The organism is Streptomyces fuscichromogenes, from assembly GCF_014645815.1.
GTDB lineage: Bacteria > Actinomycetota > Actinomycetes > Streptomycetales > Streptomycetaceae > Streptomyces > Streptomyces fuscichromogenes.
In genome coordinates, this window is the sequence record NZ_BMML01000025.1 from 1 (window position 1) to 193,591 (window position 193,591).

The following is a 193,591-nucleotide window of genomic DNA, read 5'->3' on the forward strand; positions in this document are numbered from 1 at the left end:
CTTGTCCGACCCCGTCGCCGCCGCCAGGTCCCGCTGCACCGTGGGCCCCCGGTCGACCAGCACCATCAGCACCGCGAAATGCCGCAACTCGATACCCAGCGGGCGCAACGCCTCCGTCATCACCGCCGCCGCACGCCAGTGCGCCCGCCGCAGCAGCAGACCGAGGGCGAAGGGCGAGGTGTCCCCCGGGCGGTCGGTCGCACGCGAGGCGGTGGCGGGGGTGGAGATGCGAGGGGCACGGGTGGTCACGGGATCACATTACAGTCATATGTGCATTCGATACGGTTTCACTTGAAACTGGATGTGTGCGAGGTCGTGATGCCGGCGCGCCTGCCCGCTCGTAGTCACTTGACTGATGCATCAGGTCACAGCCGGTCCCAGGCTCGTGGAGGGAAGACGAGAGAGGACGAATCATGAGCGGGAGGGTCTTCGACACCGATGACGAGCCCGGATGTGCTCGCCAAGGTCGCGGACACCGGCAGGGTGGCCACGCGCGGCGGGACGTCGAGCCCGAGCCGGTGACATGCCGCACGGTCGTGGCCCTTTTTGAGGGGGAGGAGACTCTGCCGGTCGTAACGGATCTCCGATACGACAGCACGCATCCGTATTCGGTGTTCGTGGCGTTCAACGCGGGCACGGACATGGTGGTCGAGTGGGAATTCGGGCGCGAACTGCTGACTTCCGGCCGACGGCGGCTCGCCGGTCACGGTGATGTTCAGATCTGGCCCGCCGAGATCCGTGGTCATGGGCTGGTGTACATGTCGTTCCGGTCGGGCGGCGAAAAGTTCGTCGTGGCCGCATCGGCGGTGGTGATCGACGAATTCGTGAAACGCGCCGTCGAGGCCGTTTCTCATGGAGAAGAAGGGGGCTTTCTGGCCATGGAGAGTTTCGTCGGTCAGTTGCCCGGCGAAGCGTGATGCCGTCGAGTCTGTCGGCCCGCCCGAGGCCCTGGCGCAGCTGCCGGTGTCGTACCGGGTGACCCGGCGGAAGGCCGTCGGCCGTCGGACACGCTCAGGGGAGGGCGCCGCCGTGCGCTGTGCCGTCATCAAGTCGTTCGACTGATGGTCGAGCCCCACCGATCAGGTAGCGCACCTGACAGGTACGATGACGGTCGTACAACCCCCTGATGGAGAGAAGCTCCGTGTGCCGTGCCCGATGCCTGCTGCGCCGATGAGTGGGATCGCCTTCGCGCCGCAGAAGGCGGGATCCGCACGCGTGCCGTGATCGGGCGGGATGACGAGCTGCGCACCCTGCGTGAGCTGCTGGCGGACACGGCGGCCGGGCACGGCAGCACGCTACTGGTGCACGGCGCCGCTGGTGTCGGCAAGTCGGCACTGCTGCGCACGGTCGGGGCCGACGCCGTCGAAAGCGGCTTCAGGGTGCTCCGCACATCCGGGGTGGAGCCCGAGCAGTGGCTGCCGTTCGCCGGGCTGCAGCTGCTGCTGCAACCACTGGCCGGTGGTGTCGAAGACCTGTCGGCTGCGCACCGGTCGGCGCTGACCGGCGCGTTCAGCGCCGGGGACACCGAGCCCGAGATGTACCAGGTCGGACTGGCCGTACTCGAACTGCTCGCCGACGCGGCCAGCAGGCAGCCGCTCCTGCTGCTGGTCGACGACCTTCAGTGGATCGACTCCTCCAGCCGGGACGTGCTCAAGTTCGTCGCCCGACGTAACCGCGACCTCGCCGTACAGGTGATCGCTGCCGCCCGGATCCAGTACTCCGACTCCTACGTGCACCTGGACCTCCCGCTGAAGCCGCTCGGCCCGCCGGCCGCCGCCGAACTGCTCGATGCCGGCGCGCCCGACCTGCCCGCGCCGTTGCGGGCGCTCATCCTTGAGCGCGCCGAGGGCAATCCGCTGGCCCTGGTGGAACTGCCCAAGGCGGTGCAGGGCGCGACCGCGCAGATGGACGACCTGCCGCTCACCCAGCGGCTGGAGGACGCGTTCTCCGCGCGTACCGAGTCGGTGAGCCGGGAGTGTCGCACCCTGCTCCTGGTCCTGGCCGCCGAGCCGGCCTCGCCCCTGAACCTGTTGCTGGACGTGTCGAGTCGTCTCGCCGGCTCGGCGGTCTCCGTCGACGCGGTGCAGGAGGCGGTCGACGCGGATCTGGTCACGCTGGTCGGCTACACCCCCGAGTTCCGCCATCCGCTGATGCGCACGGCGATCTACACCCACGCCACGATCGCCGATCGGCTGGCCACCCACCGTGCCCTCGCATCGGCGATGGACGACACCCCCGAGCGTCAACTCGCCCACGAGGCAGCGGCCACCATCGGGCCGGACGAGGAACTGGCCGCCAGACTGGAGCGTTTCGCCGATGCGGCGCTGGCCCGGGGGAAGGCGGCGGTGGCCGTCCCGGCGCTGCGTCAGGCGGCCGACCTCGTCCTCGACGGGCAGCGCCGGACGGGCATCCTGGTCCGGGCGGCCGAACTGTCCAGCGAGATCAATGACCGCACCAGCGTCCAGACGCTGCTGAACCGCATCGACACCAGGGCGCTCGGCCGGGTGGAGCGGGCTCGCCTCATGGTGGTCTCCGACAGCTCCGCATTCGAACCGGACGAGCCGCACCGCTGGATCCAGGACATGGTCACCGCGGCGGCCGGAGCGTTCGACGAGGGAGCGGGAGACGTCGCGGAGAACCTGTTGTGGCGTGCCAGCGCGAGATGCTTCTTCCAGGACGGCGACGCACAGGTGCGTGCTCGGGCCGCGGCAGAACTGGATCGATGGAATCCGGATCCGGACGCCCCGCACGTGCTGGCGGTGCGGGCGTACTCCGAGCCGTACCGGTACGGGGCGGACCTGATCGCGCGCCTCGACGGAGTCAGAGCGAACCGTCACGACGCCCGGATCCTGCATTTTCTCGGTAGCGGCGCCATGGTCATCGGCGACATCGGCCGCGCCGCCCAGTACCTCTCGCTGGCGGCCGCGGCGTGGCGGTCGCAGGGCCGGCTCGGACTGCTCGCCCGTTCGCTGGCCGCCAGCTGGCCACAGGTGTACCTCGGGCAGCTCGAACGAGCTCGTGAGGAGTCCGCCGAGGCGCTCACGCTGGCCGAGGACGCCGGGGAACGGATCGTCTGGCTGGGACTGAAGGCCACGGCCGGTCTGGTGGCGGCGCTGCGCGGAGAAACCGAACAGGCAGCGCGGACGACCCGCGAACTACGCGTGCACAGCCTGTTTCCGGGAATGCCGTTCGTCACCGTGATGGCGCAGCAGACCGATGGCCTGCTCGCTCTCTTCGACGGCCGCGCGGCGGAGGCATACGACGTTCTCTCGCGCGCGTTCGATCCCGATGACCCGCACTACCACTCGGTGAGCCGCTGGCTGCTCGCACCGGACCTGGCGGACGCCGCGGTCGCGGCGGGCACGGTGCAGCAGGCCCGGGAACTGCTGGCCGACCTTCCCGAGCTTGCCGGACGGCTGCCTTCGGAAATGATGGTCGTGGCTCACGCCTACACCGACGCGGTGCTGGCTCCGGACGACAGCGCGGAGGAGCGCTACGCCGCGGCCCTTACCGCCCTGCCGCCCGACTGGACGCTGTCGCGGGCCCGGCTGCATCTGCACCAGGGCCGCTGGTTGCGCCGCCAACGCCGCAACGTGGACGCACGGCAACCGCTTCGACTCGCCCGCGACGAGTTCGACCGGGCCGGCGCACGGCCCTGGGCCGAGATGGCCCGCGAGCAGCTGCGCGCCACCGGCGAGTCGAGCGGTCGACGGCACACGAACACCGGCGAGCAACTGTCCGCCCAGGAAACGCAGATCGCCGTGCTCGCGTCGCAGGGGCTGAGCAACCGGGAAATCGGCCAGCGCCTGTTCATCTCGCACCGCACTGTCGGAGCGCACCTGTACCGCATCTATCCACGCCTCGGCATCACCGGCCGGGGCAAGCTCGCCGCCGCGCTGGCCGCACTCCACGATCAACAGCCCGTGTCCGGCGTCTCCGGCACCCCGGAGTGACCTTCGGGAGCCCGGCATCGGGATGATCACGTCGCGGCCGGGGGAGCGCTCGCCCAAGGAAGGGCAGCGGCATCTCTTCGGACGGCGCGTCGATCCCCGGCGCGTCAGCGCGGGGCGCGCCGTCACACGGGGGTCGTGGCACGTGAGCAGCGCAGGGGCGGCACCGGTGGCACCGAGCTGGGGCGCTTCCCGCGGGCCCGGCGCGCCCGGCGGGCCCGGCTGACGCCCGAGGAGGCCGGCCTCCCGATGGGCCGCATCGACGGCAGCCCGCAGAACCTCCGCATCGCGCTGGAGGGATCCCTCAAGCGGCTCGGCTGTACTACCAGCACCGCGTCGACCCCGGCATCCCGTTCGAGGAGACCGTCGGCGCAGTCGCCGACCTCGTCACCGAGGGCAGGATCCGGCAGATCGGCCTGTCCGAGGCGGCCCCGGACACCGTCCGACGCGCTCACGCGGTCCACCCCGCCGCCGCGCTGCAGTCGGAGTACTCCCTGTGGACGCGGGACGCGGCGACCGAGGCCCGCCCGGTACTGCGCGAGCCGGGCATCGGACTGGTGCCCTGGTCACCGCTCGGCCACGGTTTCCCGACCGGCACGATCCGCTCCACCGAGCACTATGCCGAGGGCGACCGGCGGGCGGACAACCCCCGCTTCACCGAGGAGAACCTCAAGCGCGACCTGCGCATCGTCGACGAGGTCGCGGCGGTCGCCACCTTGGTCGGCGCCACCTCGGCGCAGGTGGCCCCGGCCTGGCTGCTCGCCCAGGGCGACGACGTCGAGCTGACCGCGGACAGCTGAACCGGCTCGACGACCTCGGTCCGGCTTCCGGTGACCGCCTCCACGAGGCCGGCATGCGGCTCGTCGGCCACCGAAGCCGACGCCCGGCCGCATGCCGCCCCGCGGCGAACCGCTCGGCCTGGTGACCTTCGCCCTCGTGGTGAGCGGGGTGTGCCCTATCTGTTGAGTTCGCGGTATCTGCTCGGGCTCACTCCGTACATCGCCTTGAAGGCCCTGCTGAAGACAGCCAGGTCGGCGAATCCGAAGCGCGAGGCGATGTCGGTGAGGGGCTGGTGGGCGTTCTGCGGCGACAGCATGGCCTGACGGCAGGCCTGCAGTCGGCGCAGTCGGATCGTGGTCGCGACGGTCTCGCCGAAACGGGCGAACAGCCGGTGCAGGGTCCTGGGCGAGATGAAGAACGCCTGGGCGATCTGCTGAGGTGTCAGATCGGCGTCGTCGATGTGGGCATCGATGTACCGCAGGATGGTCTCGCGGAATTCCTGCGCCCGGGAATCCGGGTCGCCCGGGTCGCCTTCCTCCAGCGCAGCCGTGATCGCCAGTTCGGCGATCTCGTCGGCCAGCCTGATCGCACCGCCGGAGGACACGTCCCGTTCGTGGGTGAGAATGCCCGACAGCAAGGGCGATATCAGTTGTCCGACCGCGGAATCGGCTCGGACCGTTCGCGCGGTCAACTGCTGTGACCGCGTCTCGCTGAGCGGTATCGACTCCCGCGGCCAGGTGAAGACGCGAAGATGCCACTCCGGACGCAGGTGCCAGGTGAACGGCCTGGCGCTTTCGTAGATCGCGAAGTCTCCGGGGCGCAGTGCGCAGGTCCGCCCGTCCTGGACGAGTTCGCCTTCGCCGGCGACGACCATGCCGATCTGCATCAGGTCGAGAGGCTGGCGGGAGGCCAGTCGGCCGGTCCGGTCGAAGGTCTGGGACGTGGCGAGGACATCGGCGGCCAGGAGATGCGCCAGCCGCCGGGTGCGCACGGTTCCGGTGAAGGGCGCGGACTCGGCCGGCTTGATGTCGAGGGCCACGAAGGTGTCCCGGATGGCGTCGGTCCAGGTGCCCAGGGAAGTGGTCCGCACGATCTCCGTGAGGCGTCGGCCGGTGTCGGCCGTCTCCGGCTGTGCGGCACCCGGCTCGTTCACCGCGGACGTCGTCGCCCTCACCGCTGGCACCACCGTGTCGCGGGCTCCGCCGCGGTCGCGTCAGGGAACAGACAGATCCGGAGTCGCCGGTCGGGAGTAGCCGGCCGATCTTCCGGGGGCCCGTAGTCGAACACGAGGCTCCACCTCCCCTGTGGATCGCAACTTAGGAGGCCGGAAAGCGCTGGTCAATACATTCGAGTGGCTTTTACCTCCATGAAATCGGCGGGTGATCGGCGCTGCCGCCCCTGGACGATCACCCGCTGTCGTTCGCGTTCCGATCGTGGCGCGGAGCGTCGAACAGACCGGCTCCGAGCGACGGACACGAGCCGGCTGATCCGCCACCGGGCGCCTTCCGGTGCCGGTCGGCACCGTGTCCTCGGCGTCGGTGTGCGCCGGCCGGCGGTTCATACGTTTCTCCGGTACTGGCCGCCGACCTCGAAGAACGCCTCGGTGATCTGCTGGAGGGTGCAGACCCGGGCGGCTTCCATGAGGACGGCGAAGACGTTCGCGTCGCCGACGGCGGCGTCCTTGAGCTGGGCGATGGCCTGCGCGGCCGCTTCACGGTGCGCCGTGCGGAACTCGCGGACGCGCCCGAGCTGGGAGGTCTTCTCCTCCTCGGTGGCGCGGGCGAGTGCGAGCTCGGTGGGCTCGGTGTCGCCGCCGGGCCGGCGGAAGGTGTTGACCCCGATGATGGGCAGGGTGCCGTCGTGCTTGCGCTGCTCGTACAGCATCGACTCGTCCTGGATACGGCCCCGCTGGTAGCCGGTCTCCATCGCACCCAGCACGCCGCCACGCTCGCTGATCCGGTCGAACTCGGCCAGGACGGCCTCCTCTACCAGGTCGGTGAGCTGGTCGACGATGAACGAGCCCTGCAGCGGGTTCTCGTTCATCGCCAGGCCCCACTCGCGGTTGATGATGAGCTGGATGGCCAGCGCCCGGCGCACCGACTCCTCGGAGGGGGTGGTGACAGCCTCGTCGTAGGCGTTGGTGTGCAGCGAGTTGGCGTTGTCGTAGATGGCGGTGAGAGCCTGCAGGGTGGTGCGGATGTCGTTGAAGTCCATCTCCTGGGCGTGCAGCGAGCGACCGGAGGTCTGCACGTGGTACTTCAGCTTCTGCGAGCGCTCGCCCGCGCCGTACTTCTCCCGCATGGCGACCGCCCAGATCCGGCGGGCCACCCGGCCGAGCACGGTGTACTCGGGGTCCATGCCGTTGGAGAAGAAGAACGACAGGTTGGGTGCGAACTCGTCGATGTGCATGCCGCGCGCCAGGTAGGCCTCGACGTAGGTGAAGCCGTTGGCGAGGGTGAAGGCGAGCTGGCTGATCGGGTTCGCCCCGGCCTCGGCGATGTGGTAGCCGGAGATGGACACCGAGTAGAAGTTGCGGACCCCGTTCGCGATGAACCACTCCTGGATGTCGGCCATCATCCGCAGCGAGAACTCGGTGGAGAACAGGCAGGTGTTCTGGCCCTGGTCCTCCTTGAGGATGTCCGCCTGCACGGTGCCGCGCACGTTCGCGAGCGCGTGTGCGTGCAGCTCGGCCGCCTCCGCGGGCGAGGGACCGCGGCCCTCGGCGGTGCGGAAGGCGTCGGTCCGCTGGTCGATGACGGTGTTGAGGAAGAACGCCAGCACGGCCGGCGCCGGACCGTTGATCGTCATCGACACCGACGTCGTCGGGGCGGCCAGGTCGAATCCGTCGTAGAGCGCCTTCATGTCCTCCAGGGTCGCCACCGAGACGCCGGAGGTGCCGACCTTGCCGTAGATGTCCGGGCGCTGGTCCGGGTCACGGCCGTACAGGGTGACCGAGTCGAACGCGGTGGACAGACGGGTGGCCGGCTGCCCCTCGGAGAGCAGCTTGAAGCGCCGGTTGGTGCGGAACGGGTCACCCTCGCCGGCGAACATCCGCGCCGGGTCCTCGCCGTCCCGCTTGAACGGGAACACCCCGGCCGTGAAAGGGAAGTGGCCCGGCAGGTTCTCCCGGCGCCAGAAGCGCACCAGCTCGCCGTGGTCGGTGAACGCGGGCAGCGCCACCCGGGGAATGCGGTGACCTGACAAGGACTCACGGGTCAGCCGGGTGCGTATCTCCCTGCCCCGGATCTCCACCCGCTGCTCGTCGCCGGCATAGGACGCGACGACGGCGGGCCAGCCCTCGATCTGCTCGGTGACCTGGCCCGGCAGCTGCCTGCGGGCGTCCTGGAGCAGCGCCTCGACGTTGCCCGCCTCGGCGCCGGCTGTCGCGAGATCGTCGCGGACCAGGTCCAGGCGCTGCACACGCCGGGCGGCGTCGGCCAGTTGCTCGGTCTCGGTGTGGTACCTGCGGACGGTCTCGGTGATCTCGGCGAGATAGCGCACCCGGTGAGCCGGGACGACCTGCCGGATGCCGGAGGAGTGACGCAGGTGGACGGGGGGCAGCGTGCCCTCGGACAGCGGCAGCCCCTTGTCGGCGAGGACGGACCGCAGGTGCTGGTAGAGCGCGGTGACCCCGTCGTCGTTGAACGTCGCGGCGGAGGTGCCGAACACCGGCATGTCCTCCGGCCTCCTGTCGAACGCCTCGCGATTGCGGACCAGTTGGCGGCCCACATCGCGGAGTGCGTCCTTCGCGCCGCGCCGCTCGAACTTGTTGATCGCGACGATGTCGGCGAAGTCCAGCATGTCGATCTTCTCCAGCTGGGAGGCCGCGCCGAACTCGGGCGTCATCACGTACATGGAGACGTCGACGAAGGGCACGATCGCCGCGTCGCCCTGACCGATGCCCGGCGTCTCCAGGATCACCAGGTCAAATCCGGCGGCCTTGACCACGTCGATCACGTCGGTCAGGCGCTCGGGCAGTTCATGGCTGCCCCGGGTGGCGAGACTGCGGAAGAAGAGCCGGTCGCCGTCCAGGGAGTTCATGCGGATCCGGTCGCCCAGCAGGGCGCCGCCGCCTCGTCGGCGGGTCGGGTCGACCGCGAGTACGGCGATGCTCAGCCTGTCCTGCTGGTCCACCCGGAACCGGCGCAACAGCTCGTCCGTCAGGGAGGACTTGCCGGAGCCGCCGGTGCCGGTGATGCCGAGCACCGGCGTCGACCCGGTGCCGGCACCGCGCAGCTTCTCCATGAAGTCCGCGGGCAGCGCGCCGAGTTCCGCACCGGTGATGGACCGCGCGATCGCCTGCCGGTCACCTGCGAGGACCTGCGCGGCCTCGACCGGCGCACGGTTCCAGACGTCGAAGTCGCAGTCCTTCAGCACCGAGTTGACCATTCCCGTGAGGCCCATGCGCTGCCCGTCCTCGGGGGAGAAGATCGTGACACCGCTCTCGCGCAGCCGGGCGATCTCGCCGGGCACGATCACGCCTCCGCCGCCGCCGACCACGCGGATGTGGTCCGCGCCGCGCTCGCGCAGCGACTGGACGAGGTACTCGAAGTACTCCACGTGCCCGCCCTGGTAGGACGAGATGGCCACTCCCTGGACGTCCTCCTCCAGTGCCGCTTCGGCCACTTCCCGCACCGATCGGTTGTGACCGAGGTGGATGACCTCCGCCCCCTGGGTCTGGAAGATGCGCCGCATGATGTTGATCGATGCGTCATGGCCGTCGAACAGGGCCGAGGCGGTGAGCAGGCGGACCGGGTGCTGGGGCCGGTGCAGATCAGGCATGGAGGTCCTCACGGCAGGGCAGACAAGTGGCGTCTCAAAAGATAGTAGGACGTCCTAGTAATTTGTCGCCGCGTGATGAGGCCCACACACGGTCTTCGGGCCGGGCGATGTGGAGGGGCGACCCGCGGCGAGGCTGGCACAGACGGTCAAGGCGGCTGTCCCTGTGTGACAAGCGCGCCGCCGGGGCGACTCGTACGGTCATGGTTACCCGCCGGACCCGCAGGGGAACGGTCCGGGATTTCACCGACGCGCACGGGAGGCCGAGATGCCCCGCCACCCCGAGTGAAGCACATCCGAACCGCTCTTCCCGCTGCGTTCGGCCTTGCCCCGAGGGCGTCACGGAGATTCGGCTCGCGCGTTTCGGAGCGCGGTCGTCACGGCTGCAGGCGTGCTGACTCGGTGTCTCCGCACGCGTCAATGAGTCCTGACATATCGGAGGATCGGCATGGAGCTTCCCTCGCGGAGGGCCGTCGAGGACCTGGCGGACGAGTTGCGGCTCGGTGTTCCCGCGGAGCACCTGGACGTGTACCACGCGGTGGCATCGGGCCTGCTCGGCTCCTGGGCGGTGGTCGACGAGCTGTATGACCGCCATGTGGCGCCGACAGCGCCGGTGCGCAAGTGGTCCGAGCCGGTCGGCAACCCGCTCGGCGCGTGGTACGTGACCACCGAGTTGCGCGAACGCGCCGACGGCCCGCTGTCGGGTCGCCGTATCGCCGTCAAGGACAACGTGGCGGTCGCGGGCGTGCCCATGATGAACGGATCGGAGACCGTGCGCGGCTTCGTTCCCGGCGTGGACGCGACCGTCGTGACCCGCCTGCTCCAGGCAGGAGCGACCATCGCCGGCAAGGCGGTGTGTGAAGACCTCTGTTTCTCCGGGGCCTCGCACACCTCCAGGACCGGTCCGGTCCGCAACCCCTGGGACCGGGACCGTACGAGCGGCGGCTCGTCCAGCGGCAGCGCCGCTCTGGTCGCCTCCGGTGAGGTCGATCTCGCGCTCGGCGGTGACCAGGGCGGGTCGATCCGCATCCCGGCCGCGTTCTGCGGTGTCGTCGGCTTCAAGCCCACCTTCGGCCTGGTGCCGTACACCGGGGCCTTCCCCATCGAGCAGTCGCTGGACCACCTGGGCCCGATCGCGCCGACCGTCGCCGATGCCGCCGCGATGCTGACGGTGATCGCGGGTGCGGACGGCAAGGACCCCCGCCAGCCCACCGGTGTCGCCGGCACGGACTATCTCGCCGGGCTGGAGAACCTCGGGCGGGGCCTGCGCATCGGTGTCGTCACCGAGGGGTTCGACCAGGCCGACTCCGACCCGGGCGTCAACGCGGTCGTCAGGCGGGCCGTCGAGAAGCTGACGGCGGCGGGGCACGTCGCCGAAGAGGTGTCGATCCCGTGGCACAAGCACGGCGCCGCGCTCTGGGATGTCATCTCCGTCGAGGGCGCGACCTGGCAGATGGTCCAGGGCAACGCCTACGGCATGAACTGGAAGGGCTCCTACGACCCGGCGCAGATCGCGTTCTTCGGCGAGCGGTGGCGCCGCGATCCCTCGGCGTTCTCCGAGACGGTCAAGCTGGTCGCCCTGGGCGGCACCTACGCACTGCGCAACGGCTACGGCGCCGGCTATGCCAAGGCGCGGAACCTGGAAGGCGTCCTGACCGCCGCCTACGACAGCGCGCTCGACACCTACGACGTCCTGGTCATGCCGACGCTGCCCATCACCGCGAGCCTCATCCCGCCGGCGGACGCCCCGGTCGAGGAAGTCCTCGGACGGGCCCTGGAGATGCTCTCCAACACCGCGCCGCTGGACGTGACCGGTCACCCCGCGTGCACCGTCCCGGCCGGCCTGGCCGACGGCCTGCCCGTCGGTCTGATGGTCATCGGCAAGCGGTTCGACGACGCCGGCGTCCTGCGGGCGGCCCACAGCTTCGAGCAGACGCTCGGAACCCTCACCGCCCCCGACAAGAAGGAGTTCACCGCATGAACGGAGTGTTCGACCTCGCCGGCACCGACGGCGTCGGACCGGTCGTCGTCCCCGACGCGGAGCCGGTCTTCCGCGCCGAGTGGGAGAAGGCCGTCTTCCCGATGTTCGCCATGTGCTTCCGCGCGGGCTTCTTCGGCGTCGACCAGTTCCGGCACGGCATCGAGCTGATCGATCCGGCCGTCTACCTGAAGTCGCCGTACTACGAGCACTGGGTCCACACCGTCGAACACTTCGGTGACAAGCTCGGCAGGCTCGACATGGCCGAACTCGACCGCCGCACCGAGCACTACCTCGCGAACCCCGATGCCCCGCTTCCGGAGCACGCCGACGACCCGGCGCTGCTCGCCTTCGTCGAGGCCGTGGTTCCGGCCGGCGCCCCGGCCAGGCGGCCCTCGGACAAGGCGGCCCGCTTCAAGGTCGGCGACATCGTCCGGGTCGACCGCTCGGCTCCCAAGGGCCACACCCGCCGTGCCCGGTACATCCGTGGCGCGATCGGCGAGGTGGTGCTCCACCACGGTCCGATGATCTATCCCGACACCGCCGGGAACGGCCTCGGCGAGAACCCGGAGCACGTCTACACGCTCCGGTTCACCAACGAGGAACTGTGGGGCGCCGAGCACGCCGAGCCGGGCGGCTCCGTCTGCTTCGACGTCTGGGACCCCTACATCGAACTCGTCACCCCCGTGTCCGCCCACACCGAAGGAGCAGCCGCGTGAGCGCGAGGATCCGGACCCAGGAGCAGATCGCCGCTCGGGTCAAGGCACTTGAGTCCATGCTGATCGAGCAGGGCATCATGACCACCCAGGCCATCGACAGGATGGTCGAGATCTACGAGCACGAGGTCGGCCCGCAGCTGGGCGCCAAGGTCGTCGCCAAGGCCTGGAGCGATCCGCGGTTCAAGGCCCGTCTCGTCGAGGACGCCTCCGAGGCCTGCAAGGAACTCGGCATCAGCGGCCTCCAGGGTGAGGACATGGTCGTCGTGCAGAACACCGACACCGTCCACAACATCATCGTCTGTACGCTCTGCTCCTGCTACCCGTGGCCGGTGCTCGGCCTTCCGCCCAACTGGTACAAGGACCCGCAGTACCGCGCCGCCATCACCCGCGAACCGCGCAAGGTGCTCCACGACTCGTTCGACTTCACGGTGCCCGAGGACGTCGAGGTGCGTGTCTGGGACTCCAGCAGCGAGATGCGCTACTGGGTGCTGCCGCAGCGTCCCGGCGGCACGGAGGGCTGGACCGAGGAGCGGCTCGCCGAACTCGTCACCCGTGACTCCATGATCGGTGTCGGTCCCGTCGCCGCGGTCGCCTCATGAACGGCGCGGACACCCTCCCGGCCCCGTACACCTCCCCGGAGGCGCTCGGTGCGTCCCGGCGCCGGATCGAGGAGCTCGTCTGCGGCCTGCCGGGCGCCGACCCGAGCCGGACGGGCTTCGAGTTCCCGTGGGAGATCCGGGCCTTCGCGATGGCGGTCGCGGCGCACAAGGCGCTCCAGTTCGACTGGTCGCAGTTCCAGGACGCCCTCATCGCCTCCATCCAGGACTGGGAGAACGGCAACACCGGGACCGGCGGCGTCCCGTGGTCGTACTACGAGCACTGGGTCGCCGCGCTCGAGACCGTGCTGGCCGCCCACTGCCTCCTGGCGACGAGCGCCCTCGACGAGAAGACCCGACGGGTCCTCGCCGAGCCGCCGAACCGCAACCACCACGAGGCCCACACCGAGCCCATCGCGATCGATCCGGCACGTGGCCGGCACAGGCGCCGCCCGTGACCCCGTCAGCAGCCCCGACGACGCCAGGGCCGAGGCGCGTCACCCCACGGATCCGCATGTGCCGGGGCTGCTGTTGTGGCACCACCCGCAAACATCCCGACGTGGATCACGACGGCATCGCCGAGATCCTCACCCACCACAGCGGCCCCGACACCGAACTGGTGCGTACCGAGTGCCTGTGGGCATGCGAACTCTCCAACGTCGTCGTCGTCAACCCGACCGCCGAGGCACGACACGCGGGAGCCAGGCCCGCCTGGATCACCCACGTGAACACCGTCGAGCGCGCCGAAGCCCTGGCCGGCTGGGTGCGTGCCGGCGGCCCCGGAATCGCCGAACCCCCGCCGGAACTCGGCCGGATCCGCACCGGGGCGGAGATCGCACGGACCAGCAACGCCGGTTGGTGACGGCACCCTCACCCGACCTCGCAGAAGGAACCACTATGGAATCCGCAATCGACACGCACCTCCAGTGCCCGCGCACGTTGTCGCGGCGTGTCTCCGACGGCTACGCCCCGCCGTTCCCCATGTTCGTCGCCCGCGGTGACAAGGCGCTGCAGCAGGTGGTGATGGCCTACCTCGGAGTCCAGTACGCCGACGAGGGCAGGCGTCCGCAGGCGCTGGCCGCGCTGCGGCACATGGTCGACAGTTTCGGCCTCGCCGACGGTCCGGTGCGCCACGACCTGACGTACCACGTGGACAACCAGGACCACCACAACCTGATGGTCGTCGCCTACTGGGCGGACCCGGCCGCGTACTGCCGCTGGCTGCGCCTGGACGAGGTGAGGGGCTGGTGGGCCTCGGACGAGCGGCTGGCCGAGGGCCTGGGCTACTTCCGGGAGACCGTGGCTCCGCGGGTGGAGCAGTTCGAGACCCTGTACGCCTTCACCGAGGACTTTCCGGGTGTCGGCAGCCTGATGGGGGAGTGCAGCGGCGAGATCGAGGAGCACGGCTACTGGGGTTCGATGCGCGACCGCATCCCGCTCTCCCAGACCGACTGGCTGGAGGCCGGCACGGAACTCACCGTCGTCTCCGGCAACCCGGCCGCGGGCGGCCGCGTGGTCGTCCGCGGCCACGACAACATCGCCCTCATCAGGTCCGGCCAGGACTGGATGGCGGCGGGGGAGGACGAGCGCGCCCTCTACCTGGACGAGATCCTGCCCAGTCTTGAGGACGGCATGGACTTCCTGCGCGACCACGGCGAGACGCTCGGCTGCTACAGCAACCGATTCGTGCGCAGCATCGACATCGACGGCCACGAACTCGACGAGAGCTACAACATCGGCCACTGGCGGTCGCTGGACCTGCTGGAGCGGTGGGCCGAATCGCACCCGACACACCTGCGCATCTTCGTCACCTTCTTCCGTGTGGTGACCGGCCTGGAGAAGCTGCGGCTGTACCACGAGGTCTCGGTCTCCGACGGCAAGGACCAGATGTTCGAGTACATCAACTGCCACCCGCGCACCGGAATGATGCGCGACGCCGTGGTCCCGGCCGCCGTCTGAGTGAGCGCACGAACCCCGTCGCCGGGCCGAGCGCCAGGCCCGGCCCGGCCCGGCACCGCAACACCCCTGTCCGAGTTCCCGCCGGAGATGGAAGCCTCAACGATGAGCACGACGACCACCGCGCTCCGCGCAGCCCGCGACCGGCTGCAGAGACTGCGCGCCGCGTACGAGGACGCACTCTCCTCGTTCTCCTGGCCCGATGTCGGCCCGACGTTCAACTTCGCCCATGACTGGTTCGACACCTACGCGCGCGGCAACGACCGGCCCGCACTGGTGATCGTCGAGGAGGACGGCACCCGCGCCTCGTACTCCTTCGACGACCTGGCCCGGCGCTCCGACAGGGCCGCGGCCCACCTCGCCGCCCGGGGCATCGGCCGCGGCGACAGTGTCGTCGTCATGCTCGGCAACCAGGTCGAACTGTGGGAGAGCATGCTCGGCCTCATCCGGCTCGGCGCGGTCATCATGCCGACGACCACCGCCGTGGGGCCCGCGGAGCTGATCGATCGCCTCGACCGCGGCGCCGCCCGTGCCGTCGTCTGCAACCCCGCCGACGCGTCGAAGTTCGACGAAGTCCCGGGAAATCACCTCAGGTTCGCGGTCGGGCAGGCGGACGTGCCGGACGGATGGCTCCGCTACGCCGACGCGCACGACCTCGCCGACGACACCGCCAGGGCGGCCGTGCCCCACCCGGGCAACGCGAGCACCGACCGCCTGCTGCTCTATTTCACCTCCGGCACCACCAGCCGGCCCAAACTGGTCGAGCACACCCACCTGTCGTACCCGGTCGGCCACCTGTCGACGATGTACTGGCTGGGTCTCCAGCAGGGTGACGTCCACCTGAACATATCGAGTCCGGGCTGGGCCAAGCACGCGTGGTCGAACTTCTTCGCGCCGTGGCTGGCCGAGGCCACGGTCTTCGTCCACAACTACGCGCGCTTCGACGCTCAGGCCGTCCTCGAACAGATCCGGACCGAGGCGGTGACGACCTTCTGCGCGCCGCCCACCGTCTGGCGGATGCTGATCAACGCGGATCTGAGCGGCGGACCGGGCAGCCTGCGGGAGGCGATCGCCGCGGGTGAGCCGCTCAACCCGGAGGTCATCAGCCAGGTCCAGCGACACTGGGGACTCACCATCCGCGACGGCTTCGGGCAGACCGAGATGACCGCCGCGGTGGCCAACACCCCCGGCCAGCCCGTGAAGCCGGGTTCCATGGGCCGCCCGCTGCCGGGCGTCCCCGTGGTGCTCGCCGACTCGATGGGCGACCAGGTCGAGGGCGTCGGGGAGGGCGAGCTCTGCCTCGACCTCGCACGGTCCCCGTTCACCCTGATGACCGGTTACCAGGGCGATCCCGAGCGCAACGCCGCGGCGATGGAAGGCGGCCTCTACCACACGGGTGACGTCGCCTCCCGTGACGCGGACGGCTACATCACGTACGTCGGCCGTACCGACGACGTCTTCAAGGCGTCGGACTACAAGGTCAGCCCGTTCGAGCTGGAGTCGGTACTCATCGAGCACCCGGCCGTGGCGGAGGCCGCGGTCGTTCCGGCTCCGGACGCGGTCCGCCTGGCCGTGCCGAAGGCGTACATCGCCCTGGTGGAGGGGCACGAGCCCGACGCGGAGACCGCGCGGTCGATCCTCCGGTACGCCCGCGACCACCTCGCGCCCTTCCTGCGCGTACGGCGGATCGAGTTCTACGACCTGCCGAAGACCGTCTCCGGGAAGATCCGCCGGGTCGAACTGCGCCGGCGCGAGAACGAGGCCGACGGAAACCGCCCCGCGGGCGAGTACCGCGACGACGACTTCCCCGAACTGAAGCGCTGACGGTCGGATGCCCGTCGGATCTCAAGCCGTTCGTTGCAGAACGCCCGTCAACTCGTCCTGTCAGACGCATTTCAAGGAGTGAAGACGATGGCCGACGTCAATGTCTCCGTGATTCGAGCCGGTGTCGTGCCGCCCTCGACCCTCACCTGGCGACGAGAGGACACCTGGAGGACGGCAGGACTCCTGGCCGTGATCGTGGCCTTCCATGTCGTCGGGTTCGGAATCCTCGCGGCACTGGTGATGCCACATCACTTCCACGTCGGTTCACAGGTGTTCGGCCTGGGCCTGGGCATCACCGCCTACACCCTGGGGATGCGGCACGCCTTCGACGCGGACCACATCGCGGCGATCGACAACACCACCCGCAAACTGATGTCGGACGGCAGGCGGCCCATATCGGTGGGATTCTGGTTCGCGCTCGGCCACTCCACGATCGTGATCCTCCTGGCGGCAGGCATCGCGTCCGGGGTCAGGCTCACGACCACGCTGACCGAGGACGGCGGCGCCGTGCGCCACGATCTCGGCATCGTCTCCACCCTCGCGTCAGGCGGATTCCTCTACCTCATCGCGGCACTGAACCTCGTGGCGTTGTTCGGGATCCGGGGCGTGTTCCGGCAGATGCGGGCGGGTGTCCTCGACGAGAGCGAACTCGAGAAGCACCTGGAAAGTCGCGGATTCATGAGCAGGATCCTCGGGCCGCTGACCCGTTCCGTACGACGTCCCGGCCAGATGTACTTCGTCGGGTTCCTGTTCGGCGTCGGCTTCGACACGGCCACCGAGGTCACCCTGATGGTGATGGCCGGATCCGGTGCCGCCGCGGGCCTTCCCTGGTACGCAGTCGTGTGCCTTCCGCTGCTTTTCGCCGCCGGCATGAGCCTGTTCGACACGATCGACGGAACGTTCATGAACTTCGCCTACCAGTGGGCGTTCTCCAACCCGATCCGCAAGGTCTACTACAACCTCAGTATCACCGGTCTCTCCGTCGCGGTCGCCTTTCTCATCGGCAGCATCGAACTCGTCGGCCTCGTACACGATCAGCTCGACCTGGCCGACCCGGTGACCGGTTGGATCTCCGGCATCAGCCTCGACAACGTGGGCTTCGTCATCGTCGCGCTGTTCGTCGCGGCCTGGGCGATCGCCATCGGCTACTGGCGGTTCGCGAAGGTCGACCAACGCCGGCCCCTGGGTGCCATCGGCTCGACCCACCCCGCTGATCGGACCGGCTGTACCGCCGACCTCACGCTCGGACCCTGCTGCACGCGCGGATCAGGCCGCCCCGACATGTCCCGGCGCCCCGCCTGACTCCCTTCGCGGCAGAACCGAGGACCGCGTCCCGTCGGTCAGGCTCGGTCGTGGAGCGTGACCTGGTAGCCGTCGGGGTCGGCGAAGGTGAAGGTCCGGCCGAAGGGGCCGTCGACCGGTGCGGAGACGATGGTGCGGCCGTCGGCGACGAGCGCGTCGTGGATGGTCTGGACGTCGGTGGCGTGGAGCCAGATCGCGGTACCGATGCCGGGCCGGCCGACGGACGCGAGGTCGGTGCCGGGAATGACGTCGCGCAGTGCGAACGCGATCGGCTTCGTCTCGAAGACGACGGCGTGCGGAGGTCCGGCCGGCGAGCGGACGAGGCCCAGGTACTGCTCGTAGAACGCCTGCGACGCGTCGAGGTCGCGCACCTGGAACGAGATGAAGTCGGGGCCGGTGGCAGGCATGGTGATGCTCCTTCGTCGTGTGTCAGTTTTCTGACACGCGGCAAGCTATGTCAGAATGCTGACATGAGTCAAGAAGGTGTCGGCGTCGACCTGGAGACGTCACTGGGCTACCTGCTCAAAGAAGCGTCGAGCGCCCTCCGCGTGGCCATGGAGGAAGTGCTGCGGCCGCTCGGGATGAGCGTGACGCACTACTCCTGCCTCGAACTGCTGGCGCAGCGGCCGGGCTTGTCGAACTCGGAGCTGGCGCGGGGCGCGTTCGTGACACGGCAGACGATGAACGTGCTGCTCCAGACACTGGAGCGAGACGGCTACGTGACCAGGCCCGCGGAGGCGCCCGTCGGGAAGGCGCTTCCCGCGCGGCTCACGCCTCGCGGCCGACGAAGCCTGGAGAAGGCGAGCGCGGCCGTCCGGTCCGTCGAGGCCGGAATGCTGGCCGGCCTGACCGGGACCGAGCAGTCGGAGGCGTTCCGGATCCTGCGGAGCATGATCCATTCCCTGCGCGGTGCCGACGAGGGCGCATAGCTCGATCCGCGCCGCACGTCTCGTCGCGTCGGCCGGTACGTGCAACGGTGCGGCCGGAGGGGGATCGGCCGACGTGACCGGGAGTTCCGGCCGAGAGGGTCAGAGCGGGGCGGACGTGGCTTCGGGGAGGGGAGCGGCACTGCCCCGGTCTCCGACGACGCCGGTGGTGCCGTCGCGTCGGGGAAGGCACCGAGGAGCGGCAGCCGGCCGGGGCGAGGTCGGCACGCCCCGTGGAACTGCACGGGACGGTGGTCCGGTTCGCAGTGGGTTCCCCGGCCGGCACCGAAGGCACGCCCGCGCGAAGGAGTTCCCTTCGGCGCACCGTGTGGTGACGTCGTGTCAGCTCGGATTCAGCCCAGATGCCGGGCGAAGAACCGCCGCGAGCTGTCCACTTCGAAGAGCGGCACGTCCCCGTGTCCGCCGGGGTTGGCGTGCAGTGTCTTCTCGGTCGAGGCCAGCGCGTCGAACAGTGCCAGGCTCTGGTCCCGTGGCACCAGCTGGTCGTCCCACTGGACCAGGAACCGCACCGGCACGGTGATCCGCGCGGCGTCCTCGGCCAGTCCGTGCACGCCGAGCAGGCCCAGTACCGCGGCGCGGATCCGGGGCTCCGCGGCGATGAGCGGGAGGCCCAGACCGCAGCCCATCGACATGCCGCAATAACCCACCGGGCCGACGCCGACCTGGTCGAGGCGCTGGACCGCGGTCAGGACCGCCTGCCAGTCCGCGACGGCCCGGGGAGCCAGGCAGCCGTGCATGCCGGCGACGAGCGCGCCTGGATCCTCACCGGCGGCCAGGCCTGCGCGCAGCCCGGCAGCGATCCTGCCGAACTCGTCGTCCTGGGGCCGGTCGCCGTGGTGGGGCGCGTCGATCGCCACAACGGCGAAACCCCCGGCGGCGTAGCGGCGCGCACGGGACACGTTGCCGGGGGCCGTCTTGTGCTGCCCGCCGCCGTGGCCCAGAAGGATCAGGGGACGGGTGCCGCGGGCGTCTTCCGGCGTCCAGAGCACGCCGGGGATCTCGTCGAGGTGGAAGAACTGTTCGGTGACGCCGTCCGACGACGTCTGGGAGGTGAAGCGCATCAGCGTTCCAAGCCCTTCGGGATGCCTTGTGCGGGCGCTCCCTAGGCCATGCGAAGGAGGGAGTCCCGACCTGTCACAGCGTTGATCGGTCTCACCTCCTTGAACTCGCAGTGGTGCACAGCGACGCCGAAGATAGCACGGAGATCATGACGCGCGTGGCGGGGAGACGGCCGGTGAGTCAGGACTGGACGTAGACGGTCAGCCATTCCGCTTCCCGTGGCCGGTAGGCGTAGCGGTCCCACAGCCCCGACACGATCGCCGGGACGTGGCCGGCTCCGTAGACGACGGCCACCCGGATCGACTCGCTGCCGCGTTCCGTGTGGATCTCACCGAGCGCGTCGAGCAACCGCTGGTCGCGCCGATCGCTCATCGCGTGGTCCACGGGATGGTCGGCCAGCATCTCCGCCCGCAGTGTCGACGGCAGGTCCTCGACCTCCAGATCCTCGTCGAAGAAGGCACGCGGACCGCGCAGCGCGAACACCAGACCCATCACCGGAGCGCTGATCATGAGCAGCACGTACATCCACCGCGGCAGTGTCCTCAGGTCCGCCATCGCCTCCGCCGCGGTGACATCGGGGTTGATGACCGGCACGTCCTTGGGAAGCAGCAGTTCGTCGCGCTGTTCCTGCAGACCGTTGCGGCGCCGCCGCGGGGCGAACCGGTAGGCGAGCGTGAGGGCGCTCACGCCTGCCGATCTCCCTCGGATTCCCTCCATCACGATGAGGTCGCATGCTCTGAGCCTGATGCGGACCTGGGAGTAGAACGTCGGCGAAGCCACGTGCAGCATCGGGAAGATCACGAATTCAAGCGGCGCTCCGCTCCGTCTCATGGTGATGGCAGCGGATCGGACGGAATATCCGTTCACCTCGATGATCTGCATGTTTCCCCCCCGTGAAACGCGCCCGGCCGCCGGAACCGAGGTCGGCTGCGCAGGCAGCCGTCGCCGTCGCCCCCACGCCGTCATCGCCCTCCTCAGTAAACGGGCCCCGATGCTCTGATCACCAGCCTCCGTGAGCGAGCAGGGGAAATCGTCGGCGTTGCCTTGGCGGTCGGGGGAGGGCGGCGATGGCCACCGACGAAGAGGCCTGCTCGAAAGGGGAGTTGAACAGCGAACCGCGACGCCGGCGGCATAGCTGTGACGCGTTCGGCCGCTCGCCGCCGCCGGTAACATCTCCCATCGATGACAACAGGTACGGTCAGCAGCTTCGGCATCGCCTTACGCGGCTGGCGTGAGCGGGTGTCGCCGTCGGAGGCGGGCCTGGCGGTCGTGCCCGGCGCCGAGACCGGCCGGCGGGTGCGTGGGCTGCGCCGCGCCGAACTGGCCACCGCGGCGGGGCTGTCGGTGGACTACGTCGTACGGCTGGAGCAGGGCCGCGCCCGCCATCCCTCACCCCAGGTCGTCGCCGCGCTGGCCCGGGTCCTGAGACTGAGCGCCGCCGAACGTGACCATCTCTTCCGCTGCGCCGACCTCATGCCGCCCTCCTCGGGGAACATCCCCCTCGACGTACCGTCACGGGTGGAACGGCTCGCGCACCGCATGGGCGGGAACCCGGTCGCGGTCTTCGCCGCCGACTGGACGCTGGTGAGCTGGAACGCGATGTGGACCGCCACGATCGGCGAGCCGGGCGTGTACGGCTGGGCGGGGCGCAACCTCGTCGCCGGGATGTTCCGGTCGGTCGGCGGCCGTAGACCCGAGTCCATCGCGGCCTGGCCCGTCCGGTCCTGTCTGGGCGACCGCGCAGAGGAGGAGGCGCTCGTGGCCGACCTGCGCGTCACCGCCGCCGCTTATCCCGCCGACGTCCGGCTGGCCGCCCTCGTCGACGGGATGATCCGTGCCAATCCGCGTTTCGCCCGGCTGTGGTCCGGTGGGTCCGCCGGCGCCGTGGGCGGCGACCGCAAGACGGTCGTGCACCCATTGGTCGGCGACATCGAGCTGGAACTGGACATCCTGACGGTCGCCGGCACCGACTTCCGCGTCGCCGCCTACACCGCTGACCAGGACACCGCCCACGAGTCCAAACTGGACACGCTCCGCGCGGGCCTGCCCGTCCCGCCACCGCCGACCGGCAGCCGACGCGCCTGACCGGCAGCCCGGTCGACCACCGTCCGAGAACGCGAAACGGGGTACCACCCTCGGCTCCACCGATGGACGGGGTCCGCCCGGAGGGCGACCTCGTGGGGCGGTACGCCGATGTTGACCAGGGCCATGGACAGGCCGAGGCGATGCGGGACGGACATCGCCGTGCCGGCGCCCGGAGAGCACGCGCCGGTCAGACGCCATGTGGTGGGGGTGGGAATCGCCGGACGCCGCGCGGTCGCTGAACGCGTGGTCAGCGCCGCCTGCGGTACGACCAGCCGCTGCCGATTCCCGCCACGTGCAGGGCCAGGGCGGTCAGTCCCAGCAGCATCATGTTCGTGGAGGTGAACGTGTCATTGGTGCTGATGTCCGCCGCGTTGACCAGAAAGGCGATGAAGAACAGCACGGCCGCCACGATGCCGATCATGAACAGGCTCCTCTCGAAGGGGTGAATCCCGTATGCCCGCACCACACCTCCACACTCCTGTCGCGGGGTGACGTCGAGGAGCGGCTCCTCCCGTCCGGCGCCGGCCGTGGGCGGGTCCCGGCTTCCAGGACGCGGGTCGGGGCGGACGTGAGCGGGTCCGCACGAGGCGCGGTATCGCGTTCTTGATGAGGCCGTCCGGGGGTGCGGCGGTGGCCCCCATGACAACCCGGAAGGTCTTCCGCCGGGCGGTCCGCCGTCCGTCGCCACGACTACTTGACCCGTGCTGACACCCACCTTACCGTAGCGCATGCTCCAATTGGAGTGAGCGTTACGTCAATGGCAGGGACGACAGTGAGGTGGCTCGGTGGGCGGAACAAGTGCCAGGGGTGGAGCCGACGACGGCGCCCATGACGTGGCGGTGATCGGCTACGGGCCCACGGGGGTGACCGCGGCGAACCTGCTGGGCGGCATGGGGCTGCGGGTCGTCGTCGTGGAACGGGACGCGGAGATCTTCTCCCGGGCGCGGGCGATCTCCACGGACGAGGAGGTCATCCGGATCTGGCAGCGCATCGGTCTGGCCGAGCGACTGAAGCAGGACATGCTCGCCGAGCGGCCGCTCGACTTCGTGGACGCCCGGGGCCGCACCTTCCTCAGCGCCCGCCCCGCCCCGCGCGGACACGGGCATCCGCCGCAGATGTTCCTCTACCAGCCCGCGCTGGAGCAGGTGCTGCGCGAGGGCGTCGAGCGCTACCCGAACGTGACGGTACTGCTGCGCCACGAGTGCCTGCGGACACGGCAGGACGCGGACGGTGTCGAGTTGACGGTGGCGCGGACCGGCGAGGACTCGGTACGGCGGCTGCGCGCGCGGTACGTGATCGCGGCGGACGGCGGCTCCAGCCTCACCCGGGCCCAGCTGAACGTGGGGTACGAGGGGCGGACGTACGAGGACCGCTGGGTCGTCATCGACACCGAGATGCTCAAGCCGTGGCCGGACCACGACCGCCTGCGCTTCCGCTGCGACCCGGCCCGCCCGGCCGTGGACTGCCCGACTCCGCTGGGACACCACCGGTGGGAGTTCCCGATCCTCCCCGGCGACGACGAGAGAGGGCTGACCACCGACGACGCCATCTACGCGATGGTGTCCCGGTACGGCATCGGCCGGGACCAGATCAAGATCCTGCGGGCGACGGTGTACAGCCACCACGTCCGTTTCGCCGCCCGGTTCCGGGTGGGCAGGGTCTTCCTGGCCGGGGACGCCGCGCACGCCATGCCGCCGTGGATCGGGCAGGGTATGGCGGCCGGGGTGCGGGACGCGGCCAACCTGTGCTGGAAGCTCGCCGCCGTGCTGCGCGGCGAGCTGCCGGAGCCGGTCCTGGACTCCTACGAGGCGGAGCGCAAGCCGCACGTGAAGGAGGTGACGCGGCGGGCGGTGCTCGTGGGCCGCATCATCACCGAACGCCGGCTCCCGGTGGCCCGGGTCCGGGACACGGCACTGCGTGCGATCCGCCCGGTGTCGAGCCTCACCTCCAGGCTGGTGGACTCGAACTGGATACCGGTCGCGTCCTACGCCAAGGGTTTCCAGGCACGCCCGAGCGCCAAGGCTTCCGGACACCAGATCCCGCAGCCCTGGGTGATCCGCTCCGACGGGGAGCGAGTCCGGCTGGACGACGTGCTCGACGGCCGCTGGCTGCTGCTGCGCCTCGGCCCGCCCTGCCCGCAGCAGGCCTGGGAGCGGGCCGGTGTGCCCTCCCTGGCCGTCCTCCCGGCGGGCTCACGGCCCGCCGAGGGCGCCGTGGTCGACGGTGACGGCGTGCTGCCGGCCTGGCTGGCGGAGCGAGACGTGACGACCGTCGTCCTGCGCCCCGACGCCTATGTCTACGCCGCCGCGTCCGCCGGTGCCCAACTCCCCCCGCCGCCGGCCGGGTTCGAGCCCGCCTCGCGACCCGCCGTCGTCTCCGCCCAGTGAGGACCCCCATGACCACGCAGAACCAGCCGCCGTCGACGCACGATTGCCTGCTCGATGTCGCGGGCAGGAAGATCTTCGTCGCTCAGACCGGTGACGGCCCGCCCGTCCTGCTCCTGCACGGCGGCGGCCCCGGCGCCTCCGGCGTCGCCAACTACAGCCGCAACATCGCCGAGTTGGCCAAGGAGTACCGGGTCATCGTCCCCGACCTGCCCGGCTACGGCCGCAGCAGCAAGGGCGTCGACGGGAGCGACCCGTTCGGCTTCCTCGCCGACCACATCCGGGGCGTGCTGGACCGACTCGGCCTGGACAAGGCCCACCTGGTCGGCAACTCCTACGGCGGGGCCTGCGCACTGCGGCTCGCCCTGGACACCCCCGACCGGGTCGACCGGATGGTCCTGATGGGCCCCGGCGGCATCGGCACCACCCGCACCCTGCCCACCCCCGGTCTCAACAGCCTTCTCGACTACTACGGCGGGGACGGCCCTTCGCGGCCGAAGCTGGAGAGGTTCATCCGCACCCATCTCGTCTTCAACGCGGCGGAGGTGCCCGAGTCGGTCATCGACTCCCGCTACCGGGACAGCATCGATCCCGAGGTCGTCGCGAACCCGCCGCTGACCCGGCCGGCGTCCCTGCGGACCGTGTGGAAGACGGACTTCACCCGCGACCGGCGCCTGGCACGGCTTCCGGTGCCGACCCTGGTGCTGTGGGGTGCCGCGGACCAGGTCAACCGGCCCGCCGGCGGCCGGATGCTGGCCGAGCGCATGCCCGACTGCGACCTGTACATGGTGGCGAACACCGGGCACTGGGTGCAGTGGGAGCGTGCCGAACTGTTCAACAGCCTGTGCGCGGACTTCCTGGCAGGCCGGCGATGAGCAGTCCTGCCGCGTCGGTCTTCGGAGCCGTCCACCTCGGCCACCTCGTCATCGAGACGAACAGGTTCGCCGACTGGCGACGCTTCGGCCGGGACGCCATCGGCATGCACCGGGACGACCTCTCCCACGATCTGACGCGCTTCCGCCTCGACGACCACGAGTGCCGCTTCCTGCTGCGGCGCGGTCCGGCCGAGGATGTCGTCGCCGTCGGCTGGCACCTCGACGACCACACCACCTTCGAGCAGATCGAGGCCAGGGTGCGTGCCCACGGCGTCCCCGCCGTCGAGGGCAGCGCCGAGGAGGCGGAACTGCGCGGGGTCGAACGCCTGCTCCGCTTCCCCGGCCCCAAGGGCATCACGCAGGAGATCTGCACCACCCCGGTCATCTCTTCGGAGCCCCTGAGGATGCTCGGCTCCGGCTGGGTCACCGGAGCCTCCGGGCTGGGCCATGTCGCGATCACCTCGGCCCGACCCGCCCTGATGCGGGGCTACTTCAGCACCGTCTTCGACGCCCGCCTGACGGACTGCATCGAGGAGACCATCAGCGGCGTCAAGCTCAGGATCCGCTTCCTGCGGGTCAACGAACGCCACCACTCCATCGCGATCGCCGCCGTCCGCGGCCTGCCGATCGACCCGGTCCGCACCCGCGTCCAGCACCTCAACATCCAGTGCGCCGGCCTGGACGACCTGGCCCGCAGCTACGCCCGCGTCCACGAACTCGGCTTCGACATGGCCCTGTCGATCGGCCGGCACACCAACGACAAGGAACTCTCCTTCTACGCCCGTACCCCCTCGGGCTTCGAGTGGGAGGTCGGCTGGAACCCCCTCGTCGTCGACGAGACGACCTGGGAACCCCGCACCCACCAGGGCATCAGCGACTGGGGCCACACCCCGGTCGGCCAGACCATCATCGACAGGCTCGACCAGTTCCGCCTCGGTGCCCGCTCCCTCCTCCACCCCGAGCAGACCGTCCCCGCGCTGAGCGGAGCCGGCCTCCCCGACGACTGACGTCCTGCCGGTCGGCTCCTGTGACACCGGGTCAATTACCTTGCGGATTTCTCAATTCGGCGCGACAAACGTGAAAGACGGCCAGAATGTGGCGGTGCGGGCCGGTGGTGTGGGGCGCCGGCTGTCGCGTGCTGTGAGAAGAGAGTTCCGTCTACAGGCAACGGCGTACGCTCCGCGTCGAAGGAGGGTGCCATGGCCGCTCATGCGAAAGCGATCGGTATCTGGTGGCTGGCCACGATGGCTGCCCTGACCACGGCGGTCATCGCGGTCGTCCTCGTGGTGCAGGCCGACTCGGGGGAGGCCTCCCCGCCACCGTCGTCTCCCCTCACCGCGCCCGCGACGGACGTACCGGGGACGGCGGACGCCGCACCCTAGGACCCGTCGACGCGCCCCGGCCCACCCCCGGGGTCGCCGACCCCGGACGGACTCGGTCGGCGGGCGGTCGGCAGCTGGTTGGCGGACGGGCCAGGGCGCAGTCGGCTCCGGCGGCGGCACCGGCCGTCCGTTCGTCCGTTCGTCCATCCCTCCGTCAGACCACGGACAGGTCGATGGCGCGGTCCAGGTCGTGGGGGCGCAGGACGCGCAGGATCGCTTCGAGGAGGTAGTAGTCGGCGTAGGGGAGGGAGATCTCGATGCCGTCCTCGGCGGGGCGGTTGCGGGTGCAGCGGGCGACGACGGCCTCGGCGCGGGTGGAGTGGGTGGTGAGGCAGGTCGTGCACAGCGCGTGCAGAATCCGCAGGGCGGTGGTGCGATAGGTGCCGGCACCGGTGGCGGCGGCCAGGTCGAGCAGCCCGCAGGCCATGACGGTCGCGGCGGAGGCGTCCTTGATGTCGTACGGCTGCTGCGGGGCGCGGTAGTCCCAGACGGGCACGTGGTCCGGGCCGAGGGTTCTGACGGCGTAGTCGGCGAGCGCGCGGGCGGTGGCGAGGAACTGGTGGTCGCCGGTGCGGCGGTACATGGTGGTGAACCCGTAGACGCCCCAGGCCTGGCCGCGGGCCCAGCAGGAGGTGGGACTGTAGCCCTGGACGGTGTTCGGGCCGATGGGGGTGCCGGTCACGGGGTCGAGGTCGTAGACGTGCGGGGTGGATCCGTCCGGTCGCGGGAAGAGGCGCCCGGCGGTCTGCGCGTGTCCCACCGCCGCGTCCATGAAGGCGCTGTCGCCGGTCTGCCGGGCGGCGAAGACCAGGAGGTCGAGGTTCATCATCGTGTCGATGATCATGCGCCCCGCGTTGTCGGGGGTGTTGAGCGCGCCCCAGGCCCGCAGGTAGCGGCCGCGGGGGTTGTAGCGCTGGAGCAGTGACCGCGCGGCCTGCACGGCGCCGTCCCGCCAGGACTCGTCGCCGGTCAGCCGCCAGGCGGTGACCCAGGACGGCGTGAAGAGGAACCCCAGATCGTGCGTGCCGGTGTCGTACTGGCGGGGGGCAAGTCGCGCGGCCGATGCGAGGGCGAGGCCGCGCAGGCTGTCGTCCCCGCTGTGCAGCCAGCTCAGCCACAGGACGCCCGGCCAGAATCCGCCGACCCAGTCGCCGTTCTGGGAGTAGACCCACTTCTCGAACTTCGTCCCGACGGGGAAGGCGGTCACCCCGGGCGCGACGGCACGCACCTTCGCCACCGCGTAGTCGGCCGCGTCGCGCAGCACCGCCTCCGTCGCCGTGGGCACCTGGCCGGTGAGCGCCTGCGCGGACTGAGGTACGGCGGCGTACGCCACCGCGGCGCCGCCTGCGGTGGCCAGCACGGCCCTGCGGGACATGTGCATGGGTGCCTTCCTCTCCAACTGGGCTGCTGCGTGAGGGAGTTGAAGGAGTCTCGCATGCCGGCACACGTGCGTACATACATGTGCGCAAGGTTCAAGTACATGAATTGTGGGGGAGGTTCGTTCGGTTCCGGCCGGCGACCGCCCGGAGGGGCCCGGCGCGGGTCGCCGGGCCCCTCCGGGCGGAGTGTCGATCGGCGGGTCTAGAGGCTGCGGGCGGTGATGTCGCCCCGAGGCGTCGTGGCGCGGATGTCGAGGTCGGTGCTGCCGTCGTTCTTGAGGGCGTTGCTGATACGGCCGTGGCCGGTGCCGGCGTCCAGGGCGGCCGAGACGCCGGGGGCGGCGGCGACCGAGATGTCGCCGTCCTGGGTGCGGAGTACGACCGTGCCGTGTACGGCCTCGCTGATCCGGATGTCGCCCCGTGCGGTGCTGATCTCCGCCGGGCCGCCCAGCCTGCCGACCTCCACATCGCCGTCGGTCGCGGTGAGGCGGAGGCTCGCGGCCTCGTCGATCTTGATCTGGCGGTACGCGCCGTCGAAGACCACGTCGCCGAGGCGTCCGACACCGCGCAGTTCGGTGCCGGCGGCCTTGACCTCGATGCGGGAGTCGGCGGGCAGTCGGACGGTGACCTCTACGGAGCCGGAGGGGCCGAAGAGCTGGCTGCCGGGGGTGCCGGCCGCGATCCGCAGGACGCCGTCGGAGTAGGAGACGGTGGTCTGTTCGGCCGTCTTGACGTCGCGGCTCTTGGCGGGGCCGGCGGGCAGGACCTCGACGGTGGTGTCGGTGCGGTCCGCGGCGATGAACTGGACGCGTCCGGCGGGGATGTCCAGGACGGCGGAGATCGGGGCGGGGGTGTCGAACTTCTGCATCGTGGTCTCCCGTGGTCGTTCATCGTTTCTGACATTGGAAACGCTACGTTGCCTTCGATGTCTCGGCAACGAGTTCGTTGCGTTGCATGGATATAACTGCAGTTCAAAGCCGAGAAAGTGTTGCAATGGAGTTCGACGTAACGCAACGTCAGGTTGTCGTTCGTTGCAATGAACAGGAAGTGAACGCTATGCTCGGGGAGTCAGGGACCGTCGCCGAGGGAACAGCCGGGAGATCGTGATGCCGGGAGGCAGGCTCAGTCAGCAGGAACGCCGGCAGATCGCGCTGGGGCTGGCCGACAGCCTCCCCTATGCCGAGATCGCCCGTCGCCTCGACCGTCCGACCTCGACGGTCACGCGCGAGGTGATGCGTAACGGCGGCCCCACCGCCTACCGCGCCGACCTGGCCCACCACGCCACCGAACGCCGCGCCCACCGGCGCCGGCCGGCCTCCTCCGGGGGGCCGGGGGTGCTGCCCCAGCCGCACGGACGCGACGCCGAGGCCGTCGCCGAGTACGAGGAGACGCTCACCACCGTCTTCATGCAGTCGGGTACGCCCAGGATGATGGCCAGGGTGCTGGCCTGTCTCTGTGTCAGCGACGCGGCCAGCCTCACCGCGTCCGAACTCGTCCAGCGGCTCCAGGTCAGCCCGGCGTCCGTCTCCAAGGCGGTCGCGTTCCTCGAGGAGCAGGGTCTCGTCCGCCGGGAGCGCGACGAACGCCGTCGCGAGCGTTATTTCGTCGACGACGACGTCTGGTACCAGTCGATGATGGCCAGCGCCCGCGGCACCGCCCAGGTCGCCGAGACCGCACGCCAGGGCGTCGCCGTCCTCGGCCCGCGCACGCCCGCCGCCGACCGCCTGGAGAACATCGCCCGCTTCCTCGACTTCGTCAGCGAGAGCATCGCCCGCGCCGCCGAGCAGGCCCGGGAAGTCCTGCACACCAGACCCGGGACACCCTCCGGCGACGATGCCGCCGCCGACCGGTGACGAAACTGACATTCTCGGCTGTTTCCCACAGCGAGACACAGGTGTATCCGAGTACCGCTCGATGGCATCCACAGCGGCGGCCGGTCGATTCATGTCCCTCAGGCAACGGGCAGGGAAACCGGGCGGCCGCGTCCACGGGAACCACTTCCGGAATTCCGCGCACCATTTCCGAAGGGACCGGAAAGAATTCTCGTCTCGTCCTGGTCATCGGCGCCGTGCTCGCCGTGCTCTGGACGGTGGCCCCGCGCGGGCCCGGCATGTCCCGCCGGTCCCGACGGTCCTGGCGGTTCGCTCACCGTTCATAACGTCCTCACCTGCACGAAGGCGGCCGTTCGAGCCGCGCCGGAATGTTCCTGGCGGCCTGTCACAACGAAACCCCAGGACGGATCTGGTGACCGAATCACGCGTTCGCCGGTGGCGCCGCAGCCTCCGTTTTCTGCTCGTCGCCGTCGCCGGACCGACGCTCGCCGTCGGCGCCCTGACGGTGTCCCCCGCCCACGCGGCGGCGGCCGACGACATCCGGATCAACGAGGTGGTGACCACCGGGGACGTCAACGACTCCGTGGAGCTCTACAACAAGGGCACCGCCACGGTGGATCTCTCCGGCTGGATCCTCCGGGACGACAACGACAGCTCCACGTACGCGATAGCCTCCGGCACCACGCTCGCCCCCGGCGGCTTCGTCGCCTTCGACGTGCACAACGCCTTCGGCCTGGGCTCCGACGACGAGGCACGGCTCTACCTCGCGGACGGCACCACCCTGGTCGACAGCTTCAGCTGGACCGCGCACTCCGACCCGTCGTGGTCGCGCTGCCCCGACGGCACCGGAACCTTCGGCTCGGCCGCGGTGACCCTCGGCGCCGCCAACGACTGCGGCTCCGGGGGCATTTCGGCGACGGCCTGGCCGGGCGGCGGCTCGGTCGCCACCGCCGACACCAAGAACGCCTTCGGCTCGGACCTCAGCGGCCTCTACCAGGAGGGGAGCGTGCTGTGGGCGGCGCAGAACAGCGGCAAGCTCTGGCGGCTGGTGCCGAACGGCTCCACCGCCTGGAAGGCCGACACCACGGGCGGCTGGACCTCCGGCAAGACGCTCAGGTTCCCGGGCGGTTCGGGCACGCCCGACGACGAGGGCGTCACGCTGACCGGCGCCGGCTCCAGCGGCGGCGTCTACGTGTCGAGTGAGCGCGACGCGGACTCGTCCGGCACCAGCCGGCTCTCCGTCCTCAGGTACGACGTCAGCGGCACCGCCACCACGCTCACCGCCACCACCGAGTGGAACCTGACCTCCGACCTGCCGGCGGTGGGCTCCAACCTCGGCCTGGAGGGCATCACCTGGGTCCCCGACGCCGCCCTGACCGCCGCCGGATTCAAGGACGCCTCCACCGGTGCCGCCTACGACCCGGCGAACTACGGCTCGCACACCGGCGGCGTGTTCTTCGTCGGCGTCGAGGGGACCGGCATGATCTACGGCTACGTCCTCAAGGACGGCGGCACCTTCACCCGGGTCGCGGCCGTCAGCAGCGGCATGGCCGGCGTCATGGAGCTCCAGTGGGAACCGCAGGCCTCCCGCCTCTGGGTGGTCTGCGACGACACCTGCTCCGGCCAGCACCGCACCATGCGGGTCGACTCCTCCGGCGTGCTCGCCACCACCGCGATCTACAACCGCCCCTCCGGCATGGACAACCTCAACAACGAGGGCTTCGCCGTATCCGGCTCCGACGCGTGCAGCGGCGGCACCAAGCCCGTGTACTGGTCCGACGACAGCAACGACAGCGGGCACGCGCTGCGCAGGGGCACCATCACCTGCTGACACAGGCGTTCCAGCGTGCGGAGCCGCGCTGTATCGTACCCGCGGCGCCTTCCGCACCACCTGAACACGGCATCAACTCCCTTACCGGCACGTCGACTTCACCGACGTGCCGGTTCCTTTCGCCACCCCCTCGGAGGAACCGTGGCAACCAGCCGTCCCCGCCTGTCTCGTGTGCCGCTGAACCGACGCAGATCCCTCGCCGTGACGGCCGTACTCGCCGCCGTCTGCTGCGCCGGCCTCGGCCGGCCGACCCCGGCCCGCGCGGACTCCGCCACCGACCGCGCCGCCCTCGCCCAGTGGTGGGCGCCGGTCAACTTCCAGGACGTCGACTCCACCGGCGAGACCGCGCTCGGCGGCAAGTCCGACTACATCACGTCGTACGACTACGACGGCGACCTCAACGGCCGCAACAACTGGGAGAACACCAGCCAGTTCCCGCTCGCCGCGCACGTCTACTACTCGGTCGTCCAGACCCCGTCCTTCTCCTACCTCCTGTACATGTACTTCCACCCGCGCGACTGGTCGGACGGAGTCCTCGACAACTACCAGGAGGACCTCACCGAGCACGAGAACGACGCCGAGGGCGTGCTCGTCGTCGTGGCCGACGACGGGTCCGCGCATGGGCAGTTGAAGGCCGCCGTCACCGTCGCGCACAGCAACTTCTACTCCTGGGTGCCGGCCGGCAGCGACTTCACGAGCGGGCAGGAGACCGTCGACGGCACGCTGAAGCTCCAGGGCGACCCGCACGACGACGGCCACGGACGCCCGTTCACGACCCAGCAGCCCAACACCCACGCCGCATGGGCCGAGGGCTACCTGTCCCAGGAGCGCAGCCAGTACGCGAGCGGCGACGGCATCGTCTACTACCCCGGCGCCACCGCCGAGGTGCCGTCCGGCTCCGACGACCGTGACGTGCAGTACACGCTGACCGACGTCTTCGCCGCGAACGGCATGTGGGCGAACCGCACCCTGACAACGTTGTTCGCGACGCCCGACAACTTCGCCGGCGACGACAGCGCCGACCCCTACGGTGCCAAGTGCGGCGCCGGCGGAGTCCTCGGCCCCGCCAACGGCGCCTGCGACACCGACGCCGCCAACCCGCCCTGGGCCTGGGACGACTCGAACGACCTGCCCGGCCGGGGCTACCTCGCCACCAACCCCGCCGAACTCGTCTGGGACTACTTCGACTGGTCCGGCAAGCCCTCCGCGCCGGACCTCGCCTACACCTGGGACCAGTACAACGGCATCACTTCCTGATCACCAGGTGCACCGGCGCGGGGCTCGACGCGCGCGATCGGGCCGGAGCTGGTGTGCTGGGTGAGGGGGCTTCGGACCGTACCCGTCGTACCCGTTCCGGGAGAGACGCATGAGTATCTACCGAGTCGCGCAGGTCACCGCCCTGGGCGGACCGTTCGAGATCGTCGAGCGGGAGGTGCCGAGGCCCGGCCCCCGACAGGTGCGGATCGCGGTGGAGGCGTGCGGCATCTGCCACAGCGACACCTTCTTCGTCACCGCCGCGCTGCCGGGCGTCACGTTCCCGGTGGTACCCGGGCACGAGATCGCCGGGCGGATCGAGGAACTCGGCGAGGGCCTCGACGGCTGGGGCCGGCAGCTCGGCGACCGGGTGGCGGTCGGCTGGTTCGGCGGCAGCTGCGGCCACTGCAAGCCCTGCCGCCAGGGCGACTTCATCGTCTGCGAGAACATGAAGACGCCCGGCTGGAGCTACGACGGCGGCTTCGGCGAGCAGGTGATCGCGCCGGCCGACGCCCTGGCCCGCATCCCCGACGGGCTGACCTCGGCCGACGCGGCCCCGATGGGCTGCGCGGGCGTGACCACCTTCAACGGCCTGCGGCGCAGCCCGGCGCAACCCGGTGACCTGGTCGCCGTCGTCGGGCTCGGCGGACTCGGCCACCTCGGGGTGAAGTACGCGGTGGCCATGGGCTTCGAGACGGTGGCCATCGCCCGAGGAGCAGAGAAGGCCGACTTCGCCAAGCAGCTCGGCGCCCACCACTACGTCGACTCCACGGCCGCCACCCCGGTCGCCGAAGCCCTCCAGTCGCTCGGCGGCGCCAAGGCCGTGCTGGCCACCGCGGGCAACTCCCGGGCGATCTCGGCGGCCATGGACGGGCTGGCCCCCAGGGGCGAGCTGGTGGTGGTCGGCATCGACCCCGAGCCGCTCGGGATCAGCCCGTTCCAGCTGGTCGGGACGGCGCGCGTGGTCCGCGGCCATCCGTCCGGCACCGCGCGGGAGGTGCAGGACACCATGGAGTTCAGCGCCCTGCACGGGATCCGCCCGACGATCGAGACCGTACCGCTGGAGCAGGCGGACGAGGCCTACCAGAAGATGGTCACCGGGGCCGCGCGCTTCCGGATGGTCCTCACCTACGACTGAGCGGACCGCCCGCACGGCACGTGCCGCCCGTGCGCCCCGGTCCGCATGCCGGTGCCTCGGCCGCCCGGCACAACGCGGTCCGACGCCGGCCGCAGCGGCTTGCCCGGCGGGTGCGGCGCCCAGCGGTGCACCTCACCGATCGGGTCCCCGGAGCCCCGGGGCAGCCGGTCCCCGAGCGCCCCGCTCCACGGCCGCCGCCGTGCCGTTCTCCTCGTGCCGCGTCCCCGGTCCTCACCGCTGATCGTCGCTGATCGTTTTCGTGGCGGTGCACGAGCCGCGCCTCGGCGGTGCCACCCGGCGGCCGGCGGCGCGGCGGGCGCACGCGGGCGCACGCGGGCGCGCTCAGCCTCGTACCGCGCGGGCCGCGAGCAGCGCGATGTCGTCCTCGGAGCCGCCGGCGAGACGCGCGAGGACCGTGTCGAGGATCTTGTCCAGCGGGTCGGTCGGGCACAGCGACAGTCCCGTCAGCCGCGCCAGGCCCCGGTCGATGTCCTCGCCGCGCCGCTCCACCAGCCCGTCCGTGTACAGGAGCAGCACCCCGCCGCGTTCCGGGGTGACGCGCTGCTCGTACCGGCCGAGCCCGCTGCCCAGCGGCGGGCCGACCGGCACCGGCACCAGCTCCATGTCGCCCTGCGGGGTGAGCCAGACCGGCGGCAGGTGCCCGGCGCTGGCATAGGTGAGCGTGGCCACGTCCGAGTCGCCGAGCGCGAGGAAGCAGGTGGCCACCCGCTCGAAGCCGGAGTCGGCGACCATGCGGTCCGCGTGCTGGAGGATACGGCGCGGCGAGAGCCCGGCGAGGGCGAGGGCGCGCAGCGTCGAACGGTAGTGGCTCATCGCCACCGCCGCGTCCACCCCGTGGCCCATCACGTCCCCGATGACCAGCATCGTGCGACCGTCGGGCAGCGCCAGGACGTCGTACCAGTCGCCGCCGATCATGGAGCCGTCGTCGGCGGGCCGGTAGCGGGCGGTGGTCTCCACCCCGGCGTGCTGCTGGAGCTGGCCCGGCTCGGCCAGCAGGGCCCGTTGCAGTTCCAGGGCCATGGTGTGCTCGCGTTCGAAGCGGACCGCGCGGTCCAGGGCACGCGCGGCGCGGGCGGCGAGTTCGCGGGCCACCGTGGCGTCCTCGTTCGAGAACGACCCGGAGTCGCCGGCACGGGCCAGCAGCAGAATGCCGAGCACCCGGCCGTCCGAGACCAGCGGGGCGAGCAGCACCGAGTGGACCCGGGCGGTCAGACACGCCCGAGCCGGGGGCCAGCGCGGGATCAGCGACCGCCACTGCGCCGCGGTGATCGCGTTGCGCCGCCAGATCCGGCCCGCCGCCAGGTTCCGCCGGGTCCCGGTGCCGCGCGGCCAGCCGACCAGCTCACCGCGCGCGTCCAGGGCCGCGAGGCCGGTGGCCAGCCCCGGACGGGTGGCGTACGCCGCGAGCCGGGTCGGCGCCCGCCGCGCCGACGCCGTGTCCGGCGGACTGAGCTCCACCCCGGCCGCGTCCGCCAGCTCGGGTACGACGAACTCCGCCAGCTCCCGGCAGGTCCCGGCGACGTCGGTGCCGGTGCCGATCCGGGAGGCGGCCGAGTCCAGCAACGCCAGCCGGCGGTGGGCGCGCTCCAGCTCGTACAGGTACTGCTGCGGCTCGCTGATCTCCAGGCCCACCGCGGCGACGCCCGCCACCTTGCCCGTGCTGTCGACGAGCCGGTGGTACACGCACCGCCACTCGCGGACCTGGTACGGCGAGTCCACCCAGGTCCGTCCGGTGACGATGGCCTCGCGCGGCCGTCCGTCGTGCATGACGTCCCGGAGCACCTGGTCGGGCCGCTGGATGTGCGGCAGCACCTCGCGCTGGGTGCGGCCGAGGTAGGCGGCGGCGGGCAGGCCGGTCATCCGGGCCATGTGCGGATTGACGTAGAGGTAGCGCAGCCGGGTGTCGAGGACGGCGAAACCGACGGCCGCGCCCTCGACGATGCCGCGCAGCATGTCGATGTAGCCGAGGTCGACGGGGGGCGTGCCCTCCGCCGCGGAAGCCGCCGACGCCGTCGAGGTGCCCCGCGCGACCGGTGCCGCCGGTGCGGCCGTGAGCCCCGACGCGGCCGGCCCGGCCGGTGCGGCCGGTCGTCGAGAGGAGGTGTCCCTGTCCACCCGGTCCTCCTCGCCTGCCCCTCCCTCGGCCGCCCTCATCGTGCCCCAGGTCCCGGCACACCGCATCCCGGGACCGGCACGGGTGTCTGTGCGGGGACGCTCCGAGACTCCGTCCGGACTCCCGTGCGCGGCGCTCCGGAAACCGGTCCGGGCGGCTGCCCGCAGGCGTCCCCGGGACCGTTCCGGGCCGTCCGGTGCGGCGGTCGCCGGGGTGGGTGCCTGGCATTCCGGGGGCCTGCCGGCGGGGCTGCCGGGCGTCGGCGCTCACACCGGCCGAAGGCGGTCTGTGCGGCGGCCTTAACCCCCGTTGATCAGGAGCGGTGACGCCGGCGTAATCAGCCGTGCTTACGGTCGGAGTCGGATGGAAGAGGCTGACCAGCAGGAACAGGGGGCGCCCGTGGCCGCGCCGGACTCGCGCAGCACCGACACCACCAGGGTGCGGACCGTCTGCTCGTACTGCGGGGTCGGCTGCGGCATGGTCCTGGACATCGGCACCGGCCCGGACGGCCGACGTACCGTCCTGAAGGCGTCCGGCGACAAGGAGCACCCCGCGAACTTCGGCCGACTGTGCACGAAGGGCGCCACCACCGCCGACATGCTGGCCGCGCCCGGCCGCCTGACCACCGCACTGCTGCGGCCCGAGCGGGGCGAGGAGGCGGTGCCGTCGGCCGTGGCGGCGGCGGTCGCCGAGACCGCGCGGCGGCTGCGCGCGATCGTCGACGAGCACGGCCCGGACGCGGTCGCCCTCTACGTCTCCGGCCAGATGAGCCTGGAGGCCCAGTACCTCGCCAACAAGCTCACCAAGGGCTATCTGCGCACCAACAACATCGAGTCCAACTCCCGGCTGTGCATGGCCAGCGCCGGCACCGGATACAAGCTCTCCCTCGGCGCCGACGGCCCGCCCGGTTCGTACCAGGACCTCGACAGGGCGGACGTCTTCCTGGTCATCGGCGCCAACATGGCCGACTGCCACCCCATCCTCTTCCTGCGCCTGATGGACCGGGTGAAGGCGGGCGCGAAACTGATCGTCGTCGATCCGCGCCGTACCGCCACCGCCGCCAAGGCCGACCTCTTCCTCCAGGTCAGGCCGGGCACCGACCTGGCCCTTCTCAACGGCCTGCTCCACCTGCTGTACGAGAACGGGCACACCGACCCCGACTTCATCGCCTCGTACACCGAGGGCTGGGAGGCGATGCCGGAGTTCCTCGCCGACTACCCGCCGGCCACCGTCGCCGAGATCACCGGGATCCCCGAGGCGGACCTGCGCGCGGCCGCCCGGCTGATCGGCGAGGCGGGGGAGTGGACCAGCTGCTGGACCATGGGCCTCAACCAGTCCACGCACGGCACCTGGAACACCAACGCGCTGGTCAACCTGCACCTGGCGACCGGAAAGATCTGCCGTCCGGGCAGCGGCCCGCTCTCCCTCACCGGCCAGCCCAACGCCATGGGCGGCCGGGAGATGGGCTACATGGGACCGGGGCTGCCCGGCCAGCGGTCGGTACTCGTCGACGCCGACCGCGCCTTCGTCGAGGAGCGGTGGGGCCTGGAGCCCGGCACGATCCGCGCCGACGGCGTCGGCAAGGGCACGGTCGAGATGTTCCGGAAGATGGCCGACGGCGAGATCAAGGCCTGCTGGATCATCTGCACCAACCCGGTCGCCTCCGTCGGCAACCGCAGGACGGTCATCGAGGGCCTGGAGGCCGCCGAGTTCGTCGTCACCCAGGACGTCTTCACCGACACCGAGACCAACGCCTACGCCGACGTCGTCCTGCCCGCCGCCCTGTGGACCGAGTCCGAGGGCGTCCTCATCAACAGCGAGCGCAACCTCACCCTTGCCCGGCCCGCCGCCGACCCGCCCGGCGAGGCCGTCGCCGACTGGCGGCTGATCGCCGGCGTCGCCCGCGCCATGGGCTTCGAGGACGGATTCTCGTACGACAGCGCGGAGCAGATCTTCGAGGAGATCAAGCGTTTCCACAACCCGCAGACCGGCTACGACCTGCGGGGCGTCAGCTACGACCGGTTGCGCACCGCCCCCGTCCAGTGGCCGGCCGCCACCGCCGACGGCCCCGACCGCAACCCCGTCCGCTACGTCGGCGCCGACGGTTCCCTCACCTTCGCCACCGCCTCCGGACGCGCCGTCTTCCACGCCCGCCCGCACGTGGACCCCGCCGAGATGCCCGACGACGACTACCCGTTCGTCCTGAACACGGGCCGCCTCCAGCACCAGTGGCACACCCTGACCAAGACCGCGAAGGTCGCCAAGCTGAACAGGCTCAACCCCGGCCCGTTCGTCGAGGTCCACCCCGAGGACGCGGCCGCGCTCGGGCTTGCCGAGGGCGACTCCGTGGAGGTCGCCTCGCGGCGCGGCCGGGCGGTGCTGCCGGCGGTCGTCACGGACCGGGTGCTGCCGGGGTCCTGCTTCGCGCCGTTCCACTGGAACGACCTGTTCGGCGAGTACCTCAGCGTCAACGCGGTGACCAGCGACGCGGTCGACCCGCTCTCCTTCCAGCCCGAGCTGAAGGTGTGCGCGGTGTCGCTGACCAAGGTGTCCACACCGGTGAGCGTGCAGGTGCCGGGAGCCGAGGAAACCCCGGCCGCCCTCGCCGCACCCGTCGCCGCCGCTGTCGCGCCCACGGCCGTACTGCCGTCCGCCGCCGCCGTGTTCGGCCTCGACCCCGTCCCGCCGCCGGTCCTCACCGATCGCGAACGGCAGTACCTGGTCGGCTTTCTCGCCGGCATCCCGGTCGGCGCCCCCGGCGTCCCCGTGCTGCCGCCGGACGCGCCGTTCAGCCCCGAGCACGCCCTGTGGGTCAACGGCACCCTCGCCGGCATGTACTCCCGATCGGTCACGGCCACGGGCACGGGCACGGCCGAGGACGCCGTGACGGCGCGGACGCCCGGTCGCCACGTGGTCATCCTCTGGGCCTCGCAGACCGGCAACGCCGAGGACTTCGCGACCACCACCGCCGAGCGGCTCACCGCGGGTGGCCACGCGGCCTCCCTCGTCGCCATGGACGAGGCCGACCCGGCGGCCCTGCCCACGGGCGCCGACCTGCTCCTGATCACCAGCACCTTCGGCGACGGCGACGCCCCCGACAACGGCGCCGGCTTCTGGGACGGCCTCGCCACACTCGACACCGGGCGCCTGGCGGGCCGCCGGTTCGCCGTCCTGGCCTTCGGCGACTCCAGCTACGACGACTTCTGCGGACACGGACGGCGCCTGGACAGCCGGATGGACGAACTCGGCGCGGTCCGGCTCGCACCGCGCACCGACTGCGAACCGGACTACGAGACACAGGCCGAGGCCTGGCTGGACCAGGTGCTCGTGGCCCTCAAGGACGAGCCGGCCCCGGCCGCCGTCCCGGCCCCGGCACCCGCCAGGTCCCGGCGTCCCGCCCCCGTCACCGCCCGGCTCGTCGGCAACCAGCTGCTCAGCCTGCCCGGCGCCGGCAAGGAGGTCCGCCGCTTCACCTTCGACAGCCGTGACAGCGAGACCCCGCTGGTCTACGAGGCGGGCGACGCGCTCGGGGTCCGGCCGCTCAACTCCCCCGACCTGGTGGCGGAATGGCTGACCGTCACCGGCCTCGACGCCACCACCGGCGTGCAGATCGGCGGAGTCGGCGAAGTCCCCCTCGCCGAAGCCCTCTCCCGCCATCTGGACATCACCCGCGTCACCCCGGACCTGCTCCGCTTCGCCGCCGAACGCACCCGTGACCCGCGCGAGTTGCGCAAGCTGCTGCGTCCCGACAACAAGGACGAGCTGGCCAAGTGGTCCTGGGGCCGGCAGGCGGTCGACGTCGTCGCGGAGTTCGGGATCCGCGCCGGTGCCGGTGAGTGGGCGGGCGTCCTCGGCAGGCTCCAGCCGCGCCTGTACTCCATCTCGTCCAGTCCGCTCACCGACCCCCACCAGGTCTCGCTCACCGTCTCCGTGGTCCGCTACGAGAACCTGCACGGCAGGTCCCGGCAGGGCGTCTGCTCGCCGTTCCTCGCCGACGCCGAACCCGGCACACCGGTCCCGGTGCACGTCCAGCGCGCACCGCACTTCCGGCCGCCCGCGGACCCGGCGACCCCCATGGTCATGGTGGGCCCCGGCACCGGTGTGGCGCCGTTCGTCGGCTTCCTGGAGGAGCGCCGCGCCCGCGGCCACCGCGCCCCCAACTGGCTGTTCTTCGGCGAACAGCACCGGGCCACCGACTTCTACTACGAGCGGGAGCTCTCCGCACTGCTCGCCGACTCCACCCTGAGCCGCCTCGACACCGCCTTCTCGCGTGACCAGCGGGCCAAGGTCTACGTCCAGGACCGGATGCGCGAACACGGGCCGCTGCTGTGGTCCTGGCTCCAGGACGGCGCCCACTTCTACGTCTGCGGCGACGCCTCCCGGATGGCCAAGGACGTCGACCGGGCCCTGAAGGACATCGCCACCGTGCACGGCGGACTGAGCGCGGACGAGGCGACGGTGTACGTCAAGCAGCTGGCCACGGAACGGCGTTACGTCCGTGACGTCTACTGACCGGCCGACTGACCGGCTGTCGTCCGGTTACTGACTTTCCATCAGGTGCCGCATGGTGAGGGCGAGTTGCAGCCGGAACCGGCCCTGCGGGGTGCGCACCGACCAGCCCAGCAGATGTTCGGCGTGCGTCAACCGGTCCTGGAGCGTGGAGTGATGGACGTTGATCTCGGCGGCCGCCGCCCGCAGACTCGCCGTCGACGCGACCGCGTGCAGCGTGCGCAGCATCCAGGGGGCGTCGGCCGCGGCGGCCTGCACGGCACGGACGTCCGGCGCCGGTTCCGCACCGGGTACCACCAGACCGGCGAGCAGCGCGACCCCGCCCAGCTCGTCGGCGTGCACGATCGGCGGGCCGGCCGGCTCCGGTGAGCCGCCGTCGGCGGTGAACCGCAGCGCGGTACGGGCCGCCGCCCAGGACCGGGGGAGGTCCGCGACGGCCACGGCCGGGCCCACCCCCGCCCGTCCCGTCGGCAGCCCCGGTGCCGGTACCGGTGGCAGTACCGGTGGGGGCCCGTCCGGCACGATCCGGGGCGGGCCGTCGGCCACCGCCACCGCCCGGAACCGCGCGGCCGGGTCGGCGGTGTCCAGGCCGAGCCCGCGGGCCGCGTGCAGCCGGGCCGGCAGCGGCGCGCCGGCCTCCAGGACCGTCTCGACCAGCGCGGGGTCGTCCACCGGCGGCCCCGGCGCCCGCCCCCGGGTACGGTCGAGCACGGATCGTACGGCCGCCGAGGCCCGCTCCAGGATCACCGCGTCGACGACACTCGGGCCGTCGGCACCCTCCCGCTCCAGCCACAGCGCGGGCGGACCGCCCGGTACCAGCGGCGCGCCCGGCCAGCCCGGCGCGGGCCCGCCCACGGTGTCCGTCCGGCGCCCGTCCGGCTCCACCCGCAGCCGCACCCACCGCTCCTCGTCGACCAGCCGCGCCGCACAGCCCGCCAGCACGGCGGCCCCGCGCACCAGCGCCTCCAGACCGGCCCGGGTCTCGACCAGCCGGTCGAAGTAGGCGATGACCGCGACGGCGGCCCCGGCATCCGGGTCCACCGCGGCCAGCCGCCCCGCCAGCTCTTTCATACGGCCATGATGCGCCATCCGGCCCTCCGCGAGGAGAGCCCGGCACGGCAGGCAACCCCCGCGCCCGCCCGCCCCTCCTAGCTGTCGAGGCACAGCGCCGATACGCAGCCCCACGGACAGGAGCCCCCGCTTGGACCGCAGAGAGCCCCGGCAGGCGGCCGCCGGGCCGTCCCGCCGGAGATTCATGGTGTACACGGTCGCCGCGACCACCCTCACGGTCGCCGCCCCGCTCGGCTGCGACCCATCGCGGGCCGACGGTGCCACTCCGCCGTCCGACGTCCTGGTCACCGGCACCGACGAGGAGATGCTCGTCCTGGAGGTCACCGCCGCCAACGAGGTCGTCGTACGGCTGCCCCGGGTCGAGGTCGGCCAGGGCATCACCACCGCCGTCGCCATGATGATCGCGGAGGAACTGGACGCCCGTCTCGCCGACGTCCGGATTCCGCTCGCCGATGCCCGAAGCAAGGGCAACCAGTACACCGGCGGCTCCAGTTCGGTCAGTTCGCTCTACGGCCCGGCCCGGCAGCTCGCCGCCACCGCGCGTGCCCGGCTGGTGACCGCGGCCGCCCGCCGCTGGCGGCTCCCCGCGCACGTCCTGCGCACCAGGAACACCGAGGTGGTGGCCCCCGACGGCCGGACGGCCACCTTCGGCTCCCTCACCGCGAGCGCCGCCCGGATCCGCGTCCCGGACGTGTCGAGCAAGCCCAAGCCGGCCTCCCGGCACCGGGTGATCGGGAAGCCGACGACCAGGATCGACGCCCGGGACATCGTCACCGGCGCCGCGAAGTACGCCGGTGACCTGGCGGTGAAGGGCGCGAAGCCGACCGTGGTGGCCCGGCCGCCGACCCTGCGCGGCAGGCTGGTCTCCCTGGACGACACGGCGGCCCGCGCCCTGCCCGGCGTCCACGCGGTCGTGAAGCTCCCGGGCGGGGTCGCCGTCGTGGCGGAGACCTTCCACCACGCCTTCCAGGCCCGGGACGCGCTCCGGATCACCTGGGCCGACGGCCCGCTGGTGCCCCTGTCCGACCGGCAGATCCGCTCCCGGCTGCGGGCCGCGGTGCCCCGGCTCGCCGCCCCGCCGCACGGATCGACGCAGATCGAGGGCGAGTTCGCGTTCGCGTTCGTCAGTCATGCCCCGATGGAGGTGCTCACGGCCGTCGCCGACGTCCGCGCCGACCGGGCCGAGCTGTGGTTCGCCACCCAGACACCGATGGACGCCCGGGAGACCCTCGCCGGCCTGCTGGGGCTCCCGAAGACCGCGGTACGGGTCCATGTGCTGCGCGGCGGCGGTTCGTTCGGGCGGCGGCTCACCTTCGACGCGGCCATCGAGGCGGCGCTCGTCTCCAAGGCGGCCCATCGGCCCGTGAAGCTGATGTGGAGCCGCGGCGACGACATCCGGCACGGCCGGATGCGTCCCGCCGACCACCACCGGATCCGGGCCAGTGTGGCCGGGGGCCGGGTGGTGGCCTTCCGGCACATGTCGGCCTCGGTGGCGGAGTCGTCCGACGAAAAGGGCCTGACCGCCCGGTCCGCTGCGGTACGGCCGCTGCCCAGCGACAGCGGCCTGTACGACTTCGGCCGGGTGGGCGGCGATTCAGGAGGCATCGAGCTGCCGGTACCGCTCGGCGCCTGGCGCTCGGTGGACTCCGGGACCATGCGCACGGCGGAGGAGATCGTCGTCGACGACATCGCCCGCGCGCTGGGCCGGGACCCGGTCGCCTTCCGCCGGACCACCCTGCGCAGCAGGACGGTGAAGGCCGTCCTCGCCAAGGCGGCCGCCGCCGGCCACTGGGGCCGCACGATGCCCGCGGGCACCGCCCAGGGCGTCGCCGTCCACGAGGAGTACGGGTCCGCCGTGGCCTGCCTGGCCGAGATCGACGCCACCGACCCGAAGAACCCCCGGGTCACCAAGGTGGTGATGGCCGCCGACGTCGGTACGGCCGTCAACCCGCGCGGTCTGGAGGCGCAGCTCATGGGCACCGCGGTGGACGGCATCTCCACCGTGCTGCGCGCCGGGCTGCACATCGACCGGGGGGCGGTCCGGGAGGGCAGCTTCGCCGACTTCCACTACGCCCGCCAGCGGCACGCCCCGCTGGTGTTCGAGGCCCACATCATCCCTTCCGGCGGGGAACCAGGCGGCGCCGGCGAACTGGGCGTCCCCGCGGCGGCGGGCGCGGTCGCCAACGCCTACGTCCGCGCCACCGGCAGGAAACCCCGCAGCTTCCCCCTCGACTTCTGACCCCACCGCCCCCGACCTCCAGAAGGCACCGATGCGTTCGTACTCCTTCGTCCTCAACGGCAGACCGGTGACGGTCGAGGCCCCCGCCGACATGCCCCTCCTGTGGGTCCTGCGCGACCTGCTCGGTGTCACCGGCCCCAAGTACGGCTGCGGGGTGGGCGTCTGCCGCGCCTGCACCAGCCACCTCGACGGCGCGGAGATCCAGCCGTGCACGGTCCCGGTGGCCGACTGCGCGGACCGTGCGGTCACCACCATCGAGGGCCTCGCCGACGGAGACACCCTGCACCCCGTCCAACAGGCCTGGCTGGACGGCGACGTGGCCCAGTGCGGCTTCTGCCAGCCCGGTCAGATCATGGCGGCCGCCGCCCTGCTCGCCCGCACCCCGCACCCCACGGACGCCGACATCGACGCCATCGAGAACGTCTGCCGCTGCGGCACCTACCCCAGGATCAGGGAGGCGATCAAGAAGGCGGCGAAGAACGGGAGTTGAGCCCTCAGCGCGCCAGCAGCCGGCGCAGCCAGTCCAGGTGGGCAGCCCGTGCCGACTGGGACAGGGCGGCCTGCGGGGCGAAGCCGTCGAAGCCGTGGAAGCCGCCGGGCCAGACGTGGAGTTCGGCGATGCCGCCGGACTGCCAGATGCGGGAGGCGTAGGCGACGGTCTCGTCGCGGAAGGTCTCGGCGGACCCGACGTCGAGGAAGGCCGGGGGAAGGCCCGTGAGGTCGGCGGCGCGGGCCGGGGCCGCGTAGGGGGAGACGTCGGGGCCGCCCCGGAGCTCGCCCAGCAGGGCGGTCCAGCCGGTCTCGTTGGACGTGTGGTCCCAGACGCCGAGGCCCTTCATCTGGTGGCTGGACGGCGTGTCGTTGCGGTCGTCGAGCATCGGGCACATGAGCATCTGGCCGATCACCGAGGGACCCTGACGGTCCCTCAGCAGCAGTGCCAGGGCCGCGGTGAGGCCGCCGCCCGCGCTGGCGCCGGCGATCACGATCCGGTCCGGGTCGCCGCCGATCTCCTTCGCGTGCTCCGCCGTCCACAGCAGTCCGGCGTACACGTCCTCCACCGGCGCCGGATGCGGATGCTCGGGCGCCAGCCGGTACTCCACCGACACCACCACCGCGCCCAGTTCCCGCGCCCAGGCCAGCGGGACGTCCAGGCCCACCCGGTTGTTGCCGAGCACCATGCCGCCGCCGTGCACGTGGTAGATCACCGGGAGCGGACCGGGGCCGGCCGGGGCGGTCGGGCGGCAGATCAGGAGGGAGATCTCGGGGGCGTCCGAGGGGCCGGGCACCGTGCGCTCGTCGACCTCGAACGCCCCGTCCATGGTGAGGTCCAGCTCGGAGAGCAGCCGTATCCCCTCCCCCTGCCGGATCGTGGCGAGGTCCGCCAGGGTGAACGCCGGTGAGATCACGTCCTTGATCAGCTCCAGGGCGGCGGAGAGTTCGGGGTCGAACGGGGGCGGTACGGCGGTCATGGCGGCTCCTCGCGGTGGTGCGCTGCGGCTCTTGCACCAATGATCCGCGCGGTCGTGTGCTCCCCGGAGGCCGCCGGACGGCGGAAGCTCCCCGCCATCCGGCGGGTACGTGTCCGGAATCGTCCGCGGACACGCTCGGGCGGCCATGATCGACGCTTGACTTCGAGCGTGCTCGACGCCTTCGCCCGGGACATCCAGGGCTACGCCGGGCTCGGCCTCGACACCGTCATCCTGTCCCCGCGCCTGGGCGAGACCTCGGGATGGATGGAGACCTTCGTCGCCCCGGCCGTCGAGCGCCTCGCCGGGATCGGGTGACGAGGCCGGGAGCGGGCCGCGGAGCACGGGAAAGGGGCCGGAGCGGGTGTGCTCCGGCCCCTTGCGGGGGGTGCCTCAGGCGGCCACGCCCACGTTGCCGTGCAGGCGGGCGACGACCTCGGTCAGCTGGGCGGCGACCTCGGTGTCGTCGGCCGGGTGGGTCTCGGCGAAGCGGACCACGGAGCCGGGGATGGAGAGCTTGATGTCCTCGATCACGTTGCCGCCGGCGATACCGACGGCCTTGCGGGCCTCGTCCTGCGCCCACACGCCGCCGTACTGGCCGTACGCGGTGCCGATGACGGCGACCGGCTTGCCGCCGAAGGTGCTGGCGCCGTACGGGCGGGACAGCCAGTCGATGGCGTTCTTCAGGACGGCCGGGATGGTGCCGTTGTACTCGGGGGAGAAGAGCAGGAACGCGTCGGCGGCCTGGGCGGCCTCGCGCAGCTTCGCGGCGGCGGCCGGGAGGCTGTCCGCGACGTCGATGTCCTCGTTGTAGAACGGGATGTCGGCCAGGCCCTCGAAGACCTCGACCTCGGCACCCTCGGGGGCGAGCTTGACGGCCGCCTCGGCGAGCTGGCGGTTGTGCGAACCGGCGCGGAGGCTGCCGACGAGGGCAAGGATGCGGACAGACATGGGGAACTCCAGAGGGGGGCTGAAACAATGCTGTTACGAATCCGGACCGAGGTCCGCTTAATTTCTATCAGCATAACCGGACTCCGGTCCAGTTCTGTTCCCGATGCTTTACGCTGTCTTCATGTCCAGCGTCCTGCCGCCCTTCCCGCAGCCACAGGAGCCCTTCGACGCCCCGCAGTTGCTTGAGGTCGGGCCCGCTCCGCAGGAGCCGTGCCTGCGTGCCGACGCGGCCCGGAACCGCGCCCGGCTGCTGGAGGCCGCCGCCCGGCTGATCGCCGAGCACGGGGTGGCCGGCGTGACCATGGAAGCGGTGGCCGCGGCGGCCGAGGTGGGCAAGGGCACGGTCTTCCGCCGCTTCGGCGACCGCACCGGCCTGCTGATGGCGCTGCTCGACCACTCCTCGCGGCAGCTCCAGGCGGACTTTCTGGGCGGCCCGCCGCCCCTCGGCCCCGGCGCCCCGCCGGTCGACCGGCTCCGGGCGTTCGGTGTCGCGGTGCTCTACCGCTCGGCCGAGCAGCTGGACCTCCAGCTGGCCGCCCAGCCCGAGCCCACCCGGCGCTATGCCAACCCGCCGATCCGGGCGCTGCGCACGCACATCACGATGCTGCTGCGGCAGATCGAGCCGGCCGCCGACTGCGAACTGCTCGCCCAGACGCTCCTCGCGTACCTGGACCCCGCCCAGATCCACCATCTGACCCGGCAGTGCGGGATGCCGATGGAGCGCCTGGAGGCCGGTTGGGTCGACCTGGTCGACCGCGTCACGCGGACGGAGCCGGCCCGCTGACCTCCGGCAGGCCGCCGGTGAACATGTCGACCAGGTCCTGCGGTGAGTCGGCGCGGAACAGCAGTTCGCCGCGCCGGACGGAGTCCGCCGCGGACCGCTCGGCAGGCGCGAGCAGCTTCTCCTCGTAGGCGGACAGGGCGGCCGCACGTGCGTACGCAGGCGCTCGTGCCCGTCGCGTGCGACCGTGCGGTGGTCCCGTGTGGCCGTGGGGTGGTCCTGCGGACCAGGCTGTCCGGAGCCCAACTCGTCGAACAGTCAACCACCTTGCCCCGCCCGTCCGCCCTGTCCGGGCTTCTGCCAAGATGCCGTACGTCATGGTGCACATCCCGAAACCGCCCTCGGCAGCGTCGCCGGTCCAGCGCTCGGTCCCCACGAGCGCCGATGTGGCCCGCCTGGCCGGCGTCTCCCGCGCGACCGTCTCCTACGTCCTCAACAACACCAGTGCCGTCCGGATCAGCGAGCCCACCCGCCGCCGGGTCCACGCGGCCGCGAAGGAGCTCGGGTACGTCCCGCACGCGGCCGCCCGCAGCCTGCGCGCCGGACACAGCCGGATGGTCCTGATGCCCGCCCCGGCCATCCCGATGGGCCCGCTGTACGGGCAGTTCATCACCGATCTCCAGTGGGCCCTCAGCCGCCTCGACTACACGGTCGTCCAGTACGGCACCGCCGGCCTGCGCAGCGACGAAGCCGCCCGCGCCTGGGCCGAGCTGAGGCCGGTCGCCGTGCTCGTGCCCGGCGCCGAGCTCGGCCCGGAGGGCGTCGCGGTCCTCAAGCGGGCCGGCGCCCGTGCCGTGGTCACCTTCGGTCCCGAGCGCGTGGAGGGCGCCCACGCCCTGCTGATGGACCACCACGCCGTCGGCCACTGCGCCGGCCGCCACCTCCATGCCCGCGGCCGGCGCCGGATCGGCGTGATCGTCCCCGAGGAGGCCGGCCTGGAGACGTACTCCCGGCCCCGTCTCGAAGGCGTACGTCAGGCGCTGCACGGCACCGATGCCGAGGTGACCGGGCTGTCGCTCGGCTACACCGAGCAGTCGGCGGCCGAACTCGCGGCGCGCTGGCCGGAGTTGGGTATCGACGCGGTGTTCGCGTACAACGACGAGTACGCCATGCTGATCATGCGCGCCCTCCAGGACGAGGGCCTGCGCATCCCCGAGGACACCGCGGTGCTCGGCGCCGACGACCTGATGCTCGGCCGGCTGCTGCGGCCCCGGCTCTCCACGATCCACATCGACCTGCCCTCCGGCCGTGACCTCGCCGAACTGGTCGACCGCCTGGTGCGCGATCCGGGTGCCGCGACGGAGACGCACCGGATGCTCGGCGCCGCGGTGGTGCAGCGCGACTCCAGCTGATGGGCCACGCTGGTCGGGGTCGGTGCTGTTCCGGGCGCCCCGACTATGATGTTGCGCGCTCAACCAAACGGCTCATGGGTGTGCCGTGAGCCGCGCAACCCCGGTGATCGATCGGAGAGCCGTCATGCCGCTGCTCGAACCGAAGACCTGGCAGGCGAGCGCCCTGTCCGGCCCGCAGTACACCGTCATCGAGCCCGCCACCGGCGACACGCTCGGCACGGTCAGCCTCGCCGCCCCCGCGGACGTCTCCACGGCCGCCGCGGCCGCCCGCGCCGCGCAGCGCGACTGGGCCCGCACACCGCACTTCGTGCGCGCCCAAGTCCTGCGCCGCGCAGGTGACTTGTTCACCCAGCACGCCGACGAACTGCGCGAGTGGATCGTCCGCGAGTCCGGCTCCGTACCCGGCAAGGCGGACTTCGAACTGCACGTCGCCGCCCAGGAGTGCTACGAGGCCGCCGCCCTCGCCTCCCGCCCGGCCGGCCAGGTGCTGCCCAGCGAGGCGCCCCGGCTGTCGTACACCCGTCGGGTCCCGGTCGGGGTGGTCGGGGTGATCTCGCCGTTCAACGCGCCGCTGATCCTGTCCATCCGCTCGGTCGCGCCCGCCCTCGCCCTCGGCAACGGGGTCGTCCTGAAGCCCGATCCGCGTACCGCCGTCTGCGGCGGGCTCGCGCTCGCCGCGGTGTTCGCCGAGGCCGGACTGCCGCAGGGGCTGCTGCACGTGCTGCCCGGCGCGGCCGACGTCGGCGCGGCGCTGGTCGAGGACCCGCTGGTGCCGGTCATCTCCTTCACCGGCTCGACGGCGGCCGGCCGTGCGGTCGGTGCGGCCGCCGGCCGCCACCTCAAGCGCGCCCATCTCGAACTCGGCGGCAACTCCGCGCTGATCGTCCTGGAGGACGCCGACCTCGACGCGGTGATCTCCACGGCCGCCTGGGGGTCCTTCTTCCACCAGGGCCAGATCTGCATGACCACCGGACGGCACCTGGTGCACGCCTCACTGGTCGAGGAGTACGCCGAACGACTCGCCGCCAAGGCCGACTCGCTCGCCGTCGGCGACCCGCACCGCGAACAGGTGCACCTCGGCCCGGTCATCGACGCCGGCCAACTCGCCAAGATCCACGGCCTGGTGGAGTCCAGCACCGCCCAGGGGGCGCGACTGGCCGCGGGCGGCACCCATGAAGGCCTCTTCTACCGGCCGACGGTCCTGACCGGTGTCGACGACCGCACACCCGTCTACGCCGAGGAGGTCTTCGGGCCGGTCGCGCCCGTCCGCGCCTTCGCCGACGCCGACGAGGCCGCCGCCCTCGCGGCCGACAGCTCCTACGGACTCTCGCTCGGCATCGTCACCCGGGACACAGCGCGCGGCCTGGACCTCGCCGAGCGCATCCCGACCGGCATCGTCCACATCAACGACCAGACCGTGAACGACGAGGCGGTCGCTCCCTTCGGCGGCGTCGCCGCCTCCGGCACGGGGGCCCGGTTCGGCGGCGAGTCCAACCTGGAGGCGTTCACGGACGTACGGTGGACGACCGTACGCGGGGACGTGGCGCCGTACCCGTTCTGAAGACCGTCAGGAGCCCTGGCGTCCGTCAGGGAGCCTCACTCGGCCCGTGCACTGCCCTGCTCGGCGGCGATGCTCTTGCGGACCTCGTCCATGTCCAGCTTGCGGGCCTGGCCGATGACGTCCGTCAGGGCGGCCTCCGGCAGGGCGCCCGGCTGGGCGAAGACGGCGACCTGGTCCCGGACGATCATCAGGGTCGGGATCGACTGGATACCGAAGGCCTGGGCCAGCTCCGGCTGGGCCTCGGTGTCCACCTTGCCGAACACCAGGTCGGGGTTGTCCTGCGCGGCCTTCTCGTAGACCGGGGCGAACATCCGGCACGGGCCGCACCAGGACGCCCAGAAGTCGATGAGAACGAACTCGTTCTCGGTGACCGTCTGGTCGAAGTTCTCCTTGGTGAGCTCCACGGTGCTGCTCATGCGCGCTTCCCTCTTCCTGACGTGGGGGGGGCGCCCCTGGACGGGGCGGAACCGTCCGCACAACATGTCCGGCCGGGCAGGTATTCCGCCCCCTACCCGTGTGGCCCGGGCGCACGCCACCGGCAAGACTGACCCCATGACGGAAACGGAATCCATCGCTTACGACGTCGTGGTGCTCGGGGCCGGGCCCGTGGGGGAGAACGTCGCCGACCGCACCCGTGCGGCCGGCCTCACCACCGCGGTCGTGGAGAGCGAACTCGTCGGCGGCGAATGCTCGTACTGGGCCTGTATGCCGAGCAAGGCGCTGCTGCGCCCGGTCATCGCGCAGGCCGACGCCCGGCGCCTGCCCGGCCTCGCCCAGTCGGTCCAGGGCCCCCTGGACACTCCCGCGGTCCTCGCCCGCCGGAACTACTTCACCTCGAACTGGAAGGACGACGGCCAGGTCGCCTGGCTGGACGGCATCAGCGCCGACCTCTACCGCGGCCACGGCCGCCTGGCCGGACCCCGCACGGTCACCGTGACCGGCCCCGACGGCACCCTCACCACCCTCACCGCCCGGCACGCGGTGGCCGTCGCCACTGGCACCCGCGCCCAACTGCCCGACCTGCCGGGTCTCGCCGCGGTGAAGCCCTGGACCAGCCGCGAGGCCACCAGTGCCCAGGAGGCACCCGGTCGGCTCATCGTCGTCGGCGGCGGTGTGGTCGCCACCGAGATGGCGACCGCCTGGCAGGCCCTCGGCTCCCGGGTCACCCTGCTGGTGCGCGGCAAGGGCCTGCTCAACCGCATGGAGCCGTTCGCCGGCGAACTCGTCGCCGCGTCGCTCGCGGAGGCCGGCGTCGACGTCCGCACCGGTACCTCGGTGGAGTCGGTGACCAGGGAGAACGGCACGGTGGTGGCCGTGACCGACGCCGGGGACCGCATCGAGGCCGACGAGATCCTCTTCGCCACGGGGCGCGTCCCGCACACCGACGACATCGGCCTCGGCACGGTCGGACTGGAACCGGGCTCCTGGCTGTCGGCCGACGACACCCTCCTGGTCGAGGGCACCGACTGGCTCTACGCCGTCGGAGACGTCAACCACCGGGCGCTCCTCACCCACCAGGGCAAGTACCAGGCCCGGATCGCGGGCGCGGCGATCGCGGCGCGCGCGGCGGACACGCCGGTCCTGGACGAGCCGTGGGGTGCGCACGCGGCCACCGCCGACCACGGCGCCGTACCGCAGGTCGTCTTCACCGAACCGGAGGCGGCGGCCGTCGGGCTCTCCCTCGCGGAGGCCGAGCAGGCGGGGCACCGGGTGCGGGCCGTGGACGTCGAGTTCTCCTCCGTCGCCGGGGCGGGGCTGTACGCCGACGGCTACCAGGGGCGGGCCCGGATGGTCGTCGACCTGGACGGGGAGATCCTGCGGGGGGTCACCTTCGTGGGGCCGGGGGTGGGTGAGCTGATCCACTCGGCGACGATCGCCGTCGCCGGGCAGGTGCCGATCAGCCGGTTGTGGCATGCGGTGCCGTCTTATCCGACGTTGAGCGAGGTGTGGCTGCGGCTGCTGGAGGCGTACCGGGGGTAGGGCCGAAGGGGGGTGCGGGGCGTGGGTCGTCTGCGGGCCGGTGGGGGCTGGTCGCGCAGTTCCCCGCGCCCCTTTCGGGGCGCTGCGCGCTCAGGGCAGGGTGAAGCCCAGCTCCTCCGCCGCCGTCGCCGGGGTCGGCTGGGCCCAGCGCTGTGCCATCGCCTCGTTCGACGACAGCGAGCGCGGCTCCGCCCGGTCCAGGTACAGCATGCCGTCGAGGTGGTCGGTCTCGTGCTGGACGATGCGGGCCGGCCAGCCGGTGAACTCCTCGTCCAGCGGGTGGCCGTGTTCGTCCTGGCCGCGCAGTCGTACCGTGGCGTGCCGGGCCACCACCGCCTGCCAGCCCGGCACGCTCAGGCAGCCCTCGAAGAACGCGGCACGGGCGGTGCCGACCGGCTCGTAGACCGGGTTGACCAGCACCCGGAACGGCTGCGGGACCCGGCCCCGGGCCACCGCCACCTCCTCCGGCACCGGCGCCGGGTCCTCGATCACCGCGATCCGGAGCGGGACGCCGACCTGGGGTGCGGCCAGGCCCACGCCCGGGGCCGCGTGCATGGTGACGCGCAGCGCCTCCACGAACCGGGCCAGCAGGGCCGGGGCCAACTGGCCGTCGTACGGCTCGGTGCCGCGTCGCAGGACCGGGTCGCCCGCCGCGACGATGGGCAACGGACCGCCCAGGCCGAGGAGTTCCTCGACCCGGGCGGCAAGTGGTGCGTGACCGTGAGGAGATGCCATCGCGCCAGGATGCCATGGAGTGGAGTGTGACGCGGGTCACTTCGGCTGTCGGGAACTCGGTCCTCGCACCCCCCGACTACTGGACCGTCACCGCTCAGCCACGACTCCCCGGAGAAGCCCGCCGATGTCCACCGCTTCCTCGACCACCACAGGCGAGGCCCCGCAACCCACCGTCCCGGCCGCGTCCCCGAGCCGCTGGGCCCCGTTGCGCCCCCTCGTCCTGCGCCTGCACTTCTACGCCGGCGTGCTGGTCGCCCCCTTCCTGCTCGTCGCCGCCGTCACCGGCCTGCTGTACGCCTTCTCCTTCCAGGCCGAGAAACTGGTGTACGCCCATGAACTGACCGTCCCGGTGGGCGAGTCCAGGCTGCCGATCTCCGAACAGGTCGCCGCCGCCCGCAAGGCCCACCCCGAGGGCACGGTCTCCGCGATACGGCCGTCGCCCGAGGCGGACGCGACCACCAGGGTGCTGCTGTCGGGCGTCGCGGGTGTGAACCCGGACCACACCCTCGCGGTGTTCGTCGACCCGTACACCGGCAAGGTGCGCGGCGCGCTCGAACAGTACGGTTCGACGGGGGCGCTGCCGCTGCGCACCTGGATCGACGAACTCCACCGCGACCTGCACCTCGGCGACACCGGGCGGCTCTACAGCGAGTTCGCGGCGAGCTGGCTGTGGGTGATCGCGGGCGGCGGCCTGGTCCTGTGGTTCGCCCGCCGGCGGGCCCTGCGCACGGTGCGCGGCACCAGCGGGCGGCGGCGCACACTGGGCCTGCACGGCACCGTCGGCGTGTGGGCCGCCGCCGGTTTCGTCTTCCTCTCCGCGACCGGCCTGACCTGGTCCGCCTACGCCGGCGCCAACATCGACGAACTGCGCACCTCCCTCGGCCAGGCCACCCCCGCCGTCTCGGCGGCGGCGAGCGGCGGCGACCACGCGGGGCACGGTACGGCTGCCGGGACCGGCGGTGACGCCGAGCACGGCGTCGGCCTGGACAAGGTGCTCGCGGCCGCCCGTGCCGAGGGGCTCGGCGACCCGGTCGAGATCGTCCCGCCCGCCGACGCGGACAGCGCGTACGTGGTCAGGCAGGTGCAGCGCAGCTGGCCCGAGAAGCAGGACGCCGTCGCCGTCGACCCGAGCACCGGCGAGGTGACCGACGTGCTGCGCTTCGCCGACTACCCGGTCCTCGCCAAACTCACCCGCTGGGGCATCGACCTGCACACCGGCATCCTCTTCGGCCTCGTCAACCAGCTCGCCCTGGCACTGCTCGCGCTCGCCCTGATCCTGCTGATCGTGTGGGGCTACCGCATGTGGTGGCAGCGCGGCCGCGGCTCCTCCTTCGGTCGGCCGATCCCGCGCGGGGCCTGGGCGGAGGTCCCGCCGTACCTCCTCGTCCCGGCGATGGCGGTGATCGCGGTCCTCGGCTGGTTCGTGCCGCTGCTCGGGATCCCGCTGGCCGCCTTCCTCGCCGTGGACATCGTGCTCGGGGAGATCGCGCACCGTCGCGGCGGGCGGACGTACGGGGGCCGGGCCGACGTGAAGTAGCGTGGTCGGACACGCGGACGAGCGTGTCACCACACGCCGACGCCGGAGGGGGACGGGGACTATGGAGCGGGCCCGGCGGGGGCAGGGGCAGCTGGAGGGCCAGGTGCTGGGTGCGCTGCGCGAGGCCGAGGGTCCCGTCACCGCCGCCTGGGTGCAGGAGCGGCTCGGCGGCGACCTGGCCTACACCACCGTCGTGACCATCCTGACCCGGCTGCTCGCCAAGGACGTCGTCGCCCGCGAGCGGCAGGGCCGCTCCTTCCTGTGGACGCCGACCGCCGACGTGGCCCGGCTCGCCGCGCTGCGGATGCGCCGCCTGCTCGACGGCGAACGGGACCGTGAGGCGGTGCTCGCCAGCTTCGTCACCGCCCTGCCGCCCGGCGACGAGCAGGTGCTGCGGGCCCTGCTGGAGGCCGCCGGGCCGGGCCGGGTGAACACCGGGAGCGCCCCGCCCGCGGACCACGGCGGTACGGAGGACTGACCGTCCATGGGGGTCTTCGTCCTGCTGCCGCTGGTCCTGCCGCTGACCGCCTGGCCGGTCGCCCGGCTGGCCGAGGGACGGCTGCATCCGCGTACCGCCACCCGGCTGCTCACCGCCATGGCCGTGGTCATGGCCGGGTGCAGCACGCTCTGCCTGGCCCTGCTGATGGTCGTCGGCACCGCCCAGCTTCCCGGCAACCCCCTCCCGGACGGCTGGTCCGACCCGGAGGTACGGGCCGCCGTCCCGCATGACGAGGTCGCCGGCCGCGCCGCCATTCCCGCCCTCGCCGCGGTCGCGGTCCTGTCCGGCCGGACCCTCCGCCGGCACCGCCGGGTCACCCGGCTGGCCCGCCGGGCGCTGACCGGACTGCCCGGCCGGGAGGTCTCGGTCCTGCCCGACAGCGCCCCCTACGCCTATGCGCTCCCCGACCGCATCGTCGTCACCACCGCGCTCCTGCGTGGCCTCACCCCCGGCGAGCGCCGGGCCCTGTTCGCCCACGAACGCGCCCATCTCGTCGCCCGGCACCACCGGCACCTGCTCGCCGTCCACCTGGCGGCACGCGCCAACCCCTTTCTGCGGCCCCTGCGCACCGCCGTCGTCTACACGGCCGAGCGGTGGGCTGACGAGGCGGCGGCCCGCGCGGTGGGGGACCGGCGTACGGTCGCCCGTGCCATCGGCAAGGCGGCGCTGCTGTCGCGCGGCACCCCCGCGCCGACGCTGGCCGCACTGGCCGCCACCGGTCCGGTGCCGCGCCGGGTCGCGGCGCTGCTCGGCCCCGCCCCGGTGACCCGCAGCTGGCCCGCCACGTTCACCGCGGCCGGCCTCGCCGTCTGGGGCGCCGCCGCGGGCACCCTCGTGTCGGCGATGTCCTCGGCGAACTCGGCGGTCACCCTGTTCCTGATCCTGTCCGCGGCCACCCCGCTGTGACGGCCGAAGGGCCCCTGGAACGCCGTGGTTCCAGGGGCCCTTCGGCACCGGTGCTCAGTCCTCGGGGAAGTCCCCGGCCAGCGCCGAGGCGATCCGCAGGTGCGGCTCCGCCTCCGCGTGCCGGGCCTGCCGCTGGAGCGTGCGGCCCAGCATCAGCCGGGCGTAGTGCTCCACCGGGTCGCGCTCGACGATCTTGCGCAACTCGGCCTCCGCGCTGCGCAGTTGGGCCGAGTGGTAGTAGGCGCGCGCCAGCAGCAGCCGGGGTCCGGTCTGCTCCGGCACCTCCTCGACCAGCCCGGCGAGCACCCGCGCGGCGCCCGCGTAGTCCTTGGCGTCGAAGAACAGCTGCGCCCGGTCCCAGCGTTCGGCCGCGGTTCCCCGGTCGTAGTAGCCCGTCTCGTACGTCGTGTCCACTCCTGACCTCCTTCGACGCGCACAACGGATCCAGTTGGTTGAATATTCCACTAATGGTCGGAGGGTCTCGTCGTCGCTCGCGGGCATCCGCCGGGTGGCCCTGTCCCCGGCATGATCCGTGCCGTCAGGGGGCATCCGGACACTATGGAAGGCGCGCCTGTGATCGTGCAGCCGCCGGGCCCCGACGGCGGCCGGCGGGTCACCATTCGCGGTGAGTACGTCGGCATCGCGTACCACCTGCTCGACATCGTCGAGTTCCTGCGCCGCGCGGGCCTGCCCGAGGCCAGTACGACGGTCGACGACCCCGAGCTGATCGAGTGGCGCGGCCCCGGACCGAAGGCCTGGACCGCCACCGGGTGACCCGCGCCGCGTCGGCGGCCTTGTTCGACTCTACGAACTTTACGTGTGACGGGTACACAACACCGGGCTCTACTGATAGGAAACCTTCCTATCGGAAGCTCGTCCCAGCCCCCCACTGGAGCCCCTGTGCGGAATCCGAACGACACCACCACGACGAACCCCGTCCTGACCTCCCGCCGCACCCTGCTGGCCCTGCTCGGCGCGTCCGCCGTAGGCGCCGGCGCCGTGCTGCTGCGCCCCGGGCACGCCTCCGCCGCCCAGGCGGCCGCGAGCTGCGTCGGCCTCGACGACCCGGCGAAGAAGGAGATCGCCATGAAGCTGGTGTCGAGCGCGGAGAACTCCTCGCTCGACTGGAAGGCGCAGTACAAGTACATCGAGGACATCGGCGACGGCCGCGGCTACACCGCCGGGATCATCGGCTTCTGCTCCGGCACCGGCGACATGCTCGACCTCGTCCAGCTCTACACCGACCGCAAGCCCTCCAACGTGCTCGCCAAGTACCTGCCCGCGCTGCGCCGGGTCAACGGCACCGACTCGCACAGCGGCCTCGACCCGAACTTCCCCGCCGACTGGCGCAAGGCCGCCCAGGACACCGCGTTCCAGCAGGCCCAGAACGACGAACGCGACCGGGTGTACTTCAACCCGGCCGTGCAGCAGGGCAAGACGGATGGGCTGGGCACGCTGGGGCAGTTCACCTACTACGACGCCATCGTCATGCACGGCGACGGCGACGACGCCACCAGCTTCCGCAACATACGCAAGCGCGCCCTCGGCCACGCCAAGCCGCCGGCCCAGGGCGGCAACGAGACGACGTACCTCAACGCCTTCCTGGACGCCCGGGTCTGGGCCATGAAACAGGAGGAGGCGCACAGCGACACCACCCGGGTCGACACCGAGCAGCGGGTCTTCCTGCGCAACGGCAACCTGTGCCTGAACACCCCGCTGAACTGGAAGGTGTACGGCGACAGTTACCACATCGGCTGACACCCCCGGGCTGTCGTACCGCACCCCCATGCGGTACGACAGCCCAGGAGCGCTTCCCCCCTCGCAGTGGTCCTACGGCTTGATGCCCACCCCGGTCCACAGACTGACCTCCGCGTCGGTGGCGGTCGGCTCGGCGTCCGGGCGCCAGCGGTGCCCGACGGACACGCCGGGGTCGAGCAGTTCCAGCCCCTCGAAGAACCGCGTCACATCCGCCCGTGAGCGGAACTGCACCGGCGTACCGGCGTTGTTGTAGATGTCGGTGACCTTCTGCCAGGTGGCCGGGTCGAAGTCGGGCGTGCAGTGGCTCAGGGCGAGCGCGCTGCCCGAGGGAAGCACGTCCAGCAGCCGCCCGACGATGCCGTACGGATCCTGCGCGTCCGTCACGAAGTGCATCAGGGCGTTGAGCGAGAGCGCCACCGGCCGGCCGAGGTCCAGGACCTCGGCCAGTTCGGGGGCGTCGAGCAGCGTCTGCGGGTCGTTGACGTCCGCTTCTATGTAGGTGGTACGGCCCTCCGTGGTGCTGCGCATCAGACGCTCGGCGTACTTGAGCACCAGCGGGTCGTTGTCGGCGTACACCACCCGGGCCTCGGGGACCACGGACTGGGCCACCTGGTGCAGGTTGGGCTCGGTGGGGATGCCGGTGCCGATGTCGAGCCACTGCCGGATGCCGTGCTCCCGGGCGAGGACGCGGGTGGCCCGGTGCATGAAGGCACGGTTCTCCCGCGCGCACACGAAGATGCCCGGATAGGCGGAGGCCACCGTCTCCGCGGCCAGTTTGTCGACGTCGAAGTGGTCCTTCCCGCCCAGGTAGTAGTCGTACATGCGGGCGGAGTGGGGCCTGCTGGTGTCGATGTCCCGCGCCGCGTGCGAGTTGGTCATCCTGAACCTTTCAGAGGGGGTGCGTGGGGGAGAGGTCAGCCGGTGGTCAGATGGTCGGCGAGGCCCCGTTTGACCCCCGCGACGAACGCGGTGATCTCCTCCGGGGTGTAGATCAGCGCGGGGCCGGCCGGATCCGTCGACTGCCGCAGCGCGATCCGGCCGTCGGCGAGCTGTTTCGTCTGCACGCACTGACCGCCGTTCGGGCCGCTCCAGGGCGACTCCCAGCCCTGCTCGCCCAGGTCCGATGCGGGCATGCCGTTGTACACGTCGCGGGCGCTGCCGTCGAAGGAGGTGTCGAAGGAGGCGTCGAAGGTGGTCATGAGTACTCCTTGCGCATGCGGTTCAGGAGCGCCCTGCTGTGCGCGTCGGAGGTCAGCAGGGACATGCGGCTGTGCGCCTCCAGGTGGGCGACGACGTCGGAGCGCTGGTCCAGGTACATCGCGCCGGAGAGGATCTCGGTGTAGACGACGTCCGGCAGCTCGGGCTCCGCGAACCGGAAGTAGGTGAACGGGGCGCACGCGCCGACATGGGCACCCGCGGTGAACGGGACGATGTCGACGCTGACATGCTGCAGCTCCGAGACCTCCAGCAGCCGTTCGATCTGCTCCCGCATCACCTCGGGCCCGCCGACCACCCGGTGCAGGACGGCCTCCTCCATGACCACCCACAGCGTCGGCGCGTCGGAGCGCTCCAGCAGGGCCTGCCGGCGCAGCCGCAGGTTCACCCGCCGCTCCAGGTCCTCGTCGCTGTCGTTCGGGAAGCCGCCGCTGAGCACGTGGCGGGCGTACTCCCGGGTCTGCAACAGCCCTGTGGTGTAGTGCGGTTCGTAGGTGCGCAGGGTCTTCGCGCCGGTCTCCAGGCTCACATAGGCGCTGAACCAGGTGGGCAGCACATCCCGGTAGGTGTGCCACCAGCCGGGCTCGTTGGCGCGCTCGGCGAAGGCGACGAACTCGTCGCGCTCCTGCCGGTCGGCGCCGTAGGTCTCCAGGAGTTTCTCCACGTAGAGCGGCTTGAGTGCCACCTCCGCCTTCTCCAGGCGGCGGATGGTCAGGGGGGTGACCCGAAGCGCCCGTGCCGCGTCGTCCAGTGACACGCCCGCTCCCTGCCGCCGCTCCTGGAGCCTGCGGCCCAGGATCATGCGCAGCACGGTGGGCGCACTGGCGCTACCCGCGTTCGAACGGCCTTCGCTCACGCCCTACCTCCTGAGGGTCTGTCACCCCGACGAGTGTGACAGGCACTTGCTGAAGCAGCCAGACCGATACCGGCATTCTGAAATTATCAGGGAGTCGGTTGCAGCCTGAACTTGCTTACGCGCATGATTACTTGAGTAAATCGCGGTCACGAACACGGGGCATGTCCCGCTCCCCGTACGGCCGTTGCCGAGCCCTGCCCGCTCTGCCTGCTCTGCCCGTTCCGTCCGCTCTCCGCCGTGCCCGCCTTACGGAAGGCAGCCATCGTGTCCCCCCACGTGACCTCCCCCCATGACCTGTTAGACGTCGTCGCGCCCGACCGCGCGCACTGGATCGAGCTGCCCTCGCACCGCTCGAGCGTCAGAGTCGCCCGCCGCTCCGTGAGAGCCCGGCTCAGTGAGTGGGGACTCTCCCGGGACCTGTGCGAGGACGCGGTGCTGCTCGTCTCCGAGCTGGCCACCAACGCCGTCATCCACACACTGAGTGTGCGGATCCTGTGCGGTATGGGACTGGTCGCCGACGGATGCCTGCGGCTGGAGGTCCACGACCACGACTACTCCGGCCGCGGCCTGCCCCGGCGTGCGCCCGGTCCCGACGACGAGAGCGGCCGGGGGCTGCTGCTCGTCGAGCAGCTCTCCGACTCCTGGGGTGTCGACCGGTCGAGGCTCACCAGCGGCCACGCGGTGTGGGCGACGCTGACGGCCTGACGCCGGAGCCGACGGGGGAGTGAACAGGGCTTCGGGGAACCTGAGTTGCCGATTTCGTGCGGGTGCGTCGGCCTGCATATGATCTTGGTCGTGACTGTGCAGAACTCAGACAGAGCGCCTTCTCGCAAACAGCGACTCCAGGAGAAGCAGCGCCGCCAGCTGGCGGTGGTCGACATGGTGGACAAGGCCGAGGTGAAGGTCCGCAAGGCGGAAGCCGAGCTGGCGGTGGCCGTCGCCGAGGCAGTGCAGGTGTTCGGTGACGAGCGCGCCGCCTCCGAAGGGCTCGACATGCCCGTGGAGGCCGTACGCCGTTTCGTCGGCATCGCGGCACAGGAGACCGCCGCCGCCGCGGCGGGCGACGCCGACGACTGACCCGCCCTGAGGATCCGGGCCCCGCGCCGTAGGTGAGCACTCCCTTCGGCGCGGGGCCCGGATCCGTGTGAGGCCGCCGCCCGGGGGGCCGCCGTTCGGGTGATTCGCGCACTCCTCTTCCCGGCGTGAAACCAAGGGAATACAGGCCTGACGGCTCATGACGGGCGCTCGCCCAAATCAACGGGACAAGTGGCAGATGGTGCCTTTATCCGGACAGACTGAATCCGCCGGTTCGTGATCAGGAACATCCACGTTCTCCAGGAGATCGCATGGTGGAACAGTCCTCCGAGGTGGTGTCGGAGCCGGATGGACCTGCCGTCGCCGTGACCGGCGCCGACCCCACAGGGGCGGATACCGAGCGGAGGCTCGCGCAGGCACTGGCGGACCTCCTCGACGCCGAGTCCGTCCCGGCCGACGGCCACTTCTTCGCCGACCTCGGCGCCAACTCCCTGGTGATGGCCCAGTTCTGCGCGCGAATACGCAAGACACCCGACCTGCCGTCGCCGTCCATGCGGGACATCTACCGGTACCCCACCATTCAGAGCCTGGTGGCGGCTCTCGGCGAGAGCGTCCCCGCTCCCGCCGAACCGGTGCACACCCCGCAGCCGCCCGTGCCGACCCCGGCACCGGCCCCGGACGCGAACCGGTGGGCCCATCTGCTCTGCGGAACGCTCCAGTTGCTGGCGTTCCTGGGCTACTCCCTGGTCTCCGGTTTCGTCACCGCCGCCGGCTACGAGTGGATCGCCACCGGCAAGGGGCTGGCCGACGTCTATCTGCGGTCGCTGCTCTTCGGGAGCGCCGCGTTCGTGGCGCTGTGCGCGTTCCCCGTCGTGGCGAAATGGGTGCTCGTCGGACGCTGGCGCCCCCGTGAGTTCCCCGTCTGGGGCCTGACGTATCTGCGCTTCTGGCTCGTCAAGGTGCTGCTGCACGCGAACCCGATGGTCTTCCTCACCGGGACCCCGCTCTACGTGCTGTACCTGCGCGCCCTCGGCGCACGGATCGGCAAGGGCGTCACGATCCTCTCCCACTCCGTTCCCGTCTGCACGGATCTGCTGACGATCGGCGCGGGCACGGTGATCCGCAAGGACTCCTTCTTCCTCGGCTACCGCGCCTGTGCCGGACACATCCAGACCGGCCGCATCACCCTCGGCGCGGACGCCTTCGTGGGCGAGAAGACCGTCCTGGACATCGACACCTCACTGGGCCACGGCGCCCAGCTCGGCCACTCCTCCGCCCTGCACCGCGGCCAGGCCGTCCCGGACGACCAGCACTGGCACGGATCCCCGGCGGAGCGCACCCGGACCGACTACCTCCGGATCGCCCCGGCGAACTGCGGCACCGCGCGCCGCGCCTGGTTCGGCCTCGGCACCCTGCTCCAGCTGATCCTCCTGTACATCCCGCTGGCCGTCGGCGGCGTCTACATGCTGTTCACCGAGGTACCGGCGATCGGCAAGCGACTCGACCCGACGACGGCAGCGCTCGGCTGGTCGCAACTGCTCCCCGACGCGCTGCTGCTCTCCGCCGTGCTGTTCTTCGGGTTCCTCGCCGTGGGACTCGCGGCCCTGTGCACCCTGCCGCGCCTGGTGGGCCTCCTGGTCAGGCCCGACAAGGTCTACCCGCTCTACGGCTTCCACTACGCGCTGCAGCGCACCACGGCCCGCATGACGAACGTCAAGTTCTTCGCCTGGCTCTTCGGCGACAGCTCCTACATCGTGGGCTACCTCCGCGGCATCGGATACGACCTGTCGCAGGTGGAGCAGACCGGGTCGAACTTCGGCACCGAAGTGCAGCACGAGACACCGCTGCTGGTCAGCGTCGGCAGCGGGACGATGGTGGCCGACGGCCTCTCCGTCCTCAACGCCGACTTCTCCAGCACCTCCTTCCGGCTGTCCCGGGCGTCGATCGGGGCGCACAACTTCCTGGGCAACAACATCGCCTATCCCGCGGGCGCCAGGACCGGGGAGAACTGCCTGCTCGCGACGAAGGTGATGGTCCCCCTGGACGGCGAGATCCGGGAGGGCGTGGGTCTCCTCGGCTCACCGTGCTTCGAGATCCCCCGCTCGGTGGAGCGCGACACCCGGTTCGACCATCTCCGCACTGGAGAAACGTTTCGCCAGCGGCTGGCCGCGAAGAACCGCTACAACCTCCGCTCCATGGCGCTCATGCTGATGGTGCGCTGGCTGCACACCTTCGCGCTCACCCTCTTCGGTCTCGCCTCCGTGGACCTCTACGGCGTGCTCGGACACGTGGTGATCGCCGGCTACCTGGCGTTCACCCTCGCCTTCTCCACCGGCTACTTCATCCTCGTGGAGCGCTGCCTCGGCGCCTTCCGCGCGCTGCGCCCCCGGCTGTGCTCCATCTACGACCCGTACTTCTGGTGGCACGAGCGGCTGTGGAAGGTGCCGGACCACTTCCTCAACATCTTCAACGGAACCCCGTTCAAGAGCCTGGTCTGGCGGCTGCTGGGGGTACGCATCGGCCGCCGGGTGTTCGACGACGGCTGCTACCTGACCGAGCGGACCCTCGCCACCATCGGTGACGACTGCACCCTCAACGCCGGCAGCAAGATCCAGTGCCACTCCCAGGAGGACGGCACCTTCAAGTCCGACGTCACCACGCTCGGCGCCGGCTGCACGCTGGGCGTCGCGGCCCACGTGCACTACGGCGTGACCATGGGCGACGGCTCCGTGCTGGCGCCCGACTCCTTCCTCATGAAGGGCGAGGAAGTCCCCCCGAACGCCGAGTGGGGCGGCAATCCCGCGGTGGACACACCGGACCGCGACAGCCGGTCCGCCGGTGTCGGCCGGGTCGCGACCGCACTTGACGCCGCCACGGCGACCGTGAGCTGAGGAAGGCCATTCGATGGGAACGCGCGTGGAGACGGACCGGGAGTTCTGGACCCGGACACTGACCGCCGGTGGTGCCACCACCGTGCCCCGGTGGGTGCGGGAACCGGTGCCCGGAACGGCCGATCACGAGGCACCGGTGCCGGACGACGTGACCCGGGCGGTGCGTGAACTGGCCGCGCGGCAGGGCCTGTCGGCCGATGTCCTGCTGCTGGCCGCCCACCTCAAGGTGCTGGCCGTGCTCTCCGGCGAGCCCGAGGTGGTCACCGGGCATGCCTTTGGCGCGGGCGCCGAACCGCTGCCGTGCCGGGTGCCCGTCCCCCCGGGGAGCTGGGCCGCCCTGCTCACGGCGGCCGGGCACGCCGAGGCGCGGGTGCGAGCCCACCAGGACCACCCGGTGGCCCGGCTGCGCCACGAACTCGGCCTGACTGAGCCACCGTTCGAGGTGGACTGGGGTCCCCTCGGCGCCGCGGGCAGTCCCGCCGACGACAGCGTCCTCCAGGTGCGCTGGTCCGACCGGGACGGCCGGCTGACACTGCGTCTGCGGTACCGCACGGACGTCCTGGACGCCGGGGCCGCCGCCCGCGTCGGCGGCTACCACCTGACCGCGCTGCGGCTGATGACCGCGGACCCCGACGCCGACCACAGCCGGCAGAGCCTGCTGTCGCCCGCCGAACTGCGCGAGCAGCTGGAAGAGCTCGCCGGGCCGCGCCGCCCGCTGCCCGACGCCCGCGCGCACGAACTCTTCGAACAGCGGGTGCGGGCGCATCCGCGGGCCGTTGCGGCCGTACACGGCTCCCGGGAGTGGTCGTACGACGAGCTCAACCGGCGCGCCAACAGGCTGGCGCGTGCCCTGCTGGCCCGGGGAACGGGCCGGGAGGACGTGGTCGCCGTCGTCTCCGAGCGCACCCTCGACTGGCTGGCTGCGGTACTGGCGGTGTTCAAGGCGGGCGGCGTGTACCTGCCGGTCGAGCCGCACTTCCCGGCCGGCCGTATCGAGGCGACCCTGTCCCGGGCCGGCTGCCGCCTGGTCCTGGCCGAGTCCGGCAGCACCGGCACCCTGGACCGGGCACTGGCCGCCCTGCCGGACGTCGAGAAGCTGCCCTTCGACACGGCGTACGCCGAACCGCACGCCGACGACGATCCCGGCGTCCGCGTCGAACCCGGCCAACTCGCCTACATCTACTTCACCTCCGGCTCCACCGGCGAGCCCAAGGGCGCGATGTGCGAACACGCCGGCATGCTCAACCACCTGCACGCCAAGATCGACGACCTGGCGATCGGCGAGGGCACCGTGGTGGCACAGACCGCCCCCCAGTGCTTCGACATCTCCCTGTGGCAGCTGGTCGCCCCGCTGCTGGTGGGCGGGCGGACCCTGCTGGTCGAGCAGGACGTGATCACGGACGTGGCACGGTTCACCGACACCCTGGAGCACGCCCGGGTCGGCGTGGCCCAGCTGGTGCCGTCGTACCTGGAGGTCGTGGTCTCCTTCTTGGAGCAGCACCCGCGCACCCTGCCCGACCTGCGGTGCGTGTCGGTGACCGGCGAGGCGCTGAAACGGGAGCTGGTCCAGCGCTGGTTCGCGGTCCAGCCGGGCATCGCGCTGCTCAACGCCTACGGACTCACCGAGACGTCGGACGACACCAACCACGAACTCCTCCGGGCGGTGCCCGACCGGATCCTGCTCGGCCGGGCCGTCAACAACGCCCGCGTCCACGTCGTCGACGAGCACCTGTCGCTGGTACCGCTGGGTGCCCCGGGGCTGATCGCCTTCTCGGGAGTCTGCGTGGGCCGGGGCTACGTCAACGATCCCGAGCGCACCCGGGAGGCGTACCGCACCGACCCGTACCGGCCCGGCGAGCGCCTCTACCTGGGCGGCGACTGGGGGCGCTGGCACCCCGGCGGCAAGCTGGAGTTCCTCGGCCGCCGGGACAGCCAGGTCAAGATCCGCGGCTTCCGCATCGAGATCGGCGAGATCGAGAACTGCCTGCTGCGGGTGGCCGGCGTACGGGACGGCGCGGTGGTCGTCGCCGAGCGGTCCGGCGGCGGCAAGCAGCTCATCGCCTTCTACTCCGGCAGCCCGCAGCAGCCGGAGGCGCTGCGCGCGGCGCTCGGCGCGGCGCTGCCCGCCTACATGGTCCCCTCGGCCTTCCACCGGCAGGACAGCCTCCCGCTGACCGCCAACGGGAAGATCGACAAGAAGGCCCTGACCAGGCTGGCCGAGACCGCGCCGACCGGCGACCCGCACCGCGCGGCCGCCGCCATGGACCGGGCGGCGGGGGACGGACTCGGCGCGAGCGAGCGGCGAGTGGCCGCGGCCTGGGCCGAACTGCTGGGCGTGCCCGAAACACAGATCGGCCGCACCGACCACTTCTTCGACTCGGGCGGCACCTCCCTGACCGCGGTCAAGCTCAGCCTGGCCCTCGACCGCGCGGTGTCCCTGAAGGACATCACCCGCAACCCGGTCCTCGCCGACCTGGCCGCTCTCCTCGACGGCCCGGCCCGGCAGCGCCCGGAGCCGGTGCTCACCCTGGCGGAGGCAACCGGCACGCCGTCCTGACCACCGTCCTCCCCTCGCCTCCTCCTGACCCGTCACACCCCAGGCGGTCGACCGAAAGGAACCCGAGATGCCGTTCTCCTCCCTGGCATCACCGCTCGACGTGGAGCTGCGGCCGGACAAGCCGGCACTGCTGCACGTCGATCCACCCGACGACCCCCCGAAGTGGGCGGCCGAGCACCGCGAGGCGTTGCGCGCACAGGTCACCGAGCACGGCGCACTGGTCGTCCGCGGTCTCGGACTGCGCGACCCGGACCGGGCCGGCGCCGTCTTCGGACAGCTCGCGGGCGAACTCATCGCCGAACGGGAGGCGTTCGCCCCCCGGGAGACCCACCGCCCCGGCGTCTACGCGTCCACGCCCTGGCCGGCCAACCAGCCCATGTGCATGCACCACGAGCTGAGTTACCGGCTCCAGGTGCCCGGCCTGATGCTGTTCGCCTGCCTCACCGCGCCCGAACAGGGCGGGGCGACCGCGGTGGCCGACGCCGAGGAGGTGCTGCGGGCACTGCCCGCCGGACTGGCCGAACGGTTCGAGCGGGAGGGCTGGATCCTGACCCGCACCTACAACGACGAGATCGGCGCCGGCCTCACCGAGTCCTTCGGCACCGGCGACCGCGACGAGATCGAACGCTACTGCCGGGCCAACGCCATCGAACTCGACTGGCAGCCCGACGGCTCCCTGCGCACCGAACAGCGCCGTACCGCCGTCGTCCGCCACCCGCTCACCGGCCGGCGCTGCTGGTTCAACCAGATCGCCTTCCTCAACGAGTGGACCCTCGCACCCGAGGTGCGCGAGTACCTGGTGGACGTCTACGGCGCGGACGGACTGCCGTTCAACACCCGCCACGGCGACGGCAGTCCGATCGGCGAGGACGTCGTCCAGCTGATCAACAGCACCTACGAGGCGCACACCCGGCGCGAGCCCTGGCACCACGGTGACCTGCTGCTGGTGGACAACATCCGTACCGCGCACAGCAGAGAGGCGTTCACCGGCGAACGGCAGGTGCTGGTCGGCATGGGCGAACCCGTCCGGCCGGCCGAGGACTGCCCGGCCCTGGAGGCGAGCGAACGATGACCGATGTACTGTCGTCGGCCGCCCCGGCGGGTTCGCCCGAGCGGGCCGCCGCGCCGACCTTCGCGGTGATCACCGGCGGTCAGGTGCAACGAGCGCTGCGCGGCCGTGAGAAGGACCTCGTCGAGCTGGTCGAGGCCGTCTACCGGCTGCACGACGCCGGGGACTCAGTCAACCCGCCGTCGTACTTCCTGCGTTTCGAGGACCGGCCGACCTCGCGGATCATCGCACTGCCGGCCTCCCTCGGCGGGACGGTCCGGGTGGACGGCCTGAAGTGGGTCTCCAGCTTCCCGGAGAACGTGGGCACCGGGCTGCCGCGGGCCTCCGCGGTGCTCGTCCTCAACGACCACGACACCGGCTACCCGTTCGCCTGCCTGGAGAGCTCCATCATCAGCGCCACCAGGACCGCGGCCTCCGCGGCACTGGCCGCCGACTGGCTCAGCCGCGGCCGTACCCGCCCCACCCGGGTCGGGTTCTTCGGCACCGGCCTGATCGCCCGCTACATCCACACCTTCCTGGCCGGCACCGGCTGGGACTTCGAGGAGATCGGCGTGCACGACCTGTCCGCCGACAGCGCCGGCGGCTTCCGAGGCTATCTGGAGCAGACCGGCACAGGCGCGCGGATCACCGTCCACGACCGCGCCGAGGACCTGATCCGCGACAGCGACCTCGTGGTCTTCGCCACCATCGCGGGCAAGCCCCATGTCACGGACCCGGCCTGGTTCACCCACAACCCGTTGGTCCTGCACGTGTCCCTGCGCGACCTCGCCCCCGAGGTCCTGCTGGGTGCGGCCAACTTCGTCGACGACGTCGACCACTGCCTCAAGGCCGACACGTCACCCCATCTGGTCGAACAGCTCACCGGCAGCCGGGACTTCCTCAACGGGACCCTCGGCGACGTCATGTCGGGCCGGGCCGCCCCGCCGCCCGACCGCCCGGTGGTCTTCTCGCCCTTCGGACTCGGCGTCCTCGACCTCGCCGTCGGCAAGTACGTCCACGACGAGGTGTCCCGGGCCGGGGACCTCTGTCTCATCGATGACTTCTTCCACGAACTGCGCCGGTACGGCTGAGGCCGTCGTCCTCGGCCCGGCACCAGGAGGCCCGCCGTGCCTGTCATCTCCGCTCCCTACGCCTTCAACGAGGGCGACCTCTATGTCGACCTGGAGTCGATCTGCGGACACCCGCTCTATCTGAAGTGCGAGGCCTTCAACTTCGCCGGATCCATCAAGCTGAAGGCCGCCAACGAGATGGTGGAGAACGCCGAACGGGACGGAATCCTCAAAGCGGACTCCGTCCTCGTCGAGTCCTCCTCCGGCAACCTCGGCGTCGCGCTGAGCATGATCGCCGCGAGCAAGGGCTACCGGTTCCTGTGTGTGACGGACTCCCGTTGCAACCTGTCGACCAGACTCCTGATGGAGGCACTCGGCAGCGAGGTGCACATCGTGGCCGACCAGGACGAGAACGGCGGTTTCCTGGGCACCCGGATCGAGTACGTCCGCTCGCTGTGCGCGTCGGACGACCGGTACGTCTGGCTCAGCCAGTACACCAACGCGGGCAACTGGACGGCGCACTACCGTACGACCGCCCCGGAGATCGCCCGCCGGTTCCCCGAACTGGACGTCCTGTTCGTCGGCGCCGGCACCACCGGAACCCTCATGGGGTGCGCCCGCTACTTCCGCGAGTGGCACCGGCCGGTGCGGATCGTCGCCGTGGACGCGGCGGGCTCGGTGGCGTTCGGCGGCGAACCCGGCCGCCGGATGATCCCGGGCCTCGGTATGAGCATGCGCCCGCCGCTGCTCGACGAGTCCTTCGTCGACGAGGTGATCCGGGTGGAGGAGCCGGACACCATCCGGATGTGCCACCGCATGGCCCGGCACGGCTTCCTGTTCGGCGGCTCCACCGGGACCGTGGTCAGCGGCGCGACGGACTGGCTGTCCCGGCACGACGCCGGTGACCTCACCGCGGTGGCCATCGCACCGGACCTCGGCGAGCGCTACCTCGACACCATCTACCAGACCAACTGGCTCCAGGACCTGTACGGCGACCAGGTGCTCGCCACCGAGGACGGCAACCCGCTGCCCGTCACCGGGGACGACGACGAGGTGCTCGACGTCAGGGACACCGCACCGTCGAAGCCGCTGCCCCGGGAGCCCAAGTCGGCCTCCCGCGCACCGGCCCGCCGGCGCAGCAGCACCTGACGGCAGGCCGGCAGGCCACGCCGAAGCGCAGCCCCTCGGAGTTGCCCGCGCGGCAGCACCCGGGGGGCCGCGGCGTGCCCGCGCTCAGTAGCGCACCGGGAGGGCGAGCAGCCCGCGGGTGCGCATCGACGGCCGCCATTCCAACCGGTCCGCCGGCACGTCGAGTTCCAGCCGGGGGAAGCGTCCGAGCAGCGCGCCGAGGGCGATCTCGGTCTCCAGCCGGGCGAGCGGTGCGCCGAGGCAGTAGTGGATGCCGTGGCCGAGGGCCAGATGCCCGGTGGCGTCGCGGCCGAGGTCGAGCCGGTCCGGGTCGGGGAAGCGGCGCGGGTCGCGGTGGGCCGCGGCCAGCGACAGCAGCACCGTCTGGCCCGCCGGGACGGTGACCCCGCCGATGGTGACGTCCTCGGTCGGGAAGCGGCGGATGGCGAGCGGCGCGGGCCCGTCGAAGCGGGCCAGCTCCTCCACGGCCGGTCCCAGCCGGTCCGGGTCCGCGCGCAGCGCGGCCGCCTGGGCCGGGTTCCGGAGCAGGGCCACAGTGGCGTTGCCGATGAGATGAACGGTGTTCTCGTACCCGGCGAACAGGATCAGGAAGGCGAGCGACATCAACTCGTCCTCGCTGAGCCGGTCCTCCCGGTCCGCCTCGTCCCGTACCGCGATCATCGCGGAGAGCAGGTCGTCGGCGGGTTCGGCACGCTTGCGGGCGAGCAGCCGGGCGAAGAAGGCCAGCAGCGCCCCGACGGCCTCCTTGGTCCGCTCGGGCCGCGCGGGGTCCGGGACGACGAGCGCGTCGGTCCAGGACCGGAAGTCCGGCCGGTCCTCCTCGGCCACGCCCAGCAGTTCGCAGATCACGGCGATGGGCAGCGGCGCCGCGTAGGCGGCGATCAGATCGGTACGGCCGAGGGGCGCCATGGCGTCGAGCAGCGCGTCGGCGGTCCGCCGGACCGGTTCGCGCAGCAGGGCGACACGGCGGGGCGTGAAAGCCCGGGACACCAGGCGCCGGACCCGGGTGTGGTCCGGCGGGTCCATGTTCAGCAGGTTGGCGTCGAGCGCGGGCGGCAGCGCGAGCCCGCGGTAGCCGCCGGGCTCGGCGTTGGCCTTGTCGAGGGAGAACCGCGGGTCGGCCAGGGCCTGCCGCACGTCCTCGTACCGGGTCACCAGCCAGGCCGGCAGCCCGTCGGTCCCGGCGATCCGGTGCACGGGCCCGGCCTCCCGCAGCGCGGCGTATCCGGCGTACGGGTCGGCGAGCAGCTCCGCGGGGTCAACGACGGCCGGGGCGGGGGGTGTTGTACGGGCGTCCATGCCTCAACCCTAGACAGCGCGGGCCGGGACCCGCACGCTCCCGATACCTCCCTGACCGTCGGCGCCCGACAGTCGATCGCCCGGTGGCCGAAACGCGTTCGGGAGCGCGGCGTTCGGCCATGGGCGGGCCGGGGGATCCGGTCGGCCCGCGGCCGGAAACAGCCGGTCAGCCGGAAGCCGGGGTGCCGGGAGCGGGGGCGTCGGCAGCCGGGGTGCCGTCGGGTGTGTCGGTGGAGTGCAGCAGCCGCAGGAACGCCTTGACGCCCGCGATGATCTCCTGGTTGTCGGTGAGACGGTTCACCGTGGACTCGAACTGCCTGCCGAGCGCCGCGATCCCGCGGTCCGCCTGCTCGGCCCGCTCGTACGTGCTCATGGCCAACGCGTCCACGGTCCGGCGCAGTTCGGCGAGGGCCCGGTACTGTTCCTCCGCCTTCTCCTCCAGGACCCGCGTTCCGGCCTCGGCACGGTTCAGCCGGGCGTGCAGCTCGACGACGTCGTCCCGCGGATACGTGACGTCCTTCAGAAGGGCGCCCAGGCGCCTGCGGAGCTGGCCGAAGTACGCGCCGGCCGGCCGGAAGAAGGTGCTCAGCAGGAAGAACGCGGCGAACCAGTACCCCGTGAACCCGCCCGTCGCCCAGGTCACCGCGACGACGACCGCCGCCGTCAGGACGTGCCCCGCGACCGCCGCCCGGAGCATCGCGCGGGCGATACGCGCGGCCTCGGCGTCCCGGACCGCCGGGACCTGGATGCCCTTCTCCCGGCTGACCGCGATCTCGGCGAGCACCGCATGCGCGCGGAAGTACAGGTTCCAGGGCAGGGTGAGCAGGAGCAGCAGCCACAGCAGGCTCAGCACCCCCGCCACCACGGCGAACACCACCGCGGGCGGTGCCCCCGCCACGTACACCAGGACCAGCGCGGCGGCCGCCGCCACGACGGCCGCCACCGCTCCCAGAAATCTGCCCATGCCCCGTCTCCCCCCGGTCTGCGGCCGCACGCCGACACGGCCCATCGTCCCTGCCGCGGCGCGGGGCGGCATGAGTAGTCGTACTCAGGGGACCGCGCGGCAGGCGGCCCCGGAAACGGTGGTCACGGCGGGCTGCTTGACGTCGACCGCTCTGTAGGTCGCCCCGGGGTTGTCGTGGCTGTCCGTGGTCACGGTCCTGAGGGTCGTGCAGGCGAATGGCTGCGCCCGGTCCCGGTGTCGTCGTCGAGTGCGGCGCGGATCCGGCCGAGCCACTCCGCGCCCAGTCGGCGCCCGTCGGGGAGTTGGTCGTCCCGGTCCCAGCGCCATGTCGTGATCATCGCCAGCACGAGGATCCGGCATGCGCGCAGCAGGCCCTGATCGACACCCCGATAGTGCTCGCCGACCTCCTCGGGCGCATGGGCGAGGTCGAACTCGACGGGGCCACGGCAACACGTCTCGAAGTCGATGAACAGGAGCCCGTTCTCCGTGGTGAGCAGGTTGCCCGGGTGCGGTTCGCCGTGCAGCAGCTGCTCGGTGCCGCCGTACCGGCCGACAGTCCCGCCGAGGCTGAACAGCGTGTCGTCGAGCAGGTCCCGGTCCGTGTCGGAGAGCGCCGGAGTGCGGTCGCGGTCCGCCAGGAGCCGCCGGGCCTGCGCGACCCGGTCGGTGAAGTGCGGCGTCGGGACGTCGAGTTCGCGCATGCCGGCGTGCAGCCGTCTGAGGGAGTCGGCGTAACGGGCCGGTGGGATCTCCCGACGCGGAGTGATGGGTTCGTAGTAGGTCCACAGGGTGACCTCGAAGCCGTCCCGCTCATGGACGCGTGGCTCTGTCCGGGGCTCCGGAGCGGCCACCGGACACCCGGTCCCGGCGAGCCGCCGGGCGAGCTCGACCTCGAACCGTGCGACCTGATGCCCGGCCGGTGCCACCCGGGCCAGGACATCACAGGGCAGCAGACGCAGAGTCAGCTTGTTGGAGTCGTGCAGGACGACCGCGTCGTCGACGGCCAGGCCGAGCGCCGAGGCGATCGACACGGCCGCCTCCACCGCACGCCGGACCTCCGGCACCTTCATCGTCGCCCGCCCCTTCCCGCCTCGCCGGTGCGCTCCGGGACACCCCGTACCGTACCGTGGCGGAGATCCGCGGCCCGATGCCGATCCTCGCCGCGAAGGGCGCCACGATCAAGGAGCAGGCCGGCCGGTGCGCGGCGACCGGTTCGGTCAGGGCCGCTCCCGGGGGCGGCGGCGAGCCGGGGGAAGGGGGACGGGGACCGAGCCGGGCACCACCGTGTTGGAGACGGTTCCGATGCCCTCGACGGTGAGGGCGACCGTGTCGCCGGGCCGGAGCGGCGCCGGGTCCTGTTCGCCTCGTCGGCCCCACAGCTCGGCGAGACAGCCGCCGTTGCCGCAGGTTCCGGAACCGAGGACGTCGCCGGGCCGGACGACGGTACCGCGCGAGGCATGGGCGACCATCTCCTCGAAGGTCCAACTCATGTTGGACAACAGGTCCTTGCCGACCACCTCGCCGTTCACCGAGGCGGTGAGCGCGAGGCGCAGAAAGCCGTCGGCGTCACGGTGCTCCTCCAGCTCGTCGGCGGTGACGAGCCAGGGGCCCAGGGTGGTGGCGGTGTCCTTGCCCTTGCACGGGCCGAGGCCGACCCTCATCTCGGCGGACTGCAGGTCGCGGGCGGACCAGTCGTTGAGGACGGTGTAGCCGACGATGTGGTCGCGGGCCTGCTCCGGAGTCAGGTCGCGCCCCTCCTGCCCGACCACGGCGGCGACTTCGAGCTCGAAGTCCAGGAGGCGCGAGCCCGGCGGCACGGGGATGTCGTCGTACGGGCCGTACACCGCATAGGGGTTGGTGAAGTAGAACGTCGGGGCCGCGTACCACTGCTCCGGCACACCGGCGGCCCCGTCCACCGATCGCCGGACCCCCTCGACGTGTTCCTCGAAGGTGACGAAGTCCCGCACGGTGGGCGGCTGGAGCGGCGGCAGCAGGCGTACGTCGCGGACGTGGGGGCCGGCCGGGGCGCCGAGGGCGGCGGAGCCCGCGTCCAGCAGTCCGGGCAGGCCGCAGCCCCCGGCGAGCAGTCCGGTCAGCGAGCCGACACCGGGCAGGGGGTGCAGAGTGCCGTCCTCGTCGACGGCCGCCACCTGGCGCCGGTCGCGGTACTCGTACGTGGCGAAACGCATGGGGGAGTCCCTCTCCGGAGGCGGATCAGACCGGCGGGGCGACGAAACAGCCGCGGTCGGGGTCGTTGAAGGACTCCTTGGCGACCAGTTCGTTCATCGGGTTGGCGGTGCCCCACTGGTCGGTGACCTCGGGCTGCGAGAAGTCGTAGACGTGCGGGTGCCAGGTGTCCTCGTCCAGCTGCTCCAGCTCCGTCGTGTACTCGACGGTGTTGCCGTGCGGGTCCAGGAAGTAGGTGAAGGTGTTGTCGCCCGCCAGGTGCCGGCCCGGACCCCAGACCTTCTGGAAGCCCGCCCGCATCACCCGGCCGGAGCCGCGCAGGTACTCGTCCAGGCCACGCATCTCGAAGGAGACGTGGTGCAGCGAGGTGTGCGGACCCTTGGCGATGGCCATCGAGTGGTGCTGGTTGCTGATCCGCATGAAGTGCATGACGTCGCCGACGTACGGCGAGCTGAGCGTGTCGGAGTGCCGGAAGCCGAGGTGGGTCTCGTACCAGGCGCGGGTCCGGTCCAGGTCGGGGGAGTTGAGGACGACGTGCGACAGCTTGACCGGGATCGACTCCTTCTCCTCGATCCTGCGGTGCCGGCGAACCGCCACGTCGGCCGAGACCTCGACGGTGCGGCCGTCCACGTCGAAGAAGCGGAAGCCGTGACCGCCGCCGGGCGTGTCCACCTTGCCCGGCTCGGAGAGCAACGTGACTCCACCGGCGAGGAGTTGCTCGGCCAGAATGTCGACGTCGGCGGCCGAGGCGGCGCCGTAGGAGACCAGGTCGAGGCGCTTCTCGTCCGCCTTGCGCAGCCGCACGACGTACTGCTCGGGGCTGCCCTCGGCGGTCAGGAAGGAGATCCCGGAGTCCTCGGCGACCTTGGTCAGGCCCCAGACGCCGGCGTAGAAGTCGAGTTGCCTGTCGTAGTCGGGCACGGCGAGGTCGACGTGCCGGAGGTGGGTGAGCAGGCGCATGAGGTCAGTCCTTCCGGAGGAGAGCGGCGGCGTTGCCGCCTCGTACGGCCTGGAGGTCGGGGCCGGACAGGCCGGCGGCGCGCAACGCGGCCAGCGGGTCGTCGGTGCCCATGTCGAAGGGGAAGTCGGAGCCGAGCAGCACCCGGTCGGCGCCCGCGACGCGGATCAGCTCCCGCAGCACGCCGGGGTCGTGGACGAGGGAGTCGAAGTACAGCTGCCGTACATAGCTGCTGGGCCGCCGGGCGCAGCCGTGCGCGTCGGGGCGGGCCCGCCAGGCGTGGTCGGAGCGGCCGAGGTGGGTGGGGAGATAGCCGCCGCCGTGCGCCGCGATCAGCCTCAGGCCCGGATGGCGGTCCAGGACACCGGAGAAGACCAGGTGGGAGAGGGCGACGGCGTTCTCGGTGGGCTGGCCCACGGTGTTGGACAGGTACCACTGGTCCAGCCGCTCGTCGAGGGTGCAGCCGAACGGGTGCAGGAAGAGCAGGGCTCCCGTCTCCTGTGCCCGGGACCAGAGAGGCTCGTACGCCGGGTCCGACAGTTCGCGGCCGGGCGCGTGCGAGGAGATCTCCACGCCCCTGAGCCCCGACTCCAGCGCGTGGTCGAGCAACTCGGCAGCCAGGTCCGGCTGGTGGAGCGGGACCAGGCCCAGACCGTGCAGCCGGTCGGGAGCCTTCGCACAGTGCGCGGCGGTGCCCTCGTTGGCCAACCGGCAGACCCTGGTCGCCAGTTGCGGATCCGTCCAGTAGTGGTAGTGCGACGGGGACGGGCTGACCAGCTGGATGTCCACGCCTTGCGCGTCCATGGCGGCCAGCCGTACGGCGACGTCGGTCAGTTCGGGGATGCGCTTGCCGACCATCGGGCCGTTCACGGCCAGCGCCGCCGGGCCGTTGCGGCGGGCGTCGAGGGCGCGGGCCTCGGCGAGGCCGGGGTGACCGGCGACCGCCTCCTCGACCTCCGGGAGCAGCAGATGGGCGTGGACGTCGATGGTCGGGGCGGCGGACCCGGTGCCGTTCACGGGCGCTCCCTGAGGAGGCTCATGGTGCGGCCGACCAGCCCGGCCATGTCGGCATCCCGCACCCCGTCCAGCTGCCAGCGGCCGATCTGCAGGGACGCCTCGACGACGGTGCGGACCCGGGGGATGCGGCGGTCGTAGTAGGCCTGGAACAGTTCGTCGTCCCAGTCCCGTCCGGCGCTGAGCAGTTCGGCGAGGACGAGGGCGTCCTCCAGGGACATCGCCGCGCCCTGGGCCAGGGTGGGCGGGCAGCAGTGGGCGGCGTCGCCGACGAGCACGACCCGGCCGCGGTGCCAGGACCCCTCGACCAACAGATGGTGGAACCAGGTGTAGTTGACCTTCTTCGGGTCCGTGATGTGCTCCGTGATCTCCGGCCAGGCGCCGCCGTAGCCCTGCGCCAGACGGCGCATCTCGTCGGCGTACGCGGCGGGGTCGACGGACGCGCGGTCGCGGCACGCCTCGACGACGTAGGCGTAGAGGGTGTCCGCACCGGTGGGGCAGTAGCCCGCGATGAAGGCGGGGCCGCCGTAGGCGAGGTCGGTGCGGATCACGCTCGCCGGCCGCGGGGCCGCGACGCGCCAGATGGCCATGCCCGTGGGCTCCGGCCTGTCCGTGATCCCGATCGCGGCACGGGTGGCGGAGTTGAGTCCGTCGGCGGCGATCACCAGGTCGTAGCGGCCGGTCGTACCGTCGCTGAAGCGCACCGAGACACCGTCGGCGTCCTGGTCCAGGGAGTCGGCGGTGGTACCCAGACGCACACCGGCGCCGGAGGCCCGGACGGCGTCGATGAGGATCTGCTGCAACCGGGGCCGCTGCATGCCGAGGGTGGCAGGCAGGTCATCGCCGCCGGTCCGGAGATCCTCGGCGACGAACAGGACGGTGCCGTCCGGGGCCGTCACACCGAGCGAGCCGAAGGCGTGTCCGGAGGCCTCCAGCCGCTCCCAGACGCCCAGTTCGCGCAGGACGCGCAGGGCGTTGCCCTGGAGGGTGATGCCGGAGCCGGTGGTGGAGTTCCAGTCGGGTCGGGCCTCGATCAGGTCGACGGCGATCCCGGCGCGGCGCAGCAGGACGGTGACGGCGTTGCCGGCGGCGCCCCCGCCGACGACCAGGACGAGGGGGTTCACCCCAGCCGGAGACTGGGCAGGGGTGCGGCTGTCAGCCATGTCGGGGATACCTCCCGGGTCGGGCCGCGCGACTTCGGGCGGCTGTGGTGCGGCCCGCCGCTGGGAGCGCGGGCCAGGAGCAGGGGCGTCGGTGCGGGCCGGATGGACGCCGAAGGCGGGTGCGAGGCCTGAACGGACGGTCGGCGCGGGCTACTTGACGGCGATGGGGTTGACCGGGGAGCCGACGGCGCCGGTGATCGGGAGGGGAGCGGCGGTGAGCCAGAAGTCGTATCCGCCGTCGGCCGCGCAGTCGGCGGCGAGGGCGTCGAGGTCCCACATCTCACCGATGAGCAGGCCCATGTTCGGGATGGCGACCTGGTGCAGCGGCTGGAAGGCGTGCTCGAACTCGTTGGGCCGCACCTCGAAACCCCAGGTGTCGGTGGCGATCGCGGCGATCTCGGTGCGGTGCAGCCAGCCGGCCGTGGTGAAGGACAGGCCGGGCGAGTCACCGCCGGCGTAGTCGCCCCAGCCCGCACGCCGGGCCCGGGCCAGCCGGCCGGTGCGGACGAGGACGATGTCCCCGCGGCCGACGGCCACCCGGTGGGCCTCGGCGGTCGCCGTCAGGTGCTCCTCGGTGATGGCGAAGCCGTCGGGCAACTCCCCTTCGGTGCCGATCACTTCGCCCACGTCGAGCAGCACGCCGCGCCCCGCGACGTACGGCGCCATGTGCTCGATGCCGGTGACGAGATCGCCGTCGGAGGTGACGACCCGCTCGGCCGCCCGTCCGTTCCAGGCCTTGCCGTGGTCGAAGATGTGCCCGAGCCCGTCCCACTGGGTGGAGCACTGCAACGGCATGGCGATCACGTCGTCGGCGCCGCCGATGCCGTGCGGGAAGCCCTGGTTGCCGAGAGCCGCGTCGGTACCGGTGTCCAGCATGGTGTGCACCGGGTTGGTACGCCGTCGCCAGCCCTTCTGCGGGCCGTTCATGTCGAAGCGCTGCGAGAGCGAGAAGCTGACGCCCCGGCGGACCAGTGCGGCCCCCTCGCGCCGCTTGGCCCCGTCCAGGAAGTTGAGGGTGCCGAGCACGTCGTCCTCGCCCCAACGCCCCCAGTTGGAGAACGCCTTGGCGGCCTCGGCGATCGCGCCCTCGGGATCCTGCCGGTTCACGGCGTCTCCTTCACACAGCGGGTGCGCTGTACGCCCAGACCGGTGATGGTCCCCGCCATGACGTCACCGTCCCGCAGCAGCCGTCCCCAGTGCATCCCGTTGCCCGCCGGGCTGCCGGTCAACAGCAGGTCGCCCGGCAGGAGCCGAGCGCTCGCGGAGGCGTACGACACCAGCCGGGCGACGTCGAAGAGCATGTCCTTGGTGGACTCGTCCTGCATGGTCTCGCCGTTGAGCGTGAGGGTGACCCGCAGGTCGCCGGGGTCCGCGATCGACCCGGCCGGGACGAGCCACGGGCCGAGCGGGGTGAAGCCGGGGGCGTTCTTGCTGCGCAGCCAGTCGGTGCCGATGGCCTTCATGTCCCGGCGGAAGACGCCGGCCCGGTCGGTGAGGTCGTTGGCGATCGTGTACCCGGCGACGTACGACAGGGCCTCCTCGACGGACACCCGGTACGCAGGCCTGCCGATCACCGCGGCCAACTCCAGTTCCCAGTCGGGCTGCCGGGCCCACGCTGGCAGGACGACATCGTCGTACGGGCCGGTGATCGCGCTGGGCAGCCCGATGAACACGTAGGGCATGTCCTCGGCGGCCCGGCGGTCCATCATCGCGGCGGCCTCGGCACGCGCCTGCGCCACCGTGCGCGGGTCGTCGGGGGAGCGGTGGGCGACCTCCAGGTCGATCACGTGCTGCCGGTAGTTCGCGCCGGACTGGAAGACCTGGCGCGGCTCGACCGGGGCGTGCACCCGCAGGCCGTCGAGGGGCTGCCAGGCGAGGCCGTCGTCGGCCGCGAGGGCGTGCAGGACGGGGAGGGTCTCCTCCCAGCGCTCCAGCACGTCGCGCACCCCGGACGGCGCCCAGTCCAGGGCGCTGCCCAGGTCGAGGACGCGCTCCCGCGCCAGGAGACCGGGGAACGGATCCCCGTCCGGAGCGGAGAACGTGCCGAGCGCGAACGGGCCGACAGGTTGCGCGAGTGTTGCCATCAGATGTCCTTCTGCTGGGATGCGGTCTACTCTGGCCGTGATCCACGAATCACGGAAATCAATCCTGTGGATGTGCCCGATCCATGGTGTGGATGGCACCTGCTCGCATAGGCGGTCCCTGGTGAACCTGTCCCGACTCGACCTCAATCTGGTCCTGGCCCTGCGCGCGCTGCTGGAGGAGCGCAACGTCACCCGGGCCGGCGAGCGGGTCGGGCTGAGCCAGCCCGCGATGAGCGCGGCGCTGGCCCGGCTGCGCCGCCACTTCGACGACGACCTGCTCGCCCGCACCGGCAACGCCTACGAACTGACCCCGCTCGGCGCCGCCCTGCGCGAGCGCAGCGCCACCGCGTGCGATCTGCTGGAGCGTGTCTTCGCCAGCCAGGCCGACTTCGACCCGGCCACGGAGAGCCGTGAGTTCACCCTGCTCGCCTCCGACTACGGGGCGGCCGTGTTCGGTGCCGAGCTCGCCCGCGCCCTGCACCGGGAGGCGCCCGGCATCCGGCTCGCCTTCCAGCACTCGACGCCCGCCGCGGTGGAGAACACCGCCACCGTGCTGAGCACCGTCGACGGTCTGCTGCTGCCGCACGGCATCATCGACGGCTTCCCCGCCGTCGACCTGCACCGGGACCGCTGGCTCTGCATGGTCGCCGACGACCACCCGGACGTCGGCGACGAACTCACCCTCGACCAGCTGGCCCGTCTGCCGTGGGCCGTCTACCAGCGTCCCTACGACGCCCCGGCCGCCCGCCAGCTCAGCATGATCGGCATCAGCCCGCGGGTGGAGGTCTCCGTGCAGACCTTCCAACTGCTGCCCCACATGGTCGAGGGCACCCGCCGGGTCGCGATGATCCAGGAGCGCCTGGCCCGCAAGGCGGTGCGGTCGGCCGCGGTACGTGTCCTGCCCTGCCCCTTCGAGGCCGTACCCGTGCAGGAGGCGATGTGGTGGCACCCCGTGCACACCCAGGACGCGGCCCACATCTGGTTCCGCCGGAAGGCCGCCGAAGTGGGCGCGACGCTGATGGCCTGAACGCCCCTAGGCGCGCCGCCCCGCCGTGCTCCGGGACGCCCACAACCCGGCCGCGACGAGCGCCGCGAGCAGCCCCAGCACTCCCACCGCACCGGCCAGACCGCCGACCGCGGACTCCCCGGCGAGGAGCACCAGCGGACAGACGAACTCGCCGCCGAAGAAGGCCGCCGTCCACAGCCCCGTGCCGCGGCCGCGGTCCTCGAACGCCAGCCGGGACATCGCGCCGGTGAGCAGGGCGGGCAACAGCATGCCGGTGCCCACGCAGTTGACGACCGCCCCGACGACGAGCAGCGGGGCGTTCCCGGCGAGGGACATCATCGCGAAGCCGACGGCACAGAGCGCGAGGATCGCGGGCAGCATCGGTTCGGGGGCACGCCCGAGCCGTGCGAAGGCGACCGCTCCGCCCACGGTCGCGGCACTGGCGATCGCGGTGGCCAGTCCGATCACACCGGAGTTCTCCACCCCGAGGCCGTCGAGCAGGTACGACATCTCGACCGGGACGGTGTAGAAGACCATCGCGCCGAAGAAGGTGAGAGCACAGACACCCGCCAACTGCCTTACCGGAAAGGGCCGTCGAGTCCCGGTGGGAGCCTGGCTCCCCGCGGTGGCGGCGCCCGTACCGCCGGCCGCCGTGGCCGTGCCTGCCGCCGGGCCGGGCAGGGCGACGGCCATCAGCGGGGCGAGCACCAGGCTCACGGCGTACACCCAGAAGGGAACGCGCCAGCCCGCCGATCCCGCGGCGCCGCCGAGCACGAAGAAGACGGTGGCGGACGCGGAGGCGCACATGGTCTGGAGGGCGAGGTACCGCACCCTCTGCCGGCCGGCGTAGTAGTCCCCGATCAGCGTGGTGCAGCAGGTCATGATCGCGGCCTCGGCGACCCCGACCAGGGCCCGGCTGGCGATGATCGCGCCCAGTGAGTCGAGCCAGAGCGGGGCGGTGCCGAACGCGGCGTAGAGCAGGGTCGCCACGATCAGCAGGCGCTTGCGGCCCAGCCGGTCCACGATCACCCCGGCGAACGGGGCCAGCAGTGCGAGTGCCAGCGCCGGGACGGTCAGCGCGAGGGGCACCAGCGCCTTGGCGCCGGGAACGGACGCGAAGTGGTCCTGCATCCTCGGCAGCACCGGGGCGATGAGCACCGCGCCCAGGATCGGCAGACAGCTGCCCGCCATCAACAGGGTGACGCGCAGCAGGTGGGCCGGGCCGGAGACGACCACGGGGGACGGGGCGGTGTCGTCGACCTCGGCGGGGGACGGCGACGGAGGGGATCCGGGCATGGCGACTCCAGGGGACGGTGTACGGGAGCGGGGCATGCCTGTCACGGGCGCCTGCGGCGCACGGCATGCCGGCCGGGGCCGCACACCGGCGGCTGGTCCGGACAGCGGCGTGCGGGTAGGCACGACTATGGGGGCGCCGGGCACCCCGCCGCCATCCACCACACGATCCGGATCCGCTATCCCGCTCATCCACACCATGGATGACCTGGCCCCGCACCCGCGGGGCCCATGGGTCGTCCGGGCCGGGTCCCCGGCGCGGGGTCACCGCCTCGCAGCCGCCAGGTACTCGCCGATCTTCTCCCGCATGAAGAGGGAGGACTCCCTGGCCTTCTCCTCCCACGCGAACACGCAGGCGGTGAGGGTGCCGTCGAAGCCGTTCGCGTGCAGTGCGCGGAAGAGCTCGTCGAAGTCGACCTCGCCCTCGCCCATGTTCAGGTGCTGGTGGATACGGGCCTGGGTGCCGGGCGGGTTGAGGATGTAGCGGTTGCCGGAGGACGCGGTGTGGTCGAGGGCGTCGGCGAGGTGGACGTGGGTGAGGAGGTCGCCCGCGTGCGCGATGATGCCGGGGGCGTCGTCGCCGATGTGGAAGGTGTGCGGGGCGCAGTAGAGGAAGCTGACGTCGGGGTGGTTGATGCCCCGGATCAGGTTGACGGCGTCGTAGCCGTTCTCGACGAAGTCGTCGGGGTGGGGCTCCAGGGCGAGCTTGATGCCCTCGCGCTCGAACAGCGGGAGGAGTTCGTCGAGGGACTTCCAGAACTGGGCCTCGCTGCGATCGGCGTCCTCCGGCCGGCCGTTGAACTCCGAGATCATGCTGGTGACCCCGAGGTCGGCGGCGATCCGGATCGAGCGCTTCCAGTACCGTACGGCCGCCTGCCGGGCGTCCTCGTCCGGCCCTGACCAGCGGAACAGCGGCAGCAGGGAGGAGATGCCGACCCCGGCGGCCGCCAGCGACCTGCGGAACTTCGCGACCGTGGCGTCGTCGACGCGCGGATGGCGGAAGAACGGGATGAAGTCCTCGCGCGGCGACAGCTCGATCCACTCGTAGCCCAGCTCCGCCACCACGGCGGGCAGTTCGAGCAGCGGCACGTGGCGGATCATGTACGGGTCGAGGGCGATCTTCATGGCGGGTGGGTGCTCCTTGGCGTTCGAGGTCTGCGTGGGTCCGGACGAGGTCGCCGGAGCCCCTTCTTTCCCGGGGCGGCGGACGTCGCCGCCCCGGGGCGAGGTGTCCGAAGGTGTCGATGTGGCTGGGTTCGCGGGTGCCGGCGACGACGGCGTCGGGTCGGCCGAAGCGCCCGGTGCCGGCGGCCACGCGCACGCGAGTGCACCCGTGGCCGTCACGTCGGCGGCCGGTGTCCGGACGCGCTCGGCGTCGCAGCCGGCCACGGTTTCCCGCAGCGCCTGCGGACGGCGGCCGGGGACCGGCACGCCCGCTCCCGGTTTTGGGTACGCGCGCGGTCGCCCGGCCGCCCAGGCGGTCACGCCCGCAGACTCTCCTGGAGCGCGGCGTCGGCGGCCTTGAGGACCCCGGCGGCGACGGCGACGCCCTCGACGCGGCCGAGTTCGGTGTCCTCGTGCTCGATGTTGACCAGCATGTCCGGGTCGACCTCGTGCAGGGCGCGCAGGAACTCGGTCCAGTACCCGACGTCGTGGCCCTTGCCGAGCGCGACGAAGTCCCAGGCGGAGTTCTTCGGCCACTCGTTGGCCCATTCGTCGCCGCCGAGGTTGGTGCGCGGCTCCTCGGGCGACAGACGGCGGAAGCTGTTGTCGAGGACGCCGTTGAGGGCGGCGTGTTCGGGGTTGACGCGGACGTCCTTGGCGGCGGCGTGGAAGACGAGTGCGCCGAGGTGGCGCACGACCGCGACGGGGTCCATCTGCTGCCAGAACAGGTGGGAGGCGTCCAGTTCGACGCCGACGTGGGTGGCGCCGGTGAGGTCGATGAGCCGGTGGATGTCGGCGGAGTTGAAGACGACGTTCTGCGGGTGCAGTTCGAGGGCCACCTTGACGTCGTGGTCGGCGGCGAGGCGGTCGGTCTCGCGCCAGAAGTCGGCGGCGATCTTCCACTGGTGGTCCAGGACGTCGAGGGCGGCGGAGTTCCACGCGTTGACGATCCAGTTGGGGCGGGTGGCGCCCGCCTCGCCGCCGGGCAGGCCGGACATGGTGACCAGGCGGTGCTGGCCGAGGCGTTCGGCGAGGCGGATGGAGCGGCGGATGTCCTCGGCGTGCTTCTCTCCGATGGCCGGGTTCGGGTGCAGCGGGTTGCCGTTGGCGTTGAGGCCGGCGATGGCGACGCCGGTGCCCTCGAAGAGGCCGAGGAAGTCGTCGCGGGCGGTGTCGCTGACCAGGATGTCGTCGAGGGCCGGTACGTGCACGGCCGGGAGGAAGCCGCCGGTGTTGATCTCGATGCCGGTCAGACCGAGATCGGCGATGACCTTGATCGCCTCGGGCAGTGGCCGGTCGTGCAGGATCGCGTTGTAGAGGCCCAGCTTCATCGTGTGTTTCCTCGGTCCTTCTCGGGGTGGCGGTGCGGGTGCCTTCAGGGGGCGGGTGAGGCCAGGGGCTCGGGCTACTGGACGGTGACGGCCTTGCCGCCCGCGTCGGCGGAGGCGACGATCGCGTCGATGACGCGCAGGTTGTGCAGCCCGTCGGCGAGGGTGGGGCAGGACGGCAGCCGGTCCAGGCCGGCGATCTGCTCCAGGAAGGCGCGGGCCTGCCAGACGAAGAACTCGTGCTGGCCGTGGCCGACGCTGGGGAAGTCCATGGGCAGGCCGCCGGCGACGTAGGGGTGGCCGGGGCCGACCACCACCCGCCGGTAGCCGTCCACCGGGTCGGCGGCGGCGGAGTCGGCGATGGTGAACTCGGCCGGACGCGACAGCTCGAAGGTCGCCGCGCCGCCCTTGGTGAACACCTCGAAGCCCAGGGAGTTGGCCAGGCCCCGGGCGATGCGCGAGACGGAGAAGGTGCCGACTGCACCGGACGCGAAGGCCGCGGTGAAGGTGGCGATGTCGTCGTTCCCGACCCGTTCGCGTTCCTGGCCCACCGCCACGTCGGCCGAGTGTCCGACCGCGGTGCCCAGCGGTACGGGACGGTCGGGCACCTGGGTGGAGAGCACGGCGCCCTGCACGCTCTGCACCGGGCCGCAGAAGTATTCGCCGAGGTCGATGAGGTGACTGCCGATGTCGGAGAGCGCGCCGGAGCCGAGCGGTCCCCGGTAGCGCCAGCTGATGGGCGCGTCGGGGTTGTGGCCGTAGTCGCACCAGTAGTGCCCGTTGAAGTGCTGCACCGCCCCGAGCGAGCCGTCCAGCACCTGCTGCCGTACGGCGTTGATCGCGGGGGAGCGGCGGAAGGTGAAGCCGGTGGCCGCGACCAGGCCGGTGCCCTCGGCCGCGTCCACCATGGCCTGCGCGTCGGCCACCGACGGGGCGAGCGGCTTCTCGCACAGCACGTGCTTGCCGGCCGCCAGCAGCGCCTCGACGATCTCGCGGTGCAGGTGGTTGGCGACCACGACGCTGACCGCGTCGATGTCGTCGGCCTCGGCGATCGCCCGCCAGTCGGTCACGGCCCGCTCGAAGCCGTAACGGCGGGCCGCGTCCTGTGCGAACGGCTCGTGCGCGTCGGCGACGGCGACCAGCCGCACCTCGGGCAGCCCGGCACCGTACAGCGTGGCGGCCTGCCGGTACCCGTTGAGGTGGGCCCGGCCCGCCATTCCGGCTCCGACAACCGCGACCCCGATCGGCCGTGTGCTCATCGTGCTTCCTCTCCGGCGCGACGGCGCGCCGTGACTGGGGGGTGGGGACCTGACGTCGTGGGATCTCGGGCTCCGTTGCGGGCCCGGATCGACCAAGACCTTTCTTAAAGCGTTTTAATTGCTGGTACTATCGGCGGCGTCACGAGCAGATGTCAAGGGTGTTGCCGCAAAATCGCAGGAGGTCGCGTGGACGGGCGCGGCCCTGCTGCTCCGGTGGGCGGCAACGGTGCGGCGCCGCGGCTCCGGCTGGGGGACGTCGCCGCCCGCGTCGGTCTCTCGACGGCCTCGGTGTCCCTGGTGCTGCGGGGCGCGCCCGGCCCCGGCGAGCGCACCCGGCAGCGGGTCCTGAAGGCGGCCGCCGGGCTCAGTTACCGCCCCGACCGCACCGCCGGCGCCCTCGCCGACAGGCGGGCCGGCTGCTCGGCGTCATGGTCGATGTGCACAGCCCCTTCCGCGCCGAGCTGTTCGAGCCCTTCCGTGCCGAGCTGGTCGAGCATCTGCACGCCGCCGCCGAGGAGGTCGGGTACGACCTCGTCCTGAGCGCCCTGACCAGGACCCGGGACGAGAACACGGCCGTCGAGACGCTGCTGGCGTTCCGCTGCGAGGCGCTGATCCTGCTCGGCCCGGTCGCCCCCGCCGCCACCCTCGCCGGCCTCGACCGCAGGGCACCGGTCGTCTCGGTGGGCCGCCGACTCGCCGGGGCCGGTCTCGACGTCGTGCGCAGCGCGGACGACGTCGGTGTCGGCCGGGTCGTCGACCACCTGCTGGGCCTCGGTCATCGTGCGATCGCCCACGTCGGCGGCGGCAAGGGCGTCATCACCATCGACCGCCGCCGCGGCCACCGCGCCGCCATGCGCCGCCGCGGTCCCGGCGGGTGGATCAGGATCCTCCGCGGGGACCGCACCGAGGAGGCCGGCACCACGCTGGCCCTGGGTGTGGGTGCGGTCGTCGGGGGCCGGAGTGCGTGGCGAATACAGCTTTTCCCGGGCGGATAACGGGACGGTGTGCATGTCTGAACAAACCCTTGACACGTATCCGAAACACAAGCATGCTCTGGCCACCGCTTAAAGCGATTTAAACATCGCGGATCCGCCACCCGTCACCCAGCCCGGCGTCGCCGTGAAGCGGTGCCGGGGCACCCCCGCGACGAGCCGTTCCACCGACCGCCGGCACCTCCGGGCCCGACCCGGCGAAACGTCCGGTACCGCGAACGCGCCGGGCTTCCCCGGGCCCGCGTGCGACCCGCTTCGCACACCAGCACACCCCGAGCCATGCCCGGCCCCGCTCACGCACCGCCCGGCACCACACGAAGGAGCACCCCAGCACATGGAACGCACGCAGACCTGGCGGCCCGCCGGCCGCCGTCTCTCCAGAAGTGGTCTGACCGCGGTGGGCCTGCTCGCCCTGGCGGCCACCGCGCTCACCGGGTGCGCCAGCGGCAAGGCCACCGGCGACGACACGGGCCAGGCGACGGCGTCCGCCGGCGGATCGACGTCGAGTACGACGACCGGTGGCAAGGTCTCCATCGTCGTCATCGGCGGCAAGGCCGACGACCCGTTCTGGTCCACCATCAAGCGCGGCGGCGAGGACGCGGCGAAGCTGGTGAAGGCGAACGGCGGCACGGTGACCTTCCTGGGCCCGCAGAACTACGACAACCTCGGCCCGGACGCGGCCAAGCTGACCCAGACCGCGCTCTCCCAGAACCCCTCGGCCATCGTGGTGCCGGACTGGGTGCCCGACAGCCAGAACGCGGCGATCAAGCAGGCCGTGGCCAAGGGCGTCAAGGTGTTCATCTACAACTCGGGCGGCGTCGAGCAGGCCGACAGGACCGGCGGCATCAAGTACATCGGCTCGGACGACTACCAGGCCGGCAAGGCCGGCGGCGTCAAGTTCGCCGAGTCCGGCGCCAAGAACATCCTGTGCGTCAACACCGTGCCTGGCGCGGCCAATTCGGAGGCCCGCTGCAAGGGCATCGCCGACGGCGCCAAGAGCAAGGGTGCCAAGTCCAAGCAACTGGCCCTGCCGTCCTCCAACTTCGGCAACCCCTCCGCCGTCACCCAGGCGATCAAGGGTGCGCTGCTGAAGGACGGCAGCGTCGACGCCCTGGTGACGATCGGTGTCCAGGACGCGGACAGCGCGGCCTCGGCGATCGACCAGGCCAAGGCCGCCGCCAAGGTCAAGCTGGGCACCTTCGACCTCTCGCAGACCCAGCTGGAGCGCATCAAGGCGGGCAAGCAGCTCTTCGCCATCGACCAGCAGCCCTACCTCCAGGGCTTCTACGCGGTGTCGATCGCGAACCAGTACCTGTCCTACGGGGTGATCCCGCCGCAGAACCCGCTGCTGACCGGCCCGCTCCTGGTCACCGAGGACAACGTCGGCTCGGCGATCTCCGGCACCAAGGCCGGCGTCCGCTGACCCACCCACCGGTGCCGGGCCCGCCTCCCCGGGGCCCGGCACCCCTCCACCCGCTTCGCAGCACAACCGGATTCCAAAGGTGACTTCATTCCGATGACTACCTCACTTCCCCACACGACGGCCGAGAAAGAGACCGCCGTCGCCCCACCGAAGCAGTCCGAGAGCGTGCTGGGGCAGTTGCGGCACCGCCCCGAGGCGGGCGCGCTCATCGGAACGATCACCGTCTTCGTCTTCTTCGCGATCTTCGGAGGCGAGAAGTTCCTCGCCCCCGCCGGCGCGGCGAGCTGGCTGAACATCGCCGCGGAGCTCGGCATCATCGCCATCCCCGTCGGCCTGCTGATGATCGCCGGCGAACTCGACGTCTCCGTGGGCTCGGTGCTCGCCGGCAGCTCGATGACGCTGGCCATCGTCTCCGGGTACTGGGGCGCCCCCATGATCGTCGGCATCGTCCTCGCGCTCGGCCTGGGCCTGCTGGTCGGCCTTCTCAACGGGGTCCTCGTCACCCGCACCAACGTGCCCTCGCTGGTCATCACCCTGGCCACGCTCTCCGGCATGGCGGGCCTGACCCTCGGCCTGTCCCGTGTCACGACCGGCACCACCAGCGTCCCCGTCAGCCCGGACCCGCTGTCCAAGGCATTGTTCGGCACCCTGGTCGCGGGGCAGTTCGAGGTGGCGATCTTCTGGTGGCTGGGGCTGGCCGTGGTGGTGACGGTGCTGCTGCAGCTGATGAAGTACGGCAACTGGATCTTCGCGATCGGCGGCGACAAGGAGAGCGCGCGGGCCACCGGTATCCCGGTCGACAAGGTCAAGATCGCCCTCTACATGGCCAGCGGCTTCGGCGCCGCCCTGGTCGGCGTGATCCAGACGATCCTCTACAACGGCGCCCAGGTCGCCAACGGCCAGTCCTTCGTCTTCAACTCCATCATCGCCGTGGTCGTCGGCGGTGTCCTGCTGACCGGCGGCTACGGCTCCGTCTTCGGTATCGTCCTCGGCACGCTGACGTTCGCCATCGTCAACCAGGGCATCTACTACACCGGCTGGAACTCCGACTGGGCCAGCCTGATCCTCGGCATCCTCATCCTCGCCGCGGTGCTGATGAACAACACGTTCCGCCGGCTCGCCCTGTCCTACAAGCCCCGCACCGCGAAGAAGGCCTGACGATGACCACCCCCCTTCTGCGCCTGACCGACGTCAACAAGTCGTTCCTCGGCACCCACGCGCTCACGGACATCTCCCTGGAGGTCGAGGCCGGCAAGGTGCTGTGTCTGTTGGGCGACAACGGCGCCGGCAAGTCCACCCTGATCAAGATCCTCTCGGGGTTCCACAAGCCCACCACCGGGACCATCGAACTCGACGGCAGGCCGGTCGAGTTCGACAGCCCGCGTGACGCCAGCGAACAAGGCATCGCGACGGTGCACCAGTTCGGCGGCACGTTCCCGCTGATGGGCGTCGGCCGCTGCTTCTTCGTCGGCGCCGAACCCACCAAGGGCTTCGGCCCGTTCAAGCTCTTCGACAAGAAGCTCGCGGGTGAGATCGCGGTCCGCGAGATGCAGTCCCTGGGCATCACCCGCGTCACCGACGGCAGCCGGCTCGTCGGCAGCCTCTCCGGCGGCGAGCGCCAGGCCCTCGCCATCGCCCGTGCCGTCTACTTCGGCGCCAACGTCCTCATCCTCGACGAGCCCACCGCGGCCCTCGGCGTCAAGGAGGCCGCCCACGTCCTGCGGATCGTCATGCAGGCCCGCGCGAAGGGCGTCGCGGTCATCCTCGTCACCCACAACGTGCGCCACGCCATGATGGTCGGCGACCACTTCGCCGTCCTCATCCGCGGCCAGAAGGCCGACGACTTCCGCAAGGGCGAACGCACCCGCGAGGAGATCACCGACCTCATGGCCGGCGGCGAGGCGATGGCCCACCTCGAAGCCGAACTCGCCCAGCTCCAGGCGGACGCCGACACCGAGGTATGAGCGCGTGAGCGGGTGCGGCACGGTTGCGTGGTCGCGGACCGTGCCGCACACCGCGTCCTCCTTCGACCGACGGGCAGGGGGCGAGTCCCTGCCCGTCGCGCTGTCGCGTGTGCCAGGCGTACCGGGCACCGGAGCCGAGGGCGGCCCTCACCCGGTGCGCCGGAAAAGACGGGCCGGGGCTTCATGTCCGTGGTGACGACAGCGCCCGACCGGCGGGCCCCTGACGTCGCGTCGGAGATGACGGTCGCGGCCTGGCCGCCCCAGGCGGACGGCCCCGTGGGCTCCTTGTCCGCCGCGACGTCGCCCGTCCACTGACGAGAACCGCGTGGGCCCGGCCGTCCCCGGCGGGCAGCACCAGCGAGAGCACGCTGATTGGAGTAGGCGAGGGATTCGAGAACGAGACGGTCGCGGCCGCAGAGCGCGCGGCCCGTCCGCAGCACCTGCACGAGGCTCACGCCGGCGGCCGGATGGCGTGTCACGGCGGTGCGCAGGACGTCGAACTCCTCGTCCGTATCCCTCGGCCGGGGGGCGACGGCGACCCGCACGTGGTCCGTCCCGGCCGGTGACCACCGGCTGCGGTCCAGGTCGACGCAGGAGAAGGGCGACTCCACGGTCCCGAAGTGTAATCTGGCGTCTCCTTGAGGAGAAGGGCGTTCGCTTCATGGAGAAGTCGGTTCTCGATCGATGGGCGGCCGGCGTCGAACCCTGCCTGGGCCCGCTGTCCGGGGTCGTGGACGACTTCACCCGGCTCACCGGTGTTCCGGTCGACCTGCCCGAGGTCCTGTTCCGCCGCGACCGGTCGGCCGCGTTCGACCTCCCGGGCAGGTCTCGGCGGGGGGCTCCTGCCACCTCATGGCCGCGGCGGACGGCTGGGTGGCGATCGACCTCGCCCGGCCGGACGGCGAGGCCGCCCTGCCCGCGCTGCTCGGGCTCCTCGACAGCGCGCCCGGCACCGCACTGCGCACCGCCGTACTGCGCTCGTCCGCCGTCCGGGCGGCCCGCGCCGCGCGGTCACCCGGCATCCCGGCGGCGGTGCACGCGGAGGCCGCGGACGGTCGCGGGCCGGTACGGGTGGAACGCCTCGGCGCGAGCTCCCCACGTGGCCCCGACGGGCTGCGGGTCGTCGACCTGTCCGCGCTGTGGGCCGGGCCGCTCTGCGCGCGGCAGCTGGGACTGGCCGGAGCACGGGTGGTGAAGGTGGAGAGCAGGCAACGGCCGGACGGGGCGCGTTCGGGGCATCCCGCCTTCTACGACTGGCTGCACGACGGCCACGAGAGTCTGGTGCTCGACTTCACGTCCGGTGCCCTGGCCGCCGCGGTCGCCGAGGCCGACGTGGTCATCGAGGCCTCCCGGCCCCGGGCCCTGCGGCGACTGGGCATACGCGCCGAGGAGTTCCTGGCCGCCCGCCCGGGCCGGGTGTGGGCCGGCAGCACCGGGTACGGGCGCGACGACGACCGGGTCGCGTTCGGCGACGACGCGGCCGTGGCCGGCGGCCTGACCGGCCTGGACGAGCACGGATCCCCGGTGTTCCTCGGCGACGCGCTCGCGGATCCGGTCACCGGACTGTACGCCGCCCACGCGGCCGTGCGTTCCCTGGCGCGCGGCGGCGGCGAGTTGCTGTGCGTGTCCATGGCCGCCTGCGCCAACGCCCTCGCGGCGAGCCGGACGGCGCCGTGCTGATCAGGGCGGTGGAGGTCGCGGGGCACGGCCCGGTGGACGTACGGGTCGGGGCCGACGGCCGGATCTCGGAGATCGGCCCCCGCCTCGCGGGCCCGGCGGACGTGCACGGCGGCGGCGGGGCGCTGCTGCCCGGGCTGCACGACCATCACGTCCACCTCACCGCGCTCGCGGCGGCGACCGCCTCCGTACCGGTCGGGCCCCGCGAGGTGCGGGGCCGCACCCAACTCGCGGCGGCGCTGCGCGCGGGGCCGGCGGGGGAGTGGGTGCGGGCCGTCGGCTACCACGAGAGCGTGGCCGGGGAGCTCGACCGGTGGGCGCTGGACGCGATCGTGCCCGACCGGCCGGTACGGGTGCAGCATCGCAGCGGGGTCATGTGGTTCCTCAACAGCCCGGCGCTTCGATCGGCCGGCCTGGACGACGGCGAGGACCAGGACGGCCGGCTCTGGCGAGCGGACGAGCGGCTGCGCCGCCTGGTCCCCCCGGTCCCGCTGGACCTGGCCGGCCTGGGGCGGCGCGCCGCACGGTACGGCGTCACGGGGTTCACCAACGCCGATCCGCGCCCGGCGCCCGGCCTCGCACGGACCCTTGCGGTGCTGCCCCAGCAGGTGGTCGTCATGGGAGCGCACGGGACCGCCCCGGTCAAGATCATGCTCGACGACCCGACTCTCCCCACGCCCGCCGGCCTCGCGGTCACCGTCGCCGGGGCGCGGCCCCGCCCGGTCGCCGTGCACTGCGTCACCCGGGTGCAGTTGCTGGTGACCCTGATCGCCCTGGAGCGGGCCGGACCGGTCGAGGGCGACCGCATCGAGCACGGAGCGGTGATCCCGGACGACGTTCTGCCGTGGCTGCGGCGGCTCGGCGTGACGGTGGTGACCCAGCCGCACTTCCCCGTCCTGCGGGGCCCCGAGTACGCCACCGACGTCGCTCCGGACGACCTGCCCCACCTCTACCGCTGCCGAAGCCTGGCCGAGGCCGGCATCCCGCTGGCGGCCGGCACCGACGCACCGTACGGTCCACCGGACCCGTGGGCCGTGATGCGGGCGGCGCTGACGCGGGACGACGGGGAGGCCGTCACGGCGGAGGCGGCCCTGCGGCTGTTCCTCGGCGCTCCCGAACATCCCTCCCGTACAAGGCGGTTGGCGGTCGGCGGCCCGGCCGACCTGTGCCTGCTGCACGTCCCGCTGCGCGAGGCGCTCGGCACCCTGTCCGCCGATCTCGTACGCGCCGCCTACGTGGCCGGACAGCCGATCACCCCCTGAACGCGTCCCGTCAGCGGGCGGTGCAGTCCGCGACGAGCCGGTCGAGGAACGTCATGAGCTTGGCGTTCGTCGTGCTCGATCAGGGCCTCGACGCACTCCGGGGCGAACTCCATGCGGCACTGGAAGCCGCAGACGTGGCGGCGGCACCGAGTGACTCACCGACCAGTTGAGCACCGAGGCAGATACCGATGACCGCCCTGTCCACCTCGACACAGGAGGAGATGAGGGCCCTCTCCGCGGCGGCGTCGAAGTGTGCGCGCTCCTCGATGATCATGGCTCACACCACCGGTGGCACGGCCGGGGCGCGTCAGCCGGGGCGGACCGGGAGGACGGCGGCGAAGCCCGCGTGCCCAGCGCCACCCAGAGGTTCAGCCCGTCCGGAGGAGAGCCGCCCGGCGACCTCGGCCTCGGAAAACTCCAGGCTTTTGACCGGGTCTAGTTGAGAGGATGTCCGGCATGTTGAAGAAGAGGTACGAAGGCGCGTACGACATGGACTCCGCGAGCCCCGACCCCCAGCGGTATCCGGCCAAGCTCATCGTCCGCTACACGGACGACACCTACAACGTGGAGTTCTTCGAGGGCGCGCCGCACGACTACGCTGAGCACCTCACGCTCGTCACCACCGTGGACAGCGCGCGCATCGAAGTCGCGGGCTCCCACCCCTCGGAGTGGTACGAGTACCGCGACGGCGTGCGAGTCGGCCAGGCGGCCTCGACGGAGCCGGGAGGGGAGAACGCCTGAGCTCAGACGCTGTAGCCGCCGTCCACCCCCAGCGCCTGTCCGGTGATGAACGCGGCCCGGTCCGAGGCGAGGAAGCAGACCGCCTCCGCGATGTCCCGGGCGTACCCGAACCGGCGCAGCGGGATGTTGCGCCGGGTGATCGCGAGGGCGGTCTCGCCGAGTTCTCCGGTCTCGATCAGCCGGGCCGCGATGCCGTCGTTCAGCATGCCGGGGGCCACACAGTTGACCCGGACCCCGTACCGGCCCTCCTCCGCGGCCAGGGCGCGGGCGACCGCCTCGACCGCGCCCTTGGTCCCCGAGGAGAGCCCGTCGCGGACCGGGTAGCGGCGGGTCGCCACGGTGGTGACGGCGACGACGCTGCCCCGGCTCGCCCGCAGCGAGGGCAGCGCCGGATGGACGAGGGAGAAGAACGCCACGGCGTCCGCCTCCAGTTGGGCGCGGTACCGGGCGGGGGTGACCTGGCTCAGATGGGTCATGGGCACATGGGGCCCGGCGGCGTACACAAGCGTGTGCAGGCCGCCGGAGGTCTCGGCGGCCGCGGTGACGGCCCGCGCGGTCGCCGCCTCGTCGGTCAGGTCGACCCGCAGCGAGCGGACCTCCCGGCCCAGTGCTCTGACCTCGTCCGCCAGGGCACCGGCCGCCTCGTGGCCGGACCGGTAGGAGAACGTGACGTCGCTGCCGTGTTCCGCCAGCGTCCGTACGACCGCCGTGCCGATGCCGCCGGTGCCGCCCGCGACGAACGCGGTCCCGGGCCGGCCGGTGAAGTCCTCCACGGACATGGCTCACAACCCCAGTGACTTGGCGATGATGACCTTCATGACCTCACTCGTCCCCGCGTAGATCCGGGTGATGCGGGCGTCCGCGTACAGCCGGGCGATCGGATACTCCAGCATGTAGCCGTATCCGCCGAAGAGTTGAAGACATCGGTCCACGGCCCGGGCCTGTGCCTCGGTGCAGAACAGCTTCACCTTCGCCGCGTCGGCGCCGGAGAGCCGGCCGTCGACCAGCTCCAGGACGGCCCGGTCCAGCAGGGCCTGCGCCGCCTCGATCTCGGTGGCGACGGCGGCCAGTTCGAACTTGGTGTTCTGGAAGGCGGCGACCGGCGAGCCGAACACCTCGCGTTCCTTGACGTAGGCGATCGTCGTGTCCAGAGCCGCCCGTGCCTGTGCCACCGAGCCGACCGCGACCGTCATCCGCTCCTGCGGGAGGTTGTGGCCCAGGTACCGGAAGGCCGCGCCCTCCTCACCGAGCCGGTCGGCCACCGGCACCCGCACGTCGTCGAAGGCCAGCTCGACCGTGTCCTGCACCTTGATGCCCATCTTGTCCAGCACCCGGCCGCGCGTGAACCCGGGCATGCCGTCCGCCACGACGAGCAGGGTCAGCCCCGCCCGCCGGTCACCCGGATCGCTCGCCGTACGCGCCACCACGATCACCAGGTCGGCCAGCAGCCCGCCGGTGATGAAGGTCTTGGCGCCGTTGAGGACATAGCTGTCGCCGTCGCGCACGGCGGTCGTCCGGATGCCGGCGAGGTCGGAACCGGTACCCGGCTCGGTCATCGCGATCGCGGTCAGCAGCCGCCCGGACGCCAGCCCGGGGAACCAGCGCTCGCGCTGCTCCTCGTTCGCGTAGGCGAGGAAGTAGGGCAGTACGACGTCGAGTTGGGTGCGTACGGTGCCCAGGGTGACCAGGGCGGCGGCGGCCTCCTCCTGGAGGACGACGTTGTAGCGGTAGTCGGGCCGCCCGCCCCCGCCGTACCGCTCCGGGACCGCCATGCCCAGCAGGCCCAGCGAGCCGAGCGTCGTGAAGAAGTCGCGGGGTACCCGCCCCGCCTTCTCCCACTCGCCGTAGTGCGGCACCACCTCCTTCGCCACGAGTTCCCGCACCAGTCCCCGAAACGCCTCGTGGTCGTCGGTGAAGACATCCCGCCGCATGCCGTCCGCCCCTGTCATTCCGCGAGTTCGACGAGGGTGGCGTTGGCCGTGCCGCCGCCCTCGCACATGGTCTGCAGGCCGTAGCGGATCCCGCGGGCGCGCATGTGATGGATCATCCGCGTCATCAGGACCGCCCCGGACGCGCCGAGCGGATGACCGAGCGCGATCGCGCCGCCGAGCGGGTTGAGGCGCCCGGGGTCCGCGCCGGTCTCGGCGAGCCAGGCCAGCGGGACGGGCGCGAAGGCCTCGTTCACCTCGAACACCCCGACCTCCGACAACGCCACCCCGGCTGTCCGGAGCACCTTCTCGGTCGCCGGGACGGGTCCGGTCAGCATCAGCACCGGATCGGAGCCGACGACCACGCCCGCCCGGAACCGCACGAGAGGGGTCAGGCCCAGCGCACGGGCCCGCTCCGGGGTGGTGACCAGCAGGGCCGCCGCGCCGTCGGAGATCTGCGAGGCGTTCCCGGCGTGCAGGACACCGTCCTCCTGGAAGGAGGGCCTGAGCCCCGCCAGCGTCCGCACACTGGTGCCGCGCCGGACGCCCTCGTCCGCCGCTACCCCGGCCACGGGCACGATCTGCCCGTCGAAGGCCCCGCCGTCCTGCGCGGCCGCGGCCCGCTCGTGCGACAGCGCGGCGTACCCGTCGAGCCGCTCCCGCGTGAAGCCCCACTTCTGTGCGATCAGCTCCGCCGAGACGCCCTGGTTGAAGGAGAAGTCCTGGTAACGGGCGCCGACTTGGGGACCGTACGGCATGCCGCCCGCCTTCGCCGAGCCCAGCGGCACCCGGCTCATGACCTCGACGCCACCCGCCACGACCACGTCCTGCCGCCCCGACAGCACCGCCTGGACCGCGAACTCCATCGCCTGCTGACTCGACCCGCACGCCCGGTTGACCGTCGTCCCCGGGATGCTCTCGGGCCAGCCCGCCGCCAGCACCGCATAGCGGCCGATGTTGCTCGACTGGTCGCCGACCTGGGACACGCACCCCCAGATCACGTCGTCGACGACCGCCGGATCGATCCCGGAGCGGTCGGCGAGCGCTGCCAGCACCGCCCCGGACAGGTCCGCCGGATGAATGCCGGCCAGTCCGCCGTTCCGTCTGCCGACGGCCGTACGGACCGCCGCCGCGATCACCGCTTCCCGCGTCATGTATCGCTCTCCGTTCGTCTCGGCACCGCCCAGCGGCCGGTGAACAGCGGCTCTCGTCGGTCGGCGAACGCGGTGTACGCCTCCCACACGTCGGCGGTGGCGAAGTTGACCGCCTGTGCGCGTGCCTCGTTCGCCAGCGCGTCTCGCAGGGTCCGGTCGGCGCCCTCGTCGAGCAGCGCCTTGGTCTGTGCGAGCGCGACCGGCGCGCCGGACGCCAGCCGCGCCGTCAGGTCGTCGACGAAGGCGTCCACCCTGTCGGCGGCCACCACCCAGGTCACCAGGTTCAGCGCCCGCGCCTCTTCGGCGTCGATCGTCTCCGCCAGCAGGGCGAGCCGCTTGGCCTGCTGGAGTCCGACGAGCCTCGGCAGCAGCCATGAGCCGCCGCAGTCGAGCGACAGGCCGCGCCGCGCGAAGATCTGGGAGAACCGCGCCTCGGGGGTGGCCACCACCAGGTCGCAGCCGAGCGCCAGGTTCCAGCCCGCGCCCACCGCCACCCCGGTCACCTTGGCGACGGTCGGGAAGGGCAACTCGTGCAGCAGCAGCGTCACTTCACTGAGGGTCCGCATCCGGTGCAGCGGATGCCGGTCGGTCAGAGGCCGGGAGATGTCGGCACCGGAGCAGAACGCCCCGCCCGCCCCGGTGAGGACCAGCGCCCGGACGGCACGGTCGGCACCGGCCTCCCGCAGAGCCGCCGCCAGCGCGTCCCACAGCTCGGCGTCGATGGCGTTTCTGCGGCCGGGGCGGTTCAACGTCAGCGTCCGTACGCCGTCCGCGGCGTCGCTCGCCAGCAGCACGGTCACCGCACCGCTCCCCGCTCGCGCAGCGCGGCGATGTCCGGCGCCGCGAAGCCCAGTTCGGCCAGCACGGCGTCGGTGTGCTCGCCGAGCGCGGGCACGCTGCCCATCGGCGGGTCGTATCCGGCGATCACGGGCGGCGGCAGCAGCGCGGGCACCGGCCCGGACGGCGTGCCGATCTCCCGCCAGCGCTCCCGGGCCGTGAGCTGCTCATGGGCGAGGACGTCCTTCGCCGTGTTGTAGCGGGCGTTGCCGATCCCGGCGGCGTCCGCGCGGGCCTGGACGTATGCCAGGTCGTGCCGCCCGCACCAGGCGCCGATCGCCTCGTCCAGCGGTGCGCGGTGCTCGACCCGGCCGGCGTTCGTTCGGAACCGCGCGTCGTCCGCCAGGTCCGGACGGCCCAGCAACTCCCGTGCCAGTCGCTGCCATTCGGCGTCGTTGGTGGTGCCGAGGACGACGGTCTGCCCGTCGCCGGTGGGGTAGGCGCCGTACGGCGCGACGGCGGGCGAGCCCATGCCGAGCGGCTGCTGCTCGATCCCCGAGTGCAGGGTGTAGGTGAGCGGGTACCCCATCAGCTCGGCCATGGTGTCGAACATGCTGACCGCCACGGACGACGGCGGACCACCCCGGCCCCTGCCGTACAGCAACGCCAGGACCGAGAGCGCCGCGTACAGCCCGCTGCACACGTCGGCCACCGGCGGGCCGGGTTTCGCCGGGGCGCCGGGACGACCCGTCACCGAGCAGGCACCCGACTCCGCCTGGACCAGCATGTCGTAGGCGCGCTTGTGGGAGAGCGGGCCGCCGGGGCCGTACCCGTCGATCTCGACGGGGATCAGCGCGGGGTGCCGTACCTCCAGGTCGGCCGGGGAGAGCCCGAGTCTGGCGGTGGTGCCGGGGGTGAGGTTGGAGACGAGCACGTCGGCCCGGTCCAGCAGCCGGTGCAGGACCGCGAGGCCGGCCTGCGACTTGAGGTTCAGGGCCACCGACTCCTTGCCTCGGTTCGCCCACACGAAGTGCGCCGCCAGTCCGCCCACGACGTCGTCGTAGTGGCGGGCGAAGTCACCGCCCCCGGGGTTCTCCACCTTGATGACGCGGGCGCCGAAGTCGCCGAGCGTGCGCGTGCACATGGGGGCCGAGACGGCCTGCTCCAGGGTCACGACCGTGACACCGGTCAGCGGTCCGTCCATCTCAGAACTCCCCGAGCCGGGCGCGCAGTTCGTGCTTGAGGATCTTCTGGCTCGCGTTGCGCGGGAGTCCGTCCACGAAGCGGACCCGGCGGGGGACCTTGAAGTTGGCCATGTGCTCCCTGGCCCAGGCGATGATCTCGCGCTCGGTCGTGTCCGCCCCCGGCGTCGGCACGACGAAGGCGCACCCGACCTCGCCGAGCCGCTCGTCGGGGACGCCGACCACCGCGACCTGCGCGATCGCCGCACAGCCGAGCAGCAGTTTCTCGATCTCGGCGGGATAGGCGTTGAAGCCGCCGACGATGAACATCTCCTTCTTGCGGTCGACGACGGCGAGGTTGCCGTCCGCGTCGAGGCGGCCGAGGTCGCCGGTGTGCAGCCAGCCCTCGGGGTCGATCACGGCGGCGGTGGCCTCGGGGTCGTCCCAGTAGCCGCGGGTGACGTTGTAGCCGCGCACCAGGATCTCCCCGTCCTGGCCCGGAGCGACGTCCCGGCCGTCGTCGTCGGCGATGCGGACCTCGACGTCGGGCACGGCCCGGCCGGTGGTGCGGGCCACCGTCTCCTCCGGGTCGCCGACGCGGGTGCTGGTCACCAGCGCGCTCGACTCGGTCAGCCCGTAGGCGCTCAGCACGATGTCGAAGGTCAGCTCCTTCTTCATGGCGCGGATCAGGGCCTCCGGCACCGTGGTGCCGCCCGTCATGGACACCCGGAGCGAGGACAGGTCGTACGCCGGCCGGCCGGGGTGGCCCAGGAGGTCGTGGAAGATGGTGGGCGGGCCGAGGAGGATGCTGACCCGTTCGTCGGCGATGACCCGCAGGGCCCGTTCCGCGTCGAAGACGGCCATCGGGACCACCGTCACCCCGTGCATCAGGGAGGCGAGCCAGCCCGCCTTGTAGCCGAAGCAGTGGAAGAACGGCGGGATGACCAGGAAGGTGTCGGAGGCGTCGAAGGTGTACTCCGTGGACATCCAGCCGTACGCCCGCAGGGACTGTCCGTGGGTGAGCTGCACGCCCTTGGGGTGGCCGGTGGTGCCGGAGGTGAACATCACGTCGGACAGGTCGTCCGGGGCGATCCGGTCGATCGAGGCGTGCGCGGCCGGGGGTGGCGTCCCCGCTCCCGCGTCGAGGAAGTCCTGCCAGCCCAGGGTGGCCGCCCCCGGCGGCCCGAGGAGCGAGACGGCGGTGGCGAGCGCGGGCAGCCCGGGGTCCTCCCGGCGCAGGTCGCCGATGTAGTCGGTGCCGAGGAAGGAGGCCGCCGCGAACAGGGCTCGGGCACCCGACCTGCGCAGGATGTAGGAGGTCTCCCGGGCCTTGAAGCGGGTGTTGAGGGGGACGAGGACACCTCCGGCGCCCTGGATGCCGAGGGCCGCGACGATCCATTCCACGCAGTTCGGCGCGCACAGGCCCACCCGGTCACCGGGTCCGATGCCCAGCGCGAGCGCCCCGCGCACCGCCTGGACCATCCGCTCCTCCAGCTCGCGGAAGGTCAGCCGCACCGCACCGTCCACGATCGCCGGGGCGTCGCCGAACCGCCGGGCGGCGATCCTGATCACGTTCGGGATGCTGCGGAACTCCTGGTCGTGTCGCATCGGCGGGCTCCGTTGTTCAGGCGCGGTCGTCGGCCGGCAGGCCGAGCAGCCGCTTGGCGATGATGTTGCGCTGGATCTGGGAGGTTCCCCCGTAGACGGAGGCGGCCCGGGAGTACAGGTAGTCACCGAACACCTCGCCGCCCTCCGCGTGGAGCTCTTCCGGGAACACCGACAGCGCGGTCTCGTAGAGGCGTTGCTCGGCGCGGGTCATCAGCAGTTTGTCGACCGACGAGTCCGGTCCGGCGGCCTGGCCGGCCAGCCGCTGCGCGGTACGGCGCCGGGCGTGGGCGACGAGGACCTGGTAGTCGACCACACACTGTCCGATCCGGGTGAGGAGCCCGTCCGGCAGGTTCCCGCGCCGGTCGTACGCGGTGCGGCGCAGCCGCTCGACGAGCAGCCCGTACTTCGACAGGTGCCCGGTGTCGAGCGCGTTGCGTTCGTACGACACCGTCGTCATCGCCAGTGGCCAGCCGTCGCCCTCGGCGCCGACCCGCTCGGACTCCTCGACGCGGACGTCGTCGAGGAACAGCTCGCAGAACTCCGCGTCGCCGCTGGCCGCGCGCAGCGGTCGCACGGTCACGCCGGGCCGGTCCAGCGGCACGGCGAACGCCGAGATGGAGGTGTGCGCGGACGCCGTACGGCCGGTGCGGGCCAGGAGCAGACAGAGGTCGGAGTACTGGGCGTAACTCGTCCACAGTTTCTGCCCGTTGACGAGATACCCGCCGTCCTGCCGGCGTTCGGCGCGGGTGCTCATGCCGGCCAGGTCCGAGCCCGCGCCCGGCTCGCTGAAGCCCTGGCACCAGACGTCGTCGCCGGAGAGCATCCGGGGCAGCAGGCGTCGGCGCTGCTCCTCGTCGCCGAACTCCAGCAGGGCGTGGGCGAGATAGCCGATCCGGGGTACGCCGGGGGCGCCGCGGGCCCCCAACTCGTCACTGACGGCCACCTGATGAAGCGGTGTGAGGCCACGCCCGCCGTACTCCCGCGGCACGTCGAGGCCGACCCAGCCGCCGGAGTGCAGGATGCGGTGCCAGCGGTGCAGGAAGGCGGGGACCGGCTCGTCCGGCCGTCGTGCGGGCAGCGGATGGCCGGCCAGCCAGGCGCGGAAGTCCCGCCGCAGCCGTTCCAGGTCCGCCGGGTCGCCGAAGTCGAGGGGGCCCTCGGTCATCGGGTCACCTCCGGCACGGCGAGGGCGGGCAGCAGGTCCGCCGTGGTGGCCAGCACGGTGGCGCCCACGAGCACCTTGCGCAGATACAGGTGGGCGAGGTGCTCCCAGGTCTGGGCGATCCCGCCGAACACCTGCATCCCGGCGTACACCGCCTCCACGGCCGAGGTGTTGACCTCCGCCTTGGCCGCGCGGGCCGCCGCGAGCGCCCGGTCCGGCGGCTCCTGGTCCACGCACCAGGCGGCGTACCGGGTGGCGCTGGTCCCGGCCGCCACCAGCACGGTCGCGTCGGCGAGCAGATGCTGGACGGCCTGGAAGGAGCCGATCCGCCGGCCGTACTGCCGGCGGTCACGCGCGTACGCCACGCTCTGCTCCACGAACGAGCCTGCCGCACCGACGAGTTCGCTCGCCACGACCACCAGCGCGTACGCCTGCCAGCGCTGTCGGTCCTGCGGCCCGAGCCGGCCCAGGGGCGCGCCCACCGCGGAGGCCTGCCGCACGCTGCGCAGCAGGTCGGCGGTGGGTGCCGGCGGCCCGAGCCGGGCGCGGGTCACGTTCCCCTCGGTGTCGGCGTACAGTGCCGCGCCGGCTCCGTCGCAGTCCCAGGCCCGCAGGTCCGGTGCGCCGGGGCCGGGGAGCCGCAGGTCGGAGGCGAGGGCCACCGTGAACCGCGTCTCGTGCCCGTCGGCACCGAGGAGGCGCAGCAACTCCGGAGCCAGCAGGGTGGTGCCCAGCAGCGAGGTGGTCAGCGGCAGCCGGCCGTGCTCCTCGGCGAGCAGGGCGCACTCCTGGACGGTGGCGGCGGGCAGGGCGGTACCGCGCAGTCCGGCGAGGCCCAGTCCGTCCAGCTCCTCCTGCGCCGCGGCGCGGGACCGGGGCTCGACCTCGTCGGCCGAGCCGACGGCGTGCTGGGTCGCGAACGTCCGGAGCAGGTCACGGACGAGCGTGAATTCCTCGGGCCGCACACTCAGTCCTCCTCGGGGGCGGCCGGGCGGCGGCCGGTGCGGGCGGCGAGGTCGCCGATGATGCGGATGTGGTCGGGGCTGGTCATCGTGGACCGCTCCGCCAGGAGTGCCGCTTCCATGCCGCCGCGCGAGACCTGCTCGACCACCGCGGCCAGTGCCGCCTTCGTCGCGCGCAGCGCCTCCGCGGGCTGCGCGGCGAGCCGGTGCGCGAGCGCCAGCGCCTCGGGCATCAGCTCGGCGGCGGGCACGACCCGGTTGGAGAGGCCGAGCCCGACCGCGGTGGCGGCCGGGACACGGTCCCCGGTGAACAGGTACTCCTTGACCCGGAGCAGGCTCGTCAGCAGCGGCCACAGGGTGACCCCGCCGTCGCCCGCCACCAGGCCGACCGAGACATGCGGGTCGGCGAGGTAGGCGTCCTCGGCCATCAGGACCAGGTCGCAGCCCAGCGCCAGGGAGCAGCCGAGCCCGACCGCGGGGCCGTTGACGGCCGCGACGACGGGCAGCGGGAAACGGATCAGCTCCGTCTGGATGATCCGGTCGAGGCGGATCGACCGCTCGCGCAGTTCGGGATCGTCATGATGGCGGCGCAGGTGATCGAAGTCGCCGCCCGCGCTGAACGCCCGGCCGGCGCCGGTGAGGACGACGGCACGGGCCTTCGTGTCGTCCGCCAGCTCGCGCCACACCTCGGACAGCCTGCGGTGGAGTTCCTCGGAGACGCCGTTGAGACGCTCCGGACGGTTCAGGGTGACGATGCGGACGTCGCCGTCGGCGGCCAGGGTCAGTACGGGACTCACCTCGCTCATGCCAGCGATGCTATTAAAGGTCAGTCCGTAACTGTCAATGGTGTTGCGCGAATATGAGAATGAGATTCTCGTCCGGCCCGGATCGCGTCGGTGATCCGGGCGTGCGGCCGCGCGGTGACCTGACGGATGTCCGCTCCCGTGGACTGCTGCAGGTTCGTGGCCGTGCGGATCGACTGCGGGAGTGCGCTCATGAACCCGATGAGCAGCTCGTTGTCGCCCGCCCGCGCCACCGCGTCGGGCCGGCGCACGTCGGCTCGATCGCCTCCCGGGTCTCGTGCAGCGCCTCCGGCCGGATCCGCCGGACGCGCAGCGCCAACCGCACGGTGTTCGCCGGGGACTCGCGTCCGGGCCGGTGCACGAAGGCCCCGCCGCCGCGCCCCGGCCCGATCTCCAGGATCCGCTCGCGGAACTCCGCCGCCGGCACGTCCGACGCCTTCGGGCACGGGACGCCCGGGGCTGTCACATGACCATGCCCCCGTCGACCGGCAGCACCTGACCGGTGATGAAGGAGGCCGCGTCGGAGGCGAGGAAGACGAAGGCTCCCGCGACCTCCGCGGGCTCCGCCCACCGCCCGAGCGGGATCCTGGCCAGCATCTGGGCGGCGAACTTCGGGTTGGTCCGGATGGTCTCCGTCATCGGGGTGGCGGCCAGGGGGGCGAGGGCGTTCACCAGGATGCGCCGGCGGGCCAGTTCGCGCGCCAGCGACTTGGTGAGACCGATGATCCCCGCCTTGGCCGCGGAGTAGTTGACCTGCCCGAGGGTGCCCACGATCCCGGCCGACGAGGTGACGTTGATGACCCGCCCGCGCCCGTCCTCCGGCAGGTGGGGCAAGGCGGCCCGGGCGCAGTGGAAGCTGCCCAGCACGTGGATGTCCAGGAGCCGCCGGAAGGCGTCCGCCTCCATCTCGGCGAACATGGCGGGCGCGGTGACCCCGGCGTTGTTGACCAGGATGTGCAGGGTGCCGTCGGCGAGTGCGGCCGCCCGGGACACCGCGGCGTCGGCGCTCGCCCGGTCGGTCACGTCGAGTCCGGTGCTGTCGGCGGTCAGCCCGGCGGCCGAGAGCTTCCCGGCGACGGCCGCGGCGGCCGTCTCGTCGACGTCGGTCACGAGCACCGCCGCCCCGGCCCGGGCCAGCGCCTCGGCCACCGCCGAGCCGATACCGCCCGCGGCGCCGGTCACCAGTGCCGAGCGCCCCGTGAGGTCGAACAGATCCGTACGGTCGGTCATCCCCAGCTCCTCAGTAGCTCCTGGGCAGGCCCAGCGTGTGCGAGCCCAGATAGTTCAGGACCATCTCCTGGCTGACGGGCGCGATCCGCATCAGCCGTGCCTCGCGGAAGTAGCGGGCGACCGGGTACTCCTCGGAGTAGCCCATGCCGCCGTGGGTCTGCAGCGCCCGGTCGGCGGCGGTGAAACCGGCGTCCGCGCACAGGTACTTGGCGGTGTTCGCCTCGCGGGCGCAGGACCGGCCCCGGTCGTAGAGCCAGGTGGCCTTGCGCAGCACCAGCTCGGCCGCGTCGAGCCGGGCGAGGGAGTCGGCCAGCGGGAACTGGATCCCCTGGTTCATGCCGATCGGCCTGCCGAAGACCTCCCGCTCCCGCCCGTACCGCACCGCCCGGTCAAGGGCAACCCGGCCGATGCCGAGCGCCTCGGCGGCGATCAGCATCCGCTCGGGGTTCAGGCCGTCGAGGAGGTGGCGGAAACCCTGCCCCTCCTCGCCGACCCGGTCCTCGACCGGTACCCGCAGCTCGTCGATGAACAGCTCGTTCGACGTGACGGCGTTGCGGCCCATCTTGGGGATCGGGCGGATGTCGACCCGGGCACGGTCGAGGTCGGTGAGGAACAGCGTCATTCCGTCCGTCCGCCTGGCCACCTCGTCGGCCTTCGACGTCCGGGTCAGCAGCAGGATCTTCTCGGACTCCATCGCCTTGGAGATCCACACCTTGCGGCCGCTGACGACATAGTGATCGCCGTCCCGGCGGGCGTACGTCGTGATGCGCGAGGTGTCCAGGCCCGCGCCCGGTTCCGTGACCCCGAAGCAGACGTGCAGGTCACCGTCCGCGATCCGGGGCAGGGTGCGCCGCTTCAACTCCTCGGAGCCGTGCACGACGACGGGGTGCATGCCGAAGACCGACATGTGGATGGCGCTGGCCGCGTTCATCCCGCCGCAGCGGGCGACCTCCTCCAGCAGCAGGGTCGCCTCGGTGATGCCGAGGCCATGGCCTCCGTACGCCTCCGGAATCGTGAGGCCCAGCCAGCCGCCGCCCGCGACGGCGTCGTAGAACTCCTGGGGGAAGACGTGGTCGCGGTCCTTCTCCATCCAGTAGCGGTCGTCGAAATCGCGCAGGAGACCGGTCACGGCCTTGCGGATCGTCTCCTGATCCTCGGTCAGCTCGAAGTCCACGGCGGGGAACCCCTCTGCCGGCGGCTGATGGCGAGACATATCAAAGGTCAGACCGAAAGGGTCCGTCAAGAGGGCCGGGACATCGAGCTCAGGCTCTGCCGGGGAACCGGCGGCGAGGCTCAGCGGGTGACGGAAGGGGGCGCGAGGGCCGACGGAAGAAGGCGGGAGGTGAGGACCGGCACGACAGGGGCCGCGCGCCGGTCCGGGCGGCAGAAGGTTGTGGCCCGGGGCGCGGCGGGGGCCCGCGGCACGACGAGGGGCCCCCGCGGACGAACCCGCGGAGGTCCTGGTCCGGCCGTGTCAGGACGGTGAGCGGGTGGCCTTCGAGGTGGTGGCCTTCGTGGTGGCCTTCGTGGCGGCCTTCTTCGCCGGAGCGGCCTTCTTCGCGGCGGCAGCCCGCTTCTGCGGCGTGGCCGTGGCCTTCTTCGCCGGGGCCGTCCTGGGTGTCGCCTCGGTCGCCTTGCGTGTCGGCGTGGTCGCCTTCGCGGCGGGCGCTCCCTGGTCCGGTGCCGCCGCGGCCGGGCTCTGCGCGGCGCCGGGCCCCCTGAGTCCGCCCAGGCAGAACGCCCAGACCTCCTCGGCGGTGATGGGGGAGGGGTGGGCGCCGACCGGTGCCGCGGGGGCCTGTGCCGTGAACATCGCCGTCTGCATGATCAGGGACGCGGTGCGCCGGGGCTTCGCGGTCACGGCCTGGCCCGCCTCCACCGACTCCTCGACCAGCTCCGTGAAGTAGGCGAGCAGCGGCAGGTGGGCGGAGGCCACCTGGTCCGGGTGGGTGACCAGCAGCTGGATCGCGAAGTCGGTGAAGAGCGGGGACTGCTGGCCGGCCCGCGGAGTGGAGGAGGCGTACAGCAGGTCGACCGCGATCTTCAGCCGGTCCAGCGGGTCCCGCCCCGCGGCGGCCCGCTCCCGGATCTCGGCCGCCGACTTCGAGAGCGCGTCCTCGAAGAGCGCGAGCAGCAGCTCGTGCTTGCCGTCGAAGTGCTGGTAGAAGCTGCGCAACGACTGCCGGGAGCGTTCCACGACCTCCTGCACGGTGAAGTCGGTGGTGCCCTTGTCGGCGATCAGCTCCTGGGCGGCGTCGAGGAACCGCTGGACGCGCTGTTCGGCGCGGAGCTTCGCGGCCCGGGTGGACCGCTCGACGGCGCGCTGCCGCCAGGCGGGCTCGGGGGTCTCGACCGGTTCTGCGGGGACGGCACTCATGAGCAGAACGGTACTCCACGTATGTGAAAAGGAGGGGCGCTCCCCCTACCGAATCGCACTCCGTAAGAAACAAGAGTATTACTTTCGCAGAGCGAGAATGATATTCTCGCCGATCCGGGCTCACGCTCGGTGTGCGGCCACCGGGTACGGACAGGGCGGAGGCGGGCGTGGAGTTCGAACTCGACGAGGACCAGCAACTGCTGCGGCGCACGGTGCGCGAGACGGTCGCCAAGGTGCGCGACCGGCCCGGGGACCAGCAGTGGAGCACCTACCGCCGGCTCGGCTGGCTGGAGGCGCCGCCGTTCGAACTCACCCTGATCCTGGAGGAGTTGGGCTATGCGGCCGACCCGACCCCGTTCCTGGCCACGGCCACCTGGTTCGCCCCGCTGACCGGCCGGCTGCCGGACGGCAGTGGCACCGCGGTCTTCGACGGCACCGGGCGGTACGTCCTGGACGCCGACCGGGCCGACGAGGTCGCGCTGCTCACGCCGGACGGCGTGGTCGTCGTACCCGGCGCCGAACTGGCCGCGCGCCGGGTACCCGTGCTCGACGCGAACCTGCACGTGGCCGAGGTCGAGACCGGCGCCCTCGCCGAAGGCGTGCCCGACCTGGCGCTGACCGGGCTCGCGGCCACCGCGGTCGGCGCCTGCCGCCGGATCCTCGACCTGAGCCTGGAGCATGTGAGGCGGCGGGTGCAGTTCGGCCGCCCGCTCGGCTCCTTCCAGGCCGTCAAGCACAAGGCCGCCGACATGCACGTGGCGATCGAACGGGCCCGCGCCCTGACCCACTTCTCCGCCCTGACCATCGCGGAGGACGACCCCCGACGCACCCGGGCCGCCCACATGGCCAAGGCCGCGGCGGGGGAATGCCAGCGGGTGGTCTTCCGGCACGGCTTGCAGCTCTTCGGAGCCATGGGCTTCACCTGGGAGAACGAACTCCAGCACCACCTGAAGCGAGCCCAGGCCTGCGACCTGCTGCTCGGCACCGCGTCCGCGCACAGGAAGGCCCTGCTGGCCTCATGAGACTCGCCGACGATCCCGAAGTGGACGCATTCCGTGCCGAGTTCGCCGCCTTCCTGGACGCCCACCTGCCCGCGGAGGCCGAGGCGCGGGAACGCTCCCGCTCCAGTGCCCACGTCCCCGACTGGGCGCGCCGCTGGCAGCGCACCCTGTTCGACGCGGGCTGGCTGCTGCCCGGCCAGCCGGCGGAGTTCGGGGGCCGCGACGCCACGCTGCCGCAACAGCTCGCGCATCTGGAGGAGTTGGCGCACCGCCGGATCTACCACAGCTTCAACCCGCAGGGTCTGGGGATCATCGCCGCGTCGCTGATCACCTTCGGCACCGCGGAGCAGAAGCGCCGCTGGGCGGTGCCGATCCTGCGCGCCGAGATCACCGCGGCGCTCGGGATGAGCGAGCCCGAGGCCGGCTCCGACCTGGCCTCCCTGCGCACCCGGGCGGTTCTCGACGGCGGCACCTTCACCGTCGACGGCCAGAAGATCTGGACCTCCGGCGCCCACGACGCCGACGTCCTGCTCGCCTTCGTGCGCACGGACCCCGACGCACCCAGGCACCAGGGCATCAGTGCCCTGCTGATCCCCACGGCCGCCGAGGGCGTCGTACGGCGTCCCTTCGGCTCGATCGCCGCCGAGGACGACCTCGACTTCAACGAGGTGTTCCTCACGGACGTCCGGGTACCGCGGGAGAACCTCGTCGGGCCGCTGAACGAGGGCTGGCGGGTGGCCAACGGCTCCCTGGGGCACGAACGCACCCTGCTGTGGCTGTCGTTCGCCGAACGCCTGGAGGACCTGGTGCAGGACGCCGCCGACGTCGGCGCCGGCCAGGAGTGGTACGCCACCCTCCTCATGGACCTCCAGGCGCTGCGGCTGCTCGGCTACCGGCAACTCGGCCCGGACCGGGACCCCGCCGAGCTGTCCGTCCTCAAGCTGCTCGGCTCCGAGGCCGTCCAGTCGGCCTCGCTGCACGCCCTGGAGGCCCACGGCACCGACGCCCTGCCGCACCCCGCCCGCACCGGGCCCTACCACCACATGAACAACGAGGCGTTCATCGCCAGCTGGTTCGAGCGGTACGCGCGCAGTTTCGCCGGCACCATCGCGGGCGGCACCAGCGAGATCCAGCGCAACATCGTCGCCGAGCGCATCCTCGGCCTCCCGCGATAGAGGACACCCGCCATGGAGCAGATCCTGTACGACGCCGAGGACGGCATCGCGACGATCACCCTGAACCGCCCCGAGGCCGCCAACGCCCAGACCATGGCGCTCCTCGACGACCTCGACGCCGCCTGGACGCGCGCCGCCCGGGACGAGGCGGTGAAGGTGGTCGTGCTCAGGGCGAACGGCCGGCACTTCTCCGCGGGCCACGACCTGAAGGACCGCTGGCCGGGGCCCGGCGAGATCACCCTGGAGTGGATCTACGACGTCGAGACGCGCCGGTACCTCGAGTACTCGCTGAAATGGCGCAACATCCCGAAGCCCACCATCGCGGCCGTCCAGGGCAAGTGCATCGCCGCCGGGCTGATGCTGTGCTGGCCGTGCGACCTGATCGTGGCCGCGGAGAACGCGGAGTTCTCCGACCCGGTGGTCCACATGGGCATCGGTGGGGTCGAGTACCACGGCCACACCTGGGAGCTGGGGCCCCGGAAGGCCAAGGAGATCCTCTTCACCGGTCGCCCCCTGACCGCGCACGAGGCCGAACAGGCCGGCATGGTCAACAGGGTCGTCCCGCCGGCCGAACTCGGTCCCGCGACGGACGAACTGGCCCGGCGGATAGCGCGGATGCCGTCGTTCGGACTCCGCCAGGCCAAGCGCGCCGTCAACCAGACCCTCGACGTCCAGGGCTTCTACGCCGCCCTCCAGTCCGTCTTCGACATCCACCAGACCGGGCACGGCAACGCCCTGAGCGTGGACGGCCGTCCGATCCTGACCGGGCTGGACGAGATGAAGAGCCGTCTGCGGCGGTCCTGAACGGGAGGGGGTCCGGGCCCCCTCCCGGCCCCGGCCTCAGCCGAGTACCGCGGTGAACAGGGGGAGGTCCACGGTGGTACGGATACCGGGTGCGGCCGCGCAGACCGCGGGGACGGCGTTGACCGCCCGGTGTGCGGTGTATCCGGGGGAGACGGCGGCGAGCCGCTCCAGCGGCACCGGGAACCGCATGTCGATGTCCAGGGGCGTGTCGCCGTCGACCGTCAGATGCCAGCCGGTGGCACGCAGGTCCCAGTCCACGTCCAGCTCCGTGGTGCAGTACCAGGTCGCGTCGAACTCCAGCAGCGTGCGCCCGCCGTGCCGGCCGGAGAGTGTGACCCGCTGCGCGGCCACCGTCCCCGCGCGCAGCACGCCGGCGGCGATGGCGGTCGTGCGCACGGCGGTGGCGGTCCGGCCCCGGGCCTCGACGGATTCGAGGGGCAGGCCCAGAGCGTCGGCCACCAGCCGCAGGGACGGCCCGAAACCCGACCGGACGTGTGCCAGGCGGCCTTCGTCGAAGGCGCCGGCCGGTGTCTCTCCGAAGCCCATCACGTCGAAGAGCAGCCCCGGAGAGTTCCGTCGCGACAGATCGGCGTACTCGTGGACGGTCAGCTTCTCCAGCCGCCGCTGCACGGAGGCCAGGACGAGCGGTACGGCCTCGGTGATGAAACCCGGACTGCTCCCCGTGGCGTGCAGTGACGTGCCGCCCCGCGCGCAGGCCTCCTCGATGCGGAGCCTCAGTCCGGGATCCAGACCAGGCGGGTGGTGGAAGCCGCCCGCCGTGGTCACCACGTTCGCACCGGACGCCAGCAGGGCGCACAACTCGCCGGGGTCGGTCGCGCGGGGCATGTAGAGCACGCAGTCGGCGCCCAGCGCGAGTATCTCGTCGGGGTCGCACGTGGTGACGACCCCGGTCGGACCGCTTCCGCACAGCTCGCCGGCGTCCCGGCCGGCCTTGTCCGGACCGCTGACGTACACACCGGCCAGAGCCATGCGCGGATGGTCGACGACGGCACGCAGCGAGCGCGAACCGATGTTCCCGGTGGCCCACTGCACGACCCGCAGGCGCCGCTCCGGATCCCGGGGATGCCGTGTACTCATCCCTCGCCCGCCATCCCCGCGTCGTCCGTACCGGCATCCGGTTCCACCCCGAAGGTGTTGTACGCCATGGCCTGGAGGCGGTACGCGCCGACGACGAACACGAACTCCATCAACTGCGGTTCGTCGAGTTCCTTCGCCAGTTCCGCGTACAGCGCGTCCGAGAGCGAGGAGGCGGTGTCCAGTTCGTCCACCGCCCGGTTCACCAGGGTGTCCGCGCCCCGGCGCACCCCTTCCACCTCCTCGTCCGTGACCCCCGCCGCCCGCGCCATCGGTACGTGGTGCGCCCACTCGTAACGGCAGCGGTTGCGCCAGGCGACCCGCAGGACCGCCAGTTCGCGCATCCGGTCCGGGAGCGTGCCGCGGTAGACCAGTTGGGTGCTGAAGGTCAGGAACGCCCTGGCCAGGCGCGGATGGTTCAGCAGCAGGCCGAGCGCGTTGGAGGGTGGTATGGTGCGGCCGCCCGTCAGCGGCCGCAGGACCTCGGCGTCCCAGTCCTCGTACGGTACGGGCGGCAGCCTCGTCACGTGTTGCGGCCCCCGTTCACGCCGATGATCTGGCCGGTGATGTAGCCGGCCTCCTCGCTCACCAGGAAGGAACAGGTCGCCGCGATGTCCTCGGGGCGGCCCACGCGGCGGACGGGGGTGCGCGCGACGTGGTCCTCGACGGTGCCGCCGAGGCGCTGTTCGCGCTCCGCGGTGCGCAGCATCGGGGTGTCGACGAAGCCGGGCGGGATCGCGTTGACGGTGATGCCCCGCGGGCCCAGCTCCAGTGCGAGGGACTTGGTCAGCCCGTTCACCGCGGACTTGGCGGCGACGTAGTGCGCCATGAACGGCTGCCCCGAGTGGGTACTGGAGGAGGAGATGTTCACGATGCGGCCCCAGTGCCCCTCCCACATGTCCGGCAGCGCCGACTGCACGCAGTGGAAGACACCGTTCAGATTGATGTCGACGACCCGCTGCCAGTCGGCGAAGGACAGGTCGCCGAAGCGCGTGAAGCCGTCCTTGCCGGCCGCGTTGACGAGCACGGAGACCGGGCCGAGACGCTCGCGCACCGCGTCCATCGCCTTGTCGACCTGGGCCCGGTCGGTGACGTCGACGGTGAGCCCGTAGGCCTCCGGCGCCGGGACGAGGTCCAGTACGGCGACCTTCAGCCCGTCGGCGGCGAGCCGGCGGGCCACGGCCAGGCCGATGCCGGAGGCGCCGCCCGTGACGACCGCCGTGCGCACCGGGACGGGGGCTGCCCCGGTCATGCGAAGGCCTCGTCACCCACGACGGTGGTCCGGTGCAGCAGCCGCTCGGAGCTCTCGTCGTAGGGCAGCGCCCGGTGCAGGATCCCGGTGTTGTCCCACACGACCAGGTCGCCGACCTCCCAGTCGTGGGTGTAGCGGAACCGCTGCTGGGTGGTCCAGTCGAGCAGGTCGTCGAGGAGGGCACGGCTCTCCTCGGGGTCCATTCCGACGACGTGGTCGGCGGTGGCTCCGGCGACCAGGGAACGGCGGCCGTCCCGGCGCCGCCACACCAGGGACATCTCGTGGGCGGGCTGGGTGCGCCAGCCGGCCAGCTCCGTTGGCGTGGGGTCCGGGGTCACCAGCCGCTGCGCCGCCTCGAAGGTGTGCACCACCCGCAGGGTCTCGTAGCGTTCGCGGTCCTTGTCCGGCAGGTTCTCGTACGCGGCGTAGGTACTGGCGAAGTCCGTGCCGCCGCCCACCGTGGCCACGTGCCGGGCGGTCAGGGTGGTCGCCCTGACGGGCACGTCGTCGCTGGTGCCGTCCAGGTGCCAGAAGAAGGCGCCCTTGAGGTACCTGGCGCTGGTGCTCTTCTCCGGGTTGATCGAGATGGGGAAGATCTCCTGACCGCGCAGCGCGACCACCTCGCCGAGCCGTCGGCTGAACGCCAGCTGCTGCGCGTCGTCGAGGTGCAGCCCGCGCACGACCAGCACACCGCGCCACTTGAGCGCCTCGACGCAGCGATGCACGAAGGTGTCGTCGAGCGGGTCCGCCACGCCGGTGAACTCCACGCCGAGCGACGGGCTCACCGCCTTGGAGTCGATCATGAAAACGCCCCTTTCGTTTGCGAGAATCATATTCTCATCGGTGTGGGGCGGGAAGTGAAGAGTATGAGATTCTCGTGTTCGAGTCCTTGATTCGCGCAAAGTGAGAATGTAGTTTCCAGCCCAACCGAGCAAGGAGGCTGGGATGCGCTTGCAGAACAGGGTGGTGATCGTCACCGGGGCCGGCCAGGGCATCGGCGAGGGATACGCCAGGGCACTGGCCGCCGAGGGCGCGCGGGTCGTGGTGGCGGACCTGAACGAGGAGCAGGGCACCCGCGTCGCCAAGGACCTCGGCGACGCGCTCTTCGTCGGAGTCGACGTGGCGGACCCCTCCTCCGCCGAGCGGCTCGCGGCCACCGTGATGGGCGAGTACGGCAGGATCGACCACCTCGTCAACAACGCGGCGATCTTCCACGGGATGCGCCGCGAGGGCGTCGTCACCGTCGACTACGACTACCTGGACCGGTTCCTGAAGGTGAACCTGCTCGGTGCCCTGCACGTCACCCGCGCGGTGCTGCCGCACCTGAAGGAGGGCGCGGCGATCGTCAACCAGTCCTCCACCGCCGCCTGGCAGGCCACCGGCTTCTACGGACTCGCCAAGGCCGGCATCAACCACCTCACCATCTCGCTGGCCGCCGAACTCGGCCCGCGCGGCATCCGCGTCAACGCCATCGCACCCGGACCGACGGACACCGAGGCGGCCCGCGACATCATCCCGGAGGAATACCGCAAGGCCATGGTGCAGTCCTTCCCCCTCAAGCGCATGGGTACCCCAGCGGACCAGGCGGGTGCGCTGCTGTTCCTGCTCTCCGACGACGCGTCCTGGGTCACCGGGCAGGTGCTCGCCGTGGACGGCGGATCGCTGGTGCGGCTGTGAGCGCGCCCGCCGGCAGGTCCCAGCTGATCGACGGCAAACTCGTCACCGCCGACACCACGTTCCCCACCCACAACCCCGCCACCGGTGAACTCCTCGGCCACGCCCCCGACGGCACGACCGCCAACGCCGAGGCCGCCGTCGCCGCCGCCCGCCGCGCCTTCGACACCACCGACTGGTCCACGGACCGGGACCTGCGGGTGCGCTGCCTGCGCGGGCTCCACCGGGCCCTCGACGAGCACCGCGAGGAACTGCGCGAACTGACCATCGCCGAGGTCGGCGCCCCCCGCCAGCTCACCCACGGACCACAGCTCGACGAGCCCATCGGCATCGTGAACTTCTACGCCGACCTGCTGGAGACCTACGAGTTCGCCGAGGACCTCGGTGAGATCGAGTCGCGCGGCCAGCGCCACCAGCGCTGGGTGGAGAAGGAGGCGGCGGGCGTCGTCGCCGCGATCCTGCCGTACAACTACCCCAACCAGCTGGCCCTCGCCAAGATCGCCCCCGCTCTCGCCGCGGGCTGCACCGTCGTTCTCAAGGGCGCCCCGCAGACCCCGCTCACCACCCTCGCGCTCGGTGAACTCATCGCCGAGCACACCGACATACCCCCCGGCGTGATCAACGTGCTCAGCTCCTCGCGCCCCGAGGTCGGCGAGCTGCTCACCACCCACCCCGACGTCGACGTGGTCACCTTCACCGGCGCCACCACCACCGGCCGCCGGATCATGGCCGCGGCCGCGGACTCCGTCAAGCGGGTCTTCCTCGAACTCGGCGGCAAGTCGGCGATGATCGTCCTGGAGGACGCGGACTTCGTGAAGGCCGGCATGTTCGCCGCGTTCACCATCTGCTCCCACTCCGGCCAGGGCTGCGCGCTCACCTCACGCCTGCTCGTACCGCGTGAACACCACGACCGGATCGTGCAGTTGGTCGCCGCGGGCATGGCACGCGTGAACGTCGGCGACCCGACCGACGCCAAGACCACCATGGGTCCGCTGATCAGCGAGCAGCAGCGCGACAAGGTCGACGGCATGGTGCGGCGGGCCGTGGCGGCGGGCGCGACCCTCGTCCGGGGCGGCAACCGGATCGAGCCGGGCTACTTCTACGAACCCACCCTCCTCGCGAACGTCGACCCGGACAGCGAGATCGCCCAGGAGGAGGTCTTCGGCCCGGTCCTCGCGGTGATCCCCTTCGACGACGAGGACGACGCGGTCCGGATCGCCAACAACTCCCGCTACGGCCTGTCCGGCGCCGTGCACAGCGCCGACGAGGAGCGCGCCATCCGCCTGGCCCGGCGCATCCGCACCGGCACCTTCTCCATCAACGGCGGCAACTACTTCGGCGCGGACGTGCCCTTCGGCGGCTACAAGCAGTCGGGCGTGGGCCGCGAGAGCGGGCGTTCCGGATTCGAGGAGTTCCTGGAGGAGAAGTCCTTCGCCCGGGTCGTCGTACCCCTGGAGCAGGCATGAGGCCACTGGAGGGCATCCGGGTCCTCGAAGTCGCGATGTACGGATTCGTGCCCTCGGCCGGAGCCGTGCTCGCCGACTGGGGCGCGGACGTCGTCAAGGTCGAGCACGCCGTGAACGGCGACCCGCAGCGCGGACTGCGCCAGACCGGCACCTTCAGGGTCGAGGGCGACCCCAACCCCAACGTCGCGCACGCCAACCGCGGCAAACGGTCCATCGGCCTCGACATCGCCAGGCCCGAGGGCCGCGAGGTGCTGTACGAACTGGCCAAGGACGCCGACGTGTTCCTCACCAGCTTCATGCCCGCCTCCCGGACCCGCCTCGGGATCGACGTCGACGACATCCGCGCCGTCAACCCCCGCGTCGTCTACGCCCGGGGCAGCGCCCTGGGCCCGCGCGGCCCCGAGGCGGACAAGGGCGGCTACGACATGACCGCCTTCTGGGCCCGCGCCGGCACCGCCGCCAGCATCACCCCGCCCGGCACCGAGGGCCTGATCAGCCCGCCCGGACCGGCCTACGGCGACACCATCTCCGGCACCAACCTGGCCGGCGGCGTCGCGGCCGCGCTGCTGCGCCGCGAACGCACCGGGGAGACGGCGGTGGTCGACGTCTCCCTGTTCGGCAGCGGCCTGTGGGCGATGGGCCACGCCATCGGGCTCTCCCTGCACCTGGAGCGGGCCTGGGAAGGCGTCCGGCCCAGCGCCCACGGTTCGCCCCGCAACCCGCTCTCCGGCCTCTACCGGACGGCCGACGACCGCTACATCTCCTTCGTCATGCTCCAGCCGGTGCGGTTCTGGCCGGGAGTGTGCCGCTGCCTGGGCCGGCCGGACCTCGCCGAGGACCCCCGGTTCGCGACCGGTGAGTCCATCGCCGAACACACCGAGGAGGCGGTGAAGATCCTCCGGGAGATCATCGCCGGCGGCACCCTCGCCGAGTGGTCCGAGCGGTTCGCCGTCCTCGACGGCCCCTGGGCCCCCGTCCAGGACACCCTCCAGGCCGCGGCCGACTCCCAGGCCCGCGCCAACGGCTACCTAGGACAGGCCGGTGACCTCGAACTCGTCGCCAGCCCCGTCCAGTTCGACGTCGAGGACACCCGCCTCGGCCCCGCACCCGAGTTCGCCGCGCAGACCGAGGAGATCCTCGCCGAGCTCGGCTACGACTGGGACCGCGTCCTCGCCCTGAAGGCGAGCGGCGCGGTCACCTGACCCCGCACTCCCGCACCTCCCTCGGACGAAGGCGTCCGAGCCCTTCGAGGAGGCACCATGCGCAGGCTGCTGATCGGCGCGGTCACCGTGACCGCGGTGCTGCTGGCCGGCTGTTCCACGCGCTCCGACGACACCACCGGCTCCGACGCCGCACACGACGCGAGCCCCACCACGAGCGGTTCGGGCGCGGCGAGCGCCGACTTCGGCACGCTGAAGGACGTGTGCGGTCCCGGCACCGCCAAGTCCTCCACCTCCCAGGGCGTCACCACCGACAAGATCCAGGTGGGCGTGATGTCCGACATCGGCTTCACCAAGAACTCCGAATTCGTGGACGCCGCGAAGGTGTTCACCTCGTGGTGCAACGACGCGGGCGGCATCGACGGCCGCAAGCTCGTCGCCGTCACCCGGGACAGCAGGCTCACCCAGGTCCGCCAAGCGGTCCTGGAGGCCTGCAAGTCCGACTTCGCCCTCGTCGGCGGCGGCTCCGCGCTGGACAGCCTCGGCGTGCAGGACCGCCTGAAGTGCCTGCTGCCCAACTTCCCCGGCCAGTCCAGCCAGATCGGCGCCATCGGCTCCGACCTCCAGGTGATGGCCTCCCAGCCGGTCGCCGGGTACTTCCAGTACGCCGGCTACTACACGTGGCTGCTCAAGGACAAGTACCCGGACTCGGCGAAGAAGGTCGGCATCATCGCCGGTGACTCGCCCGTCACCAAGGTGATGTCCGCCCAGTTCAAGGAGGCGGTGGCCGGCCTCGGCGGAACCGTCTCGTACAGCGACCTCTACCCCGCGGCCGGTGTCTCCGACTGGACGCCGTACGCCCAGTCCATCAAGAACAAGGGCGTCAAGGGCCTGGTCTTCCTCGGCGACTTCGCCTCCCTGGCCAAACTCGAACAGGCCCTCACCAACATCGGCTACACACCCGACTGGATCGACGCCAACAGCAACGCCTACGGCCCGGCGTTCCTCCAACTCGCCGGAACCGCCCTGGCGAAGCAGCACAACTACGCCGAACTGTTCGCCACCGCACCACTGGAGAGCGCCGCCTCCAACCCGGCCACCCAGCAGGTCATCGACCTCTACAAGAAGTACGCGCCGGACAAGCAGGTCACCTACCCGGCCCTGCGCGCCTTCTCCGCCTGGCTGCTGTTCGCCACGGCGGCCCGCGACTGCGCCACCCTCACCCGCACCTGCGTGTACGACAACGCGGTGAAGAACACCGCTTGGACGGCGGGCGGCCTGCAGGCCCCGTACGACCTCACCGCGAAGGAGCCGACCAAGTGCTACTCCATCGTCGAGGCGACCGGTAAGGGCTGGCAGGCGGCCGACTTCCAGCCGGACCAGGGCGCCTACCGCTGCGACGCCCCCGTCTACAAGTACAAGGCCGACTACGGCAAGCCGGCCACCCTCGCGAGCGTCGGCAAGTCGATGGCCGACCTGAAGTGAAACCGGAGGCGAGACACATGAAGGTACGGGTCGACCCCGAGCGCTGCCAGGGCCACACCCTGTGTGCCATGAGGGCGCCGAAGGTCTTCGAGCTGAGCGAGATCGACGGGCATTCCTCACCGGTCACCGAGGACGTCCCCGCCGACCAGGAGGACGCGGTGGTCGAGGCCGTCCGCTCCTGCCCCGAACGCGCCATCGGCGTGTTCTGAGCCGCACCCGGCGGACCGAGAGGAATCCACCCCATGACGACCGCACCGGACGACACCGGCGACGAGGCCCGTAAACAGCCGCGGGTCCACTTCGACCGGCACGCCCCCGAGTACCGGCATCACTTCGAGGAGAAGACCCAGGAGTTCCACAGCGGCTGCCCGCTGGCCTGGTCCGACACCTACGGCGGTCACTGGGTCGCTGCCGGCAACCGCGAACTGCTCGCCTTCGCCCGGGCCGGGGAGAAGCTCTCCAACGACCACGACGTGCACGGTGAGCGCCGCGGCTACCAGGGCATCAACATCCCGGCCCCGGCGCGCGGCAGGGGCATCCGCGGCGGCTTCCTGGAGATGGACCCGCCCGAGCAGCGCGCCTACCGCACCTCTCTCAACCCCTATCTCTCCCCGGCCGCGATCAAGCGCTGGATCCCCTTCGTCGACGAGGTGACCCGGGCCTGCCTCGACGAACGGATCGAGAGCGGCCGGATCGACTTCGTCGACGACCTGGCCAACATCGTCCCCGCCGTGTTCACGCTCGCCATGATGGGCATCCCGCTGAAGAAGTGGGAGCTGTACAACGAACCGGCCCACGCCGGCGTCTACACCCCGCCCACCTCCCCCGAGATGGCCCGGGTGATAGAGGCCCACCTGGCGATGCTCAAGGACATCGGCGACACCCTCCAGGAGGTCCGGGAGTCCCCGCGCCCCGGCCTCGTCGACGCCCTCGTCCGCATGGAGTTCGACGGCACGGCCCCGGCGGAGACGGACCTGGTCGGCGCCCTCGCCCTGCTCATCGGCGGTGGCTTCGACACCACGACCGCGCTGACCGCGCACGCCCTGGAGTGGCTCTCCGCGCACCCGGAGGAACGGGAGCGCCTCAGCCGTGAGCGCGACACCCTCCTCGACACGGCCACCGAGGAGTTCCTGCGCTACTTCACGCCGGCGCCCGGGGACGGCCGTACGATCGCCGAGGACTGCGAGATCTCCGGGAAGGAGTTCAAGGAGGGCGACCGGCTCTGGCTGTCCTGGGCGATGGCCAACCGGGACCCGGCGGTCTTCGCCGACCCGGACCGCGTCGACCTCGCCCGCGGCGGCAACCGGCACACCGCCTTCGGCCTGGGCATCCACCGCTGCATCGGATCGAACGTGGCCCGTGCGGTCTTCAAGCGGATGCTGGTCCATGTCCTCGACCGCGTCCCGGACTTCGTCTGCGATCCCGAGGGCACGGTCCACTACGAGACCATCGGTGTCATCCAGGGCATGCGCCGGCTCCCGGCGACCTTCACCCCCGGCCGCCGGCTCGGCCCCGGCCTCGCGGAGACCCTGGAGACCCTCCAACGTGCCTGTGACGAGCAGGGGTTGGCTGAACCGGTGACGATTCGCAAGGCGGAGGCGAAGCTCCGTTGAGCACGCCCGACGAGAAGCCCGGAGCCGTCCGCCCCCGGCCCGTGACGACCCCGGAGACCGAGTTCTTCTGGACGTCCGGCCGCGACGGACGGCTCCGCTTCCGTACCTGCGGCTCCTGCTCGGCCCTGATCCACCCGCCGCAGCCCGTCTGCCGGTACTGCCGGAGCCGCACCGGCGGCCTCCGCGAGGTCTCGGGCCGCGCCACCCTCATCGGCTTCTCGGTCAACCACCGTTTCCCCTTCCCCGGTCTGCCCACCCCGTTCGTCGTCGCCCAGGTGGCGATCGAGGAGGACCCACGGGTCCGGCTGACCACCAACGTCGTCGGCTGCACGCCGGAGGAACTGCGGCTGGGCATGCGCATGGAGGTCGTGTTCGAGCAGGCCGACGACGTCTGGCTGCCCCTGTTCCGGCCGTGCGCCGAGCAGCCCCCGCCCGCGCCGCTGCCCACCGACGAACCCGCACCCGAACGCGTGCGGGAACACGTCCGCGCGGCCCCCGTACCGCACCGGTTCGAGGAGCGCGCGGTGATCAGCGGCGCCGGAGCCTCCCGGATCGGCCGCCGCCTCATGGTCCCGCCGCTCGAACTCACCGTGGAGGCCTGCGAGAAGGCCGTCGCCGACGCGGGGCTCGCCTTCGACGACATCGACGGACTCGCCACCTACCCGGGCGGCGGTGCCTACGGCGGCTTCGCCGAGGGCGGGATCACGGCACTGGAGTCGGCGCTCGGCATCCACCCCGTCTGGCACAACGGCGCGGGGGAGACCTTCGGCCCCGGCGGCTCGCTGATCGCCTCGATGCTCGCGGTCGCGGGCGGCCTGGCCCGGCATGTGCTGTGCTTCCGTACGGTCTGGGAGTCGACCCACGCGGAACTGCTGAAGCAGGGCAGGATCCGAGCCGCGCGACCGGCCGGCCCAGAGGGCTGGTTCAAGCCCTTCGGCGCCGTGTCCCCGGCGACGATGCTGGCGATGAACGCGCAGCGGCACATGCACCGCCACGGCACCACCCGCGAGACCCTCGGCTGGATCGCCCTCAACCAGCGCGCCAACGCGGCGCGCCACCCGGACGCGATCTACCGCGAGCCGCTCACCATGGACGACTACCTCTCCGCGCGTACCGTCACCACCCCCTTCGGCCTGTACGACTGCGACGTCCCCTGTGACGCCGCCACGGCCGTCGTCGTCTCCGCCGCGGAGACCGCCGCCGACCTCCCCAGGCCGCCGGTCCGCTTCGAGGCGGTCGGGACGCAGATCCTCGAACGCCCCGAGTGGGACCAGTCCACCCTCACCCACGAACCTCAGGTGCTCGGCCAGGCCGCCCACCTGTGGACCCGTACCGACCTGCGCCCCGCCGACGTGGACGTGGCCCTTCTCTACGACGGATTCACCTTCAACTGCCTGTCCTGGATCGAGGCGCTCGGCTTCTGCGGCATCGGTGAGGCCCGGGACTTCCTGGACGGCGGCAAGAACATCGCCCCCGACGGGGTACTGCCCCTCAACCCGCACGGCGGCCAGCTCTCGCACGGCCGCACCCACGGCATGGGCCTGGTGCACGAGGCGGTGCTCCAGCTGCGCGGCGAGGCCGGCGCCCGCCAGGTGGCCGGCGCGCGCACCGCGGTGGTCTCCAGCGGCGGCCTCACCCCCAGCGGCGTACTCCTGCTCAGGACGGACGGATGATCCCCAGGACGGTCGTATGACCTCGCTCGAACCCGAACTCACCCATGCGGTACGGCGGCTGGTGGCCGACGTGCACGCAGTGCCCGCCTCCGGGCTGCTGGCCGAGGTGCCGAACCCGCGGGCCGTGATCGTGGCCCTGCACGGGGGCGCCACCACCTCCGCCTACTTCGACCATCCGGGCCACCCCCGGCTCTCCCTGCTGCGCACCGCGGCCGCCGCGGGCTTCAGCGTGCTGGCCCTGGACCGCCCCGGCTACGGCAGTTCGGCCGGGTACGAGGAGCGGATGGGCACCCCCGAGCAGCGCACCGAATTCGCCTACGAGGCCGTGGCCGCGCTGCTGGACGGCGTGGAGCGCGGCCTCGGCGTGTTCCTCTGGGCGCACTCGGCGGGCTGTGAACTCACCGTCCGGATGGCGGGCGACCGGCGTGGCACGGACCTGCTGGGCGTGGAGCTCGCCGGGATGGGCCGCGTCCACCACCCCCGCTCGGTGCTGGCGATGGAGGAGTGGCGGCGCGATCCCACGCGCACCCGGCCCAACCTCCGCCGTGCCCTGTGGGATCCCCCGCACGCCTACCCGCCCGACGTGTACGGCGGGCGGCACATCGGCTCCCCCTCGCCCGCCTACGAGGGCCGGCGGGAGCGCTGGCAGGAGGAGTTCGCCCGGCTCTCGGCACAGGTGCCGGTGCCCGTCCACATCACCCTCGCCGAGCACGAGCAGGTGTGGGCCAACGGCCCCGAGGGGCTGGCGGACCTCGCCTCGATGTTCACCGGATCGCCCCGCGTCGTCGTGCACGAGCAGGCGGGCGCCGGCCACAACACCAGCGTCGGCCGTACCGCCCTCGCCTACCACCTGCACGTCCTCGCCTTCGTGGAGGAGTGCGCGCTCGCCGTCCAGGCGCTGCCCGCGGAGCGGCGGTACCGGGATGGGTGAGGCCTCGGACACGGCACTGCTCGCCGTACGGCTCGTGCTGGGCGCGGTCATGGTGGCGCACGGCTGGAACCACTGGCGCGGTCCGGGCGGGATCGACGGCACCGCCGGCTGGTTCGGCGGCCTCGGCCTGACCCGGCCCCGGCTGCAGGCCTGGCTGAGCGTCCTCACCGAACTCGGGGCGGGCGGCCTGCTCGCGCTGGGCCTGCTGACCCCGCTCGCCTGCGCGGCCGTGCTGTCGGTGACTCTCGTCGCGGGACTGCTCGCGCACCGGCCGCACGGCTTCTTCGTGTTCAAGGAGGGCTACGAGTACGTCCTCGTCCTCGGTGTCCTCGCGGTCGCGCTCGGCGCCTGGGGACCGGGCAGGTACGCGCTCGACACGGCGGCGGACATCACGGTCACCGGATGGACCGGGGCCGGTGCGGTGCTCGTGGTGGGCATGGTGTCCACCGCCGGGCTGCTGGCGCTGTTCTGGCGCCCGGGGAGGACGACCTGACGTGAGGAGGACACCCGTGCGCGTGGGCTTCATCGGACTGGGCAGCCAGGGCGGCCCCATGGCCCGGCGGATCGCCGGGGCGGGACACCGGACCACCCTGTGGGCGCGCAGACCCGCCACCCTCGCCCCGTTCACGGACAGCGGCGCCAGGACCGCCGGCTCGCCCGCCGAACTGGCCGCCGCGAGCGACCTGGTGTGCCTGTGTGTCGTCGACGACGCGGACGTCGAGCAGGTGGTCACCGGCCCGGACGGCGTCCTCGCCGGGCTGCGCCGGGGCGGGGTGATCGCCGTCCACTCCACCGTGCACCCCGAGACCTGCCGCAGGTTGGCGGCGGTGGCCCGGACCTCCGGTGTCGCCCTCCTCGACGCTCCGGTCAGCGGGGGCGGCCGGGCCGCGGAGCAGGGCACCCTGGTCGTCATGGCGGGCGGCGACCCGCAGGTCTTCTCCTACTGCCGACCGGTGTTCGAGACGTACGGCGATCCGGTCGTCCACCTCGGGCCGACCGGTTCCGGACAACTCGCCAAGATCCTCAACAACGTGCTGTTCACCGCCCAGTTGGGGCTCGCGGCCGATGCGCTGGGGGTGGCTGCCGCCCTCGGCCTGGACCGTGCCGAGCTCTCCCGGGTCCTGTCCTGCGCAAGCGCGGCCGGCTTCGCGCTGGACCGGGTGGCGGACGCCGGCGGCACCCTCGACCGCATCGCCGCCCACGCGGGCGGGTTGCTCGCCAAGGACGTCCGGCTGTTCGCCGACCTCGCGGACGCGGCCGGTGCCGGCACGGCGGCAACACTCCGCGGGGCCGCGCGCGCCGCCCTGGCCTCGATGGGTAATTAAGGGGGACTACCGGACGCCCTCTCGCCCTTGCGAGCCGTGCCTGCATAGTGTGGGCGGGCACCTCTCCAACGGCGGAAGGGGCCCCACGTGGTGTCCGCGAGGCGTCAGCAGATCCTGGAAGCGGCCCTGGAGGTCTTCGCCGAACGCGGGTTCAAGGGCACGTCGATCGACTCGGTGGCCGAGCGCGCCGGACTCACCCGGCAGGGCGTGCTGCACTACTTCCCCAGCAAGAAGCGGCTCCTGCTCGACCTTCTCGACTTCCGCGAACAGCTCAACCGGGAACACCTCGCGGGCCGCAGACTGGGGGAGGACTGGGCCGGCGACTTCGCCGAGGCCGTGGCGTTCGAACTCCGCCATCCCACGCTCGCCACCGTGCAGACGGTGGTCCTCGCCGAGGCCGTCACCGGTCAGGAACCGGCCTGCGGCTACGCCCGTGAACGCAGCCGGTCCCTCCAGGAGCACCTGACCGCCCATCTCGTCGAACGGTACGGGGAGCGGCTGCCCAGCGGCCTGGACCCGCGGACCGCGGCGGCCGCCGTCCTGGCCCTCATCGAAGGCGTCCACCAGCTCTGGCTCGTCGACCAGGACGCCGGGCGCTACCCCCGGATCGTGCGCGAGGCGCTGTCCGTGCTGCTCGGCACGGAGAGCGCCCCGGAAGCTCAACTGCCGCTGACGAACGGATAGATGCGGGTGAAGTCGACGCCCGGCTCGGCCGTGGCGAACGCCTCCCACACCGCCTCCGTGATGGCGCCGAGCGCCGCGGGCCCGTCCGTCTCGTCCACCTCGTGCAGATACAGCCGCAGGTCCTTGGCCATCAGCGAGTTGCTGAATCCCGAGGCGTAGCGACCGGTCAGCACCTCCTGCGGGAACTTGTCGATCGTGGCCCCGCTGCGACCGCTGGACGCGTTGAGTACCTCCAGCAGCACGGCCATGTCCACTCCTGCGGCCCGTGCGAAGGCCACCGCCTCGCTGGCCGCCGCGAGCGCGCTCGCGGACAGGAAGTTGTTGGCGAGCTTCAACGCCTGTGCCTGCCCGGGGCGGACACCGACCCTGCGCCTGCGGTCGCTCAGCCCCGCGAGCACCGGCTCCACCCGTGCGCAGTCGTCGTCGGAGCCGGAGTACATGACCATCAGGGTGCGCTTCCGCGCCCCCGCCACTCCGCCCGACACGGGCGCGTCGACGTACGACAGTCCGGTGGCGGCCAGGTGACGGGCGGCCGCCACTCCCACGGTGGAGGTGTCCACGACATGGGTGACCCGCCGGTCCCGCGCGGCGAGGAGCTCGCCCATGACGTTCCCGCAGGCCGTGCCGTCCGGCAGGCTCAGCACCACTGTCGCCACGGCTCGGGCCACGTCCGTCGGGTTGGGTGCCCAGCGGGCGCCGTCAGGGGTACGGGCCGGACCGGCGGCGTCGTACGCCATCACCTCGAAGCCGTCACGCACCAGGTTCGCGGCCAGCGCCCCGCCCATGTTGCCCAGCCCGATGAAGCCCACCACCCGGTTCCCGCTCACCCCGCCTCCCGCGCGGCACGCACCTGGCGAAGGATCCCCGATGCCTCGCTCCCGGCCGGCGCGCCGCAGTAGGCGGTCAGCTGGAAGAGGAGTTCGTCGATCTCGGCGTCGGTGACACCGGCGCGGGGTGCCGCCTCCAGGTGGACGCGGAAGGCACCCAGCCGGCCCGTCGCGGCCGTCATCGCCAGCACCAGCAGACTGCGGTCGCGTCTGCTCAGCGGCCCGCCACGGGCCCAGACGCCCCAGGCCGTCGCCGTCACGAAGTCCTGGTACCCGGCCGGCAGGGTGTCCGCGGCCGCCGTGCCGTCGTCGCCGATCACCTCACGGCGCACCGCCCGTGCGGCCCGCAGCCCTGCTTCGTCGTCCATCGTCATCCCCTCCGTGGTCAGCCCAGGCTCGCGCTGACGGTCTTGAGCTGCGCGTACTCGTACAGTGCCGCCAGGCCCTTCTCCCGGCCGTAGCCGCTGTGCCGGTAGCCGCCGAACGGTGTCTCGACCGTGAGCGGGCCGCCGTTCACCGCCACCTGTCCCGCCTCGATCCGCTCGGCGAGCCGCAGCCCGCGCGCCAGGTCGCCGCTCCACACCGCCGCCACCAGCCCGTAGTCGGTGTCGTTGGCCATGGCCAGCGCCTCCGCCTCGTCGCGGAAGGGCAGCGTGACCAGCACCGGTCCGAAGACCTCCGCTCGGGCGATGCGCGCTCGCGGGTCCACCCGGGCGTACACGGTGGGCCGGACGAACAGGCCGCGCGCCTTTGGCCCCCGCGGGTAGGGGCCGCCGCCGGTGGCGGGCGGCACCGGCGCGCCGGCCAGGAGGTCCAGCACCTGTGCGTACTGCGCCTCGGTGATCAGCGGGCCGAAGTCCACGCCGGGGCGCAGCTTCTCCACCGCCGTGACCACCCGGTCCACCACCTCGTCGTGCACGGACTCCTCGATCAGCAGCCGGGCGGTGGCCGAGCACACCTGCCCGGAGTTGGCCGCGACCGCCGTCACCGCGGCGGCCACGGCCCCGTCGAGGTCCGCGTCGGCGAACACCACCAGCGGTGACCTGCCGCCCAGTTCCAGCGTGACCGGGACCAGCCGACCGCCCGCCACGCCCGCGAGATACCGGCCGGTGGCCACCGACCCGGTGAAGGACAGGCGTCGTACGCCCGGATGGGCGGCCAGCGCCGCACCCGCGTCCGGTCCGGTGCCGGTGACCACGTTCAGCACCCCGTCCGGCAGACCGGCGCGGGTGGCCAGCCGGGCCAGGTGCAGCGTCGAGGCCGAGGTGAACTCCGAGGGCTTGGCCACCACCGCGTTGCCCATCGCCAGGGCGGGCGCCAGAGCCCGGCAGGCCTGGTTGAGGGGCAGGTTCCAGGGGGTGATCACACCGACCACGCCGTACGGCTCGTACCGCGTGTACGTGTGGGCGCCCGCCCCCTGCTCGATGACCCTCCCGTGTCCGGCGGCCCGTACTACCCCCGCGTAGTAGCGGAAGTAGGCCGCCGACATGTCGGCCTCCAGCCGCAGCTGCGCGGGGACCTTCCCGGTGCATTCGCGCTCCAGCCGCATCAAGGTGCCGGCGTCGGCCTCGATCGCGTCCGCGATCCGGTGCAGCACCGTGCCGCGCTCGGCGGGGGAGCGGGCGGCCCAGCCGTGCCGCGCCCGTTCCGCCGCGGCCACGGCGCGTCCGATGTCGGCCGGGCCGCCCGCCGCAACCTCGTCGCCGGGCAGCCGGGTGGCCGGATCGAGCGTCGCCAGCCAGGTGCCGCCCGCCGGTGCCTCGGGGCGGCCGTCGATCCAGTGGTCGTGGCGTGTCGTCAAGGGCGTCCTCCACTCGTGAGAAGCGCGGGACCGATGACTCGACCATAGGTTCCGTATGCAGAATACGGAAACGCTATTCTCCAAATCAGAGACGATTGTTATCGTAGGGCTGTCAACCGACCGGAGGTTCCCACTCATGGCGCACTTCCCGAAGCCCGCAGAGGGCAGCTGGACCGAGCACTTCAAGATCGGTACGGAACCGGTCTCCTACGCGGACTCGATCTCACCGGAGTTCTACGAACTGGAGCGGGACGCCATCTTCCGGCGGACCTGGCTGAACGTCGGACGGGTCGAACAACTGCCCCGCAAGGGCAGCTACTTCACCAAGGAGCTGGACGCGGCCCGCGCCTCCGTCGTCGTGGTGCGCGGCACCGACGGCGAGGTGCGCGCCTTCCACAACGTCTGCCGCCACCGCGGCAACAAACTGGTGTGGGACGACTACCCGCGCGAGGAGACCAAGGGCACCTGCCGTGCCTTCACCTGCAAGTACCACGCCTGGCGCTACGACCTGGAGGGCAAGCTCGCCTTCGTCCAGCAGGAGTCGGAGTTCTTCGGCGTCGACAAGTCGAAGTACGGGCTGCTGGCCGTGCAGACCGAGGTGTGGGAAGGGTTCGTCTTCGTCAACCTCGACCCCGACAACACCACGCCGCTGCGGGAGTACCTCGGCCGGTTCGCCCACGGCATCGAGGGCTACCCCTTCCACAAGCTCACCCAGGTGCACAAGTACCGCGCCGAGATCGGCAGCAACTGGAAGCTGTTCATCGACGCGTTCGCCGAGTTCTACCACGCGCCGATCCTGCACTCCGGCCAATACGTCTCCGAAGAGGCCGCCAAGATCAAGAAGTACGGCTACGAGGCGCTGTCCTACGACATCGACGGCCCGCACAGCATGGTCTCCTCCTGGGGCGGCATCGCCCCGCCGAAGGAGCGGGCGATGGTCAAACCCGTCGAACGGGCCCTGCGCAGCGGCCTGTTCGGACCCTGGGAGGCCCCCGACATCGGCCTGACCACCGAACAGCTGCCCCCGGCGATCAACCCCACCCGCAGCAAGGTCTGGGGCATGGACTCCTTCGTCTTCTTCCCCAACTTCATGCTGCTCGTCTGGCGGCCGAACTGGGTGCTGACCTACCACTACTGGCCGACGTCCTACAACACCCACATCTTCGAGGGCACCTGCTACTTCGTCCCGCCCGAGAACGCCTTCCAACGGCTCCAGCAGGAACTCGCGGTGGTGTCCTTCAAGGAGTACGGCCTCCAGGACGGCAACACCCTGGAGGCCACCCAGACCATGCTGGAGTCGCGCACCGTGGACGAGTTCCCGCTCTGCGACCAGGAGGTCCTGCTGCGCCATCTGCACGCCACCGCACAGCGGTTCGTGCGCGCCCACGAGCAGCCGGCGGCACCGGCCCCCACGTCCTGAGACGTCCACCGAGCAGACTTGGAGAGTGCAGAGATGACCACGGTCTTCCCCGCCGGGTTCCACGAACTGGAGCCGTTCGCGCACTGGGCGATCCAGGGCGAGCGCGCCCGCTACGCCAAGCGTGTCGCCTCCACCATGGAGGAGTTGCAGGCCTTCTACGACGTGGCGTTCCCGCTGCTGCAGAAGGGCACCGTGTATCTGGAGCAGGTCGGCATGGAGGGGATCGGCGAGCAGGACAGGAACCTCCTGTGGGCGTTCTGCTCGCTGGTGACCGTCGCCTTCCCGGTGGAGGCGTGGGGCCAGCCGAGGGTCCCGGACAGCGGTCCCGCCGGCATCCACGCCGTCGTCGAACCCGCCGTGTGATGGCGGGCCGGGAGACCACGCCACGGCCGCCCGTGCTCCTGCGGGCGGCCCGGCTCCTCGACGTCGACAAGGGCGAACTGGTCGAGCCGGGCGAGGTGCTGGTGGTCGGCGAGCACATCGCCGAGACGCAACCGGAAAGGCTGCCCGAGGGCACGGTCGTCCACGAACTCGGGGACGTCACCCTCATGCCGGGCCTGATGGACATGGAGGTCAACCTCTTCCTCGGCGGCCCCGACCACGGCAGCCCGCTGATCCCGGTACAGGAGGACCCGGCACTGCGCACCCTGCGCGCGGTCGCCAACGCCCGCCGCACCCTGCACCGCGGGTACACGACCGTACGCAACCTCGGTCTCTTCGTGCAGACCGGGGGCGTGCTCCTGGACGTGGCCCTGAAAAAGGCGATCGACCTGGGGTGGGTGGACGGACCGCGTGTGGTGCCCGCCGGGCACGCGATCGCGCCGACCGGCGGGCACCTCGACCCGACCATGTTCCAGGCGTTCGCGCCCGGCGTGCTGCCCCTGACCGTGGAGGAGGGCATCGCCAACGGCGTGGCGGAGGTGCGCAAGGCGGTCCGGTACCAGATCAAGTACGGGGCGAAGGTCATCAAGGTCTGCGCCTCCAACGGTGTCATGTCACACACCGGCCCGGCCGGCGCGCAGCAGTACTCCGACGAGGAACTGCGCGCCGTCGTCGACGAGGCGCACCGGGCGGGCCTCAAGGTCGCCGCCCACTGCATGGGGGACTCGGCGATCCGGTCCGCCGTCGAGGCCGGCATCGACTGCATCGAGCACGGCTTCCTCGCGAGCGACGCCACCCTCGACCTGATGGTGGAACGCGGCACCTTCCTGGTGGCCACCACGTATCTCACCGAGGGCATGAACACCGGGCACGCGGACCCGGAGCTGCGGGCGAAGGCCGCCGAGGTCTTCCCCCGCGCCCGTGAGTCCACCGCCCGCGCGATCCGGCGCGGGGTCAAGGTGGCCCTCGGCACCGACGCGCCCGCCATCCCGCACGGCAAGGGCGCCCTGGAACTGCTCGCGCTCGTCGACCGGGGCATGCGGCCGCTCCAGGCCCTGCGGGCCGCCACCACCGTCGCCGCCGAGCTGATCGGCGCCGACGACCGGGGCCGGCTGCGGCCGGGCCTGCTCGCCGACGTCATCGCGGTCCCCGGCGACCCGCTCGCCGATCTGTCCGTCACGGGGCGGGTGTGCTTCGTGATGAAGGGGGGCCGGGTGTACCGCGACGACATCCAGGGATCCTGACCGCCGTACGGGACCGGGACCGGGACCGCCGGTCGGCACCGCGCTGATCCAGGGGGACGGCGCGCGGCCGACCGGCGGTCCCGTCACGCCACGGACGACCGCACCCGCCCACCAGGCACCGACCGCCGACTCACCCCCCGAACGCCCCGGGCCGACTGCCGGGTGCCCGACCGGCCGGGGGTTTGTCCATGCCCCGGTCCGGGTTCGGCTGTGGGGTGTCGGCCTGGGATTCGGGTCTGGAGCGGTCCGGGGTCGGCTGTCGGATGTCGGTCCGGGGAGGAGCGGATGGCGGTGGCCCGGATGTGTGTCCGGGCCACCCTCGTCGTGCTTGTCGGCGGTGTCGTTCAGGTTCGCTGCGGTGTCACCAGGGCCGTCGAGCACCAGGTGCGCAGGAACGCCGCCGTCGCCTCCAGCTGCCTGAGGCCCTGTGCGGAGGAGTCCTCGTAGATCCGCATGTCGACCTCGACCCCCGAGTGCGCCGCGCGGGTCGCGAGGGACAGCGTGTCGTCCAGCAGCATCTCCGTCCCCGCCGCGTGCAGCTGGATCGGCGGCAGGCCGTGGAGGTTGCCGTGCAGCGGGCTCAGCAGGGGTTGGCTGCGCGGCGTCGTGCCCGCGTACGCGGCGGCCCGCACGGGCAGCGCCTCGGCGTCGAGCGTGCGGTCGGCGGCCGCGTTGAGCAGCAGACTGGACGCGCCCAGCGTGAAGTCCAGCACCGGCGACGACAGCACCGCACAGGACGGCGGAGTCGCCCCCTCGTCGCGCAGCCGCAGCAGCAGACCGGCGGCCAGGCCACCGCCCAGCCGCTTGCCGGCCACGGCCGCGGGACCCCGGTCACGACAGTGCTCCCAGGCGGCGTACACGTCCTCCAGGGCCTCGGGGAAGTGCAGCCGGTAGCGGGCGCACACGACCGCGTACCCGGTGTGCCGGGCCAGTTCGCGGGCCGTGGGCACGGCGTCCTGCGGGGTGCCCGCGAGCCGGGGGTCGCCGTGCAGATACAGCACGGTCCGCTCGACGGCCGCGCCCACCGGCCGTACCTCCGGCCCGAACGGCCCTTCCTCGACGTGGATCTCACCTGCCATGGGACATCACCTTCTCCGCCGCCTGCCAGTGTTCGTCGGACACCCAGAGCCGCGCGAAGGCCGCCGCGGCCTCCCGCGGCGGACGGGACCGGGTGGTCAGGCTTTTGATCTCGCCGGCCTGTGGGGTGGCGAGCGACCGCGCCAGCGCACGCCAGCCATCGGCGAACCCGGCGCGCGGCAGCACCAGGTCCACCAGCCCGAGCCGCTCGGCCTCGCCCGCGTCCAGCACGCGTCCGGTGCCCGCCAGCAGCAGCGCCCGGCCCGGTCCGACGAGCCGGGCCAGCCGCTCGGCGCCGCCCCACGCGGGCACGATGGCGAGCTTCGTCTGGTTGAAGCCGATGCGGATGTCGGCCGCGGCGACACGGATGTCGGCGGCGACCGCGACCTCCGCGCCGCCCCCGAAGGCGTGCCCGTTGAGCGCGGCCACCACCGGGCCGGGAAAGGCGGCGATCCGGTCGCACAACGCCCGCATCCGCAGCGCCATCCCGGCCGCCTCCTCCTCGGTGCGCAGGCGCGCCAGCTCCTTGAGGTCGCCGCCGGACACGAACGCCTTGTCGCCCGCGCCGGTCACCACCAGTGCCCGCGCCCCCTCGGCCGCGTCCAGAGCCTTGTCCAACTCGCCCATGGCGGCCGGGTCGATGGCGTTGCGGGCGTGCGGGCGGTCGATGGTGACGACGGCCAGGCCGTCCTCGATCTCCAGGTCAACCATGCGGGGCCTTCCGGTCGGGCGGGCGGGTGCCGGTGGTCCGGCGGGCGTCAGTCCTCGTAGACGACGGTCACCTCGGCGGTGGTGGGTTCGGCCTGGCAGGTGAGCACATAGCCCTCGGCGATCTCGTCGGGTTCCAGGGCGTTGTTCACGCGCATCTTGGCCTCGCCGTCGGTCAGCCGTGCCATGCAGGTGGCGCAGTCCCCGGACTCGCAGGAGAAGGGCGGGGTGAATCCGGCCCGGCGCGCACTCTGCAGCAGCGTCTCGCCCGCGCGTTGCGGCATCGTACGGCGCTGACCGCGCAGGGCGACGGTGACGGTGCCCGGGACGGGCTCGGCCGGCGGCTCGGCGGCCGCCACCGGCGTGAACCGTTCGACGAAGATCCGCCCGGCGGGCGTCCCGGCGGCGAGCAGCGTGCTCTCGACCAGTGCCATGAACGGTTCCGGCCCGCAGATGTAGTGATCCGCGTCGTCGCCGGCGAGGCCGCGTATCGCGTCGGCGCCGACCAGTCCGTCCCGGTCGTCGAGGTGGTCGTGGAGGCGGAGCCGGCCGGGGTGGTGTGCGGCGAGGGCGTCCAGTGCCTCGCGGAAGATGGCCGAGCCCCGGTGCTGATGGGCCGTCAACAGCCTTATGTCGCGCGGTGTTGTGGCGAGTGCGCTCTTCACCAGGGAGAACACCGGCGTGATGCCGCTCCCGCCGGCGTAACCGGCCAACGGCCGGTCCGTCGCGTCCCCGCGCAGACAGAAGGAGCCGCCGGGCCGGGTGGCCTCAAGCGTGTCGCCCGCCCGCAGGTGGTCGTGCATCCAGCCGGAGACGAGTCCGCCTGGCACTCGCTTCACGGTGACGCACAGCTCGCCGTCGGTGTCGGGCGAGGACGACATCGAGTAGCTGCGCAACGTCCCGCACACCTTGAAGGTCAGGAACTGCCCGGCCCGGTAGGGGAACGGCGCGTCGAGGGCGAAGGTGCGTGTGTCCGGCGTCTCGTCGACGATCCGGGTGATCCGCACCGGATGGAAGCCGTGATCCCGTGCCATGTATGGAACTTACCTTCTCGCTATGGGAGAGTGCAATTCTCCTACAGGTGAAATGGTGACCGTGACGAGGAGAACTCCTGTCATGACGACGACTTCTCCCGGTGCGCTGCGGCAGCTGCCGCCCGGACTGTCCGCGCGTTACGAGGCCGAGGGCTGGTGGACCGGCGAGACCCTCGGTGAGCTGCTGACCGCCGGGCTGGCCGCCGCGGGCGGTGTGGAGTTCCGGGTGCACTCCGAGGTCCGGCCGTGGGCGGGGACCTTCGCCGACGTCGAGCGGGTGGCGCGGCGGCTCGCCGCCGGGCTGCGGGCGCGCGGGGTCGGCCCCGGCGACGCGGTCGCCATGCAGCTGCCCAACTGGATGGAGGCCGCGGCGGTCTTCTGGGCCTGCGCCTTCCTGGGTGCGGTGGTCGTGCCGGTGGTCCACTTCTACGGACCCAGGGAGGTCGGCTACATCCTCGGCGCGACCCGGCCCAAGGCCTTCTTCGCGGCCGGGCGCTTCGGCCGGTCCGAATTCCGGCCGGAGCTGTGCAAGGACGTCCCGGTCCTCGGCGTCGTCGGCCGCGACTTCGGCGCACTGCTGGCGGACGAGCCCCTGGCCGGCGTGGTGCCCGCCGACCCGGGCGCCCCCGCGCTCATCGCCTTCACCTCGGGCACCACCCGGGACCCGAAGGGTGTGATCCACAGTCACCGGACCCTGGGCTACGAGACGCGCCAGCTGGCCGCGAGCTACCCGCCCGACCGCGGGCGGCAGTTCACCGTGGCGCCGGTCGGCCACTTCATCGGCATGATCAACGCGTTTCTCATCCCCGTCCTCGACGGCACCCCGGTCAACCTCGGGGACACCTGGAACCCCGCCCAGGCGCTCGCGCTGATGCGGGCCGAGGGACTCGCGGTCGGCGGGGGAGCGACGTACTACATGACGAGCCTGCTCGACCACCCCGACTGCACGCCCGAGCACATCGCGCACCTCAGGTACGCCGGTCTGGGCGGTGCTTCCGTCGCCTCCGCGGTGACGACCCGGCTGGAGTCCCTGGGCATCGGCGTCTTCCGGGCCTACGGATCCACCGAGCACCCGTCCGTGACCTGCACGCCCTACGACGGTCCCGCCGCCAAACGGCTGCACACCGACGGACTCCCGCTGCCCGGCGTCGAGCTGAGGCTGGCCGAGGACGGCGAGATCCTCACCCGGGGTCCCGACCTCTGTCTCGGCTACACCGAACCCGCCCTGACCGCGGCCGCCTTCGACGCGGACGGCTGGTACCGCACCGGCGACATCGGCGTGCTCGACGCCGACGGATACCTGACCGTCACCGACCGCAAGTCCGACGTCATCATCCGCGGCGGCGAGAACATCAGTGCCCTGGAGGTCGAGGACGTCCTGCTCGGTCTGCCCGGGGTGGCCGAGGCTGCCGTGGTCGCCGTCCCGGACGCACGCCTGGGGGAGCGGGCGGCGGCCGTACTGCGCATGCGTCCGGGCTGGTCCGTACCGGTCCTGGCCGAGGTGCGGGTGCACTTCCAGCGGTCCGGACTGGCCCGGCAGAAGTGGCCCGAGGAGATCCGCGCGGTCGACGACTTCCCGCGTACGCCGAGCGGGAAGGTGAAGAAGTTCGAGCTCCGTCGGAATATTGCCACTTCCGCACAGTGAGAATACGATTCTCAAGATTGGTGAAGGAGGATCTCATGCCCTCTCGCGCACTCGCGTACCCGCTCTTCGACGCGGACAACCACCTCTACGAGACGCCGGAAGCGCTCACGAAGTACCTGCCCAAGGAGTACGACGGGGCCATCGAGTACGTGACCGTCCGGGGTCGCACGAAGATCGCGATCCGTGGGCAGATCAGCGAGTACATCCCCAACCCCACCTTCGACGTGGTCGCCCGCCCGGGGGCCATGGAGGAGTACTTCAAGGTCGGCAACCCGACCGGCAAGACCCGGCGGGAGATATTCGGCGAGCCGATGCGCTCCGTGCCCGCCTTCCGTGAACCGGCCCCGCGCCTGGAGCTCATGGACGAGCTCGGCATCCAGCGCAGCCTGATGTTCCCCACGCTCGCGAGCCTCATCGAGGAGCGCATGAAGGACGACCCGGAGCTGATCCACGCGGTCATCCACGCCCTCAACGAATGGCTGCACGACACCTGGTCCTTCACCTACAAGGACCGCATCTTCACCGTGCCCGTCATCACCCTCCCGATCGTCGAGAAGGCGATCGAGGAACTGAACTGGGTGGTGGAGCGCGGAGCCCGGGCCATCCTGGTCCGGCCGGCGCCGGTGCCGGGATTCGGTGCCACGCGCTCGTTCGCGCTGCCGGAGTTCGACCCGTTCTGGAAGCGGGTCGTCGAGACCGGCGTGCTGGTCGCCTTCCACTCCTCCGACAGCGGCTACGCCCGCTACGCGGGCGACTGGGAGGGCAACCGGCGCGAGTTCCTGCCCTTCAGGCCCAACGCGTTCCGCCAGGTCATCGAGTGGCGGCCGATCGAGGACGCGGTCTCGTCGCTGATCTGCCACGGCACGCTCTCCCGCTTCCCGGAGCTGAAGGTGGCCGTGATCGAGAACGGCGCCTCCTGGGTGGAACCGCTGCTCGGCCGGCTCGCGGACGTGCACAAGAAGATGCCCCACGAGTTCCACGAGGACCCGGTGGACGTCTTCCGGCGGAACATCCACATCAGCCCGTTCTGGGAGGAGGACATGGCCCGCCTGGGTGACCTCATCGGCATCGAACGCGTGCTGTTCGGCTCCGACTACCCCCACCCTGAGGGCCTGGCCGACCCGGTCACCTACGTCGATCACCTGGCCGGGCTGACCGAGGCCGACAAGGCCCGGGTCATGGGCGGCAACCTGGCCCGGCTGATCGACGCATGACCGCGCCGATGCCGTGGCGCAGCATCCCCGAACTGGTGCGCGACGCCGCCGACCGGTTCGGGGACGCGGAGGCCGTGGTCGACGGAGACCTGCGGCTCACCTTCACCGGCCTGGCCGCGCAGGTCCGGCGCACCGCAGGGGCGTTCGCCTCGGTGGGCGTCCGGCCCGGCGACCGGGTCGCGGTGTGGGCGCCGAACTCGGCCGAGTGGGCGATCGCCGCGTTCGGCGCGCTCACCGCGGGAGCCGTGCTGGTCCCGGTGAACACCCGGTTCCGGGACGAGGAGGCCCACGACATCGTCGTCCGCAGCGGCGCCAAGGTGCTGTGCGTCGAGAACGGCTTCCTGGACCGGGAGTTCACCGGGCCGCCCGGTGTCCCCGTCATCGACCTGCGGGCGGACGGGTTCCTCGGCTCCGGGGAGCCACTGGAGCACAAGGTGGGCGCGGACGACCTCGCGGACATCATCTTCACCTCCGGCACGACCGGCCGTCCCAAGGGCGTGATGACCACCCACGGCCAGACCCTCCGGCTGTACGCCGAGTGGTGCGACCTCGCACAACTCCGTCAGGGCGACCGCTATTTGATCGTCAACCCGTTCTTCCACATCTTCGGCTACAAGGCGGGCCTGGTCGCCTCCGTGATCCGGGGCGCGACCGTGCTCCCGCTCGCCGTCTTCGACCTGGACCGCGTCCTGGACCTGGTGGAGCGGGAGCGGGTGACGGTCCTGCCGGGGCCGCCGACGCTGTACCACTCCCTGCTCCAGGCGGGCTCCGGACACGACCTGTCCTCGCTGCGGGTCGCGGTGACCGGCTCCGCCGACATCCCCGTCGAACTGGTCCGCCGGATCACCACCGAACTGCCCTTCACCCACCTCATGACCGGCTACGGCCTCACCGAGGCCGGCACCGTCACCGCGTCCAGGCCCGGTGACCCGTACGAGGCCGTCGCCACCACCGTGGGCAAGCCCTGCGAGGGCTTCGAGGTGCGCCTCGCCGAGGACCAGGAGGTCCTCGTGCGCGGCTACTCCGTCATGCTCGGCTACCTCGACGACCCCGAGGCGACCGCCGAGGCCGTCGACGCCGACGGCTGGCTGCACACCGGCGACCTGGGCGAGATCGACGGCGACGGGCGGCTCCGGATCGTCGGCCGCAAGAAGGACATGTTCGTCGTCGGCGGCTTCAACGCCTACCCGGCCGAGATCGAGGGCTTCCTGCTCCGGCACCCGGCCGTCGCCCAGGCCGCCGTCATCGGCGTGCCGGACGCCCGCCTGGGCCAGGTCGGCAAGGCGTTCGTGGTGCCCCGCGGCACGGTGACGGAGGACGGGCTGATCGCCTGGGCCAAGGAGCGGATGGCGGGCTTCAAGGTGCCCCGGCAGGTCGAGTTCCGGACGGAGCTGCCGCTGAACGCCACCGGCAAGGTGATGAAGGACCAGCTGTCATGACCGACGACCCCCGCACCGCGTCCGGCATCCCCCTCAAGCCGGTCTACGGCCCCGCCGACCTGCCCGTCGCACCGCCCGGCCCCGGCACCTTCCCCTTCACCCGGGGCAACTACCCCACCGGTTACCGGGGCCGCACCTGGACCCTGCGCCAGTACTCCGGCTTCGGCACCCCTGAGGAGTCCAACCGCCGTTACCGCTACCTTCTCGACCAGGGCGGCACCGGCCTGTCGGTGGCGCTCGACCTGCCCACCCAGTGCGGTTACGACTCCGACGACCCGGAGTACACGGACGAGGTCGGCCGGGTGGGCGTCGCCCTCGACACCCTCGCGGACGCCGAGATCCTCTTCGACGCGATCCCGCTGGAGCGGATCAGTACCAGCTTCACCATCAACGGCACGGCGGCCGTCCTGCTGGCCTTCTACGTCGCCGCCGCCGAGAAGCGCGGCATCCCGCGCGCGAAACTGACCGGCACCATCCAGAACGACATCCTCAAGGAGTACGCCTCCCGCGGCACCTGGATCTGGCCGCCCGAACCGTCGCTCAGGCTCATCGCGGACACCATCGAGTTCTGTGCCGCCGAGGTGCCCCGCTTCAACGCGATCTCGGTCGCGGGCGCGCACTTCCGGGACGCGGGCGCCAACGCCGTGCAGGAGATGGCGTTCACGCTCGCGGACGGGGTGACGTACTGCGAGACCGTGCTGGAACGCGGCCGCATGACCATCGACGAGTTCGCCCCGCAGATCTCCTTCTTCTTCTACACGCACGGCGAGTTCTTCGAGGAGATCGCCAAGTACCGTGCCGGACGTCGGCGTTGGGCGACGATCGTGCGCGAGCGGTTCGGCGCGCGGACCGACAAGGCGTGCATGTTCCGCTTCGGCTGTGTGGCCGGCGGAGCCTCGCTGTACGCGCCGCAGGCCCGCAACAACACCGTGCGGGTCGCCTACGAGGCCCTCGCCTCCGTGCTCGGCGGTGTGCAGTCGATGTTCACCGCCGCCTGGGACGAGCCCTTCGCGCTGCCCAGCGAGGAGTCGGCCACGCTCGCCCTGCGCACCCAGCAGATCCTCGCCCACGAGACGGGGGTGGCCCGGGTGGCCGACCCGCTCGGCGGGTCGTACTTCGTGGAGGCGCTCACCGACGCCACGGAGGAGCGGATCGCCGCGATCATGGCCGATCTGGAGGCGCACGGCGGAATGGTCCGCTGCATCGAGGACGGCTACCTCCAGGGGCTGATCGCCGACGAGGCCTGGCGGCTGCACCAGGAGGTCGACTCCGGGCGGCGGCCGGTGGTCGGCGTCAACCGCTTCACCGCCGAGGAGCCCCCGCCCGACCTGGCCACCTACGAGCTCGACGCCGAGGGACGGGAGCGGCAGCTGAAACGGCTCGCCCAGGTCAAGGCCGAGCGCAGCGCCACCGAAGTGCGCACCCGTCTCGCCGAGTTGAGACGCGCCGCCGAAGGAGACACCAACCTCATGGAGCCCCTGATCGCCTGTGCCAACGCCTACTGCACGGTCGGCGAGACGGCCGGAGCCCTGCGCGAGGTGTGGGGCGAGTTCCGGCAGCCGGTGGTGTTCTGATGACCGGGCCGGTGCGGATCCTCGTCGCGAAACCCGGGCTCGACGGGCACGACCGCGGGGCCAAGCTGGTGGCGCGCGGCCTGCGTGACGCCGGGTTCGAGGTGGTGTTCACGGGCATCCGGTGGCGGGTGGCGGACATCGTCGCCACCGCCGTCCAGGAGGACGTGGCCGTGGTCGGACTGTCGATCCTCTCCGGCGCCCATGTCACGCTGACCCGCCGCACCGTCGGCGGGCTGCGCGCGGCGGGGGCGCACGACATCCCCGTCGTGGTCGGCGGCACGATCCCGGCCGCCGACGTGGCGCTGCTGCGGGAGGCCGGAGCGGCGGCCGTGTTCCCCACCGGCACCCCGCTGCACGCCATCGTCGCGGACATCCGCGCACTCACCGCCCAGGAGGGCTGACATGCGAGTCGGAGTGATGAGCGGTCCCGAGCGGGGCGACGCGGCGCACAAGGCGGCGCGCATGGTCGACGACGCCCGCTGGGCCGAGGAGGCCGGCTTCGACACCGTGTGGGTGCCCCAGGTGCCCACCGACTTCGACGCCCTGACCGCCGTCTCCCTGATGGGGCAGGCCACTTCGCGCATCGAACTGGGCACGGCGGTGGTCCCGGTGCACGCCCAGCACCCGGTGGCCCTGGCCCGGCAGGCGATCTCGGCCCAGGCGGCCGCCGGCGGGCGGCTCGCCCTCGGCGTGGGCGCCTCCCACCACTGGATCGTCCGCGACATGCTCGGCATCCCCTACGAGAAGCCGGCCGCGTACACCCGCGCCTACCTCGAAGTCCTCAACGCCTCACTCAGCGGCGCGAGTTCGGTGGACGTGGAGAACGACCGCTTCCAGGTGCACAATCCGCTCACCCTCGCCCCGGTCGCCCCGCTGCCGGTCCTGGTCGCCGCCCTCGGCCCGCTGATGCTGCGCATCGCGGGGGAGCACACCGACGGCACCGTCCTGTGGATGGCGGACGAGCGGGCCGTCGCCGAGCATGTCGTACCGACCCTCACCAAGGCGGCGGAGGCGGCCGGACGCCCGGCCCCGCGCGTCGTCGCGGGCATCCCGGTCTGCCTCTGCGCACCGCACGAGGTGGACGCGGCCCGGGAGCGCGCCAACCGGATCCTCGGCGAGGCCGAGGTCTCGCCCAACTACCAACGGCTCCTGGAGTACGGCGACGCACGCGACGTCGGCGACCTGTGCGCGGCCGGCGACGAGGCGGCCATCGCGGCCCGCTTCCGGCGCTTCGCCGACGCGGGCGTGACCGACCTGTCCGTCCGCCTGCTGCCCCTCGGCACCGGCCGGGACGAACTGGTCGCCTCCAAGCTCCGCACCCGGGACACGGTCGCCGCCCTCGCCGCGGACTTCCGGTGACCGCAGGGCCGGGCCCGCTGGCGGCACTGCGCGTCCTGGAGGTCGGCCACATCCTGGCCGGCCCCTACGCCACCATGCTGCTCGCCGACCTCGGGGCACAGGTCACCAAGGTGGAACCGCCCGGTGGCGACCTGTCCCGGCAGGTGTCCGGCGCGTACTTCGCCAGTCTCAACCGGGGCAAGCGCTCGATCCGGCTGGATCTGGGCACGCCCGGCGGACAGGACCGGCTGCACGACCTCGTGCGTGAGTCGGACGCGCTGCTCGTCAACCTCAAGCCGTCCGCCATCCGCCGCTTCGGCCTCACCTACGAGGACCTGAAGCCCCACAACGAACGCCTGGTGTGCGTCGCCCTCACCGGCTGGGGCATGGACGCGGGCGACGAACCCGCCTTCGACTACGTCGTCCAGGCCGCCACCGGCATCGCCGCCCTCACCGGCGACCCGGACGGCCCGCCGCTGCTGCCCGGTTACTCGTCCGCCGACAACTCCGCCGGACTCGCCGCCGCGCTCGGCCTGCTGGCGCAGGTGGTCTCGGGGCGGGGCGGGCAGATCGAGGTCTCCCTGCGGGACGTGATGCTCTCCCAGCTCAACTACCACGCCTCGGGCTGGCTCAACGACGCGGTCGCCCCGCGCCGCCTGGGCGGAGCGCACTCCTACTACGTCCCCGCTCAGCTCTTCCCGACCGCCGACGGCCATCTGGCCCTGTTCATCACCCACGACGGCTTCTGGCGCGCCTTCGCCGCCGAGGCCGGCGTCGAGGGCTTCGCGACGATGGCCGAACGCGCGGCGCGGCGCGACGCGGTGATCACCGCGGTGACCAAGGCGCTGGCCGCCGACACGGCCGTCGGCTGGGAGGCCCGGCTGCGCCCGCTCCGAGTCCCCGCCGCCGCTGTCCGCACCCTGCCCGAGGCGCTGGCCCAGGCCCCGGACGCGGTGGTGGACTCAGGCGGCCTCCGGCTGGTCGGCAGTCCCTTCCGGGTCAGCGGCTACGAGCCGTCGTACGGGCCGCCGCCGGGGCTGGGCGAGCATGGCGGCGCGCCCTGACCGCTGCGGGATGGGCGGTGCTGCGCTGTCGATCGTCTGCGGCGCCATCGTGGCTGGTCGCGCCCACACGGCGGCAGCCGCGTATCCGGTACAGCCCCGCGCCCCTTCAGGGCACGGCCGCCCCCCCGCCGGACTTCAACGAAGCTCCCTAACCTCACGGCATCCCCCCGTCCACCCGCAGGGTCGCCCCGCTGGTGTACGAGGACGCGTCCGACAGCAGGTAGAGGGCGGCGCCCACGACCTCGCGCGGGTCCCCGATGCGTCGCAGGGCGTGTCCGCGGACCCCCTCGGCGAGCTGTTCCGGGTCCTGCTGCCAGCCCCGGGTGGCCCAGGTGTCGAACGGGCCGCACATCAGCGTGTTGACCCGCACCGTCGGGCCGAGCGCCTGCGCCAGCCCCACGGTCACCGCGTCGAGCCCCGCCTTGGCGGCCGCGTACGGCACGATCGCGGGGCGCGGCCGGACCGAGCCGGTGGAGCCGACGTTGACGATGGTGCCGCCGCCGGCCTCGGCCATCCGGGCCCCGGCCAGCACGGACAGCCGGAACGGGCCCTTGAGGTTGAGGCCCAGCACCGCGTCGAACATCTTCTCCGTGACGTCGGCCAGATCGTCGTAGACGGGAGCCATGCCGGCGTTGTTGACCAGCGCGTCGAGCCTGCCGAAGCGCGCGTGGACGGCGTCGACCAGGCCGGGCAGCTCGTCCCAGCGGCCCACGTGGACGGCGTACGGGAACGCCGAACGCCCGGTCTCCTTCTCGATCTCGGTGCTCACCGCGGCGCACGCGTCGTACTTCCGGCTGGCGACGACGACGTCGGCGCCGCAGCGGGCCGCTCCGAACGCCATGGCCCGCCCCAGTCCCCGGCTGCCGCCGGTCACCAGGACCACCCGGCCGGAGAGGTCGAACAGCTCGTCCGCGTAGCCCATGTCCGCCTCCTGGAGCGTTCTCGGATGTGAGAGTAGCGTTCTCCGATATGCAGAATAGCATTCGGGATCGCGAGGCCGAGGCGCTGTTGGACGCCGGGCTGGCGCTGATGGTGTCGGCCGGCGGGCGCCGGCCCCGGGTGGCCGACATCGTGGCCGCCGCGGGACTGTCGAACGACGCCTTCTACCGCTCGTTCGCGAGCAAGGACGCCCTGGTCGAGGCCATCGTCGAGCGCGGTGCGCGCACGCTCGTCGGGTATGTCCGGCACCGCATCGCGCGGGCGGCCGGGCGCGGGCCGGAGGCCCGGCTGCGGGCGGGGCTCGAAGCGGTCGTACGGCAGGCCGCCGACGTGACCCTGGCCCGGCAGACCCGGGCCGTCCTGGCCAACGCCACCGGACACGCGCCCCGGGCCCCGCATGTCACCGTCGCGCTGGTGGACGCCCTGGCCGCGCTGTTCGCCCAGCCGGCCGCCGAACTGGGGTCCGGCGACCCGATGCGCTCCGCCCGGACCGCGGCGGGCGCGGTCGTCGCGGCCCTGCAGTACTGGCTGTTCACCGAGGAGGTGCCCGGCCGCGCGGAGACCGAGCACCTGGTCGGGTTCCTGCTCGCAGGAGTACGCGCTCCCGACCCCCGCAGGGGGCACGTCCCGTAGCTGGACGCGAGAATGCCATTCTGTTAATTTCAGAACGCCATTCTGAAGGAAGGTGGATGCGTCATGTGGGACTTCAGTACCGACGCCGCGTTCCAGGAGAGGCTCGACTGGGCCGCGGGATTCGTCCGTACGGAGATCGAGCCGCTCGACGTGCTGTTCCCGGGCAACGCCGAGCCCTACGACCGCGACAGCGAGGTCTTCCGGGAAGTGGTCCGCCCGTTGCAGCGGCAGGTGCGCGAACAGGGGCTGTGGGCCGCCCATCTGCCGCCCTCGCTCGGCGGCATGGGCATGGGCCAGGTGAACCTCGGACTGCTCAACGAGATCCTCGGCCGGTCCAGTTGGGCGCCGATGGTGTTCGGCACCCAGGCCCCCGACTCCGGCAACGCCGAGATCCTCGCCCACTACGCCACCGAGGAACAGCGCAAGGAGTACCTGGAGCCGCTGCTCGACGGGCGGATCGTCTCCACCTTCGCGATGACCGAGCCGACCGGCGGCGCGGACCCCGGCGGCTTCACCTGCCGTGCCGTCCGCGACGGCGAGGAGTGGGTGATCGACGGCGAGAAGTGGTTCGCCTCCAACTACCCGCACGCGGCCTTCGTCATCGCCATGGTGGTGACCGACCCCGACGTGCCCGTGCACAAGGGCGCGTCCATGATCCTGGTCCCGGCCGGCACGCCCGGCATGGAGATGGTGCGCGGCACGGGCATGGCCGGCGAGCCGCTCGGCGAGGGCGTCCACGCCTACCTGCGGTTCACCGGCTGCCGGGTGCCGGCCGCGAACCTGCTCGGCGAGCCCGGCTCCGGGTTCCGCATCGCACAGACCCGCCTCGGCGGCGGCCGGCTGCACCACGCCATGCGCTCGGTCGGCCAGTGCCGGCGCGCCCTGGAGATGATGACCGAGCGGATCGCCTCCCGGCGTACCCGTGGCGGCCCGCTCTCCGACCAGCAGGCCGTGCGCCACCAACTGGCCGACACCTGGGTGCAGATCGAGCAGTTCCGCCTCCAGGTCCTGCACGCCGCCTGGCAGACGGACCGGGCGGCCGGGACCGGCGACCCGGCCGACGCCCGCCGGGCCCGGCTGCACGTCTCCGGCGTCAAGGTGGCCACGCCCAAGGTCCTCGTCGACGTCGCCTACCGGGCCCTGCACCTGCACGGCGCCCTCGGCGTCTCCAACGAGCTGCCGCTGGCGAAGATGTGGAACTCCGGCCCGACCCTCGGTGTCGCCGACGGCCCCACCGAGGCCCACCAGGACGTCATCGCCCGGCTGTTGCTGAAGGACGCCACTGCGGCGGACGACCAGCTGTTCGGCTCGGCCCATCTGCCCACCCGGCTGGCCGCGGCCCGCGCGAAGTACGCGGACCGCCTGAAGGAAACGGCGGTGACCTGGTGAGCACGCGTGAGGCGCACGACCCCGACGACACGGAACCCGACCTCGACCGCCTCAACGCCTGGCCCGGCCTCGCCGACCTCCCCGGCGACGGCCTCGTCACCGCCCTGGAACCCCTCACCGGCGGCGCGCAGAACCTCCTGTTCACCCTCCGGCGGGCCGACGGCACCGAACTCGTCCTGCGCCGCCCCGGCCGGCACCTGAAGGCCGGAGCCTCCGACGCCTTCCGCCGCGAGGGCCGCGTCCTGGGCGCCCTCGCCGCCACCGACGTACCGCACCCGCACCTGTACGCCGGCGTCCAGGACGAGTCGGTGCTCGGGGCGCCCTTCTCCGTCCTGGAGAAGATCGACGGCTTCATGCCCCGGGGGCGGCTCCCCGGCCGTTATGCCGAGGACCCGGAGTGGCGGCGCGCGGTCGCCTTCGCCTTGGTCGACGGCGCCGCACTGCTGGCCGCGGTGGACCCCGGCGCGCATGATCTGGCCGACCTGGGCCGTCCGGAGGGCTGGCTGGAGCGGCAGACCCCCAAGTACCTGAAGATGCTGCACGGTTACCGCGCCGACCCGGCCTATGCGGAGAGCGAGAACCCGCACGTGGACGCCGTGGCCGACTGGCTGGTCGGGCACGCGCCGAAGCAGGGCGCGACCGGGATCGTCCACGGTGACCTGCAGTTCGCCAACGTCATGTTCGCCCACGACGCCCCGCGCCTCGCCGCCATCGTGGACTGGGAGATGGCCTCCCTGGGGGACCCGCTGCTCGACCTGGCCTGGATCCTCACCGCCTGGCGCGAGCCCGGCGACCCGCCCGGCAGCGACCCGCAGCTCCAGCCCTGGGACGGCATGCCCTCCCGCGCCGAGCTCGTCGCGTACTACGCGGAGCGGACCGGCCGGGACGTGTCCGCGTTCCGCTGGTACCAGGTGCTGGCCTGTTTCCGGCTCGCCGCGCTGCTGGAGGGCAGCCATGCGCGTGCGCTGGCGGGGAAGCTGAACCGCAGGATGGGGGACGCGTTCCACGCGTATGCCGGGTGGCTGTGGGAGAAAGCGCGTCAGGAGATGGCGGCGTGAAGCGCGGGCGGTGCGTGCCGCCGGTCGTCTGCGGCTTTGCCGTGGCCGGTCGCGCCCCGCGGCGGAGCCGCTGATCGGTGCGGCCCCGCGCCCCTTTGGGGCGCGCCGGTGTGCGCGTCACCTGGGTGGGAAGCGCAACGCCCCGTCCAGGCGGATCACTTCGCCGTTGAGGTAGGTGTTCTCGCACAGGTGCTGGACGAGGGCGGCGAACTCCTCGGGGTGCCCCATCCGGCGCGGGTGGGGCACCTGAGGTCCCCAGTACGCCTCCAGTCGGTCGGCGGCCTTGCCGTACGCGGGCGTGAGGACCGTGCCGGGCGCGATCGACACCACCCGGATGCCCAGCGGGGACAGATCACGGGCCGCCACCAGGGTCATCGCACTCACTCCGCCCTTCGCGGCGGCGTAGGGCAACTGGCCGATCTGGCCCTCGTAGGCCGCGATCGACGACGTCGTCACGATCACACCGCGCTCACCGTCCGCCCCGGCGGGCGCGGTGCGGGCGATGGCCGCGGCGGCCAGCCGCATGACGTTGAACACCCCGGTCAGATAGACGTCGACCGTGGTGCGGAACCCGGCGAGGTCCAGCGGCGACCCGTCCCGGCCGACGAGCCGCCCGCCGTGCGCGGGACCGCCGTGACAGTCCACCGCCGCACGGAACTCCCCTTCCCGCGAGGCGACGTCCACCGCCGAGGCCATCGACTCCTCGTCGGTGGCGTCCGCGCGCACGTACCGCACCCCCAGCTCCTCCTGGAGGGCCTTGCCTTTGTCGTCGGCCAGGTCGGCGACCACGACCCGCACGCCCGCAGCGTGCAGTCGTCGCACCGTCGCCTCGCCCAGTCCGCCCGTGCCACCGACCACCAGGGCCGAGGAACCCTCGACGAGCATCGCCGTTCCCCTCTCTTGCGAGTAGGCCTCTTAGTGTATGAGAATGCCATTCTCATGAACATAGCCGTGATCCTGGAAATGGCCGCCTCCGCGGGAGACCGGCCGGCCGTCACCGAGGGCGGCCGTTCGCTCTCCGCCGCCGAACTCCAGCGCCTCGCACGTCATGCGGCCGATCGCTTCCGGGACCGCCCCGCGGTCCTGTACCTCGGCGTGAACCACCTCGCCTACCCCGTCGCCCTGTTCGGCGCGGCCCTGGCCGGCGTCCCCTTCGTCCCCCTCAACTACCGTCTGGGGGAGGAGCAGTCGGCCGCCCTGCTGGAGCGGCACCCGGGCGCGGTCGTGCTACGTCCCGACGACCTCGATCCCCTTCTCGCGCCCGCCGGCGAGGCCGCGTGGCGGCCGGCCCCCGACGACCGGGACGCCACCGCCGTCACCCTCTACACCAGCGGCACCACCTCGGCACCCAAGGCGGCACTGCTGCGCCACCGCCACCTGCTCGCCTACGTCTTCAACACCCAGGACTTCGGCTCGGCCGACGCCGACGACGCCACCCTGGTGGCCCTCCCGCCGTACCACGTGGCCGGGTTGATGAACCTGCTCACGAACCTCTACGCGGGCCGCCGGATCGTCTACCAGGCCTCCTTCGAGGCGGCGCACTGGCTGGCGACGGTACGCGGCGAGCGCGTCACCCACGCCATGCTGGTGCCGACCATGCTCGCCCGCGTCACCGCCGAACTCGGCGAGAACCAGGCCGAAACGCCCTCCCTGCGCAGCCTCGCCTACGGCGGTGCGCGCACCCCGCGCCCGGTCGTGGAGCGGGCGCTGCGGCAGTTCCCGGAGACCGGCTTCGTCAACGCCTACGGCCTGACCGAGACCGCGTCCTCCGTCGCCGTCCTCGGCCCCGACGACCACTGGCAGGCCCTGGCCTCCGAGGACCCGGCCGTACGGGCCCGGCTCGGCTCCGTCGGCCGCCCGCTGCCCGGGATCGAGGTCGAGATCCGGGACGAGGACGGCACGCTCCTCGAACCGGGGGCGACCGGGCTCGTCTTCGTGCGCGGCGAGCAGATCTCGGGGGAGTACGCCGCAGGGCGGGCGCTGGACGACCGCGGCTGGTTCGCCACCCGCGACCGGGGCCGGCTCGACGCCGCCGGCTACCTCTTCGTCGAGGGGCGCGCCGACGACACGATCATCCGAGGCGGCGAGAACATCGCACCCGCCGAGATCGAGGACGTGCTCCTCCAGTACCCGGGGGTACGGGAGGCCGCCGTGCTCGGGGTCGCCGACCCGGAGTGGGGTCAGCGGCTGGTGGCCGTCCTGGTCGGCTCCGGGGACCCGGCGGACATCAGGGCCTTCGTCCTGCGCCACCTGCGTTCCTCGAAGACGCCCGACCTCGTCGTCTTCCGCCCCGAACTGCCCCGCACCGCCACCGGCAAGCTCCTGCGCCGGACCCTCGTCGCCGAACTGGAGGAGACCGCCGATGCCTGAGGCCGTCCTCGTCACCGCCCTGCGCACACCGATCGGCACCGCGTTCAAAGGCACCCTGCGCAGCACCACCGCCTACGATCTGGCCGACCGCATCGTCTCGGCGACCGCGGAGGGACTCGACCCCGCGCTCGTCGACGACGTGGTGCTCGCCGAGTCCCACTACGGCGGCGGGGTCGTCGCCCGGCACGCGGCCCTCACCGCCGGACTGCCCCAGGTCCCCGGCCTCGCCCTGAACCGGCACTGCGCCGCCGGGCTCGCCGCCGTACAGACCGCCGCGGCCTCGGTCCGGGCCGGCATGGACCGCCTGGTTCTGGCCGGCGGCGTCAACTCGACCTCCACCGCACCCAGGCTGTCCTTCCAGGACACCGAACGCTGGGTGCCGCCCACGCATCCCGACCGCCCGGACGCACCCAACCTCGACATGTCGATCACGGTGGGCTGGAACACGGCCGTACAAGAGGGCATCGGGCGCGAGGAGATGGACGCGTGGGCGCTGCGCTCGCACCGCAACGCCGTACGCGCCCAGGACGAGGGCCGCTTCAAGGACGAGATCGTGCCCGTGGCGACGCCCTACGGGCCCTTCGAGGCCGACGAGCACCCGCGCCGCGACACCAGCGCGGAACGCCTGGCCGCGCTCAGACCGCTGCACCCCGAGATCGAGGGGTTCTCGATCACGGCCGGGAACGCCTGCGGCGCCAACGACGCGGCGGCCGCCGTGGCGGTCGCCGACGAGCGGCTCGGACTGCCCGCCCTGGCCCGGGTGCGCTCCTGGGCCTCGGTCGCCCTGGACCCGGCCGAGACCGGCCTGACCCCCGTTCTCGCCATCCCCAAGGCGCTGGAGCGGGCCGGGATGTCCGTCCCCGACGTGGACCTCTTCGAGATCAACGAGGCCTTCGCCGTCGTACCGGTCGCCGTGATCCGCCGCCTCGGCCTCGACCCGGACGCGGTGAACGTCAACGGCAGCGGCTGCTCGCTCGGCCACCCCGTGGCCGCCACCGGGGCCCGTATGGTCGTCACCCTGGTCCACGAACTGCGCCGCCGGGGCGGCGGCGTGGGCGTGGCCGCGATGTGCGCGGGCGGCGGCATGGGTTCCGCCCTGGTCCTGGAGGTGCCCGCACCCTGACCGGTCGGCGGGCGGCGGCCTAGCCGCCGAACCTCAGCAGCGCCTCCTGCGCGTAGGAGGCGAGCAGTGTCCCGTCCTCGGTGAGGACGTCGCCGCGTCCGAAGCACCGCCCGTGTGCGGCCAGCGGGCTGTGCTGGCGCAGCAGCAGCCACCGCCCGGTGGTGAACGGGCGGTGGAACCACACGGTGTGCGCGGTCACGGCGGAGGCGAACGCCCGGCCCGCGTCCGCCTGGGTGAGGCCGTCCAGGGGGCGCAGCGCGGTGCCGATCGGGGTGAGGTCGGTGGCGTAGGCGAGCAGCGCGGGACCGAGATCCGGCGGCGCGGCCGGGACGCGGGTCCACAACTCGTAGGCGGGCGGCCCGGACTTCACGGTGTCGAGGTCGGTGGCCGCCCGCGACTCCCAGGGCAGCAGCCCGAGTTCGACGGCGCGCTCCGGGCCCGGCAGCGCCGGCGCGGGCTCCGTCGTCTGCCGGTCCGGCCCCTCCTCCCACACATGCAGACTCGCGCTGGCCACCGCGACGACTCCGTGCTCCTGGCGGGCGGTGAGCCGCACGGTCGCGAAGGTACGGCCGTGCTGCGGCACGTCGGCCTCGTAGCGCACCGGTTCCCCGGTGCGGCCCTCGCGCAGGAACTGCGTGTGCAGTGACTTCAAGGCCTTGCCGGGCGCCGCGAGACAGGCGGCACGCGCGAACTGGGCGAGGAACTGCCCGCCGAACAGCCGCCGGTACGACAGCTGTTGCGAGCGGCCTTCATAGGTGCCGGTGCCGGTGCCGTGAGCGGTGAGGTCGAGGCAGCCCAGGAGGTCCTGCCAGGGATCCGTGGTCACGTGTTTCCTCACAGGTCGACGAGGCGGCGCGCCCTGCCTTCACGCAGCAGCAACGCACCTGCCTCCCGGGTCAGTTCACGAGTCGAGCCGAGCAGTCCGTCGAGGACGAGAGCCCGTCTGACGTGCCGGTGCAGCGCGTGCTCGGCGGTGAAGCCGATGCCGCCGAGGGCCTGTTGGCAGTGGCGGGCGGCGGTGAGCGCGGCCCGCCCCGCGACGGCCTTGGCGAGCAGCGAGCCGGTGTCGTCCTCGGCGGCGGCCAGGGCTGCCTCGGCTCCCTCCAACGCCACGAAGGCCTCGGCGAGCCGGTGCCGCAGCGCCTGGAAGGAGGCGAGGGGCCGCCCGAACTGCTGTCGGTCCAGGACGTGTTCACGGGCGAGTTCGAGCATGGCGCGGCCGGTGCCGAGCAGCCACCAGCCCAGCGCCCGCCGTCCCGCGGCGAGCGGCACGGCCTCGCCCGGGTCCACCCTGCGCAGCGGCAGCCCCGGATCCAGAGCGCTTCCCGCCGGGGAGCCGTCCCGCGCCCACTCCACCCACACCCCGCCCGCGTACGGCAGCGGCAGTGTCCCTCCGACCGGCCGACCGGCCGCCCGCAGGACGACGTCGTTGAGGACGGCGGCCCGCGCCCCCGTCTCGCCGAGCAGCCGGAAGACCAGCGGGACGGCGGTGTCCGGCTCCTCGGCGAGCATCTGTGTCCAGCCGAGGCCGGCGAGCGCGGAGTCGAGTCCGGCGCCGGGCTCGGCGGTCGTCATGGTCCTGCGCAGGGCCTCTTCCAGAAGTCCGTGTTCGGCGCTGTCCACCGCGTGTCACTCCTTTCCGAGGCCGAGCAGGCGACGGGCGACGATGTTGCGCTGGATCTCGGCGGTGCCGCCGTAGATGGTGGCGGCCCGCGCGTACAGGTAGCCGGTGCGCCAGGTGGCGTCCTCGGCCAGTTCGACCGTGCCCGGCAGGAGCTCGCGCGCGGTGTCGAACAGCCGCTGCTCGGCGGTGGCCAGGAGGATCTTGTCGACCGACGTCTCCGGGCCGAGCCGTCCGCCCTCCGCCTGCCTCCGCTGGGTCGCGGCCGACCGGCAGCGCACGGAGTGCAGGTCGAGCCAGACGGCGCCGAGGGCGTCGGGGTCCGGCTCGCAGCCGTCGGCGAGAAGCCGGTCCAGGGTGCCGTAGAGGTGGGCGACGCGGTGCCAGAAGCAGGTGGACCGTTCGTGCGGCAGGAGATCCATGGCCAGGCGCCAGCCGTCGCCGGGGGCGCCCAGCATGCGGTGCGCCGGTACCCGCACGCCGTCGAGGAAGACCTCGGCGAACTCGTCGACGCCGTGCATCGTGCGCAGCGGCCGTACGGTGACGCCGGGGCTGTCCATGTCGACGAGGAAGGCGCTGATACCGGCGTGGCCGGGCCCTCCGGTGCGGGCCAGCAGGACACAGCGGGCCGCGTACTGGGCGAGGCTCGTCCACACCTTCTGGCCGGACACCACCCAGCCGTCGCCGTCGGGCACCGCCCGGGTGGACAGCGATGCCAGGTCGCTGCCCGAGCCCGGTTCCGAGAAGCCCTGGCACCACTGCTCCCGGCCGGACAGCAGGCGCGGCACCATCTCGGCGGCGAGCGCGGGCGGCGCGTAGTCGACGACGGTCGGCACCAGCACCTCGACCATCGACCAGATGCCGGGCTCCGCCAGCGCCCGTGAGGCGACCTCCTCGCCGAGCACCGCGCGCAGGGTGCCGTCGCCGCCGAGTCCGCCGACCGCCCGCGGCCAGCCGTGGCGCATCCAGTCGGCGTCCCACAACGCCGCACGCACCCGGGCCAGTTGGGCGACCTGGGCGTCGAGGGAGTGGTCGGGCGGAGGCGTCAGGTCGTTGCCGTCCAGCCAGGCGCGCACACCCTGACGGAACTCGGCGGTCCTCATGACCGGGTACGGTCGAAGGCGTGCGGGCGGCCCGAGTCATGGGCGCCGCTGCGGCGGATGAAGGTCATGGCCCGGGTGCGCAGCCGCCAGCCTTCCGGGGTGCGGGCGTAGGTGTCGTCGTAGTAGCCGATGCGCATCCGGTGTTCGGAGTGCTCGACGAAGCAGAGCGGCTGGGTGCCGGTGGCGGTGTCGCCGGCCAGCTCCACCTCCGGTGTGCCGACCAGGAAGAGGCCCTTGGGAGCGGCGTCGATCAGCGCGGGGAACTCGTCCAGCGGGTAGGTGTCGCCGAACGCGCTGTAGCTGCCGTCCGGGGTGAAGACGCCGAGCACCCGGTCCACGTCCCCACGGGTCATGGCGACCGCGTACCGGGCGAGGAGCTGCTGGATCTCGATCAGGTCGTCGGTGGCGCTCAAGGGGCCTCCACGGTCACTCGATGAGAACGTGATTCTCGAAATCGAGTATCACGCTTCCATGAGGGCGGGCCGCCGTCAACGCCGATGCCGTGCGGAGCAACCTCCCCTTGTCCGAAAGGTTGATTCTCCATTAGCGAGAAGCTAGTTTCCAACCCATGGATCAGTTCCTGGCCTTCACGGTGGTCGGCCTGAGCACCGCCGCCATCTACGCCGTGATCGGTAGCGGCCTGGTGCTCACCCACACCACGGCCGGGGTCTTCAACTTCGCCCACGGCGCCGCCGGAATGCTCGCGGCCTTCGCCTACTGGCAGCTCGCCGTCGGCTGGGGCTGGCCGGTACCGGCCGCGCTGGCCGTCGTGCTCCTCGTCCTCGCGCCCGCCTTCGGCCTGTTCGTCGAACGGGTCCTGATGCGCCCCGTACAGGCCCTGGGCGAGGCCGAACGGCTCGTCATGACGGTCGCGCTGCTCGCCGGCTGCATCGCACTCGCCCGCTGGGTCTGGGATCCCGACACACCCCGCCCGCTGAGCCCGTTCCTCGCCGGTGAGCGAGCCGTCCGGCTCGGCCCGGCCGTCGTCACCTGGCACCAGGTGATCACCATGGCGACCGCGCTCGCCATCGCCGTCGGCCTGTGGTCCCTGCTCCACCGCACCCGGGCCGGCACGGAGATGCGCGCCTGCGTGGACGACCGCGCCCTCGCCGTTCTGACCGGTGCCGATCCGCTGCGCGCCGGCCGCCTGGCCTGGGTGCTCGGCATCCAGCTCGCCGCCGTCGGCGGCATCCTCATCGCCCCCACCGTCGCGCTCGACGCGCAGCAGCTCTCCCTGCTCATCGTCAGCGCCTACACCGCCGCCGTCTTCGGGCGGCTGCGCAGCCTGCCCCTCACCTTCCTCGGCGCGGTCGTCGTCGGACTGCTGGAGGCCTACCTCGCCGGCTACCTGCCGCAGAACGACTACCTGCCCGGCCTGCGCCTCGCCGCCCCCGCCCTGCTGCTCTTCCTGGCACTGCTCGCCTTCCCGCACCACCGGCTGCGCGGCCGCGACCGTACCGTCGTCCGCGTCCCGCTGCCGGGCAGGCGCGGCAGCCTGGTCCTCGCGGGCTGCGTCCTCGCGCTCGCGCTGTTCCTGGTCAGCGTGCTGACCGAGGACCAGGTCATCTCGTACGGCACGCTGTTCTCGCTCGGTGTGGTCGCCCTGTCCTATGTGCCGCTCGCCGGATACGCCGGGCAGGTCTCCCTCTGCCAGCTCTCCATCGCCGGAATCGGCGCGGCGGTCTGGGGCCACCTCGGCGCGCACGGCGAGCTGTGGGCGCTGCCGGTCGCCGTCCTGGTCGCCGCGGCCGTCGGCGCCCTGGTCGCACTGCCCGCGCTGCGCCTGTCGGGCATCTACCTGGCGCTCGGTACCGTCGCCTTCGCCACCGTCCTCGACCGGTGGATCTTCACCCTGCCGGCCTTCGACGTGCTGGGCGTGCACATCGCCCTGTTCGACCAGGGCTCGGTCTCGGTGACCGGCCCCGACCTGTTCGGCCTGCACCTCACCTCGCCGGCCGAACTGCTCGTCCTCGCCGCCGTCTGCCTGGCCGTCACCTCGGTCGCGGTGGCCGGGCTGCGGCGCGGCCGCCACGGCCGCCGGCTGATCGCCCTGCGCGACAGCGAGGCCGCCTACGCCACCCTCGGGGGCCGCCTGCTCGTCGCCAAGGTCGCGGTCTTCGCCCTCTCCGCGGGCATCGCGGGACTGGGCGGCGCGCTCTACGGCATGCAGCTGCAGACCGTCACCGCCGACCAGTTCGGTCTCGTCGCCGGCCTGCCCGTCTTCCTGATCGCGGTCGTCGGCGGCCTCGGCTCGGTCGGCACCGGTCTGTTCACCGGGCTCGCGTACGTCGTGCCCACGCAACTGCTGGACGGGCTCGGTCCCTGGGCGCAGAACCTGTCCGCGCTCCTCATCGCCCTCGCGGGCATGGGCTTCGCGCACAGTCCGAGCGGTGTGATCGCGCGGCTGCGCACCGACTGGGCGCCGCTCGGCCGCGACCGGCCGCTGCTGACCGCACTGCTCGGGGCGCTCGCCGGATGCTGGGCGCTCGCCGCCCTCGTCCCGGACGGCGGGCCGCCGGCCGTCGCCGCCGCCCTGCTGGCGGCCGTGACACTGCGCGGCCGTGCCGCCGCGCGGGCGGCCGCCCCCGCCGGCATCCCGCCGGAGTGGTGGGGCCTGCGACGCCCATGGCGGCCCGAGGACGGGGAGGTGCTGAGCCGTGCCACCGCTGCTGCAGGCTGAGGGGATCACGGTCGCCTTCGGCGGCCGCCGCGCCCTGGACCGGGTGTCGCTGACCGCCGAGGCGGGCCGGGTCACCGGCCTGATCGGCCCCAACGGGGCCGGTAAGAGCACGCTGTTCGACACCGTCTCCGGGCTCCGGCGCCCGCAGGCCGGCCGGGTGCGGCTGGACGGCCGCGACATCACCCGCGAGGGCCCCGCCCGCCGGGCACGGCGCGGCCTGTCCCGGACCTTCCAGCACCTCGAACTCTTCGGCCGGCTCTCCGTCCGCGACAACCTGCTGGTGGCCGCGGAACTGGGTCCCCGACGCCGGCACGCGGCCCGGACGGCGGACGAGGTCATGGACCGCCTCGGCCTGGCCGACACCGCCGAGGCCCCCGCGGACGCCCTGCCCACCGGCATCGCCCGTCTCGTCGAGGTCGGCCGCGCCCTGGTCCAGGACCCCCGCCTGCTGCTCCTCGACGAACCCGCGGCCGGGCAGGACGCCGAGGAGACCGAGCGCTTCGCCGACCTGCTGCGCTCCCTGGCGGCCGAGGGCACGGCGGTCGTCCTGGTCGAGCACGACATGAGCCTGGTCATGGCCGTCTGCGACGACGTGTACGTCCTCGACCTCGGCCAGGTCGTGGCGTGCGGCCCGCCGGCCGAGATCCAGCAGAACGAGACCGTCCTCGCGGCCTATCTGGGGGAGCCATGACCGAGAACTCCGGTCCGCTGCTGGAACTCCGCGGCGTCCGCGCCGCCTACCACGGCATCACCGTGCTGCACGGGGTGGACCTGAACGTCGCCGCGGGGCAGGTGGTGGCCCTCCTGGGACCCAACGGCGCGGGCAAGACCACCGTCCTGAAGGTCGCCGCCGGACTGCATCCGCCCGACGCCGGGCACCTGCTGATGGGCGGCCGGGACGTCACCGGGATCCGCCCGAGCCGCCTGGCCCGCGCCGGGGTCTGCCTGATCCCGGAGGGCCGTGGCGTCTTCCCCAACCTCTCCGTCCGCGACAACCTGCTGATGATGACCTTCTGCGGCCGCGGCCGCGGCCGGGAGGAGATCGAGGAGACCGCGTACGGCCGCTTCCCCGTCCTGGCCGCCCGTCGCGGCCAGCAGGCCGGCACCCTCTCCGGCGGCGAGCAGCAGATGCTCGCCCTGGCCCGCGGCCTGGCCACCGACCCCGCCGTGCTGCTCCTCGACGAACTCTCCATGGGGCTCGCTCCGTTGGTCGTCGCCGAACTGTACGAACTCGTCGCCGAGATCGCCCGGCAGGGCGTCGCGGTGCTGGTCGTGGAGCAGTTCGCCGCCGCCGTACTGAAGATCGCCGACCACGCGGCCGTCGTCGTCCGCGGCCGGATCCAGTGGCAGGGGCACCCCGACGGCTCCCTGCAGGCCGAACTGTCCTCCTACTACCTGGGGAGCCCCCCATGACGTCGACCCCCGTACCGGCCTCGCGGGCGGACCGGTTCGTCCGCGAACTCGCCGAACTGAAGATCCCCGACCCCGCCGCGGCCCGCGCCGCCCTCTGGCTCCGCCTCGGCGGACTGCTCATGACCGCGGGCCTCGTGCTCGGTGCCCTCGCCTTCCCCCTCGCGCACGCCACGGACGACTCGCTCGCGCAGGGGGACGCGCTCTCCCTCGGCCTCGGCGGCATCACGGCCGCCGTGGTGGGCGCCGCGCTCTTTCTCCGCTACTCCCTCACCGGCTTCCTGCGCTTCTGGCTCGCCCGGCAGTCCTACGACCTGGACCGGCTGGGGGAGCGCCTCGGCGATTCCACCGACGCCGCGGAGCCGGCCAACCCACCCGCACCAGAAGGGGAACCACGCAATGGCGCTGCCTCCTCGCCCAGGTGACCAGCTCGCCTCCGCCACCTCCAGCACCCGGGTGATCGTCATCCGGGCCCCGGCGGGCATGGCGGGCCGGATCGAGTGCGGCGGCACACCGATGGTCCCGGCCCGGGACGCGCCCGCCGGACGGCCCGACGACGAGCCGTCCGGCACGCTCATCGGCAAGCGCTACGTCGACGCCGCCGACACGCTCGAACTCCTCTGCACCGCCTCCGGCGCCGGCCTCCTCACCTACGGCGGACAGCCGTTGCAGATCAAGGCACCCAAGGCACTGCCCGCCTCGGACTGACCCAAGCCCCAAGGAGCCCGCATGAACCGCGACGACATGATCCTCATCAGCGTCGACGACCACATCATCGAGCCGCCCGACCTGTTCGCGAACCACCTGCCGGACCGGTACAAGAAGGACGCCCCGCGCCTGGTCCACCGCGAGGACGGCAGCGACGTGTGGCAGTTCCGCGACAACAGCATCGGCAACGCCGCGCTCAACGCGGTCGCCGGGCGTCCCAAGGAGGAGTACGGCATGGACCCGCAGGGCCTGGAGGAGATCAGGCCCGGCTGCTACGACGTCGACGAGCGGGTCGCCGACATGAACGCCGGCGGCGTCCTCGCCCAGATGAACTTCCCCTCCTTCCCGGGCTTCTCGGCCCGCCTGTTCGCCACGGAGGACTCCGACTTCTCGCTCGCCCTGGTCCGTGCCTACAACGACTGGCACATCGACGAGTGGTGCGCCGCCCATCCCGGCCGGTTCATCCCGATGGCCCTGCCCGCCATCTGGGACGCCGAACTGTGCGCCCAGGAGATCCGCCGGGTCGCCGAGAAGGGCTGCCACTCGCTCACCTTCCCCGAGAACCCGGTTCCGCTCGGCTACCCCAGCTTCCACACCGAGTACTGGGATCCGGTATGGCGTGCCCTGACCGACTGCGGCACGGTGATGAACCTGCACATCGGTTCCTCCGGCCGTCTCGCCGTCACCGCCCCCGACGCCCCGCCGGACGTGATGATCACCCTCCAGCCGATCAACCTCGTCCAGGCCGCCGCCGACCTGATGTGGTCCCGGGTGCTCAAGGAGTACCCCACCATCAAGATCGCCCTGTCGGAGGGCGGCACCGGCTGGATCCCGTACTTCCTGGAACGGCTCGACCGCACCTACGAGATGCACGCCACGTGGACCCTCCAGGACTTCGGCGGCAAGCTGCCCTCGGAGGTCTTCCGCGAGCACTTCCTCACCTGTTTCATCAGCGACCCCATCGGGGTGCGGCTGCGCAACGAGATCGGCATCGACAACATCTGCTGGGAGGCCGACTACCCGCACAGCGACTCCATGTGGCCGAACGCGCCGGAGCAACTGCACGAGGTGCTCACCGCCAACTCCGTGACGGACGACGAGACCGACAAGATGACGCACGGGAACGCGATGCGCTGGTACTCCTTCGACCCGTTCGCGCACATCCCGCGTGCCCAGGCCACCGTCGGCGCGCTGCGCAGGGCGGCCGAGGGCCACGACGTGTCCGTCAAGTCCCGCAGCCGCCAGGTCATCGCCCCCGCGGAGAAGCTCGCCACCTACCGCAAGAAGGCCCAGGCGGCACTGGCAGCCGCCGAACAGTGAGACGGGCCGAACATCCGGCAGGGCAGGGCCGGACCCCGCTGCACGGTTCACCGGCGGACCCTGCCCGCCGTGGCCACCCGGCCCGCCGACCTGCCCCGTGACCCGGATCGGTGCGGGGGCGGAACCATGGCCGACACGTCCTGGCCGAGACGGGCGAGGCGCGCTCGCCGCTCACCGGAACACGCCTCTCGCGCCGAACACCGGCGGAAGGAAACGCTCGGCGATACGGGCCTGGCCGGCCGCGTCCGGGTGCAGACCGACGGTGTGGACGGTGCCGTCGCGGTTCACGAGCGTGGGGCCGGGGTGTCGCTCGGCGGCCGGGCAGACGAGGGGCGTGGCGATCGCCGGCCAGGTAGCGGTCCGCCTCCGCCCCCTGGCAGACGGAGCTGCCGTGACGCACCCACGGCGGGCCGGACGCGGGAGCCGGGCCCAGCGAGGCCCGTTCCGGGAGGCGTACGTCGAGCAGCCGTAGCGTCTGGGCGGCGGAGTCCGGCGCCGTCCGGCCCTCACCTCACAGCGTGCACACGTCGGTTCGCCGGCGGTCCGGCTTGAAGGGGAGCGTGGTGACGGTCGCCCGGATCTCACGCTGTGCCGTCCCCGGCCTGCCCCACAGCACGACCACCTCGGTTCCGGGTGCCGCGTGCGTTTCGTCGATCACGCAGAGGGAGATCGTCGATCGCAGGCTCACACTGACGGTCCGTCCGGTGGAGACGCCCGTCGGCCGTCCGTCGACCAGGACCTGGTCGAAGACGGGTCCACGGCCGCGCGGAAGCTCCATGGGGTCGGGCAGGTCGCCTGCGCTCATGGACGCCGCCAGGACGCCGACGACGTCCGTGGTGTTCCACCGCAGTCCCACGAGGGTCCGCCGCGGCTCTCCCTCGGCCGCGTCGGCGGCCAGCGCGTCCCGGCCCAGGAAGTCCCGGCCGGGCGTGCCCTTGCGGAAGCCCCAGCCCAGCTCGCCGGGCTTGCGGAAGTAGTCCGTGATGCCGTTCTCCGGCACGAAGCTGCCTCCCGGCCTGCCCCTGCGGAACTGCGTCGGCGCACCGGGGGTGAGGATCGAGGCGGGAAGGTAGTCGAGACCGTTCGTGGCGATGCCCGCCTCGATGTGCTGCACCGGCTGGGACCTGAGCCCCAGTTGGCACAGGCCGAACCGGCGGCCGGTTTCGACGGTGGCCGCCCAGATCTCAGCGGCCCGTTCGGCGGGACCATGGATCTCGTAACCGAGCTCACCGGAGATCCCGGTGCGCAGGATCCGTACGGGGGCCCCGGCGAGCCGCGTCGTCCGGCTCCGGCTGAAGCCGATGTCGCGGAGGCTCTCACCGGTCAGGTTCTCCAGCGTCGCCAGGGATGCCGGTCCCTGGACACCGAAGATGAACCGGTCGGGACTGACGTCCTCGGCCTCGGCGTCCCAACTGCCCTGGCTCAGCTGCCACAGCAGCCAGTCACCGCTGCCGGCCGTGTACAGGAACTCCTCCTCGGCCAGGCGGCACAGGATCCCCTCGGAGGCCACCCAGCCGTTCTCGTCGAGCTGGACGTGATGCTTGATCTGCCCGTGCTCGAAGCGGGACAGGTCGCGCATGCCCAGCCAGGCGAGGAATCCGAGCGCCTCCCGCCCGCGGACGACGACCTTGTGGAGGCTGGACCAGTCGCCGAGGTAGCAGGCACTCACATGCGCGCCGCTCTCCTCGACCCAGTCCGTGTACTCCAGGGGCAGCAGGGTCTGTGCGAACTCGCCGAAACAGCCATGGGAGTTGCTCGCATCCTGGGCGGCCGCGGCGGGACTGAAGTACGCCGGTCGCCGAGTGACGAAGGGGGCGTCCCTCAGTCGCACGACCGCGTCGTACGTGCTGCGCTGCGTGTCGGCCGTACCCATGGATCCTCCTGCTCGCGGGCGCTTGTGACGTTCGGTGAATCCGGCATGGCTTCTTCGCTCGTCCGTGAGGAAGAAGCTACTAGATCGGTTTAGTGAGACCGTAGCAGACGTTCCGACGGCCGGCGACAGAGCCGAAGCAGATCATTTTCAGGGGCGGTTGACCGCCGTGCCGGGCCCCTCGGGGGGCTCAGGCCGACTCGCGCACCACGATCCGGCCGGGTACCGGTGCCATGCCCGCCGTGTCCAGGCCGAGAGCCTTGCGCGCCGCGATCCGTCCGAGGACCTCGGCGTCCACATGCACGGTGGTGAGTGCGGGCGTGGACAGGGAGCCGTACTCCGTCTCGTCGAAGCCGATCACCGCCACGTCGTCGGGCACCCGCCGTCCGAGGTCGCGCAGGGCCGTGAGGCTGCGCAACGCGATGTCGTCGTCGAACGCGGCCAGGGCGGTGACGTCCGGGCACGCCGTCAGGGCGGCCCGGACGGCGGCCTCACCGGCTGCCCGCGGCCGTGGTACGACGAAACACTCCAGGGGCGGGATCCCCAGGCGGTGGGCGGCCTTCCGGGCGAAACCGAGGCGGGCCTCGGTCAGCGGGAAGTCGTGGTCGGGCATGGTCATGGCGATGTGGCGGTGACCATGCCCGACGAGGTGGGCGATCTGCAGGGCGGCGTTGAAGGCGAACCCGTTCTCCCAGTCCTCCTCGGTGGGTTCGTGTCCCGCCATGTAGGCCTCGCCGAGCCGGAGAACCGCCCGCGGGGCGATGGCGTCGAGGACCTTCTGCAGGCTCTCCGGTGCGGCATGACCGTGCCGTACGAGAAGCACATGGTCGTGTTCGGCCAGTTCCTCGTCCAGGCCCCGGACATAGCTCCGGGAGAAGTTGCCCTCAAGACCGTGGTCGACGTTGAGCACGACGATGCGCGACGACCCCTCGCGCAGCGCTCGGGCGATCCCGTGCGGGACATATCCCAGCTCGTGGGCGGCTGCCATGACCCGCTCGCGGGTGGCGGTGGAGATGGTCTGCCGCGGGTCGTCGTTCAGTACGAAGCTCACCGTCGCCCGTGACACGCCCGACGCCTTGGCCACATCGGTCAACGTCACCCGGCCGGAACGGGCCATGCCCCATACTCCCCTCGCGACGGACCGCACATCGAGCCCGAGCGGTGCCGGCGATATGTCGTCCGGTCAGGGCGATGAAGCGGTTGTGCCTCACCTTACGCGGCTGGACCGATCCAGTCTCGGGCCGCCCGGTCGGGCCGCCGCGGGTGCCATGGGACCGGCCGGGTCCCGGGCTGGAGGGTGAGCGACGCCAGGGCGCGGCCACGTTCCGGACGTCCTGCCGTGTCTCCGCACGTCGTCGACGGCCGGGCTGCCGGGCCGGAGGGTCCGTTCACCGCTTCTGCCGCCGTGCACGGGTTCGTCGTCTCAGGCTCGTACGGGAAGGTGCAGCAGGTCCGTGCCCAGGACCGTCGAGCCGGCGAAGCCGCCTCGGCGTGCGCTGTCCCTGAGCAGCCTGCGCCAGGCCGCGTCGGACACCACCGCCGGGTCGCCGGGGCCGAGGTGGGTGGCGACCAGTGTGCCCACGTCGGCCTGCGCGGCGATCCGCCCGAGGTCGGCGACGTCCGTGTGGGTGGCCAGGATGTGGTCGATCAGGGCCTGGGGGAGTCCCATCCTCAGTAGCGCGGCCGGGTGGATGGCTTCGTGGACCAGGACGTGCGCGTGCCGGGCGAGTGTGACGAGGTTCGGGGTGGGGGCCGTGTCTCCGGAGAAGACGACACTGCCGTGTGCGGTGTCGAACCGGTAGGCGTAGGCCGGGTACACCGCGCCGTGTGGGACCAGCACGGCCGTGACCTTCACGCTGTCGTCCTCCATGACGGTGAAGGGGGCCATGTCCGGTGCGGTGTGTGTCGCCGACGCGCCGGTGTCCGACGGCGGCAGCACGTCGTGGACACGCAGCAGTGTCATGGGGTCCGTGCCTGTGTGCTCGCTCATGAAGAAGGTGGGCGACGCGGCGTAGGCCCGTGCCGCCAGCTCCGTCATCTCCGCGGTGCCCGGAACCGTGCCCGGGGCGACGGCCACGGTCGAGTCGATTCCTGCCGGGCCCGGCCCGTAGATGTCGATCGGGGTGGTGAAGCCGGTGGTGCCCGGGGTGCCGGCGGCGAGCAGCGGGAAGGCGAAGTAGTCCACGACGTGGTCGGAGTGCAGGTGGGTCAGGAAGACGCCGGCGAGCGACGGCATGGACAGGCCCGCCCGCAGGTACTGGCTGACCGCTCCGCGGCCGCAGTCGACGACGTACGTCCTGCCGTCGACGACCAGGGCGGAGGAGATGCCGTACCGCGTGGCCAGCGGTGCCGGACCGCCGTTGGTGCCCAGCAGGGTCAGGGACAGCGGTGCGCCGGATCGGGACGCCGGACGCGCCTGGTCCGCGGCCGCGGTCTGGGCGCCGCTCCATTGCGCAGCGGACACGGCGGCCGTGGCGGCGAGTCCCGCGAGCATGGTCCGGCGAGTGGGTGTCTGAGGAAGCGGACGGCTCGCGTCGGCGGCGTCACGGTTGCTCGGCGAGTCAGCGGCTGCGGCTCGGCACATGAGGGGCACCTTTCTTCGACTCACCGGAGCGGGCGCGAGGACGGAGAGGGGCTCACGGTGTGTCATGACGGAACGGGGGACCTCTGGGGTCTCTCCTGCGCTGTGCCACGGTGTCCACTGGCCAGGCATGTGTCTACGGCCCGGTACGAATCGGCCCTTCAGGCGGCGCAACATTAGTTGCCGCGGATTTCGCCCCCGCCCCCGCGTCGATGCGTCCGGTCGTGTTCTCGCTCCCTGCGCCCTGTCCGGCGCGGCCCGGCCGTGGGCCGGCTGCCCGTGCCGACGCGGTCCGGGCCGCAACGAGTCGGTGCCCAGGAGTCCCCTACCATCCAGGACATGGCGAGCGAGCGGAGAATGACCGCGACGGACCGGCGGCGACTCATCGTGCGGGCAGCAGGCGAGCTGTTCATCGTGAGTGGCTACAGCGGCGTCTCCATGGACGATGTCCTGGCCGTGGTGGGCGGGTCGAAAGGGACGCTCTACCGGTACTTCTCGGACAAGAGCGCGCTCTTCCGCGCCGCCGTGGAGTCCCTGTGCGACGAGTGGTCGGACCCCTTGCACAGGTTCTCGCCGAGCGGCGGGAGCCTCTCCGACACCCTGGTGGCCCTGGGCGAGCACTTCGCGTCGATCGTCCTCACCCCGGAGGCCATCGCCCTGCACCGGCTGGTCACCGCCGAGGCCGGACGCATCCCGGGAATCGGGGACGTGTTCTTCACGCACGGCCCGGCCGCGGGGCAGGCGGTGCTCGCCCGCTGTCTGCGGCCGGCCTGCGACGACGGCCTGATCGAGATCGAGGACCCGCTGCGCGCGGCGGCGCAGCTGTACCAGGCCATGCTGGGCGACGCCCAGATGAGACTGCTCACCGACGCTCCGCGCAAGCTCACGGAGGCCGAGGTGCACGCCTCCATCGTCGAGGCGGTGCGGATCTTCCTCCGCGGGGTGTCCGGTCCGCGCGCCGGTGACCGGGGCTGATGCCGTACCTCCGGTCGGACCCCTTGCCCGCCAAGCGTACTGAACCGTACCGTACGGTCCTCGCCGCCATGGGCGGACGGCGGCACGCGCGCATCGGGCAGCGCACGGCGGGAGGGGCCCCCTCCAGGACCGTGGTGCCGGGGCTCGTGTCGTCCGAGGCGGCGGAGCCGGAGTCGGCCGACACGCTGCGCCGCCGTATCGACGAGGCCTCCCCGTACATCCCCCTGGAACAGCCGGCCCGCGGTCCGCGGTGCGGGTTCGCCGCGACGAGCCGGGGGAACCCGCTGACCGCTGACGACCAGCGCCGCAGACGGGAAGTCGTGGCCGAGACGGCACGCCTCGTATGGGGCTGACGGGGCCCTCGTGGACCGCCGTACGACCCGGTGGTGTCGTGTGCCACCGCCCTGGTCCCCTCAGGTCCGGCCCACCAGATCGGCGGTCAGGTTCCGCTCAGGACTGACGGGGACTCGCCGGCGTCGTCCGGAGCGGAGGGGCCGTGGGACGCGATGGCCAGGAGCCTGGCCGCCTTGAGTTCGGTCTCGTCCCACTCGCGTTCGGGATCCGAGCCCCAGGTGATGCCCGCTCCGGTCCCGAACAGGAGCCGGCTTCGGGCGCGGTCGATCCAGAAGGTGCGGATGCCCACGGCGAGTTCGCCGGTGCGGCGGTCCGCGTCGACCCATCCGACGCCGCCGCAGTACGGGCCGCGCGGGGCGGTCTCCAGGGCCTCGATGATCCTGAGGGCGCTCGCCTTCGGCGCGCCGGTGACCGACCCGGGCGGGAACGCGGCCGCGAGCAGTCCCGCCCAGCCGGCCTCCTCGCGCAGTTCTCCTCGGACGGTGGAGACCAGGTGGACGAGCCCCGGATGCCTCTCGACGGCGCACAGTTCGGGGACGGTGACGCTGCCGGTCGCGCAGACGCGGCCGAGGTCGTTGCGGACCAGGTCGACGATCATGACGTTCTCCGCGTGGTCCTTGTCGAGGATGTCGGCCTCGGTGCGTCCGGTGCCCTTGACGGGACCGGACTCGATCACCCGCCCCGTCCGCCGCAGGAACAGCTCGGGGGAGGCCGAGACCACCTCGACGCCGTGCTCCGGCAGTCTGATCATCCCGGCGTACGGCGCCCGGTGGCGCGCGGCCAGCCGGTCGGCCAGGGCCTCGATGTCCGCGTCGGGGGCGACGGGGGCGGACAGGACGCGGCACAGGTTGGCCTGGTACACCTCACCGGCGGCGATGTGCTCGCGGATACGCCGTACTCCGGCGGTGTAACCGGCCCGGTCGAGCGACGTCGTCCACCGGTCAGGTCCGGGCCCGTGCCAACGTGATCCGGGAGCCGCGCGGTACGGCCGAGGCCGGACGTCACGGAAGCGGGCGCAGGTCAACTCCCCTTCGAAACCGGCCACGACGGTCCACAGCCCCCGGGAGTCGAGGGCCTCCGGGTCGGAGGTGACATCGAGGAGCCCGCTCATGACACGGCCTCCGAACCGGGCCAGCGGTGGCAAGTCCTTCATGGCCGGCGCCTTTCCTGCGGCGGGGGGAGGGACACGGTGGTCCCGCGTGCCACCGGGGGCACGCGGGTGTGCGGCGGCTACGCGGGGACGGCATCGCGTTCGGCACCCCACTCGGCGGCCTGGAGCGTGTTGACCAGCAGCATGGCGATGGTCATCGGGCCCACGCCGCCGGGAACGGGCGTGATGCGGCCTGCGATGCCGTCCAGTTCCGCGGCTCGGACGTCGCCGGCCAGTCCGTCCGGAGTGCGGTGGATGCCGACGTCGACGACCGTGGCGCCGGGCTTGACGTGCTCCGGGCCGATCAGCCCGCGAACGCCCGTGGCGACCACGACGACGTCGGCCGGGCGGGTGACGGCGGTGAGGTCGGCGGTGAACTCGTGGGCGACGGTCACCGTCGCCCCGCGCCGCAGCAGCAACTGGCTCAGGGGCCGGCCCACGAGCTGACCCCAGCCGACCACGGCGACGTGGGCCCCCTGCAGTTCGATGCCCTCGGCATCGAGGAGTTCGATGACGCCGTTCGGTGTGCACGGACGCATCCCGCGTTCGCCGCGGGCCAGCCGGCCGGCGCTGGCCGTGGTCAGACCGTCGACGTCCTTGGTGACGGGTATGCGGTCGATCAGGGGCGCGGCGTCGAGCTGTGCGGGCAGCGGCAGTTGGAGGAGGATGCCGGAGACGTCCGGGTCGCCGGCCAGTTCGTCGATGACCGCCGCCACCTCGTTCTGGGTCGCCTGGTGCCGCAGATGACGGTGGATGTCGCGCATTCCGGCCTCCCGGACGGCACGTCGTTTGGCCGCGACGTAGACGGCGCTCGCGGGGTCGTCGCCGATCAGGACGGTCGCGAGACCGGGCACCTGTCCGCCGGCCGCGGCCACCCGCTCGGCGACCCGGGTCCGTATGCTGCGGGCGATCTCCGCGCCCTTGATCGTGTGTGTCATGGTGGCGAACCGCTTTCTGTCGGTGAACGATTCGCCCGGTGTGGAGGACTGCGTCCGGGGATCGCGGCCGAGTCCGACCGCGGTGTACGGCGCCGGAGGCGGGGCGGCGGTGAGCACCGCGGCGGACCCTGCGCGGATCCGCCGCGTCCGCCGCCCCGACGACCTGTTCCGGCGCACGACAAGACCACCTGTCCCTGTTCCGGGCGGGTTTCCCTGTCGGGGGTGTCGCGAGACGAACGGAGACTCAGGCGAAGACGATCGTGTGGTTGCCGTCGCGGATCACCCGGTCCTCGGCATGCCAGAGCACGGCGCGGGAGAGCACCGCGCGTTCCACGTCCGCGCCGCGTCGGGTGAGGTCGGCGGCGGTGTGGGCGTGGGTGACACGGACGACGTCCTGCTCGATGATCGGGCCCTCGTCGAGGTCCTCGGTGACGTAGTGGGCGGTGGCGCCGACCAGCTTCACGCCCCGTTGCCTGGCCTTGGCGTAGGGGCCGGCGCCGATGAAGGCCGGCAGGAAGGAGTGGTGGATGTTGATGATCGGCACTCCGGCCTGCTCGATGAAGCCGCCGGACAGGATCTGCATGTAGCGGGCCAGCACCACGAAGTCGACGTTGTCCTTGAGCAGGCGCAGATGCTCGGCCTCGGCCGCCGACTTGTCCGCGCCCTGGCAGGGAACGTGGAAGAACGGGATCCCGAACGAACGGACCTCCTCGGCCAGATCGGGGTGGTTGGAGATCACCATGGGGATGCTGACCGGGAGTTGGCCCTGCCGGTGCCGCCAGAGCAGATCGAGCAGGCAGTGGTCCGACTTGGAGGCGAAGATCGCGACCCGCTTGGACGCGGACATGTCCCGTAGGGTGTAGCGCATTCCGAACCGCTCGGCCAGATGCTCGTCGAGGTCGGTGCGCAGCGCGGGGAGGGCGGCCTGGAGGCCGGGGAGGGTGAAGACGGTTCGCTGGAAGAAGGCGCCGCCCTGCGGATTGTCGGAGTACTGGTCGAGCGAGACGATGTTCGCGTCGTGCCTGCTGAGCACCGTGGTCACCGCGGCGACGATGCCGGTGGCGTCGGCGCCCTGGACGATCAGTGACGCCTGGTGGTCCGCCTCCGCGCCCTTCTTCGCGGCGGCCGCGGTCTGCGTGATCGTCATGCGAGAGCTTCCTTCCTGAACTGGACGATCCATTCGGAGGTGGCCCTGAGCCCCCCGAACGTATAGAAGTGGATCTTCACTGTGCCGTGCCGGACCGGCTCGTAGGCATCGGCCAGGGCGCGCAGGAACCTGTCGGGGCCCGCGGTGCCCATCAGGTTGGTGAGCGAGAGCCCGTACTTCTTGGCGATGGAGGCGCTGGTGCCGACACCGAACCGGGCCGCGTAGCCCATGAGCCGGCGTACGCCGGCCGGGCCGGGGACGCCGATACGGATCGGCAGCGCGATGCCCTCGTCGCGAACCCGTTCGATCCAGGCGAGGACCGGGTCGACGTCGAAGCCGAACTGGGTGATGATGCCGCCGTCCAGGCCCTGGGCGGCCATGGCCGCGCTCTTGTCGCGGAGCGCGGACCACAACGCCTCCCCGCTGATGGCGGGGTGGCCTTCCGGGTAGCCGCTGATGCCGACGTGCCGTACGCCGTACTCCCGGAGCAGGCCGGACTCGATCAGGGCGAGGGAGTCCTCGTAGGGGCCCTCGGGGCGGGTGGGGTCCCCGCCGATGGCGAAGACGTCGGTTCCGGTCCCGTCGGCCCGGAGTCCGCCGAGGAACTGCTCGAAGTCGGCCCGGGAGCCCAGGCGCCGGGCGGAGAAGTGGGGCACCGGCACGAAGCCGAGCCGTTTGACCGCGCGGGCGGCGTCGAGCCGCATCCGCAGGTTCTCGTTGCCGAGGAAGGTGACGTTGATGCGCGTACCCTGCGGGATGAGACCGGCGGCCTCCTCCAGCTTGGGTACGTCCTTGCCGGTCATCTCCAGGGAGAAGTCGTCCAGCAGCGAGGTGCTGACCGCCGCGGAGACCGTGCTGAGGTGGTTCACTGCGTGCTCCTAGTCGTTGCGGACGCGGTACGGCCGGTCCGTCCAGGGCGGGGCGGAGGGACGGGCGGACCGGACCGGCCGGGTCCGGGCACCGGCCGCCGCACGGGGCGGAGACGGGCCCGGACCGCACCGGTGGCGCTTCGCGTCAGGCGTTACGGCGGTACTCGGTGCGGGCGTGGCGGTCGTACGGGCTGGGCTGGACCGTGGCGCGGACGCGCGGGAACCCGAGGTCGGCCTCGGGGTCGGTACCGGCGCCGGGATGCTCGCCCCAGACCACCGACACCTCGGTGCCGGGCGCGGCGTGCGCGGCGTCGATCAGTGTCTGGGACAGGAGGGTGCCGACCGGGTCGATGGACGCCGTCTGCATGGTGACGCCGACCAGACCGGCGGAGGTCTCCACCCGGTGGCGGGCGTAGCTGAGCACGAAGCCCGGGACCTCTCCGTCGCCGACCACCCGGCGTACGTCGTCCGGGTCGAACACCAGCGTCACCTTCTTGCGCAGGCTCTCGTCCTCCTTGGCCTGCAGCAGAGCGTCCCGGCCCTGGAAGTCGTGACCGAAGTGGATCATCTTCCCGTAGCCCAGCTCGTACGGGGAGACGTAGTAGTCCTCGATGTCCTGGGAGAAGTAGCTGCCGTTCAGCGGGCGCTTGCCCTCGATGCCGAACAGCGGGAGCCACCTGCGGTACTCGGCGAGGTCGGGGTCGGAGTAGATCCCGGGAACGGGGGAGGGGATCCAGCCGCTCTCCACGCTCGGCGTCGCATACGCCAGCGCGCCGACCTGGATCAGGCCGAGCGGCTCGCCCGCCGCGAGGAACGCCTCGTGCACGTGGGCGGCGTGCTCCCAGGGGCCGATGAACTCGTAGCCGGCCTGTCCCGCCATGCCGTGGCGCAGGGCCTTGAAGACCCGCCCGTCCAGGGTGACCGGCGTGGCGTGGAAGAACTTCGTCTCCGGGATCGGGCCGCCGAAGACCTTCTCGATCAGTTCGAGCGCCAGCGGCCCCTGGATCTGATAGCGGAACAACTTCGGATCGCCGCCGCCGGGCCGGAAGGCGCTGGAGGCGTCGGTCTCGAAGGCGACGTCGTAGCCGCCCTTCTCGGCGTGGTGGCGCACCCAGTGCTGGGCGGCCGGGATGCCGCTGAGCAGGTAGGCGTTCTCGGCCTCGCGGGCGAGGATGCCGTCGGTGACGATGTGCCCCTGGCGGGTCACCGGCACGTACTGTTTGGCCTGGCCGACGGCGAACTTCTCGAAGTTGTTGGCGCCGTGGTCGGCCAGCAGCCGGGTCGCGTCGGGACCCTCGATCCACAGGTCGTACATGTGGTGCGACAGGTTCAGCAGCGCGACACCCTCGTGCCAGGCCCGCTGCTCCTGCCGCCACCCGGTGTACTCGCGGGCGACGACCTCGGGCGTCCACGGCTCGGCGCCGGGCTTCCACAGCAGTTCGATGGGCGAACCGGCCTTGTCGATGCCGTCCTGGAGGCTGGGGATTGCCATGCGACTCCTTCTTCCACAGAGATCCACTGGAGATCCAAGCGAATAGCTAAATCGATCTAGTGACAGGCCGAGTGCGGTCGTCCAGCGCAGGAGCGGGCCCGGATCAAGAGAACTAAATCGATCTAGCGCAAGTTAGCAGAAGGCCGCTTCCCTGGCGAGGCGAGTGACGTGTCTTTCTCGCCGGGCCCACCCGGCGGGCCGGCTTCCCGCAGCTCAGGGCGTCGGTCCGGCGCCGATCCGGGCTCCCGCCCCGCGCACCGCGTGCGGACCTGGCCGGACATCGCACCCACGGGTTCCGTCGCGGCATCCGTGCCATCCCTCGGGGCGGCGCCGATCGAGGCGTTGCCCCGGAAGCGTCCATGAGCGCGGGGGCGCCGGCGGATCGCGGGCCGGCGGCCGTGCGAGGAACCGCCGGCCGTGGTCGGCGCGGTCGGCGAAGCCCGGACCGGGATCGAGGGTGACGCGCCCCCGCATCCTTCCCGGACGGGGTGGGTGCGACGGGCGCGAGGAGCACTTCCGGCGCGGTGACGGCGGTCGCCGTCGGCGGGCCCGCGAGGCCGGCGCGGCGTTCGGGCCCGTCTCGTGGCGGCGAGGGGATCCCTAGAATGACCAGGCGCCGGCCCGGAGGAGGACGCGGTGCGCCGACGGCACCGGAGCAGGGGTGATGGGCGCTTCCCGAAGAGTGACGCTGAAGGACGTGGCGGCGGCCAGCGGCGTCTCCCGGGCCACCGTCAGCTTCGTCCTCAACGACGATCCGGGCCAGACGATCTCCGCCGCGACCCGCGACCGCGTCCAGCGGGCCGCCCGCGATCTCGGCTACGTCCCGCACGGCGTTGCCAGGGCCCTGCGGGAGGGGGCCTCCCGTGTTGTCGTGCTGAACATCGACGCGGGCATGGAGGGCAACTACTCCCGCAGTTATGTCCGTGGTCTCGATGCCGAACTCGCCGCCCACGATCATGTCCTGCTCGTCCGGCACGGCCACCACACGCCTCAGTCCACCCGGCGGATCCTCGACGCCATCGCTCCACGCGCCGTCCTCCGCTTCGGTGAGACCTATCTGACCGGCCATGAACTCGACGACCTCGGAGGAGGCTGGCGTGCCGGACTCGCGGCGCATTCCGCGCTGCAGCTCCGTCATCTGGTGGATCACGGTCACACCCGTGTCGCCGTGGCACTGCCCGACACCGAGTCACCCCTGATCGCGGCCCGCCTGAAATTCACCGCCCACGCCGCGACGAACATGGACGTCCCGGTCCCGGCCTCGTTCGCCGCCCCGCGGGATCGAGCCGCCTGCGCCGAAGCCGTCGAGGAGTTCCTCCTGGAGGCACCCGAGGTGACCGCCGTCGCGGGGTTCAACGACGATGTCGCCCTGCGGGTACTCATGGCCCTGCGCGACCTCGGCCGCCGGGTGCCGGACGAGATCGCCGTCATCGGCTTCGACGACAACGGGTACGGCGAGTACGTCAGTCCCACGCTGACCACGGTCCACGTCGACGCCGAGGTGCACGGCCGTATCGCCGCGCGCCTCGCGCTGGGTCTCGAGACCGGCGGCCTCCGCCCACCGCCCGCGCGAGTCGTCGTACGCCACTCGGTCTGACCCACGTCGACCTCTGCACGGAGCGCAAGGTAAGCCTGCGCGGCGTGCAGACTGCGGTATCCGGGCAGCTCAGAAGCCGGAAAGCCCGGTGAACAGCGGAGCCGTGGCCAATGGATCGGCGGACCGGCACCTGTCATCGGGGTACGTCTCTTGTGAGCTCCAAGAGCAGTACCGTACGGTACGGTCCACTGCGCTGACGCAGGCACCCGCTGGTCGGCGCGGCCCGTGCGCGGGTTGCCGAGACCACAACCAGACGCCACTCGCGCCGGTCCACCCACGACGCCGTGCGCCCTGCTGACCGCTCGCGTCGCACAACGACGGCCACCGCCCCTCTGCCGCTCTTCCAGCGCATCGCGCGACGACATGGAGAAACCGATGGCACACCTCGAAGACCAGATCCAGGCGAGCGGAAGCCCGCTGGCACTCCTGCGGAGCGGCCGTTCCGGCGCCTACCCGTTCCCGATCCGGGCCGAGTTCACCAACTGGCGTGACGAGCAGGAGTCCTGGCGTACGTCGGCGGCGCTGATGGATCTCTCCCACCACATGACCGACCTGACGGTCGAGGGACCGGACTGCTACCGCCTGCTGTCGGACGTCGGGGCCAACACCTTCGCCGGTTTCGGGCCGATGAAGGCGAAGCAGTTCGTCGCCGTCAACCACGACGGCTACATGGTCGGCGACTGCATCCTGTTCTGCCTGGCCGACAACCTGGTCCGTCTCGTCGGACGGCCGCCGGCCCTGAACTGGGTCCAGTTCCATGCCGAGACCGGCGGTTACGACGTGACCCTACGCCGCGACGAGCGCACCGCGCAGAACCCGAACGGCCGTGAGTTCTTCCGCCTCCAGCTCCAGGGCCCGCACGCGGCGGCCATCTTCGAGAAGGTCAACGGCGGCCCCATGCCCGACATCCCGTTCTTCTCGATGGGGAGGTTCAACATCGGCAAGCACGAGGTGACCGCCCTCAACCACCGCATGTCCGGTTTCCCCGGCCTGGAGTTCTTCGGTCCCTACGAGCACATCGACGACGTCCGCGACACCATACTGGAGGCCGGCGAGTCCTTCGGGGTCCGTCAGGTCGGCGGCCGCGCGTACGCGTCGGTGGCGACGGAGTCCGGCTGGATCGCCAACACCGTCCCCGCGGTCTACTCCGGCGAGAAGCAGAAGCCCTACCGCGAGTGGGCGAACGCCAGGAGTTTCGAGGCCAGTCTCTCCCTCGGCGGCAGCTTCGTCTCGGACCGGGTCGAGGACTACTACGTCACCCCCTGGGACCTCGGCTACGGTCACATCCTCAAGTTCGACCACGACTTCATCGGCCGCGAGGCCCTGGAGGCGCGGCGCGGCCAGAAGCACCGCAGGAAGGCGTGGCTGTCCTGGCACCGCGACGACGTCGCGCGGATCTTCGCCAGCCAGTACGAGCACGGTGAGCGGCGCTTCAAGCACATCGAGATGCCCGCCGCCTTCTACGCGGCCTCGCACTTCGACCGCATCGAGCGCGACGGCCGCCTCATCGGCGTGTCGACCCTGTGCAGTTACACCGCCAACGTCCGGGGCTGGATCTCCGTCTGCATGATCGACGAGGACGAACTCACCTACGGCCAGGAGGTCGAGCTGGTGTGGGGCGAACCGAACGGCGGCTCCGCCAACCCCACCGTCGAGCGTCACTCCCAGACGAAGATCCGCGCCACCGTCTCCCGCAGGCCCTTCGCCGGCGACAAGCACTGACCGTACGCCGACCCCGACCGCCCTGACCGACGCGGCGAATCACCTGGCAGACGGTCTCAGCCACGGTGATCCGTCACCGCGCACGGGTCCGCGACGCGGCGAGCCTTCCGGCGCCGCGGACCCGATCGCAGAGACGAGGCAGACACTCATGACCGACCTCGACATGCCCGTAGTCGGCCTTCGCACCGGCGAGTTCGACGCGCAGCGGGCCGAGAACGCCGTGCGGGAACTGCTCCTCGCCGTCGGCGAGGACCCCGACCGCGAAGGCCTGCGCGCCACGCCACTACGCGTGGCAGAGGCCTACCGAGAACTCCTGGCCGGGCAGTGGCAGCAGCCAGAGGACGTCCTGACCACCACATTCGAACTCAGCCACGACGAAATGGTGCTGGTCAAGGACATAGAAATCGTCAGCCTCTGCGAACACCATCTCCTGCCGTTCCGCGGGACGGCGCACATCGGCTACATCCCCGCCGTGCACGGCAGGGTCACCGGACTGTCCAAACTGGCCCGCCTGGTGGAGGTGTACGCACGCCGCCTTCAGATCCAGGAACGGCTCACCGGACAGATCGCCGACGCTCTGATACGCATCCTCGACGCGCGCGGCGCCATCGTGGTCGTCGAAGCGGAACACATGTGCATGTCGGCCCGCGGCATCCGCAAGCCCGGCGCACGGACGACGACATCAGCCGTACGCGGGCAGCTGCGCAGACCGGCCACGCGCGCGGAGGCGATGAGCCTGATCCTGGCACGCTGACAGGCACCGCGGTCGGTGCGGCCGCCGCGCATCGGGCCCTGCCGGCCGGCGATCCGGCCCGCGATCGTCATGGCCGGCCCCGTGCCGTTTCGTCTGTCGGCCATGCCCGGCTTCGGTCAGGTCGCGGGCCGCGGGTGACGGCACGCGTTCTCGGCACCGGACGCAGAAGGGGGGATCCGCCACCCGTCGTACGCGGACCGCGCGGGTGCGGGGTGACGGGGCGCAGCCGGACATGGGCGTCCAGGCCGGTACCGGGCGCGGGGCGCAGGGTGATGGTGCCGCCGGAGGCGTCGACGAGATGGCGGACGATGGGCAGGCCGAGGCCCGTGCCGTCGTGGTGGGAGCCGGAGGCACGCCAGAAGCGGTCGAAGGCTCGTGCGCGGTCGGCCTCGCTCATGCCCGGTCCCTGGTCGATGACGTGGAGCTCGGTACCGGGGGCGCGGTGGAGGGTGACGGTGGTGCTGGGCGGGGAGACGCGCAGGGCGTTGGCGAGAAGGTTGTCGATGACCTGCTCCAGGGCTCCCGGGATCGCCCACACACGTCCGACGGCAGGGCCGGTGATGTCGATGGCGACGTACTGCTCGGCGGCCAGCGGCTCCCACATCGCGACCCGGTCGGTCACCACGGCGTCGAGGTCGACGGGTTCAGGGGTGGTGGCGGTGTTCTCCAGCCGGGCGAGGGCGAGCAGGCCCTGCACCATGCGGCCCAGGCGTTCGACCTCGCCGACGGCTTCTTCGAGGCTGGGGTGGGCACGCGGGTCGAGGTGGGGCTCGAAGTTCTCCAGCCGCAGCCGCAGCGCGGTCAACGGGGTCTTGAGCTGGTGGGAGGCCTCCGAGGCGAACGCCTGCTGGGCTCCGAGCAGGTGCTGCAGCCGGGTGGCGGTACGGGTGAAGGAGGCGGCCAGACTGCGCAGTTCCGGCGGTCCCACGGTGGCGTCGGGCGGGTCGGTGAGCCGGCCGTCGGCGAGCTGGGCGGTGGCCGCCTCCAGGGTGCGCAGGGGGCGGGTGATCCACCTGGCCAGGCTGAAGGCGACCAACGCGACCACGGCCAGGACGCAGCCGCCGGCCAGGGCGAGGGCGCCCCAGATGCGGTGCACACGGGCGGTCACCTCGGACAGGGGGTAGGTCAGGCGCAGGGCGCCGCGCACGGTGGTACCGGAGGCACCGGGCATGGTGGCCGACAGCACGTCGTCGCCGTCGGCGTCGGTGGTCGTGGTGACGGTGGGCTGGTTGCGCAGCGCGCGGGCGATGTCCCGCTGGGCGGCGAGATCGCCGCCGACGGGAGCGGCGGGATGGGAGTCGGCCAGGACGATGCCCCGTCTGTCGGTGACGACGACGCGGCCGCCGGTGCGCTCGGCGTAGTCGCCGATCACGTCGGGCAGCGCGTCCAGGTTGCCCTTCTCGATGTTCTCCTCGGTCACCTCCGCGAGCATGGCGGCATCCCGCTCCACACTCTGCGAGAAGCGGGAGGTCTCACCGCGGGCGTAGACGAAGCCGAGGGGGACCTCCAGGCCCACCAGCACGAGCAGGGCCAGGCCGAGGTAGCTGAGCAGCAGGCGCCGCGTCATCCGGCCGCCTCGTCGCCGTGCTCGCGGGGGACGGTGAGCCGGAAGCCGACCCCGCGGGCGGTGGTGATCCAGCCTGCGTCGCCGAGCTTGCGGCGCAGGGCCGCGACATGGGCGTCAAGGGTCTTGGTGGGGCCGAAGAAGTGCGGATCCCACACCGTGTCCATGATCTGCTGACGCGAGTGCACCGTCCCGGGATCCTCCGCGAGGTAGGCCAGCAGGTCGAACTCCCTCGGCGTCAGGGCCACCTCCCGCCCGTCGAGGCGGACTTCGCGCGTACGGCGGTCGATGACCAGCGGGCCGAGCGGGCCCGGCCGTCGGGCCGCGTCGGCCGGCTGACGCGCGTCCGACTCCGCCGGCGGTCCGCCGGGCAGGTAGGCGGGGGCTCCGGCCCGGCGGTTGACGGCGCGGATCCGGGCTATCAACTCCCGTACGCCGAAGGGTTTGGCGAGGTAGTCGTCGGCGCCGAGTTCGAGGCCGACGATGCGGTCGGCTTCCTCGCCCCGCGCTGTGATCATGATGATGGGGACGGCGGAGCGGGCCCGCAGGCTGCGGCAGACGTCCAGACCGTCCATGTCGGGCAGGCCGAGGTCCAGCAGCACCAGATCCGGCACGGCCACGGTGTCGGCGAGCCCGGCGGCACCGGTGCGGACGTGGTCCACGGTGAACCCGTAGCGCCCCAGTCCTTCGGTGAGGGGGCCGGCGATTCGGTCGTCGTCTTCGATGAGCAGCAGCCGCATGGCGCAAGGCTCGCACAGCTGTGCCAGGTGAGTTGAAGCGTTCATGGGAAGCCGCCCGGGACCAGGGAGACGTACGGGACGAGGTGGACCCGGCCGTGCCGTCCGGCCGACAGGGACGGGTGGTGGCAGTCGGCCGGGTGGTGAGGGTGGGGTGGTGATGGCCGGGGGGTGTGGGCGGGGTGGTGATGGCTGGGTGGTGACGGCGGGCGGCGATGGCCGGGCGGCGGCGGGACGGTGATGGCGGGGCGGCGGGAGATGCCGACCCGGGAGTCAGTCGTCGGTGCCGTCGCCGTCGCCGGCACCGTCCTCGCGTCCCTGCTCCTCCCGCCGTGCTCGCCGTCCTGCTCCCGGCCGTTGTCGGCGCCCGGCAGCGGGCTCGTCTGCGCGGGCGGCGCGGCAGAGACGGCCGACCCGGCCAGCCTGAACGGCACCGGCTGCACCGGCTGCACCGGCTGTTCGGGCGGCGCCTTCGGCGCGGAGACCTGGGCGGTGCCGCCGGGCGTGGGGGTGGCGGAGACCGTGTCGCCGACCGTGAACAGCGCGAACCCGAAGCCCGCCAGGGCGATCAGCGCGACGGTGGCGGTCAGAGCGGAGCGGTGCCGGACAGCCGCCAGCCACCGGTCACCGGCCTTTCGCGCCCGCCCCCGGGCGGTGCCGCTGTCCGTGCCCGGCACCGGCAGCGGCAGCGGCACCGGCAGCGGAGCGACGGACTCACCGGTCTCCGCGGCCGGCGCCGGGACGGCGGACCAGGCGTGCCCGGCCGACGGTGACGGACAGTCGAAGGCGTCGTCCGCGAATCGGCCACCGTAGCCACCCGGTGCCTGCGCGTCCGGCTCCGTTCGCGGGATCGCCGTCCCGGCCACGTCCGTGGGGTGCGCTGAGGTGTGCTCGGGTTCGGCCGGCATCGGTCCGTCCTTTCCGGAAGCTCGGGCCGGGTCCGTCAACTGGCGTCGTCGGTCTCCTCGGTGCCCTCCTTCTTGGTGTCGGTGACCTTGAAGGACTTGTCGAGGTAGACCTCGATGGAGGTGCCGTCCTGCTGCTTCACCTCGACCGCGTACATGCCGGGCTTCTCCGCGTCCTCCTCGGACTTCACGACGGTGCCCGGGTACTCGGCGAGCGCGGCGGCCTCGGCCTTCTGCTTGATGTCACCGGTCAGCGGCGGCTCGGTCTCGTCATCGGTGTCGCCCGCGGCGGCACCCGCGCTCTGGGCCGACTGCCGGGTGTCCGCGGCCTTCGGGCTGCCGGAGTCGGAATCGGACGCGCCGCCACAGGCGACCAGTGCGAACATCAGCACGGCGGCGGGAGCGGCGAGCAGGGCACGACGGGGCAGAGCACGCATCAGGGTGTCTCCAAACACTGGTGAATCACTTGCGGGTTCGGGGTCTGTCGAGCCCGACCCCCGGGGAGAGGGACAACGACGACCCTAGGAACGCGCGGTTGAGAGGCAGCCCAGCAAACCGAGAGAGACAGACCAGCAGATCGCCAATCTTTCGCCACACCGACGGCACCAGGCGGAGCAGCGGCGACGGCGACCGGGACGGCACCGTAGGCGAGGATGCCGGCCAGGCGCCGGTAGCCCTCGTGGCGGTTGAACCACGCCGGAACGACGTCGCCCAACTGCCGCCGCCGCTCGATGCGATCGCGCCGGTCTGTGGCCGCGGCGGGCGTCCCCGCCGCAAGCCGCACCCCCTCTTCGCCGACCGAGGCTACGACCATGACGTCTACCGAGAACCAGGTTCGCTCCCGCGACATCGTGCCGGCTGTCGCCCGCCGCGGCGCACTGCGCGGCACGGGACCGGGCGGCTGCCGCCGGGTCGTGCAGCGTAGCTGCGCGTGGCTCCACGGCTTCCGACGTCTGTGCCTCTGCTGGGAACGCGGGGCCGACATCCATGAGGCATTCCCCGAACTCGCCTGCTGCCTGTTCGCACACCGACAACTCAGCTCATTGTGCTGACCGTCGTAGACCAACGGCAGGAGAACCCGGGCCTCGCGGACGTTTTCGCTCCCGGTCGGCCGAACCTTCCCTATCGTGGGCGAGAAGGAAAGGCAGGGGGAAAACATGCGCATCCGGGTGGCGACGACGGCCGAAGACGGCCAAGAAACCGTATCCGACCTCTACCGGTGGCTGAGGCAGGATCCCGATGTGCGACGCCACGCGACGGTGGAACTGATGCCGAGTGGCCGGCCGGGCGGGGCCATGGGGGCAGTCGAGATCATCGACATGGTCGTCAGCCAGGGGTTCTCGGCCCTGAACCTGGCCATGTCGTACGCCGCCTGGCGCACGGCGCGTCCGGCCGCGCCGCCGATCACCATCACCGTCACGGCCGTCGACAGGCCACTCACCGTGGACGACGCGTCGGAGGAGACCATCCGGCGCATTGTGCAGGCGCTGCAGCCGACGCCCGGTAGAGACCGGCACGAGGAACCGGGGGCAGCCGGTGATGGAACGGAGGGCGGTCGGTGAGGCGGTTACCCGACCCGGCCAGATCCCGTGCCGTGCTCGTCGGAGTGGCCGACTACGCCGTACTGCCCGATCTTCCGTCGGTGACGAACAACATCAGCCGTCTGGCGAAGGTTCTGGGAGACCCGGATCTGTGGGGACTGAGAAACCCCGAGCAGTGCACGGTCCTGCTCAATCCCTCTTCTCCCGAGGCGGTGTTGGACGCGGTGCACGATGCCGCGTCCGAGGCGCAAGACGCCTTCGTCGTGTACTTCGCGGGACACGGGCTGGTCTCTGCCAGCGGTGAGCTCCATCTGGCCTTGCCCACCGCACACGCCGAGCGCCTCTATCGCGCCGTGGCATATGAGGGCGTGCGCCAACAGTTGGTCGACACCTGTACAGCAACCCGGAAGGTGGTGATTCTGGACTGCTGTTACAGCGGCCGTGCGCTGGTCGGCCACATGGGACCCGCCGTGGATGTGGCCAACCACGCCTTGGTCGAGGGCACTTACCTGATAACGGCCTCCGCTGAGACCAAACTCGCCTGGGCGCCCCAAGGTGAGACCTATACAGCCTTCACTGGCGAGCTGCTCAAGGCCCTGGAGTTCGGGGTCCCGGGCGCCTCGGATCCACTGGAGATGGAGGCACTGTTCTGGCATGTGCGCAGGGAACTGGAGGCAAAGTCCCGGCCGCTGCCGCAGCAGAGGGCACGCAACGCCGGACACGTCATCGCCCTGGTACGCAACCGCGCGAAGACGGCGTCGACCCGCGGACCGGACGGACACGAGCCCTCGCACCAGCTCGACTCCCCGCTGCCGAAGCTCATGGGCGGCGCTCACGGTGCGCCCCCCTCATCGGAAGGCCTGATGGACGGTGGTGCCGAAACGGTGGTGATCGGCAAGGGACCGCCGCCTCTGCCGGTCGATCCCGGACCACTCGTCATTGATCTGCCGGGTCGGCGGTCGGGGAACCGGTCGCGCGGCAGGCACAGGGGGACGCTCCCAGTACGGGCACCGGACGACGGCTCGACATCGGGTCGACGGCAACTGCCCGGCGAGTCACCGGACCCAGGGGTCGGGAGATGGAGGCGTTGGAGCTGGCTGACGGCCACGGTGCTTCTTGCGGCCGCTCCTCTCGGAGCGAGATACCTGGACGCCGCTGGACAGCATGCGCATGGCCTGTCGCAGGGACGCTCAACACATTCAGCCACAACGCCTACGCCGTCGCCCTCGTCCAGTAGCGGATACGTACATGTTCAGCAGCCCGAGTTCAGCACGGCCGTTCCGGCGGGTTGGAAGCAACATGCCAAGAATGCTTCCGGGCAATATCGATACACCCAGGGCGCCTACACGCTCACTGTCGTCCCCGGCCGTGACCTCGCCACGGCAGGCTCCAAGGACCCCATGGCCTATCAGCGCGAGGTCGAACCGGAACTGCAGCCCTATCGGGAGACGAGCTGGAGTACTGCGGAAGGGCTGAGTACGGCCACAGTCGGCAAGCGCATCGAAGCCGTGGGGCGGTTCACTTGGCAAGCCGAAGACGGGAAGGACGTATTCGCAAAGAATATGGCCCTACTCATCGACGGTCGTTATCACATCGTGCTGACGACCGGTCCCGAGCGTAAGGAGGTCGCCCGAGTGCAGGATGCGGCCGCCTTCGCTTACAGGCCGGGGACGAACTGACCCCCGAGGTACTCGCCGACTTGGAGACTGTCCACGAGTGCGACGAAGACATCCGCCCGAGTTGTCTCACAGTCGGCGCGCGCCGGTGGGCGTGCCGGTCGCCGTCGCCTGCCACCGCGCCGACGAACTCGCCGGTGACCTCGACCGGACGAGGGAGGAAGTGTGACCGTTCTGCTGGAGGTCAGCGGCCTGACCAAACGCTGTGCCGTACGACGCGACCACGTGACGGCCTGCGAGGACGTCACCTTCCGGGTGCGCCGGGGCGAAGCCCTCGCCCCCGCCAGACCATCGGGGCCGGACTGGCCGAACTGCTGCGCCTGCACGCCCGCCGGCTCGGCCACGGCGGCGCGCGTCACCGAACTGGTGGACACGGTCGGGCTGCCGGGGCTCGCCGACGCCCGGCCCGCCCGGCTCTCCGGCGGTCAGCGCCAGCGTGCCGCCATCGCCCGCGCGCCGGCCGTGGAACCCGACATCCTGCTCCTGGACGAGGCGGTCGCCGCCCTCGACGTCTCCGTCCAGGCCCAGATCCTCACGACACCGTGGCATCCGTACACCCGGGCTCTGCTGGGCTCCGTCCCCCGGCCGGGCCGGCGCCCACGCCGGACACGCCGCCCGGCCGACAGCGCCTGACGGAACGGCGCCGAAGGCCGGACGACCGCCGCGGAGCCCGACAGACCGGCCGCGGGCCGTGACCCTGTGGGGTCCGTCTTCGAACAGGGCCCCACAGGGTGGCCGACGTGAGGGAGGCAACCGGCCCCGCCACGAGGCGTGCACTCGGCGTACGGGCGGGCACCGGCAGGTCCGTTGCCTCGACGCCCTTGGCCGTGATGTCGACGTGAGTCGTGCTTCGGCGGGTGACTGCGCAAGCACGGTGCCGATCGTGACCTCGCCCGTGCGCACGACCGAACCGGGCCACTGACGGGGCCGGTTGACGCATCGCTCGACCGACGTCGAGCCGGCCGGCCGGCTGTCTGGTCGATCAGGAACCTTTCCCCTCGAACCCCTCGTGCCGGCCTGCGATGGGCAGGCCTGCCAGTAGGGCGCTCCGGCTGGCCCGCACATGCTCACGCATGACGCGCTCGGCGCTGTCGCCGTCCTTCTCCAGGATCAGTTCCAGGACGAGGTGGTGCTCACGGTCGGACTGGATGGCGCGGCCCGGCTGGCTCAACGAGGTGTTCACCAGCCGGGAGTACGCGAGTTGGTTCATCAGGATCCGGTAGTGGGCCTGCAGCTTGCTGTTGTCGGAGCCGGCTATGAGCAGGTCGTGGAACTCCTGGACCAGCACCGCGTACCGTTCCCGGTCGTCCTTCGCCACCGCTGCGTCGGCCTCGCGCAGGTTTCGTTCGAGGGAGTCGATCTCCGGGACCCGACCGCGTTGGGCGAGAAGGCGGGCGGCCGCGCCTTCCAGGAGTTCCTTCATCTCGAAGAGTTCCGTGATCTCACGGCGGGAAGGGACGGTGACGAATGTCCCGACGCGGGGCCGGATCTCGACGAGCCCTTCGGTCTGCAGCTGCTTGAGGGCTTCGCGTACCGGCGTACGGCTCACGCCGAACTCCTCGGCGAGGGCGGTCTCCGACAGGGAGGCTCCGGGGTCGACATCGCCTTTGATGATGCGCCTGCGCATTTCGGCGATCACCGTGGCCTGCATCGATCCTCCCCCGGCCTTCGGCCGGGGGGACCCCCCCTCCGGTTCGCTTGTCGCGCGATTCACCGAGTCCTCCTCCATCTGCCGTGCTGCTCGCTGGATCATCCCAGAGTCGTGAGTGCTCCGCCGTCGAAGAACCTGCCCGCGCTGTAGACCATGGGATGGAGTTCGGTGACCGCGGCGTGCACCACTCGGCAGATGAAGATGGTGTGGGTGCTGGCCCGGAGCCGCTCGCGGATCCGTACTTCCATCTGTGCGCTGCTCCGGGCGATCAGCGGGCTGCCGAACGGGCCGCTCTCCCAGTCCAGGTCCTGGAACTTGTCCGCGGCCTTGCTCGCGAACCTTCCGACGACGTCGAGCTGGTCGGTGGACAGGATGTTGATCGCGAGGTGATCCGCCCGGAACAGGCAGTCATGGGTGGACGAGGTGTGCTGGACGCACACCATCACCGTGGGCGGGTCGAGCGAGATGCTGGAGAACGCGTTGACGGCCAGCCCCCTCGGGATCTCGCCGTCCATGGCGGTCACGACCGTGACGCCGGTGACGAACTGGCGGTTCACCCGCTTCATCACGTCGATGTCGGGCGTGGGGGCGATCGCGGTCATGAGGGTGCTCCCTGTCATCTTGAACGTCAGTCCTGTCCCACGCTGATGATGCCCAGCGCCGCGAGCAGCGCCCGGGGGTCCCAGGTCACGTGCTCCTCGACGATCCGGTCCCCCTCGAAGCGGGCGAACGTGGCGCCGCTGATGTCGACGCGGCGCTTGGTGGGCGGGACACCGAGGAAGGAGTTCTCGTGTGTTCCGCTGCTGTGCCAGCGGATCGCGGCCCTGTCACCTTCGATCACGATGTCGTCGATGACGGTGGTCAGATCCGGGAACGCCGCGCGAGTGGAGACGATCGCCGCCTTGAAGGCATCGAGGTTCTCCGGGTGCGGGTCCGCCCCGTGGCGCAGGTAGGCAGGGCTCAGCAGCGCGTCCAGTGCGTCGACGTCGCCCTGCCGCCAGGCATCGGCCCATACCTTCTCGATCAGCTCTCGACGGGCGTCGGTGTGCGCCATCTCTTTCCCTTCCACAGTGCTGCCTCCCCGGCGGCTCTGGCATACAAGAAGCAGTAAGGCATGCCAGTGAAGGAGCGTCAATAGTCCAGTGGCTGCGGACCGTGCCCCGACGCTCACCGAATGGAACAGTGTGCAGTTCAGATGCCATTTGGCGACATCGAGTGGAGGATCTGGAGGGTGCGCGAAGGCTGTTCGGGCGTAACCCTTGACCGGATTCCGCGTGTGTGTCTATCGTCCCGTGCCATGCAAGAGAGCTTGGAACACACTGACGAGAGCATTGGTCTCCGCAAGCTCGTGCTCTACCGTGACGTCGTCCTGACAGAGGCGGGGGAGGCGCCCGCGCGACCCGCGTGGCGAGCGAGTGTCGCCGCGGTCGTGCGGAATCCATGGCTGGGCTCCGGTCCGTCCACCGACCTGACCCTGGAGCAGGCTCGGGTCGCCCCGGCGCTCGCGAAGCTGCTGACCGACCGGCTGATCCAGTGCCTGGGCGGTGTGGACGAGATCGAGTCGTTCGGAAAGGCCGCCATCGTCGGCACGGCAGGCGAGATCGAGCACGCCGGGGCGCTCATCCACACCCCGTACTTCGGCAACCTGGTGCGGGAGTTCCTCCAGGGCGAGTCGATCATCTGTTTCGCCGACACGCGTGCCGAGGCCGGGGAGTCACTGATCATCCCCCTGTGGCACAAGACCCATGCCGCGACGCGCAGCCACTACCAGACCATCAGCGCCCGGGTGTCCGACGGGCCGCGCGCGGACGAGATCGTCGTCATTGCGGCCGCGTCCACGGGGCCGCGCCCGCATCCCCGGATCGGGGACCGCCTGACGGACCCCGTCGTCACCACCGAAACCCTGGAGGTTGTTCCCTCATGAGCGTCCGCAGGATCGTCACCGTCGTCGAGGAGATCCACGCCGAGGGCGGCCGCGAACTCGCCCGTCCCGCGCGGATCGCCGTCGTCGCCGCGGTGATCGAGAACCCCTGGGCCGGTCAGGGCTTCGTCGAGGATCTGGGCCCCGGCATCGAGGCGAACGCCTCCGACCTCGGCGCGCTGCTGGCCCCGGCGGTCCTCGACGCCCTCGGGGCCCCCGCCGAGGCGTACGGCAAGGCCGCCATCGTCGGTCTGGACGGCGAGATCGAGCACGGCTCGGCGCTGATCCACACCCTCAGGTTCGGCGACCACTTCCGCAAGGCGGCCAACGCCACCACGCTGCTGCCCGCGGTCGAGAAGCGCGGCCCCGCCGGCGTGGTCTTCGACATCCCGCTGAAGCACATCACCGACGCCACGATCCGCTCGCACCACCAGAGCTTCGAAGTCCGCATCAGCGACGCACCGCACCCGGGCGAGATCGTCATCGCGCTCGCCGCCGCGGCCCAGGGACGCCCCCAGCAGCGCCTGGCGCCGCTCACGACCGAACAGTAGGTGCTCGATGAGCAAGCCGACCGTGGTCCTGCTGCACGGTGTCGGGCTCGACCACACCATGTGGGAGCCCACCGCCGCGCTGCTGGCCGACCGCTTCACCGTGATCACCCCCGACCTGCCGGGCCACGGCAACCGTCCGCCGGTCGGCGCCGGAGTGACCCTCGCCGACCTGGCCGACGGGGTGGCCGGCGAGATCCCGGCCGGCTCGCACCTGGTCGGATTCTCCCTGGGGGCGCTGGTCGCCCAGCATCTGGCGCTGCACCGGCCCGCGCTGGTGGCCACCCTGACCTCGGTCAGCTCGGTGTGCGAGCGTACGGAAGAGGAGCGGACCTCCGTCCTCGCCCGGCTGCGCACCGCGGAGGCCGACTTCGCGGCGAGCGCGGCCGCGTCCCTGAAGCGGTGGTACGAGGGCACGGACGTCGACGCCGGCCGGGTGGCCCGCACCGAGGCCACGCTCCTCGCCAACGACGTCGGCTCCTTCCTGGGCTGCTATCGCGTGTTCGCCACGGCGGACGTGGAACTCGGACCGGGCCTGGGCTCCATCGCCGTACCCGCACTCGCGGTGACGGGTGAGAACGATCCGGGCTCGACTCCGGAGATGACCCGGCGGCTCGCCGCGGCCCTTCCCGACTGCCGTGCGGTGATCGTCCCCGGGGCGCGTCACATGCTGCCCGTCGAGCGTCCCCAGGCGCTGGTCGACCCCCTCACCACCTTCCTCGGAGAGTGTGCTCATGTCTGACCTCACCGCACTGCAGCACTTCATCGGCGGGGCTTCGGTGGAGCCCGCGTCCGGCGAGTACTTCGAGAGCACCAACCCGGCCACCCGCGAGGTCCTCTACCGGGCGGCGCGCGGCAACGCCGTCGACGTCGACCGGGCCGTCGCCGCCGCGCGGAGCGCGTTCGAGGACCCGCGCTGGCGCGACCTCAGCCAGACCCGCCGGGGCCACCTGCTGCGCCGTCTCGGTGAGCTGATCGCCGAGAACGCCGAGGACCTGGCCCGGATGGAGACGCTGGACAACGGCAAACTGCTGCGCGAGATGCGCGGACAGCTGGCCGCCCTGCCGGAGTACTACCACTACTACGCGGGGCTCGCAGACAAGATCCACGGCGACTTCATCCCGACCTCCGACCGCCAGGTGCTGAACTACACGGCCCGGGAGCCGCTGGGCGTCGTAGGGGCGATCACGCCCTGGAACTCCCCGCTGACCCTGACCAGCAGCAAGCTGGCACCGGCCCTCTGCGCGGGCAACACGGTCGTGGTCAAGCCGTCCGAGTACACCTCGGCGACCGTCGTCAGGCTCGCGGAACTGACCCTGGAGGCGGGGTTCCCGCCGGGCGCGGTCAACGTCGTCACCGGGTTCGGGGCCGAGGCCGGACAGGCCCTGGTCGACCACCGTGATCTCGCGAAGATCTCCTTCACCGGCTCCACCGCCACCGGGGCCCGGATCGCGGCGGCGACCGCGAGCAGGTTCATCGGCTCCACGCTCGAACTCGGCGGCAAGTCCCCCAACATCGTCTTCGAGGACGCGAACATCGCGAACGCGGCGATGGGCGTCGTGGCCGGCATCTTCGCCGCCGCCGGACAGACCTGCATCGCGGGCAGCCGCGTCTTCGCCCACCGGTCCGTCTACGACGAGCTGCTGGAGCGGGTCGCCGAGCGAGCCAGGACCATCCGGATCGGTGACCCCCTGGACGCGCAGACCGAGCTCGGCCCGCTGGCCTTCGCCGACCAGCGTGACAAGGTCGCCGGCTATGTCGACCTCGGCCGCAGCGAGGGCGCCCGGGTGCTGACCGGCGGGAAGGCCACCGACGGCGGCCTCGGCGGCTACTTCTACGAGCCCACCATCCTCGTGGACGTCGACAACGACATGCGCGTCGTCCGTGAGGAGATCTTCGGTCCGGTGCTCGCCGTCATGCCGTTCGACACCGAGGAGGAGGTCGTCCGGCTGGCCAACGACACCGACTACGGACTCGCGGCCGGCGTCTGGACGACGAACCTCGCCCGGGCACACCGGATGGCGGCGCGCCTCGACGCCGGGACCATCTGGGTCAACACCTACCGGGCCATGTCTCCCATGTCCCCGCGGCAGGGCTTCAAGACCAGCGGCGTCGGCGTCGAGCACGGCACCGAGACGATCAAGGAATACACCCGCCTCAAGAGCGTGTGGATCAACACCAGCGAAGAGCCGGTGGCCGACCCGTTCACCATGCGCAGCTGATCGGAGCCGACATGCCGCAGGTCGCCATCACCCTCGCCGAGGGCCGCACCCCGGAGCAGATCCGGGCCCTGCTGCACGAAGTGCACGCCGCGGTCCTGCGCACCACGAACACCCGCCCCGAACACATCCGTGTCGTCGTCCACGAGGTGCCCAGGTCGCACTGGGCCACCGGCGACGTCACCCTCACCGAGACGGACGCCGCCGGCAACGGACCGTCCGACGCGCCCACCGACGAACACCCCGGCCAGGACAGGAGCCGACGCCTGGCCGGCCCGCAGGACGAGGAGCAGTCATGAGGTTTTCGTTGTTCGTGCACATGGAGCGCTGGGACGAGGAGGTCAGCCACCGCCGACTCTTCGAGAATCTCACCGAGTTGACCCTGATGGCCGAGGCCGGCGGCTTCGGCACCGTGTGGATCGGCGAGCACCACTCGATGGAGTACACCATCTCCCCGAGCCCCATCCCGCTCCTCGCCCACCTGGCCGCGCGGACCTCCACCATCCGGCTCGGCGCCGGGACCATCGTCGCCCCGTTCTGGAACCCGATCCGCGCCGCCGGTGAGTGCGCGCTGCTCGACGTCATCAGCAACGGCCGGATGGAGGTGGGCATCGCCCGGGGCGCCTACCAGTTCGAGTTCGACCGGCTGGCGGGCGGCCTCTCGGCCCGCGAGGGCGGTCAGCACCTGCGCGAACTGGTGCCCGCGGTCCGGGCGTTGTGGCAGGGCGACTACGCCCACGACGGCGAGATCTGGCAGTTCCCGACGTCGACCAGCGTGCCCAAGCCGATACAGCAGCCCACCCCGCCCATGTGGATAGCCGCCCGGGACCCGGACTCCCACGACTTCGCCGTCGCCCAGGGCTGCAACGTCATGGTCACCCCGCTGATGAAGGGCGACGAGGAAGTCGTCGACCTGAAGCGGAAGTTCGACACCGCGGTGGCCAACCACCCCGAGGTGGCGCGTCCCGAGCTGATGGTGCTGCGGCACACCCACGTGCACTCGCCCGACGAGCCCGAGGGATGGCGCCCGGCCGCGGAGGCGATCGGACGGTTCTACCGCACCTTCGACGCCTGGTTCGGCAACCGGACCACCCCGACGAACGGGTTCCTCGACCCCAGCCCGGAGTCGAAGTTCGAAGGCCGCCCCGAGTTCACGCCGGAGTCACTGCACAGGACGGCGATGATCGGCACCCCCGCCGAAGTGATCGAACGGCTGCGCGCCTACCAGGAACTCGGCGTCGACGAGTTCAGCTTCTGGATCGACACCAGCCTGTCGCACGAGGAGAAGCGCAAGTCGCTGGAGCTGTTCATCAAGGAAGTCGTACCGGCGTTCCAGTAGGCCGACAGCGCGCCCCACAGCCCCACCCCCCACTGAAGCATCCTCTTCTCTCCGTCCCCAGGAGCACGTCATGTCCCACGATGCCTCGGCGCCGGTGTACGGCAGCGCGGTCACCAAGGTCGAACCCTTCGGTGTCGACCACATCCCCGACAACGAGCGGCACGGGAAGCCGAGTTCGCAGTTCTTCGTCTGGTTCGCGGCCGGCCTGAACTTCCCGATCATCCTGCTCGGCTTCAGCGCGGCCTGGTTCGGCCTGAGCTTCGTCACGGCCGCCACCGCCATCGTCATCGGCGCGGCGGTCGGCTCGCTGCTGATGGCCGTGATGTCCCGCATGGGCGTGCGGCTCGGGGTGCCGCAGCAGATCCAGGCCCGCGGTCCGCTCGGTTTCTTCGGCAACTTCCTTCCGGTGGCGTACATCAACGTCTTCGCCGGGATCGGCTGGGCGGCCGTCACCGTCATCCTCGGCGGCAAGGCCTTCGCCGAGCTCACACATCTGCCGTTCTGGCTCTGCGCGGGGCTGCTCACCGCCATCCAACTGGTCGTCGCGATCTACGGCTACAACATGATCAACTACCTGCAGAGGGTGCTCACCTACGTCCTGACCCCGCTGTTCCTGCTGATCACCGTGGTGGCCGTGGTGCGCGGCGGCAGCTTCTTCCACGCCGACCCGCACGCCTCCGGATACATCGGCTCCACCGGCGGCTGGATCACCTTCGGCGGCTGGTTCCTCTCCTTCCTGGTCGCCTGGGCCCCGTTCGCCTCCGACTACTCCCGCTACCTCCCCGACACCCCCGAGGTCGTCTCCCGCACCGCCTGGTACACCGGCCTCGGCAACTTCGTCACCATCTGCTGGCTCGGCGTTCTCGGCGTGATCGTCGGCGGCAGCGCCACCAGTTCCGACTCCATCACCGCCCTGCACCAACTGGCCGGCCCCTTCGCCGTCCCCGCCCTGCTCGCCGTCGGCCTGTCCGCGCTCGCGCAGAACTTCCTCAACGTCTACGGCGGCGCGATCTCCGTCCAGACCCTGAAGATCCCGGTCAGCCGCGCCCAGGCGGTCACCGTGATCTGTCTGCTGGCCTACGCCATCAGCCTGTGGGGCGAGTCGGGCACGGAGGCCAAGTTCAAGGTGTTCCTCAACCTCACCGCCTACTTCATCGCTCCCTTCGCCGCCGTACTGCTGCTCGACTTCTACCTCGGCGGCCGCTCCGACCCGTCCCGGATCGCGGAGCTGTACGACCGCCGCCGGGTGCTGGACTGGGGCTTCGTGGCCTGGGCCGGCGGGGTCGCCGCCTCCGTCCCGTTCTGGCAGTCCAGCTTCTACACCGGACCGTTCTCCAAGGCGTTCCCGGGCGCGGGCGACCTGAGCATGTTCGTCGCGGCCGGTGCCGGAGCGGTCCTGTACCTGCTGACCTACCGACTCAGGCCCCTCTGGGTCCGCGAGGGCGTGACCCCGGCCGAAGCGGGTGCCCAGAGCCCGACGGCTGTCACGGGGGCCTGAGGAGTCACCGGGACCGGGCGACACCGCACCAGCGGTGCCGCCCGGTCCCGGTCGGGGGTGACCTGGTTCCCGGACGATGTCCGGTCTGCTCCGCCTGTCGGTCCGACCTGGGCGGGGTGTGTTTCGCCTCGCCCGGTGTTGCGTGCGACGGACGGTGAAGTCCCTGCTCAGCGCACTCGACCCCGTGGTTTCAGCGGCACCGGCGGCAGTTCGGGGGCGCGGAGGGGTGCTCCGTCGTGACCCCTCACTTCCCAAGGCTCGGAAGCGTCGGCCTGCTTTCGTTGCGGGCGCCTGTCCGCCGTGGTTGGCTCGTCCGATGGAGCTTCTGTTGACGGCGAGCGGCCTGCGCAACGAGACACTTCGGGATGCGCTGCGGGACATGCTGGGAAAGCCGTTCGGATCGGCGAACGTCGTGTACGTTCCCACCGCGTCGGTCGCCGAGCCCGGGGACCACGGTTGGTTCGTGGCGGACCTGAACCGACTGCACGGCCTCGGCTGGCGCGAGTTCGACGTCCTGGAGCTGAACGGCCTGCCCCGGCAGATGGTGCTCGACCGGCTGCTCAACGCCGACGTCATCTATGTCGAGGGCGGCAACCACTATCACCTCGCACGCAGCATCACCGGCAACGGCCTGGCCGAGGGCTTCCTGCAGTCGCTGGAGAACCGGGTCTACGTGGGGGTCAGCGCCGGATCAATGATCTTCAGCCGGAACCTGACCGAGCACTCTGCCGACGTCATCGGGGACACCGCGGACCTGCACGTGCTCGGCGCGACGACCGTGGAGCCTCCGTTCGGCCTCTTCGACTGGTATCTCAAGCCCCACCTGTACTCGCCGGACTTCCCCGAGCGGGACGATGCCTGGGCCGACCGCATCGCGGCGCGGGCGGACTTCCCGATCTACTTCATCGACGACGAGACGGCCGTTCGGGTCAGGGACGGCACGGTGGAGGTCATTTCTGAAGGCCGGTGGCGGTTCCATCCCTGACTCGGCGCGTGGTGGGAGCCCTGGGCGGGGCAGTGGGCCCGGGGCGTGCAGGTCAGCGGGCTGGCGCTCTCAGCGCCGGCTCGTCCGTGGTGCGGAGGAAGGAGCAGCGGCGGCCGTGCTTGCCGGTGGGAGGCGGGTCGGCGGCGGCCTCGTCGATCCGCCGTGAGGGGTCGGGGCAGACGGAGCGGCCTGCGTACGGCCGTCCTTGCCAACACCCATCTGCAACATGACGACCCTGATCAGGCCCTCGGCTGCGGACAGCGCGACGAAGCCACGGTGCAAGTGCCGCGTCAGCAGGACGGGTGGGTGTGGTTCCGGTCGCGTCATCCGCCGTACGCCCCGATCCCAGACGATGACACCCGCGTCCTCCGCAGGTCGTCGGTGCTCTGTGCCTTCTGTGATCATGAGGATCTGCGGCAGTCTCTCCGTGTCACTGCGAGCCTGTGGCCACCAGGGTCGCGGTGATGGGTTCGAGTTCGGTGATCAGTTCGTCGAGTTCGGTGGGGGACAGGGCGTCGTAGGGCGGGGCGGCGAGTTCGTCGGTGAGGGTTTCGATGTGTTGTCTGGTCGCGCGGCCGGCGTCGGTGAAGTGGCCGTCGGTGTCGACGAGTCCGCGTGCGCGCAGGCCGTCCATGACCGCGGTCAGGCGTGCTTTCGGCAGGTGATGGATGCGTCCGAACGACTCCGCGGGGTGGATGCCCTGTTCCAGGGCGGAGAGCACGTGGGCCTCCGTGCCGCCGACGCACGCGCCGACGAGAGCGGCGATGTGCCCGTCGCCGCGGTGCTCGCGCAGCATGGTCGCGGAATGCCACAGCCGGGCGACGGGATCACCGGGTACCTCCAGGGTGCGCATGCCGGCGTACATCACCCGGCCTTCGGTGGGGGCGCTCGTCGCGGCCTTGGTGGTCAGGTCCGCGGCGCGCACCAGGCCCGGGGAGCCGGCCAGCTCGTCGCCGAGGATGCGCCGCAGGGAGGCCGCGCTGCCCCGCTCCCGGGCGGCGACGGAGGCCTCGGGCGGGATCGTCTCCCAGGCTTTGGGGATGTGCCGTGCGACTTCCCCGTCGGCGAAGTTGTAGAAGGCCGCGTGCACGACGTGGGCCGGCACGCGGCCCAGTGGTGCGGCGCGGCTGGCGAAGTAGCCGTCCCAGTAGGTGCGGTGGCCGAGTGCGGCCAGTTCCTCGTTGCACTCGTCGGCGAGGAAGGTGACCAGGCAGATCGGCTCCAGGAGCTCGAACATGCGACGGGCGAGGTGAGTCGTCGGGTGCGAGCGCGTGTTGCCCATCGGGTTCTCCTCTTGTCAGGTGTGCCGGCTTGGACCGTCCGGCACACCGAAACTCATCGGCGACCGAAGGGAGCCCGCATCGGGCTGTCCTGCCCGACCAGCAGGCGCTGTTCGCCTCTCGTGCTGTGTGCCGGATGCCCTCGAAGGCGAGCAGCCGTTCGCAGTACACCTCGTCGAAGTGGGCCTGGTCCCTGACCCGCAGGCGGACCTGGAGGTCGGAGGATCCGGTGACGACGTCGACCTGCTCGACCTCGGGTATGCCGAACTGGCCCAGCACCTCCTCGCCGCGTACGGAGCCCGGCTGCTGGTCGTCGGGCGAAGGACACTTGACGACGACGAGGCGGAGGCCGCCTGGGGCCGTCCCCAGGACGCCGTGTTCCCGGAGTTGCCGGCCTCGACCATTGGGGGCGGGAAGGGGCGGGGCGGCCATGTCTCTGTCGGCGGCCGGGTTTCTGGGCTCGGTTCCGGAAAGCCTTCGTAGATCGTCATGCGTCAAATACCCTGATCTCGCGCGTTGTTGACGTGGTGCATGGTGAAGCCGGCGAGATGAGGGGGCGCGCAGTGGCGGCGGTGTTCGTCGACCGTGAGGACAGCCTGGCCGTGATCGGGAGCATCGCAAGGAGGCTGGAGGAGGGCGACAGCAGTGTTCTGGTCGTCGAGGGCGACTCGGGCATGGGCAAATCGTCCCTGCTGGCCGAGGTGCACCGGACGTCGTCCGGCGGAGCCTGCCGTGTGGTGCTGGTCAGCTGTGTGCCAGGGCTCGGCAGGGGAGGCGAGTACGGACCGTTCCTCGATGCCCTCGCCGAACTGAGCTCATCCTCGCGTGCCGGGAAGCGCAGGTCGATGTGGGCCCGCGCGTTGGGACGAGGCGCTGTCTCCGCCGCGCCGGCGTTGGTGTCCCTCGCGATCCCCGGAATCGGCGGAGTGGTCGACGCGGGAACCGCGGCGGTCAAGTCGGCCCTCGCCACCGGGTCCATTCCGGCGGACAGCTTAGGGTCGGTGCGGACGATCATGGCCCACCAGATCAGTGAAGCGCTGTTGGCGGAGGCGCGCGACGGTGCACCGCTCCTGCTGCTGATCGATGACGTCCAGCTGTTCGACGAGGGGAGCCGTGAGCTCCTGCACATACTGCTGCGCAAGCTCGCAGGCCAGCCGCTCAGCCTCGTGCTGGGTCTTGGCTCTTATACGTCGACGACGGCGAGTGGCGCGGAGACAGCGCAACTGCTCCGCATGTGGGAGACGAGACACAACCTGCTGATCGCCCGGCACCGGATCGGGGCCCTGCCGGACTGGGCCGTCAGCGACCTTGTCTCGGCCAGGCTGCGGGGCCAGGACGTACCCGCCGGCTTCGCCGCACAGGTGCACTCGGTGACCGGCGGCCGCCCCGTCTTCGTGGACCAGGTCCTGAAACTGTGGCGCCCCGGCTACGGGACGGACGTACCGTTGCCGCACGAACTGCCCCACGCGGTGCGGGAACGCTTCCGGGGGATCGACCCCGAGGTCCAGGAACTGCTTGTCCTCGGCGCCACCGCGGGCCAGTTCTTCTTCTCGCACACGCTCGCCGAGGTGACCGGAATCCCCCAGGTCCGCGTTCAGGACCTGCTGCACCGTGTTGCGGACGAGCATGGGCTGGTGCGCGAACGGCGCCGTGCGGACATGCCCCGCTGGGCTGACGGACTGCACATCGACTGGTACGACTTCGAGCACCGAGCCCTCCAGTCGTGCATCCGCGAAGGGCAGCAGAACGAGGGGGCGCGGCTGCTGAGGCACGCCCAAGTGGCCGAGGCACTGGAGAGACTGCCGCGGGCCGGCGAGGATCTGCCGCGTGAGGTCCGTGTCATGATCGCTGACCACCTGCGCGCGGCCGGACCCTCCCGTGCTGCCGCGAGCGCCGGTGCCCACTACCGGCTCGCCAGGTCCGTGGCCGTGGACGAACTGGCTTTCATACAGGCCGAGAAGTACTGCCGGACGGCCCTCGACTCCGCCCGGCAGCTGCCCCTGGGCGAACCGGAACGCGACCGCCTGCTGGTGGAGGCGGCCGAACTGCTGCTGAGCCTGACCGAGGTGCGCTGGAAGGGCAGCGGGAGCGAAGCGGCGTCCCCGGGCATCGACTCGCTCGCGGCCGAGGCCGAGGAAGCCGCCCGACGTCTCGGTGACCCGCTGCTGATGGCCCGCACCGCACTGCTGCGCGGTAAGACACTGCTGGCGGTGCACGGCCTCGATCCCTCGTTGGAGAAGCACCAGGAGGCCGTCGCACTTGCCCGCGAGTGCGGTCCGCAGGGCACCGAAGCGCTCTACGTGGCGCTTGTCGAATACGGTCGCCAGCTGCCCAAACGCAACTTGGAAGCCGGTCTGAGGGTGTTGTTCGAGGCCGAGGAACTGTATGCCTCCGCGGCCGAGCTCGGCGATGTCGCGAGCCCGCTCCTTCAGCACGCGCGCAACCTCAACGAGATGCAGATCGGCGTCAACCTCTTCGACGCCGGCCGCTTCGACGAGGCCCTGCAACGGCTGCTGCGCTGCGTGGAGCGGTTGAATCGTGAGGCGATGCGCGGCGAACTGCCCATAGCGCTGAACTATCTCGCTCAACTGCACATCGCCATGGGCGACACGGAGGCGGCGGAGGCCGCTCTCACCAGGGCGCTGGCTTTCGAGGAGGAGTACCAGGAGGAGCGCGAGACCATCAGCGGCTGGCACGCGTACAACCACGCGCTCCTGGCCCTGATCGCCTCCCGCACACCCGAGCGCGCACCAGAGGCGCTCCGGCGGATCCAGGCGGCATGGCTGGAGACTCAGGAGACCTGGCTGGTCAACCTGGTGCCCATCGTCCGCAACCTGTATGTGGACGTGCTCATGGCAGTGGGGGAGAACTCCAGGCTGGCGCTTCAGCTGATCGGGGACACCCTGGTCGAGACCGAGATCACGAAGATGGAGCGCAGCCGCATCGCGGCGTTCTGCCTGCGCAGCCGTCTCCGGCTCGCGCAGGGCGATGCCCGGAGCGCGGTCGTGGACGCCCGGGCTGCTTACGCGATCCTCGAAGAGCGGGGCGCGATGCCCGCCCTGCGTACGGAGGAGGTGCTGTACGACGTGTCGCGTGCCTTGGCGGCCGCAGACGCCGAGGAGGAGGCCGCCGACCTGCTGGAGCGGGCCCGTGCTGAGGTACGCCGCAAGGCGGACAGCATCGGCGACCCACGTCAGCGGGCACGCTTCCTGAACGCCGTACCGCTCAACCAGGCCCTGTTCACGGACGTGCCGTCGGAGTCCGCTGGACTCGCCGTTACAGTGCGGGACCAGGGTGATTCACAGACACAGGGTTAGAGGGAGGCGGAAACCGTGTTCACCATAACCAAGGAGTTCCACTTCTCCGCGAGCCACGTGCTCGACCAACTGCCCTCGTGGCACCCGTGCGCGCGCATGCACGGCCACAACTACATCGTGGTTCTCGAACTCTCCGCCGCCGACGACGCGTTGACCCCTCCGGGATTCGTGCGGGACTACAGGGACCTCGACA

The 193,591-nt window shown here is 71.8% G+C and carries 181 protein-coding genes and 3 pseudogenes; 105 read left to right on the plus strand and 79 right to left on the minus strand.

From position 1 onward, the window contains the following. A partial coding sequence (locus IEZ11_RS38975; RefSeq protein ID WP_505996992.1) for a winged helix DNA-binding protein occupies positions 1-249 on the minus strand: 249 nt, incomplete at its 3' end. Positions 250-413: 164 nt separating this feature from the next. Between IEZ11_RS38975 and IEZ11_RS38980 the strand changes: the two genes are divergently transcribed. The 3 genes and pseudogenes from IEZ11_RS38980 to IEZ11_RS38990 form a co-directional block, all read left to right on the plus strand. Continuing rightward, positions 414-917 (plus strand): SsgA family sporulation/cell division regulator, encoded by a 504-nt coding sequence (locus IEZ11_RS38980; RefSeq protein WP_189267762.1) that lies wholly within the window; start codon positions 414-416, stop codon positions 915-917. Between the two features lie 303 nt (positions 918-1,220). Further along, positions 1,221-3,953 carry an ATP-binding protein gene (locus IEZ11_RS52090; RefSeq protein WP_189267763.1) on the plus strand — a complete coding sequence of 911 codons (2,733 nt, stop codon included), beginning with the start codon at positions 1,221-1,223 and terminating at the stop codon, positions 3,951-3,953. A gap of 255 nt (positions 3,954-4,208) precedes the next feature. After that, a pseudogene (locus IEZ11_RS38990) lies at positions 4,209-4,875 on the plus strand (aldo/keto reductase); the annotation flags it as partial. Positions 4,876-4,905: 30 nt separating this feature from the next. Here the strand turns inward: IEZ11_RS38990 and IEZ11_RS38995 are convergent. Both IEZ11_RS38995 and icmF read right to left on the minus strand, forming a co-directional pair. Then, complete coding sequence (locus tag IEZ11_RS38995) at positions 4,906-5,904, minus strand: helix-turn-helix domain-containing protein (protein ID WP_229713628.1); 999 nt, start codon at positions 5,902-5,904, stop codon at positions 4,906-4,908. Positions 5,905-6,287: 383 nt separating this feature from the next. After that, entirely contained in the window at positions 6,288-9,512 is a 3,225-nt protein-coding gene (gene icmF, locus IEZ11_RS39000; protein WP_189267764.1) for a fused isobutyryl-CoA mutase/GTPase IcmF, read from the minus strand. 445 nt (positions 9,513-9,957) lie between these two features. Here icmF and IEZ11_RS39005 point away from each other — a divergent pair, with 445 nt between their 5' ends. The 8 genes from IEZ11_RS39005 to nicT all read left to right on the plus strand — a co-directional run bounded on the left by IEZ11_RS39005 (position 9,958) and on the right by nicT (position 17,884). Then, positions 9,958-11,490, plus strand: a complete 1,533-nt coding sequence (locus IEZ11_RS39005; protein WP_189267765.1) for an amidase — start codon at positions 9,958-9,960, stop codon at positions 11,488-11,490. Next, positions 11,487-12,206 carry a nitrile hydratase subunit beta gene (nthB, locus tag IEZ11_RS39010; RefSeq protein WP_189267766.1) on the plus strand — a complete coding sequence of 240 codons (720 nt, stop codon included), beginning with the start codon at positions 11,487-11,489 and terminating at the stop codon, positions 12,204-12,206. The genes IEZ11_RS39005 and nthB overlap by 4 nt, the downstream gene beginning before the upstream one ends. Beyond that, positions 12,203-12,805: a nitrile hydratase subunit alpha gene (gene nthA / locus IEZ11_RS39015; RefSeq protein WP_189267767.1), complete on the plus strand. Its 603-nt coding sequence runs from the start codon at positions 12,203-12,205 to the stop codon at positions 12,803-12,805. The genes nthB and nthA overlap by 4 nt, the downstream gene beginning before the upstream one ends. Beyond that, on the plus strand, positions 12,802-13,260 hold the full coding sequence (locus IEZ11_RS39020) for a nitrile hydratase accessory protein (RefSeq protein WP_189267768.1): 459 nt from the start codon (positions 12,802-12,804) through the stop codon (positions 13,258-13,260). Before nthA ends, IEZ11_RS39020 begins: the two co-directional genes overlap by 4 nt. Before the next feature lie 101 nt (positions 13,261-13,361). Continuing rightward, a complete protein-coding gene (locus tag IEZ11_RS39025; RefSeq protein WP_189267769.1) occupies positions 13,362-13,664 on the plus strand; it encodes a hypothetical protein in 303 nt (100 codons plus the stop codon). 35 nt (positions 13,665-13,699) lie between these two features. Beyond that, entirely contained in the window at positions 13,700-14,761 is a 1,062-nt protein-coding gene (gene oxdA / locus IEZ11_RS39030; protein WP_189267770.1) for an aliphatic aldoxime dehydratase, read from the plus strand. Between the two features lie 102 nt (positions 14,762-14,863). After that, positions 14,864-16,582 carry an AMP-binding protein gene (locus tag IEZ11_RS39035; protein WP_189267771.1) on the plus strand — a complete coding sequence of 573 codons (1,719 nt, stop codon included), beginning with the start codon at positions 14,864-14,866 and terminating at the stop codon, positions 16,580-16,582. Positions 16,583-16,669: 87 nt separating this feature from the next. Further along, a complete protein-coding gene (nicT, locus tag IEZ11_RS39040) occupies positions 16,670-17,884 on the plus strand; it encodes a Nickel transporter NicT (protein WP_189267772.1) in 1,215 nt (404 codons plus the stop codon). A 38-nt stretch (positions 17,885-17,922) separates the two neighbouring features. Here the strand turns inward: nicT and IEZ11_RS39045 are convergent, their stop codons facing one another. Beyond that, positions 17,923-18,291, minus strand: coding sequence for a VOC family protein (locus IEZ11_RS39045; RefSeq protein WP_189267773.1), 369 nt, complete (start codon positions 18,289-18,291; stop codon positions 17,923-17,925). Between the two features lie 63 nt (positions 18,292-18,354). On the opposite strand from IEZ11_RS39045, the gene IEZ11_RS39050 reads away from it, so the two are divergent. Next, entirely contained in the window at positions 18,355-18,813 is a 459-nt protein-coding gene (locus IEZ11_RS39050; protein ID WP_189267774.1) for a MarR family winged helix-turn-helix transcriptional regulator, read from the plus strand. A gap of 350 nt (positions 18,814-19,163) precedes the next feature. On the opposite strand, the gene IEZ11_RS39055 is transcribed toward IEZ11_RS39050, so the two are convergent. Together IEZ11_RS39055 and IEZ11_RS39060 are read right to left on the minus strand one after the other, a co-directional pair. After that, positions 19,164-19,892, minus strand: a complete 729-nt coding sequence (locus tag IEZ11_RS39055) for a dienelactone hydrolase family protein (RefSeq protein ID WP_189267775.1) — start codon at positions 19,890-19,892, stop codon at positions 19,164-19,166. Positions 19,893-20,070: 178 nt separating this feature from the next. Beyond that, on the minus strand, positions 20,071-20,577 hold the full coding sequence (locus tag IEZ11_RS39060) for a hypothetical protein (RefSeq protein ID WP_189267776.1): 507 nt from the start codon (positions 20,575-20,577) through the stop codon (positions 20,071-20,073). Between the two features lie 495 nt (positions 20,578-21,072). On the opposite strand from IEZ11_RS39060, the gene IEZ11_RS39065 reads away from it, so the two are divergent. Continuing rightward, complete coding sequence (locus IEZ11_RS39065) at positions 21,073-21,975, plus strand: helix-turn-helix transcriptional regulator (RefSeq protein ID WP_189267777.1); 903 nt, start codon at positions 21,073-21,075, stop codon at positions 21,973-21,975. Positions 21,976-22,222: 247 nt separating this feature from the next. Here the strand turns inward: IEZ11_RS39065 and IEZ11_RS39070 are convergent, their stop codons facing one another. After that, complete coding sequence (locus IEZ11_RS39070) at positions 22,223-22,396, minus strand: hypothetical protein (protein ID WP_189267778.1); 174 nt, start codon at positions 22,394-22,396, stop codon at positions 22,223-22,225. A 364-nt stretch (positions 22,397-22,760) separates the two neighbouring features. On the opposite strand from IEZ11_RS39070, the gene IEZ11_RS39075 reads away from it, so the two are divergent. The 4 genes from IEZ11_RS39075 (at position 22,761) to IEZ11_RS39090 (ending at position 26,616) form a co-directional block, all read left to right on the plus strand. After that, on the plus strand, positions 22,761-24,362 hold the full coding sequence (locus IEZ11_RS39075) for a bifunctional 3-(3-hydroxy-phenyl)propionate/3-hydroxycinnamic acid hydroxylase (RefSeq protein WP_189267779.1): 1,602 nt from the start codon (positions 22,761-22,763) through the stop codon (positions 24,360-24,362). An 8-nt stretch (positions 24,363-24,370) separates the two neighbouring features. After that, positions 24,371-25,234: an alpha/beta fold hydrolase gene (locus IEZ11_RS39080; RefSeq protein ID WP_189267780.1), complete on the plus strand. Its 864-nt coding sequence runs from the start codon at positions 24,371-24,373 to the stop codon at positions 25,232-25,234. Further along, positions 25,231-26,241: a VOC family protein gene (locus tag IEZ11_RS39085; protein WP_189267781.1), complete on the plus strand. Its 1,011-nt coding sequence runs from the start codon at positions 25,231-25,233 to the stop codon at positions 26,239-26,241. The genes IEZ11_RS39080 and IEZ11_RS39085 overlap by 4 nt, the downstream gene beginning before the upstream one ends. Positions 26,242-26,433: 192 nt before the next feature. Next, positions 26,434-26,616, plus strand: coding sequence for a hypothetical protein (locus tag IEZ11_RS39090; protein WP_189267782.1), 183 nt, complete (start codon positions 26,434-26,436; stop codon positions 26,614-26,616). Between the two features lie 154 nt (positions 26,617-26,770). Here IEZ11_RS39090 and IEZ11_RS39095 read toward each other — a convergent pair whose 3' ends face one another. Continuing rightward, the gene (locus IEZ11_RS39095; protein ID WP_189267783.1) at positions 26,771-27,997 is read right to left on the minus strand and encodes a YyaL domain-containing protein; all 1,227 of its coding nucleotides are present in this window, start codon (positions 27,995-27,997) and stop codon (positions 26,771-26,773) included. 200 nt (positions 27,998-28,197) lie between these two features. Continuing rightward, positions 28,198-28,863 carry a DUF4097 family beta strand repeat-containing protein gene (locus IEZ11_RS39100; RefSeq protein WP_189267784.1) on the minus strand — a complete coding sequence of 222 codons (666 nt, stop codon included), beginning with the start codon at positions 28,861-28,863 and terminating at the stop codon, positions 28,198-28,200. A 238-nt stretch (positions 28,864-29,101) separates the two neighbouring features. Here IEZ11_RS39100 and IEZ11_RS39105 point away from each other — a divergent pair, with 238 nt between their 5' ends. From IEZ11_RS39105 to IEZ11_RS39120, 4 genes are all read left to right on the plus strand, one after another. After that, the gene (locus tag IEZ11_RS39105; RefSeq protein ID WP_189267785.1) at positions 29,102-29,848 is read left to right on the plus strand and encodes a GbsR/MarR family transcriptional regulator; all 747 of its coding nucleotides are present in this window, start codon (positions 29,102-29,104) and stop codon (positions 29,846-29,848) included. Positions 29,849-30,239: 391 nt separating this feature from the next. Beyond that, entirely contained in the window at positions 30,240-31,658 is a 1,419-nt protein-coding gene (locus IEZ11_RS39110) for a lamin tail domain-containing protein (RefSeq protein ID WP_229713629.1), read from the plus strand. A gap of 201 nt (positions 31,659-31,859) precedes the next feature. Next, on the plus strand, positions 31,860-32,915 hold the full coding sequence (locus tag IEZ11_RS39115) for a hypothetical protein (RefSeq protein ID WP_189267787.1): 1,056 nt from the start codon (positions 31,860-31,862) through the stop codon (positions 32,913-32,915). Between the two features lie 109 nt (positions 32,916-33,024). Further along, positions 33,025-34,050 (plus strand): alcohol dehydrogenase, encoded by a 1,026-nt coding sequence (locus IEZ11_RS39120; RefSeq protein ID WP_189267788.1) that lies wholly within the window; start codon positions 33,025-33,027, stop codon positions 34,048-34,050. 342 nt (positions 34,051-34,392) lie between these two features. Here the strand turns inward: IEZ11_RS39120 and IEZ11_RS39125 are convergent, their stop codons facing one another. Beyond that, positions 34,393-36,186, minus strand: a complete 1,794-nt coding sequence (locus IEZ11_RS39125) for a SpoIIE family protein phosphatase (RefSeq protein ID WP_189267789.1) — start codon at positions 36,184-36,186, stop codon at positions 34,393-34,395. Positions 36,187-36,661: 475 nt separating this feature from the next. On the opposite strand from IEZ11_RS39125, the gene IEZ11_RS39130 reads away from it, so the two are divergent. Continuing rightward, positions 36,662-40,696, plus strand: coding sequence for a bifunctional nitrate reductase/sulfite reductase flavoprotein subunit alpha (locus tag IEZ11_RS39130; RefSeq protein WP_373295030.1), 4,035 nt, complete (start codon positions 36,662-36,664; stop codon positions 40,694-40,696). A 27-nt stretch (positions 40,697-40,723) separates the two neighbouring features. On the opposite strand, the gene IEZ11_RS39135 is transcribed toward IEZ11_RS39130, so the two are convergent. Then, positions 40,724-41,764, minus strand: coding sequence for a helix-turn-helix domain-containing protein (locus IEZ11_RS39135; RefSeq protein WP_189267791.1), 1,041 nt, complete (start codon positions 41,762-41,764; stop codon positions 40,724-40,726). 184 nt (positions 41,765-41,948) lie between these two features. Between IEZ11_RS39135 and IEZ11_RS39140 the strand changes: the two genes are divergently transcribed. Together IEZ11_RS39140 and IEZ11_RS39145 are read left to right on the plus strand one after the other, a co-directional pair. After that, on the plus strand, positions 41,949-44,003 hold the full coding sequence (locus IEZ11_RS39140) for a molybdopterin cofactor-binding domain-containing protein (RefSeq protein ID WP_189267923.1): 2,055 nt from the start codon (positions 41,949-41,951) through the stop codon (positions 44,001-44,003). Between the two features lie 31 nt (positions 44,004-44,034). After that, positions 44,035-44,493 (plus strand): (2Fe-2S)-binding protein, encoded by a 459-nt coding sequence (locus tag IEZ11_RS39145; RefSeq protein WP_189267792.1) that lies wholly within the window; start codon positions 44,035-44,037, stop codon positions 44,491-44,493. Between the two features lie 4 nt (positions 44,494-44,497). Here the strand turns inward: IEZ11_RS39145 and IEZ11_RS39150 are convergent, their stop codons facing one another. Further along, entirely contained in the window at positions 44,498-45,472 is a 975-nt protein-coding gene (locus IEZ11_RS39150) for an alpha/beta hydrolase (RefSeq protein ID WP_189267793.1), read from the minus strand. A 156-nt stretch (positions 45,473-45,628) separates the two neighbouring features. Between IEZ11_RS39150 and IEZ11_RS39155 the strand changes: the two genes are divergently transcribed. Continuing rightward, positions 45,629-45,787 carry a luciferase gene (locus IEZ11_RS39155; protein WP_189267794.1) on the plus strand — a complete coding sequence of 53 codons (159 nt, stop codon included), beginning with the start codon at positions 45,629-45,631 and terminating at the stop codon, positions 45,785-45,787. 75 nt (positions 45,788-45,862) lie between these two features. Here the strand turns inward: IEZ11_RS39155 and IEZ11_RS39160 are convergent, their stop codons facing one another. Beyond that, positions 45,863-46,420, minus strand: coding sequence for an NAD(P)H-dependent oxidoreductase (locus IEZ11_RS39160; RefSeq protein ID WP_189267795.1), 558 nt, complete (start codon positions 46,418-46,420; stop codon positions 45,863-45,865). Between the two features lie 103 nt (positions 46,421-46,523). Between IEZ11_RS39160 and IEZ11_RS39165 the strand changes: the two genes are divergently transcribed. The 3 genes from IEZ11_RS39165 (at position 46,524) to IEZ11_RS39175 (ending at position 50,114) form a co-directional block, all read left to right on the plus strand. Continuing rightward, complete coding sequence (locus tag IEZ11_RS39165; RefSeq protein ID WP_189267796.1) at positions 46,524-47,204, plus strand: TetR/AcrR family transcriptional regulator; 681 nt, start codon at positions 46,524-46,526, stop codon at positions 47,202-47,204. A gap of 302 nt (positions 47,205-47,506) precedes the next feature. Continuing rightward, on the plus strand, positions 47,507-48,553 hold the full coding sequence (locus tag IEZ11_RS39170) for a LacI family DNA-binding transcriptional regulator (protein WP_189267797.1): 1,047 nt from the start codon (positions 47,507-47,509) through the stop codon (positions 48,551-48,553). A gap of 124 nt (positions 48,554-48,677) precedes the next feature. Next, positions 48,678-50,114 carry an aldehyde dehydrogenase family protein gene (locus tag IEZ11_RS39175; RefSeq protein ID WP_189267798.1) on the plus strand — a complete coding sequence of 479 codons (1,437 nt, stop codon included), beginning with the start codon at positions 48,678-48,680 and terminating at the stop codon, positions 50,112-50,114. 35 nt (positions 50,115-50,149) lie between these two features. Here IEZ11_RS39175 and trxA read toward each other — a convergent pair whose 3' ends face one another. Continuing rightward, a complete protein-coding gene (gene trxA / locus IEZ11_RS39180) occupies positions 50,150-50,530 on the minus strand; it encodes a thioredoxin (RefSeq protein ID WP_189267799.1) in 381 nt (126 codons plus the stop codon). Between the two features lie 136 nt (positions 50,531-50,666). On the opposite strand from trxA, the gene IEZ11_RS39185 reads away from it, so the two are divergent. Continuing rightward, a complete protein-coding gene (locus tag IEZ11_RS39185; RefSeq protein WP_189267800.1) occupies positions 50,667-52,094 on the plus strand; it encodes a dihydrolipoyl dehydrogenase family protein in 1,428 nt (475 codons plus the stop codon). 90 nt (positions 52,095-52,184) lie between these two features. Here the strand turns inward: IEZ11_RS39185 and IEZ11_RS39190 are convergent, their stop codons facing one another. Beyond that, positions 52,185-52,829 (minus strand): peptide deformylase, encoded by a 645-nt coding sequence (locus IEZ11_RS39190; protein WP_189267801.1) that lies wholly within the window; start codon positions 52,827-52,829, stop codon positions 52,185-52,187. Positions 52,830-52,953: 124 nt separating this feature from the next. Here IEZ11_RS39190 and IEZ11_RS39195 point away from each other — a divergent pair, with 124 nt between their 5' ends. From IEZ11_RS39195 to IEZ11_RS39205, 3 genes are all read left to right on the plus strand, one after another. Further along, entirely contained in the window at positions 52,954-54,366 is a 1,413-nt protein-coding gene (locus IEZ11_RS39195) for a PepSY-associated TM helix domain-containing protein (RefSeq protein ID WP_189267802.1), read from the plus strand. A gap of 61 nt (positions 54,367-54,427) precedes the next feature. After that, positions 54,428-54,844 carry a BlaI/MecI/CopY family transcriptional regulator gene (locus IEZ11_RS39200; RefSeq protein ID WP_229713630.1) on the plus strand — a complete coding sequence of 139 codons (417 nt, stop codon included), beginning with the start codon at positions 54,428-54,430 and terminating at the stop codon, positions 54,842-54,844. 6 nt (positions 54,845-54,850) lie between these two features. Beyond that, positions 54,851-55,771: a M56 family metallopeptidase gene (locus IEZ11_RS39205; RefSeq protein WP_189267803.1), complete on the plus strand. Its 921-nt coding sequence runs from the start codon at positions 54,851-54,853 to the stop codon at positions 55,769-55,771. A gap of 54 nt (positions 55,772-55,825) precedes the next feature. On the opposite strand, the gene IEZ11_RS39210 is transcribed toward IEZ11_RS39205, so the two are convergent. After that, entirely contained in the window at positions 55,826-56,185 is a 360-nt protein-coding gene (locus tag IEZ11_RS39210; protein ID WP_229713631.1) for a tetratricopeptide repeat protein, read from the minus strand. Between the two features lie 159 nt (positions 56,186-56,344). On the opposite strand from IEZ11_RS39210, the gene IEZ11_RS39215 reads away from it, so the two are divergent. Next, the gene (locus IEZ11_RS39215) at positions 56,345-56,545 is read left to right on the plus strand and encodes a hypothetical protein (RefSeq protein ID WP_373295027.1); all 201 of its coding nucleotides are present in this window, start codon (positions 56,345-56,347) and stop codon (positions 56,543-56,545) included. Positions 56,546-56,671: 126 nt separating this feature from the next. After that, positions 56,672-57,529, plus strand: a complete 858-nt coding sequence (locus IEZ11_RS39220) for a chitosanase (RefSeq protein ID WP_189267805.1) — start codon at positions 56,672-56,674, stop codon at positions 57,527-57,529. Positions 57,530-57,601: 72 nt separating this feature from the next. Here the strand turns inward: IEZ11_RS39220 and IEZ11_RS39225 are convergent, their stop codons facing one another. From IEZ11_RS39225 to IEZ11_RS39235, 3 genes are read right to left on the minus strand one after another with little or no spacing between them, the layout of a single operon-like run. Further along, positions 57,602-58,408, minus strand: coding sequence for an SAM-dependent methyltransferase (locus IEZ11_RS39225; protein ID WP_189267806.1), 807 nt, complete (start codon positions 58,406-58,408; stop codon positions 57,602-57,604). 35 nt (positions 58,409-58,443) lie between these two features. Continuing rightward, positions 58,444-58,728, minus strand: a complete 285-nt coding sequence (locus IEZ11_RS39230) for a DUF397 domain-containing protein (protein ID WP_189267807.1) — start codon at positions 58,726-58,728, stop codon at positions 58,444-58,446. Continuing rightward, positions 58,725-59,600: a Sco1979 family transcriptional regulator gene (locus tag IEZ11_RS39235; protein WP_189267808.1), complete on the minus strand. Its 876-nt coding sequence runs from the start codon at positions 59,598-59,600 to the stop codon at positions 58,725-58,727. The genes IEZ11_RS39230 and IEZ11_RS39235 overlap by 4 nt, the downstream gene beginning before the upstream one ends. A 276-nt stretch (positions 59,601-59,876) precedes the next feature. Here IEZ11_RS39235 and IEZ11_RS39240 point away from each other — a divergent pair, with 276 nt between their 5' ends. From IEZ11_RS39240 to sbnA, 7 genes are all read left to right on the plus strand, one after another. After that, positions 59,877-60,305, plus strand: a complete 429-nt coding sequence (locus IEZ11_RS39240) for an ATP-binding protein (protein WP_373295028.1) — start codon at positions 59,877-59,879, stop codon at positions 60,303-60,305. Between the two features lie 90 nt (positions 60,306-60,395). Next, complete coding sequence (locus IEZ11_RS39245) at positions 60,396-60,677, plus strand: hypothetical protein (protein WP_229713632.1); 282 nt, start codon at positions 60,396-60,398, stop codon at positions 60,675-60,677. A 269-nt stretch (positions 60,678-60,946) separates the two neighbouring features. Then, entirely contained in the window at positions 60,947-63,526 is a 2,580-nt protein-coding gene (locus IEZ11_RS39250; RefSeq protein WP_189267811.1) for a Pls/PosA family non-ribosomal peptide synthetase, read from the plus strand. Between the two features lie 13 nt (positions 63,527-63,539). Then, positions 63,540-66,083, plus strand: a complete 2,544-nt coding sequence (locus tag IEZ11_RS39255; protein ID WP_189267812.1) for a non-ribosomal peptide synthetase — start codon at positions 63,540-63,542, stop codon at positions 66,081-66,083. A 67-nt stretch (positions 66,084-66,150) separates the two neighbouring features. Beyond that, entirely contained in the window at positions 66,151-67,155 is a 1,005-nt protein-coding gene (locus IEZ11_RS39260; protein ID WP_189267813.1) for a TauD/TfdA family dioxygenase, read from the plus strand. Continuing rightward, a complete protein-coding gene (gene sbnB / locus IEZ11_RS39265; protein ID WP_189267814.1) occupies positions 67,152-68,222 on the plus strand; it encodes a 2,3-diaminopropionate biosynthesis protein SbnB in 1,071 nt (356 codons plus the stop codon). The genes IEZ11_RS39260 and sbnB overlap by 4 nt, the downstream gene beginning before the upstream one ends. Positions 68,223-68,258: 36 nt before the next feature. Beyond that, positions 68,259-69,350 carry a 2,3-diaminopropionate biosynthesis protein SbnA gene (gene sbnA, locus IEZ11_RS39270; protein ID WP_189267815.1) on the plus strand — a complete coding sequence of 364 codons (1,092 nt, stop codon included), beginning with the start codon at positions 68,259-68,261 and terminating at the stop codon, positions 69,348-69,350. A gap of 84 nt (positions 69,351-69,434) precedes the next feature. Here the strand turns inward: sbnA and IEZ11_RS39275 are convergent, their stop codons facing one another. From IEZ11_RS39275 to IEZ11_RS39315, 9 genes are all read right to left on the minus strand, one after another. Continuing rightward, positions 69,435-70,649, minus strand: a complete 1,215-nt coding sequence (locus IEZ11_RS39275) for a cytochrome P450 family protein (protein ID WP_189267816.1) — start codon at positions 70,647-70,649, stop codon at positions 69,435-69,437. A gap of 166 nt (positions 70,650-70,815) precedes the next feature. Next, entirely contained in the window at positions 70,816-71,613 is a 798-nt protein-coding gene (locus tag IEZ11_RS39280; protein ID WP_189267817.1) for a hypothetical protein, read from the minus strand. A gap of 188 nt (positions 71,614-71,801) precedes the next feature. Continuing rightward, positions 71,802-72,683, minus strand: coding sequence for an aminoglycoside phosphotransferase family protein (locus IEZ11_RS39285; RefSeq protein WP_189267818.1), 882 nt, complete (start codon positions 72,681-72,683; stop codon positions 71,802-71,804). A 147-nt stretch (positions 72,684-72,830) separates the two neighbouring features. Further along, the gene (locus IEZ11_RS39290) at positions 72,831-73,802 is read right to left on the minus strand and encodes a fumarylacetoacetate hydrolase family protein (protein WP_189267819.1); all 972 of its coding nucleotides are present in this window, start codon (positions 73,800-73,802) and stop codon (positions 72,831-72,833) included. A 25-nt stretch (positions 73,803-73,827) separates the two neighbouring features. After that, positions 73,828-74,760, minus strand: coding sequence for a VOC family protein (locus IEZ11_RS39295; protein WP_189267820.1), 933 nt, complete (start codon positions 74,758-74,760; stop codon positions 73,828-73,830). A gap of 4 nt (positions 74,761-74,764) precedes the next feature. Beyond that, on the minus strand, positions 74,765-75,775 hold the full coding sequence (locus IEZ11_RS39300; protein WP_189267821.1) for an amidohydrolase family protein: 1,011 nt from the start codon (positions 75,773-75,775) through the stop codon (positions 74,765-74,767). Further along, on the minus strand, positions 75,772-76,935 hold the full coding sequence (locus IEZ11_RS39305; RefSeq protein ID WP_189267822.1) for an FAD-dependent oxidoreductase: 1,164 nt from the start codon (positions 76,933-76,935) through the stop codon (positions 75,772-75,774). Before IEZ11_RS39305 ends, IEZ11_RS39300 begins: the two co-directional genes overlap by 4 nt. Before the next feature lie 150 nt (positions 76,936-77,085). Then, complete coding sequence (locus tag IEZ11_RS39310; protein ID WP_189267823.1) at positions 77,086-78,042, minus strand: cyclase family protein; 957 nt, start codon at positions 78,040-78,042, stop codon at positions 77,086-77,088. Beyond that, complete coding sequence (locus IEZ11_RS39315; protein ID WP_189267824.1) at positions 78,039-79,019, minus strand: fumarylacetoacetate hydrolase family protein; 981 nt, start codon at positions 79,017-79,019, stop codon at positions 78,039-78,041. The genes IEZ11_RS39310 and IEZ11_RS39315 overlap by 4 nt, the downstream gene beginning before the upstream one ends. 121 nt (positions 79,020-79,140) lie before the next feature. On the opposite strand from IEZ11_RS39315, the gene IEZ11_RS39320 reads away from it, so the two are divergent. Beyond that, positions 79,141-80,046 carry a LysR family transcriptional regulator gene (locus IEZ11_RS39320; RefSeq protein ID WP_189267825.1) on the plus strand — a complete coding sequence of 302 codons (906 nt, stop codon included), beginning with the start codon at positions 79,141-79,143 and terminating at the stop codon, positions 80,044-80,046. 6 nt (positions 80,047-80,052) lie between these two features. Here the strand turns inward: IEZ11_RS39320 and IEZ11_RS39325 are convergent, their stop codons facing one another. The 4 genes from IEZ11_RS39325 to IEZ11_RS39340 all read right to left on the minus strand — a co-directional run bounded on the left by IEZ11_RS39325 (position 80,053) and on the right by IEZ11_RS39340 (position 85,069). Beyond that, positions 80,053-81,321, minus strand: a complete 1,269-nt coding sequence (locus IEZ11_RS39325; RefSeq protein ID WP_189267826.1) for an MFS transporter — start codon at positions 81,319-81,321, stop codon at positions 80,053-80,055. A 261-nt stretch (positions 81,322-81,582) separates the two neighbouring features. Continuing rightward, entirely contained in the window at positions 81,583-82,443 is an 861-nt protein-coding gene (locus IEZ11_RS39330) for a sugar phosphate isomerase/epimerase family protein (RefSeq protein WP_189267827.1), read from the minus strand. 356 nt (positions 82,444-82,799) lie between these two features. Continuing rightward, positions 82,800-83,813, minus strand: coding sequence for a sugar phosphate isomerase/epimerase family protein (locus IEZ11_RS39335; RefSeq protein WP_189267828.1), 1,014 nt, complete (start codon positions 83,811-83,813; stop codon positions 82,800-82,802). Positions 83,814-83,887: 74 nt separating this feature from the next. After that, on the minus strand, positions 83,888-85,069 hold the full coding sequence (locus IEZ11_RS39340; RefSeq protein ID WP_189267829.1) for a Gfo/Idh/MocA family protein: 1,182 nt from the start codon (positions 85,067-85,069) through the stop codon (positions 83,888-83,890). Between the two features lie 297 nt (positions 85,070-85,366). On the opposite strand from IEZ11_RS39340, the gene IEZ11_RS51425 reads away from it, so the two are divergent. From IEZ11_RS51425 to IEZ11_RS39370, 7 genes are all read left to right on the plus strand, one after another. Beyond that, a complete protein-coding gene (locus IEZ11_RS51425; RefSeq protein ID WP_229713650.1) occupies positions 85,367-85,609 on the plus strand; it encodes a helix-turn-helix domain-containing protein in 243 nt (80 codons plus the stop codon). Next, the gene (locus IEZ11_RS39345; protein WP_229713633.1) at positions 85,498-86,064 is read left to right on the plus strand and encodes a LacI family DNA-binding transcriptional regulator; all 567 of its coding nucleotides are present in this window, start codon (positions 85,498-85,500) and stop codon (positions 86,062-86,064) included. The genes IEZ11_RS51425 and IEZ11_RS39345 overlap by 112 nt, the downstream gene beginning before the upstream one ends. Before the next feature lie 331 nt (positions 86,065-86,395). Continuing rightward, a complete protein-coding gene (locus tag IEZ11_RS39350; RefSeq protein ID WP_189267830.1) occupies positions 86,396-87,484 on the plus strand; it encodes a sugar ABC transporter substrate-binding protein in 1,089 nt (362 codons plus the stop codon). Between the two features lie 93 nt (positions 87,485-87,577). After that, a complete protein-coding gene (locus IEZ11_RS39355; RefSeq protein WP_189267831.1) occupies positions 87,578-88,642 on the plus strand; it encodes an ABC transporter permease in 1,065 nt (354 codons plus the stop codon). A gap of 2 nt (positions 88,643-88,644) precedes the next feature. Next, on the plus strand, positions 88,645-89,448 hold the full coding sequence (locus IEZ11_RS39360) for an ATP-binding cassette domain-containing protein (RefSeq protein ID WP_189267832.1): 804 nt from the start codon (positions 88,645-88,647) through the stop codon (positions 89,446-89,448). Between the two features lie 852 nt (positions 89,449-90,300). After that, entirely contained in the window at positions 90,301-91,128 is an 828-nt protein-coding gene (locus tag IEZ11_RS39365; RefSeq protein ID WP_229713634.1) for a CoA transferase, read from the plus strand. Further along, positions 91,122-92,387 (plus strand): amidohydrolase family protein, encoded by a 1,266-nt coding sequence (locus tag IEZ11_RS39370; protein ID WP_189267833.1) that lies wholly within the window; start codon positions 91,122-91,124, stop codon positions 92,385-92,387. The genes IEZ11_RS39365 and IEZ11_RS39370 overlap by 7 nt, the downstream gene beginning before the upstream one ends. A 79-nt stretch (positions 92,388-92,466) precedes the next feature. On the opposite strand, the gene IEZ11_RS39375 is transcribed toward IEZ11_RS39370, so the two are convergent. Further along, positions 92,467-92,661, minus strand: a complete 195-nt coding sequence (locus IEZ11_RS39375) for a hypothetical protein (protein WP_189267834.1) — start codon at positions 92,659-92,661, stop codon at positions 92,467-92,469. A 182-nt stretch (positions 92,662-92,843) separates the two neighbouring features. On the opposite strand from IEZ11_RS39375, the gene IEZ11_RS39380 reads away from it, so the two are divergent. Beyond that, a complete protein-coding gene (locus IEZ11_RS39380; protein WP_189267835.1) occupies positions 92,844-93,128 on the plus strand; it encodes a tudor domain-containing protein in 285 nt (94 codons plus the stop codon). A 2-nt stretch (positions 93,129-93,130) separates the two neighbouring features. Here IEZ11_RS39380 and IEZ11_RS39385 read toward each other — a convergent pair whose 3' ends face one another. The 13 genes from IEZ11_RS39385 to IEZ11_RS39445 form a co-directional block, all read right to left on the minus strand. Continuing rightward, on the minus strand, positions 93,131-93,907 hold the full coding sequence (locus IEZ11_RS39385; RefSeq protein WP_189267836.1) for an SDR family NAD(P)-dependent oxidoreductase: 777 nt from the start codon (positions 93,905-93,907) through the stop codon (positions 93,131-93,133). Positions 93,908-93,910: 3 nt separating this feature from the next. Further along, positions 93,911-95,059, minus strand: coding sequence for an acyl-CoA dehydrogenase family protein (locus IEZ11_RS39390; RefSeq protein ID WP_189267925.1), 1,149 nt, complete (start codon positions 95,057-95,059; stop codon positions 93,911-93,913). Positions 95,060-95,073: 14 nt separating this feature from the next. After that, positions 95,074-96,210: a thiolase family protein gene (locus IEZ11_RS39395; RefSeq protein ID WP_189267837.1), complete on the minus strand. Its 1,137-nt coding sequence runs from the start codon at positions 96,208-96,210 to the stop codon at positions 95,074-95,076. Further along, positions 96,207-97,010 carry an enoyl-CoA hydratase/isomerase family protein gene (locus tag IEZ11_RS39400; RefSeq protein WP_229713635.1) on the minus strand — a complete coding sequence of 268 codons (804 nt, stop codon included), beginning with the start codon at positions 97,008-97,010 and terminating at the stop codon, positions 96,207-96,209. Before IEZ11_RS39400 ends, IEZ11_RS39395 begins: the two co-directional genes overlap by 4 nt. Then, positions 97,007-98,191, minus strand: coding sequence for a CaiB/BaiF CoA transferase family protein (locus tag IEZ11_RS39405; RefSeq protein ID WP_189267838.1), 1,185 nt, complete (start codon positions 98,189-98,191; stop codon positions 97,007-97,009). Before IEZ11_RS39405 ends, IEZ11_RS39400 begins: the two co-directional genes overlap by 4 nt. A gap of 1 nt (position 98,192) precedes the next feature. Beyond that, positions 98,193-99,776, minus strand: a complete 1,584-nt coding sequence (locus IEZ11_RS39410) for a FadD3 family acyl-CoA ligase (protein WP_189267839.1) — start codon at positions 99,774-99,776, stop codon at positions 98,193-98,195. Positions 99,777-99,792: 16 nt separating this feature from the next. Beyond that, on the minus strand, positions 99,793-100,941 hold the full coding sequence (locus IEZ11_RS39415; protein ID WP_189267840.1) for an acyl-CoA dehydrogenase family protein: 1,149 nt from the start codon (positions 100,939-100,941) through the stop codon (positions 99,793-99,795). Then, positions 100,938-101,903 carry an acyl-CoA dehydrogenase family protein gene (locus tag IEZ11_RS39420; RefSeq protein ID WP_189267841.1) on the minus strand — a complete coding sequence of 322 codons (966 nt, stop codon included), beginning with the start codon at positions 101,901-101,903 and terminating at the stop codon, positions 100,938-100,940. The genes IEZ11_RS39415 and IEZ11_RS39420 overlap by 4 nt, the downstream gene beginning before the upstream one ends. Positions 101,904-101,905: 2 nt before the next feature. Then, a complete protein-coding gene (locus IEZ11_RS39425; protein ID WP_189267842.1) occupies positions 101,906-102,706 on the minus strand; it encodes an enoyl-CoA hydratase/isomerase family protein in 801 nt (266 codons plus the stop codon). A gap of 187 nt (positions 102,707-102,893) precedes the next feature. Next, entirely contained in the window at positions 102,894-103,130 is a 237-nt protein-coding gene (locus tag IEZ11_RS51430; protein WP_229713636.1) for a hypothetical protein, read from the minus strand. Positions 103,131-103,165: 35 nt separating this feature from the next. Further along, the gene (locus IEZ11_RS39435) at positions 103,166-103,933 is read right to left on the minus strand and encodes an SDR family oxidoreductase (protein ID WP_189267843.1); all 768 of its coding nucleotides are present in this window, start codon (positions 103,931-103,933) and stop codon (positions 103,166-103,168) included. 10 nt (positions 103,934-103,943) lie between these two features. Then, positions 103,944-105,107, minus strand: a complete 1,164-nt coding sequence (locus tag IEZ11_RS39440) for an acyl-CoA dehydrogenase family protein (protein ID WP_189267844.1) — start codon at positions 105,105-105,107, stop codon at positions 103,944-103,946. A gap of 300 nt (positions 105,108-105,407) precedes the next feature. After that, a complete protein-coding gene (locus IEZ11_RS39445; protein WP_189267845.1) occupies positions 105,408-106,310 on the minus strand; it encodes a TetR/AcrR family transcriptional regulator in 903 nt (300 codons plus the stop codon). A gap of 167 nt (positions 106,311-106,477) precedes the next feature. Between IEZ11_RS39445 and IEZ11_RS39450 the strand changes: the two genes are divergently transcribed. The 3 genes from IEZ11_RS39450 to IEZ11_RS39460 are packed head-to-tail and all read left to right on the plus strand — an operon-like array spanning position 106,478 to position 109,290. Continuing rightward, a complete protein-coding gene (locus tag IEZ11_RS39450) occupies positions 106,478-107,332 on the plus strand; it encodes an acyl-CoA dehydrogenase family protein (RefSeq protein ID WP_189267846.1) in 855 nt (284 codons plus the stop codon). A 20-nt stretch (positions 107,333-107,352) separates the two neighbouring features. Further along, positions 107,353-108,486, plus strand: coding sequence for an acyl-CoA dehydrogenase family protein (locus IEZ11_RS39455; protein WP_229713637.1), 1,134 nt, complete (start codon positions 107,353-107,355; stop codon positions 108,484-108,486). A 12-nt stretch (positions 108,487-108,498) separates the two neighbouring features. Beyond that, a complete protein-coding gene (locus tag IEZ11_RS39460; protein WP_189267848.1) occupies positions 108,499-109,290 on the plus strand; it encodes an enoyl-CoA hydratase in 792 nt (263 codons plus the stop codon). 36 nt (positions 109,291-109,326) lie between these two features. Here IEZ11_RS39460 and IEZ11_RS39465 read toward each other — a convergent pair whose 3' ends face one another. Genes IEZ11_RS39465 through IEZ11_RS39480 form a run of 4 tightly spaced genes read right to left on the minus strand, consistent with a single transcriptional unit; the run spans position 109,327 to position 112,440 of the window. Continuing rightward, positions 109,327-110,388 (minus strand): NAD(P)H-dependent amine dehydrogenase family protein, encoded by a 1,062-nt coding sequence (locus IEZ11_RS39465; RefSeq protein ID WP_189267849.1) that lies wholly within the window; start codon positions 110,386-110,388, stop codon positions 109,327-109,329. Then, the gene (locus IEZ11_RS39470; protein WP_189267850.1) at positions 110,385-110,912 is read right to left on the minus strand and encodes a carboxymuconolactone decarboxylase family protein; all 528 of its coding nucleotides are present in this window, start codon (positions 110,910-110,912) and stop codon (positions 110,385-110,387) included. Before IEZ11_RS39470 ends, IEZ11_RS39465 begins: the two co-directional genes overlap by 4 nt. Next, positions 110,909-111,637: an SDR family NAD(P)-dependent oxidoreductase gene (locus IEZ11_RS39475; RefSeq protein WP_229713638.1), complete on the minus strand. Its 729-nt coding sequence runs from the start codon at positions 111,635-111,637 to the stop codon at positions 110,909-110,911. Before IEZ11_RS39475 ends, IEZ11_RS39470 begins: the two co-directional genes overlap by 4 nt. After that, positions 111,634-112,440 (minus strand): TauD/TfdA dioxygenase family protein, encoded by an 807-nt coding sequence (locus tag IEZ11_RS39480; protein WP_189267851.1) that lies wholly within the window; start codon positions 112,438-112,440, stop codon positions 111,634-111,636. The genes IEZ11_RS39475 and IEZ11_RS39480 overlap by 4 nt, the downstream gene beginning before the upstream one ends. Before the next feature lie 142 nt (positions 112,441-112,582). Here IEZ11_RS39480 and IEZ11_RS39485 point away from each other — a divergent pair, with 142 nt between their 5' ends. From IEZ11_RS39485 to IEZ11_RS39535, 11 genes are all read left to right on the plus strand, one after another. Then, positions 112,583-113,314: an SDR family oxidoreductase gene (locus IEZ11_RS39485; RefSeq protein WP_189267852.1), complete on the plus strand. Its 732-nt coding sequence runs from the start codon at positions 112,583-112,585 to the stop codon at positions 113,312-113,314. After that, the gene (locus IEZ11_RS39490) at positions 113,311-114,777 is read left to right on the plus strand and encodes an aldehyde dehydrogenase family protein (protein ID WP_229713639.1); all 1,467 of its coding nucleotides are present in this window, start codon (positions 113,311-113,313) and stop codon (positions 114,775-114,777) included. Before IEZ11_RS39485 ends, IEZ11_RS39490 begins: the two co-directional genes overlap by 4 nt. Beyond that, positions 114,774-115,979: a CaiB/BaiF CoA transferase family protein gene (locus IEZ11_RS39495; RefSeq protein ID WP_189267853.1), complete on the plus strand. Its 1,206-nt coding sequence runs from the start codon at positions 114,774-114,776 to the stop codon at positions 115,977-115,979. The genes IEZ11_RS39490 and IEZ11_RS39495 overlap by 4 nt, the downstream gene beginning before the upstream one ends. Before the next feature lie 57 nt (positions 115,980-116,036). Beyond that, positions 116,037-117,422, plus strand: a complete 1,386-nt coding sequence (locus tag IEZ11_RS39500) for an ABC transporter substrate-binding protein (RefSeq protein WP_189267854.1) — start codon at positions 116,037-116,039, stop codon at positions 117,420-117,422. Between the two features lie 17 nt (positions 117,423-117,439). Next, positions 117,440-117,631, plus strand: coding sequence for a ferredoxin (locus IEZ11_RS39505; RefSeq protein ID WP_189267855.1), 192 nt, complete (start codon positions 117,440-117,442; stop codon positions 117,629-117,631). Positions 117,632-117,664: 33 nt separating this feature from the next. Then, positions 117,665-119,035, plus strand: a complete 1,371-nt coding sequence (locus IEZ11_RS39510; RefSeq protein WP_189267856.1) for a cytochrome P450 — start codon at positions 117,665-117,667, stop codon at positions 119,033-119,035. Beyond that, positions 119,032-120,708, plus strand: coding sequence for a thiolase C-terminal domain-containing protein (locus IEZ11_RS39515; protein ID WP_189267857.1), 1,677 nt, complete (start codon positions 119,032-119,034; stop codon positions 120,706-120,708). The genes IEZ11_RS39510 and IEZ11_RS39515 overlap by 4 nt, the downstream gene beginning before the upstream one ends. A 16-nt stretch (positions 120,709-120,724) precedes the next feature. Further along, the gene (locus IEZ11_RS39520; RefSeq protein WP_189267858.1) at positions 120,725-121,639 is read left to right on the plus strand and encodes an alpha/beta hydrolase; all 915 of its coding nucleotides are present in this window, start codon (positions 120,725-120,727) and stop codon (positions 121,637-121,639) included. After that, positions 121,632-122,132, plus strand: coding sequence for a DoxX family protein (locus IEZ11_RS39525; RefSeq protein WP_189267859.1), 501 nt, complete (start codon positions 121,632-121,634; stop codon positions 122,130-122,132). Before IEZ11_RS39520 ends, IEZ11_RS39525 begins: the two co-directional genes overlap by 8 nt. Positions 122,133-122,148: 16 nt before the next feature. Further along, positions 122,149-122,964 carry an NAD(P)-dependent oxidoreductase gene (locus tag IEZ11_RS39530; RefSeq protein ID WP_189267860.1) on the plus strand — a complete coding sequence of 272 codons (816 nt, stop codon included), beginning with the start codon at positions 122,149-122,151 and terminating at the stop codon, positions 122,962-122,964. Positions 122,965-123,054: 90 nt separating this feature from the next. After that, the gene (locus tag IEZ11_RS39535; protein WP_229713640.1) at positions 123,055-123,648 is read left to right on the plus strand and encodes a TetR/AcrR family transcriptional regulator; all 594 of its coding nucleotides are present in this window, start codon (positions 123,055-123,057) and stop codon (positions 123,646-123,648) included. Here IEZ11_RS39535 and IEZ11_RS39540 read toward each other — a convergent pair. The 3 genes from IEZ11_RS39540 to IEZ11_RS39550 are packed head-to-tail and all read right to left on the minus strand — an operon-like array spanning position 123,624 to position 126,276. Beyond that, positions 123,624-124,475 (minus strand): NAD(P)-dependent oxidoreductase, encoded by an 852-nt coding sequence (locus tag IEZ11_RS39540; RefSeq protein ID WP_189267862.1) that lies wholly within the window; start codon positions 124,473-124,475, stop codon positions 123,624-123,626. The two genes, IEZ11_RS39535 and IEZ11_RS39540, sit on opposite strands and share 25 nt — an antisense overlap. Beyond that, positions 124,472-124,843: a carboxymuconolactone decarboxylase family protein gene (locus tag IEZ11_RS39545; RefSeq protein WP_189267863.1), complete on the minus strand. Its 372-nt coding sequence runs from the start codon at positions 124,841-124,843 to the stop codon at positions 124,472-124,474. Before IEZ11_RS39545 ends, IEZ11_RS39540 begins: the two co-directional genes overlap by 4 nt. Positions 124,844-124,860: 17 nt before the next feature. After that, positions 124,861-126,276: an aldehyde dehydrogenase family protein gene (locus tag IEZ11_RS39550; protein ID WP_189267864.1), complete on the minus strand. Its 1,416-nt coding sequence runs from the start codon at positions 126,274-126,276 to the stop codon at positions 124,861-124,863. A gap of 136 nt (positions 126,277-126,412) precedes the next feature. Here IEZ11_RS39550 and IEZ11_RS39555 point away from each other — a divergent pair, with 136 nt between their 5' ends. From IEZ11_RS39555 to IEZ11_RS39565, 3 genes are read left to right on the plus strand one after another with little or no spacing between them, the layout of a single operon-like run. Next, the gene (locus tag IEZ11_RS39555) at positions 126,413-127,696 is read left to right on the plus strand and encodes an aromatic ring-hydroxylating oxygenase subunit alpha (protein WP_189267865.1); all 1,284 of its coding nucleotides are present in this window, start codon (positions 126,413-126,415) and stop codon (positions 127,694-127,696) included. Positions 127,697-127,729: 33 nt separating this feature from the next. Next, complete coding sequence (locus IEZ11_RS39560; RefSeq protein ID WP_189267866.1) at positions 127,730-128,059, plus strand: hypothetical protein; 330 nt, start codon at positions 127,730-127,732, stop codon at positions 128,057-128,059. Further along, positions 128,059-129,321: a metal-dependent hydrolase family protein gene (locus tag IEZ11_RS39565; protein WP_189267867.1), complete on the plus strand. Its 1,263-nt coding sequence runs from the start codon at positions 128,059-128,061 to the stop codon at positions 129,319-129,321. The genes IEZ11_RS39560 and IEZ11_RS39565 overlap by 1 nt, the downstream gene beginning before the upstream one ends. 344 nt (positions 129,322-129,665) lie before the next feature. Here IEZ11_RS39565 and IEZ11_RS39570 read toward each other — a convergent pair whose 3' ends face one another. Genes IEZ11_RS39570 through IEZ11_RS39580 form a run of 3 tightly spaced genes read right to left on the minus strand, consistent with a single transcriptional unit; the run spans position 129,666 to position 132,140 of the window. After that, positions 129,666-130,400 (minus strand): alpha/beta hydrolase fold domain-containing protein, encoded by a 735-nt coding sequence (locus IEZ11_RS39570; protein ID WP_189267868.1) that lies wholly within the window; start codon positions 130,398-130,400, stop codon positions 129,666-129,668. Next, entirely contained in the window at positions 130,390-131,109 is a 720-nt protein-coding gene (locus IEZ11_RS39575; protein ID WP_189267869.1) for an enoyl-CoA hydratase/isomerase family protein, read from the minus strand. The genes IEZ11_RS39570 and IEZ11_RS39575 overlap by 11 nt, the downstream gene beginning before the upstream one ends. Before the next feature lie 47 nt (positions 131,110-131,156). Beyond that, positions 131,157-132,140: a ferredoxin--NADP reductase gene (locus IEZ11_RS39580; RefSeq protein ID WP_189267870.1), complete on the minus strand. Its 984-nt coding sequence runs from the start codon at positions 132,138-132,140 to the stop codon at positions 131,157-131,159. 82 nt (positions 132,141-132,222) lie between these two features. Here IEZ11_RS39580 and IEZ11_RS39585 point away from each other — a divergent pair, with 82 nt between their 5' ends. The 7 genes from IEZ11_RS39585 to IEZ11_RS39615 are packed head-to-tail and all read left to right on the plus strand — an operon-like array spanning position 132,223 to position 140,414. Beyond that, a complete protein-coding gene (locus tag IEZ11_RS39585; RefSeq protein WP_229713641.1) occupies positions 132,223-133,785 on the plus strand; it encodes an AMP-binding protein in 1,563 nt (520 codons plus the stop codon). A 35-nt stretch (positions 133,786-133,820) separates the two neighbouring features. Then, on the plus strand, positions 133,821-134,999 hold the full coding sequence (locus IEZ11_RS39590; RefSeq protein ID WP_189267871.1) for an amidohydrolase family protein: 1,179 nt from the start codon (positions 133,821-133,823) through the stop codon (positions 134,997-134,999). After that, complete coding sequence (locus IEZ11_RS39595) at positions 134,996-136,438, plus strand: FadD3 family acyl-CoA ligase (RefSeq protein ID WP_229713642.1); 1,443 nt, start codon at positions 134,996-134,998, stop codon at positions 136,436-136,438. Before IEZ11_RS39590 ends, IEZ11_RS39595 begins: the two co-directional genes overlap by 4 nt. Beyond that, positions 136,435-138,012, plus strand: coding sequence for a methylmalonyl-CoA mutase family protein (locus IEZ11_RS39600; RefSeq protein WP_189267872.1), 1,578 nt, complete (start codon positions 136,435-136,437; stop codon positions 138,010-138,012). The genes IEZ11_RS39595 and IEZ11_RS39600 overlap by 4 nt, the downstream gene beginning before the upstream one ends. Then, the gene (locus IEZ11_RS39605; protein WP_189267873.1) at positions 138,012-138,413 is read left to right on the plus strand and encodes a cobalamin B12-binding domain-containing protein; all 402 of its coding nucleotides are present in this window, start codon (positions 138,012-138,014) and stop codon (positions 138,411-138,413) included. Before IEZ11_RS39600 ends, IEZ11_RS39605 begins: the two co-directional genes overlap by 1 nt. 1 nt (position 138,414) lies before the next feature. After that, complete coding sequence (locus IEZ11_RS39610) at positions 138,415-139,371, plus strand: TIGR03564 family F420-dependent LLM class oxidoreductase (protein ID WP_189267874.1); 957 nt, start codon at positions 138,415-138,417, stop codon at positions 139,369-139,371. Beyond that, positions 139,368-140,414: a CaiB/BaiF CoA transferase family protein gene (locus tag IEZ11_RS39615; protein WP_189267875.1), complete on the plus strand. Its 1,047-nt coding sequence runs from the start codon at positions 139,368-139,370 to the stop codon at positions 140,412-140,414. Before IEZ11_RS39610 ends, IEZ11_RS39615 begins: the two co-directional genes overlap by 4 nt. A 154-nt stretch (positions 140,415-140,568) precedes the next feature. On the opposite strand, the gene IEZ11_RS39620 is transcribed toward IEZ11_RS39615, so the two are convergent. Then, complete coding sequence (locus tag IEZ11_RS39620) at positions 140,569-141,336, minus strand: SDR family NAD(P)-dependent oxidoreductase (protein WP_189267876.1); 768 nt, start codon at positions 141,334-141,336, stop codon at positions 140,569-140,571. A gap of 47 nt (positions 141,337-141,383) precedes the next feature. Between IEZ11_RS39620 and IEZ11_RS39625 the strand changes: the two genes are divergently transcribed. The 3 genes from IEZ11_RS39625 to IEZ11_RS39635 all read left to right on the plus strand — a co-directional run bounded on the left by IEZ11_RS39625 (position 141,384) and on the right by IEZ11_RS39635 (position 144,433). Further along, complete coding sequence (locus tag IEZ11_RS39625; protein WP_189267877.1) at positions 141,384-141,986, plus strand: TetR/AcrR family transcriptional regulator; 603 nt, start codon at positions 141,384-141,386, stop codon at positions 141,984-141,986. Positions 141,987-142,049: 63 nt separating this feature from the next. Continuing rightward, positions 142,050-143,375 carry an acyl-CoA dehydrogenase family protein gene (locus tag IEZ11_RS39630; protein ID WP_189267878.1) on the plus strand — a complete coding sequence of 442 codons (1,326 nt, stop codon included), beginning with the start codon at positions 142,050-142,052 and terminating at the stop codon, positions 143,373-143,375. Continuing rightward, a complete protein-coding gene (locus tag IEZ11_RS39635; RefSeq protein ID WP_189267879.1) occupies positions 143,372-144,433 on the plus strand; it encodes a phosphotransferase family protein in 1,062 nt (353 codons plus the stop codon). Before IEZ11_RS39630 ends, IEZ11_RS39635 begins: the two co-directional genes overlap by 4 nt. 117 nt (positions 144,434-144,550) lie before the next feature. On the opposite strand, the gene IEZ11_RS39640 is transcribed toward IEZ11_RS39635, so the two are convergent. Continuing rightward, positions 144,551-145,318, minus strand: a complete 768-nt coding sequence (locus IEZ11_RS39640) for an SDR family oxidoreductase (RefSeq protein WP_189267880.1) — start codon at positions 145,316-145,318, stop codon at positions 144,551-144,553. Positions 145,319-145,372: 54 nt separating this feature from the next. Here IEZ11_RS39640 and IEZ11_RS39645 point away from each other — a divergent pair, with 54 nt between their 5' ends. Next, positions 145,373-146,803, plus strand: coding sequence for a class I adenylate-forming enzyme family protein (locus IEZ11_RS39645; RefSeq protein WP_189267881.1), 1,431 nt, complete (start codon positions 145,373-145,375; stop codon positions 146,801-146,803). Then, a complete protein-coding gene (locus IEZ11_RS39650) occupies positions 146,796-147,926 on the plus strand; it encodes a thiolase family protein (RefSeq protein WP_189267882.1) in 1,131 nt (376 codons plus the stop codon). Before IEZ11_RS39645 ends, IEZ11_RS39650 begins: the two co-directional genes overlap by 8 nt. A gap of 19 nt (positions 147,927-147,945) precedes the next feature. On the opposite strand, the gene IEZ11_RS39655 is transcribed toward IEZ11_RS39650, so the two are convergent. From IEZ11_RS39655 to IEZ11_RS39670, 4 genes are read right to left on the minus strand one after another with little or no spacing between them, the layout of a single operon-like run. Beyond that, positions 147,946-148,752 carry an acyl-CoA thioesterase gene (locus IEZ11_RS39655; protein WP_189267883.1) on the minus strand — a complete coding sequence of 269 codons (807 nt, stop codon included), beginning with the start codon at positions 148,750-148,752 and terminating at the stop codon, positions 147,946-147,948. Positions 148,753-148,760: 8 nt separating this feature from the next. Beyond that, positions 148,761-149,549, minus strand: a complete 789-nt coding sequence (locus IEZ11_RS39660) for an acyl-CoA dehydrogenase family protein (RefSeq protein WP_189267884.1) — start codon at positions 149,547-149,549, stop codon at positions 148,761-148,763. Positions 149,550-149,555: 6 nt separating this feature from the next. Continuing rightward, positions 149,556-150,650: an acyl-CoA dehydrogenase family protein gene (locus tag IEZ11_RS39665; protein ID WP_189267885.1), complete on the minus strand. Its 1,095-nt coding sequence runs from the start codon at positions 150,648-150,650 to the stop codon at positions 149,556-149,558. Continuing rightward, positions 150,647-151,063, minus strand: a complete 417-nt coding sequence (locus tag IEZ11_RS39670) for a nuclear transport factor 2 family protein (protein ID WP_189267886.1) — start codon at positions 151,061-151,063, stop codon at positions 150,647-150,649. The genes IEZ11_RS39665 and IEZ11_RS39670 overlap by 4 nt, the downstream gene beginning before the upstream one ends. A 155-nt stretch (positions 151,064-151,218) precedes the next feature. On the opposite strand from IEZ11_RS39670, the gene IEZ11_RS39675 reads away from it, so the two are divergent. The 6 genes from IEZ11_RS39675 to IEZ11_RS39700 are packed head-to-tail and all read left to right on the plus strand — an operon-like array spanning position 151,219 to position 156,768. After that, positions 151,219-153,330, plus strand: coding sequence for a branched-chain amino acid ABC transporter permease (locus IEZ11_RS39675; RefSeq protein ID WP_189267887.1), 2,112 nt, complete (start codon positions 151,219-151,221; stop codon positions 153,328-153,330). Beyond that, complete coding sequence (locus tag IEZ11_RS39680; RefSeq protein WP_229713643.1) at positions 153,308-154,021, plus strand: ABC transporter ATP-binding protein; 714 nt, start codon at positions 153,308-153,310, stop codon at positions 154,019-154,021. The genes IEZ11_RS39675 and IEZ11_RS39680 overlap by 23 nt, the downstream gene beginning before the upstream one ends. Then, the gene (locus IEZ11_RS39685; protein ID WP_189267888.1) at positions 154,018-154,743 is read left to right on the plus strand and encodes an ABC transporter ATP-binding protein; all 726 of its coding nucleotides are present in this window, start codon (positions 154,018-154,020) and stop codon (positions 154,741-154,743) included. The genes IEZ11_RS39680 and IEZ11_RS39685 overlap by 4 nt, the downstream gene beginning before the upstream one ends. Further along, positions 154,740-155,165, plus strand: a complete 426-nt coding sequence (locus IEZ11_RS39690) for a hypothetical protein (RefSeq protein ID WP_229713644.1) — start codon at positions 154,740-154,742, stop codon at positions 155,163-155,165. The genes IEZ11_RS39685 and IEZ11_RS39690 overlap by 4 nt, the downstream gene beginning before the upstream one ends. Continuing rightward, the gene (locus tag IEZ11_RS39695; protein ID WP_189267889.1) at positions 155,140-155,448 is read left to right on the plus strand and encodes a hypothetical protein; all 309 of its coding nucleotides are present in this window, start codon (positions 155,140-155,142) and stop codon (positions 155,446-155,448) included. Before IEZ11_RS39690 ends, IEZ11_RS39695 begins: the two co-directional genes overlap by 26 nt. 21 nt (positions 155,449-155,469) lie before the next feature. Further along, a complete protein-coding gene (locus IEZ11_RS39700) occupies positions 155,470-156,768 on the plus strand; it encodes an amidohydrolase family protein (RefSeq protein ID WP_189267890.1) in 1,299 nt (432 codons plus the stop codon). Positions 156,769-157,279: 511 nt separating this feature from the next. Here the strand turns inward: IEZ11_RS39700 and IEZ11_RS39705 are convergent. The 3 genes from IEZ11_RS39705 to IEZ11_RS39715 all read right to left on the minus strand — a co-directional run bounded on the left by IEZ11_RS39705 (position 157,280) and on the right by IEZ11_RS39715 (position 161,222). Further along, positions 157,280-158,641 carry an aminomethyl transferase family protein gene (locus IEZ11_RS39705; RefSeq protein WP_189267891.1) on the minus strand — a complete coding sequence of 454 codons (1,362 nt, stop codon included), beginning with the start codon at positions 158,639-158,641 and terminating at the stop codon, positions 157,280-157,282. Positions 158,642-158,828: 187 nt separating this feature from the next. Continuing rightward, positions 158,829-159,755 (minus strand): LacI family DNA-binding transcriptional regulator, encoded by a 927-nt coding sequence (locus IEZ11_RS39710; RefSeq protein WP_189267892.1) that lies wholly within the window; start codon positions 159,753-159,755, stop codon positions 158,829-158,831. 306 nt (positions 159,756-160,061) lie between these two features. Then, complete coding sequence (locus IEZ11_RS39715; protein ID WP_229713645.1) at positions 160,062-161,222, minus strand: MBL fold metallo-hydrolase; 1,161 nt, start codon at positions 161,220-161,222, stop codon at positions 160,062-160,064. Between the two features lie 336 nt (positions 161,223-161,558). On the opposite strand from IEZ11_RS39715, the gene IEZ11_RS39720 reads away from it, so the two are divergent. Further along, on the plus strand, positions 161,559-162,194 hold the full coding sequence (locus IEZ11_RS39720; protein ID WP_189267893.1) for a TetR/AcrR family transcriptional regulator: 636 nt from the start codon (positions 161,559-161,561) through the stop codon (positions 162,192-162,194). 68 nt (positions 162,195-162,262) lie between these two features. Next, positions 162,263-162,547, plus strand: coding sequence for a uroporphyrinogen decarboxylase/cobalamine-independent methonine synthase family protein (locus IEZ11_RS39725; RefSeq protein WP_189267894.1), 285 nt, complete (start codon positions 162,263-162,265; stop codon positions 162,545-162,547). Between the two features lie 86 nt (positions 162,548-162,633). Here the strand turns inward: IEZ11_RS39725 and IEZ11_RS39730 are convergent, their stop codons facing one another. The 5 genes from IEZ11_RS39730 to IEZ11_RS39750 form a co-directional block, all read right to left on the minus strand. Next, positions 162,634-163,701, minus strand: coding sequence for a chorismate-binding protein (locus IEZ11_RS39730; protein WP_189267895.1), 1,068 nt, complete (start codon positions 163,699-163,701; stop codon positions 162,634-162,636). A 77-nt stretch (positions 163,702-163,778) separates the two neighbouring features. After that, positions 163,779-164,636 (minus strand): bifunctional 5,10-methylenetetrahydrofolate dehydrogenase/5,10-methenyltetrahydrofolate cyclohydrolase, encoded by an 858-nt coding sequence (locus tag IEZ11_RS39735; RefSeq protein WP_189267896.1) that lies wholly within the window; start codon positions 164,634-164,636, stop codon positions 163,779-163,781. Positions 164,637-164,880: 244 nt separating this feature from the next. Next, the gene (purU, locus tag IEZ11_RS39740) at positions 164,881-165,783 is read right to left on the minus strand and encodes a formyltetrahydrofolate deformylase (RefSeq protein ID WP_189267897.1); all 903 of its coding nucleotides are present in this window, start codon (positions 165,781-165,783) and stop codon (positions 164,881-164,883) included. After that, positions 165,780-166,586 (minus strand): methylenetetrahydrofolate reductase, encoded by an 807-nt coding sequence (locus IEZ11_RS39745; RefSeq protein WP_373295031.1) that lies wholly within the window; start codon positions 166,584-166,586, stop codon positions 165,780-165,782. The genes purU and IEZ11_RS39745 overlap by 4 nt, the downstream gene beginning before the upstream one ends. Before the next feature lie 211 nt (positions 166,587-166,797). Continuing rightward, positions 166,798-168,144, minus strand: a complete 1,347-nt coding sequence (locus IEZ11_RS39750; protein ID WP_189267899.1) for an aminomethyl transferase family protein — start codon at positions 168,142-168,144, stop codon at positions 166,798-166,800. 664 nt (positions 168,145-168,808) lie between these two features. Here IEZ11_RS39750 and IEZ11_RS39755 point away from each other — a divergent pair. The 3 genes from IEZ11_RS39755 (at position 168,809) to folE (ending at position 172,217) form a co-directional block, all read left to right on the plus strand. After that, positions 168,809-169,741, plus strand: a complete 933-nt coding sequence (locus tag IEZ11_RS39755; protein ID WP_189267900.1) for a LacI family DNA-binding transcriptional regulator — start codon at positions 168,809-168,811, stop codon at positions 169,739-169,741. Positions 169,742-170,116: 375 nt separating this feature from the next. Further along, positions 170,117-171,463: an aminomethyl transferase family protein gene (locus IEZ11_RS39760; RefSeq protein WP_189267901.1), complete on the plus strand. Its 1,347-nt coding sequence runs from the start codon at positions 170,117-170,119 to the stop codon at positions 171,461-171,463. A gap of 148 nt (positions 171,464-171,611) precedes the next feature. Next, entirely contained in the window at positions 171,612-172,217 is a 606-nt protein-coding gene (gene folE, locus IEZ11_RS39765; protein ID WP_189267902.1) for a GTP cyclohydrolase I FolE, read from the plus strand. A gap of 67 nt (positions 172,218-172,284) precedes the next feature. Here the strand turns inward: folE and IEZ11_RS39770 are convergent, their stop codons facing one another. The 4 genes from IEZ11_RS39770 to IEZ11_RS39785 are packed head-to-tail and all read right to left on the minus strand — an operon-like array spanning position 172,285 to position 175,860. Next, a complete protein-coding gene (locus IEZ11_RS39770) occupies positions 172,285-173,784 on the minus strand; it encodes a sensor histidine kinase (protein ID WP_189267903.1) in 1,500 nt (499 codons plus the stop codon). Next, positions 173,781-174,521 (minus strand): response regulator transcription factor, encoded by a 741-nt coding sequence (locus IEZ11_RS39775; RefSeq protein WP_189267904.1) that lies wholly within the window; start codon positions 174,519-174,521, stop codon positions 173,781-173,783. Before IEZ11_RS39775 ends, IEZ11_RS39770 begins: the two co-directional genes overlap by 4 nt. Before the next feature lie 41 nt (positions 174,522-174,562). Next, positions 174,563-175,426, minus strand: coding sequence for a hypothetical protein (locus IEZ11_RS39780; RefSeq protein WP_189267905.1), 864 nt, complete (start codon positions 175,424-175,426; stop codon positions 174,563-174,565). Between the two features lie 35 nt (positions 175,427-175,461). Beyond that, on the minus strand, positions 175,462-175,860 hold the full coding sequence (locus IEZ11_RS39785; RefSeq protein WP_189267906.1) for a PepSY domain-containing protein: 399 nt from the start codon (positions 175,858-175,860) through the stop codon (positions 175,462-175,464). A 257-nt stretch (positions 175,861-176,117) separates the two neighbouring features. Between IEZ11_RS39785 and IEZ11_RS51435 the strand changes: the two are divergent. The 4 genes and pseudogenes from IEZ11_RS51435 to IEZ11_RS39800 all read left to right on the plus strand — a co-directional run. After that, a pseudogene (locus IEZ11_RS51435) lies at positions 176,118-176,475 on the plus strand (transposase family protein); the annotation flags it as partial. A 75-nt stretch (positions 176,476-176,550) separates the two neighbouring features. Beyond that, complete coding sequence (locus tag IEZ11_RS39790) at positions 176,551-176,985, plus strand: effector-associated constant component EACC1 (RefSeq protein ID WP_189267907.1); 435 nt, start codon at positions 176,551-176,553, stop codon at positions 176,983-176,985. A gap of 32 nt (positions 176,986-177,017) precedes the next feature. Continuing rightward, a complete protein-coding gene (locus IEZ11_RS39795; protein ID WP_268239952.1) occupies positions 177,018-178,643 on the plus strand; it encodes a caspase family protein in 1,626 nt (541 codons plus the stop codon). 162 nt (positions 178,644-178,805) lie between these two features. After that, entirely contained in the window at positions 178,806-179,273 is a 468-nt protein-coding gene (locus tag IEZ11_RS39800) for an ATP-binding cassette domain-containing protein (RefSeq protein WP_308426581.1), read from the plus strand. A gap of 349 nt (positions 179,274-179,622) precedes the next feature. On the opposite strand, the gene IEZ11_RS39805 is transcribed toward IEZ11_RS39800, so the two are convergent. The 3 genes from IEZ11_RS39805 to IEZ11_RS39815 all read right to left on the minus strand — a co-directional run bounded on the left by IEZ11_RS39805 (position 179,623) and on the right by IEZ11_RS39815 (position 181,345). Then, the gene (locus IEZ11_RS39805; protein ID WP_189267909.1) at positions 179,623-180,291 is read right to left on the minus strand and encodes a GntR family transcriptional regulator; all 669 of its coding nucleotides are present in this window, start codon (positions 180,289-180,291) and stop codon (positions 179,623-179,625) included. 98 nt (positions 180,292-180,389) lie between these two features. Then, entirely contained in the window at positions 180,390-180,893 is a 504-nt protein-coding gene (locus IEZ11_RS39810; RefSeq protein WP_189267910.1) for a flavin reductase family protein, read from the minus strand. A 26-nt stretch (positions 180,894-180,919) separates the two neighbouring features. Then, complete coding sequence (locus tag IEZ11_RS39815; protein WP_189267911.1) at positions 180,920-181,345, minus strand: ester cyclase; 426 nt, start codon at positions 181,343-181,345, stop codon at positions 180,920-180,922. A 243-nt stretch (positions 181,346-181,588) separates the two neighbouring features. Here IEZ11_RS39815 and IEZ11_RS39820 point away from each other — a divergent pair, with 243 nt between their 5' ends. The 7 genes from IEZ11_RS39820 to IEZ11_RS39850 all read left to right on the plus strand — a co-directional run bounded on the left by IEZ11_RS39820 (position 181,589) and on the right by IEZ11_RS39850 (position 187,816). After that, positions 181,589-182,215 (plus strand): amino acid synthesis family protein, encoded by a 627-nt coding sequence (locus IEZ11_RS39820; RefSeq protein WP_189267912.1) that lies wholly within the window; start codon positions 181,589-181,591, stop codon positions 182,213-182,215. Next, positions 182,212-182,763, plus strand: coding sequence for an amino acid synthesis family protein (locus IEZ11_RS39825; RefSeq protein WP_189267913.1), 552 nt, complete (start codon positions 182,212-182,214; stop codon positions 182,761-182,763). The genes IEZ11_RS39820 and IEZ11_RS39825 overlap by 4 nt, the downstream gene beginning before the upstream one ends. Positions 182,764-182,770: 7 nt before the next feature. After that, a complete protein-coding gene (locus IEZ11_RS39830) occupies positions 182,771-183,502 on the plus strand; it encodes an alpha/beta fold hydrolase (protein ID WP_189267914.1) in 732 nt (243 codons plus the stop codon). Continuing rightward, a complete protein-coding gene (locus IEZ11_RS39835) occupies positions 183,495-184,982 on the plus strand; it encodes an aldehyde dehydrogenase (protein WP_189267915.1) in 1,488 nt (495 codons plus the stop codon). Before IEZ11_RS39830 ends, IEZ11_RS39835 begins: the two co-directional genes overlap by 8 nt. A gap of 11 nt (positions 184,983-184,993) precedes the next feature. After that, complete coding sequence (locus IEZ11_RS39840; RefSeq protein WP_189267916.1) at positions 184,994-185,278, plus strand: tautomerase family protein; 285 nt, start codon at positions 184,994-184,996, stop codon at positions 185,276-185,278. Further along, positions 185,275-186,318, plus strand: coding sequence for an LLM class flavin-dependent oxidoreductase (locus tag IEZ11_RS39845; protein WP_189267917.1), 1,044 nt, complete (start codon positions 185,275-185,277; stop codon positions 186,316-186,318). Before IEZ11_RS39840 ends, IEZ11_RS39845 begins: the two co-directional genes overlap by 4 nt. A 70-nt stretch (positions 186,319-186,388) precedes the next feature. Next, positions 186,389-187,816 carry a purine-cytosine permease family protein gene (locus tag IEZ11_RS39850; RefSeq protein ID WP_189267918.1) on the plus strand — a complete coding sequence of 476 codons (1,428 nt, stop codon included), beginning with the start codon at positions 186,389-186,391 and terminating at the stop codon, positions 187,814-187,816. Between the two features lie 167 nt (positions 187,817-187,983). Here IEZ11_RS39850 and IEZ11_RS52615 read toward each other — a convergent pair. After that, positions 187,984-188,106 (minus strand): annotated as a pseudogene (locus IEZ11_RS52615) (pirin family protein); the annotation flags it as partial. 26 nt (positions 188,107-188,132) lie between these two features. Between IEZ11_RS52615 and IEZ11_RS39855 the strand changes: the two are divergent. Then, positions 188,133-188,801: a Type 1 glutamine amidotransferase-like domain-containing protein gene (locus IEZ11_RS39855; protein WP_189267919.1), complete on the plus strand. Its 669-nt coding sequence runs from the start codon at positions 188,133-188,135 to the stop codon at positions 188,799-188,801. Between the two features lie 430 nt (positions 188,802-189,231). Here IEZ11_RS39855 and IEZ11_RS39860 read toward each other — a convergent pair whose 3' ends face one another. After that, complete coding sequence (locus tag IEZ11_RS39860; protein WP_229713646.1) at positions 189,232-190,083, minus strand: SCO6745 family protein; 852 nt, start codon at positions 190,081-190,083, stop codon at positions 189,232-189,234. Between the two features lie 127 nt (positions 190,084-190,210). Here IEZ11_RS39860 and IEZ11_RS52865 point away from each other — a divergent pair, with 127 nt between their 5' ends. From IEZ11_RS52865 to IEZ11_RS39875, 3 genes are all read left to right on the plus strand, one after another. Then, entirely contained in the window at positions 190,211-190,564 is a 354-nt protein-coding gene (locus IEZ11_RS52865) for a hypothetical protein (protein ID WP_229713647.1), read from the plus strand. A 65-nt stretch (positions 190,565-190,629) separates the two neighbouring features. Continuing rightward, positions 190,630-193,398 carry an AAA family ATPase gene (locus IEZ11_RS39870; protein WP_189267920.1) on the plus strand — a complete coding sequence of 923 codons (2,769 nt, stop codon included), beginning with the start codon at positions 190,630-190,632 and terminating at the stop codon, positions 193,396-193,398. A 15-nt stretch (positions 193,399-193,413) separates the two neighbouring features. Then, the coding region (locus IEZ11_RS39875; protein ID WP_189267921.1) for a 6-pyruvoyl trahydropterin synthase family protein at positions 193,414-193,591 on the plus strand (178 nt) is incomplete at its 3' end.

Excerpts from the sequence above, each read along its gene's own strand:
- IEZ11_RS38980 (WP_189267762.1), top strand. The coding sequence starts at position 414 with ATGAGCGGGAGGGTCTTCGACACCGATGACGAGCCCGGATGTGCTCGC.
- icmF (WP_189267764.1), bottom strand. The coding sequence starts at position 9,512 with ATGCCTGATCTGCACCGGCCCCAGCACCCGGTCCGCCTGCTCACCGCC.
- IEZ11_RS39005 (WP_189267765.1), top strand. The coding sequence starts at position 9,958 with ATGGAGCTTCCCTCGCGGAGGGCCGTCGAGGACCTGGCGGACGAGTTG.
- nthB (WP_189267766.1), top strand. The coding sequence starts at position 11,487 with ATGAACGGAGTGTTCGACCTCGCCGGCACCGACGGCGTCGGACCGGTC.
- IEZ11_RS39020 (WP_189267768.1), top strand. The coding sequence starts at position 12,802 with ATGAACGGCGCGGACACCCTCCCGGCCCCGTACACCTCCCCGGAGGCG.
- oxdA (WP_189267770.1), top strand. The coding sequence starts at position 13,700 with ATGGAATCCGCAATCGACACGCACCTCCAGTGCCCGCGCACGTTGTCG.
- IEZ11_RS39035 (WP_189267771.1), top strand. The coding sequence starts at position 14,864 with ATGAGCACGACGACCACCGCGCTCCGCGCAGCCCGCGACCGGCTGCAG.
- nicT (WP_189267772.1), top strand. The coding sequence starts at position 16,670 with ATGGCCGACGTCAATGTCTCCGTGATTCGAGCCGGTGTCGTGCCGCCC.
- IEZ11_RS39045 (WP_189267773.1), bottom strand. The coding sequence starts at position 18,291 with ATGCCTGCCACCGGCCCCGACTTCATCTCGTTCCAGGTGCGCGACCTC.
- IEZ11_RS39050 (WP_189267774.1), top strand. The coding sequence starts at position 18,355 with ATGAGTCAAGAAGGTGTCGGCGTCGACCTGGAGACGTCACTGGGCTAC.
- IEZ11_RS39055 (WP_189267775.1), bottom strand. The coding sequence starts at position 19,892 with ATGCGCTTCACCTCCCAGACGTCGTCGGACGGCGTCACCGAACAGTTC.
- IEZ11_RS39065 (WP_189267777.1), top strand. The coding sequence starts at position 21,073 with ATGACAACAGGTACGGTCAGCAGCTTCGGCATCGCCTTACGCGGCTGG.
- IEZ11_RS39070 (WP_189267778.1), bottom strand. The coding sequence starts at position 22,396 with ATGATCGGCATCGTGGCGGCCGTGCTGTTCTTCATCGCCTTTCTGGTC.
- IEZ11_RS39080 (WP_189267780.1), top strand. The coding sequence starts at position 24,371 with ATGACCACGCAGAACCAGCCGCCGTCGACGCACGATTGCCTGCTCGAT.
- IEZ11_RS39085 (WP_189267781.1), top strand. The coding sequence starts at position 25,231 with ATGAGCAGTCCTGCCGCGTCGGTCTTCGGAGCCGTCCACCTCGGCCAC.
- IEZ11_RS39090 (WP_189267782.1), top strand. The coding sequence starts at position 26,434 with ATGGCCGCTCATGCGAAAGCGATCGGTATCTGGTGGCTGGCCACGATG.
- IEZ11_RS39095 (WP_189267783.1), bottom strand. The coding sequence starts at position 27,997 with ATGCACATGTCCCGCAGGGCCGTGCTGGCCACCGCAGGCGGCGCCGCG.
- IEZ11_RS39100 (WP_189267784.1), bottom strand. The coding sequence starts at position 28,863 with ATGCAGAAGTTCGACACCCCCGCCCCGATCTCCGCCGTCCTGGACATC.
- IEZ11_RS39105 (WP_189267785.1), top strand. The coding sequence starts at position 29,102 with ATGCCGGGAGGCAGGCTCAGTCAGCAGGAACGCCGGCAGATCGCGCTG.
- IEZ11_RS39120 (WP_189267788.1), top strand. The coding sequence starts at position 33,025 with ATGAGTATCTACCGAGTCGCGCAGGTCACCGCCCTGGGCGGACCGTTC.
- IEZ11_RS39130 (WP_373295030.1), top strand. The coding sequence starts at position 36,662 with ATGGTCCTGGACATCGGCACCGGCCCGGACGGCCGACGTACCGTCCTG.
- IEZ11_RS39135 (WP_189267791.1), bottom strand. The coding sequence starts at position 41,764 with ATGAAAGAGCTGGCGGGGCGGCTGGCCGCGGTGGACCCGGATGCCGGG.
- IEZ11_RS39140 (WP_189267923.1), top strand. The coding sequence starts at position 41,949 with ATGGTGTACACGGTCGCCGCGACCACCCTCACGGTCGCCGCCCCGCTC.
- IEZ11_RS39145 (WP_189267792.1), top strand. The coding sequence starts at position 44,035 with ATGCGTTCGTACTCCTTCGTCCTCAACGGCAGACCGGTGACGGTCGAG.
- IEZ11_RS39150 (WP_189267793.1), bottom strand. The coding sequence starts at position 45,472 with ATGACCGCCGTACCGCCCCCGTTCGACCCCGAACTCTCCGCCGCCCTG.
- IEZ11_RS39160 (WP_189267795.1), bottom strand. The coding sequence starts at position 46,420 with ATGTCTGTCCGCATCCTTGCCCTCGTCGGCAGCCTCCGCGCCGGTTCG.
- IEZ11_RS39165 (WP_189267796.1), top strand. The coding sequence starts at position 46,524 with ATGCTTTACGCTGTCTTCATGTCCAGCGTCCTGCCGCCCTTCCCGCAG.
- IEZ11_RS39170 (WP_189267797.1), top strand. The coding sequence starts at position 47,507 with ATGCCGTACGTCATGGTGCACATCCCGAAACCGCCCTCGGCAGCGTCG.
- IEZ11_RS39175 (WP_189267798.1), top strand. The coding sequence starts at position 48,678 with ATGCCGCTGCTCGAACCGAAGACCTGGCAGGCGAGCGCCCTGTCCGGC.
- trxA (WP_189267799.1), bottom strand. The coding sequence starts at position 50,530 with ATGAGCAGCACCGTGGAGCTCACCAAGGAGAACTTCGACCAGACGGTC.
- IEZ11_RS39185 (WP_189267800.1), top strand. The coding sequence starts at position 50,667 with ATGACGGAAACGGAATCCATCGCTTACGACGTCGTGGTGCTCGGGGCC.
- IEZ11_RS39190 (WP_189267801.1), bottom strand. The coding sequence starts at position 52,829 with ATGGCATCTCCTCACGGTCACGCACCACTTGCCGCCCGGGTCGAGGAA.
- IEZ11_RS39195 (WP_189267802.1), top strand. The coding sequence starts at position 52,954 with ATGTCCACCGCTTCCTCGACCACCACAGGCGAGGCCCCGCAACCCACC.
- IEZ11_RS39200 (WP_229713630.1), top strand. The coding sequence starts at position 54,428 with ATGGAGCGGGCCCGGCGGGGGCAGGGGCAGCTGGAGGGCCAGGTGCTG.
- IEZ11_RS39205 (WP_189267803.1), top strand. The coding sequence starts at position 54,851 with ATGGGGGTCTTCGTCCTGCTGCCGCTGGTCCTGCCGCTGACCGCCTGG.
- IEZ11_RS39225 (WP_189267806.1), bottom strand. The coding sequence starts at position 58,408 with ATGACCAACTCGCACGCGGCGCGGGACATCGACACCAGCAGGCCCCAC.
- IEZ11_RS39230 (WP_189267807.1), bottom strand. The coding sequence starts at position 58,728 with ATGACCACCTTCGACGCCTCCTTCGACACCTCCTTCGACGGCAGCGCC.
- IEZ11_RS39250 (WP_189267811.1), top strand. The coding sequence starts at position 60,947 with ATGGTGGAACAGTCCTCCGAGGTGGTGTCGGAGCCGGATGGACCTGCC.
- IEZ11_RS39255 (WP_189267812.1), top strand. The coding sequence starts at position 63,540 with ATGGGAACGCGCGTGGAGACGGACCGGGAGTTCTGGACCCGGACACTG.
- IEZ11_RS39260 (WP_189267813.1), top strand. The coding sequence starts at position 66,151 with ATGCCGTTCTCCTCCCTGGCATCACCGCTCGACGTGGAGCTGCGGCCG.
- sbnB (WP_189267814.1), top strand. The coding sequence starts at position 67,152 with ATGACCGATGTACTGTCGTCGGCCGCCCCGGCGGGTTCGCCCGAGCGG.
- IEZ11_RS39275 (WP_189267816.1), bottom strand. The coding sequence starts at position 70,649 with ATGGACGCCCGTACAACACCCCCCGCCCCGGCCGTCGTTGACCCCGCG.
- IEZ11_RS39280 (WP_189267817.1), bottom strand. The coding sequence starts at position 71,613 with ATGGGCAGATTTCTGGGAGCGGTGGCGGCCGTCGTGGCGGCGGCCGCC.
- IEZ11_RS39285 (WP_189267818.1), bottom strand. The coding sequence starts at position 72,683 with ATGAAGGTGCCGGAGGTCCGGCGTGCGGTGGAGGCGGCCGTGTCGATC.
- IEZ11_RS39290 (WP_189267819.1), bottom strand. The coding sequence starts at position 73,802 with ATGCGTTTCGCCACGTACGAGTACCGCGACCGGCGCCAGGTGGCGGCC.
- IEZ11_RS39295 (WP_189267820.1), bottom strand. The coding sequence starts at position 74,760 with ATGCGCCTGCTCACCCACCTCCGGCACGTCGACCTCGCCGTGCCCGAC.
- IEZ11_RS39305 (WP_189267822.1), bottom strand. The coding sequence starts at position 76,935 with ATGGCTGACAGCCGCACCCCTGCCCAGTCTCCGGCTGGGGTGAACCCC.
- IEZ11_RS39315 (WP_189267824.1), bottom strand. The coding sequence starts at position 79,019 with ATGGCAACACTCGCGCAACCTGTCGGCCCGTTCGCGCTCGGCACGTTC.
- IEZ11_RS39325 (WP_189267826.1), bottom strand. The coding sequence starts at position 81,321 with ATGCCCGGATCCCCTCCGTCGCCGTCCCCCGCCGAGGTCGACGACACC.
- IEZ11_RS39330 (WP_189267827.1), bottom strand. The coding sequence starts at position 82,443 with ATGAAGATCGCCCTCGACCCGTACATGATCCGCCACGTGCCGCTGCTC.
- IEZ11_RS39335 (WP_189267828.1), bottom strand. The coding sequence starts at position 83,813 with ATGAAGCTGGGCCTCTACAACGCGATCCTGCACGACCGGCCACTGCCC.
- IEZ11_RS39340 (WP_189267829.1), bottom strand. The coding sequence starts at position 85,069 with ATGAGCACACGGCCGATCGGGGTCGCGGTTGTCGGAGCCGGAATGGCG.
- IEZ11_RS39345 (WP_229713633.1), top strand. The coding sequence starts at position 85,498 with ATGGTCGATGTGCACAGCCCCTTCCGCGCCGAGCTGTTCGAGCCCTTC.
- IEZ11_RS39350 (WP_189267830.1), top strand. The coding sequence starts at position 86,396 with ATGGAACGCACGCAGACCTGGCGGCCCGCCGGCCGCCGTCTCTCCAGA.
- IEZ11_RS39355 (WP_189267831.1), top strand. The coding sequence starts at position 87,578 with ATGACTACCTCACTTCCCCACACGACGGCCGAGAAAGAGACCGCCGTC.
- IEZ11_RS39360 (WP_189267832.1), top strand. The coding sequence starts at position 88,645 with ATGACCACCCCCCTTCTGCGCCTGACCGACGTCAACAAGTCGTTCCTC.
- IEZ11_RS39365 (WP_229713634.1), top strand. The coding sequence starts at position 90,301 with ATGGCCGCGGCGGACGGCTGGGTGGCGATCGACCTCGCCCGGCCGGAC.
- IEZ11_RS39375 (WP_189267834.1), bottom strand. The coding sequence starts at position 92,661 with ATGATCATCGAGGAGCGCGCACACTTCGACGCCGCCGCGGAGAGGGCC.
- IEZ11_RS39380 (WP_189267835.1), top strand. The coding sequence starts at position 92,844 with ATGTTGAAGAAGAGGTACGAAGGCGCGTACGACATGGACTCCGCGAGC.
- IEZ11_RS39385 (WP_189267836.1), bottom strand. The coding sequence starts at position 93,907 with ATGTCCGTGGAGGACTTCACCGGCCGGCCCGGGACCGCGTTCGTCGCG.
- IEZ11_RS39390 (WP_189267925.1), bottom strand. The coding sequence starts at position 95,059 with ATGCGGCGGGATGTCTTCACCGACGACCACGAGGCGTTTCGGGGACTG.
- IEZ11_RS39395 (WP_189267837.1), bottom strand. The coding sequence starts at position 96,210 with ATGACGCGGGAAGCGGTGATCGCGGCGGCGGTCCGTACGGCCGTCGGC.
- IEZ11_RS39405 (WP_189267838.1), bottom strand. The coding sequence starts at position 98,191 with ATGGACGGACCGCTGACCGGTGTCACGGTCGTGACCCTGGAGCAGGCC.
- IEZ11_RS39410 (WP_189267839.1), bottom strand. The coding sequence starts at position 99,776 with ATGCGACACGACCAGGAGTTCCGCAGCATCCCGAACGTGATCAGGATC.
- IEZ11_RS39415 (WP_189267840.1), bottom strand. The coding sequence starts at position 100,941 with ATGACCGAGGGCCCCCTCGACTTCGGCGACCCGGCGGACCTGGAACGG.
- IEZ11_RS39425 (WP_189267842.1), bottom strand. The coding sequence starts at position 102,706 with ATGAGCGAGGTGAGTCCCGTACTGACCCTGGCCGCCGACGGCGACGTC.
- IEZ11_RS39435 (WP_189267843.1), bottom strand. The coding sequence starts at position 103,933 with ATGACCGACCGTACGGATCTGTTCGACCTCACGGGGCGCTCGGCACTG.
- IEZ11_RS39445 (WP_189267845.1), bottom strand. The coding sequence starts at position 106,310 with ATGAGTGCCGTCCCCGCAGAACCGGTCGAGACCCCCGAGCCCGCCTGG.
- IEZ11_RS39460 (WP_189267848.1), top strand. The coding sequence starts at position 108,499 with ATGGAGCAGATCCTGTACGACGCCGAGGACGGCATCGCGACGATCACC.
- IEZ11_RS39465 (WP_189267849.1), bottom strand. The coding sequence starts at position 110,388 with ATGAGTACACGGCATCCCCGGGATCCGGAGCGGCGCCTGCGGGTCGTG.
- IEZ11_RS39475 (WP_229713638.1), bottom strand. The coding sequence starts at position 111,637 with ATGACCGGGGCAGCCCCCGTCCCGGTGCGCACGGCGGTCGTCACGGGC.
- IEZ11_RS39480 (WP_189267851.1), bottom strand. The coding sequence starts at position 112,440 with ATGATCGACTCCAAGGCGGTGAGCCCGTCGCTCGGCGTGGAGTTCACC.
- IEZ11_RS39485 (WP_189267852.1), top strand. The coding sequence starts at position 112,583 with ATGCGCTTGCAGAACAGGGTGGTGATCGTCACCGGGGCCGGCCAGGGC.
- IEZ11_RS39495 (WP_189267853.1), top strand. The coding sequence starts at position 114,774 with ATGAGGCCACTGGAGGGCATCCGGGTCCTCGAAGTCGCGATGTACGGA.
- IEZ11_RS39500 (WP_189267854.1), top strand. The coding sequence starts at position 116,037 with ATGCGCAGGCTGCTGATCGGCGCGGTCACCGTGACCGCGGTGCTGCTG.
- IEZ11_RS39505 (WP_189267855.1), top strand. The coding sequence starts at position 117,440 with ATGAAGGTACGGGTCGACCCCGAGCGCTGCCAGGGCCACACCCTGTGT.
- IEZ11_RS39510 (WP_189267856.1), top strand. The coding sequence starts at position 117,665 with ATGACGACCGCACCGGACGACACCGGCGACGAGGCCCGTAAACAGCCG.
- IEZ11_RS39520 (WP_189267858.1), top strand. The coding sequence starts at position 120,725 with ATGACCTCGCTCGAACCCGAACTCACCCATGCGGTACGGCGGCTGGTG.
- IEZ11_RS39525 (WP_189267859.1), top strand. The coding sequence starts at position 121,632 with ATGGGTGAGGCCTCGGACACGGCACTGCTCGCCGTACGGCTCGTGCTG.
- IEZ11_RS39545 (WP_189267863.1), bottom strand. The coding sequence starts at position 124,843 with ATGGACGACGAAGCAGGGCTGCGGGCCGCACGGGCGGTGCGCCGTGAG.
- IEZ11_RS39555 (WP_189267865.1), top strand. The coding sequence starts at position 126,413 with ATGGCGCACTTCCCGAAGCCCGCAGAGGGCAGCTGGACCGAGCACTTC.
- IEZ11_RS39560 (WP_189267866.1), top strand. The coding sequence starts at position 127,730 with ATGACCACGGTCTTCCCCGCCGGGTTCCACGAACTGGAGCCGTTCGCG.
- IEZ11_RS39565 (WP_189267867.1), top strand. The coding sequence starts at position 128,059 with ATGGCGGGCCGGGAGACCACGCCACGGCCGCCCGTGCTCCTGCGGGCG.
- IEZ11_RS39570 (WP_189267868.1), bottom strand. The coding sequence starts at position 130,400 with ATGGCAGGTGAGATCCACGTCGAGGAAGGGCCGTTCGGGCCGGAGGTA.
- IEZ11_RS39575 (WP_189267869.1), bottom strand. The coding sequence starts at position 131,109 with ATGGTTGACCTGGAGATCGAGGACGGCCTGGCCGTCGTCACCATCGAC.
- IEZ11_RS39580 (WP_189267870.1), bottom strand. The coding sequence starts at position 132,140 with ATGGCACGGGATCACGGCTTCCATCCGGTGCGGATCACCCGGATCGTC.
- IEZ11_RS39585 (WP_229713641.1), top strand. The coding sequence starts at position 132,223 with ATGACGACGACTTCTCCCGGTGCGCTGCGGCAGCTGCCGCCCGGACTG.
- IEZ11_RS39590 (WP_189267871.1), top strand. The coding sequence starts at position 133,821 with ATGCCCTCTCGCGCACTCGCGTACCCGCTCTTCGACGCGGACAACCAC.
- IEZ11_RS39595 (WP_229713642.1), top strand. The coding sequence starts at position 134,996 with ATGACCGCGCCGATGCCGTGGCGCAGCATCCCCGAACTGGTGCGCGAC.
- IEZ11_RS39600 (WP_189267872.1), top strand. The coding sequence starts at position 136,435 with ATGACCGACGACCCCCGCACCGCGTCCGGCATCCCCCTCAAGCCGGTC.
- IEZ11_RS39605 (WP_189267873.1), top strand. The coding sequence starts at position 138,012 with ATGACCGGGCCGGTGCGGATCCTCGTCGCGAAACCCGGGCTCGACGGG.
- IEZ11_RS39610 (WP_189267874.1), top strand. The coding sequence starts at position 138,415 with ATGCGAGTCGGAGTGATGAGCGGTCCCGAGCGGGGCGACGCGGCGCAC.
- IEZ11_RS39620 (WP_189267876.1), bottom strand. The coding sequence starts at position 141,336 with ATGGGCTACGCGGACGAGCTGTTCGACCTCTCCGGCCGGGTGGTCCTG.
- IEZ11_RS39625 (WP_189267877.1), top strand. The coding sequence starts at position 141,384 with ATGCAGAATAGCATTCGGGATCGCGAGGCCGAGGCGCTGTTGGACGCC.
- IEZ11_RS39630 (WP_189267878.1), top strand. The coding sequence starts at position 142,050 with ATGTGGGACTTCAGTACCGACGCCGCGTTCCAGGAGAGGCTCGACTGG.
- IEZ11_RS39640 (WP_189267880.1), bottom strand. The coding sequence starts at position 145,318 with ATGCTCGTCGAGGGTTCCTCGGCCCTGGTGGTCGGTGGCACGGGCGGA.
- IEZ11_RS39645 (WP_189267881.1), top strand. The coding sequence starts at position 145,373 with ATGAACATAGCCGTGATCCTGGAAATGGCCGCCTCCGCGGGAGACCGG.
- IEZ11_RS39650 (WP_189267882.1), top strand. The coding sequence starts at position 146,796 with ATGCCTGAGGCCGTCCTCGTCACCGCCCTGCGCACACCGATCGGCACC.
- IEZ11_RS39665 (WP_189267885.1), bottom strand. The coding sequence starts at position 150,650 with ATGAGGACCGCCGAGTTCCGTCAGGGTGTGCGCGCCTGGCTGGACGGC.
- IEZ11_RS39675 (WP_189267887.1), top strand. The coding sequence starts at position 151,219 with ATGGATCAGTTCCTGGCCTTCACGGTGGTCGGCCTGAGCACCGCCGCC.
- IEZ11_RS39685 (WP_189267888.1), top strand. The coding sequence starts at position 154,018 with ATGACCGAGAACTCCGGTCCGCTGCTGGAACTCCGCGGCGTCCGCGCC.
- IEZ11_RS39690 (WP_229713644.1), top strand. The coding sequence starts at position 154,740 with ATGACGTCGACCCCCGTACCGGCCTCGCGGGCGGACCGGTTCGTCCGC.
- IEZ11_RS39695 (WP_189267889.1), top strand. The coding sequence starts at position 155,140 with ATGGCGCTGCCTCCTCGCCCAGGTGACCAGCTCGCCTCCGCCACCTCC.
- IEZ11_RS39700 (WP_189267890.1), top strand. The coding sequence starts at position 155,470 with ATGAACCGCGACGACATGATCCTCATCAGCGTCGACGACCACATCATC.
- IEZ11_RS39705 (WP_189267891.1), bottom strand. The coding sequence starts at position 158,641 with ATGGGTACGGCCGACACGCAGCGCAGCACGTACGACGCGGTCGTGCGA.
- IEZ11_RS39710 (WP_189267892.1), bottom strand. The coding sequence starts at position 159,755 with ATGGCCCGTTCCGGCCGGGTGACGTTGACCGATGTGGCCAAGGCGTCG.
- IEZ11_RS39715 (WP_229713645.1), bottom strand. The coding sequence starts at position 161,222 with ATGTGCCGAGCCGCAGCCGCTGACTCGCCGAGCAACCGTGACGCCGCC.
- IEZ11_RS39720 (WP_189267893.1), top strand. The coding sequence starts at position 161,559 with ATGGCGAGCGAGCGGAGAATGACCGCGACGGACCGGCGGCGACTCATC.
- IEZ11_RS39725 (WP_189267894.1), top strand. The coding sequence starts at position 162,263 with ATGGGCGGACGGCGGCACGCGCGCATCGGGCAGCGCACGGCGGGAGGG.
- IEZ11_RS39730 (WP_189267895.1), bottom strand. The coding sequence starts at position 163,701 with ATGAAGGACTTGCCACCGCTGGCCCGGTTCGGAGGCCGTGTCATGAGC.
- IEZ11_RS39735 (WP_189267896.1), bottom strand. The coding sequence starts at position 164,636 with ATGACACACACGATCAAGGGCGCGGAGATCGCCCGCAGCATACGGACC.
- purU (WP_189267897.1), bottom strand. The coding sequence starts at position 165,783 with ATGACGATCACGCAGACCGCGGCCGCCGCGAAGAAGGGCGCGGAGGCG.
- IEZ11_RS39745 (WP_373295031.1), bottom strand. The coding sequence starts at position 166,586 with ATGACCGGCAAGGACGTACCCAAGCTGGAGGAGGCCGCCGGTCTCATC.
- IEZ11_RS39750 (WP_189267899.1), bottom strand. The coding sequence starts at position 168,144 with ATGGCAATCCCCAGCCTCCAGGACGGCATCGACAAGGCCGGTTCGCCC.
- IEZ11_RS39755 (WP_189267900.1), top strand. The coding sequence starts at position 168,809 with ATGGGCGCTTCCCGAAGAGTGACGCTGAAGGACGTGGCGGCGGCCAGC.
- IEZ11_RS39760 (WP_189267901.1), top strand. The coding sequence starts at position 170,117 with ATGGCACACCTCGAAGACCAGATCCAGGCGAGCGGAAGCCCGCTGGCA.
- folE (WP_189267902.1), top strand. The coding sequence starts at position 171,612 with ATGACCGACCTCGACATGCCCGTAGTCGGCCTTCGCACCGGCGAGTTC.
- IEZ11_RS39770 (WP_189267903.1), bottom strand. The coding sequence starts at position 173,784 with ATGACGCGGCGCCTGCTGCTCAGCTACCTCGGCCTGGCCCTGCTCGTG.
- IEZ11_RS39775 (WP_189267904.1), bottom strand. The coding sequence starts at position 174,521 with ATGCGGCTGCTGCTCATCGAAGACGACGACCGAATCGCCGGCCCCCTC.
- IEZ11_RS39780 (WP_189267905.1), bottom strand. The coding sequence starts at position 175,426 with ATGCCGGCCGAACCCGAGCACACCTCAGCGCACCCCACGGACGTGGCC.
- IEZ11_RS39785 (WP_189267906.1), bottom strand. The coding sequence starts at position 175,860 with ATGCGTGCTCTGCCCCGTCGTGCCCTGCTCGCCGCTCCCGCCGCCGTG.
- IEZ11_RS39805 (WP_189267909.1), bottom strand. The coding sequence starts at position 180,291 with ATGCAGGCCACGGTGATCGCCGAAATGCGCAGGCGCATCATCAAAGGC.
- IEZ11_RS39810 (WP_189267910.1), bottom strand. The coding sequence starts at position 180,893 with ATGACCGCGATCGCCCCCACGCCCGACATCGACGTGATGAAGCGGGTG.
- IEZ11_RS39815 (WP_189267911.1), bottom strand. The coding sequence starts at position 181,345 with ATGGCGCACACCGACGCCCGTCGAGAGCTGATCGAGAAGGTATGGGCC.
- IEZ11_RS39820 (WP_189267912.1), top strand. The coding sequence starts at position 181,589 with ATGCAAGAGAGCTTGGAACACACTGACGAGAGCATTGGTCTCCGCAAG.
- IEZ11_RS39825 (WP_189267913.1), top strand. The coding sequence starts at position 182,212 with ATGAGCGTCCGCAGGATCGTCACCGTCGTCGAGGAGATCCACGCCGAG.
- IEZ11_RS39830 (WP_189267914.1), top strand. The coding sequence starts at position 182,771 with ATGAGCAAGCCGACCGTGGTCCTGCTGCACGGTGTCGGGCTCGACCAC.
- IEZ11_RS39835 (WP_189267915.1), top strand. The coding sequence starts at position 183,495 with ATGTCTGACCTCACCGCACTGCAGCACTTCATCGGCGGGGCTTCGGTG.
- IEZ11_RS39840 (WP_189267916.1), top strand. The coding sequence starts at position 184,994 with ATGCCGCAGGTCGCCATCACCCTCGCCGAGGGCCGCACCCCGGAGCAG.
- IEZ11_RS39845 (WP_189267917.1), top strand. The coding sequence starts at position 185,275 with ATGAGGTTTTCGTTGTTCGTGCACATGGAGCGCTGGGACGAGGAGGTC.
- IEZ11_RS39850 (WP_189267918.1), top strand. The coding sequence starts at position 186,389 with ATGTCCCACGATGCCTCGGCGCCGGTGTACGGCAGCGCGGTCACCAAG.
- IEZ11_RS39855 (WP_189267919.1), top strand. The coding sequence starts at position 188,133 with ATGGAGCTTCTGTTGACGGCGAGCGGCCTGCGCAACGAGACACTTCGG.
- IEZ11_RS39860 (WP_229713646.1), bottom strand. The coding sequence starts at position 190,083 with ATGGGCAACACGCGCTCGCACCCGACGACTCACCTCGCCCGTCGCATG.
- IEZ11_RS39870 (WP_189267920.1), top strand. The coding sequence starts at position 190,630 with ATGAGGGGGCGCGCAGTGGCGGCGGTGTTCGTCGACCGTGAGGACAGC.